Genomic DNA, 182422 nt, shown 5'->3' on the forward strand with positions numbered 1-182422 from the left:
GTCCTGCTGGAAGGACTCGACCACCGGGTACACGACCATCTCGCCGGAGGGGCGGCGGGCCACCTGGGCGCACAGCTCACGGCGGAAGTCGACGAGCTCCTCGGCGATGAGCTCGTGGCCCGCCCCGAGGACCTCCCGGGCCTGTGCGGCGTCTCGGACGACCCAGACACCCTTGCCGTCGTAGCCGCCCCGGGTGGTCTTGAGCACCGCGGGGTAGCCGAAGTCCTCCAGCTCCTCCAACGCGACCTCGGGGTCGCTGGAGAGCAGGTCGAAGAGCGGGCACGGCACGCCCAGCACGCTCAGACGGATCCTCATCTCGCCCTTGTCCTGGGCGTAGAGCAGCGCGTCCGGGCCCGGCCGGGGCACGTGGCCCTCGGACTGCAGGGTCCGCAGGTGCTCCGGTGGCACGTGCTCGTGGTCGAAGGTCACCACCGGGGCGTCACCCGCGACGGAACGCAGGTCAGCCAGGTCGGTGTGGTCACCCACCTGGTGGTCGACCACCACCTGGGCGGCCGAGACGTCGGGCCCCTCGGCGAGGAGGCGGATGCGGACGCCGAGGCCGATGGCTGCCTGCTGCATCATGCGAGCGAGCTGTCCGCCACCGATGACGGCGAGGTGGGGTGCGGGCACGGGGTCAGCCTAGGTGCACCCGGGCCGGCTACGGAACGTGGTGCGGCGGACCCTGGCGGCGCGGACGAAAGCCACGACGCCGGCTGACCGTGATCGGCGAGACGTTGCCGAAGCCGCGCAGAGGGCGGGCCGGGAGCGAGCGCATCTCGAACTCGCCGTCGCCCAGCCCCGCGGCTGTCGCCTCGTCCACGAGCACGCGGTTGCTGCGGGCCACGTGGGACAGCCGGGCCGCGAGGTTGACCGGCGGCCCGAAGACGTCGCCGAGCCGACTGACGACCGAGCCCGTGGCCAGGGCCACCCGCACGTCCGGCAGGCTCTCGCGCGCGCCGATGTTCTGCACCACCTCCAGAGCGGTGCTCACCCCGGCTGCGGGGTCACGGTTGACGAACAGCACGGCGTCGCCGAGCGCCTTGATGACGCGGCCGCCGTAGGCGGTCACGACGTCGGTGCAGCGGTTCTCGAACTCCTCCACGAGCGCCCCGAGGCTGGCCTGGTCGATCGTGTTGGACATCGCCGTGAAGCGCGAGAGGTCGGCGAAGCCGACGGTCATCGTGGTCGAGAGCAGCTCGGCATCCACCGCCCCCAGCGCCTCGAGCCGGGCCGCCGCCGCCGCGAGGTGGCGCCGCCAGGCGTAGAGCAGGAGCGCCTCGAAGTCCGGCCCGGCCTGCTGAGCGACCGTCACGGCTGCCTCCAGCCGGCTGCGGGCCCGGCCGTGCGCCACGTCGGCCTCGACCTGGTCGACGATGGTCGCCACCTGCCAGTCGGCGAGCTTGGCCATGGTCTGCCCGAGCGCGCGCGTGAGCCGGAAGACGGTGGACTCATCGAGCAGACCGCCCTCGAGCGTCGCTGCGATCAGCGCGATGGCCTCGACGTCCCGGTCCCCGTAGGCGGGGGCGTCGCCCGCGTTGGGGAAGCCCAGGGCGCGCCACAGCCGTTCGCCCTGCTCGACCGTGAGCCCACCTTTGTCGGTGACCTCCGAACCGGTGAGGCACTGCTCCTCGCCGAGGATCAGCCGGGCCAGCTCCTCGCGCAGGTCAGAGCGGTTCATCGCGACGACGGTGAGACTCGTAGACGAGGGTGCTGACGGTGCGGTGGAAGTGCTCGATCCGCGGGATGTCGCGCAGGAACAATCCCTCTTCCTCCGAGGCTGTGTGCACGATGAGGGTGCCGCAGCGCAGGATGCGGTCGTTGAGGTTCTTCTCGAAGGAGACGTCGTTGACCCGGCTGAGCGGGATGACCCGACCCTCGCGCGTGAGGATCCCCTTCTGCTCCACGATGCGCATCGACGTGAGGGTGTAGGTCCACAGCAGCCAGCGGACGAACGGCAGCACCGAGAACCACAGCACCAGCACGACGGAGACCGCGACCACCCCCCACCGCACCCAGCCGTCGCCCGCGTCGCCGGCCTGGGCGGCCGCGAAGCCTCCGACGAAGCTCACGACGAGGAGCACGAGGAGCGGGACGAGGAGCACCTTGACGTGAGTGCGCGTCGTCTCGACCACGTCCTCGCCCGTCATCAGGAGCTTGCTGGACAGTGCCATGGGTCGATCTTGTCACGCCGGGTGCCCGCCGAGCGGCACGAAGCGCTCAGGCGTCGTCGGGTCTGACGTGCGTGACGTCGCCCGCACTCAGCGCGAGACCGTCCACGACGATGCGTCCGTGCTCGTCGACGTCCGAGGCGACCCCCCGGTGGACGGACCCGTCGGGCAGCTCCACGCGCACGGAGGAGCCGACCGTGCGGCAGCGGCGACGGTAGGAGTCACGGATCCCGGCCGAAGGGTCGCCCCCGGTGCGGACCCAGGCGAGGTAGAGCGCCTCGAGGGTGCGCAGCAGGATCCGCAGCACCACGGTCCGGTCCGTCCGTGCCGCGCCCTCCAGCAGCAACGACGTCGCGGTCGGCACGGGCAGGTCGGCCGCGGTGGTGGTGAGGTTGATGCCGATGCCGACGACCGCGGCAGCACCGGCGGGCGTCTCGACCCGCTCCAGCAGGATGCCGGAGATCTTGCGGTCGCCCACCAGGACGTCGTTGGGCCACTTCAGCCCGACCCCGACCGGCCCGGCCTCCACGCCGCACTCCTGCACGGTCGAGTCCACGGCGAGGCCTGCCAGCAGGGACAGCCAGACCCAGCGCTGCACCGGGACGTGGGCCGGCGGCCGCAGCAGCACCGAGACGATGGCGGCGGAGCCCGGGGGGGTCGTGAAGGCACGATCCATCCGGCCACGTCCTGCCGTCTGGGCGTCGGCGATGACCACGAGCCCCTCGGCCGCCCCCGCCCGCGCAGCCGCGGACACGTCGTCGTTGGTGGAGGCGGTCACGGGTCGCACCTCGACCTGCTTCCAGAGGCCGCCCTCGCGCACCAGGGCGCCGGCCAGGACGGCCGCGTCGAGCGGGGGGCGATCGAGGTCGTCGAAACGGCCGGACGGGTCCATGGGACCAGCCTCACACACCCCCGAGGGCCCGCCCTCGTTACTCTGACCCCGACGCCGGCCGGTGATGCCGGCACCCGATGCGAACCACGAGGGCACAGTGAGCGAAGCAGAGACCGACGCAGAGATCGAAGCACACCCCGAGCTGCACACCACGGCAGGCCGGTTGGCGGACTTCCAGCGCCGCAACCGTGAGGCCACGGTCGAGGTGGCCGAGCGCGCGAGCGAGAAGCAGCACGCCAAGGGTCGCCAGAGCGCCCGTGAGCGCATCGACACGCTCTTCGACGAGGGAACCTTCGTGGAGCTCGACGCCCTTGCCCGGCACCGGTCCACCGCCTTCGGCCTGGAGCAGAACCGGCCGCTCGGCGACGGCGTCATCACCGGCTACGGCATGATCGACGGCCGCCAGGTGTGCGTCTTCGCGCAGGACTTCTCGATCTTCGGCGGCAGCCTCGGCGAGGTCTACGGCGAGAAGATCACCAAGGTCATGGACCTGGCGATGAAGTCCGGCTGCCCCATCATCGGCATCAACGAGGGCGCCGGTGCCCGTATCCAGGAGGGCGTGGTCTCGCTCGGCCTGTACGGCGAGATCTTCCGCCGCAACGTGCACGCCTCCGGTGTCATCCCGCAGATCAGCCTCATCATGGGCTCCTGCGCCGGCGGCCACGTCTACTCCCCCGCGGTCACCGACTTCACGGTGATGGTCGACCAGACGTCCAACATGTTCATCACCGGCCCGGACATCATCAAGACCGTCACCGGCGAGGACGTCAGCATGGAGGACCTCGGCGGCGCACGCACCCACAACACGCGCAGCGGCAACGCCCACTACATGGGTGCGGACGAGGACGACGCGCTGGAGTACGTCAAGGCGCTGCTGTCCTTCCTGCCGCAGAACAACATGGAGGAGGCCGATGTCCACGACGAGCCGTACGACCTCGAGCCCACCGACGTCGACCAGGCCCTCGACACCCTGATCCCGGACTCGGCCAACCAGCCGTACGACATCCGGACCGTCATCGAGGCGACGCTGGACGACCAGGACTTCCTGGAGGTCCAGCCGCTGTTCGCCCCGAACCTGGTCATCGGGTTCGGCCGGGTCGAGGGCCGCAGCGTCGGCGTCGTCGGCAACCAGCCGATGCAGCTGGCCGGCTGCCTGGACATCGACGCCTCCGAGAAGGCGGCCCGGTTCGTGCGCACCTGCGACGCGTTCAACATCCCGGTCCTGACGTTCGTCGACGTGCCCGGCTTCCTGCCCGGCACCGAGCAGGAGTGGAACGGCATCATCCGCCGCGGCGCGAAGCTGATCTACGCCTATGCCGAGGCCACGGTCCCGCTGGTCACCGTCATCACGCGCAAGGCCTACGGCGGGGCGTACGACGTCATGGGCTCCAAGCACCTCGGTGCCGACATCAACATCGCCTGGCCGTCGGCGCAGATCGCCGTCGTCGGGGCGTCGGGAGCGGTCAACATCCTGTACCGCCGCGACATCGCCGCCGCCGACGACCCCGAGGCCCGCCGGGCCGAGCTGATGACCGAGTACGAGGACACGCTGTGCAACCCGTACGTGGCGGCGGAGCGCGGCTACGTCGACGCGGTCATCGAGCCGCAGCAGACCCGCGCCGAGGTCGTCAAGGCCCTGCGGCTGCTGCGCACCAAGCGGGAGACCCTCCCGCCCAAGAAGCACGGGAACATTCCCCTGTGAGCGAAGCGAACGAGTCGAGCACAGCGAGCGAAGCGAACGAGTCGAGCACAGCGAGCGAAGCGAACGAGTCGAGCACAGCGAGCGAAGCGAACGAGTCGAGCGCGACGGGCTCGGACGACGCCACCGCAGAGCCGACGCCCGAACCGGCCCCGGCGCTGCTGCGGGTGGTCAAGGGCGAGCCGACGGCCGAGGAGCTGGCCGCGGTCGTGGCCGTCGTGGCGGCCCGCAACGCCGCCGCGGCTGCTGCAGCTGCCGGGTGCACCGCGCGCCCGCGCAGCGAGTGGGGCCACCCGGCCCGCGCCCACCGCACGCCGCACCGCGTCGGCCCGGACCAGTGGCGACGCAGCAGCTGGGCCTGACCGCCGCCCCGGACCACCGCGAGTGGCGCAGATTCGCGAATCTGAGACGGCGTGTCGCGCGGATCTGCGCCACTCAGGGTCGGGTTTGCGCCACTCGCCGTCGTCCCGAGGGAGCCTGGCGTGACCTTGCGACATGAGCCGCGCGTCTCGGTCGCGGAGTGGATCGTCGCCGACGGCAACGACGCAGACGCCCGGAACCGCGCCCTCCAGGGACCACCGGGCTTCGCCGCCTACGCCACGGTCTGGTTCGATGACGAGGACGCCGATCCGTATCGCTCCGACGCCGGCCTGGTCGCGACCGCCACCCGCTTGGCGGCCGACCACACCTTCACGCCGGACGATGCCTGGTTCGCCTTGTGGGAAGGCTGGGGCGAGCTCGAGCACGGGCGCATCTACTCGGCCATGCAGCCGGACCGGGCGTTCGGACGGTTCTTCGCCCCACCTCGCCCGCAGGTCGCCCTCCCGGCGTTCGACCGGTCGGTGCTCGACGCACCACGCGTGGACCTGCTGGGCCAGCGCTCCTACCTCCTCTTCACCGGCAGGGTCGGCGATGTCGGCGACTGGGGCGCTCGGCCCTTGGCGCCCGGATGGCCCCGTGAGCTGCCGCAGGCCGCGCTCACCTGGCCGGCGGACCACGCGTGGTGCATCACCTCCGACGTCGATGCGACCTGGTTCTGCATCGGTGGCTCGCAGGCCCTCGTCGACGCTGCCGTGGCCAACCCCGACCTGAGCGCCGAGCCGACCACGTATGGCGATCCGCCCCGGCTGGCGACCTGACCCATCGACTGGCGCAGACCCGCCCGCGAGTGGCGCAGCTCTGCGCGACACGCCGTCTCGTTCTCGCGAATCTGCGCCACTCGCGGTTGCATGGGGTCGTGACCCGCCTGATCCTCGCCTCACAGTCTCCGGCCCGCCTCGCCACGCTGCGTGCGGCGGGCGTCGACCCCGAGGTCGTCGTCTCCGGCGTCGATGAGTCCCAGGTGCGCACGCACGACGCGGCGAACCTGGCTGCTGCCCTCGCCCAGCTCAAGTGCCGGTCCGTCGCCGTCGACGTGGACGATCCGGACGCCCTGGTCGTCGGTTGCGACTCGGTCCTGGCGATCGACGGCGAGACCTTCGGCAAGCCCGCAGATGCGGCGACGGCCACCGCGCGCTGGCGTCGCATGCGTGGCCGGTCCGGGGTGCTGCACAGCGGACACTGCGTGCGCCGGGGCGACCGTGAGGTCGTGGACACCGCCTCCACGATCGTGCACTTCGCCGACGTCGACGATGCCGAGATCGCCGCCTACGTCGCCACCGGGGAACCGCTGCAGGTGGCCGGCGGCTTCACGATCGACGGGCTCGGCGGCGCCTTCGTGCGCGGCATCGAGGGTGACCACCACACCGTCGTCGGCATCAGCCTGCCGATGCTCCGTGAGCTGGTCGCCGATCTCGGCGTCCGCTGGACCGACCTCTGGTGCACGTCGGGGCGTCACGACGACCACCGCTGAGGTTCCAGGCTTCCGGCGGTAATCGCGACCCGCTGCGACCCGGCGCCCCGACTGGCCCCGGCGTCCCACGAGGGCCCCACCCGGGTCCCAGACCGTGGGCCGTGTTGGCCACAGGGGGCGAGAGGGTGGAGACTGGGGACACGATGGCCACCTCCCCGCGGCGACGCCGCTACCACCCGTCCAGCCCCTTCCAGGCCCCGCCGGAGGTGGTGCACCCCGTCTACGCCGTGGGTGACCGCGTCTCCCACGACACGTGGGGTCTGGGGCGCATCGTCTCCCTGGAGTCCGACATCGCCGTGTCCGTGGACTTTGCGGGCACGATGCGGCGCATCACGCTGCCGTCCAAGCAGCTCGAGGCTCTCTGACCCTGCACGGGCCTACTCCACGGGCAGGCCGAGCCCGCGAGCGATGAGGATCCGCTGGACCTCGCTCGTGCCCTCGCCGATCTCCAGGATCTTGGCGTCACGGTAGAAGCGCGCCACGGGATACTCCTCCATGAAGCCGTAGCCGCCGAACACCTGGGTGGCGACACGGGTACCGGTCACTGCCGACTCGGTGGCGTACAGCTTGGCCACCGACGCGGCTTGCTTCACCTCGCCGGAGGGGGCTCCCGCGTCCTTGAGTGCTGCCGCGCGATAGGTCAGCGCGCGGGCACCGTCCAGCATCACCTTGAGATCGGCGATCTGGAAGGCCACGCCCTGCTTGGCGCCGATGGGCACCCCGAAGGTCGTCCGCTCCCCCGCGTACTGCACGCACAGGTCCAGGCAGGCCTGCAGGCAGCCGGTAGCCAGGGCCGAGATCGCAATCCGGCCGTCGTCGAGGGTGGCGAGGAACTGGGCATAGCCTCGTCCTTGCTCGCCGAGCAGGTGGTCGGCGGGCACACGGACATCGCTCAGCGAGAGGGCGTGGGTGTCGGAGATGTGCCATCCGAGCTTGTCGTACGGCGGCTCCGCCACGAACCCCGGCGTTCCCGCCGGCACCATGATGGCCGAGATCTCCGGCCGCCCGTCGGGGCGCTCGCCGGTGCGGGCCGTGACCGTCACGAGCGAGGTGATCTCGCTCCCGGAGTTGGTGATGAACTGCTTGGCGCCATCGACGACCCACTCATCGCCGTCCAGGACGGCACGGGTCCGCGTGGCGCCGGCGTCGGACCCCGCGCCCGGCTCGGTGAGCCCGAAGCCGGCGAGGGCGCGCCCCGCCACGAGGTCGGGGATCCAGCGCTCCTGCTGCTCCGCCGTGCCGAAGGCGACGAGGGGGTTGATGCCCAGGCCCACACCGGCCTGCAACGTGATGCCGATGGACTGGTCGACCCGGCCGAGCTCCTCGATCGCGATGCACAGGCTGGTGAAGTCGCCGTCGGACCCGCCGTGCTCCTGCGGGGCGGTGATGCCGAACAGGCCCAGGTCGCCCATCTCGGCGACGACGTCGGTCGGGAAGTGGTGCTGCTTGTCCCAGGCGGCGACGTGGGGGGCGATGCGACTCTCGGCGAACTCCCGCACGACACGGCGGAAGTCCTCGTGCTCCTTCGACAACGTGGCATCCATGCCCTGAGGTTAACACCCGTTAACCGATGATCCCCTGTGTCGACCCGGCGACCCCGGCATCAATCCATTGTTCATCCTCCGTCCTCCTGTCCGCGCTAGTCTGCGGGGCACTCGAGAACACTGTTCCCCTTCACGACCCAAGGAGTCGCCATGCCGGACCGTGCCCGCGCCTCAGCCGTGTGGTTCACCGTGGCCGCGGCCTGCCTCCTGCTCTACCCGGCGCTGCGACCGTGGGGGGCCGAGACGGGGACGGTGGGGGCTGACACCTTCGCCGACCTGCGGTGGCCGATCTCCCACACCCTGGCGATGATCGGCTTCGTGGCCATCGCCCTGGCGCTGCGCGAGATCGATCGTCCCCTGGAGCTGCTCGCGTGGGTGGGCGCCGCCTGTCTGCTGCCGTACTACGGCGCCGAGGGATGGGCGCTGCACGCGCTCGGGGACCACGTGCGGTCCTCGGGCGACGTCGCCGCCCTCGCGGTCGCCGAGGACTTCCGATACGACGCCGTCCCTGTCTCGTTCTTCGGCGTCGGCCTGGTGCTGCTCGCAGTCACCGGCGTCCTGCTCGCGGTGCACCTGCGCCACGGCGGGCTCGTGGTGCGGGTCGGATCGCTCGTGGTCGCCGCCGGGCTCCTCACCTACGCACCGCAGTTCTTCGGCCCGCCTGCCCTCCGAGTCGGCCACGGCGTCGTGCTGGCCGTCGGGCTCGCCATCGTCGCCGCCGGGCTCGTCGCCAGACGTGACGCACCTCATCGGCCCTCCGCACACGTCAGCCCCTAGACTCGGCAGGCAGTCCGCCCCACCCGAGGAGAGAGCACCCCCGTGAGCAAGCCCCAAGAGAAGGCACTGCAGAAGGTCCTGGTCGCCAACCGTGGCGAGATCGCGGTGCGGATCATCCGCGCCTGCAAGGACTCAGGCATCGGCAGCGTCGCCGTCTACGCCGAGCCCGACCGCGACGCCGTGTTCGTCCGGCTCGCCGACGAGGCTCACTCCCTGGACGGCTCCACTCCCGGCGACTCCTACCTCTCGATCGAGAAGATCATCGCCGTCGCGCAGAAGTCCGGCGCCGACAGCGTGCACCCCGGCTACGGCTTCCTCGCCGAGAACGCCGACTTCGCCCAGGCCGTGCTCGACGCCGGCCTGGTCTGGATCGGCCCCCCACCGTCGGCCATCGAGGCCTTGGGCGACAAGGCCAAGGCCAAGCAGATCGCCGAGACCGCGAACGCGCCGCTCGCCCCCGGCACCAAGGACCCCGTCAAGGACGCCGACGAGGTCGTCGCGTTCGCGAAGGAGAACGGGCTGCCGGTGGCCATCAAGGCCGTCTTCGGCGGTGGCGGCCGTGGCCTGAAGGTCGCGAAGACGCTCGAGGAGATCCCGGACGCCTACGAGTCCGCGGTCCGTGAGGCGGTCAGCGCCTTCGGTCGCGGCGAGTGCCTCGTCGAGAAGTTCCTGGAGAAGCCGCGCCACGTCGAGACCCAGTGCCTGGCCGACCAGCACGGCAACGTGGTCGTGATCTCCACCCGCGACTGCTCGCTGCAGCGTCGACACCAGAAGCTCGTCGAGGAAGCCCCTGCGCCGTTCCTGAGCGACGACCAGCTCGAGCGTCTCTACACCTCCTCCAAGGCGATCCTGTCCGAGGCCGGCTACGTCGGTGCCGGCACGTGCGAGTTCCTCGTGGCTGCCGACGGCACCATCAGCTTCCTGGAGGTCAACACCCGCCTGCAGGTGGAGCACCCGGTCTCCGAGGAGGTCACCGGCATTGACCTCGTGCGTGAGATGTTCCGCATCGCCGCCGGTGAGGAGCTGGGCTACGACGATCCCGAGATCATCGGCCACTCCATCGAGTTCCGCATCAACGCCGAGGACGGCGGCCGAGGATTCCTCCCGGCCCCCGGCACCCTGACCCGCTGGGCCCCGCCGAGCGGGCCTGGCGTCCGCATCGACGGCGGGTACGAGGAGGGCGAGACCGTCCCCGGCGCCTTCGACTCGCTCGTGGCCAAGCTGATCGTCACCGGTCGCACCCGCGAGCAGGCCCTGGAGCGTTCACGCAGGGCCCTCGATGAGTTCGTCGTCGACGGCATGCCCACCGTCATCCCCTTTCACCGCACGGTCGTCGACGACCCCGCCTACAACGCCTCGGGCGGGTCCTTCGACGTCTTCACGACCTGGATCGAGACCGAGTTCGACAACCAGCTCGAGCCGTACGCCGGGACCAGCGAGACAGACGAGCCCACCGAGCGCGAGCGCGTCGTCGTCGAGGTCGACGGCAGGCGCCTGGAGGTCGTCCTTCCCGGCGGTCTCGGGGCGGCGGCTCCTGCCGGCGGAGCCAAGAAGCCCAAGCGCAAGAGTCGCGGCGGATCCGGCGCCGCGGTCTCCGGTGACTCCCTCACCTCCCCGATGCAGGGCACGATCGTGAAGATCGCCGTCGAGGAGGGGCAGGAGGTCGCCGAGGGCGACCAGGTCGTCGTCATCGAGGCGATGAAGATGGAGCAGCCCATCACCGCGCACAAGTCCGGCACCATCAGCGGGCTGAAGACCGAGGTCGGGGCCACCGTCGGCGCCGGCGAGGTCATCGCCGAGATCGCCGACGCCGAGCAGTAGCCCGGTCAGCCGGACGCGATCGCGTTGGCGACGCGATCGCGCAGACCACCGGGGTTCTTGACCCAGTTGACCCCGTTGCGGCCAGGGCACGCCGTGGCACTGACGTCACGGTGCATGGCGATGCGCTGGACGGTGTGCCCGCCGATCTTGTACGGGCTGCCCTTGGCCGGCAGATCCTTGCTGCCGAGCCGCCAGGCGACCAGCCGGACGACGGCGTTGCGCTGCGCCGTGGCGGTGTGCGCCGTCTCGTAGTTGCCCATCATCGCGATGCCGACGGCGGACTTGTTGACCTCGAAGTTGCCGGCGTGGGCCCCCCGCACCATCCGGGTCCACCCGCCCTTGCGGCCCTCGAAGATCTGCCCGTACTTGTCGACGAGGAGGTTGTAGCCGATGTCGCACCAGCCCTGGCCGCCCACGTGGTAGGACTGGATCGATCGCACGATCGAGGCTGACTGCGCCTTCGTGTAGGAGTTGCTGCCAGCCGTGTGGTGGATCATGACACCGCGGAGCTTGCCGTAGACCGGGCTGTCGCACGTCGTCCCGGACCCCGCGCCCCAGGCGGATCGGGTCACGACCGATGGCTGCGCAGGCACCGCGGAGGCTGTCGTGGCGGCCGGGTCCTCTGCCTGGACGTCCTGCTCCGGCCCGCCGTCGACGGTCACGACCCTGACGTCGTCGGGAAGGTCGCTGTCGGAGCCGATGACCCGGGCGGAGACACCGTCGGAGCTCCCGACCCACAGGGGGTCGGTCCCACCACGGACGTCGCCCTCACCGGCCTGGGCACCGTCGGTCTGGAGATCGATCCAGTCCGACCACGTTCCGTCCTGACGCACCTGCACCTGCACGTCGACGCCCTCGGCATCACCCGCGTCGGCCCACGTGACGCCGACGAGGTCGAAGGCGTCACGCTCCTGGCGCTCCGCCTCCACCCGCCCGTCGCCCGACGAGGCAAGGGTGCCCGCCGTCTCGAGCGGCGTCTCCTGCAGGGACGTCTCCCCGAGGGTTCGCGAGTCACCCGTCGCGGTGTCGGCGACGTCCGGCCGATCCTGCGAGGGCTCGGCCTCGGCCGGCTCTGTCTCTCCGGCCACGAGCAGTGCCGCCACCAGAGCGACACCCCCCACGGATCCAACGGTGCTGATCAGCGTGCGACGCATTGAAATTCCCCCCAAGGACGTGTCGGCTCACGATGTACGTGGCCATCCCATCATGCTCGAGGTCGTCCGGGGTCGCCACCGGGCGCCGGGGTCAGAAGCCGAACCAGTCCGACTTCAGCCCGAAGGACCACCGCGCGTCGGTGCCCGAGATCGTGACGGTCTTCTTGCTTCCCACCAGCTGCATGCTGACCACGCGGCCACCCTGGGAACCGTGCCCGTTGCGCTTGGTCACCTTCACGGTCCGCAGCGTGCCGATGGACGGGTACCGGGACTGGATCGTCGAGGTCTTCACCGCCTGGGACCAGGAGTGGTTGGCGTTGGCCGAGGTGTTGTCCCACGGGTCGCTGACCGGCTTGAGGTAGGGCTGGGAGCCCTTGTTCGTGTAGCCGCCGGAGGAGGACGAGAACTGCGTGAACGCCGGCGAGCCCTGGTAGAGCAGGACTCGGTTGGAGGTCGAGGAGACCGCCGAGTTCGTGCGGGACGCCTCAGCCGAGACCCCGCCGTAGACCTGGCACGACGTCGTGTCACAGATGTCGTACCACCCGCCGGAGCTGATCGCCCGCAGGCCGTAGGTCCGTGCCGCGATGGCCTGGGAACGCAGCGCCTCGTTCGGCCAGGAGGCCGGCACCTCCCGTGGGATGACACCGCGGGTGTAGTCGTTCAGGTGCAGGACGTTCACGGTGCGGCGCGACGTGGAGGTCGAGCTCGGCTGCGCAGCACGCAGCTTGTACCGATACGTGACCGTCTTGCCACCGGGCAGGGCCAGGCGCATCGTCGGTGCCGCGAAGTCGGCCGAGCCGCTCCACACCATCGACTGGTAGGTGCGCCAGGTCGACCCCGACTTGTAGCGCAGCACCGACTGGCGCCGGTTCGACGCGTACGGCTCGATGCGCCAGTGCGAGACCTTGCGGCCGGAGACGCTGGTGGGCAGCGCGACGGTGCGCGAGCCCTGCAACAGCTTGAGACCGGACTGTGCGAGGACGGCCGTCGAGCCGTCGTTGTCGGCCGTCAGGTGCACCCGGATGTACCGCGAGCGGTCCGCGAGCGTCGTTCCCGGGTAGTACTTCTTCAGGATCGCTGAGGCAAGGGCTCCTTTGGACGCGCCACCGTAGGCCCCCCACTGGCTCATGCCGATGCCGTGCCCGTAACCATGCCCTTTGAAGCTGACGCTCGAGGCCGAACCGACCGTGCGAGAGTTGACGGTGTTGGCCGACTTGGCCTTCGTCGTCCCCGAAGCCACCGTCGACCACGGACTCAACGCCTCGTTGGTCTTGGAGTGCCGCACGATCACCCGCACGTAGTACTTCTGCGAGGGCTGGATGCTCGAGATCGTTCCCTTGTTGGTGGTGAAGGCGCGGAAGCTCGGGTTCGACATCGACGGCGACCGAGAGATCTGCACGACGTACTTCTTCGCACCAGAGACCGCACCCCAGGACAACGCCATCGACGACGAGGTCGTGCTCGTCACCTTCATCGCCGCCGGAGCCTTCCACCGATACGTCGGAGCCGGAGCCGTCGTCGTCCCCGAAGCCACCGTGGACCACGGGCTCAACGCCTCGTTGGTCTTGGAGTGCCGAACGATCACCCGCACGTAGTGCTTGCCCGATGCCGCCAGCTTGTCCACGGTCCCCTTGTTCGAGGTGAACGCGAAGTGCTTGGGACTCGACATCGACGCACTGCGCGAGACCTGCACGACGTACTTCTTCGCACCAGAGACCGCACCCCAGGACAACCCCATCGACGACGAAGACGTGCTCGTCACCTTCATCGCCGCCGGAGCCTCCCACCGATACGTCGGAGCCGGAGCCGTCGTCGTCCCCGAAGCCACCGTGGACCACGGGCTCAACGCCTCGTTCGTCTTGGAGTGCCGCACGATCACCCGCACGTAGTGCTTGCCCGATGCCGCCAGCTTGTCCACGGTCCCCTTGTTCGAGGTGAACGCGAAGTGCTTGGGACTCGACATCGACGCACTGCGCGAGACCTGCACGACGTACTTCTTCGCACCAGAGACCGCACCCCAGGACAACCCCATCGACGACGAAGACGTGTCTGTCACCTTCATCGCCGCCGGAGCCTTCCACCGATACGTCACCGGTGCCTTCTTGGCCGTCCACGGACTCAGCGCCTCGTTCGTCTTGGAGTGCCGCACGATCACCCGCACGTAGTAGCGCGTGTCGGTCTTGAGCCCGGTGACGGTTCCGCTGGTCGAGGTGAAGGCATAGTGCTTCGGGTTCGACATCGACGAGCTCGTCGACAGCTGCACCACGTACTTCTTGGCCGTGGACACGGAGTTCCACTTCAGGTTCAACGACGTCGGCGAGGCCGCCGTCGCCGAGAACCCCGTCGGCGCATTCCACCGATACGAAGCGGCGCCGGACATCGCCGACGCCACACGGTCGCGCATCCCACCGGAGCCGGTGATCCACTGCACCCCATAGCGGCCGGGACAGGCGGTTGCCATGACGTCGCGGTGCATCGCGATGCGGTTGATGCTCTTGCCCGCCACGCTCACGCGCCCCTTGGCGGGAATCCCGCCGATGGACATCCGCCAGGCCGCCAGGCGGACGACGGCGCTCTGCATGGCGCTGGTCGTCCGGGTGGTGTCGTAGTTGCCCATCATCGAGATGCCGACGGTGTTGGTGTTCCAGGAACCTGCGTGCGCCCCTCTCACCATCCGCGTGATGCCTCCGGCGCGGCCCTCGAAGATCTTCCCGTACTTGTCGACCAGGAAGTTGTAGCCGATGTCACACCAGCCCATGCCCTTGTGATAGCTCTGGATGCCGCGCACCAGTCCGGCGGACTGCGAAGAGCTGTAGCTGTTGTTGCCTGCGGTGTGATGCATCATGATGGCCCTGAACGAGCCCGTGCTTTGGCTGCACGACGACCCGGAGGCTCCCCATCGTGATCGCATCGTGATGGACGGCTGCTTGGCGGCTACCGTCTGTGCCTGCGCCACGCCGTCCTGCGTGCCCCGCGGGTCGTAGGACGCCTGCGTGACGGTTTCATCCACAGCACCGCTCGACACGTCGGCCTGACCCGCCGTGCCGGGATCGTCGCCGCCGTCGATCGTCGTCAGCTTCACGTCCGACGGTGCCGCAGCACCGGATGCGACGGTGGCGCGCAGCGCGATGCCGTCGGACGGGCCCACCCAGACGGGGTCGGTGCCACCGCGGACACCGTCGCCGGCCGAGTCCGACTCCAGGCCGGCCTGCGGCAGGTCGTACCACTCGGACCACTGCCCGTCCTGGCGCACCTGCACCGCAAATTCCACTCCCCCGAAGGACTCCTGCTCGGCCCAGGTCACCCCGACCAGCTGGAAGGGCAGCCGATCCTGTCGCTGCGTCCCGTCCTCGGCGGTGTCGTCCTCGGGGTCCTCCTCGGGCGTCCCCTCGCTCGAGTCCTCGTCACCGGTGTCTTCAGGCGCCTCCTCGCTCGGGCCCTCGTCCTCGCCATCGCGCGGCGCGACCTCGGGGGCGGGCGCCGAAGGAGTCGGCGCCTCGCTCGGCTCGGCGGCAGGGTCGTCGTCGGCCGTACGGAGCGCCCGGGCCACGGTGGAGAGGGCGGTCCCGAAGAGCGCCGGACTCGCCGAGGATGCGTCAGAGCTCTCGGTGTCGGACTCCGCTGCGTCGTCCCGCGATCTGGAGGACGTCAGCTCGGAGACCTCGATGGCGCTCTCCTCGATGCGCGTCTGGCCCAACGTCGAGACTCCGGGACGCGAGGGGTCCGGTGTGACGCTCTCCGGCTCCTCCGGGGCCGGAGCCGCCTCCGGGGCGGGCGACTCAGGGGCCGGATCGCCCGGTCCGGGTTCGGTGGACGCCTCAGGCTCCGGCGCAACCTCGGGACTCTCCTCCGGCTCCTGCGGCTCGGCATCATCCGGCGTCGCCGACTCCGACGGCTCGGACCACGGCTCCTGGGCCGTGGTGGTGTCCGGTGGCCCTCCCCCTCCGAGGAAGGGTGCGGTCACGATGAGCAGCCAGGCCAGGCCGATGGCGACCATCGCGCCGAGCGCAGCCGAAAGACGTCGCCGCATAAAAAGACTCCCCGTTACGTGTGTGACTGTTGTGAAAATTGGGACCTCGCGAGTGCAGTCTCCGTCAGCCAGCCGGCCACCGCTAGTGATCTGGATGAATTACAAGCCTGGAATTTCAGGATGCGACGCACGTCACCCGGTTGCGGGGCCTACGGGACTCGTGAGGTGGACAGCCGAATCGTCAGGGCCGGTGCAGCCGACGTGCCGCCTCGGCGACCGAGCCGGAGAGCGACGGGTACACCGTGAAGGCGTCGGCGACCTGGTCCACCGTCAACGAGGTCGACACCGCGAGGGACAGCGCATGGACGAGCTCGCTCGCGCGCGGACCCACGACGACGCCGCCGACGACCCCGCCGCCACCGGCACGGGCGAACAGCTTCACGAAGCCGTGGTGCACGCCCTGCATCTTCGCGCGGGCGTTGGCCGCGAGCGGCAGCTTCGTGACGTCCACCTGGATGTCGGAGTCCTCGATCTGTCGCTGGGAGAGCCCGACGGTGGCGATCTCGGGTGACGTGAAGATGTTGCTGGAGACCTTCTCCAGGTCGAGCGGGTGCACGGCATCGCCCAGCAGGTGGGACATGGCGATACGCCCCTGCTGCGCGGCGACCGACGCGAGCATCAGCACCCCGGTGCAGTCACCGGCCGCGTACACGCCGGGCACGGAGGTGCGCGAGACCCGGTCCACCCGGACGAAGCCGGCGTCATCGGTCGCCACCCCGACGTCCTCCAGGCCGAGGGACTCTGTGTTGGGGATCGACCCCAGGGCCAGCAGGCAGTGCGAGCCCTCGACCACGCGACCGTCGGTGAGCGTGACGAGCACGCCCTCGCCCTGCCGCTCGACCGTGGCCATCCGGGACTGCCCCATGACGGTCATCCCGCGCTCGGTGAATACGTCCTCGATGAGGCTCGCGGCGTCCTCGTCCTCACCGGGAAGGACACGATCCCGGCTCGAGACCAGCGTCACCCGCGCGCCCAGGCCGGTGTAGGCGCTCGCGAACTCCGCGCCGGTGACACCGGACCCGACCACGATCATGTGCTCGGGGATCTCGCGCAGTGCATAGACCTGCTCCCAGGTCAGGATCCTCTCGCCGTCGGGGCGGGCGTCCGGACTCACCCTGGGGTGGGCGCCCGTGGCCACGAGGATGCCGTCGGCCTCGAGGTCGATCTCCCCGTCCGCGGTCTCGACCCGCACGCCGGAGGGCCCGGTGAGGCGCGCCGTGCCCAGCACGAGCCTCACACCGCTCGCCTCGAGGCGGGCGGCGACGTCGGCCGACTGGGCCGCGGCAAGGCGCAGGACCCGGTCATTGACGCTCGCGAGGTCGGCGCGCACGGTGGACGGCACCTCGACCCCCAGCTCGGCGGAGGACTCCACCTCGGTGAGCAGGTCCGACGTGGCGATGAGCGTCTTGCTCGGGACGCAGTCGGTGAGGACGGTCGACCCACCGGCCCCGTCACGCTCGACGAGCGTCACCTCGGCTCCCAGTCGGGCCGCGACGAGCGCAGCCTCATAGCCACCGGGTCCGCCGCCGACGATCACCACGTGAGTCATGCCCCGAGTCTGTCAGCCGCGGTCGTCCCACGGGACCCGGCACCCGGCGTCAGCGCCGGTACTGCGGGAGTCGCTCGGTGAGCTCTGCGAAGAGTGCGCCGTTCAGGCCGAAGACGGCCTTCACCTCATCCAGCACCCGCACCCGCTCGTGCTCGTCCAGCGGCAGGGCGTCAAGGGTGGCCCGGTATCGGTCCTTGTACGGCTTGGGCTTGGCGATGGCCTCGAAGCGGTAGAAGGCGACGCCGACGCCGGGCTCGAGGTCGTACTCGCGGCTCAGCACACGGCCGATCACCTGTCCTCCGGAGAGGTCGCCCAGGTACCGCGTGTAGTGATGCGCGACGAACAGACCGCCCCACGCCGCGGAGGCGAGGACCTGGTCGACGTAGGCCTGCGTGGCGGGACTGGGCTCGCCCGATGCCGCTCCCCACACCGCGAGGTCGGCGTCGATCGTGGCCAGGCGGTCGAGGTCCGGGTCGAGGACGCGTCCGGCGATCGGGTCGTCGACGAGCGATACGGCCACCGACTCCAGGGCGGCGTACACGCTCCGCAGGCAGGAGAGGTAGTGGGCGTAGCCGGCCGGGGAGACCCGCCCGGCCACCAGCTCTGACATGAAGGACGAGGACTCCGCCTCCCGATGCTCCTGCTGGGACCCGGCACGCAACAGGGCGGACAGGGGCGTCGTGCGCTCGTCGTGCGCGGCGAGGGTCATCCATCACTCCTGGGTCGAACGGTCGGCGGGCGGTGCCTCATCATGACACACCGTCAGATCGGAAGTGACAGGTTGTCATGACCTGTGCCACACTCAGGCAAGGCAGCCCTCAGTTAGGGTAGCCTCGCCTTGACGCTCGTGTCCACCACATCGAGCGCATCACCACTGTTCTCAGGAGCTCGTCGTGCCCCTCCGCCGCGTCGCCGTCGCCGGACTCTTCGCCCTCCTCGCCACCGCGGGTTGTGGCGCCCTGCCGTCGGTCCAGGGGTCCGAGGACTCCGAGGGCGCACCCCCGCTCGCGGGGGTGTCCCCCCTGGAGGACCCGCGCGAGTGGGAGGGGGCGAGCCACGCCGCCGTCGCCGCCACGCAGATCGAGCCGGTGGCACAGTCGCCGGCCCAGGACCTGCCCGCCACCGTCACCGATGCCCAAGACACGCAGGTCACCGTCGAGGACACCAGCCGCATCCTGGCCCTGGACATCTACGGCACGTTGTCTCAGACCGTCTTCGAGCTCGGTCTCGGCGACAGCGTCGTGGGACGCGACGTCTCGACGCAGTTCCCGGAGGCCGAGGACCTGCCGCTGGTGACCGGCAACGGGCACGAGCTCAACGCCGAGGCGATCCTCGCCCTCGACCCGACCGTGCTGATCACCGACACCTCTCTCGGTCCGTGGGACGTGGTGCTGCAGGTCCGCAAGGCCGGCATCCCCGTCGTCGTGGTCGACTCCCAACGCAGCATCGAGAACACCCGATCGCTCACGATGGAGGTCGCAGATGCCCTCGGTGTGCCGCAGCAGGGCACGGCGCTGGCCGACCGCATCGAGGCCGACGTCGAGCAGGTCGCCGACCAGATCGCCTCCATCGCACCCACGACCGAGCGCGACAGGCTCCGCATGGTCTTCCTCTACGTCCGGGGCCAGGCCGGCGTCTACTACATGTTCGGCCAGGGATCCGGTGCCGACGAGCTGATCACCGCGCTCGGGGGCCACGACGTGACCGAGGAGATCGGCTGGGAGGGCATGAAGCCGGTCAACGACGAGGGCATCATCGCCGCCCAGCCCGACGTCATCCTGATGATGACCAAGGGGCTGGACTCCGTCGGTGGTGTGGACGGCCTGCTGGAACGCCTCCCCGCCCTCGGCCAGACCCCCGCGGGCCAGAAGCAGCGCATCGTCGACATGACCGACAGCCAGGTCCTCAGCTACGGGCCCCGGACCGCGGAGGTCCTGAACTCCCTCGCCGTCTCCGTCTACGCCCCCGAGGCGGTCCAGTGACCTCCGTCCTGACGCGACGACCCGCGGCCGCCACCGCGCTGCCGACCGCCCGGCCGGCCCGCGCCACGGCGCTCTACGTCCTGCTCACCGTCCTGCTGGTGGTGATGATCATCGTCTCCGCCGGCACGGGTCAGCTGGACGTCGCACCCCAGGAGGTCGTGGGGTCGATCCTGCACCGCCTCGGGCTCGAGATCGGCCCCCTGCCCGCCCACCCACAGGGCGACAACACCCTGTGGCAGGTCCGCTTTCCCCGCGTGGCCCTCGCGATCCTGGTGGGCGCGAGCCTCGCCATGGCCGGCGCCCTGATGCAGGGAGTCTTCGGCAACCCGTTGGCCGAGCCGAGCGTCGTCGGCGTCTCCGCCGGAGCAGCGCTCGTCGCCGCCTGCGTCATCGTCTTCCAGATCAACGTCCTCGGCACCTGGACGGTGGCGGCGGGCGCCTTCCTCGGTGGGCTCGTCACGACGATCCTGGTGTACCTGCTCTCCCGCTCCGACGGACGCACCGAGGTCGTCACGCTCGTGCTCACGGGCATCGCCGTCAACGCCGTGTGCTCGGCCGGCATCGCGCTCATGCTCTTCCTCGGGGACACCCAGGCGCGCGAGGAGATCGTCTTCTGGCAGCTCGGGTCGCTCAACGGCACGCTGTGGGAGCACGTGGGCGTCGTGCTGCCGTTCGCCGTCGTCGGCATCGCCGTGGCCATCGGGCTGTCGCGACGTCTCGACCTGCTCGCGCTCGGTGACCGTGCCGCGCGCCACGTCGGCGTGGACGTCGAGCGCCTGCGGATGCTCGCGATCGTCATGGTCGCGGCACTCACCGCCGCGGGAGTGGCGTTCGCGGGCATCATCGCCTTCGTCGGGCTCGTCGTCCCGCACCTCGTGCGCATGGTCACCGGGCCGGCGCACCGCGTCCTGCTGCCGGCCTCGGCCCTCGGCGGCGCCCTCCTGCTGGTGACCGCCGACCTCGCCGCCCGGACCCTCGTGCCCTACGCGGACCTGCCCATCGGCATGCTGACCTCGCTCGGCGGCGGGCCGTTCTTCTTCTGGCTGCTGCGCCGCACGCGCCGCACCCAGGGCGGGTGGGCGTGATGATCACCGTCGAGGGCGTCTGCGTCGAGCTCGGTGGCGTCCGCATCCTCAGCGACGTCGACCTCACCGTCCCCCGTGGCACCCTGCTCGCCCTCGTGGGACCCAACGGTGCGGGCAAGTCCACCGTGCTGTCGGTCCTGGCCGGCGACATCGCTCCCTCCACCGGACGGGTCGACATCGACGGGCACTCCGTCGCGTCCCAGTCACCTCGCGCCCTCGCGCGCCGACGGTCGGTCATGCTCCAGGAGCAGCGACTCGCCTTCGGCTTCCGGACCGTCGACGTCGTGCGGATGGGTCGTGCCCCGTGGGCAGGGACCGAGGCTGAGGACCGCGACGACGACGTCGTGGCGGACGCCGTCGCCCGCGCCGAGCTCGGTGACCTCGTCGAGCGCACCTTCCCGACCCTTTCCGGTGGGGAGAAGGCGCGCACCGCCTTCGCCCGCGCCCTGGCCCAGCAGGCCCCTGTGCTGCTGCTCGACGAGCCGACCGCCGCCATGGACCTGCGGCACCAGGAGTCCCTGCTGCGCGAGGCCCGGAGGCTCACGCACGAGGGACACACGGTCGTCGTCGTGCTCCACGACCTCGGGCTCGCGGCGGCCCACGCCGACCGGATCTGCCTGCTCGACCAGGGACGGGTCGTGGCCGACGGCGCTCCGCGACACGTCCTCACCCCCGAACGACTCACCACCGTGTACCGCCACCGCGTCGACGTCGTCGAGGTCGCCGGCTCTCTCGTGGTCGTCCCGGACCGATCCGTCGACGCCCTCGCCCCCCACCGTCCCCCCGAGGAGGACTCCCCGTGCGCTCCCGTCTCCTGACCCTCGCCGCCCTGGCCGTCGCCGCCACGCTGCACGTCCCCACAGCCGCCCATGCGGCCCCAGGCGTCGGCGTCGCCAACCCGTCCGGCGACGCCGTGGCCGACCCCACCTACGCGACGCAGCTCTCGCTGTCGGGCAGTGGCTTCCAGTCCATCAAGGGCGGCCACGGTGGCGTGTACGTCTTCTTCGGCACCGTCTCCGGCACGTGGCGACCCAGCCAGGGCGGCACCGTCGGCCGGAACTACAAGTACGTCCCCGACAGCGAGTCGCGTGACAACCAGGGCTTCCAGAGGTTCGTCGCGTTCCCGGGGAGCGACACCGCCTCTGCAGCCAACGGGGGCACGATCTCCGCCGGCGGCTCGTGGAGCACGACGATCACCGTGCCGGGCGCGAGCTTCAAGACCGTCGACCGCTCCGGCAAGGCCGTCACGGTCGACTGCCAGAAGGTGCAGTGCGGGATCATCACGATCGGCGCCCACGGCGTCGTCAACGCCAGGAACGAGTCCTTCACGCCGGTCTCGTTCAAGGACCTGCAGGGGTCCGGGACCGCGTCGGGCGAGGCGTCCGCCACCCCGGAGACCGCCGGCGGTGAAGCCCCGGAGAACGAGGCCGGGAAGAAGGACGAGAAGGCGGCGAAGAAGGGGGCGGAGGCCGAGCTGGTCGCCGAGGTCGATCGCACCACCGCGGTCCGTGGCCGGGTTCTCTCCTTCACCGGATCCGGCTTCGAGCCCGGGGAGCAGGTCTCGGCCACCCTGGACGACGGCCTCGCAGCGGTCGGGCCACTCACCACCGGCCAGAGCGGCGAGATCGCCGCGGTGATGCAGCTGCCCGCCGACCTGGAGGTCGGCACCCATGAGCTCCGGCTCACGGCTGCCGCCTCCGGCAGCCAGGCCACGGTCACCTTCGCGGTGCGCGACGAGGCCGAGAGCGCCGCGGCCGACGCGGGACCCACCCTGCTCCCCTTCGCCTTCCTCGCCATGGGCGTCGTCGCCGTCCTCGGCTCGATCCTCTTCGCCTTCCTGCACCACCGCCGCACCCGAAAGGTCGTCACCGATGCTGCCTGAGTCCAGGCGGCTCGTCGTCGCCCTCCTGATGTCCCTCGCCATGATCTGCTGGGCCGTGCCGACCGGGGCGTCCCCCGCCACCGGCGAGCCCGACGTCACCACCGAGCCGGAGGTCGCGGGCCCCACACCGACGCCACGGCCCGCCCCCGAGGCCCCCGCACCGCGGTCGGTCGCGGACAGCGCCGACGAGCAGGAGCCGGAGCCCGGCGAGGAAGACGAGGAATCACCCGTCGAGGAGGACCCCATCGAGGGTGAGCCCGTCGAGGACGGGCTCCGCGAGGTCGCCGACGCCCAGCTGCGCTGGGGCCTGAGCAACGAGGTCAACAACCGTGCCTTCGCGCCCGGGACCTTCAACTTCATGTCCGCGGGGAAGATCCCCGACCCCGGCCGTGGTGGCGTCATCATGCCCCCGGGGCAGTGGAACCAGCAGTTCGGCGACGTGTCGATCGAGAAGTTCTCCGCATCCTCGAACACCTACCGTGAGGCGTCGTGGGCCGGCCTGAGGACCGACTCCTCCGGTGACACCATCCCCAGCCCGACCTCGGGCAGGTTCAGCAACCACCAGGTCGTCCTGGACGCCGGTGAGGGCGTCATCGACACCGAGAAGGGCACCGCCACGATCCGGTGGAAGGGCTCCTTCACCGTCGTCCTCTACTCCGGGATGAGCTTCTTCTACGTCTCCGACCCCGTCCTCACCGTCACCAACGGCACGGGCCGGCTCACGGCGACGCTCGGCGGCTACGGCTCGTCGATGGAGGACATGACGAAGTGGGAGAAGCTGCCCGACACCGTCGTCCGCCTCGCCGACCTGGGCCGGGTCGACGTGTCATCGGGGCGCGGCGTGACCGTCACGCCCGCCTACCGCGGGGTGCGCGTCGACGTGCCGTCGGACCAGGCCGGCCAGGTCCGCTCCGGTGAGCACTGGGGGTCCTTCCCACAGTCCTTCGTGAACTTCCAGTCCCGGGCCGGCACCGCCAGCTACTGGTACTCCAGCGGCGGGGCCGCCGACCCCTTCAAGGCGACCCTGCCGATGACGCTGAGCTGGTCCGCCGGTGACCCGGTCGTGCCCTCAGCACCGTCGACGCATGGCGCTGACGCTGCAGACACCGTGGAGAACGTGGCGCTCGAGCCGCCCCCACTCGCCACCGCACCCCCCGTCGGGCCCGCCGCCGCAGCCGGTACCACCGCACCTGCGGTCACCGTTCCCCCGCCCGGCGACCTGGCTCCGGTTGCCGACACCCCGACGACGGGCCCCGTGTCGACGGTGCTCGCCGCCTCGATCTCGTCCGGCGGCGACGGCTGGGCCTGGATCCTCGGCGCGATCCTGCTCGTGCTCGCCGGCGCGATCGCGTCGACCCCCCTGGTGAGCAGGCGCGCCGCCCGTACGCCGTGATCCCTCCGACCCCCCACAGAGAAGACGCGGCCCCGGCCGCACTCCCCCGAAAGGTCATCATGTCCATCACCACCAGAGCCCGTCGAGGGCTCGTCGCCGCGCTCGGTCTGGCGCTGGCCTCCGGCGCCCTGGCGTCGGCCGCCGCGCCGGCATCGTCCGACCCGGTCGGCGTCGACGACGCCCAGTTCCGCTGGGGCCTGTCCAACGAGGCCAACAACGGTGCTTTCGCCCCGGGCACGTTCAACTTCCTCTCCGCCGGCCTGCTCGGCAACCCGGGGACCGGAGGCCAGACCGTCACCGCCGCGAGCCAGGGACAGCAGTGGTCCAACGACACCGATGCCGGCTGGTCCGCGACCAGCGGCAACGTCTCGATCGAGAAGAAGCAGTCCGACGGGAGCTACGCCGCGGCCACGTGGGACGGGCTCAACAAGGACGCCGAGGGCCAGCCGACCAGCCCGCCGACCAGCACGCGCTACAGCGGCCACCAGGTGGTCATCGACGAGGGCTCCGGCACGATCGACGCCGCCGCGAACACGGCGGACATCTCCTGGGACGGTGACTTCAGCGTCGTCGCCTACTCCGGGATGAGCTACTTCCACCTCTCCGACCCCGAGCTCACGATCGAGGCGGACGGCACGGGCGAGCTCACGGCCACCGCCAGCGGCTACGGGTCCGACATGAACGACATGGACCAGTGGAACCCGCTGGAGGAGACCGAGGTCGTGCTCGCGACCTTCACCGACGTCGACGTCGAGGACACCGGGTTCACGCGCACCCCCAGCTACCTGGGCACCGCCTACGCCCACGGCTCCCACCAGGCGCAGACGCCGCGGACATCGGCGAACGAGGCGTTCTGGGGCTCCTTCCCACAGTCCTTCGTGGACTTCGCCCAGCAGGTCGGTGCCGGTCCGTACTGGTACTCCAGCGGTGGTGCCGTCGACGTGGCCAAGCCCGCCCTGCCCTTCGAGCTGGTCGTCCCCGAGGCACCCGCGCCAGCACCGGAGCCTGCGATCGACGTCGATGTCGACGAGATCGCCGCGACAGGTGACACCGAGATCACCGTGACGGGCACCGGCTTCGACCCGGCTGCCTCGCCCGCCCCGAACGGCCCGGCAGGACTGACCTCCGGCGGTGCCTACGTCGCCCTGGGTCGCTTCGCCGATGTCTGGCAGCCCTCCGACGGCGCACCAGGCACGGCCCGCACGACGATCGCCCAGAAGTGGGCGCTGCCCGAGTCCGACCATACGTTGGTCGGAGGCCCTGCAGCAGGCGCCATCGCCCTGGAGGAGGACGGGTCGTTCACGACGACTTTCACCACCAGCCGCGACCAGGTCGAGAACTTCACCGGGAACCCTGAGGGCAACCTCGGGATCTACACCTACACGCGCAGTCCCAACCCGTCCTTCGAGACGTACACGCCGATCACGGTCGAGGAGGCAGTCGAGCCCGACCCCGAGCCGATCACGACCACCACCACGGTCACCGGCCTGCCCACCACCGCCACCCTCGGTGACGACCTCACGGCCACCGTGACCGTCGCCTCCGAGGAAGGCACCCCCCAGGGTTCGGTCACCACCACCTCCGGTGACGACGAGCTCACGACCAGCACCCTGAGCGACGGCGCCGCCACCGTGGACCTCTCAGACCTGGGCGCCGGCACCCACGACCTCCGCTTCGCCTACGACGGCAACGACGATCACGCCGCATCCGAGACCACCACCACCCTGGTGATCAACGAGCCCGAGGAGGAGCCCGAGCCCGAACCTGCCGGAACCACCACCACGGTCACCGGCCTGCCCACCACCGCCACCCTCGGCGAGGACATCACGGCCACCGTGACCGTCGCCTCCGAGGACGGCACCCCGGCAGGCTCGGTCACCACCCACGACGGCGACACCGAGCTGTCCACCGACGACCTGAGCAACGGCACCACCACCGTGGACCTCTCAGCACTCGACACCGGAAGCCACGACCTCCGTTTCACCTACGACGGCAACGAGGACCACGCCGCCTCCGAGACCACCACCACCCTGGTGATCAACGAGCCCGAGGAGGAGCCCGAGCCCGAACCTGCCGGAACCACCACCACGGTCACCGGCCTGCCCACCACCGCCACCCTCGGTGACGACCTCACGGCCACCGTGACCGTCGCCTCCGAGGACGGCACCCCGGCAGGCTCGGTCACCACCCACGACGGCGACACCGAGCTGTCCACCGACGACCTGAGCAACGGCACCACCACCGTGGACCTCTCAGCACTCGACACCGGAAGCCACGACCTCCGTTTCACCTACGACGGCAACGACGATCACGCCGCCTCCGAGACCACCACCACCCTGGTGATCAACGAACCCGAGGAGGAGCCCGAGCCCGAACCCTCGGCTCCCGAGGCTTCGGACCTGACCGACGGCAACCGAGGCGACCTCACGGTGCCGAGCAGTGTCGAGCCCGGCGAGACGATCACGGTGACCGTGAGCGACTCCCTCGTCGGAGAGCGCGTGCATGCATGGTTGCTCTCCGACCCCGTGGACCTCGGGGCCGTCACGGTCGGCGAGGGCGGTGAGATCCAGCTCAGCATCCCCGCGGATGTCCGGGCCGGCGACCATCGGCTCGTCATCACCGACGAGGACGGCGCGGTGATCGCCTGGCGCGACCTGAGCGTCGCAGCAGTCGACGAGGCGGCACCGATCGAGGAGTCCACGGACGAGACCGACGCTGCCGAGGTCTCCGGTGACGGCACCACGGCCGGGCCCGGGACCGATCCGGTTCCGGCCGCTGACGCCGGGTCCCTGCCTGCTGCCGGCGCTCCGGCAGTGAGCTGGACGCTCGGAGTGGTGCTGCTGCTCGTCGGCGCCGCGGTGGTGGCGTTGGGCCGCAGGCGCCGCACGACCTGAGTGAGGCGCGGAGGGGCCGGGTGACGATCCACTCGGCCCCTTCGCACGTCTGGAACGACGTCAGCGCGCGACGACGGCGCGGACCACGAACGCCTCCACCGCCGCAGGCGCCACGTCGCGCCGCTGCAGGCACGCATGCACGAGCGACATCGTCGTGGTGACGTCCTCCGTGACCACGGCCCCCGCGGCAACACCGTCCTCGAGGATGGCGCGCAGGACGGCCTCGACGTCCTGGACGTGCTCGCGGATACGCACCAGCGAGTCGCGAGAGAGCATCGCGTACAGCTCTGGACCGAACCCGAAGTGCAGCTCCCCGGCGAGCGCCAGGTGGGTGCGGACGTAGACGCCCAGTGCCTTCAAGGGCTCGCCCTGGACCGGCGCGAGCTCGGCCTCCAGCCGATCGAGATAGCGCTGTGTCTCCGACGTCGCGTACGCCACCACGACGTCGTCCTTGTCCCGGAAGTGGTTGTACAACGCGGTCCTGCCCACACCTGATCGCATGGCCAGCTCGGCCATGGTCAGGTCGCCGTAGGATTCGTGCTCCAGGTAGTCCGTGAGTGCCTCGAAGACCTGGGCCCGCGTCTGCTCGCGATGCTCCGCCAAGGAGCCGCCGATGATCTTGGGCACTGGGTTAATGTACGGCAGGTGAGCACCGCCGATCTTGCCCGACAGGCCGCCGCCGCCCTGGCCGAGCGCACGGGCGTGGAGCACCACGACGTCGCCCTCGTGATGGGGTCCGGCTGGTTGCCGGCCGCCGATGCCCTCGGCCGTACCCGTGCGGAGCTGCCGGCCGCCGAGCTGCCCGGGTTCCTGGCTCCCGCCGTGGAGGGCCACGGTGGGACGATCCGCTCCGTCGAGCTCGGTGACCGCAACCTGCTGGTGTTCCTCGGCCGCACCCACCTGTACGAGGGCCACGGGGTCGCTGCGGTGGTGCACGGCGTGCGCACCGCTGCCGCCGCCGGCGTGGGCGCCATCGTCCTGACCAACGGCTGCGGCGGGCTGGACCCGGCGTGGTCCCCTGGGACGCCCGTGCTCATCAGCGACCACATCAACCTGACGGCGACCTCCCCCCTGGAGGGTCCGACGTTCGTCGACCTCACCGACCTGTACTCCCAGCGCCTGCGTGACCTCTGCCGCGAGGTGGAGCCGACGCTCGACGAGGGCGTCTACGTGCAGTTCCCGGGCCCGCACTACGAGACGCCCGCCGAGATCGCGATGGTCCGTGCGATCGGGGGCTCGCTCGTGGGCATGTCGACCACGCTCGAGGCCATCGCGGCCCGCGAGGCCGGGGTCGAGGTGCTGGGCCTGTCCCTCGTGACCAACGCGGCCGCCGGTCTGTCCGGCCAGCCGCTCGACCACGAGGAGGTGCTCGCGGCCGGTCGATCGTCCGCCGCGCGGATGGGCGCTCTCCTCGCCGACGTGCTGCCCCGCATCTGAGCCAGAGGAGTCACCGCATGGAGCTGGAGTCACGCGTCCGCGCCTGGATCGACCAGGATCCCGATCCCGTCACCCGCGACGAGCTCGAGAGCCTGCTCGCTGCCGAGGACCGTATCGCCCTGGAGGACCGGTTCGCCCAGCGGCTGCAGTTCGGCACCGCCGGACTGCGGGGCGCACTCGGCGGCGGCCCGAACCGGATGAACCGGGTCATCGTGGCGCAGGCAGCGGCCGGACTGGCCGCCTACCTGACGCAGCACGCCGTCGGCGATGCCGCGCCGACGGTCGTCGTCGGCTACGACGCGCGGCACAACTCCGACGTCTTCGCCCGTGACACCGCCGAGATCATGACGGCCATGGGGGTGCCTGCCTTCCTGCTTCCCGACCCCCAGCCGACGCCCGTGCTGGCCTTCGCCATCAGGCACCTGGGATGTGCGGCCGGCGTGATGGTCACGGCCTCGCACAACCCGCCGCAGGACAACGGCTACAAGGTCTACCTCGGTGACTCCAGCCAGATCGTGCCGCCGGCCGACACCGACATCTCCACGCTCATCGACGCCGTCGGTCGTGTCGACGAGCTCCCCCGCAGCGACGCCTACGAGGTCGTCGGTGCCGACGTCGCCGAGGCCTACTGTGCGGCCGTCGCCGACCTGGCGGGCGACGGACCCCGGGACGTCGTGGCGGTCTACACGCCCATGCACGGAGTCGGGCGGGATGCCGTGGTCGAGGTCGTCCGACGCACCGGCTTCGCTCCTCTGCACGTCGTGCCCGAGCAGGCCGATCCGGACCCGGACTTCCCCACCGTCGCCTTCCCCAATCCCGAGGAGCCGGGCGCGATGGACCTCGCCCTCGCACTGGCCGACGACGTCGGAGCGGACATCATCCTCGCCAACGACCCGGACGCCGACCGGTGCGCGGTGGGCGTGCGCGGACCCGACGGCTACCAGATGCTCACCGGCGACCAGACCGGCGCGCTCCTCGCCGACCTGCTGCTGCGGCGCGGCGTCGAGGGCACCTACGGAGCCTCGATCGTCAGCTCGGACCTGCTCGGGCTGCAGGCCGCCGCCCACGGCCGGACGTGGCAGCAGACGCTCACCGGCTTCAAGTGGTTGGGCAAGATCCCCGACCTCGTCTTCGGCTACGAGGAGGCGCTCGGCTACAGCGTCGCGCCCCACATCGCCCGTGACAAGGACGGCATCTCCGCCATCCTCGCGGTGCTGGAGGTGGCCGCCGAGCTCAAGGCCGAGGGCCGGACGCTGCTGGACCGGCTCGACGACATCTACCGCGAGCACGGCCTGCACGCCACCGACCAGCTGTCGGTCCGCGTCGACGACCTCTCGGTCATCGCCGCCGCGATGACGACGCTGCGCACCGCTCCGCCGTCGTCACTCGGCGGACTGGCCGTGGCCACCGTCGACGACCTGCAGGACGGGTACCGGGGCCTGCACCCCACCGACGGCATCCGTCTCGGTCTGGACGCCGCTGACGGCATCACCGGTGCGCGCATCATCTGCCGGCCGTCCGGGACGGAGCCCAAGCTCAAGTGCTACGTGGAGGTGGTCGTGCCGGTCGGCGAATCCAGCCAGGAGGCATGGTCCCGGGCGCGGACGACGATCGACGCCGTCAAGGCCGACCTCGCCGCGCTGCTCGGTCTCTGAGCCAAGCCGCGACGAGCACGCCGCGACGACCTAGTGTCCTGCGTCGGAAGTTCATGACCGCCTTGCGCCGCGTGAGCGGCGCTCCGCTGCGTTGGCGTCACTCGAAAGGCGTCCAGCCTGCCAGCGTTCCGCCGCCTTGCGGAGCATCCACTCACACGACGCCTTTCGGCAACGAACCTCCGACGCAGGACACTAGCGAGGCACGCGGTAGGTGGTGCTCGAGGCCCGCGTGTCCCGGTCACCGCTGTAGGTCAGCGTGTACTCGCGGCCGCGCTGCAGCCCGGCCACCAACACCCTCGCCGTGCCGTCGTCGACCAGCCCGAGCCCTACCGGCCAGAACCCGCGCTTGACGAGCACGAGGCCGCCGTCGACGGTCCGTCCCTCGGTCGTGACCTCGACGTCCAGTCGTCCGAGGATGCCCGGGCGGGCGCCCACCACCTCGACCGACGACGCTGCCGGGCCATCCGGCGGCTCGGTCGCCGTCGTGGTGTCGAAGCCGACGACCGCCGGGTCGTGGTCGCTGGCGCGGAACGGCGTGGCGTCGTAGAGCGGTGTGGCGTTGGCGTTGAAGCGGCTGTACTCACGCCCCACCGACTCCGCGGCGTTGATGCCCCAGACGTCTGCCCCGGTGACCCGGTCGAAGGCGGCCTCCGAGGCGAAGACGTGGTCCAGCGACCCGACGAGCCCGTCGAACTGGTAGGTGTACGGCGCATCGAAGGCCTTGGGAACGTTGACGAACCCCGCGTCCTCGATGACCTCGACCGGGTCCTCCCGGCTGTAGGAGTTGAAGTCGCCGGTCAGGAAGACCATGTCCGTCCTCGCCCGCTCGGACTGCTCGGCGGCGAGCTCGGTCAGGGCCGTCGCCTGCCGCACGCGCGAGGCGTTCGAGCCACCCTGCCCGTCGCCCTGGTCAGCGTCCTCTCCCTCGCCGGAGCCCTTGGACTTGAAGTGGTTCACGATGACGAGGAAGTCGTCGTCCTCGTCGCCCCCGACGGGGCGGAACTCCTGCGCCAGGGGGTCACGCGCGTTGTCGAAGGCGGGGTCGTCGTCGATGACGGACACACCCACCGGCTCGACGGAGTCGGCGTCGTGGATGAAGGCGGTGCGGATGACGTCCTCGCCCTCCGGAACCGCGGCGGGTGACTCCACGGCGGCCCAGCGCTCGCGCCCGGCGTCCTCGTTGAGGGCGGCCACGAGGGCGCGCAGCGCGGTGTCGCGATCGATGCCGAAGGCCGCGGAGTTCTCGATCTCCTGCAGGGAGACGACGTCCACCTCCAGCGCGTTGATCGCCTCGACGATCTTGTCCTCCTGCCGCTGGAGGTTGGTGTCGTCCGCCGCGCCACGAGGTCCCGTGCCGCTGCAGCGATTGACCGTGGTCCGCTCCCCGGCCCGGTCGGTGTAGTAGGTGCAGGTGCCCAGGCCGTTGGACTCGTAGGTCTCACCGGTCGTGGTGAAGTAGTTGAGCACGTTGAAGGCGGCGATCGTGACGTCACCGCCGACGTCGGCCGGAGCGGCCTCGCGCGTCGAGCCGAAGGTCGCGGGCTCGGCGTCGGCCTGCAGCGGCGCGGTGGGCTGCAGGCGCCACAGGTCGAACCGGAAGTCCAGGACGACCGGCTCGGTGACCTGCGCGGGCGCACCGACCCTGACCTCGTTGTCGGGCCGCAGCCACGAGACGGGGAGGCCCTGCCCGGCCCCGGACGTGAAGCTCGTGGACCGGCCGTCGTCGAGGGTCACCAGTCGCCGGGCGTTCTCGGCGACGACGGCGTCGTACTCCTCGCTGCCCGGTCGGGCGACGTCGGTGGGCTGGGCGAGCGGGGTCGCGCCGGCGGCCAGGCCGATCTCGCCGAACTGGTTGGTGGTGTAGTTGTTGGTCACCGTGAAGTCACCGTGCGGGGCCAGCAGCATCCCTTCCAGGCTCTCGCGCTCGTCCTCGGTGAGCGGGAAGTCGACCTGGCTGGGCTTGACGGCCTCCGCCGGCTCGTCGAGCGTCCGGTGCTCGCTGGCGACGACGCGCGTGAGGCCGAAGTGCTCCTCGACCGTGCCGACGACCTGCACGTGGTCACCGACCTCCACCTCCGAGCCCAGTGCCGCCGACGACACGAAGATGCCGTGCGAGGCCTCGTGGTCGTCCAGGTCGACGTCGCCGGTCCCGGCCGTCTGCAGGTACGCACCGTCGAAGCCGCCCGACGGATAGGCCGCGGTCACCACACCGCTCAGCTCGACGAGCTCGCCGACGTCCGGGCTGTCCGGGCCGGTCCCCTGGACCTGCTCGATCGAGCGCGGCTCGGGGTCGACCGGGTCCACCGGCCCGGACCCGTCGCAGGCTGCGCCGCAGGGCGTGGGAGTCGGGTCGGCGGCGGCGAGGTCGGCAGCGTTGTCGTCGGTGTCCGCCGCGTCGGTGCGCGCCAGCGAGGAGGTCACGGAGTACCCCGACGCGGTCGGCGCGGAGCCCTCGAACGTCGCCGAGACGCCGTAGCCGACGAGGTCCACGAGGTCCTCGTCCCCCAGGACGGCCGCTCGGTCCCCGGTCAGCGCTGTGCTCGAACGAACCAGGGCCAGGGTGCCTCCGTTGTCGTTGCCGGAGAAGGCGACGTTCGACTCCACGTCCGGCGTGGGCAGGTCGGCCCCGTTCGCGGCGTTGCTGTTGCCGGAGACCAGGAGCGTGCCACCGGGCTGGATCGTGTGCTCGCCGAGGGGGATCACGCCGGTGAACCGCGACGTCGAGGAGTAGGAGCGGTACTGCACGGACCACCCCGAGACGTCGACCTCCTCATCGGTGGGGTTGCGCAGCTCCACGAACTTGTTGCGGTGGGTCGCGCCGGCGCTGCCGCCGTTGAGGTAGACCTCGTCGATCACGACGCCGGAGCCGTCGGGCGCGCCCTGTGCGGTGCCGGGGACGGCAGCGATGGTGCCTGCCGCCAGCACTCCGGCCAGCAGGACCCCGATGCGCCGCATCAGAACAGTCCCTTCAGCACGGTGAGCGAGACCGACGTCTCGGACTCGCCGTACGCGTCGTCACCGCCGTAGCGCAGGGTGACGGCGGTCCTTCCCGGCTCGAGCGAGCGTGTGTCCGCCAGCAGGACACCGAGTCCGCCACGCAGCGTGGCGCGTCCGATCCGCTGGTCCCCCACGAAGGCCTCGACGGTGCCGCTCGGGCGGCCTTCCCCACCCTTGACGGCGACACCGATCACGGCGGGAAGTCCCTTGACCGCCACGGGCAGGGTCAGCGCCTTGACGGTGGCCTGCGCCGCCGCGGACTCGATGGTGATCGGCAGCTCGGCCACCGTCCCACTCGGGTCGGCCTCGACGCGCAGGACCGCCTCGCCACCGACCCCCTGCGGCAGGCTCACCGTCGGGCTCGCTGCGCCGTCGGCGACGGGGGCCTCACCCAGGGGTGTCTCGGCGTCGCCCTGCACGAGCGTGACCTCCACCGAGGTGTTCGCCGGACTGCCGAGGGACGTGAGGTCCAGCTCCGGCAGATCGAAGGAGACCTCGTCCCCTGCCGTGTAGGACTCCTGCAGGCCCTCCACCTCGAGGGCGTGGCGGCCGAAGTCCGGGCTGATCGGGGAGGCCTCGCCGAGGTGGTCCACCCAGGCCTCGTAGTCCAGGACCCCGGTGTCGACCGTCTCACCCTCGGTGAAGGCGCTGAAGTTGTCCCCACCGGAGGCCAGGAACGACGGGACCGCGACGCGGTACGTCTGGTCGGGATCGACCTCCTCACCGTCCACCCGCAGCGAGGTGATGCGGTCTCCCTCCTCACGCGTCGCGTCGAAGGTGTAGCGGACGTTGTCGGAGGTGCCCAGCTGCAGGTAGGGCCGCGAAGGGACGTTGCCCTCGGCGTCGCGCTGCCACTGCTGCTCGAAGACTTCTCGGAGGGAAGCACCGGTCAGTGTCACCGAGCTGAGGTTGTTGGCGAAGGGCAGCACGGCGTTGGCCTCGGCGGCCGTCACGACCCCGTCGCCCCCGGCGCCCTCCAGCAGCAGGTCGGCCCGCAGCCCACCCGGGTTGACCACGGAGAGGTCCGCACCGGCCGGCATCTGCGAGACCTGGGTGAAGGTCGCCTGGGCGACGAGGTTGCCGAGAGTGGACTCGGCGGACCGGTCGTCGCGGGAGCCGCCGGCGAAGGCCGTGGTGATGTCGCCGGTGATCTCACCGACCGGCTCCCGTCCGACCTCGTCGGCCAGTGCGAGCGCCTCGTCGACGATGCCCTGAACGGCCTCGACGCGCGGGAACTGCTCCACCAGCGCGGCGTCGTCGGTCTCGGTGCGGGGCACCAGCGACTGTGTGTGGGTCGTGACATCGCCGGACTCGGCGTCGACCGTGAGCTGGATCTGCCCGATGTTCTCCCCGAAGCTGCCGGTCTGCACGACGGGACGGGTCCCCCCGCCGGGGCGGGCGGCGTCGTAGGCGTACTGCTGGTGGGTGTGGCCCATGAAGAGGGCATCGACCTCCGCGGACGTGTCCTCGACCATGGAGCGGAAGACCTCGCTGTCGGCGAGGGCCTCGTCCAGCGACGCCTCACCGTCCGGTGCGCCCTCGTGGTAGGACGCGACGATGACGTCGGGCGCGTCAGGCAGGGCCTCCATCTCCGCCACCGCCTCGTTCACTGCCTCGACGGGATCGGTGAACTCCAGGCCCTCGACGCCGGTCGGGGTCACCAGCGCCGGCGTCTCCTGCGTCACGGCTCCCACGACCCCGACACTGACGCCGTCGACCTCGACGACCTCGTAGTCGTCCAGCGCCGGGGAGCCGTCCTCCCGGAGGACGTTCGCGCCGAGGATCGGGAAGTCACTGGCAGGGACCACGCGGTCGGCCAGGTCGGCGAACCCGCGATCGAACTCGTGGTTGCCGACGGCCGAGGCGTCCATCTCCAGTGCGTTGAGCACGTCGATCGTCGGCTGGTCCTGCTGGACGGAGGAGGCGAACAACGACCCACCGATGTTGTCTCCTCCGGAGAGGACGAGCGTCGACTCGTCCCCCGCCTCGCTGCGCAGCTGCTCGATCGTGCCGGCGAACCGCACCGTGTTCTCATCGATGCGGCCGTGGAAGTCGTTGATGCCCAGCAGGGTGAGGACGGTGTCCTCCTGGGCCGGCGCCGGGTCGTCCTGAGCCTGTGCGGGCGAGGCGGCGACGATCGCGCCGGCCAGGGACATGGCGGAGACGGCCGCGACGAGGCGGCCCTTCAGAGTGGTCACGGTGGCGTTGCTCCAGGGTCGTGGATGGCGTGAGGTCCCCCCGTACCTGTCGGCACCGGACCTGGAGACGAGCCAACCGGACCGCGCCGGGCCCGTCAACGCCCCGCGGGTGACGATCCAGTGAACGACGATCGGGCGCCCCTAGGCTGGGGGCGTGGACACCACTCGCCGGCCCTCCCGAGCCTGGTACGTCGTCTCGGCCGGGCTGCTCCTGGCCGCCGTCGTCGTGCTGCTCGTGGGCGTCCTGCGGCTCTTCTCGGCCCTCATCTCCTACGAGGTCGATCCGGTCGCTGCCACGGCCGACGTCACGATCGGCGACCGGCCACTGGCCGTGTGGAGCGCGAGCGAGGACCCGACCGTCTCCTGCTCGGCCGAGAGCTCGGCGGGCGAGGAGTCACTGCGCGGCACCACCGTCACCCAGACCTTCACCAAGGGCAGCACCACCTGGCGCAAGCTCGGCTCGGTACGCGGCGCTCCCGGCTCGGCGTTCACCCTGGAGTGCTCGAACGCCACGGGCACGCCGCCGATGGTGGGTGTCTCCGATGAGCCGCGGGTGCTGCAGCAGGCGCGGGCCGTCCTGCTGTGGACGCTCGGGGGCGGCGTCCTGGCCGTCGTCGGCATCGCCGTGGGGCTCACGGCGCTGCTCAGGCGGCGCGCCAGGCCGCACGGCGCTCAGTAGGAGCGCTCGTCCACCGCTCCCGTCCCCTGGGCCCCGGCCGAGCGCGCGGCGACGTCGTCGAGGATGGTCGCGCTGGCACTCGTACCGAAGCGCGTGACGCCGACCGCCCACATCTCCAGCAGGGTGTCCAGGCCACGAACCCCGCCGGAGGCCTTGACCTGGACGGCCTCTCCCACGCTCTCGCGCATCAGCTGCACGTGGGGCAGCGTCGCGCCGCCCCCGGCGAACCCGGTCGACGTCTTCACGAAGGCCGCTCCCGCCCGCTCGGCGGCACGGCAGCCGGCGACGATCTCCTCGTCGGTGAGGTACGCCGTCTCGAGGATGACCTTGACGACGTGGCCGTCGGCGGCCTCGACGACCCCACGGACGTCGGCCTCGACGTCCTCGACCCGCCCGCTGCGCAGGCGGCCGATGTTGAGGACCATGTCCAGCTCGACGGCTCCGTCGGCGAGCGCCTGACGCGCCTCGGCGACCTTGGCCGGCGTGGAGGTGGTGCCGTGCGGGAAGCCGATGACGGTGCCCGTGGCGACGCCGGTGCCCTGCAGCCTCTCCACCACGTAGGAGACGTCCCCGGGACGCACGCAGACGCTGAACAGGGCGTACCGCGTGGCGACGTCGAGCTCGGCGTCGACGTCGGCGAGGGTCAGGTCCGGCTTGAGGACGGCGTGGTCGATCATCGCGGCGACGTCGGAGACGGTCAGGTCGAGAGACATGTCGACCATCGTAGGCAGGGTGCTCCACGATCTGTGAGCACCTGCACCCGACCCTCCGCCGAGAGGCCGATGTGGGTGCAGGAGCTCACGAGTCGCGGGGTCAGAGGGCGGCGTAGCCGGGCTTGATGACGTCGTTGATCAGGGTCAGGCGCTCGTCGAAGGGCAGGAAGGCACTCTTCATGGCGTTGACGGTGAACCAGCGCAGGTCATCGGTGCCGTAGCCGAAGCCGTCGACGAGCAGCTGCATCTCTCGACTCATCGAGGTGCCGCTCATCAGGCGGTTGTCGCAGTTCACCGTCACCCGGAAGCCGAGCTCCTTGAGCAGTCCGATGGGGTGGTCGGCGACCGACCGCATCCCGGGCACGGCCGAGGTCTGCAGGTTCGACGACGGGCACATCTCCAGCGGGATCCGCTTGTCTCGGATGTACGCCGCGAGCCGGCCGAGCCGAGGACCCTCGGGGGCGGCGAGGTCGATGTCGTCGATGATGCGGACCCCGTGGCCCAGACGGTCCGTCCCGCAGCGCTGGATCGCCTGCCAGATGGACGGCAGCCCGAACGCCTCTCCGGCGTGGATCGTGAAGTGGGCGTTCTCGCGTCGCAGGTACTCGAACGCCTCCAGGTGCAGGATCGGGGGGAAGCCGTCCTCGGCACCGGCGATGTCGAACCCGCACACGCCCCGGTCCCGGTACTCCACCACGAGGTGTGCGATCTCCAGGCCGTGCTCAGCGTGGCGCATCGCCGTGAGGAGCTGACCGATGACGACCGGGCTGCCCTCCGCCGCGGCCTCGGCGCGACCCTCGTCGATACCTGACTGCACCGCCTCGACCGTCTCGGGCAGGCTGAGCCCGCCGGCCAGGTGCTGCTCGGGGGCCCAGCGGAGCTCGGCGTAGACGACCCCGTCGGCAGCGAGGTCCAGCACGGCCTCCTTGGCCACGCGGGCGAGGTCCTGGGGACGCTGCATCACCGCGACGGTGTGGACGAAGGTCTGCAGGTAGCGCTCGAGGGAGCCCGAGCCTGCGGCGTCGGCGAACCACAGACCCAGCTGGTCGGGCGGCGCCGGCAGTCTGTGCCCGATCTCGGCAGCGATCTCGGCCACCGTGGCGGGTCGGACGCCACCGTCGAGGTGCTCGTGCAGCGCCACCTTGGGTGCCGCCAGGACCTGGTCCGGGGTCGCGCTCACGCCTGGGCCATTCACGATTGGGCCTCCATCAACAGCGTCACGGTCTCCGCGACGCAGGCCGGCTTGTCATGGCCCTTGATCTCGATCGTGTGGCGCAAGGTGACCTGCTGGCCCTTCTCGATGTCCTGGACGTCGGTCATCTCCACCCGGTTGCGCACCTTGGAGTCCACCGTCACCGGCGCGATGAACCGCACCTTGTTGAGGCCGTAGTTCACCCGCGCGACGTCCCCGGCGAACGCGTACACCTGGGCGCCGAGGAACGGCAGCAGCGACAACGTCAGGTAGCCGTGGGCGATCGTCGCGCCGAAGGGGCCCGTCGCCGCGCGCTCGGGGTCGACGTGGATCCACTGACGATCACCCGTCGCGTCGGCGAAGAGGTCGATGCGCTCCTGGGAGATCTGGACCCACGCGCTGACGCCGAGCTCCCCTCCTGCAGCGGCCCGGATCTCCTCGCGGTCGTTCAGCACTCGCATGCGCCGACCCTAGCCAACTCTCCCGATCAGCACGTCAGGCACGGCCGTCACGGCGTCACCGACCTCGAACGCGCCCTCCAGCGCCGCGAGGGCACGGGGGAACCGCTCCGGCGTGTCGGTGTGCAGGGTGAGCAACGGGTCACCGGCACGGACCCGGTCACCGGGCTTGGCGTGCATCTGGACGCCGGCACCGGCCTGCACGGCCTCCCCCGGCCCGGACCGGCCGGCGCCGAGCCGCCATGCGGCCACCCCGACCGGCATCGCGTCGAGGCGGGCCAGCACGCCGGTGGCCGGTGCGGGGACGACGTGAGTCTCCCGGGCGAGCGGTAGGTCCGCATCGGGGTCCCCGTCCTGCGCCGAGACCATCCGACGCCACGTGTCCATCGCGCGGCCGTCGGCGAGGGCTGCGGCGGGGTCAACATCCTCCCGACCTGCGGCAGCGAGCATCTCCCGGGCCAGCGCGAGTGTCAGCTCGACGACGTCGGGCGGTCCGCCTCCGGCCAGCACCTCGACGGACTCCCGCACCTCCAGGGCGTTGCCAGCCGTCAGGCCAAGGGGCGTCGACATGTCCGTCAGCAGGGCGACGGTGGTGACCCCCGCGTCGTTGCCGAGGTCGACCATGACCTCAGCCAGCTCTCGAGCGTGCTCCTCGCTCTTCATGAAGGCGCCGGAGCCGACCTTGACGTCCAGCACCAGGGCGCCGGTGCCCTCGGCGATCTTCTTGCTCATGATCGAGCTGGCGATGAGCGGGATCGCCTCGACGGTGCCCGTGACGTCGCGCAGGGCGTAGAGCTTCTTGTCCGCCGGGGCGAGCCCGGATCCTGCCGCGCACACCACCGCCCCGACGTCCTGCAGCTGGGCGAGCATCTCGGCGTTGGTGAGGTCGGCTCGCCAGCCCCGGATCGACTCCAGCTTGTCCAGCGTTCCGCCGGTGTGGCCCAGCCCGCGACCTGACAGCTGCGGCACGGCCACGCCGCAGGCCGCGACGAGCGGCGCCAGCGGAAGGGTGATCTTGTCACCGACACCACCGGTGGAGTGCTTGTCCGCAGTCGGACGATCGATCCCGGCGAAGTCCATCCGCTCGCCGCTGGCGATCATCGCCGCCGTCCAGCGCGCGATCTCGCGGCGGTCCATGCCGTTGAGCAGGATCGCCATCGCCAGGGCGGACATCTGCTCCGGCGCCACGACGCCGCGGGTGTAGGCGTCGACGACCCAGTCGATCTGGTCGTCGTCCAGCCGGTGGTGGTCGCGCTTGGCGGCGATGACCGCCGGAGCGTCGAAGGGCTCGGTCCGGCTCATGTCAGGGACACCTCGATCGACTCGTACCCGCGCAGGACCCAGGTGGGTCGGCGCGGGGACCGCCCGGTCAGGGCGATCCGGGGGAAGCGCTCCAGCAGGCGACGCACCGTGATCTCGAGCTCCAGGCGCGCGAGCGGCGCGCCCAGGCAGAAGTGCAGCCCCATGCCGAAGCCGACGTGGGGGTTGGGGTCGCGGCCGACGTCGAAGGAGTCAGCCTGGTCGAAGACCGCCCCGTCGCGGTTGGCCGAGCCCATCAGGCAGGCCACCTTCTCCCCGGCGTGGACGGTGACTCCCGCGAGGTCGACGTCGGTCGTGGCGGTGCGCTCGAAGAGCTGCAGGGGCGCGTCGTAGCGGATGAGCTCCTCCAGAGCGGTGGCCACCGACACCTCCCCGGCCTGCACGCGCCCGAGCTGGTCAGGGTGCGAGAGCAGGGCGTGCATGCCGTTGCCGAAGACGTTCACCGAGGCCTCGTGGCCGGCGTTCAGCAGCAGGACGACGGTCGCCACGAGCTCGTCGTCGCTCAGCCGGGCGTCGCCCTCCCGCTCGGCGACGAGGTCGCTGACGAGGTCCTGGCCCGGGTGCGCACGGCGTTGCTCGAGGACGTCGCGGACGTAGTCGGCGAAGGCGGTGCTGGCGGCGACAGCATCGGCCTTGACGTCCTCACTGACCCCTTGCTCGTACATGTGCACGATGCCCTGCGACCACGCGCGGAGCTTCTCGTGGTCCTCTCGGGGGACGCCGAGCAGGTCGGCGATGACGTAGACCGGCATGGGCTCGGCGTAGGCGGCCAGGACGTCGACCGTGCCGTCCATCCGCGCGAGCAGGCCCGCGGCGAGCTCCTCGATGCGTGGTCGCATGCGTTCGACGTGACCACGACCGAACGCTCCCGCGAGCAGGCGCCGCATCCGGGTGTGCTCGGGAGGCTCGTTCTCCATGAGCTGGTTGCGGTGCAACGTGTTGAAGGGCTCCATCTGCTGGGCGGGCTCCCAGTCGGTCCAGAGCCGGCCGAACCGTCGGTCGCGCAGGACGGCAGCCACCGTGGCGTGGTCGGTGGCCAGCCACCGGTCCTCGTCACGCACCATCGGTCCGGCGGCCCTGAGCTCGGCCAGGTGGGGGTAGGGGCCGTCGACGAACTCCGGGCTGGTGAGGTCGACCCTCACCGCTCGCCCTCACCCGAGGGCCCGACGTCGTCGGCACCCTCGCCGGACGCGAGGTCATCGACACCGAAGGCATCGGGCAGGACCTGGTCCATCGTGCGGACCCCGGAGGACGTCATGAGCTGCATCGACGCCCCACCGTGCTCCCACAACAGCTGGCGGCACCGGCCGCACGGCATGAGCACCTCTCCCCGACCGTCGACGCACACCACGGCCACGAGCCGTCCGCCGCCGGTCGCGTGCAGCGCGGAGACCATGCCGCACTCCGCACACAGACCCAGCCCGTACGAGGCGTTCTCCACGTTGCAGCCCAGCACGACACGCCCGTCGTCGACGAGCCCGGCCGCACCCACCGGGTAGCGCGAGTACGGCGCGTAGGCACGCTCCATGACCTGGGTGGCGTAGCCGCGCAGGGAGTCCCAGTCGATCGGGTCGTCCGCGCCGCTGATGCCAAGGGGTGTGCTCATCCCGCGCTCCCTCGTCGATAGGGCTTTCCGTTGGCCGCCGGCATGCGTAGTCGTTGCGCGGCGACGGAGATGACGAACAGCGTCACGATGTACGGCGTCATGCCCGTGAACGAGGACGGTACCGAGTCCACGAGGAGGTACCAGAGCAGGATGAGCGCACCGATGCCCGCCACCACGGCGGCCGTGACGCGCGCACCGGCCCGCCAGCGGAGCACGGCGTAGACCGCCAGGGCGATCGAGACCAGCAGCAGGAGGGCGTGGACGACGTCGCCGCTGTCGGAGAGCAGCGAGACGCCGTCGGTGTAGCCGAACATGAGCGAGCCGGCCACCACCCCGCCCGGCCGCCAGTTGCCGAAGATCATCGCCGCGAGACCGATGTACCCGCGGCCGCCGCTCTGTCCCACGGTGAACGACGACGAGGCGACCATGCACAGGTAGGCACCGCCCAGCCCGGCGAGAGCCCCGGAGACCATGACGGCGACGTACTTGTAGCGGTAGACGTCGATGCCCAGGGTCTCGGCCGCCTGCGGGTTCTCCCCGCACGAGCGCAGCCGCAGCCCGAAGGACGTCCGCCACAGCACCCACGCGGTGAGCACGACGAGGGCCGCGACCAGGAGCGTGACGACCGACAGGCGGGTGGTGATCGCGGCCACGGCGCTCGCGAGGTCCGAGACGAAGAACCACCGTTGGTCCGCGATCGCCTGCGCCCCTGACGAGATGCCCGGCACGGTGATCGTCGGCAAGGTGTCATAGCCCGAAAGGTTGCGGGGGCCACCGCCCTCGAGGTCGTTGAAGGCCACGCGGGCGAGGAACCCGACGGCGCCGAGCGCGATCATGTTGAGAGCGACGCCGGAGATGATGTGGTCGACGCCGAAGGTCACGGTGGCCACGGCGTGCAGGAGCCCGCCGATCATCCCCATGAGTGCGGCGCCGACGAGCCCGGCCACCGGGCCGAAGTGGAAGGCGCAGAACGCGGCTCCCCAGGTCCCGAGCAGGATCTGCCCCTCGAGCCCGATGTTGACGATGCCGGCACGCTCGGCCCACAGGCCGCCGAGGGCCGCGAGCAGGATCGGGCAGGCCGCGATGACGCCCAGGCGCAGGGCGCCCGGGGAGCTCATCCGGTCCGCGCCGGTGACGATGCGCACGATGGAGACCACCGCGACGCCGAGGAGCACGGCGATCAGCGTCACCCAGCGGATGGTCCGCAGGCGCGATCGGTCGGCCACGGGGGGCCCTGACGTCGTCGTGGTCATGCGATCACGTCCTCAGAAGAACCACCGTAGGAAAGTGCTCGCATGACATGTCCCTTGCTCGCTCGCTGGCGCGCCCCCAAGCACTCCGCTGCGCTCCGTGCAGGAAGGTACCCCCAGCTCATGACTTGGCGTCCTCGACGGTGCCGAGCTGCTCGGCAACGGCGGTCTGCTCGGCCCGACGGCGCCGGCGGGCGACGACCTCGTAGGCGATCACGACGGCCAGCACCACGACACCCTGGGTGATGCCGATGATCTCGGTGGCGATGCCCACCCGCTGCAGTCCGTTGGACTGGGCGGCGAGGTAGGCGAACAACAGCGCGCCCACGAGGATGCCTGCCGACCGGTTGCGACCCAGCAGTGCGACCGCCAAGCCGGTGAAGCCGAGGTTGGTCTGGAAGTTCTCCGGGATGCCGAAGGTCAGGGTGGAGCCGAAGAACGAGGGCATCCACACCAGCCCGGCGATGGCACCGGAGATCGCCATGGTCGCGAGCACCATGCGGCGTGCGTCGATGCCGCCGGCCGTGGCGGCGCTGCTGGACTCGCCGGTGGCTCGCAGGTTGAACCCGAAGCGGGTCCGCTCCAGCAGGAACCAGTAGCCGACAGCCACGATGACCGCGAGGACCGCCAGTGCCCAGATGTCCTTGGCGTCGGGCAGCACCGAGAAGCCCAAGGGCTGGCTCGACGCCGGCAGCGGGCCGACCGTCCTCGCGTAGCCGGAGCTCTCGCCGTAGGTGCGGACGAGGTAGTTGGCCAGGGTCAGGGCGACGTAGTTGAGCATGATCGCCGAGATCACCTCGCTGACGCCGCGGTAGACCTTGAGCAGGCCCGCGATGAGCGCCCAGCCCGCCCCGGCGAGGACGGCGACGACGAGGGTGCCGAAGATGTTGGCGAACCCACCGAGGATGCCGGAGACGGCGAAGAACGCGCCGGCACAGGAGCCGATGATGTACTGGCCCTCGACGCCGATGTTGAACAAGCCCATGCGGAAGCAGATGGCGGCGGCGAAGCCGGCCAGCGCCAGCATCGACGTCTGGTTGACGATGTCGACGAGGACACGGCCCTGCGGGAGGCTGAACAGCGTGGTCAGGAAGTCGATCGCGGACCCGCCGGTGACGACGATGACCAGGCTCGTGGCGATCATGGCGGCGCCGACCGCGACGACCGGGGGCAGCAGCCCCACGAGGAAGGAACGGACCCTCATGCCGCGGTGCCTCCCGTCATGGCCTGGCCGAGCTCCTGGGCGGTGACGGTCTGCGGATCGATGTCGGCCGTCAGCCGTCCGCGCAGGATGACGACGAGCCGGTCGGACAGACCGATGAGCTCGTCGAGGTCGGCTGAGATGAGCAGGACGCCGAGACCTTGGTGCCGGGCGGCGCGGACGTGGTCCCAGATCGCGGCTTGGGCGCCGACGTCGACGCCGCGGGTCGGGTGGGAGGCCACGAGCAGGACGGGGTCGCCGCTCATCTCCCGCCCGACGATGAACTTCTGCTGGTTGCCGCCGGAGAGTGCGCGCGCTGAGGTGTCCACGCCCGGGGTCCGGACGTCGTACTGCTCGATGATGCGCTCGGAGTCGCGGCGGGCACCGGCGGCGTCGATGAGCGGCCCCTTGGCCGTCGGGGGTCCGTGCTGGTGGCCCAGGACGCGGTTCTCCCACAGGGGGAAGTCCAGGAGCAGCCCGTGCCGGTGACGGTCCTCCGGGACGAAGCCGACGCCCAGGTCGCGCACCTGACGGGTCGACGCGCGGGAGATGTCGGCCCCCTGCAGCGTGATGGTCCCGGACCTGGCCCGACGCATGCCCATGACCACCTCGACGAGCTCGACCTGGCCGTTGCCCTCGACACCCGCGACACCGACGACCTCACCGGCGTGGACGTCGAGGCTGACGTGGTCGAGCAGGGCCCGCCCGGACCCCGCGTCGAGGGTGACGCCGTCCATCGAGAGCACGACGGTCTCGGTCACGGTGCTCTCGGTGGTCTGGGGGGACGGCAGCTCCGAGCCCACCATCAGCTCGGCGAGCTCGTGCTTGGTGGTCGTCGACGGATCGGCGGTACCGACCGTCGTGCCGCGTCGCATGGCCGTGATGTCGTCGGCGATCTGCAGGACCTCGTCGAGCTTGTGCGAGATGAACAGGACCGAGCAGCCCTCGGCCACGAGCTCGCGCAGGTTGCCGAAGAGTCGCTCGACCTCCTGCGGCACCAGGACGGCCGTGGGCTCGTCGAGGATGATCAGCCGCGCCCCGCGATAGAGGACCTTGGTGATCTCCACGCGCTGCCGGTCCGCCACCCCGAGCTGCTCGACGAGCTCGTCGGGGCGCAGGTCGAAGCCGAACCGCTCGGAGATGTCCAGGACCTCGCGTCGGGCCCGCTCCCCGATGCCGTGCACCTTCTCCGCGCCGAGCACGATGTTCTCCAGGACGGTCAGGTTGTCGGCCAGCATGAAGTGCTGGAAGACCATGCCGATGCCCGCGTCGATGGCGTCGACGGGCGAGTCGAGCTCGACGGTCCGACCGTCGATCTCGATCGTGCCGCCGTCGGCCTGCTGGACCCCGTAGAGGATCTTCATCAGCGTGGACTTCCCGGCCCCGTTCTCCCCGATGAGCGCGTGCACCGCGCCCGGCCTGATGTGGATGTCGACGTCGTGGTTCGCCACGACGCCGGGGAATCGCTTCTCGATCCCCGTCAGCCGCACGTCGATGCTGCTGGTCACGTGCCCTCCGTTGCTCGGCGCGCCGATGGTGTCGACAGGCAGGACGCCCGGTCCCCTCGGACCGAGCGCCCTGGGTCGATCACGGTGCGGCAGGAACCTCGATCTCCCCGTCGATGATCTGCTGCTGGAAGTCGTCCAGCTCGCTGATCGTCTCATCGGAGAGGAAGTCACCGCTGGTGGAGTAGCCCACGCCCTCACTCGCAAGGTCGAAGGTGGTGAAGTTCGCGTCGGGCTCACCGTCGACGACGCTCTGGATGAAGTCGTACGTCGCGGTGTCGACTCGCTTGACCATCGAGGTGATGATCGTCTGGCGCTGCTCCTCGCTGGCGGTCTCGAACTGGTCGGAGTCGACGCCGATGGAGCTGGCGTCGGCCTCGACCGCGGCGTCGAAGACGCCGGCCCCCGAGCCACCCGCTGCATGGAAGACGACGTCGGCACCGTCCTGGAACTGCGCGTCGGCAGCACCCTTGGCGATGTCGGGCGAGCCGAAGCCGATGTCGGGGTCGGCCTCGTCGACGAAGGCGGTCAGGACCTCGATCTCGGGGTCCGCCGCCTCGGCACCGGCCTGGTAGCCGGCCAGGAACTTGTTGATGAGCTCGTTGTTGACGCCGCCGACGAAGCCGACGGTGCCCGTCTCGGACTCCAGCGCAGCGGCCGCGCCGGCGAGGAAGGAGCCCTCGTTCTCGGCGAAGGTCAGGTAGGCGACGTTGCAGTTGACGGCGTCGGGCGCGATCTCGCCCGAGTCGGGGTCGGCGTCGGGATCGAAGCCGTCGATGACCCCGAAGGCCACGTTCGGGTAGTCCGGGGCCACGGCGTTGACCGCGTTGGAGTAGGCGAAGCCGACGCCGACGATGGTGTTGTAGCCGTCGTCGGCGAAGGTGCGCAGGCGCTCCTCGCGGACCGAGTCGTCCTCCTCGCTGCCGGCCTCGGACTCGGTGAACTCCACCCCGAAGTCGTCGACCGCGCGCTCGATGCCCGCGTAGGCCGAGTCGTTGAAGGACTGGTCGCCGCGACCGCCCACGTCGTAGGCCAGGCCGACCTTCGGCTCACCCTCGACCTGGGTGGTCTCGCACTGGACCTCCTCGGCCGACTCACCCTCGTCGTCAGCCGCGGTGCCGCAGGCCGTCAGGACCAGTCCGGATGCTGCCAGACCGGCAGCGATGCTCGTCAGTCGACGCACATGTCCTCCTCGTTCAGGGGCCGGTCACTCCGGCACCCCCGCACCCTAGCCAAGCGCGGCCCCCGCGGGGAGGGTCCAGAGAGCATTGGGGTGAGCCGTAACCGATTTGTCACCTGCCCCCGGCAGACGGCCTGTGGACGACCCCCGGCACGAAGGCGCCCGGCGACCTAGCGTGCGGCCATGGAACGCCTCCGCCGTCTTCTCCTGGAGCACCGACGCGTGCTGGCAGCCGTGTGCACCGGGCTCGCCGTCCTCGCCGGTCTCGCCTCGGTGCGCACCGCGGCGCCGACCACCGAGCCGGTCGTGGTGGCTGCGCGCGACCTGCCCAGCGGCACCGACCTCGCCGATGCCGACCTGCGGGTCGCGGACGTTCCTGTCGAGCTCGTCCCGGAGCGGGCCGCCGGTCGGACCCGCGACGTCGTCGGCAGTCGGCTCGCCGGGCCGGTGCGTCGCGGCGAGACCCTGACCGACGCCCGGGTCCTGGGCGAGGGGACGCTCCTGGGCCACTCCCCCGGGACGGTCGTGGCGACGGTGCGCGTCGCCGACCCGGTGGAGGTGGAGTCCGTCCGGGTCGGTGAGCACGTCGACGTGGTGGCCGTCGTGCCCGAGGGGGCCCGGGGGCAGCCGCGCGGGACGATCGTCGCTCGTGACGTCGAGGTCGTGGCCGTGGACGCGGTCACCGACGACGATCCCGGGGCCAGCGCCGTGGTGCGGGTCGCGGCCGAGCGGGAGGTCGCCGTCGCGCTCGCGGAGGCGGCGGTGGACGCACGCCTGGGCGTGCTCACCACGCCCGGGACGTGAGCCGGCGGCGCACGACGAGCGGCTCGCGGCGACGGATGGATGACTCCGGGGCCCGGGCTGGCTACGCTCCCCATGTCGCAGTCTCATCCACCCGTCATCGAAGGGGACCGTCATGCTCCAGGGATTCAAGGACTTCCTGCTCAGGGGGAACATCGTCGACCTCGCGGTCGCCGTCGTCGTCGGAACGGCCTTCACGGCGCTCGTCTCCTCCTTCACCGCCTCGTTCATCAACCCGCTCATCGGTCTGGCCGGCGGTGGTGGGCCCGAGGGACTCAGCTTCACGGTGAGAGACCAGGTCTTCACGGTCGGTGCGTTCATCACGGCCGTCATCACGTTCGTCATCACCGCCGCGGTGGTCTACTTCTTCGTCGTCACCCCGATGAAGAAGCTCAACGAGCGACTGAACCGGGGCAAGGAGCCCGAGCCCGAGGGGGTCTCGGAGGACGTCCAGCTCCTGCGCGAGATCCGCGACTCGCTGCAGCGTCCGGTCTGAGCCGAAAGACGGACTCAGCCGCCGTGATGGGGCGGGACGTCTCGTCTGAGCTCGGCCTCACGCGCAAGGCTCGACGCCTCGACCTCGTCCCGGCCCTCGACGTCGTCGGAGGTGGACTCCGGCAGCAGGTCACCCAGCAGCAGGGCCGCTCGTCGGCGGCGCTCGGCCTCGGCAACGGCGGCCCCGACCTCCGCGGCAGAGCGCTCAGCGGACATCGTCGAACCAGTCGGGCGTGAGCTTGGGGTACAGCGGGTACCAGCCCGTCCGGTCGGAGAATCGCTGGGAGCTCACCCGCTGCGAGCGGGTCAGCATCTCCAGGCGTTGTCCACCGAGCCGCTGCACGAGGCGTGAGTGGAAGCGTCCTCCGCGTCGGTCTCCGGCGATCGCGTACTGCTCGGTGAGGTCCTGGCGACGCGCGGGCTCTGCACCGACGTTGTAGGTGCCCGGCGGGGCCGTGAGCGCCGCCACGATCGCCGCTCCGGCGTCGTCGACGTGGAGCAGGTGGATCCAGGACGAGGGGTCACCGAAGCCGGTGGGGCGCCCTGAACGTGCTCGGCGGACCATCCAGCGGCTGTGCGGCACGGGCCCGGAGAGCCGGCCCAGCCGCAGCACGACGTGGTCGCCACCCTCACGGCCGAAGGCCTCCGCGTTGGCCTCGGCCAGCACCGCGGGCTCGCTGGTCTGGGTGAGGTCGATCGTGGAGTGCTCGTCGACCCAGTCATCCCCCGCACCGGCGTAGAGGGCGCTGGTGCTCACCTGCACCAGACGCGGGACGCCCACCTGTGCCGCAGCGCCCGCAACTCGGGCGGAGCCGATGCCGTGGGCGAGGTCGTGGGCCCGCCAGGCGCCGGGCAGGGCGGCGACGTGGCCGACGGGCTGCTCCGGGCCGAGGTTCACGACGACGTCGCAGTCCTGCATCGTGGCCGCTAGGGCGATGCGGTCGCGCTCGGACCCGCGTCGGACCTCGACGTCAGGACACCGTGCGGCGTCGCGAGATCGCGACAGGCCGACCACGGCATGTCCGTCGTGGAGCAGAGCGGTCGTGGCCGATCGGCCGATGACACCGCAGGCTCCGATCAGGAAAACCTTCACGCATCACTCCGAGCTTCGTCGCAGCACGGGCGATGGTGGTGCCCGCGAGCCCGACCATCGTACCGCTCTCGCCTTCTGTCGCCCAGTGCCTTCCGTCGGCAGCGCTCAGCTCCCGTGCAGCTCACGCACGAGAGGCACCACGTCGGCGATGGAGTCCAGGACCTTGGTGGGTCGGAACGGGTAGCGGTCCACCTGGCCGGCCGCCGTCGAGCCGGTCAGCACCAGGATGGTGCGCAGCCCCGCCTCGAGCCCGGAGAGCACGTCGGTGTCCATGCGGTCGCCGATCATGACGGTGCTCTCGGAGTGGGCCTCGATCTCGTTCAGCGCGCTGCGCATCATCAGCGGGTTCGGCTTGCCGACGAAGTAGGGGTCGACTCCTGTGGCCTTGGTGATCAGCGCAGCGACCGAGCCCGTCGCCGGGAGCGAGCCGGTGGCCGAGGGGCCGGTCGGGTCGGGGTTGGTCGCGATGAACCGGGACCCGTTCTCGATCAGCTGGATCGCACGGGTGATCGCCTCGAAGGAGTAGGTGCGCGTCTCCCCCAGCACGACGTACTCCGGGTCGCGGGTCGTCATCACGTAGCCGATGTCGTGCAACGCCGTGGTGAGGCCGGCCTCGCCGATGACGTAGGCCGTGCCGTCGGGCCGTTGGTCGGCCAGGAACTGCGCCGTGGCGAGGGCGGACGTCCAGATGGCGCTCTCCGGGACGTCGATGCCGGTCGCCCCCAGTCGTGCCCGCAGGTCGCGGGGCGTGTAGATGGAGTTGTTCGTGAGCACCTGGAACGGCAGGCCCAGCTCGCGCAGGGCAGCGATGAACTCGGCTGCTCCGGGGACGGCTCTCTCCTCGTGCACGAGGACACCGTCCATGTCCGTCAGCCACGCATCGACTCGCTTGGTCCCGGTCACCGGCCCTCCCCTGCTGTCGTGTGCTGGTGTCCCTCGATCCTACGTCGTGTGCTCGTCCTCGGACGTCGGCGCGATCATGCTCGGGTGGACGAGCTCGGCCGTCGAGTGCACCGGCTCGGTGACGAGGTCACAGGCGGGGTCGAGCTGTCGCACCACGTGGTCGACGAGGATCTCATCGCCCGCGGTACGGCACCGCACGACGACACGTGGGCCGTCCGGCCCGTGGGTTCCGAGGGCGAGGACACCGACCATGGCAGCGGTGCGGAAGTCGTCCAGCACGGCCTGCTGGGAGCGCTCGTCGGTGAGCCGATAGATGGCGACACGTGACCGATCGACGCGCTTGCCGCGATCGTCGGTCGAGCTCATGAGGCCTCCAGCCGTTGGTGCTCAGGACGCTACCGCCCGCAGACGTCATCGCGCACCCCGATCGACAGATCGTCGGAGACCGGCACGGGAGGGGCACCTCGTCGCCCATGGTCGCGACGAGTGCTCGGCACGAGAATTATGTGACATCTTCTTGACGCACCACTCATAAGCGTCACATGATGGTGATGCACACCACTCCTGCCGATCGAGAGCGGACCCATGACGTCGACCACTCCCGCCCCCAGCACTCCTCGCGAGAAGCCGCGCTCCGGGCTGCTCGTGGTGGGAATCTGCTTCCTGACGATCGTCTTCGACGGCTACGACCTCGTGGTCTACGGCGCGACCGTCCCGTCGATCCTCGCCTACCAGGAGTGGGACGTCAGTCCCGAGCAGGCCGGATCCATCGGCAGCTACGCGCTCATCGGCATGCTCATCGGGACCCTCGTCGCGGGCGCCCTCACCGACCTGCTCGGCCGACGGAAGGTCTTGATCGCCTGCGTGGCGTGGTTCTCGGTCGGCATGGCCCTGACAGCGCTCTCGCCCAACGTCGAGACCTTCGCCGTGCTGCGCTTCCTGTCCGGACTCGGCCTGGGCGGGGTGGTCCCCACGGCCATCGCGCTCACCGTGGAGTACTCCCCCGCCCATCGACGCCAGTTCAACAACGCCCTCATGTACAGCGGCTACTCCGTCGGCGGGATCCTGGCCGCGGTCGCCGGCCTCGCTCTCCTGCCCGAGGCCAGCTTCACGGTGCTCTACGCGGTCGGCGCCCTGCCCCTCATCGTCATCCTTCCGGTCGCGCTCATCTGGTTGCCGGAGTCCGCCGCGTGGCTCGCCAGCAAGGGCCGCATGGAGGAAGCACGGGCACTCGCGGACCGGTTCGGCCTCACGCTGGACGAGACCCCGCGGGAAGAGGCGGACCGCCCCGGACTGAGGAACTCGCTCGGCGTCCTCTTCTCCCAGCAGTACCGCTCACAGACCGTCCTCTTCGCCGCGGCGAGCTTCTGCGGGCTCCTGCTGGTGTACGGGCTCAACACCTGGCTGCCCAACATCATGACCGAGGCGGGCTACGACCTCGGCAACTCACTGACGTTCCTCCTCGTCCTGAACGCGGGCGCCATCATCGGGGCGCTCGGGGCCTCCCGCGTGGCGGATCGCGTCGGATCGCGCCCGGTCACAACGGCAGCGTTCGCGGCCGCCGTCGTGTCGATCCTCGGACTGAGCGTGGACCTGGGCACCCCCCTGCTGATGGCTCTCGTCGCCGTCGCGGGCCTGGGCAGCGTCGGCACCCAGATCCTGATCAACGGCTTCGTCGCGACCCACTACCCCGACAACAGCCGGGCGACGGCGCTCGGCTGGTCGCTGGGCGTGGGCCGTCTCGGCGCCATCCTCGGCCCGACGCTCGGCGGCCTGGTGGTCGGCTCCGCCCTCGGGGTGGACTGGAACTTCTACCTCTTCGCGGCCGTGGCGGCGGTCGGCGCCGTGGCGATCAGCCTCGTGCCGCGATCGAGGAAGATCTGACGCGGCTCACCCGTACAGCGCGGTGAGGTCGCCGGACGGGTCGAGGCTCGCCAGCACCGCGTCCCCGATCGTCCTGAGCTGCTCCACCTGCTCGGGGGTGAGGGAGTCGATGACCAGACGACGCGCTGCGGCGACGTGGCCCGGCGCCGCAGCCACGACGGCGCTCCACCCGTCGTCGGTGAGGGACACGTTGGTCGCCCGACGATCCTGCGGGCACGGTGAGCGCTCCAGCAGGCCCTTGCCCTCCAGGCGCTTCACCACGTTCGAAAGACGCGGAAGGGTCGCGTTGGAGCGTTGGGCGAGCTCGGTCATCCGCAGCACGCGATCCGGCGCCTCCGAGACCATCGCCAGCGCGAAGTACTCGAAGTGCGTCAGGTCGGCATCGCGTCGCAGCTGCCCGTCCAGCGCGCCGGGAAGCAGCTCGACGATCGCGATCAGGCGCAACCAGGCCGTGCGCTCGTCCTCGGTCAACCACCTCGTGTCCATGGTCACACCCTACCGCTTTGGTTGTATTTACAACCATGTTCCTCTACGCTTTAGTTAAAGCAACAACTATTGAGGAGTTCACATGACCACCATCTCCATCGTCGGACCCGGCGCCATGGGCCAGGCCATCGCCTCGCTCGCCGAGCGTGGCGGACACACCGTCCAGCTCATCGGCAGGGCCGACTCCGACGCCGAGGTCACTGGCGACGTCGTCGTGCTGGCCGTCCCCTACCCGGCCCTTCGCGAGATCATCTCGACGCGGGCCGGGAGCCTCGCCGGCAAGATCGTCGTCGACATCACCAACCCGCTGGACTTCGAGACCTTCGACGCGCTGACGGTGCCGGCCGACAGCTCGGCTGCCGCCGAGGTCGCCACCGCGCTCCCCCAGTCCCACGTGCTGAAGGCCTTCAACACCACCTTCGCCGGCACTCTGTCCTCCGGTGCGATCGGTGACCTGACGACCACGGTCCTCATCGCCGGTGACGACACGGACGCGAAGTCGACCCTCGCCGACGTCGTCACGTCCGGCGGCCTCGACGCCCTCGACGCCGGCTCGCTCAAGCGTGCCCGCGAGCTCGAGGCCCTCGGCTTCCTGCAGCTGACGCTCGCCGCCGGCGAGAAGGTCTCGTGGACCGGCGGCTTCGGCACCGTCCGCTGACCATCACACCCGACCAGGAGACCTCATGACCGTCAACCCCGTCCGACTCAACCACGCCGTGCTCTACGTGTCCGACCTGTCCCGGAGTGTCGCCTTCTACGAGGCGGCCTTCGGGATGCAGGTGGCCGCACGGGAGCCGCGTGCCAACGCGGCCTTCCTCCGGCTGCCCCGATCGGGCAACCACCACGACCTCGGACTCTTCGGCGTCGGCGAGCAGCCCCGGCGCCCCCGCGGCGCTCTCGGGCTCTACCACCTCGCGTGGCAGGTCGACACGATCGATGAGCTCGAGCAGAGCCGGACGACGCTGGCGAACCTCGACGCCTACACGGGTGAGTCGAGCCACGGTGCCACCAAGAGCGTCTACGGCCACGATCCGGACGGCAACGAGTTCGAGGTCATGTGGATGCTCCCCCGCGCGGAGTGGGGCGCCTACGAGAACGCGGCTCCCGTCGACCGTCTCGACCTCGCCGGTGAGGTCGAGCGATGGGGTGGCGTGCGCACCGGCTCCGAGCTCGTCCCACTGGACCCCCGATGAGTGGCGCCGAGAGCTTCTCGGCCCCGGTGGTCGCGACGTTCGGCGACACCGGTCCGGATGCCCCGCTCGTGGTGCTGCTGCACGGACGGGGATCGAGCGAGGCCGACATCATCGGCCTCGCCTCCCACCTCCCTGCCGGCGTCTCCTACGCCGCCGTCAGGGCACCGATCGCCGAGAACGGTGGCTACGCCTGGTTCGCGAACCGCGGCATCGGACGACCTGTGGCCGAGTCGTTGGCCGCCACCATGTCGTGGTTCCGCGCCTGGCTCGACGAGTCCTCTCGCGCCAGCCGCCCGGTGATCCTCGTCGGCTTCAGCGGGGGCGCTGCCTTCGCCGGTGGCCTCGTTCTGAGCGACCCGGCGCGCTTCACCGCGGTCGCCACCCTGTTCGGCACCCTGCCGTTCGAGGCCGGGGTCCCGGTGGACGCTGGTCGGCTCACCCGCCTGCCGGTCTTCGTCGCCCACGGCGACCAGGACCACGTCATCCCCGCGGACCTGCTCGAGCGCACGTGGCGCTACCTGAACGAGGAGTCCGGCGCGCCCGTCGCGGCACGCCGCTCCCCGGGTGGCCATGCGCTCACAGCGTCCGTGGTGGCCGACCTCGCCGGCTGGATCACCGAGCAGCTCATCGCGGCGCCATCGTCGCCACGGGCTGGCGCCGCACCCACCACCTGAACCCACCACCCCCAAGGAAAGAAGGATCGCCATGATCACCCACGTCTGGAGCATGAGCTTCACCAAGGACACCACCTCCGAGCAGCGCTCGGCCTTCGTCGAGGCCATGGAGGCGCTGCCGACGAAGATCGACGGCGTCGAGTCGTTCCGGTCGGGAACCGACCTGGGCCTGAACCCCGGCAACGCGGACGTCGGCATCGTCGCTGACTTCGCCGACGCAGACGCCTGGCGCACCTACATCGAGGCGCCGGCCCATGTCGCGTTCGTCGAGGACCACGTCACTCCCCTGTCCGCCTCCTGGAACGCCTTCCAGATCGACGCCACGACCAGCGGCGCCTAGGACGACCTTGCTCCACTCGGCCGGAGAGCCCCGTCGCTCTCCGGCCGAGGTGCCTCGACAGGGGCACCCACCACAGCGGCGACGTGCTCCTCGGCGGCCTCGGCCATGTCCGCGTGGGCGGTGCGGAAGATCTCGTGCGCCTCGACCCCGGGCCAGTCGTCAGGCCGCAGCTCCTCGGGCAACCGGGGGTCCAGGAACGGGAAGTGCCGGAAGGTCGCGATCAATTCCGTCCGCGCCCGCAGCGCGTCGGCCCCCTCCAGCGACGCCGCCCTCGCGGTCAACGACCGGTTCTCCGTGATGAACTCGCTATAGCTCGCGGCCAGCTCGTCCAGGTCCCAGCAACGTCGGGCGAGGTCCCGGTCGGCCTCGATCCCGCCGCTGGAGCACTGCAGGATGTGGATCCGGTCCCTCGCGAAGTCCTGCGTGAGCGTCGTGGCCTCCTCCCGACGGTCGCCGGGCGCGAGCCACGTCGAGGTCGTCAACGGCCCGAACCCGTGCCACGACAGGGCCTTGCGCAGCCGCTCGCGGTCGTGCCGCTCGGACTCCGTCAGCTGGTAGATCACCATGGTCCAGCCGCCGTCCCAGCCGACGGTGGGAGGCGCGAAGATCCGTTGCCGACCGTCCTCCAGCACCTCGAGCATCTCCTGGCTCAACGTGTAGGCGGTCTCCCGTCCGATGCGGCGGGTGGTGAACCATCCCTCCCTGCGCAGGCGCGACATGGTCACCCTGGCCGTCGCCGACGTCACGCCGAACTCCGCCAGGAGCGTCGTCAAGGGCGTCAGGCGGACCTCGGGGCCGACGTATCGGAGGTAGTCACCGTAGAGGTCGAGGATCAACGACCGCGGTGTCTGAGCCATGGACTCATGATGCCCTGCCGGGCGCGCGAGGTGCACCGACGACACCATGAGTGCTCAGATCCAGCGCGGCGCGGGCAGCGGCGCGCCCGTCCAGTCGAGGTCGGTGGCGACGCCGCGGCCGGTCGCCCAGCGCGCCAGCTCCGGCAGGGAGCCGGACACCCTGAGCTCCGCATCGGGGTCGCCGAGCACCACCCCGGCCTCCAGCACGACGCCGAGTCCGGCGCCCTCGCCACGTGCGGTCCAGGCGCCGGTGATGTCACCGAGCAGGCGGGTCAGAACTGTCGGCGGGACGTCGACGAGGCGACCACCGGCGTCGAGGTCGATCGCGTGCAGCCAGACCTCCCGGATCCGCATCCAGATCGTCTCGGACGCCGGCACGGTGCGGCCCTGCGCGGTCACGACCTCGGACCGCCACCGCTCGTCGGGCAGATCCCGCCACCTGACGTCGAGGTCGATGGCGCTGTGCTCGCACAGGTGTCGCAGCGCCTCCGGGTTCAGGGTGGCGCCCTCCTCGATCTCCCGACCCCTGGCGTCGGGCGAGGAGTACATGGGCGTCTCGACTCCCGTCGCCGCCCACTGCGTGAGCCGGGCGATGCCGCGCGCGTTGTAGCCCACGTGGGCCACGACGTGCTTGCGGCTCCACCCGGGCAGCAGGGATTCATCGGCAAGGTCGCCGTCGGACAGGCCGTTCAGCACGCGGCGGAAGTAGGCCGTCCCGGCCCGGACGGTCGCGAGGTCCTGCACGACGTCCGGGTCGGTCGCGAGGTCGACCCGCGCGCCCACTCAGTCCACCGTCTCGGCGACGACGGGATTGCTCAGCTCACCGAGGCCGTCGATGGCTGTGACGAGGTGGTCGCCGTCGACCAGGTAGCGCGACGGCGTGCGGGCGTGGCCGACGCCGCCGGGGGTGCCGGTCAGGATGAGGTCGCCCGGACGCAGCGTCGTCATCGTGGAGACGTATCGGACGAGGTCCACCGGACCGTGCACCAGATCACCTGTCGGCGCCTCCTGCATGGTCTCGTCGTTGAGGACCGTGCGGATCGTCGGACCGGGCGACCACTCGTCCGGCGTGACCACGGCCGGCCCCACGGGCGTGGAGGCCTCCCACGCCTTGCCTTGCAGCCACTCCCGGGTCCGGAACTGCCACGTCCGCATGGAGACGTCGTTGGCGACGGTGTAGCCCGCGATGGCGGCCTCGGCCTCGCCGGCGCTCGCCCGGCGGCAGCTGGTGCCGATCACGATGACCAGCTCGGCCTCCCAGTCGATCGCGTCGTCCTCGGGAGGCAGCACGATCGTGTCCGCGGGCCCGATCAGGGAGTCTGCGAACTTGGCGAACAGCGTGGGGTGCTCCGGGAGGTCCCGGCCCATCTCGAGGATGTGCTGCCGGTAGTTGAGCCCGACGCAGATGACCTTGCTCGGCTCGGGGACCACGGGCGCCAGGTCGAGGTCGGCCAAGGAGTGCTGGGGGCCACTCGCCACAGCGGCGACCTCCTGCCAGTCCTCCCGCGACAGGAGCTGTCCCACGTCGGTCGCGTCGATCTCGGTCACGACGTCTCCGTCGAGTCGTCCTGCTCGGTGCCCTCCGGGCACCCTGAACGTCACCAGCTTCATGCGTCTTCTCCCTCGATGTACGTGCGGTGGAAAGCGAGCTTCTCGATGATCGGCTGGTCGCCGAACCGGAACAGGTCGAGGCCGTGCTCGGACGACATCGAGAACGGGACCCACGAGGGCACGACCACCATGTCCCCCTTCTCGACCGCGTGCGGCTCACCGTCGAGCACGAGCTCGCCCTGGCCCTCGAAGACCTGGTAGACCGACGACCCCACCTCGCGGCGGGTCCGTGTCTGGACTCCGCGAGCAAGGCGATGGAACTCGGCTCGGATCGTCGGCATGACGTCGCCACCCGTGGTGGGGTTGACGTAGCGGACGGCCGCGTGGCCGGGCTCGACCGTGGCGGGGAACCCCTGCGCCTCCAGGTCCAGCTGGTCGGCCAACGCTCGGTCGGTGTGCTCCCAGCGGTAGGCCCCGATGGGCGAGCTGACGGTGTCGCGCAGGCCGGAGAGCGGACGCAGCCCGGGGTGTCCCCACAGCCGTTCGGACCTCGACACGTCCGGCGTCGACTCGTCGGTGACGTTCTCGGTCCCGAACTCGAAGAAGCTGGTGTCGGCGTAGTGCACGAACGGGATGTCGAGACCGTCGATCCAGGCCATCGGCTGGTCCGTCTCGTTGTGGTGACCGTGGAAGTGCCAGCCGGGGGTCAGCAGGAAGTCACCGCGTCGCATCGCGACCGGGTCACCGTTGACCACCGTCCAGACGCCCTCGCCCTCGACGACGAAGCGGAAGGCGTTCTGGGAGTGGCGGTGCTCGGGTGCCACCTCGTGCGCGCCGAGGTACTGGATGGCGGCCCACAGGGTCGGGGTCGCGTAGGGCCGGCCAGCCAGACCCGGGTTGGCCAGGGCGATGGCCCGGCGCTCGCCGCCGCGTCCGACCGGGATGAGGTCCCCGGCACGCTCGGCCAGGGGGAGCAGGGTCTTCCACCGCCAGACGTGGGGCACCGCGCTGGGCGATGGCGTCTGCGGCATGAGATCACCGATCTGTGTCCACAGCGGGATCAGGTGCTGATCGTCGAAGTCGGAGTAGAGCTTCTCGATCTGCTCCTGCTCCTCCGCGGTCGGCGGTGGCGGGGTCGCGATGTCGGTCATGGCACGGAGTCCTTTCCTCAGACGCTCTGCTGGGCAGATGCGAGTCGTTCGGTGATGTCGTCGCGGAGTCGGCGCTTGTCGATCTTCCCGACCTTGGTCGTCGGCAGCTCCTCCACGAGCTCGAGACGCTCGGGGAGCATGAAGGCGGCCACCTCGGCTCGACGGAAGTGCTCGACGACGTCCTCGAGGGTCGGGACGTCGCTGCCCGGACGGGGCACGACGTAGATGCAGACCCGCTCCCCCAGACGCTCGTCCGGCATCGAGACGGCGGCGACCATCGCGACGGAGTCCATCTCGTAGACGAGGCTCTCCACCGCCTCCGCGCTGATCTTCTCCCCGGCCCGGTTGATCATGTCCTTGTCCCGGCCGTGCACGACGAGGTTGCCGTCGGCGTGCTGCACGACGACGTCTCCGCTGCCGTACCACCCGTCGAGGAAGGCCTGGGCGTTGTGCTCTGCGGCGCGGTAGTAGCCCCTCGGCGTGTAGGGCCCGCGGGTGTAGATCGCACCCGGCTGGCCGTGCGGCAGCTCGCGGCCCATCACGTCCAGGATCCGCACCTCGTCGCCGGGATGGACCGGTCGACCCTGGGTGGTGCAGATGACCTCCTCGGAGTCGTCGAGGCGGGTCGTGTTGATGAGGCCCTCGGCCATGCCGAACACCTGCTGCAGGTGGCAGCCCATCTCTGGGCCGATGTGGCGCGCGATCTCGTCGGGCAGGCGGGAACCACCGACCTGCAGGACCTCCAGGGACCGCAGCTGGTCGCCGCCGACGGCACGTTGGTGGTCCAGCCAGGCCTGGGCGACGGCCGGGACCGCCGCCGCGATGGTGACGCCCTCGGCCTCGATGGTCGCGAAGACACGCTCTGGTGCGGGGCTCGGCAGCATCACGGCGGTGCCGCCCAGCAACAGCGCTCCGAGGATGCCGGGGCAGGCGAGGGGGAAGTTGTGGCTGGCCGGCAGGGTGCCGAGGTAGACCGAGGCCTCCTCGAGCGCGGCCGTGGCGGCCGTGGCCCTGATGTTGCACACGTAGTCGTTGTGGGTCCGGACGATCAGCTTGGGCAGGCCGGTGGTGCCCCCGCTGATGAGGAAGCAGGCCGGGGCGTCGGGGTGCGGCAGGTCGAGAAGGGGGCCACCCTCGCCCGGGCCGTCCGACCCCGGTGCCAGGAGGTCCTCGAGAGCGGTCGCGCCCTGCTCGGCCTTGCCGAGAACGATGACGTGGTCGAGGTCGGGGAGGGCGCCGCAGAGGTCGTGCGCGAGCGCCTGGTGGTCGAAGTCCCGCAGGCGGTCCGGTGCCGCGATGGCCCTGGCCTCGGAGACGCCGGCGAGGTGGTTGAGCTCGTGCCGGCGGTGGGCTGGCAGCGCCATGACCGGGATGATCCCTGAGCGGAAGCAGGCGAGGGTCAGGGCGACGAACTCCCATCCGTTCGGCAGCTGCACCAGGAGCCGGTCGTCGGGCTCGAGGCCGAGGGCGAGCAGGCGGCGTGCCGCTGCCTCGGACCGGTCGAACAGCTCGGCGTAGGTGAGTCGCGTCGGCCCGTCGACCACGGCGACCTTGTCCGGCCGGGCCTGCGCGGTCTCGTGGAGCACCTCCCACAGGGTGCGGTCCTCCCAGTAGCCGAGACGCCGGTACTCAGAAGCGACGTCGTCCGGCCACGGGACGGTGCCCTCGCTGGTGTGGTGGCTCATCGGTTCCTCTTCTCCTGGTCCGCGTGCTGGTCCGGGCACGTGATGACGACGGCGTCGAGCGCGACGAGTCCGTCGGGCGTGGCCCTGAGGGGGTTGACCTCGATCTCGACCACGTGCGGGTTCGCCTCCAGCAGTGCGCCGAGCCGTCTGGCGACGTCGGCGACCTGTGCGGGAGCGACGCTGGTCGAGCCACGATGGCCCTCGATCAGGGCGCGACCGGCGAGCTCGCTCGTCATCTGGTCCATCTGTCGGTCCGTGGCGGGCAGGCCGAGGATCGCGACGTCCCCGTAGACCTCGGTGGCGGTGCCGCCGACCCCGACGACGACGACCGGGCCGAAGACGGGGTCTCGACGGGCGCCGACGACGAGCTCGGGTCCGGACTCGCTCATCTCCTCCACCAGCCACGGGCCGGCCCCGAGGCTCGCCATCGCGTCGAGGCCAGAGCCCAGCTCGTCGACGTCGCGCAGACCGACGCGCACACCTCCCACGTCGCTCTTGTGCAGGATGTCCGGGTCGCAGATCTTGAGCACGACGGGGCCAGACAGGACCTCGAGGCTGGCCAGCACCTCCGCCCGGTCGCGACAGAGTCGACGGCGAGGCGTCGTGAGACCCGCGGCGTCGAGCAGGTCCTTCGCGCGTGCCTCGTCCCACGGCCCGCCGTCGGCCGGGATCGACGTCATCGTCGTCTGCGGACCCTGCCCACGGTGCTGGGCGCGGGCGTCGCGGACCAGGGCCGCCGAGGCCTGCGCAAGTGCCGTCGCACCCACCGTGAAGGGCAGGCCGAGCTTGGCCGCGGTGGTGCGGCCGATCTCGACCTCCGTCTGCGGTCCGTCGATGCCGACGATGGCCGGGACGTCGCCGAGGTCGGCGGCATCCACGACGGCCGGGAGGTCGACGACCGGCTCGGTCAGGCCGTAGACCGCCACGAGGTGGACCTGTGGATCGGACGCGACCGTGGCGACGACGGCCCCGTGCTGGGGGCCCGGCCGTCCCGTGTCGACGGGGTTGGCCTGGAAGGTGATGGGCGGGAGCAGGTTCGCGAGCCCGTCCCGGGTCGCGGGCGCCAGCGCCGGGAGGTCCACGTCGTTGTCGTGCAGGGTGTCGGCGATGACGAGCCCCGGACCGGCCTGTCCCGTGACGAGTGCGACGCCGGCACGCTCGATCGGGTCGAGCCGCGCCAGGGAGAGCGCGGAGACCGCCACCACCAGCTCCTGCTCGTCGTCCACCACGACCGCTCCGACCTGGCGCAGGAGCGAGCGCGTCGTGCGCCACGACGTCGCCAACGCCCCCGTGTGGGACGCCGCGAAGTCGCCGATGTCGTGCTGGCCGACCACCAGCACCACCACGGGCTTCACCCGGGTGGCGCTCCGGACGGCCGCGAGCAGGCGCGGCCCGTCCCGCACGGTCTCCAGGTGCAGCGCGATGGCCGTGGTCGCCGTGTCAGCCGCCAGGTGCTCGACCACCTCGGCGGCGTCGACGTCGACCCCGGCCCCGATGCCCACGCCCACGCTCAGTCCGCTGCCCTGGCGCTGCAGAGCGAAGGCGAGCGCGTGGTTCAGCCCCCCGCTCGCGGCCACGAGGCCGATGCTGCCGTCCTCGACGTCGGCGACACCGGGGACGAAGCTCGCCGTCAGGCCGGACCGCGGGACGAGGAAGCCGGAGGTGTTGGGGCCGAGCAGCCGGACGCCGGACTCCCGGGCGGCCGTCACGAGATCGTCGTGGTGCCCCGCACCCTCGTCCCCGGCCTCGGCAAAGCCGCCGGCACAGACGAGCGCGGCCCCCACGCCCTCGGCCGCACAGGCCCGCACCGCCCCGGCGCACGCCGCGGCCGGGACGCAGAGGATCGCGAGGTCGATCGGGACCGGCGAGGCGGCGCGCGCGGACGCGACGTCCGGGTGGAACCCGTCACCACCACGGGGGTTGACCAGTGCCAGGTGCCCCGAGAAGGACTGCAGGCTCTGGGCCATGACGCCGCCTAGCTTGGTCGGCTCCGTGGAGGCACCGATGACGACGACCCCCCGGGGTGCCAGCAGCGGGTCGAGGGCAGAGCCGACTGCGCTCAGAGACGCGCTCATGCCGAGTCCTCCGCCTGGGCGGACCGGGCCACTGCGTCGACGCGACCGGAGACCACGAGCGTCTCCGCCACGGCATCGTCGACCTCGTCGGCCAGGATCACGACGCGCGACCGGCTCAGCCGGAGCTCCTCGCACAGCAGGGTCCGCGGCAGGTCCGCTCCACCGCGGACCACGACGACCTCTGCCGTGTCGGGGACGTCGCGCAGGCCGCCGTCCACGTCGTCCTCCCGCTGGGGTGCCTGCACGACGAGGGCAGGGCCGGTCGACGACCCCGAGGCCCGCAGGACCTCGCCCTCGTCATCGTGGAGCGTCACCTCATCGCCCTCCGCGGTCCAACGCAGGACACGGCCGGATGCGGAGCGAGGGAGGCCGGGCAGGGCCAGCGGCGTCTCGAGCACCTCGCTGCCGTGCTGGTCCCGCCAATGAGTCCGGACGGACTCGACGAGGTCGGGGTCGCGACGAGCGATCCGCTCGATGTCGATGGTGCGGGAGAAGAAGTGGAAGGCGAAGGTCGTGGGGTCGAGCTGGGCTCGATACTGGCCGAAGCGCTCCCACCAGGAGAGGCTCGGTCGGGCGGAGCTCTGGATCTTGGCGACGGACGCCTGCCGCGTGGCCTCGTAGGCCTCGAGCGCCCGGGGAAGCTCGTCCGGGGTGCGCACGATCTCCTCGGCGAGGACGACGGCGTCCTCCATCGCCATCTTGGTGCCCGATCCGACCGAGAAGTGCGCCGTGTGCACCGCGTCCCCCAGCAGGGCGACGTTGCCCTCGTGCCAGGTCGAGGTACGGCGGGTGACGAAGTTCCCCCAGCGCGAGTTGTTGGTCACGAGCTCGGCACCCTCGATGTCGTCGGCGAAGAGCTTCTCGAGGTACTGCTGGCTCTGCGTGTCCGAGGTGCCGGGGGGCTGCGTCACGTCGAAGGAGTCGAGCCCGGCCCTGCGCCAGGTCGCCTCGTCGGTCTCCACGATGAAGGTGCTGAGCTCGTCGCTGATGGGGTAGCCGTGCACGGCGAAGGCCCCGTGCTCGGACTCCCGGTGGACGAAGGTCAGCCCGTCGAACAGGTAGGTCGTGCCGAACCAGATGAACTTGGCGACGGCCGTCTCGGTCGAGTGGCCGAGCGCCTCGTCCCCGAGGTGACGTCGGACCGTGGAGTTGGTGCCGTCGGCGCCGATGACGAGGTCGAAGTCCTCCGCCAGCCGGTCGACGCCGGGCGCCTCCTCGCCGAAGCGCAGCGTGGCCCCGGCCTGCTCCGCGTTGGCCTGGAGCAGCTCGAGCAGCTTGCGCCGGTGGATGGCGGCCATGCCGTTGCCGGTGAAGTGGTGCCGCTCGTCGCGGTTCCAGACGCCGATGCTGTTCCAGTGCGTCCCGAACTCCTCCAGCCCCTTCCGCAGGACGGGGTCGGCCGCGTCGATGGCACGCAGCGTCGCGTCGGAGAACACGACGCCGAAGCCGAAGGCATCGGTTCGCTCGTTGCGCTCGTAGACGATGACCTCGGCGCCGGGCAGGCCGCGACCGATCAGGGCGGCCGCGAACAGACCCCCCGGGCCCCCGCCGACGACAGCAGTGCGCACGCTCATTGCTTCTCCCTCGTCCTCGGCGCTCTCAGAAGACCACGACGGGCTTGACGACCGCACCTGAGGCGGAGTCCTCGAAGGCGGTGTTGACGTCCTCCAGTGCGTAGGTCCTGACCAGCCTCTCCACCGGGAACCGTCCCTGCTGCCACAACGACACCAGCCGTGGGATGAAGTCCTGCGGGATCGAGCTGCCCTGCACGATCGTCTTGAAGGTCCAGCCCTTGACCAGGGATCCCCCGATCTCGAAGGCTGCCTCGGTGCCGGGCGCCGCCGCACCGACCAGGGCGAGCGTCCCTCGGATGGCCAGGGACTCGGCGGCCCGGACCAGGACCGCCGGCACGGCAGTGGTGTCCAGGATGTAGTCGAGCCCACGTCCGTCGGTGATCTCCGCCAAGGCCGCCGTCACGTCCTGGGTCGACCCGTCGACGACGTGCGTCGCGCCGAGGTTCGTGGCGAGCTCGAGTCGGGACGCGTGCAGGTCGACCGCGACGATGGTGGTGCAGCCGGCGACGGCCGCAGCCATCACCGCAGCGAGGCCCACGGCACCCGCTCCCGAGACGGCGATCGACGACCCTGCGGGCGGACGGAGCTCGTTCAGGACGGCTCCGGCGCCGGTCTGCATGCCGCAACCGAGGAAGGCGACCTGCTCGAGCGGGACCGTGGGGTCGACCTTGACGATGCTGCTCTCGCTCACGTTGGCCTGGGTGGCAAACGCGGACTGGCCGAAGAAGTGGGAGGAGATGACCTCGCCGTCCTTGGAGAACGCCGTGGTGCCGTCCTCGCGACGCCCGCCGAAGTCCTGGGCGAAGAGGTTCTCGCAGTAGGCCATCCGGCCGGCGCGGCACTCGCGGCAGTGCCGGCAGTACGCGGCCGACATGATCACGTGGTCCCCGGGCTGCACCGTCGTGACGAGACGACCGACGGCCTCGACGACTCCCGCACCCTCGTGGCCGAGCACGGCCGGCAGCGGCGTCGGGTAGACGCCGTCACGGACGATCGCGTCGGTGTGGCACACCCCCGTCGCGACGAGGCGCACGCGCACCTCGTCCTCACGCATCTCGTCGAGCTCAAGGTCCTCGATGGTCAGGGCTGCGCCCTGCTCCCTGGCGACGGCGGCCTTCACGGTCATGCTCATGGTGATCCTTCGTGGGCGAGTCGGGTCGACCAATGCGTGACATTGATCAAGTGGTCCGCCTCGAAGATGTCACACAGCACGTCCGGTGTAAACGGCTCTCGAAGAAAATGTGTCAAATGCTTGACGTGCGACACATTTCTGACACATGGTGGGGGTGTGACCTGCACCACCGCCATGTGCAGCCCCGCGACGACACGCGGGTCCACGACCTGACAAGGAGTCCTCGTGACCATCACCGACCACGCCATCGCCCCCCAAGTGGGTCACCTCATCGACGGACAGGCGGTCGAGCCGACGAACCTGCGGGACCACCCGGACCCGGGTCGCCTGAGCACGGTCGCCGCCCGTGTCGCCATCGGCACCGCCGACGACGTCGACCGCGCGGTCCGTGCCGCCCATGCCGCCTTCCCGGCATGGCGCGACCGCTCCCCTGCCGAGCGCGCCGCGCTCCTCATGGAGGCCTCCAACGTCGTCGCAGGCAGTGGCGAGGAGCTCGCCGGCCTGCTCGTGCGCGAGCACGGTGGCGTCCTGTGGGAGGCCCAGACCGACTTCATGCTCGGCACCGGCGTCCTGCAGCACACGGCGAGCCTCGTCGAGGAGTTCTTCACGACCGTCGAGCTCGACGACGACCAGAGCTACGTCCGCATCGAGAAGGCGCCCCGCGGCGTGGCCGCGGCCATCGTGCCCTGGAACATGCCCGTCGTCCTGACCATGATGAAGCTGGCACCGGCCCTCGCCACCGGCAACACGTTGGTCCTGAAGCCGTCCCCGTTCGCCTCGGCCGCCCTCACGATGCTGCTGCAGAAGGTCGCGGCGGTCCTGCCCCCGGGCGTCCTCAACGTCGTCATCGGTGACACCGAGGTCGGCTCGGCACTCACGAGCCACCCGCTCGTGCGCAAGATCGGCTTCACCGGAGGCACCGCCACGGCCACCCACGTCATGAAGTCGGCTGCGGACTCCGTCAAGAACGTCACGCTCGAGCTCGGCGGCAACGACCCGGCCGTCGTGCTGGACGATGCGGACCTGGAGCTGACCCTCGATCGCATGCTCGGTGGGATCTACACCCGCACGGGCCAGATCTGCTTCGCCGTCAAGCGCGTCTACGTGCCGCGGTCCCAGTACGACACGTTCGTCGACGCCCTGTGCGACCGCGTCGCGAACTACCGGGTGGGCCACGGCCTCGACGCGAACGCCACCTTCGGACCGCTCAACAACAAGGCGCAGTTCGACCGAGTGACCGACCTCATCGCCCAGACGAAGAGCTCCGGCGCCAAGGTCGTCGAGCTGGGCGAGAAGCTCGACCCGAGCGGCTGGGACGACGGCTACTACGTGCTGCCGCACGTCGTTCGCGACACCGATCACGACTCGACCATCACCAGCTGCGAGCAGTTCGGTCCCGTCATCCCCGTCGTCGCCTACGACGACGAGGCCCAGGCGCTGGCCTGGGCGAACGACTCCGACTACGGCCTGGGCAGCTCAGTGTGGACGAGCAACCCGGATCGAGGTCTGGAGTTCGCGCGCAAGGTGGAGGCGGGGAGCACCTTCATCAACACGCACTCCTTCGAGTCCCTCGACCTGCGGATGCCGTTCGGTGGCATCAAGCAGAGCGGCATCGGGCGCGAGTTCGGCGCTGCCGGCATGGCGGAGTACGTCGAGGAGCACTCGATCCGCCGCCTCAAGTAGGCCACCACGCGGACGAGCGAGGGCACCGGCCGACAGTGGCCCGGTGCCCTCGCTCCGTCGGCGGGACGGGAACAACACGCCGGCCTGCGGCCTTGGGACTGTCATCGGACCACCCACCGGCGGCCGGAGGACGGGAGCACCACCATGAGCACCACGATGCGAGCGATCGTCCTCGACGGTCCCGGACCCCCGGAGACACTGCAGCTGCGCGACGTCCCCGTGCCCACTCCCTCGACGGGCGAGGTGCTGATCCGGGTGCGCGCCTTCGGCCTGAACCGGTCCGAGCTGCACTTTCGCCGTGGGCTCGGCTCGTTCGGTGACTTCCCCCGGATCCCCGGCATCGAGGCAGTCGGTGAGGTCGTCGAGGCGCCTGGCGACGAGCTCGCTCCGGGCACCCAGGTGGCCGCGCTCATGGGCGGGATGGGACGCACGATCGACGGCGGCTACGCCGAGCACGTCGCGGTCCCGCTCTCGTGCGTCATCCCCTTCGCCAGCGACCTGCCCTGGAACGTCCTCGGTGCCGTGCCGGAGATGCTGCAGACCGCCCACGGCACCCTGACCGCCGGTCTCGGCGCGGTCGCCGGGGAGACCATCCTGGTCCGCGGCGGGACGTCGTCGATCGGGCTCGCGATCGCCGTCCTGGCCCGACGGGCCGGGTTGCAGGTGGTCTCCACGACGCGCAGCGCCTCTCGCGCCGAGAGCCTGCGAGAGCATGCGGACATCGTGGTCCTGGACACCGGGTCCATCCACGAGGCGGTCAGGGAGGTCGTGCCCGCAGGTGTGGACGTCGCCGTGGAGCTGGTCGGCACCGACACCCTGCACGACACGGTTCTCTCGGTCCGCCGCGGCGGCACGGTCTGCTTCACCGGGATGCTCTCGGACCGGTGGACCGTCCCAGACTTCTACCCGATCGACTTCCTGCCGAACACCGTCCGGCTCAGCGCCTACTCAGGCGAGGCGTCCGACCTGCCCCCCGAGGTGCTTCAGGCCTTTCTGGACGATGTGGCGGCCGGCACCGTCGACGTGCCCCTCTCCCGCACCTACCCTCTGGAGGAGATCGTCGAGGCGCACCGGGACATGGAGGCGGGGACCCTCGTCGGAAAGGGCGTTGTGCTCACCGACCCTCACCAGTCGTAGAAGCCGCGGCCGCTCTTGCGGCCGAGGTCGCCTGCCGCCACCTTGTCGCGCAGGACCTGGGGTGGGGTGAACCGGTCGCTGACCTCGCGGGCGAGGTGCTCGGCGATGGCCAGGCGGACGTCGAGGCCGACGAGGTCGGTGGTCCTGAGGGGGCCGACCGGGTGCTTGTAGCCCAGGGTCATGGCGGTGTCGATGTCCTCGGCCGAGGCCACTCCCTCCTCGACCATCCGCATGGCCTCCATCGCGATGGCGACGCCGAGCCGCGAGGAGGCGAAGCCGGGTGAGTCCGTCACGGTGATGGCGGTCTTGCCCAGCCGCTCGACCCAGGCCCGTGCCCGCTCGACGAGGTCGGACGTCGTCGCGGCGCCCACGACGATCTCCACCAGGTCGCTGGCCGGCACGGGATTGAAGAAGTGCAGGCCGATGAGGTTCTCCGGGCGGGCGAGTGCGGAGGCGAGGGAGTCGATGGACAGGCTGGAGGTGTTCGACCCGATGACGGCGCTGGGGGCGTTCTCTTCGATGGAGGTGAGCACGCCGGCCTTGAGGTCCACGATCTCCGGCACCGCCTCGACGACGAGCGTCGCGTCGCCCAGGTCGGCAGGGTTCGCGGTGACCCGCACCCGAGACAGCACCTTCTCGACGGGATGGTCGAGCTTGCCCAGCTCCGCCGCCTTGCGCACCGAGGCCTCCACACGCTCGTGCGCTGCCGAGACGGTCTCCGGCGTCGACTCCACGACCGTGACGTCGTGACCCGTCACCACGAACGCGTGGGCGATCCCGGCCCCCATGCGGCCTCCGCCGTACACGCCAACTCGCTCTACGGTCATCGCTTCTTCCTCTCCAGGAACTGGGTCATTCGCTCGTGCTTCTCGTCGGTCTCGAACAGGACGGCCTGGGCGAGGTCGTCGACGAAGGGATGGGACTCGCGCGGCGCATGGAACACGGCCTTGGTCAGCCTGATGGCCAGGGGGACCTGGGCGGCGATCCGGTCGGCCCACCGGTGACCGGCGTCCAGCAGCTCCGCAGGCTCGACGACCTCACTGAGCAGGCCGGCGGCGCGGGCGGCGTCGGCGTCGAGGATCCGGCCTGCCAGGAGCATCTCCTTGGCCACGGTCTCGGGCACCAGCTCGCGAAGGCGCCAGGTGCCCCCGGCCGAGGCCAGGATGCCCAGGCCGGGCTCGGGGTTGCCGATCTTCACGCGGGTGGTGCCGAGCCGGAAGTCGCAGGCGTAAGCCAGCTCGGCACCGCCTCCGAGGGCGTATCCGTCCATCAGCGCGATGGTGGGCATGGGGAGCTTCTGCAGGCGCGAGAAGACCGCGGAGTTGATGCCACGCAGTGCGTCGTCGCGACGGCGCTCGCGCATCTGGTTGATGTCGGCACCGGCGGCGAAGCTCTCCCCTGCTCCGGTGAGCAGGAGGATCCGCGGATCTTCCTCCAGCAGCGCGCACAGGCCGTTCAGCTCGCTGGAGGTCTGCCGGTCGATGGCGTTGCGCACCTCGGGCCGGTTCAGCGTGGCGACGACACGGTCGTCCCGCTCCTCGACGAGGATGGCGGTGCTCATGGACGCTCACCTGGGACGGGCGAGCGAGCACCGACCCGGTGGACGTCCATGATCTTCTCCTTCGATGTGGGCGTCATCAGACCCGGGCTGCGGGTGCGTGGGCGGCGGCCTGGCCGGCCGCGCCAGTGGTGATGAGTCCGTCCACCGCGGCCGGGTCGAGGCCGATCCCGACCAGGGCAGCGTGGGTGTGCTGGCCCAGGGCCGGCACGTCGCCCATGGGGGCCTCGACGTCGGCGAAGGTCGCCGGTGGCAGGAGGGCGTCGACACGAGCGAACTCCGTGCCGACGGACCTCCAGCGGTCGCGCTCTCGCAGCTGTGGATGGGTGAGCACGTGGTCCATCCCGCGCAGCTGGGCGGCCGGGATGCCGGCCGCCGCGAGCTTCCGGTCCAGCTCGACGGTCGACCACGTCCGGGTCCGCCCGGCCACCAGCGCGTCACACTCCTCACGGTGCGCCACGCGATCCACGTTGGTCGCGAACCGGGGGTCGGACGCGGCCTGGGGGACGTCCAGCACCTCGGTCAGGGTGCGCCAGCCGCTGTCGGACTGGACGCCGATGAGCATCTCCCCGTCCGCCGTGGGGTAGGTGTTGTAGGGCGCGATCGCCGAGTGGCCGACCCCCATCCGCGCGGGCTGGCTGCCGGTCGACATCTGGGTGTAGAGGGCGTGCCCGAGCCACTCGACGGTCGCCTCGAACATGCTGACGTCGATCGTGGCGCCCTCACCGGTGCGGAACCGGCGGAGCAGCGCCGCCACGACCGCCTGCGAGAGGTACATGCCGGCGGCGATGTCTGCCGTCGGTATGCCGGTCTTCACCGGCTCGTCGGTCGTCCCCGTGACGGAGATCAGGCCGGCCTCGGCCTGGATCAGCATGTCGTAGGCCTTGCGGTGCTCCATCGCGCCGCCGGCGCCGTACCCGGAGATCCCCGCGACGACGAGCTCCGGGTGCTCCGCCCGGAGTCGGTCCGGCCCCAGGCCCAACCGGTCCGCGGCGCCCGGGGCGAGGTTCTGCACGAAGACGTCAGCGCCAGCCACCAGACTGTGCAGCGCGTCCAGGGCAGCGGGGGCCTTCAGGTCGAGCGCCACCGACTCCTTGCCGCGGTTGAGCCACACGAAGTGTGCACCCGTGCCGTGCACGACGTGGTCGTAGCCGCGCGCCAGGTCGCCGTCGCCGACTCGCTCTATCTTGACCACGCGGGCACCGAGGTCCGCGAGGTTGCGGGTCGCGAGCGGTGCGGCGACGGCCTGCTCCACGGCCACCACGGTGAGTCCGTCGAGGGGCAGGTCGGTCATGAGCGCGCCTGGGCGGCGCGGACGAGTCCGCCGCCGATGATGAGCCTCTGGATCTCGCTGGTGCCCTCGTACAGCCTCATCAGGCGGACGTCGCGGTAGATGCGCTCGACCGGGACCTCGCGCATGTACCCCGTGCCGCCGTGCACCTGGACGGCGAGGTCGGCGACCTCGCCGGCCATCTCGGTGCAGAACAGCTTCGCTGCCGAGGGAGCGATGCGACGGTCCTCGCCCGACTCGTAGGCCCGTGCGGCCTCCCGGACCATCGCCCGACCGGCCATGACGCCGGTGGCCATGTCGGCGAGCATCGCCTGGACGAGCTGGAAGCTGCCGATCGGTGTCCCGTCCTGGGTGGAGGACGCGGCGTAGGCCACTGACTCGTCCTTGGCGCGCTCGGCTGCGCCCACCGCCAGGGCGGCCATGTGGATCCGTCCCCGGGCGAGCGAGGTCATCGCCGCCTTGTAGCCGACCGCGGCGTCGCTGCCCACGAGGGCCTCGGGGCCGATGCGCACGCCGTCGAAGGTCACGTCGGCCGTGCGGGAGCCCTCCTGCCCCATCTTGGCGTCCTTGACCCCTACCTGGAGGCCCTCGGCATCGCCCGGAACGAGGAACACCGCGATGCCGTTGCCCTTCTCCGGGGCCGGGTCGAGCCTGGCGAACACCACGAAGAGGTCGGCCTCGGTGGCGTTGGTGATGAACCGCTTGTTGCCGTCGAGGACCCAGCCGTCGCCGTCGGCGCGTGCGACGGTCTTGAGCCCGGCAGGGTCGGAGCCGGCGCCGGGCTCGGTCAGCGCGAAGGAGGCGACGACCTCGCCGGAGGCGATGCCGGGCAGCCACTGCTCGCGCTGCTCGTCGGTGCCGAAGCCGACGAGGACCTGCCCGGCGATGCCGTTGTTGGTGCCGAACATCGAGCGCAACGACAGCGAGGTGTAGCCGAAGTGCATGGCCAGCTCGACGTCCTGCACGAGGTCGAGACCGAGGCCGCCCCACTCCTGCGGCACGGCGTAGCCGAACAGTCCCATCTCGGCGACCTGCGCTCGCAGGTCGTCCGGAATGGCGTCGGCGTTCATGATCTCGTTCTCGCGCGGCACGACGCGGTCGCGGACGAAGGCGCCCACCTGCTTGAGGACGTCGGCGAAGACGTCGTCGGGCACGTCAGGGTTTCCGGAGTACATACCGGACACTGTGACCCACCACATTGGTATCGGTCCAATGCTCAATCGGTTACCCTGTGATACCCACAGAGGAACAATCGTCAGGAGTGCTCGTGGACGTCCACCAAGTCCGGTGCTTCCTCGCCGTCGCGGAGGAGCTGCACTTCGGCCGGGCGGCCGAGCGGCTGCACATCGCCCAGCCGCCACTGAGCCGCACGATCAAGCAGATGGAGCGCGAGCTCGGCTCGACCCTCTTCGACCGCAACACCCGCTCGGTCAGTCTCACCGCGAGCGGCCACGCCCTCCTCGACCCCGCCCGAGAGGTCCTGGAGGCCCTTCGTCGCGCCGAGGCCGTCGTCCAGTCGGCCGACGACGGCGAGATCGGGCTCGTGCGCATCGCCTTCGCCGGGCTGTCGACCCACCGCATCGTCGCGCAGGTGGCCCGCGTCGTCCGGTCGCAGCGCCCGGGCATCCGCCTGGAGCTCTCCAGCCAGAACTTCGCCCAGCCGGCCATGCGCAAGCTGGTCGACGGGGAGACCGACATCGCCCTCGGCCGCTGGGACGTGATCCCGCCGGAGATCTCCGCCGAGGTGGTCATGCGGGACACCCTCGTCGTGGCCGTCCCCGACACCCACGCCCTCGCCGGGTCCAGACGTCTGTCGATCGGCGACCTCTCCGCGGAGCCGTTCGTCTCCCTCCCGCCGCACGAGGGAGCCGTGCTGCCGGACCGGCTGCGCCGCCTGGCCCGCGAGCACGGCTTCGTCGCCGACGTCGTGCAGCTGGCACCCGACACGCAGACAGCCCTGGCACTGGTGAGCGCCGAGGTCGGGTGCCACCTGACGCTGGGCTCGGTGGCCGAGAACTCCGCCGACCCGCACGTCGCGTTCATCGAGCTCGACGAGGAGACGCTCGACGTCGACCTCCGCGTGGCCTGGCGACGGGACGACCAGGGCCCCGCCCTGGCCGCGGTGCTGCACGAGCTCGTGGAGCTCTTCCCCTCAGAGTGAGCCGTCGTCGGACTCCAGCCCCAGTCGGCGCAGCCGCCGGTAGAGGGTCGAGCGCCCGATCCCGAGCCGAGAAGCAGCCTCGGAGCGGTTGCCCGCCACCTCGGCCAAGGTCCGGGCGATGGTGTCGCGCTCGGCCTCCTCCAGCGGGCTCAGGTTGCGACGCGCCGCCACGTCCTGCAGGTGCTCCGGCAGGTCCCGACGCTCGATGACCGAGGTGTCGACCCGCGCGACGACGTCGGTGACCACGTCGACGAGCTCGCTGATGTTGCCCGGCCAGCGCCAGGCCATGAGCGCCTGCATCGCGGTGGGAGACAACGTGTGGCGACGTTCGTCATCCACGTTCTCGAGGATCTCGGCCACGAGTCCGGGGACGCTCGCGCGCGCCTCGGCCAGGGCCACCGTGCGCTCGGCCGTCCCCAGACGCTCGACCAGGTCCCCCAAGGCCTGGGGTCCGCGAGCCCGGTCGACCGTGAGGAGCAGGACGGAGGTCCGATCGCTCGCCGCGACCGCTGCGCGGTGGTCGCGAACGACGGACGCCAGGCGCGACACCTCGACGTCCGTGAGGTCCTCCAGTCGACGCACGAGCACGTCAGCCCCCTCGGCGAGCCGGTCGCGCAGGTGGTCCCAGGCCACCCCTGGCGTGGCCGACACCTCCTCGAGCACCCGTCCCGGGTGGCGCTGCTCGTGCAGGTGGCGGGCGGCCGTGGCACGCCCGGACCCGGGTGGCCCGTCGACGACGAGGACCGGGGCAGCCACGGTAGCCGCTGTGCGGGTAGGGCTCCGACGCGCAGACACCAGCCCGGGCGCAGCCCCCAGCTCGGCGAAGTGGGCGACGTAGTGCACGTGGGGACCCTCGACCACGCGCCGGGCGACGACCTCGACCGACTGGTCCGGCAGCTCCAGGCGAGCCGGCTCGCCCTCCACCCACCGGTGACGTCGCAGCTGCTCCCAGAGCATGACGTGGGAGCTCACGCTGACGAAGGGCAGCCCCGGCGTGTTGGCGAGCAGGGACTCCTTGTCCAGGATCACCGTCGGTCGCTTGGCGTTCGTGTAGCGCATGAACGACATCGCGAGGGCGAGGTCCTCCGGTCGCGACGCAGCCCGGAGCCGCTCCTCGATCTGCTGGCCGATCTCCCGGGTCACCGACATCGTCAGCGGGCTGGTGACGCGGGTCAGGCCGCCGAGGGAGATCGCGCCGATGACGGAGCCGGTCGGGGTGCACAGCGGCACAGCGGCGCAGGTGATGTCGGACAGGAGCTCGTTGTAGTGGTGCGCGCCGTGGATCATCACGGGACGCTTCTCGACCATCGCCGTGCCGAGACCGTTGGTGCCGACCGCCTCCTCCGAGAAGTCGAACCCCTCCGCGGCATTGGCCCCGTCCAGCCGCCTCTGCGTGCTGCGGTCGCTCACCCGGCGCGCCACGATGCCCCCGGCGCGGTCGCTGACGAACAAGGTGGTGCCGGTGTCGGTGAGCTGGTGCTGCCAGCGGTCGAGGACGGGGTCGGCCGCGCGGCTCAGGATGGACTCGGTGTCGATCTCGCGGAACAGCTGGGCCGGGGCGTCCGGAGAGGCGTTGCTGCTGATCGATCGCCGCCAGCTGCGGGCGATGACGTCGGGCACCAGCTCGGAGGAGGGGTCCTCACCTCTCAGCCCAGCACGCTTGAGCTCGTCGCGCGCGTCGCGCACCGGGTCACCCATGACTGCCTCCGTCGTCTCTCGAGGTCCCAGCATGCCCGCTTCCCCGCTGCCGCACCAATACCAATCGACCCCCCATTGATGACGCAGAGGTATCACTGCACGTGACCGGGCGTGAAACCGGTGTGTGCCACATCGAGACACCGACGAGCGTGACCGGGGTCTCACGATGGTGGAGAACGTGAACCACGCCACATCGGCGCGCACCCAACGAAGGAGACACGTCATGGCCGACACCGCCAACGACCAGGTCCGAGAGCTCGACGCCGTCGTCGTGGGTCTCGGCTTCGGGGGCATCTACTCCCTCCACAAGCTTCGCAACGATCTCGGTCTGGACGTCATCGCGATCGACAAGGCCAGCGGAGTCGGGGGGACCTGGTTCTGGAACAAGTACCCGGGCGCGCTGTCGGACTCGGAGAGCTTCGTCTACCAGTTCTCCTTCGACAAGGAGATGTACGCCCAGAACCCGTGGAAGACCAAGTTCGTCACCCAGCCCGAGATCCTGGACTACCTCAACGGCGTCGTCGACCGCTACGACCTGCGCTCGAGCATCCAGCTCGAGACCGGCATGACCAGGGCCGCCTTCGACGAGACCACCGGCCGGTGGACCGTGGAGACCGACGCGGGCGTGACGTTCTCCGCCCGATTCCTGATCACCGGCCTCGGACTGCTGTCGGCCATCAACATCCCGGAGATCACCGGCGCCGAGTCCTTCGCCGGCGACTTCGTGCACACGGGCGCCTGGCCCGAGGACCTCGACCTCTCCGGCAAGAGGGTCGGCGTGATCGGCAACGGCTCCACCGGCGGACAGATCATCCCCGCCATCGCGAAGGACGTCGCCCGCCTGACGTCGTTCCAGCGCACCCCGCAGTACAGCGTCCCCGCCGGCAACCGTGAGCTCACCCCCGAGGAGCTGCAGGCGCAGATCGACAACTTCGAGGCGAACTGGAAGCAGGTCAAGGAGTCCGGTCTTGCCATGGGCTTCGTCGAGAGCACCGCCGAGACCTTCGCCATCCCCGTGGAGGACCGCGAGGCGGTCTACGAGGCGGCGTGGAACACCGGTGGCGGCTTCCGCTACATGTTCGAGACCTTCGGCGACATCGCCACCGACCCCGAGGCCAACGAGTCGGCAGCGGCGTTCATCCGCAAGAAGATCGGCGAGATCGTCGAGGACCCGGAGACGGCCCGCAAGCTGACGCCGAACGACCTCTACGCCCGGCGGCCGCTGTGCAGCACCAACCTCTACGAGACGTTCAACCTCCCCCACGTGTCCATCGAGCGCATCGACGAGAACCCGATCTCCGAGATCGTCCCCGAGGGCATCCGCACCGCGGACGGTGTCCTGCACGAGCTCGACATCATCATCCTGGCCACCGGCTTCGACGCGGTCGACGGCAACTACCGGCGCACGGAGATCCGCGGCCGGAACGACGAGCTCCTCGCCGACCACTGGGAGGACGGCCCGACCAGCTACCTCGGCATGGCCACCAGTGGCTTCCCGAACATGTTCATGATCCTCGGCCCGAACGGCCCGTTCACGAACCTCCCACCATCGATCGAGGTCCAGGTCGAGTGGATCGGCGAAACCGTCGGGCACCTCGCACCTCAGCCGGGCGCCTGGCTCGACGTGAAGCCCGACGTGGAGCACGCCTTCACCGAGGAGTGCGCCGACATCGCCGACCAGACGCTCTTCCCCAAGGCCGCCTCGTGGATCTTCGGCGCGAACATCCCCGGCAAGCGCCGCACGGTCATGTTCTACCTGGGCGGCCTCAACGAGTACCGCAACAAGCTGGCGAACGAGACGGAGCAGGGCTTCCCCGGCTTCACCTCCCACTCCGACGTCCTCACCTCCGCCTGACCCACCGGCCGGGACGCCCGCCACGCGGGCGTCCCGGCCGACCCGTTCCCAAGGAAGCCCCAATGTCGCGATACGCCACCATCAACCCCGCCACCGGGGAGACCGTCGAGGAGTTCGACACCATCTCCGGCGACGAGGTCGAGCAGGCCCTCGCCAGCTCGGCCGAGGCCTACCGAGGGTGGCGGGACACCCCTCTCGAGGAGCGCTCCGCCGTCCTCATGCGGGTCGCCGACCTGTACCGGCAGCGCTCGGAGGATCTCGCCCGCCTGATGACCCTGGAGATGGGCAAGCCCGTCGGTCAGGCTCGGGGTGAGATCGAGCTGTCGGCCTCCATCTTCGAGTACTACGCCACCAAGGGCCCCGAGCTGCTCGAGGACGAGGAGCTCGACATCGCGGGCTCCGGCCGCGCCGTGGTCCGCACCGCCCCGATCGGGCCGCTCCTCGGGGTCATGCCCTGGAACTTCCCGCACTACCAGGTGGCCCGCTTCGTGGCGCCCAACCTGCTGCTCGGCAACACCATCCTGCTCAAGCACGCCGGCAGCTGCCCGCAGCAGGCGCTGCGCATCGCCGACATGATCTCCGAGTCCGGCGCTCCCGCCGGGGTCTATCAGAACGTGTTCGCCTCCAACGAGCAGGTCGCGGGCATGATCGCCGACCCCCGCCTCCACGGCGTGTCGCTGACCGGCTCCGAACGAGCCGGCAGCATCATCGGCGGACTGGCCGGTCAGCACATGAAGAAGGCCGTCCTCGAGCTCGGCGGATCGGACCCCTTCATCGTCCTCGCCGACGCCGACGTCGACGCGGCCGTCGCCGCGGGGGTGCCGGCGCGGTTCGGCAACGCCGGCCAGACGTGCACCTCCTCCAAGCGCTTCATCGTCGCCAGTGACGTGTACGACGAGTTCGTCGAGAAGTTCGTCGCCCAGGCGTCCGCCTGGGTGATGGGTGACCCGAACGACGAGTCGACCCGGCTGGGGCCGATGGCCTCGGTCGGCGCTCGCGACGACGTCGCCGCGCAGGTCGAGGACGCCGTCTCCAAGGGCGCCAAGGCACACGCCGGCGGACAGGTTCCGGACGGCGCCGGCGCCTACTACCCGGCGACCGTCCTCACCGACCTGGAACCGTCGATGCGCGCCTACCGCGAGGAGCTGTTCGGACCTGTAGCCATGGTGCACCGCGTCGACTCCGTGGATGCAGCCATCGACCTCGCCAACGACTCCCCGTTCGGCCTGGGCAGCGCCGTCTTCACCCAGGACGGCGACCACGCCGCCTACGTCGCCGACCGCCTCGAGGTCGGCATGGTCGGCCTCAACACCACTGTCAAGAGCGCCCCCGACCTGCCGTTCGGCGGTGTCAAGAGCTCTGGCATCGGTCGCGAGCTCGGCCGCTTCGGACTCGATGAGTTCAGCAACAAGAAGCTCGTCCGCCACGTCTGATCCCGCAGCACCGACTAGCAAGGAGAAGCACCATGAGAGCAGCCGTCTACCACGGGAACAACAAGCTCGAGGTCGAGGACGTCCCGGAGCCCACGACGACCCCCGGGCACGTCAAGGTGAAGGTCAGCCGCAACGGCATCTGCGGGACGGACCTGCACGAGTACTACGACGGGCCCATCTTCATCCCACCGTCCGAGCCGCACCCCCTGACCCATCAGGCGATGCCGCTGGTGATGGGTCACGAGTTCTCGGGCATCGTGACCGAGGTCGGCCGCGGCGTCGACACGATTCGCGAGGGTGACAAGGTCACCATCGAGCCGATCTACCGGTGCGGCTCGTGCCGGGCCTGCACCAACGGCCACTACAACCTGTGCTCGTCCATCGGGTTCCACGGCCTGATGTGCGACGGCGGCATGGCCGAGTACACCGTGGTCCCGGCCAACCAGGTCCACCAGCTCCCCGAGGCCGTCTCTGTCGAGCACGGCGCCCTCGTCGAGCCCATGTCGGTCGCCTACCACGCGGCGAAGCTGGCCGAGGTGAACGACCAGAGCAGCGCCCTGGTCTTCGGGGCGGGGCCCATCGGCATCGGCCTCTGGTTCGCCCTGGAGGGCCTCGGCCTCAGCGAGGTCGACGTGGTCGAGCCGTCCGCCACGCGACGCCGAGCCATCGAGGCCCTCGGTGCCCGCACACTCGACCCGACCGACGCCGACGTCGCCGAGCTCATCGCCGACCGCACCAACGGTTCCGGCGTCGACGCAGCCTTCGACGCCGCGGGAGTCCCGGCAGCAGTCAACTCCGCTCTCGCCTGCCTGGGCGAGCGACGCCCGTTGATCAGCGTGGCCATCTACGACCAGGCGATCTCGACCGACCTCATCCAGCTCGTGCTCCAGGAACGGCGCATCCAGGGGACGATCTGCTACACCGCCGAGGACTACATGTCCGTCATCGACCTGATGGCCCAGGGCCACTACGACTTCACCGGCTGGGTCGACACCATCGCGCTCAGCTCCGTCGTCGAGGACGGGTTCGAGAAGCTTCGCGCCGGCCAGGCGATGAAGCTCCTGGTCGACCCGACCATCTGACACGTCCGCAGCAACCACCCATCGGGAGGAACATCATGACCACAGCCCACGTGACCGGCGCCGCCCGAGGCATCGGCAGGTCCATCGCACTTCGACTCGCACGAGACGGCCACGACGTCGCCGTCTCGGACCTGGCCGGCATGGCCGAGGCTCTTGACGACACCCGCAAGGAGATCGAGGCGACGGGCGTCCGCTCGGTCGCGCTGCACGGCGACGTCTCCGACCCCGCGTCGGTCCGGGCGCTCGTGCAGGACACGGCCACCGAGCTCGGCTCGCTCGACGTCTTCGTCGCGAACGCCGGCATCGCACAGACCAAGGCGCTCCTCGACGTCACGCCCGAGGAGTACGACACGCTGCACGCGGTGAACGGTCGCGGCGTCTTCCTCTGCTACACCGAGGCCGCCCGCCAGATGATCAAGCAGGGCACCGGCGGAAAGATCATCGGTGCCTCGTCCATCGCCGGGCACAAGGGGTTCGGCCTGCTCGGCATCTACAGCTCGACGAAGTTCGGCGTCCGCGCCCTGACGCAGGCCGCCGCCCAGGAGTGGGCCGAGCACGGCATCACCGTCAACGCCTACTGCCCCGGCATCGTCGACACCCAGATGTGGGTCGAGGTCGACCACGACCTCGGCGAGATCAACGGCGTCGGCGAGGGCGAGTCGATGAAGGCGATGGCCGAGGGCATCACCCTCGGACGGGTCTCCACCGGCGAGGACGTCGCAGCCTACGTCTCCTTCCTGGCCGGTCAGGACTCCAACTACATGACCGGCCAGGCGGCCCTGATCGACGGCGGCATGCTCTTCGTCTGACGAACCCGACCCGGGCCGCCCCACAGAGGCGCCGGCGCATCGAGCGACCCACCACCCCATCGTCGCTCGGTGGGAGCTGAGTCGAAGGCCCTCGCCCTCAGAGGTAGACCGTGCCCTCCCCGGGGTGCTCGGGCGGCTAGGCTGACGTGGGGCCATGGCCGTCACAGTGGGGCAGAAGCGCAGGTTCACCGCAATCAGCGACGACGCCCGACGGTGCTGTCGCAGGTCAGGCCCTCCCCGCCCCCGTAGCTCAGGGGATAGAGCAACGGTTTCCTAAACCGCAGGTCGGAGGTTCGAATCCTCTCGGGGGCACCGAAGGAACCGGTGCCGGCGCAGCCACCCCGGCGTCGGCACTTCGAGGTGATGGACTGTCCTCAGCGATAGATCATGCAGGTGGTCGTGCCGTGCGCGACCAGGCGACCCTGGTCGTCGACGACCGAGCCCTCGGCGGTCGCGACCTGGCGGCCGACGTGGATCGTCGTCCCGGTCCCGACCAGACGCGCGCCGTCGATCGGCACGGTCCGGATGTAGTTGACCTTCAGCTCGAGCGTTCCGTAGCCGACACCCGCCTTCAGCGTCGAGTGCACGGAGCAGCCCATGACGGAGTCCAGCAGCGTCGCGCAGATGCCCCCGTGCAGGACGCCGAGCGGGTTGGCGAAGTCCGCCTTGGTGGGGACGGAGAAGGCCACGGTGCCGACGTCGAGCTGCTCGACCTCCAGGCCGAGCAGGTCGCCGATGAACCGGGGACGGTCCGACGTGGTGAAGGCAGCCCGGAGGAACTCCAGGCCGCTGAGGCTCCTCAGGTGCTCCAGCTGTTCCGGGGAGTGGGTGGTCACGGGTGGTCCTTCCGACGGCGGTGCGGTCAGAATAGACCAATCGGTCTATGGTGGGGCGATGAGCCGTCCCGGCCCCCGCGACCGACTCCTCCTCGCGACGATCGACCTCGTGCGCGAGCACGGGGTCCGCGGCACCGGTCTCGCCGAGGTCCTGACCCGCAGCGGGACCGCGCGGGCGTCGGTCTACCACCACTTCCCGCGAGGCAAGGACCAGCTCGTCGCGGAGTCGGTGCGGACCGCCGGGACCCACGTCCTGGACCTCATGGCCGGTGCGACGACCGCTCGGGGAAAGCTCGAGGCACTCCTGGACTGGTGGTCGCAGCAGGTCACCGAGGCGATCGCCTCCGGTGCAGCGGCGCCGGGCTGCCCCGTCGCCGCGGCATCGGTGGCCGCGGACCCCGAGGTGCGGGCTGCAGCCGCCGATGCGTTCGAGCGGTGGTGCGACGACATCGCCGCCTGCCTCGTCGACGGCCCGCCCCACGAGGCGCGCCGCCTCGCCGGTCTGGCAGTCAGCGTCGTCGAAGGGGCGATCCTGCGGTCCCGGGCCCGTGGGGACGCCGAGCCGCTGGACGAGGCCCGCCGCCTGCTCCCCTCACTCCTGGGCTGAGGTCGCCGGCAGCAACCGAGGGACCAGGCGCAGGGCCGCCACCAGGACGAGGAGCTCCACGAGGGTCTGGCTCACCACGACCAGCGGCACGAGTGCCAGCTCGGCCGGCAGGGCCAGTGCCAGCGGAAGGACGACGAGCGAGTTGCGCGTGACGCCGCTGAGGACCACCGCCCGCGACCCCTCCACGTCGAGACGACTCCCCCGGGCGACGAGGACTCCCGCCCCCACCATGACGACGGCGTAGGCCACGAAGACCGGCAGCACCCCGAGGACGGCGCCCAGTCGCTCCTGGACCGCTCCCACCTGCGACGCGATCACCACCAGCAGCGTCAGCATCATCAGCGGCACCATCAGCGCAGCCATGACCTCCATGACGCGGGCCCCCGCACGAGTGCGGTCCGCCAGACGCTGCGTCAGCGCTGCCGCCAGCAGTGGCAGCACGATGAGCACCACCAGTGCGTGCAGGAAGGGCCCGGGCTCCACCATCGAGGCCACCTCACGGCCGGCGAGGACCCACAGGTAGAGGGGCAGCAGGAGTAGCTGCAGCACCAGCAGCACCGGTGCGACCGCCAGCAGCCGGTCGGCAGCGCCCCCGGCGAGCCGGGTGAAGACGATGACGTAGTCGATGCACGGGGTGAGCAGGACCAGCAGCACACCGACGAGCAGGGCACCGTCGGAGACGACTGCCCTCGACAGGGCGAGCACGACCAGTGGCGCGACGAGGAAGTTCAGCACCAGCACGGCCCGCAGGAAGCGGCCGTCGGTCAACGTCGTGCGGATCCGCGAGAACGGCACCCCCAGGAACGTCGCGTACAGCAGCAGGGCGAGCACCGGCGTGATCGCCACGTCCAGCCCACTCGCCGCATCGACCCGCAGGCCGACCACGACGCCGATGGCCATCGCACCCAGGTAGAGACCGACCTGGCGGCGCTCCAGACCGGCGACGAGGGCCGCACCGGACGTCCGATGATGCCAGTGGCCCGCCACGCTAGGCGTCGAGTCCGAAGAAGTCGACGATCAGGTCGCTGGCGTCCACGGTGTCGGTGACGGCACCGATGCCCGGGATGTCACCCGCGCCGGGCCAGGTGTGTCCGCCCTCGAGGATGACGTAGGCCTCGACCGGGTGGTCGGCACAGCCGGGCCACTCGTACAGCTCGACGTCGTTCCCGACGGCCTGCTCGTCGGCCACCGACTCGCAGCCGGCGTGCTCGGCCCAACGGATGAGCGTCTCCGGCGCCGGGCGCACCGGCTCGATGGGCGTGGGTCCACCGTTGAACGGCACCACGGGATCGGCCGTCCCGTGGAAGTACAGGATGGAGGCGGGCGGGGCATCGTCGCAGGACTCGTCGTAGAACGCCGCGGCCACCCCCGCGTAGCCCCGCAGCGGAAGCTCCCCGGAGCACGCGAGGGCGAACGTCATGGCCGAGCCGTTGGACAGTCCCGAGGCGTACTGCCGGTCCGGGTCCACACAGTCCTGCCCAGCCACCGCGTCCATCAGCTCACGCACGTAGGCCAGGTCCGAGGTGGGGTCGTCGATCGAGGAGCGGTAGTCCCAGCTGGACCCGCTCTGGATCGCCTGGGGGGCGATCACGATGAAGCCGTGCTCGTCGGCCCGTTCGGCGAGCTCGGTGTACGCCAGGGCGGTGTCGGCCTGCCCACCCAGCCCGTGGAAGAAGTAGACGACCGGCAGCCTCTCCCCGCTGCCGACGTCCCTGGGCACGTGCGCCAGGTGCATCCGCTCGGTGCCCTCGACCGTGAGCGTCTGGCTGCTCGGCCCGTCGCAGAATCCCCTCGACTCGGGTGCCTCGGTGGGCTGCGGAGGCCGGTCCTCCTCACTCGTGCAGGCGCCGACCACGAGCAGCAGCACCACCGAGGCGAGGATGCGACGCAGCATTGCCCCAGTCTGCCGGACCCCGCCACGCTCGTCTGCTCGGATCGCCGGGAGCGGCCACCCGCCCTACCGTCGATGCATGGTCAGGCTCCGACGCGTCTCCGCGAGCATGCCGGGCTGGTCCCGGGTGCGGCACGGCCGTGGTTTCCGCTACCTCGACACCGACGGGACGGCGCTGGAGTCCGTCGACGCAGACCGGTGCAGAAAGCTCGTCATCCCGCCTGCGTGGCAGGGGGTGTGGATCTGCCCGGCCGAGAACGGTCACCTCCAGGCCGTGGGCACCGATGACGCGGGGCGACGGCAGTACCTCTACCACCCGGCCTGGAGAGAGCGGCGCGACGCGGAGAAGTTCGAGCACATGGAGGGATTCGCCGACGCGCTCATCCGCCGTCGACGCACCGTCCGCGGTCACATCGGCGACGAGCCGGACCTGCGCACCGTCGCGGCCACCACCCTCTGCCTGCTCGACCTGGGGATGTTCCGCGTGGGGTCGGGCCGGTACACCGAGGAGAACGGCAGCCACGGCCTGACCACGATCGAGGCCGAGCACGTCACGCGCGACGGGAACGGCCTCTCGTTCCGCTACGTCGCCAAGTCGGGGCAGGAGGTGGAGGTGACGGTGCACGACGACCGTGTCATCACGGTCCTGGACCGGCTGCGCCGTCGCCGTGGTGGTGGGTCGGAGCTCCTGGCCTACCGGGAGGGTCGACGCTGGCACGACCTCGGTGCGACCCACGTCAACGAGTACGTCAAGGAGATCCTCGGCCAGGAGTTCTCGGCCAAGGACTTCCGCACGTGGCGAGGCACCGTCATCGCGGCCGCCGAGCTGTCCGTGGCCGACGCCTCGAGCACCGCCGCACGCAAGCGCTCGGTCTCGGCGGCGATGCGCGTGGTGGCCGACCACCTCGGCAACACCCCGACCGTCGCGCGCTCGTCCTACGTCGACCCGCGGGTCGTCGACCTGTTCCAGGACGGCGTCACCGTCGCGGCCGGTCACCGGCTCGTCGCACCCGGCGAGCCGGTCAACCGGACCCTGGAGCGTCAGGTGATGGAGCTGCTCACGAAGGCGTGACGTCGGCGAGGGCGGACTCCACGTCCCGCCAGAACGTCGGGTAGGCGTAGACCGAGTTGCGCAGCGTCGAGAGTGGCACCTCGGCGCGCACGGCAACCGCGAGGCCCGACAACGTCTCCCCGCCGGCCGGGCCGACGCTGGTCGCCCCGACGAGGAGGTCACGGTCCAGGTCGACCACGAGCTTCACCAGGCCCTCGGCGCCCGGCCCGTGCATGAAGCCGCGGCTTCCCGAGGTGTGCTGCATCGTCCCGACCCCGACGCGCAGCCCGCGCTCACGGGCCTGCTTCTCGGTCAGCCCGACGCCACCCACCTCCGGGTCCGTGAAGGTGACGCGCGGGAAGCTGGTGTCGTACTCCCCCAGCTCCTCGCCGAGGATCGATCGGGCGGCGCGCTCGGACTGGTACATCGAGAGGTGCGTGAAGGCTCCCCGGCCGGCGATGTCGCCAATTGCCCAGAGCCCGGGGCCGGCGCGCATCTCGTCGTCGACCTCGACGGAGCGGGCGGACGGGTCCAGGCCCACGGTCTCCAGACCGACGTCGTCGATGCGCGGGCGTCGACCGGCCGCGACGAGCAGCCGCTCGGCCCCGACGGTCACGTCGCCACAGTCCACGGCGAAGCGGCCGTCGGTGTACGAGACCGAGGCGATCTTCACCTCGGTGAGGACCCGGACGCCCTCACGACCCAGCACGTCGGTGAGCACCTCGGCGGACTCCGGCTCCTCGGGGCCGAGGATCCGTGGGCCGACCTCCAGGACCGTGACGTCGCTGCCGAGCCGCCCGAAGGCCTGCGCGAGCTCCAGCCCGATCGGCCCTCCCCCGATGACGGCGAGCGAGGCCGGCAGGTCGCCGGACTCCAGGATCTCGTGGTTGGTCCAGAAGGGCGTGCCCGCCAGGCCCGGGACGTCCGGCACCCCCGGCCGTGTGCCGGTGTTGAGCACGACTCCGCGCCCAGCGACGAAGCGGCGCGCCTGCCCGTCGGGGAGCTCGACCTCCACCTCGCGCTCGGCCACCAGCCGGCCGTGCCCGCGGACCACCTGCACCCCGGCATCGACGAGCCGGTCGACGGCGATCGTGTCGTCCCAGTCGGTCGTGGCCTCCTCGCGGATCCGACGAGCGGCCGGGGCGAAGTCCGGCTCCCCGGACGTGACGTCGGCCAGCTCGCCCGCGCGCCGCGCCTCGGCGACCGCGTCGGCCGCCCGCACGATGATCTTGGACGGCACGCAGCCCCAGTACGGGCACTCCCCGCCCACGAGGCCGGACTCCACGGCCACGACCGAGAGGCCCGCACCGGACAGCCTCGAGGCGAGCGCCTCTCCGCCGGGCCCGGTGCCGATGATGATGACGTCGCATGAGGTGCTCATGGATCCATCGTGCCCGGTTCGCCGTGGCGATGCGCGTCAGTCGCGCGGTCCGTGGGTCTGCAGGAACAGCACCGGCCCGGCCAGGTCGCCCCGCTCGCCCAGGCCGCGCACCGCCGCGAGGGCCTTCGCCGTGTAGACGGGCTCGAGCTCCAGCCCCTCCCGTGTGGCCGCGGAAGCCCGCTCGACCTCCGCCTCGGACGTCGGGTCCCCGTACGTGCGCCCGAGCCACTCGTGCGTCGTGGCGAGGTCCTCAGGGTCGATCCGCTCGGGGACGGCCGCCCCTCGCGAGCGCAGCAACCCTGCCGTCTCGCTCGCGAGGCGGGCCACCGTGCCGGCGTCGAGGCGGAAGGAGTCGTTGACGACGACGCCGAGGACACGGGTCCGCAGCCCGGCCAGGCGAAGGCCGAGCGTGAGACCGGCCGCGGTGCCGCCGGACCCGACCGCGGTGACGATCGTGGCCGGCTCGGGGAGGTCGCCTGCGGCCACCTGCTCGGCGATCTCCAGCGCGGTCTCGACGTAGGCGAGGGAGCCGACCGGGGACGAACCACCCGCCGGCAGGTAGTACGGCAGCCGTCCCCTCGAGCTGTACCGCCCCAGCAGCACGGGGGCGGCCAGCCGCAACCGGTTCACGCTGGCGAAGCGATGGATGACGGCACCGGATGCGTCGAGTCGCCGGGTCTGGTCCCGGACGTGGTCGTCGACGGGTTGGTGCACCAGTCCCAAGACCGTGCGGAGCCCGTGGTCGCGGCCGTAGAGCGCTGCCGCCAGCCCCCAGTGCGTCCCGATCCCACCCACCGTGAAGAGCGTGGTCCGGCGCCGTCGATGCGCCTCGGCGATGATCCACTCCAGCTTGCGCACCTTGTTTCCGCCCCAGGCGCCGTCACCGAAGACGGACTCGTCCTTCAGCCAGGTCTCGACGGGCAGATCCATGTGCTCGAGCCGACGCACGGGCGTCGGGGTGCTGCCGAGCCTCACCGACGGCAGGTCGGCGTCGGGGAATCGCTGCGCCATGCGGCTGGAGCTCATCGGGCCCGGGCCGACACTCATCTAGGAGACCGTGGCCTCGGCCGACGCGGTGTCGTTCCAGCGCCAGCGGTACATGCTGTAGACGATCAGGGCCCACGCCACGATGGCCGAGGCGATCAGGCCCAGGGCCGTGACCCAGCCCTGGGCGGGCAGATCGGGCCCGAACGCGACGCCCAGCAGCTCGAACTCCGGGATGGTGGGACCGATCCACCAGATGACGCCGACCGCGAAGATCCACAGGCCGCCCAGGAAGCTCAGCGTGATCCGCGGGATGGTCTGGACCCCGGCCTCGGCGGCCTCCATGGCCCAGGCCTTGAGCGGGTCGAGGATCCGGCGGGCCCAGGAGTAGTGCCGTGAGAGCAGCGCGACGCCGGACACGACGATCAGCGTGCCCGGGCCGGGCAGCGGCATGAGGAGGATCCCGACGACGACCAGCACCCAGCCCAGGGACTCGCTCCCTGTTCGGGTGAACCACGCCTTCAGACGGGCCCAGAGACTCATGGCACACAGCATGCCAAATCCCACCCAGCCAGTCAGGTGTCGGCGCCGAACCACTTCCAGCCGATCTCGTGTGGCGCATCGGCGTGCCCGGCGAAAGGATGACCCCATGAACAAGGCAGCCGCCCTCCTGTCCCTGGCCGAGGAGACCCTCGGCATGCCTCTGCCCGTCCGGCTGCGGGTGTGGGACGGCAGCGAGGCCGGGCCATCCGGAGCGCCCGTGCTGGTCCTGCGGTCCAGGCGAGCCGTGCGCCACGTCCTGTACAAGCCCGGCGAGCTGGGCATCGCGCGGGCCTACGTCCAGGGCGACCTCGACGTCGAGGGTGACCTCGCCGAAGGGCTGCGCACGATGTGGTCCGCCGTACGCGAGGCCCGTGAGCGCGACGACCGCGCCGGTCGTCCGACCCTTCGCCCCCGCACCCTCGCCAAGGGGGTGTCGCTGGCCGTCCGGCTGGGCGCCATCGGCCGTCGCCCGGCCGCACCCGCGGCCGAGTCCCACCTGAGCGGTGAGCTGCACAGCCGCGAGCGCGACCGCGAGGCCATCAGCCACCACTACGACCTCTCCAACGACTTCTACGAGCTCATCCTCGATGAGACGATGGCCTACTCCAGCGGCTTCCACACCGCTCCCGCGCAGTCGCTGCACGAGGCGCAGGTGGCCAAGCTCGACCTCGTGTGCCGCAAGCTCGACCTGCAGCCCGGAATGCGGATGCTCGACATCGGTTCCGGGTGGGGGTCGCTCACCCTGCACGCCGCCGAGCACTACGGCGTGCACGTCACGGGTGTGACGCTCTCGCACGAGCAGCGCGACTACGTCATGAAGCGCGCCGCGGAGCGTGGGTTGTCCGACCGGGTCGACGTCAGCCTGCGGCACTTCCGCGACCTCGCCGAGCCCGGCGGGGGTGCCGGGCCCGGGGCCGGAGAAGGTGCAGCGGTGCGCGACGGTGGCGTCGACGCGGTCGCCTCGATCGAGATGGGCGAGCACGTCGGCGACGCCGAGTACGTCATCTTCACCGAGTCCATCCAGCGCTACCTGCGGCCCGGTGGCCGCGTGCTCATCCAGCAGATGTCCCGCAGCAACGACGCGCCAGGCGACTCCCCCGGCGGCGGCCCGTTCATCGAGACCTACATCGCCCCTGACATGCACATGAAGCCGCTCGCCAAGACCCTCGGGCTCATCAACCGTGCCGGCCTGGAGATCCGCGATGTGCAGGCCATGCGCGAGCACTACCCGCAGACGGTCGCCGGATGGGCCGAGAAGCTCGAGGAGAACTGGGCCACCGCTGTTGCCCTCGTGGGCGAGGAGATGGCGCGCGTCTGGCGCCTGTACCTCGCCGGAGGGTCGCTGGCCTTTGAGGAGAATCGGATGGGCGTCGACCAGATCCTGGCCGTCAAGCCGAGCAGTGCCGGCATCAGCGGCATGCCGGCCTCCCCCCTGGGGTGGCTCTCATGATCGAGAACGACGTCTCCCAGAGTCTCGTCACACTGGCCATCGGGTTCGCCACCATCGTCCTCTACCTGGCAGCGTGCCTCGCCATCTCGGTGCGTCAGCAGAAGCTCACGGTCGTCGACACGGCCTGGGGCCTGGGCTTCGTGCTCGTCGGCATCGTGTCCGTGCTCGTCTCCGACCGCGGCGAGGGCATGCCGGGGCCGGCCCTGCTGCTGATCGTGCTGGTGGGCATCTGGGGAGTCCGTCTCGCCTTCCACCTGCACACCCGCAACAGCGGCAAGGACGAGGATCCCCGCTACCAGCAGCTCGCCGATGCCGACGGCCGCTCCTTCATCCGGGTCGCGCTGACCCGGGTCTTCCTCCCCCAGGGCCTGGCGATGTTCCTGGTGGCCACGCCCCTCATGGTCGGCATGAACAACGCGGGCCTGATCGGCTGGCTCGCGTGGCTCGGCGCGGCGGTCTGGGCCGTCGGCTTCTTCTTCGAGGCCGTCGGCGACTGGCAGCTCAAGCAGTTCAAGAAGAATCCGGACAACAAGGGCGAGGTCATGGACCAGGGGCTCTGGCGCTTCACCCGCCACCCCAACTACTTCGGTGACGCCTGCGTGTGGACGGGCATCTGGCTCGTCGCGGCCGCCTCCCTGCCGGGTCTGCTGACCGTCATCAGCCCCATCGCGATGACGTTCTTCCTCACCAAGGTCACCGGCGCGTCGCTCAACGAGAAGGGGATGCGCGAGACCAAGCCCGGCTACGAGGACTACGTCCGGCGCACCAGCGGGTTCTTCCCGCTCCCCCCGAAGTCGCGCTCGTGACGGCGCGACGACACCTGGTCACCGGTGTCACGGGGTTCGTCGGAGCCCGGCTCGCCGAACGGCTCGTCGAGGAGGGGCGCAGCGTCCGCGTCCTCGTGCGCGACCCGGCCCGGCTGCCGGACGCCCCGTGGGTCTCGGGCGTGGAGGTGGTGACGGGTGACGTCGGCGGAGGCCCCGGTCTGGCGGACGCGCTGCAGGGCGTCGACGTCGCCTACTACCTCGTCCACGCCATGTCCGACGGCGACGACTACGCGGCCGTCGACCTGCGCCTCGCCACGGCCTTCGCCCGGGCCTGCGCCGACGCGGGCGTCGCGCGCATCGTCTACCTCGGTGGTCTCCTGCCCACCGAGGACGAGCCGACCGAGCACCTCGCCTCCCGGCGAGAGGTCGGCCAGGTCTTCCTGGACGGCCCCGTCCCCGCCGCCGTGCTGCAGGCCGGGATGGTGGTCGGGCGAGGATCGGCCTCGTTCGAGCTGATGGAGCTGGCCGTCCGCTGGCTCCCGGTGATCGTCGGGCCGTCGTGGCTGAACCGCTCGATGCAGCCGATCGCGCTGCCGGACCTGCTGCACTACCTCGTCGGGGTGGCCGACCTTCCGGCCGACGTCAATCGCACGTTCGACGTCGGCGGACCGGACGTCCTGCGCTACCGCGACCTGATCGCCGAGCACGCCAGAGCGGGGGGTCGAAGGGCTCCGACGACGGTCACGGTCCCGGTGCCGCTCCCGCACACGCTCAGCTTCGTCGTCGGCGAGATCGCTCCGGGCCCCAGCTCGTTGAACTCCGCGCTCGCGCACAGCCTCTCGGTGGACATGGTGTGCACCGAGCACGACATCGCCGAGCACGTCGGCGATCCGCCCGGCGGACTGACCGGCGTCGAGGATGCGTTGCGCCTCGCCCACGACTGACGACACGTCACGCGGGCGTCGCGCCGGACGCGACCACTCACTCCGAGACGAAGATGTGGTTCGCCGCGTCTGCGTCGATCTCGGCCGTCTCACCCTGGCGCGCCACGACCACGCCGTCGTGGCCGCTGGAGATCAGCACGTCGTTGCCGGGCAGGGCACCCACCCGGCGCAGGACGGACATGACCTCGGTGTCCTTCTGCAGCTCCTCCGCGATCCTGCGCACGATGCGGCGGCGCGGCTCGGCCGCACCGCGTGCAGCCGCAGTGAGGGACTCCAGGCCGGCCAAGAAGGCGATCGGGTCATCACCGGTGGCGGACTCCGGGTCACCGAGCTCGGCGAGACCGGGGATCGGGTTGCCGTAGGGCGACTCGGTGGGGTGCTCCAGCAGGGCGACCAGTCGTCGCTCCACCTGCTCGGACATGACGTGCTCCCAGCGGCACGCCTCCTCGTGGACGTACTCGATCTCCAGACCGATGATGTCCGTGAGCAGCCGCTCGGCCAGCCGGTGCTTGCGCATGACGCGCGTGGCGAGCTGGCGGCCCTTGTCGGACAGCTCGAGGTGTCGGTCGCCCTCGACCGTGAGCAGACCGTCCCGTTCCATCCTGGCCACCGTCTGGCTGACCGTCGGGCCGCTCTGGTGCAGGCGCTCGGCGATGCGCGCCCGCAGGGGCACGATGCCCTCCTCCTCCAGCTCGTAGACGGTCCTCAGGTACATCTCGGTGGTGTCGATGAGATCGCTCACGCCGCCATTGTTCCATGACGTGCGAGAGCGGCGCGTGCCGCTGAGGATGGAGGGCATGGCCACCTCCGTGATGTGCTTTCGCAACGACTTCCGCCTGCAGGACAATCCGGCCCTGAGAGCGGCGATCGAGGCGGGTCCGGACGGCGTCGTCGGGCTGTTCGTGCTCGACGACCACTACTGGGGCCCGGGCGGTCGGACGCGGCTGGCCTACCTGATGCGCGCGCTGGCCCACCTCGACGAGCGCATCGGGCTCACGATCGTGCACGGCCGACCGTGGGAGGTCGTGCCACAGGTGGCGCGAGCCGTGGGGGCGACGTCGGTGCACGTCGCAGCGGACTACACGCCCTACGAGGCCGACCGCGACGTCCGCATCGAGAAGGCCCTGGCCGAGGACGACGTCGAGCTCGTCCGCACCGGGTCCGCCTACGCGGTGGCGCCGGGCCGCGTGACCAAGCCTGACGGCGACCCCTACCGGGTCTTCACTCCCTTCTTCCGGGCGTGGAAGGAGCACGGGTGGCGCGCCCCGGCCCCCGGGGTGCGCGACGTCCCGTGGATCCGGGCCGACGTCGAGACCGCGGAGCTGCCGGACGTCGACCCGCCCGAGGGCCTGGAGCTCCCCCCGGTCGGTGAGGAGGCCGCGCGCCGGCAGTGGCGGTCGTGGCTGGACCACGTCGATGAGTACGACGCCGTGCGCGACCTGCCGGGGCAGGACCTCACGTCGAAGATGTCCGTGCACCTGAAGTGGGGCCACGTGCACCCGCGCACCCTCCTGGCCGACCTGGCCGAGCGTCGTTCCGAGGGGGCCGCCGCGTACGCGCGCGAGCTGGCGTTCCGGGAGTTCTACGCCGACGTCGTGCACCACCGGCCGGACACCCTCGAGGGCTACTACGACAAGCGCTTCGAGCAGATGGAGTACGACCACCCCGGCGGCGACCTCCAGGCGTGGCAGCAGGGACGCACCGGCTTCCCCGTCGTTGACGCCGGCATGCGGCAGCTCGCCGCCACGGGCTGGATGCACAACCGGGTCCGGATGATCGTCGCGAGCTTCCTGGTGAAGGACCTGCACCTGGAGTGGACCGTGGGCGCCAGCCACTTCATGGACCTGCTCGTGGACGGCGACCCGTGCTCCAACCAGCACGGCTGGCAGTGGGTGGCCGGGTGCGGCACCGACGCCGCGCCGTACTTCCGGATCTTCAACCCCACGACGCAGGGCAAGAAGTTCGACCCCGACGGCACCTACGTCCGCCGCTGGATCCCCGAGCTGCGTGACGTCGAGGGAAAGGCCGTGCACGAGCCCTGGACGCTCGATGATCCCCCCGAGGACTATCCCGCCCCGATCGTCGACCACGCCGAGGAGCGCCGCGAGTCTCTCCGCCGCTACGAGGCCCTCCGCTGACGAGAGACCTTTCCCTCGGTGAGGAGCACGGCGCACCGAAGGTAGCGTGAGGCCATGGTGACGATCGGCGCACAGTTCAACGGCCCAGCGACGTCGGGCAACGGCGGGTACGTGTGTGGTGTCCTGGCCGACGAGCACGGGGCCGACGTCGTCACCGCGACGCTGAGGCAACCACCACCCCTGGACTCACCCCTGACGTGGGAGCGCGACGAGGACGACCTCCGGCTCCTCACCCCGGGCGGAGCCGTGGTCGGCGAGGCGAACGTCGGCTCCTTCGCCGGGACCCCGCCACCCTGCCCGACTGCCGAGGAGACCACGGCGGGTCTGGCCTCCTACGCGGGCTTCGCCGCCCACCCCTTCGACCGCTGCTTCACGTGCGGCACGGCACGCAGCGACGGCGACGGCCTGCGCCTGTTCACCGGCCCCGTCGACGAGACCCGCACCGCCGGGCCGTGGCAGCCGCATGCCGCCTTCGACGCGGGCGACGGCGCCCTCGACGTCCCCGTGACGTGGGCCGCGCTGGACTGCCCCGGTGGTTGGGCCGCTGACTTCAGCCAGCAGCTGATGCTGCTCGGGCGCATGACCGCGCAGGTGCTGCGCCGGCCCACGATCGGGGAGCGACTGCGCTCCACCGGCCACCTCGCTCGGCGCGACGGTCGCAAGTTCCACACCGCCACGGCGCTCTACACCGAGACCGGGGAGCTGCTCGGCCGCGCCGAGCAGGTCTGGATCGAGGTCCCCGAGAGCTGAGCGTCCCCGGCCCGGCCGGGCGTCCCTTTCGCCGCTCGATCCTCACTCGACGCGACGACGTCCCCGCGCCCGAGGCGGGAGACATCATGACCGGGCTGTGTCATCCTCGAGACGGCGAGCGCCGACCGTGGGCCAGTGCCCGCAGGTTGTCGACCACGCTCCACTCGGGGGATCCATGCGCCGCACCGCCATCACGCTCGCCACGCTGACGTTGGTCGTCGCCACCGCCTGTGGTGGCGAGTCGGACACGACTCCAGAACCGCCTGGAGAGTCCTCGGCGCCAGAGGGGCTCGACCCGTGCACGTTGCTGCCGGTCGAGGATTTCCCGCCACAGGAGAACACCGAGGACCCGCCGGAGCCGTACACGGCATTGATGTCCCTGGAGGAGTCCTTCGTCGGCTGTGTCTCCGACACCTACGAGGACTTCTCCTTCGGCTACAAGAACGTCGACGACGACGCCCCGCTGTCGGACCTGCTCGTCGACACCAACGAGGGCGAGTACGAGGAGGTCGACGGCCTCGGCGACGAGGCGCTGATCCAGGTCTCGGACTTCGGAGCGAGCGTGTCCCAGCGGATCATGGCGCGCTTCGGCAGCGAGCAGCTCTTCCTCTCCTACGACGCCGTCAAGGAGGACGAGCTGTCCGACGACGAGCTGGTCGCCCTCATGGAGACGATGGGCTCCAGCCTGCCCGACGAGGTCTCGCACGTGGACGTCGAGATGGCCGAGGGCTGCCCGGATCCCGCGGGCGAGGAGGTCACGGCGATCGTCGATCCGGTCGTCACCGCTCGTGGTGCCGCCGACACCCCCACGAGCGTCCTGACGTGCCAGTACGTGAGCGAGGACGGGTCGACGGTGCGGCTGGACGCCTCCACGATGACCCTGGAGGACCTGCAGATCACGGGCTTCCTCCAAGAGCTCCGGGAGGAGCCCACGACCCTCGCCGGGCTCGAGGCCTTCGTGTACGCCGATGAGTTCGCCGTCCAGATGACCGTGCCGACCGACGACGACGTCATCGTGCGGGTCGACGTTCTTCCCGGGGAGGACGTCGAGGCGCCGGCAGTCGAGCCGGTCACCGCGCTCGTCGAGTCCTTCGTGGGCACGGTCACCGGGCCGTAGGCGCTCCAGGCGACGGCGTCGATCGGCCGACCTCGTCACCGTCCACGTAGAACCAGCGGCCGGCTCGACGTTCGAAACGGCTGAGCTCGTGCATCACCCCGCGCTGGGAGTCGGTCGCGTACCGGGCCCTGAACTCGACCGTCCCGCGGTCGTCGGACTCCCGCCCGGCATCGGTGGCGAGCACCTCCAGGCCCTGCCAGCGCAGCGCCTGCGACGTAGAGACGTCCTCGGGGCGCGTGCGCGGGTGCCACGTCCGGAAGACGTGGTCGTCGTCGCGGACTGCATAGGCGCTGTAGCGCGACCGCATCAGCTCCTCGGCCGTCGTGGCGAGCCGCTCCTGACGGTGCAGCGGGCGGCAGCACTCCTGGAACGGGAGGCTGTTCCCGCAGGGGCAGTCACTCATGGGGCCAGGCGCTCGCGTCGCCACTGGTCACCGGCGCGGCGAAACCGCAGGCGGTCGTGCAGGCGGTCGGCCCGCCCCTGCCAGAACTCCACGGACGTCGGCTCGATGCGGTAGCCGCCCCACGTCTCGGGCCGCTGGACCGGGCCGTCCCCGACCGAGGCCTCGACTCGCTCGAACCGTTGCTCCAGCTCGTCGCGGTCGGCGATCACCTGCGACTGTGGCGAGGCGACCGCGCCGAGGCGGCTCCCCGGCGGTCGGCTGGTGAAGTACGCGTCGGACTCCCGGGAGGGGATCCGCGCGACGGGACCCTCGACGCGCACCTGCCGCTGCAGCGGGTGCCACAGCATGACCGCGGCGGCGTGCGGGTTGGCCTCGATCTCCGCACCCTTGCGGGAGGTGTACCCGGTGTAGAAGACCACACCCGCGTCGTCGAGCTGCTTGAGCAGGACGATCCGCACCGACGGCAGTCCGTCGGGGGTGGCCGTGGCCAGCGCCATCGCGTTCGGCTCGTGCACGTCGGCCACGATGGCGTCGTCCAGCCAGCGGCGAAAGAGCGCCATCGGGTCGGTCCCGGCGTCAGCCTCGTCCAGCCCGCTGCGGGCGTACTCCGTCCGCATCGCCGCCAGGTCCGGTGTGCCCATGTCGCCAGCCTACGAGGCGGCGCAGGAGGCGCAGCGCCGACAGGGCACAATGCGGGACATGGCTGATGACGTGAAGGTTCACCACGGACTCGAAGGGGTCGTCGCGTTCGAGAGCGAGATCGCCGAGCCCGACAAGGAAGGGTCCGCCCTGCGCTACCGCGGGGTGGACATCGACGACCTCGTCGGGCGTGTCCCGTTCGGGAAGATCTGGGGCCTGCTGGTCGACGGTCACTACGAGCCCGGCCTGCCGCCGGCCGAGCCGTTCCCCATCCCCGTCCACTCCGGCGACATCCGTGCCGACGTGCAGAGCGCGATCGCCCTCACGGCCCCCGCGTGGGGCCTGCGGCAGCTCTACGACATCCCCACCGCCGAGGAGGTCCGCGAGGACCTGTCCCGGACCGCCGTCATGATCCTGTCCTACGTGGCGCAGGCGGCTCGCGGCGTGGGCCAGCCGATGGTCCCCCAGGCCGTCATCGACGAGAAGGACTCGATCGTCGAGCGGATGCTGACCCGCTGGCGTGGCGAGGTGAACCCCGACCACGCCAAGGCCATCGACGCCTACCTGGTCTCGGCCGCCGAGCACGGCATGAACGCCTCCACCTTCACGGCGCGCGTCATCGCCTCCACCGGAGCCGACGTGGCCGCGGCGCTCTCGGGAGCCGTCGGCGCCATGTCCGGTCCCCTGCACGGTGGCGCGCCCTCGCGGGTGCTGCACATGATCGAGCAGGTCGAGAAGTCCGGCGACGCCGAGGGCTACGTCAAGCAGCTCCTGGACTCCGGCGAGCGGCTCATGGGCTTCGGTCACCGCGTCTACCGGGCCGAGGACCCCCGCGCACGGACGTTGCGCCGCACTGCCAAGGAGCTCGCCGCCCCTCGCGCCGAGGTGGCCGAGGCGCTGGAGCAGGCCGCGCTCAAGGAGCTCCGCGAGCGTCGCCCCGACCGGGTCCTGGAGACCAACGTCGAGTTCTGGGCCGCCATCGTCCTGGACTTCGCCGAGGTCCCCCCGAACATGTTCACGGCGATGTTCACCTCCGCCCGCACCGCGGGCTGGAGCGCGCACATCCTGGAGCAGTACAAGACCGGACGCCTGATCCGGCCCTCGTCGATCTACGTCGGCCCCGCGTCGCGGGACGCCGACGAGGTGGACGGCTGGGACGACGCCTGGGGCGACGCCTGAGCCCAGCCGCTGCGCACGAGCGCCGGAAGTCGACGGCCGCGGACGCCTCGTGGGTCCCGGGCCGTATGACGTGCCCCGCTGCGCTTGCGGACCTCGCCTCGCTTGCCATGCTGGAGAGGACGGCCCCACCCCGGCCGTCCCCCCACCACGAGGAGATCCCTTCATGACCACCGTTCCCTTCATCGAGCTCAACGACGGCGTCTCCATCCCGCAGCTCGGCTTCGGCGTGTTCCAGGTCGAGCCCGACGAGACACAGGCGACCGTCGAGAAGGCGCTCGAGGTCGGCTACCGGCACATCGACACCGCGCGCATCTACGGCAACGAGAAGGGCGTCGGGGCAGCGCTCGCGGCCTCCGACGTGGCCCGCGACGACCTCTTCGTCACGACCAAGCTCTGGAACAGCCACCAGGGCTACGACTCGACGCTGCGCGCCTTCGACGCCAGCATGGAGAAGCTCGGGCTGGACGTGCTCGACCTGTACCTGATCCACTGGCCGACGCCTGCGAACGACACCTTCGTCGACACCTGGAAGGCGTTCGAGCAGATCAAGGCCGACGGGCGCGTGCGCTCCATCGGCGTCTCGAACTTCCGAATGCAGGACCTGCAGCGCCTCTTCGACGAGGGCCTGACCGTCCCGTCGGTCAACCAGATCGAGCTGCACCCGGCACTCACCCAGGACACGCTGCGCGCCTTCCACGCCGAGCACGGCATCGCCACGGAGGCCTGGAGCCCCCTCGCCCAGGGCGCGGTGCTGCAGGAGAAGGCGGTCACCGACGTCGCCGCCGCGCACGGTGCGGAGCCGGGCCAGGTCGTCCTCGCGTGGCACCTCGCCCTGGGCAACATCGTCTTCCCCAAGTCGGTCACGCCCGAGCGCATCGAGTCCAACTTCGCGTCCACGGGCCTCACGCTCAGCGAGGACGAGCTGCAGGCCATCAGCGCCATCAACCGCGACGAGCGGGTCGGCCCGGACCCGTCCGAGGTCAGCTGACGACGCACGCCCTCGACGTGAGCGTGCCCCTGTCCCGGTCGGGACAGGGGCACGCTCGTGCTGTGGTCCTCAGAGCACCGTCCTGGTGATGGACCGCACCCCCACCCACAGGCCCACGCCAGCCGTGACGACGGCGGCCACGGCCCCGAGCAGGACGTCGGTCTCCGCGAAGCGACCGGCGAAGAGTGCACGCTCGGCATCGACGATGTAGGTGAGCGGATTGAACTTCGAGGCCACCTGCATCCACCCCGGGCCCGTCTCCAGCGGCAGCATCATGCCCGAGAGGATCAGCAGCGGGAACAACAACGACTGCTGCACCGCCCAGAAGATCCACTCGGTCTTGCGGGCCGCGATGGCCAGGGCGTAGGACAGCGCACCGACCCCGACGCCGAAGACGCCGAGGATCAGCAACCCGACCGCGATGTGCAGCGGGTACAGCTCGAAGCCGAACGGCCACGCCACGAGGGTGATGATGGCCGCCTGCACCACCAGCGGCGTCAGCTCCTTGAGCGCTCGTCCGATCATGAGGGCAGGCCGCGCGAGGGGAGTCGCCAGGATCCGCTCGAACGCGCCGGTCATGATCTCGAACTGCAGGTTCGCACCGGTCATCGAGGTGCCGAACATCGTGATCATGACCACGACCCCGGGCAGGAAGAACTGCAGCGTCGCGCCCATCCCGACGTCGCCGCCGGCCAGGCCCGCCAGCAGCGGCCCGAAGAGCCCGAGGAAGACCAGGGGCTGGATCAAGGAGAAGATCAGCGAGAACGGGTCCCGCACGATCGTCAGGGTCTCGCGGGTCCAGACCGCTGCGATGTCGCCCGCGAGCGAGCGGCGCACCAGCGGGACCTCGCGGTGCACGACGGTGTCGGTGCTCATGCTTCTGCTCCCGTCTCGACGGCCTCGCGCAGGCTGCGCCCGGTGAGGTTGAGGAAGACGTCGTCCAGCGTGGGCTGGTGCGCGGACGCCTCCAGCACCTCGACGTCGCTCTCGCCGAGGGCACTCAGCACCCGCGGCAGCGCCCGCGTGGCCACCTCCACCCGGAGACCGAGCCGCACCCCGTCGGGCACGCCCTGCTCGGTGAGCTCGGCGCCGAAACCCGCGACGATCGGCCGGACCGACGCCGCGTCCGCGGAGGAGACGACCAGCGATATCCGGTCACCGGCCTGCTTCGTCTTCAGGGCCTGCGCCGTGTCGTCGGCGATGATGCGACCGTGGTCGATGACCACCACGCGCTCCGCCATGGAGTCGGCCTCCTCGAGGTAGTGCGTCGTGAGCACGATCGTCGTGCCGAGCTCGCGCCGCAGGCGGGTGATGTGATCCCAAAGGTTGGCCCGGTTCTGCGGGTCCATGCCGGTGGAGGGTTCGTCGAGGAACAGCAGCGCGGGCTCGTGGATGAGTCCCAGGGCGATGTCCAGGCGCCGTTTCTGGCCACCCGAGAGCGTCTGCACCTTGCGCAGCTCCATGCCCTCGAGGTCGAGCGTGCCCATCAGCTCCTTGCCGCGGCGTGCCGCCTCGGCCTTGCCCAGGCCGTAGAACCGGCCCTGCATGATGAGCTCGTCCCAGACCCGGTAGCTGTGCCCGGCCCCGTCCTTCTGTCCGATGTAGCCGATGCGCCGGCGCACGCCGGCGGGGTCGGCCGTGACGTCGACGCCCGCCACCCGCGCCGTCCCCGAGCTTGGTGGCAGCAGGCTGGTGAGCATGCGCAGCGTCGTCGACTTCCCGGCGCCGTTGGGGCCGAGGAACGCCACCAGCTCTCCCTCGGAGACGTCGAGGTCGATGCCCTTCACCGCCTCGACCGTCTCCTTGCCGGAGGTGAAGCTCCGCGCGAGATCTCGTGTGTGGATCATCCGATCCATCCTTTCCGTACGATGTACCGAGTGAGTACACCATACGGTGTACGGTGTGACAAGACCGAGCGGAAGAGGCCCATGAGCGACGATCTCCCCCCGCCGTTGACCGATCCTTCCGAGTGGGGCACGCCGGAGGGACGGCGCATGATCGAGCTGCTGTGGAACCCGCCGGAGCCGGCGTCCCGCGGGCCGCGCCAGCGGCTCAGCCTCGGCGAGATCGTGCGGACCGCGATGGAGATCGCGGGACGAGAGGGCTACGACGGGTTGTCCATGCGCAAGGTGGCGGCCGAGCTCGGCGTCGGCGCGATGAGCCTGTACACCTATGTCCCCGGTCGCGACGAGCTGTTCGAGCTGATGATCGACCGCGCCTGGTCCGGCCGGGCGTTCCCCGACACCGGCCTGCCCTGGCGCGAGCAGGTGGTCGCACACGCGAGCGAAGCCTGGACGATGTACCAGTCGAACCCGTGGCTGGTGTGGTCCAACCTGTGGCGGATGCCGATGGGGCCGCACGTCCTGGATGCGCAGGAGGACCTGTACCGCGCCGTGACGTTGTCCGGCCTTGCCCCCGGACACGTCGCCAGGGTGACCGGCCTGGTCGAGTCCCACGTCTTCGGCGCGGCCCGCTCGGCCATCGTCGACACGCGGCTCAGCGCCACCACGGGCCAGAGCGCCGACGACTACTGGGACTCTCGCGCGAGCTTCTGGGGGACGTACTACCACCAGGACCGCTTCCCCACCATGACGCGGCTCTGGGAGTCGGGCGCCTTCGACTCCTCCATCGACACCGAGGACGAGATGCGCCACGGACTGGCACTCCTGCTCGACGGCGCCGAGCGCCACCTCGAGCGATCCTGACGCACCGCAGGCATCGGACGGGTCCGGCGGACTGACGCCGTCGCGAACGCGACCACCACGTCGATCGGGTCAGCTGAGCCCGGGCCGTCGACCTCGATGAACCGCGCCCAAAATTTCTGGGCTCACCCCCTATCGTCGCGGCCCCTCGCGTCGTACCGTGGCGGACATCCAGTGCGTATTAAGAAACAGGTTGCATCATGCGCAACATGCAGCAGTACTTGCAGAGCCCCCGACCGAGCCGTCGGCGCGGAGCACGACGCCAGACGCCGGAAGGCCGAGTGGCCGCCGCTGCGCTCGCCGCACTGCTCGACCAGCCGCGGTTCGAGGTGCTGCCCACGGCCGGGGTGGCCGACCTGGTCGCGCAGCACCTGCCCACGGGGCGCACCGTGACCGTGACGGCCTCCCCGACGCGTGGCCTCGAGGCGACCGTGAGGCTCTCCGAGCAGCTCGCCGGCCTGGGATTCGAGGTGGTGCCACACGTCGCGGCGCGGATGGTCACCGACGCGGCCGAGCTCGCGGAGATCGTGGCCCGCCTTCGCGCCGTCGGGGTCGAGGGGATCTTCGTGCCCAGCGGCGACGCAGCACAGGCCGGCAGCTACCCCGACGCGGTGAGCCTGCTGCGCGCCCTCGACGACCTCGGCCGGCCGTTCACCTCGGTCGGCATCACCGCCTACCCCGAGTCGCACCCCACGATCTCCGACGACCTGACCGTCCAGTCGATGTGGGACAAGCACCGGCATGCGACCGAGATGGTCAGCAACATGACCTTCGACCCGCACCTCGTCGAGGACTGGTTGGCGCAGGTGCGCCGTCGCGGCGTGACCCTGCCTCTGTGGCTGGGTCTTCCCGGCCCCGTGGGGACCGCCCAGCTGCTCGGCGTCGCGACCCGGATCGGCGTCGGCGACTCGGCGAGGTTCCTGATCAAGCACCACCGCTCGGTCGCCCGGCTGCTCCGGCCCGACGGCTTCTCGACCGACACCTTCCTCGACCGGCTCGCTCCCGCCCTGGCCCGCGACGAGTCGCGGATCGCCGGCCTGCACCTCTTCACCTTCAACCAGGTCGCGGAGACCGAGTCCTGGCGCAAGCGCCTGCAGGACCGGCTGGCAGAAGGAGGTGTGGACGACCTCTGAGCCCCCTGCCGGCCTCAGGTCGGCGACGACCCACCTTCGCGGCGGCCACCGGCCGGCCACACCCAAGCATTCGCTCGACCCGAGGAGCAAGCCCATGAGCCACAACAACACGTCGGTCGACCAGTCGGATCGACTGGTCCCCATCAATCTTCGTCAGTCCGGCAGGACGCCGGTGGAGATGCTCATCGACACCCGCGTCCGCAAGTCGCCGTACTGGCACCTCTCGGTCGAGGCCGGCTGCTGGAAGGCCTCGGTCTACAACCGCATGTACCACCCCCGCGGCTACGTCCGGCCCGAGGACGGTGGCGCCATGGTGGAGTACGACTCGCTCGTCAACCACGTCACGATGTGGAACGTGGCGGTGGAGCGCCAGATCCAGGTCAAGGGGCCCGAGGCCGCTGCGTTCGTCGACTTCGTGATCACCCGGGACGCCACCAAGATCCCGCCGATGCGTGCCCGCTACGTGATCTTGTGCAACGAGGCCGGCGGGATCCTGAACGACCCCGTGCTGCTGCGGGTCGCCGAGGACGAGTACTGGTTCAGCCTCTCCGACTCCGACCTGATGTTCTGGCTGCAGGGCATCAACATCGGCCGGCGCTTCGACGTCGACATCAACGAGATCGACGTCGCCCCGGTGCAGATCCAGGGCCCCAAGTCCATCGACCTGATGACGGACCTGTTCGGCCCGGAGATCGCCGAGCTTCCCTCCTACGGGCTCTACGCCGGCACCGTCGACGGGTGCGACGTGATCGTCTCGCAGACCGGCTTCTCCGGTGAGAAGGGCTATGAGATCTACCTGCGTGACGCCTCGCTGCACGCGGAGACGCTGTGGTCGGCCGTTCTCGAGGCCGGAAAGCCCCACCAGCTCGCCGTCATCGCCCCCGCGCACCACCGAAGGATCGCAGCCGGCATCCTCTCCTGGGGCCAGGACATGGACCAGGAGACGCTGCCCTTCCAGGTCAACCTCGGCTACCAGGTCCCCCGCACCAAGGAGGCCGACTACGTCGGCAAGGCGGCACTCGAGCAGGCTCGCGCGGCGCTGGAGTCCGGCAACCCGCCCTACACCCACACGCTGGTGGGCATGCGCCTGGGCGGCAAGCCGATCGACGACTACGCACCGGACTTCTGGCTCGTCTCCGAGACCGCGGAGGGCGATCCGATCGGCTACGTCACCTCCCCGTGGTACTCCCCCGAGCTCGAGGGCAACATCGCCATGGGCCACGTGCCGATCGCCGACAGCACCGTCGGGTCCGAGCTGTGGGTCAGGCTTCCCGATGAGTACGCCGACGTGCCGGGCCTCCCTGTGCGGGCCGAGGTCGTCGACATGCCGTTCCGCCCCTCGGTCAACCCCAACCAGCGCGAGCTGCTCCGGGCCCGCGGTCTCGACGCCGCCTCATGACCCTGCCGACGACTGGGCCGACGAGGACCGACGAAGGGGCGTCACGATGACCGACGGCACCACCCTCTCCGACATGGAGCTGGCCGACCAGGTGACGCCATGGCCGATCGCCCGTGTCGCCGGGGAGGCCCTGGGTCTCCCCGAGGAGGCCCTGATCCCCTACGGCCACCACATCGCCAAGGTGGACCGCCGCTGGCTGGCCACGCTCGACGACGCCCCCCGCGGCCGCCTGGTGCTCGTCACCGGCATCTCCCCCACACCGGCCGGCGAGGGGAAGACCACGACCGTGGTGGGCCTCACCGACGGTCTGCGCCATCTCGGGATCCGCGCCGCCGCCGCGCTGCGCGAGCCCAGCATGGGCCCGGTGTTCGGGATGAAGGGTGGTGCCGCGGGCGGTGGTCGGTCGCAGGTGATCCCGATGGTCGACATCAACCTGCACTTCACCGGTGACTTCGCGGCCATCGCCGCCGCCAACAACCTGCTGGCGGCGCTCGTCGACAACCACGTGCACCACGGGAACGCGCTCGGCATCGATCCACGCAGGGTCACCTGGAAGCGCGTGGTCGACATGAACGACCGTGCGCTGCGCGACATCGTCATCGGACTCGGCGGACCGTCCAACGGCGTTCCTCGGGAGGAGGGCTGGGACATCGTCGTGGCGAGCGAGCTGATGGCGATCTTCTGCCTGGCGACCTCGTTGGCCGACCTCAAGGAGCGGATCGGCCGGATCGTCGTGGCACACACCCACGACAAGACCCCGGTGACGGCCGCCGACCTGCAGGCACAGGAGGCCATGACGATCCTGCTCGCCAACGCCCTGCAACCCAACCTGGTGCAGACGCTCGAGCACTCCCCCGTGTTCGTCCACGGCGGACCCTTCGCCAACATCGCGCACGGGTGCAGCTCGGTCCTGGCGACCCGCACCGCTCTGGCGACGGCCGACGTGGTCGTCACCGAGGCCGGCTTCGGCGCAGACCTCGGGGCCGAGAAGTTCATCGACCTCAAGTGCCGCCTGGCCGGCCTGGAGCCGGGCGCGGCCGTCGTCGTGGCGACCGTCAGGGCACTGAAGTACCACGGCGGCGTCCCTGTGGCCGAGGTCCACACCGAGGACCTCGAGGCGGTGCGGGCCGGAGCAGTGAACCTGCAGCGCCACCTGCGGAACCTGCGCGACGTCTTCGGCGTGCCGGCGGTGGTCGCGATCAATCGCTTCCCCCACGACACCGATGCCGAGATCGCCCTGGTCCGCGAGATCGTCCACGCCGAGGACGCCGAGGCGGTCGAGGCCACCCATGCGGTCGATGGTGGTGCCGGTGCCGCCGAGCTCGCACAGGCGGTGCAGAACCTGCTCGACAAGGACGAGGCCGACATCAGGTTCTGCTATCCACAGGATGCGGACATCGTCACGAAGGCCGAGGCCGTCGCCCTGCGGGTCTACCGCGCCGATCGGGTGACCTGGACCGCCGCCGCTCGGCGCCAGCTCGACCAGGTGATCGCGGACGGGTACGGCCACCTCCCGGTGTGCTTCGCCAAGACCCCGTACTCCTTCTCGACCGATCCGTCGGCACTCGGGGCGCCGGAGCACCATGTCGTGGACGTGCGGGAGGTCCGACTCAGGGCCGGCGCCGGCTTCGTGGTGCTGCTCACCGGTGACGTGATGACGATGCCCGGGCTCCCGAGGACGCCGGCGAGCACCACGATGTCGATCGATGACGACGGACGGATCAGCGGCCTGTCCTGAGCCCGCGCACCAGGGGTGCATCCTGACCCGGCAACACCGGGCGACCTCGCCCGACCTACCGAGATGTTGCGCAATGCGCATTCCGAACTGCAATGCGCAACAGTTTGCTACGGTGTTCCGGTGACCAACACAGTGGAGCAGGACCGCGACACCGCCCTCGTGCAGTCCGTGGACCGCGCGATCACGATACTGGAGATCCTCGCCCGGGACGGCGAGGCCGGCGTGACCGACGTGGCGGGCGAGCTGGGCGTGCACAAGAGCACCGCCTTCCGGCTGCTCGGGACCCTTGAGCACCGGGGCGTGGTGGAGCAGAGCGACGAGCGAGGCAAGTACCGGCTGGGCGTCGGACTGATCCGGATGGCCGGCACGACCGCGGCGCGCATCGACATCGTCCAGGCGGCCCGCCCCATCGCCAAGCAGCTGGCGGCGGACACCGGCGAGACGGTGAACATCGCGATCCTGGTGGACTCCTCGGCGCTGTACCTCGACCAGATCGCCGGCGCGGCGGCCCTGCAGCCGCACAACTGGGTCGGCCGGCGGATCCCGCTGCACGCCACGAGCAACGGCAAGGTGCTCGCCGCCGCGCTCGAGCCGGACGAGGTCGACGGGCTGCTGCCCCGCCTCACGGCCTACACCGAGCGCACCATCACCCACCGCAGCACGCTGCACCGCGAGCTGGCCGACGTCCGGGAGCGGGGCTTCGCCGTCGCCGTGGACGAGCTCGAGGAGGGCATGACGGCGCTGGCGGCACCCGTCCTGGACGCACACGGCGAGGTCGTGGCCTCGCTCAGCGTCACCGGCTCGAGCTTTCGCCTCGACGCCGAGGCTCTCGACACGGCCGCCGGCCGAGTCGTCCGGGCCGCGGACGAGGTGTCCGCGGCGCTCGGCTGGATCGAGATGACGGCCTGAGCCGTCCTCGAGAGCCGGCAGCGCCCCCTGACCGCACGCTGATCCAGAGCACGCACGACGGGCCATTGACAGCGACACGGTCCGCACCGGAGAGTGGTGCGTGTCTCGAATAGCGCGATCCGATGCGTATCGCGCAACACATGTCAGCATGCTCGGAGGTCACCATGGCAGTGCCGGAGTCAGCCCAGGTCGTCGTGATCGGAGCAGGGATCGTCGGGAACAGCCTGGTGCACCACCTCGCCCGGCTCGGCTGGCATGACATCGTCCTCATCGACAAGGGGCCGCTGCCCAACCCCGGAGGCTCCACCGGACACGCCTCCAACTTCATCTTCCCGGTCGATCACTCCCGGGAGATCACCGACCTGACGCTGGACTCGGTCCGCCAGTACACCGAGCTCGGGGTCTTCACCCGATCCGGCGGCTTCGAGGTGGCACGCACCGAGGAGCGCATGGAGGAGCTGCGCCGGCGGATGTCGAGCGCCCGCGCCTGGGGCATCGAGTCCGAGCTGGTGACGCCCGAGCAGGTGAAGGAGCGGGTCCCCTTCATCGAGACGGACGAGCTGGTCGGTGGATTCTGGACACCGTCGGTCGGCGTGGTCGACTCACTGCGCGCGGGCACCCTGATGAGAGAGGCGGCGGTGGAGTCCGGGGCGCTCACCGTCGCGCCGAACGTCGAGGTCCTGGAGGTGCTCGTCGAGGGCGGCGCCATCCGCGGCCTGCGGACCGATCGTGGTGACATCGCCTGCGACACCGTCGTCGTCGCGTGCGGCGTCTGGAGCCCTCGTATCGCGGCCATGGCCGGCGCGACGATCCCCCTCACCCCCGCCGTCCACCAGATGATCAGCGTGGGGCCGATCCCGCAGCTCGCCGAGACCGACGGGGAGATCTCCTTCCCGATCGTCCGGGACATGGACACGCTCTGCTACGAGCGCCAGCACGGGGCCGACATGGAGGTGGGCTCCTACGCGCATCGCGCGATCCTGCACGAGCCCGAGGAGATCCCCTCGATCGACCAGGCCAAGCTCAGCCCGACCGAGATGCCTTTCACCGCCGACGACTTCGACCCCCAGCTCGAGTCGGCGCTGGAGCTGATGCCGGACGCCCTCGGGGCGGAGGGAGCCGAGATCCGCTACGCCATCAACGGCCTGCTGTCGTTGACACCGGACGGTGCACCCGTCCTCGGTGAGACTCCCGAGGTCCGCGGGCTGTGGTCGGCGGCCGCCGTGTGGATCAAGGAGGGGCCGGGTGTCGGCCGCGCGGTCGCGGAGCAGATGACCCACGGCTGGTCCGAGATCGACATCCACCACAGCGACATCGCCCGGTTCCACCCGCACCAGCGGACCCGCGCCCACGTGCGCGCGCGCACGTCGGAGGCCTTCATCAAGACCTACGGGATCGTGCACCCCGGAGAGCAGTGGGAGTCCGATCGCCACAAGCGACTGGCCCCGATGCACCGTCAGCAGCAGGAGCAGGGTGCGCAGTTCTTCGAGGCCGCGGGGTGGGAGCGTCCACAGTGGTACGGCTGCAACGAGTCGCTGCTCGCCGAGTACGGCGACGCCGTGATGCCCCGTGAGAACGAGTGGGACGCTCGATGGTGGAGCCCGATCATCAACGCCGAGCACCTGGCGATGCGCGAGCGGGCCGGCATCATCGACCTCTCGGCGTTCACGATCTTCGACGTCGTCGGCCCCGAGGCGCTCGCGGCCGTGCAGCGGACGGTCGTCGTCCAGGCCGACGTCGCTCCTGGCCGGGTGATCTACACGCCGGTGCTCGACGCCAGTGGTCGGTTCCGCTCGGACCTGACGGTGATGCGACTGGCCGACGACCGGTTCCGGGTGGTGACCGGTGGGGCGCACGGCATGGCCGACCTGAAGTGGTTCGTCGACCAGGCCCGGGGGCTCGCCGCCGGCGTCGTCGACCAGACGACCGCCCTCACCACGATCGGGCTCTGGGGCCCGCGGGCCCGCGACGTGCTGGGCGAGCTGACCGACGACGACATCAGCGCCACCGGCTTCGGCTTCGGCCGGTTTCGCAGGATCGAGGTCGGCAGCCTGGACGTGCTGGCCTCGCGCATCTCCTACGTCGGGGAGCTGGGCTGGGAGCTCTACGTCCCGATGGAGCAGGGTGCCGCGCTGTGGCGGGTGCTCCACGAGGCCGGCGGTCGGCACGGCGCCGTCCCGGTCGGCATCGGGGTCTACGCGACGACGGGCCGCCTGGAGAAGGGCTACCGGGCCTTCGGCTTCGAGCTCGACGGGGAACGGACCGTCGTCGAGGCCGGGATGCAACGCCCGCGGGTCAAGGAGGCGGACTTCACGGGCCGTGATGCCTACGTGGCACAGCGCGAGACGCCCCCGGCCCGGCTCATGTGCACGCTGGCCGTGGACGACCACACGTCGGCGTCGGGGGTGCGCCGCTACATGCTCGGGGGCGAGCCGGTCCTCGCCCGGGACGGCAGCGTCCTGACCGATGCGGACGGGCACCATCCCTACGTGACCACCGCCGGGTCCGCTCCCAGTCTCGGCCGGCACCTGCTGATGGCGTACCTGCCGATCGAGCAGGCGGTTGTCGGAGCGGAGCTGGCCGTCTCCTACATGGAGGAGCTCTACCCCGTGACGGTGCTCAGCACCGACACGACCGCGCCGTTCGACCCCGACAACGACCGGGTGCGCTCATGACGCGGGTGCTGGTCGCGATCAAGCGCGTCGTCGACGCCTCTGGCGAGCTGCTGCTCACCGATGACGCCCAGGGCCTGGACGGGCGGTACGCCGGCCACGCGATAAGCAACCACGACGCGTGCGCGGTGGAGCTCGGCATCCGCGTGGCCGAGGACTCAGGCGGCACGGTCACGATCGTCACGGTGGGAGCGTCGGAGTCCGTCGAGCAGGTCCGCGGCGCGCTCGCCCTGGGTGCCCATGCCGGGATCCTCGTCGAGGCCGACCCGGCGACGCTGGGCCCAGCAGACGTCGCGGCCGAGCTCGCCGCCGTCGTGGCCGCCGCCGAGGCCGACGGAGCCCCGTACCACCTCGTGCTGGCCGGGAACGACGCCGCCGACACCGGCGACTTCCAGGTCCCGGTGCGCCTCGCCTACGCGACCCGCCGGCCCATCGTCACGGGCGCAGGTGCCCTCACGGTCGAGGAGGGGGTCGTCGTCGCCACTGTCAACGGCCCCGGTGGCGAGGAGACGTACGAGGTCCCCGTGCCGGCAGTGGTGTCGATCCTGGAGGGCGGGGCCGCACCTCGCTACCCGAGCCTGAAGGGCCGGATGACGGCCCGCAAGATCGAGGTGGACGTGCGGAAGCCGGTCACGACGTTCCACGGCAGCGACCGCGTCCAGTGGCACCTGCCGGCTCCCCCGCCGAGCTCGACCGAGCTGCTCGGCGAGGGCCCGGAGGCGGCCGTGGCCGTCGTCGAGACGCTGCGACGCCTGGAGGTCCTGCGATGATCCTGGTGCTCTGCGAGATCGATCCCCTGACGGGAGACGTGGACGAGGTCTCCTTGGAGACGCTCGCCCTGGCGCGGGCACTCCCCCACTCCGGGGACGGCATCACCGCCGTCGTGATCGGTGACGTCGCCGACCACGACGCCACGGCCGGGACGCTCGGGCGCCACGGGGTGAGCGAGGTCCGCAACCCGGCAGGGGACGCATTCTCCGCCTTCGGCGGCGCCAGCTGGGCAGCCGGCCTCCAGACCGTCCAGGAGGAGACCGGCGCCACGACCGTGCTGGCCGGTGGCACCGCACGCGGAAACGAGGTGCTGGCTCACGTCGCCGCGCGACTCGGTGTCCCCATGGCGGCCAACGTGGTCTCTGTCGCCGAGGGGTCACCCTTCACCGTGCGTCGACAGGTGGCCGGCGGAGCCGCCCTGGAGGAGATGCAGCTGACGGCCCGACCGGCAGTGCTCACCGTCGCCGGGCACGCCTGGCAGGCCGAGCCGGCTGCGGACGCCGACCGTGGCCCGGCACCCTGGGTGACGTCGACGCCCGAGCTGGCTCCTGCCGACCTGGTCGCCCGCGTGGTGAGGACCAGCGAGCCGGAGCCCGACGACTCCCGAGCACTGACCTCGGCCCGCGTCGTCGTCGGGGCGGGCCGCGGCGCCGGCGGACCGGACGGCTTCGGGCCGGTGACCGAGCTGGCCGAGCAGCTGGGCGGAGCGGTCGGCGTGACCCGTGTCGTCACCAGCCTGGGATGGCGGCCGCACCACGAGCAGGTCGGCCAGACCGGCAGTCGGATCGCCCCCGAGGTCTATCTCGCCTGTGGCATCAGCGGGGCGATCCAGCACTGGGCCGGCTGCGCCTCGTCGAGAACCATCATCGCGATCAACACCGACCCGGAGGCACCGATGATGACGCGCGCGACCTACGCGGTGGTGGGCGACATGCACGAGGTGGTCCCGGCGATCACCGAAGAGCTCCGCAAGCCCCGGTGAGCGCGGACGGGTACCGGGAGCCCGCCCCAGGGCGCGCGCGTGTCGGGGCCGGTCATCCCCCCCGAGATGACCGGCCCCGACATGGCGCGCGTCGGATGATCCCCCCGAGATGATCCGACCCCGCCGAGGCGGTGTCTCGCGCTGAACCTGACATTACCCCAAGAACTAGTCCTTTGGTACTAGTCGACGCTAGTTCTTTCGGAAGTTCACATGGCCGTCACGTGCCAGGAAGGTCCTCGCGACCGTCGTAGGCCGCGAGGATGAGGTCCGCCGCCGTGGCCGCGGGCATCTCCCCGGCCAGGACCGCTTCCCGGACCTCGGCACGGACCCGGGCGACCCGCTCGTCGGTGCGCAGGCGCTGGTCGAGCTCGTCGCGCACGAGGGCCCAGGTGAACTCCAGCTGCTGCGTGGCGCGCTTCTCCTGCAGACCCCGCGACCCGAGGAACTCGCGGTGGCGGATGACGCGGTTCCAGACCCGGTCGATGCCCACGGACTCCAGCGCCGAGGCCGTCACGACCGGCGGCACCCACCCCTGCGTCCCGGCGTGCACGAGCCTCAGCGCCCCGGCCAGCTCCTTGGCGGTGGCCTCGGCCTCCTGGGCACGTTCGCCGTCGGCCTTGTTGACGCACAGGACGTCGGCGATCTCCAGGATGCCCTTCTTGATGCCCTGCAGCTGGTCCCCAGTACGGGCGATGGTGAGGAACAGGAAGGTGTCGACCATCCCCGCCACCGTGATCTCGGACTGGCCGACCCCCACGGTCTCGACGAGGACCACGTCGTGCCCGGCGGCCTCCAGGACCGTCATGGCCTGGGAGGTCGCCCGCGCCACGCCCCCGAGCGTTCCCGCGCTCGGCGAGGGGCGGATGTAGGCCTGCGGGCTCACCGCCAGGGTCGACATGCGGGTCTTGTCACCCAGCACCGAGCCGCCCGTGCGGACGCTCGAGGGGTCCACCGCCAGGACGCCCACTCGCTTTCCCTGCTCGACCAGGTGGGCACCGAGCGCCTCGATGAACGTGGACTTCCCGACGCCGGGCACGCCGGAGATGCCGACCCGGACCGACCCTCCGGCGTGCGGCGTGAGCTCGGCCAGCAGCTCGCGTGCCTGGGCCCGGTGGTCGCTGCGGCTGGACTCCACCAACGTGATGGCGCGCGAGAACGCAGCCCGACGTCCAGCGAGGACGTCGGCCGCCAGCGAGGGGACGTCGATGGCCGGCATGCCTACGACTGCTGGCGCGTGCGCAGGGAGTCCAGCAGACTCAGCGCCGAGTCGGCGATGACGGTGCCCGGCAGGAACACCTCGGCGGCGCCCATCTCCTTGAGCGTCGAGACGTCGTCGGGCGGGATGACGCCGCCCATGACGACCATGATGTCCTCGCCGCCCTGCTCCGCCAGCGCCGTCTTCAGCTCCGGCAGGAGGCTGAGGTGACCGGCCGCGAGGCTCGAGACGCCGATGATGTGGACGTCGGCGTCGATGGCCTGCTGGGCGACCTCGCCGGGCGTGGAGAAGAGCGGGCCCACGTCGACGTCGAAGCCCATGTCGGCGAAGGCCGTCACGATGACCTTCTGGCCGCGGTCGTGCCCGTCCTGGCCCATCTTGGCCACCAGGATCCGTGGACGGCGGCCCTCGGACCTCTCGAACTCGGCCGTCGCCTCGACGACCTTGTCGATGTTGCCGCCTTGTCCTGCTTCCGTGCGGTACACACCGGAGATCGTACGGATCACCGCTTGGTGGCGTCCGTAGACCTTCTCCAGCGCCGTCGAGATCTCCCCCACCGTGGCCTTGGCGCGGGCAGCGTCGACGGCCAGGGCGAGCAGGTTGCCCTCCAGCGTGCCGTCGCGCCCGGCGCCCTTCTCGGCGCTGCGGGTGAGCGCGTCGAGAGCCGTCTGCACCGCGTCGTCGTCGCGCTCCGCACGCAGCTTCTCCAGCTTGGCCACCTGCTGCTCGTACACCGAGGCGTTGTCGACCTTGAGCACGTCGAGCGGCTCCTCGTCGGCCAGCCGGTAGGTGTTGATGCCGATGACGGCCTGCTGGCCGGAGTCGATGCGGGCCTGGGTGCGGGCGGCGGCCTCCTCGATGCGCATCTTGGGGATGCCCGCCTCGATCGCCTTGGCCATGCCGCCAGCCTTCTCGACCTCCTGGATGTGCGCCCAGGCCCGATCGGCGAGGTCGCGGGTCAGCTTCTCCACGTAGTAGGAGCCGCCCCAGGGGTCGATGATGTCCCTGGTGCCGGACTCCTGCTGCAGCACCAGCTGGGTGTTGCGGGCGATCCGGGCGCTGAAGTCCGTCGGCAGCGCGATCGCCTCGTCCAGGGCGTTGGTGTGCAGGCTCTGGGTGTGGCCCTGGGTGGCAGCCATGGCCTCGATGCAGGTGCGCTGCACGTTGTTGAAGACGTCCTGGGCCGTGAGCGACCAGCCTGACGTCTGGCTGTGGGTGCGCAGCGACGTGGACTTGGGGTTCTTCGGGTCGAAGTCGCTCACCAGGCGCGCCCAGAGGGCACGCGCGGCCCGCATCTTGGCGACCTCCATGAAGAAGTTCATCCCGATCGCCCAGAAGAAGCTGAGGCGAGGGGCGAAGGCATCGATGTCGAGACCCACGTCGAGACCAGCGCGCAGGTACTCGACCCCGTCGGCGAGGGTGTAGGCCAGCTCGAGGTCGTTCGTCGCCCCGGCCTCCTGGATGTGGTACCCGGAGATGGAGATGGAGTTGAACCGCGGCATCTTCTCGGCCGTGTAGGCGAAGATGTCGGAGATGATCCGCATCGACGGTGCCGGCGGATAGATGTAGGTGTTGCGGACCATGAACTCCTTGAGGATGTCGTTCTGGATGGTCCCCGAGAGCTGCTCCGGCTTCACCCCCTGCTCCTCGGCCGCGACGATGTAGAGCGCGAGGACCGGCAGGACCGCCCCGTTCATCGTCATCGAGACGCTCATCTCGTCCAGCGGGATGCCGTCGAAGAGCTGGCGGGCGTCGTAGATGGAGTCGATCGCGACCCCGGCCATGCCGACGTCGCCCTTCACCCGCGGGTGGTCGGAGTCATAGCCCCGGTGCGTCGCGAGGTCGAAGGCCACCGAGAGGCCCTTCTGGCCGGCACGCAGGTTGCGTCGGTAGAAGGCGTTGGACTCCTCGGCGGTGGAGAAGCCCGCGTACTGGCGGATGGTCCACGGCTGGGTGGAGTACATCGCGGGGTAGGGGCCGCGCAGGAACGGTGTGAGGCCCGGGTAGGTGTCCAGTGCGTCGAGCCCGTCGAGGTCGTCGGCGGTGTAGAGGTTCTTGACCGCGATGCCCTCGGGCGCGTCCCACGGCTCCGCACCCCGGGTGGCGCTCTCGAACGCCGCAGGGTCGGGATTCGGCGGCTCGTCGGGGTCCAGCGGCAGACCGGCGAAGCTGCTCGGGATGCTGCTCATGTCGCGAGCTCCTCTCGGGTGCGGCGCAGGAAGGCCAGGGCGTCCAGGCCCGCGGCGGCCCAGTCATCGATGGCACCGCCGTCGACCGGTGCATCCACCGTCTCGGGCTTGCCGGCCACGACGACGCGGCGCGCTCCGGCCTCACGGAGTGCGGCGACGAGCTCGGCCCCCCACTGCGCGTACAGGGCGTCCGGACCGCTCAGGCAGACCACGGTGGGAGCGCCCGCCTCCCGGTAGGCCGCCACGACGTCGTCGACGCCCTCCGACGTCCCGGCCAGCACGGTGTCGATGCCGCCGGCGGCGAGCAGGTTGGCCATGAAGGTGGCTCGGGCGGTGTGCTGCGCGACCGTCCCCATCGTGGCCAGGAACACCGGCGTCGTGGCGGGCTTGTCGCGCATCTGCTCGAACTCGGCGGCGTAGCGCCGGACGGGCAGCTCGCGGCCGTAGGGGCGGCGCTCGGGCACGTCCTCGTACAGGTCGGGGAACTCCGAGACGCCCGTGAGCGGGCGCTGGCGGCAAGCGATGGCCAGGGCACGCTCGGAGGCCGTGGCCTCGACGCGCCCGCGCAGCGCCGCGAGGCCGGCGTCCAGGCCCCCGGCGTCGTCGAGCTCGCCGAACAGGCCCCACGCGGCCCGTGCCGTGTCGTCGGTCAGCCGCTCCACGGCGTGCGCGCCACCGGCCGGATCGAGCACCCGTGCCACGTGGGACTCGCTGACGAGCAGGCCGGAGGTGTTGCGGGCGATGCGCCGACTGAACGCCTCGGGCAGCCCGAGCGGCTCGTCGAACGGGAGCACCGTGACGCTCGTGGCCCCGCCCACGCCGGCGGCGAAGGCTGCGATCGTGGTGCGGAGCATGTTGGCGTAGGGATCGTAGGAGGCCATCATCGGCCGGGAGGTCACGACGTGCTGGCGCATCGCCCGCTGTGACTCCGAGACGCCGCTGAGCTCCAGCATCCGGGCCCAGAGCCGTCGGGCCGCGCGCAGCTTGGCGATCGTCGGGAACTGCTCGTCCGTGGCCGCGAGCCGCACGTCGAGCTGGTCGGCCGCTTCGTCCACGCCGAGACCGGCCTCGGTGAGCCGGCGCAGGTAGGTGGCTCCGGCCAGCAGCACGTAGGCCAGCTCCTGGCCGTCGGAGCCCCCGGCGTCATGGATGGCGGTGCCGTCGACGACGATTCCGCGCACGCCTCGGGGCTGGGCCAGACGTGCCACCTCGACGGCCCGGGCGAGGTCAGGGTCGCCGACGGAGCGGACGGCGGCGCCGATCGGGTCGGCGCCGTAGCTGGTGCCCGGGGCCGGCTCCACGCCCCGGTCCTGCAGCACCGCGTCGAGCGCCTCGGCCGCGCCGAGCGGGTCGTCCGGGGAGTCCAGCACCACGGGGGCGAGATCGAGCAGCACGGGCTCGAGCACCTGCGCGAGCCCGTCCGCGGGCACGGCGCCTTCCCCCACGCTGATCCACAGCGAGTTGACGCCGTTCTCGATGTCGGTCACGACGTGCTCGGCGGTCCGGACGACGTCCGGGTCGGTGAACCACGCGCGGACGTCCCACCCCTCGAGCTCGCGGGTCGCGAAGGCACCGCGGGTGAAGGGGGCCTGGCCCGGCAGGCCTGCGTGGGCGACATCGGTGGTGAGGTCCGGCGTGCCGAGCGGGCTGACACCGATCCCGTCCAGAGTCGTGGTGGTCAGCAGGCCCCACACGTCGGAGTCGGGATCATCGTCGCCGAGCTTCTTGGTCTTGCGCAGGACGGCGGCGGCGGCCTTCTCCCACTCGGCGAGCTCGTGATCGAAGCCTTCGGCGAGGGGGACGGCGACCGTCGCCTCCGGGCCCACGCCGGAGCCGGAGTCGGATGCCATAGGGGGCATCGTAGGCCCGCTCACGCATGAGCGGCCACCAATAGGGGCCACGGGGTGAGCCACGTCTCACGGCGCCCGACGGGGGCCTGCAGCAGGACATGGGCGTCAAACCGAAGGCTTCCGACGTCCCGTCACTGGTCGATGCCCGCCGTGGAGCCTGTGAAGAGCCCATGCTCCGGACGACGCCGAGACCGAGGACATCGCGCAGCAGGCCAGGCTGCGCTCGTCACGCCCCGGCACCGACGTCCACGAGGCGGCACCGGTCGGGGCGCGGTCGAGCCCCGGGCCCCGGGCCCGGAGGCTCCGCCGCGACGTCGGCGGTGGCAGCGCGTCTAGGAGCCGGTCTCGGTGGACCGGTCAGAGCGGTGACCGAGTGCGTCCATCGCCGCGTCGATGATGTGCGGGCGCCATTCCCGCGTGCGGTCACGGGCCGCAGCCGTCAGGGCCGCGTGGTGCGCACCGGTCGCGGCGACCAGCAGGCGGACCCGTCGCGCGTCGGCGGCGCTGCCGGAGTCGATCCCCAACAGACCAGCCAGAGCCTCGCCCGCCTGGCGTAGCTCCGCCGCGGTGTCGTCCGAGTCTTCGTCGCTGAAGACTGCGTGCAGGAACGCCCAGGTGCCTGGCCGCTCGTAGGTCGCGTCCACCAGCGCCGCAATGATGACGCGGTCCCGTTCGGTCCCTTCCACGATCGAGGAGACGTCTGCGACGAGCGCCAGCGTGCTTTCCGCCGCCGTGCGCACGGCGGCCAGGTAGATGGCCTCCTTGCTGGTGAACCGGTGCAGGAGCCCGGCCTTTGAGTAGCCGACAGCGTCAGCGACCTGCTGCAGCGACGTGTGCCGGTAGCCGTGACGGGCGAACAGGGCAGACGCGCGGTCGACGATCTCCGCGTCGGATTCTTCTCGCGTCTGACGGGGCATGGCAGAACCGTAACAACTCCGGTCTGACCGATATGGTAGATTCTGGACCGAATCGGTCAGACCCCCATCACCCCCTCGGTTCCGCCGACCCACCGAAGCGAGTCACGTGCACGCTCTTCAGAAGTCCCTCCAGATCATCCGCGCCGACCTCGGCACCTACCTGGTCGTGAACGTCTTCACCTACGGACTGCTCATCGCCGGCATGGTGGCGGGCCTCGTCCTCTCCGACCCGGATCCCACGACAGCACTGGACGGACCTGCCGGAGGCGTGGCGTTCTCGGTGCTCGACAACGTGGTGCTGCTCGCGCTCTTGATCCTGGTGGTCAACGGGATCGGCGTGTCAGTGCTGGCGATTGTCCTTCCCTCGATGGTCGTCCCTTTCCTCGGCCTGCCCCTCTTCGGCTACATGATGTTCAACATCGGCATGCAGCTCGCGCCCGTCGACGAGACGATGGCCTGGATCCTGCTGCCACACAGCCCGACCCTCCTGATCGAGCTCCAGGCCTACGTGCTCGTGATCCTCGGTGCCGTCCGGCTCGGCCGGTTCTGGCTGCGCCCGGCTGCGGCCGGGGCGACCACCCGTCGCCAGGCGTATGGGGTCGGGCTGCGTCAGCTCGGCCGACTGGGCGTTCCCGCGCTGCTGCTGTTCATCATCGGCGCGGTCTACGAAGCTTTCGAGATCATCTACCTGATCCCGCTGGTGCTGCCCAACTGATTCGTGGCGCCGGTCGGTGGGCGGGGCCGTCGGAGACCAGACTCGGTCTGGAAGGGCCCTCAGACGGCACTGAGCCCACCGCCGTCTCAGCCGGCCTCGTCGGGGGTGAGCAACCTGACCAGGTGATCCATCGCCTGCGCCTGGGCCGGGTTCAGTCGGCTGTCCTGGGACAGGTCCGGCCAGCGATCGTCAGCTCGAGCGAGCGCTCGGCCGGTGGGCGTTCGCTCCAGTCGCGACGCCATCGGTTCGAGCACGACTGCCATCCGGGTCGCGACCTGTTGGATCTCTGAGGACGGGGCGTCTGCGGGAAGACGATCGAAGTGTTCCGAGGCAGCGATGAGCTCGGCGTCACCCATCAAGGGACGCAGGGCGTCGGCGAGGTCGCTGAGAGCCTGCCGATTCAGGTTCTCGGCACCGACGACTCGTGCGATCAGCAGCAGCGCGTCCTGGTCCATCTCGCCGAGAACGCCCGCGGAACGGTCCGACGGGCCGAGAGAGACCAGCTCGGCGAGACCCTCCGGGATGTCGGCGCGCTCCCCCGTCCGGCGCAGACGCGCGATCTGGCGACGTTGCTCCTGGAGGCGTTCGATCGCGGCGAGGAGCTGGCGGTCGATCTCATCGAGGACGTCGTGGTCCGGGGTGGTCTCGAGCATCTCCTCGACCTGGTGCAACGGGATGCCGAGGTCGGTGAGGCGGCGAATGCGCAGCAACCTGGCGATGGTGGCCAGGTCGTAGGCGCGGTAGCCGTTGGCCCGGCGAACCGGTTCGGGCAGGATGCCGATCTGGTGGTAGTGCCGAAGGGTCCGCACGGTGACCCCTGCGAGCTCGGCCACGTCCTGGCTGCGCATCGTGCTCCTCAGACTGTGACGTTGACGCGGCGAAGCGGTCGGAGCGCCATCGCCATCAGGACAGCAGCGAACCACACGCCGGCAGCCACGGCGCCCGCTGCGGCCAGCGAGACGTACTCGACGAGGACTCCTGCACCGAGGATGCTGACGGCCGGCGCCAAGGTCAGCAAGGCGTTCTGCGCGCTCATCACCCGTCCGCGCAGGTCGTCCGGGATGGTCTCGATCATCACGACGCCGAAGAGCGCACCGAGGACTCCCGCGAACAGGCCGAGGATCGCCGCACCGACGAAGATCCACAGAACACTCGGCAGGGCACCGATGACACCGATGCCGACCAGCGACCCGGTCAGGGAGACGACCAGCCACGTTCGGCGACGGAGGCGAGCAGAGGCCATCGCGTAGGTCGCGGAGCCGACGAGCATCCCGGCAGCGAGGAAGGTGAGGACCAGGCCCAGGCGACCTTCCTGGCCGACCTGCGTGAAGTGCACCGGGAGGATGAGGCCCTGCAGGGCGATGAGGACCGTCGCCAGGGCGAGGTTGACGAGGGTGACCGAGAGGATCAGCGAGCTGCCTCTCGCCAGCCACACCATGCCGGCCACCATCTCCGCGGCGCTGCTGCGCGGCGAGTGGTCCGAGTCAGCCGGTGTGCGCCGGCCGACGTCCTTCGGCAGCAGGAACGTCGTCAGGGCGGCGACCAGCGCGAGCCCCGACGTGACCCACAAGGCACCCGACCCGTCGAGGAGCACGACCAAGGAGGCCGCCGCGGCCGGTCCGACCATCATGGTGACGGAGGCGACGCTCTCGCGGAGCCCGACGATCCGCTCGAAGGCCAGGCCACTGCGCCGCTGGACACCGGGCACGAGGGTCTCGCGGGCGGTGAGCCCGGGGACGTCTCCGAAGGAGGACAGGATGCCGAACAGCACGAACCACCCGAGGGACAGGTCCGACACCAGGTCCACGATGGGCAGGGCCGCGATGCCGACCGCGGAGATGAGGTCGGTGACGATCGACATCGTCCGGCGGTTGAAGCGGTCGATCAGCCCACCCATCAGGAGCCCGGCCAGCACCGCCGGCCCGGCCGTCGCGGCGGCGACGATCCCGGCGTCGAGGGCGCTGCCCGTGGTCGCCAGCACCACCAGTGGCAGCACGACTGCCGCTACTGAGTTGCCGAGGGAGGAGAAGGCGTAGGACGTGAGGTAGACGATGACGGATCGATCCATGACCCCATCCCAAACTATGACGTCGCGTCGTAGTCAAGTGGTCGGCACGGCGATCGGCTCCGCGGTGCACCAGTCATCGCTCCCGAGCTTTGCAAGACTGGGCCCAGCGACGCCGATGCTCCAGGGCGCAGCGTGACGAGACAGCGAGGCAGGCATGGCGACCTTCGCACTGATCCACGGAGGCGGTTCGACCGCCTGGGACTGGCACCCCGTGGCTCCGCTGCTCGAGCGGGCCGGCCACCAGGTGGTGGCGGTCGACCTACCGATCGAGGATGCCCGCAACGGGCTGGAGGACTACGTCCGCGTCGTGGCGGCTGCTGTCGGTGACCGCAAGGACGTCATCGTGGTCGGGCACTCCCTCGGCGGGTTCACCGCGCCGCTCGTCTGCGACGCGATCCGCACCGATGGTCTGGTCTACCTCGCCGCGATGATCCCGCTGCCCGGCGAGTCGTTCGAGGACTGGTGGTCGGCGACGGGCCACGACCGGGAGACCATCGACGAGGACGACGCCGTGTCGTTCTTCGAGGGCGTGCCCGAGCCGCTGGTGCGGGAGGCCCGCGCGCGCGAGCGTGATCAGCAGGGCGAGTGGATGTCCATGGCCTGGCCCGCCGATCGTCACCCTGCGGTCGCCACCAGAGCGATCCTCGCGGAGGATGACCGGTTCTTCCCAGCACCGTTCATGCGACGGCAGGTCCGGGACCGGCTCGGCATCGAGCCGATCGAGATCGAGGGCGGGCACTACGTGCAGCTGACGGCTCCGGGCGCCGTCGCATCGGCACTGCTCGACTTCGCTGACGAGATCGCTGCAGTCCGCAACGCCTGATCGACGTCACCCCGGGCGAAGGACGACGAGTCTCGGCGTGGCTGCGAGAATGGGGGCGTGAAGATACCCGCCGACCTCTTGCCCGTCGATGGTCGTTTCGGGTCCGGGCCGTCGAAGGTCCGACCGGAGGCGCTGGCCGCTCTCGCCGCCACCGGCACCTCGCTCATGGGCACCTCGCACCGCGCTGCGCCGGTCAAGTCGGTCGTCGGCTCGATCCGGGAGGGACTGTCGACACTCTTCGCCCTCCCCGACGGGTACGAGGTCGTGCTCGGGGTGGGCGGGACGCACGCCTTTTTCGACGCGGCCGTCTTCGGTCTCGTCGAGCGACGCAGCCAGCACCTGGTGCACGGGGAGTTCACCCGCAAGTTCGCCACCGCGGTCCAGCAGGCCCCCTTCCTCGACGCCCCCGAGCTCTTGGAGAGCGCCCCGTCGACGCATCCCCTGCCCCACGCGACCCCCGGCGTCGACGTCTACGCCTGGGCCCACAACGAGACCTCGACCGGCGTCATGGCGCCGGTCGAGCGGGTCGTCGACGCCGACCCCGGCGCCCTGGTGCTGGTGGACGCCACCTCGGCCGCCGGCGGCCTGTCGGTCGACGTCTCGCACACCGACGTCTACTACTTCGCACCCCAGAAGAGCTTTGCCTCCGACGGCGGCCTGTGGGTCGCGATCATGTCCCCCGCCGCGATCGAGCGCGCCGAGCGGATCAAGGCCTCCGGTCGGTACCTCCCCGGCTTCCTCGACCTTCCGGTGGCGATCGACAACGCCCGCAAGGACCAGACCTACAACACGCCCGCCGTCGCCACGCTGTTCCTGCTGGATGAGCAGGTGCGCTGGCTGAACGAGCGTGGGGGCCTGGGCTGGGCGGCGACGAGGACGGCGGAGTCGTCGTCGCGCCTGTACGCCTGGGCCGAGGCGTCGACGTTCGCGTCACCGTTCGTGACGGCGCCGCCGGAGCGGTCCTTCGTCGTGGGCACGGTCGACCTCGAGGAGTCCGTCCCGCAGGCCGCTGTGACGAGCATCCTGCGCGAGAACGGGGTCGTCGACGTCGACTCCTACCGGGGCCTGGGTCGCAACCAGCTGCGCGTCGGCATGTTCCCGGCCGTGGAGCCCGACGACGTCAGCGCCCTCACGGCCTGCGTCGACTGGATCGTCGAGCGGCTCTGACGCCTATCCTGCGTGCGACAGGTCAACTATCGAGGACGGCGCCGGCCATGTGGTCCTCACGGTGCTGAATGTAGGTCCGAGCGCTCTGGTGGAGGCTCTCGATCTCGACCTCACTGAGCTCACGCCGCACCTTGCCTGGGATGCCTGCCACGAGCGACCGTGGCGGCACCTGCATTCCCTCCGGCACCAGCGCACCAGCCGCGACGAGGGTCTCGTCCCCGATGACGGCCCCATTCATGATGATCGCCCCCATCCCCACGAGGACGAAGTCACCGATCGTCGCCCCATGGACCACGGCGGCATGGCCGATCGTGACACCTTCGCCGAGAAGGACCGGTTGACCTCGCTCCACGTGGAAGACGCAGTTGTCCTGCACGTTGGAGTCCTTGCCGATCGTGATCGGCTCATTGTCCCCACGCAGCACCGCGCCGTACCAGATGCTCGCTCCGGACTCGAGCGTTACGGCACCGACAATCGACGCGTTCGGCGCGACCCAGGCGTCGTCGGCGACCTTCGGAATCCTGCTCCCCAGTGAGATCTTCATGCGCCCAAACCTAGCCGCACCGGGCAGAGACATCGACAGGGATGAGGCCGGAACCACGCTCGGCGAGACTCCGAGCTCCGTCTCTCGCAGCGTCTGAGTCGTGCAGGAGCGCCCCGATGCCACGGGCACTGGAAGAGCCGCGGCCACCGGCGAGCGGGTGCGGTCCGCCCGAGAAGTCGCCTCGAAACCTCTCGTCGGCCCAGCCGCCGCAACGCGGCCCGTGTGACTCCTCTCTCATTCAACCCTTGTGACGCAAACCACAAGTGTGGTAGGACCATAGAGTCCTCTCACCGAAACTCGGAGACGCCATGCAGCGGAAAAGCCCGGCTCCACCCGTCGACACCACAGAGACCGCCGAACGTCGCAAGCTCCGAAAAGTCGGCTCGGCGAGCCTCATCGGCACCACAATCGAGTACTACGACTTCTTCGTCTACGGAACCGCCGCCGCCTTGGTGTTCCCTGTGGTCTTCTTTCCCAGCTCCAGTCCAGCGGTAGGGACGATCGCCTCCTTCGCGACGTTCGGAGTGGCGTTCTTCGCCCGCCCCGTCGGCTCGGTCGCCTTCGGACACTTCGGAGACAAGTTCGGACGCAAACGCACCTTGGTATGGACGTTGCTGATCATGGGGTTGTCGACCGTAGCCATCGGGCTCTTCCCGGGCTACGAGACAGGCGTGTTCGGCATCTTCGAGAACGGTATCGGGATCTGGGCACCGATCCTGCTCGTGGTGATGCGCTTCTTGCAGGGTCTGGCCATGGGCGGGGAATGGGCCGGCGCGACACTACTGACGGCCGAGTACGCTCGCGAAGGCCAGCGCGGACGAATGGCCGTATATCCGCAGCTCGGCCCGGCAGTAGCCTTCTTCCTGGCCAGCGGGACCTTCTTCATCGCCTCGGTGACGGTGGGCGCCACGAGTGAGGCTTTCCTCAGCCACGGGTGGCGCCTGCCGTTCCTCGCGTCGTTCCTGCTCGTGATGGTCGGCCTGTGGATCAGGTTGAGCATCGACGAGACGCCGGTCTTCAAGAACCGTCAGGCCAAGCACGAGCCCGCGCAGGTGACGTTGCCCTTCGCGGACGCGATCCGGACGCAGTGGCGACAGATCCTCATCTCAGGCATGGCCATGTCAACGCTGTTCGCGATGTTCTACATCGGCAGCACGTTCCTCACCAGCTACGGGACCACCGAGCTCGAGTTCAGCCGGACCACCATCCTTGGGTTCGGCATGATCGCCGCAGTGGTCCTGGGGATCACCACGGCTGCCGCAGCCATCCTCTCGGATCGAATCGGACGAAGGAAGGTTATCGGGGCCGCCTACGTCGTCGCATTCTTCTGGTCCCTCCTACTGTTCCCGTTGCTCGACACCGGTTCCCCCATCGCGCTGCTGATCGGATTGACGATCACACTCTCGCTCTACGGCGTCGCAAACGGGCCCGCCGGGGCGCTGCTGCCGGAGATGTTCCCTTCCCGCTACCGCTACACCGGTGCCGGCTTGAGCTACAACCTCGGAGGCATCATCGGCGGCGCCATTCCACCGATCCTGGCGGCTCAGATCGTAGCGGTCTCCTCGAGCATCTGGGTCGGTGTGCTGCTGGCCGGGCTCTCGGCTGCCAGCTTGCTCTGTGTGGTGGCTCTGCCCGAGACGAAGGACAACGATCTGAACGAGAGTCCCGCTCCCTCTGCGCATCGCGTTTGAGAGCCGTCCCAGGTCCCGACAACCCGATCGATCCGGTCGAGCTGTCGTGAGTCGCCGTGCACAAGGCACTGTCTCGGTTGGTGCGGAGCCGGCCAGCGCTGACGCCCGGTCTTCACCGAGCCGTTACCGCCCCCACCCCGTCCCCTGGGATGCTCATGACCCCGCCACCTGAAGACAGCGTCACGAACGGAGAGCCGCGCCGCCACGCGATGCTGTCGGGAGCCAAGGCAATGCTGCCGATCCTCATCGGGATCGCCCCGTTCGCAGCCGTCGCCGGCCTCGCCGGCACCCAGAACGGCCTCAGCATCGCGGAGACAGCGGCCCTTTCGCTGTTCGCCTACGCGGGCGCAGCTCAGGTCGCCGCGCTCGACCTCATCGGCGACGGCGTCGGGGCAGGCATCGTGATCGCGACAGCCCTCACCATCAATCTGCGCTTCATCGTGTATTCGGCGGCCTTGGCACCCACGTTCGCGGACGAACGCCTTCCACGACGGCTGATCGGCTCATACCTCCTGGTCGACCATGCCGTCCCTCTGACGCTGACCGAGACACACCGCAGGCCGCCACACGATCGCGTCACGTTCTACCTGGGAGCCTGCGTAGTGTTCTGGTGCACGTGGCAGACCGGCTCCCTGATCGGCTCCCTCCTGGGGTCCCTGCCCCGGATCGGTGTCGCGCAGTTCGCCGTCCCGGTCTCCTTCCTTGCCCTGCTCGCACCCCAGCTCCGCGCCTGGCCTCGGGCTTGCGCGGCCGCCGTGGGCGGTGCGGTCGCGGTGACCTGCGCCGGCTTACCCGCCAATCTGGGAATGTTGCTGGGAACGGCCACAGGGATTGCCGCCGGCGTAGCGACCGGCTGGCGCTCGGCCGACAGGGAGTACAAGCCGTGAGTACACCGACGACCTGGTTGGTCATCGTGACGATCGCGGTGGGCGGATTCGCCCTGCGGGGTGCTTTCATCCTTCTGCCGATCGTTCCCCACACAATGCCTCCACGAGTGAACCTCGTACTCGACATGGTTCCGGCGGCCGCCTTCGCTGCCCTGGTAGCTCCGGCCATCCTGCTCGACGACGGGGTCATGGCGCCCCTGTCACCTGCGACGCTGGCGGGAGCAATCACGATCATCGTCTCGCTGCGCTGGGGGAGCATGGCGCTCAGCATCGCTTGCGGACTGAGCGCCTATGCATGTCTCGACCTCGTCCTCTGACACGCACAGCATCGAGGACCGACCCGCGGCACGTGCACTTCAGCGGGGCTCCGATCCTGCTGCTGGCCTCAGCCCCACCCGATTTCGTCGAAGCCGGCGGCACGATAGAAGTCGCGGATGTGGGCCGTGACGAGTTTGGTCGCACTCGACCCCTCGCCGGCATCGATAGCTTCGACGATGGCGGCGTGTTCGTCGGTCAAGGTCTTCATCGTCCTCGCGGGATCCTCGAGGCTCTCGAAGGCGTCGACCATCGCCTGTCGAAGGGCCTCTCGCAGCGCGGCCATGAGCGCCGCCGCCAGCGCATTGCCCGAGGACCGCACGATCGCGACATGGAAGGCGGCGTCAAGATCGTTGTACGACGCGGTGGTGTGGACACCTCTCATCTCTTCGACCACGGCCCGCAAAGACTCGACATCCTCGGTCGTGGCGCTCTCGGCCGCCTTGCCGGCCGCCATGCCCTCGATGAGCAGTCGGACCTCCACGAGGTTCGCCACTGTGAAAGATGCCAGTCTCAGGTGAATGCGCAAGACCATCGCCATACCGGTGATGCTGTCGTTGACGATCATCGATCCCGACGTCGGTCCGGAGCCGGTGCCGGCCTCGACGACGCCGATCGCCTCCAGGATTCTCAGCGCCTCCCGCACGGCACCACGACTCACGCCGAGGGCCTCGGCGAACTGACGCTCGGGCGGAAGGCGATCCCCTGCCTTCAAGGTTCCCGCGAGCAGGCGTTCCTCGATCTCGGCCACGACCTGTTCGTGCGTGCGCATCCGAGGAAGGGGTCTCCACTGCAGCTGAGCGTCCTCCGACACGCTGGCACCTCCCCCTCTGACGACGACCTCGCGAGGTCCGATCGTATCGGCTTCGGGTCGAGGGCTTCGTACACAGGGCGCGATTCGGCGGACGGGCTGCGAGAAGCGACTGCAGCTGCTGCATCCGGCACCCCTCAGACCGAGCCGCGGGTGCGCCGACGACGGACAGGGCTCGTCCTCACTCCTGAACGCCCCAGGCACATCGGCCGGCGTCAGAACACCGGCGTCTCCTGGTAGCTGCCGAAGACATCTCGCAGCGCACCGGTGATCTCCCCCATCGACAGGTGCGCCCGAACAGCCTCGATGGTGGCCGGCATCAGGTTCGCCTCGTCGTCGCGAGCCACGGCGAGCAGGCTCTCCAGCGCCGCCTCGGCACGCTGCGGATCGCGGTCGGCGCGCACCTGCTTGAGCCGGCGGATCTGGCGTGCCTCGGACTCCGGGTCCAGCTTGTGGACCTCGATCTTCTGGTCCTCCTGCTCGTCGACGTACTTGTTGACGCCGATCACCGGTCGATCACCACTTGCCTTGCGTTGGGCGAAGTCGTAGGCGCTGTCCGAGATCTCCCTCTGGAAGAAGCCTTGTTCGATCGCCGGCACCACACCGCCCATGGCCTCGACCTTGTCCATGTACTCCTGGATACCCTGCTCGATCTCGTCAGTGAGGGCCTCCACGTAGTAGGACCCGCCGATCGGATCGATCACGTCGGGGACGTTGGTCTCGTCAGCGATGATCTGCTGGGTGCGCAGAGCCAGCTTCATCGCCGTCTCCGACGGGATCGTGTAAGCCTCGTCGAGACCGTTGGTGTGGATCGACTGCGCGCCACCGAGCACGGCGGACAGAGCCTGCAACGTTGTACGGACGATGTTCACCATCGGCTGCGGCTTGGTGAGCGTTGCGGCTGCGGTCTGGGCGTGAAAGCGCAGTCGCATGGAGTTCGCTTCCTGTGCACCGAAGTGTTCCTTCATCATCTTCGCGTAGTACCGGCGAACGGCCCGAAACTTGGCGACCTCCTCGAAGAGGTCAGCCTGAGAGACGAAGAAGAACGACAACCGCGAGGCGAACGTGTCGACGTCGACGCCCGCGTTCACCACGTCCTCGACGTAGGCCTTCGTGATCGCCATCGTGAAGGCGACCTCCTGCAAGGCGTTGCCGCCAGCCTCGCTGATGTGGTATCCGCTGATGTTGACCGGGTTGTATCGAGCCATGTGCTCGGCCCCGAAGGCGATGCAGTCGCGGACGATGCGCATGCTCGGACGTACCGGGAAGATCCATTCCTTCTGCGCGACGTACTCCTTGAGGATGTCGTTCTGGATCGTGCCGGACAGCTTGTCGAGATCGTAGCCCCGGTCCTCTGCAACGGCGACGTACATCGCGAGCAGGATCCAGGCCGACGGGTTGATCGTCATCGACACCGAGATCTTCTCCAGGTCGATGCTGTCGAACAGTGCTGCCATGTCCGGCAGCGTGTCCACCGCCACGCCTTCTCGACCGACCTCGCCGAGACTCATTTCGTCGTCGCTGTCCAGGCCCATGAGCGTGGGCATGTCGAAGTCCACCGACAGCCCGGTCTGACCCTGGGCGATCAAGTACTGGAAGCGCTTGTTGGTCTCCTCCGCCTGGCCGAAGCCGGCGATCTGCCGCATCGTCCACTTCCGCCCTCGGTACATCGTGGGGTAAGGACCGCGGGTGTAGGGGTAGCGGCCGGGAAGCCCGACCTCCTCCCAGCTCTCGGGGAGATCCTGCGGCCCATAGACCCGCTTGACCGGGCGGCCAGCCCCGGTGACGTAGTTCTCCCTGGACTCCGGAGCCCGGCGGAGGAAGTCCGCCAGCTCGTGATCTTCCCAGTCCTCGGTCTCTGCCGCGGCACGTGCCCGCAGAGCGTCGGCAGCGAGGCGCAGCTCGTCGGGAGTCGTCTTGGCGTCGTCGGTCATGATGTCCTTCTTCCGTTGATGTCTGCGGGGTCTACGGCCATGGCTGTCAGCAACCGGGCAGCGGCTTCACGTGGTTCGTCCTCACGGGCAATGAGCGCCTCGACGGCATCGTCGAAACCGCCGTGGCCCGACCGGAGCTTGTCGGCCACGAGAGCCTCTGCCGCCCAGCGGATCCGGGTGGCCGCGTTACGCCGCTCCACCTCACCGAGGCCGTCCCCTCGGGCCATCCAGGCCTGGTGCTCAGCCGCTGTATCGAGGAGCTCGGGCACTCCCTCGCCCGTGGCTGCAGCAGCCTTCAAGATCGGCACGTTCCACTGATGTGGGGCGCGTGGGGTCAGCCGAAGCGACTCGCGCAGCTGTCTGACCGTGAGATCGGCACCAGGACGGTCTGCCTTGTTGACCACATGGACGTCGGCGATCTCGATCAGTCCGGCCTTGATCGCCTGGATCTCATCTCCGAGGCCGGGAACGCTGATCACCAGCACGGTGTGGGCCACGCTGATGATGTCGACTTCCGCCTGACCGACTCCAACAGTCTCGAGAATCACGACGTCGAAGCCGGCCGCGTCGAGCAGGACGATGCCATCGAGCACGGCACGCGAGAGACCACCCGTGGCGCCCCTCGAAGCCATCGAGCGGATGTAGACGTCGTCTCGTCCGGCAAGCTCGGTCATGCGGATGCGGTCCCCCAGGATCGCTCCTCCGGAGTAGGCACTGGAAGGGTCGACCGCCAGGATGGCAACCCGCTTTCCTCGCGCTACGTACTCCTGGGCCATGACGGAGACCAAGGTGCTCTTGCCGCTGCCCGCCGGCCCGGTGATCCCGACGACGTGGGCCCGACCGCTGTCCTTCCAGATCTCGGCCAGCAGCTCCGTTGCCGCATCCGATCTGCTCTCGACGAGGGTCAGGCCTCGCGCGAGTGATACCTGTGAGCCGGCGCGAATGCGTTCGGCCAGCTCCACCAAGGGCGCGTTCGACCCTGTCGGACTCACGCCGACGTCCCCCTCTCGAGCGACTCGAACAACTGCCGATCGTCGATCACCCGCCGCGCCTTGAAGTCGGTGCGGTCGAAGGTATTCGGTTCGACCGGAACGATCTTGGCGCCGATCCCCAGAACCGTGCGCAATCCTTCGCCGACCTGCTCGACCCACACGTCCCGTGCCACCGTCGCGCCTTCGGCGTCGAACTCGACCTGTACGAGCAGCTCGTCCATCGAGCCCTGTCGACTGATCACCACACGGTGCTCACCGCCGTAGCCCTGGGCTCGCATGACGACGTCATCGATGGCACTCGGATGCACATTCTCACCGCGGATCTGGAACATGTCGTCGATGCGGCCGTAGATGCCCTTGGGCAGGAAGGGGTAGGTGCGACCACGAGAGGCATCGGGCGCCTCCCATCGCGTGAGGTCGTTGGACAACAACCGGATCATCGGTTGCGACGTTCGCTCCAACGTCGTGTAGACCGGGGTGCCCTCGCTGCCGTAGGAGACGCGCTTCATCGTGGCCGGATCGCACACCTCGGTGTAGACCAGGTCCTGCCACGCGAACATCCCGGGGCCGTTCTCCGCTGCACCGAGAGACATCCATGGCGCGACCTCGCCCATGCTGCCTGAATCGAAGACCTCGGCGTCGAACGCATCGATGATGCGCTCCCGGATGGCGGGCACGCTGGCTCCGGGCTCGCCTGAGAAGAACATCTTGCGCAGCGCCAAGCTGCGCGGATCGATGTCGTTCTCTCGTGCGACCTCAGCGAGCCTCAGGGCGTAGGAAGGCGTTCCGTAGAACACCGTGACGTGCATCTGACGCATCCACTGCAGCGTCCGCAAGCTCTGGCCCTGCACCCCTGCTCCAAAGGGAAACACCGCTGCGCCGAGTCTCTCGGCCCCGATGTAGGCGCCCCACGAACCCCAGTACTGAGTGAGCGGTGACCCAATCAGGACGACATCGTCGGGCCGGACACCCATGGCCCACATGACTCGGGCATGGGCGTTGGCGATCGCGACCCAGTCCTGCTGGGATATTCCGAACGCCGTGGGGCGCCCTGTGGTTCCGGACGTCCCCTTGATGTGAGTGACCTCGATCGGGTCGACGCACAGGTAGCTGCCATACGGCTCGTTGGCAGCCTGGTCCGCCCGGAGCTCCTCCTTGCGGACAACAGGAACGCTCTCGAACGCCTCCAGTGACGTGATGTCGCCAACCTCCAGGCCGGCATCGGACCATGCACGACGGTAGAACGGCGACCTGTCCCACGCATAGGCCATCAGCTGCTGGATCCGCTGCAAGATCGCCTCGTCGCGCTGCTCGGGGTCCATGGTCTCGCGGACCGGGAACCAGTGTTGCTGCTCGGGCGAGGGTCGGTACCCGGCGTCATAGCGCGGGGGCCATGCCCACGACTCAAGCTCGAGCATCAGGAGCTCGCCTCCACGGGGGCAGCCGCCTTGATGGTCTCGACGATCTTGTCCGGCGGAGTGTCCTGACCGAGAACGGCTGCGACGCCCAAAGTCTGCAGCTCGATCTCGTCCTCGTCGGGCATCACCCCGCCGGCCACGATCGTGAAGCGGGGCCGCTCCTCCATCCCGTCGAGAATCTCGAAGATCTTGGTGAAGATCGGCATGTGCGCACCAGACAACAAGCTGACACCGAGGACGTCGACGTCTTCCTGCGCAGCGGCCTCGATCACCTGAGCGGGGCTGCGATGCAGACCGGTGTAGATGACCTCCATGCCCGCATCTCTGAGGGTGCGCGCGACGACCTTCACGCCACGGTCATGTCCGTCGAGCCCGATCTTGGCAAGCATGACGCGCAGGGGCAGCGCCGGTGGTTCGTTCATGTGTGTACCCATTCCTGGAGTGACCAAACTGTGGTTCTACCATAGGCTGACTCGTGTGACCTACGCAACGGCGAAGCAGTTCTACGTGGTCGTCATCGACAGCAGTCGCTGAGTGAGGAGAGGACTGACAGTGAACGTGCCCGGCGATCCAGTGCCCACACCCGTGACCGGGCCGTCCTTGAACATCGAGCGCGGCCTGGCCACGATCACGATGCGCAGGCCGGCGATGATCAACGTGTTCGGACCTGAGGAGATCTCCTCGGTGACCACGAGCCTTCGACATGCCGTGGCCGATCCCTCCGTCTCGACGATCCTGATCCGCGGGGAGGGAGATCGCGGTTTCTGCGCAGGCGGCGACATCAAACACGTCCGCTCCTTGATCGTCGCAGGCGAGCTGCACCAGCTCGCCGACTTCTGGTCCGCGGAGTACCGGCTCAACCATCTCCTGAGCACGTGCCCCAAGCCGCTGGTCACCATCGCCCACGGTCTGACGCTCGGGGGAGGCGTGGGCTTGGCGGCGCACGCCGCGCACCGCGTCGTCACAGACTCGACACAGATGGGCATGCCCGAAGCTCTGATCGGACTCTCGCCCGACGCAGGTGGGCTGTGGCTGTACTCCAGGGCCCCGAAGCGTGCCGGGGCGTTTGCCGCCCTCTCTGCTGCGCACCTCAGTGCCGGTGACGCGCTCTACATGGGACTCGCCGACCACTACGTGCGCGATGATCAGATCGACGAGCTCGTGGAGCGACTGCACCGCTTCCCAGCCACCGAGGCGCTCGCTGCTCTCCAGACTCGGTCGTCCTCGTGGGTCGCCGACCACGCGGACGCCATCGACACGGTGTGTGGGGCGGGTTCCCTTGCCGAGATGATCGAGTCGGCAGAGGTGATGACGGCCGGATCCAGCGAGAGCCCGGAGATCCACGCCGTCGCGCAGGCGCTACTCGACGGCATGTCCAGTGGATCCCCGACGGCCCTGCACGTCACCCATGAGGGCCTCCGGCGGGCGGAGGTCATGAGTCTGGAGCAGTGCTTGGAGCAAGATCTGCGGGTCGGCCTGCACTGCGCCCGGCACCCCGACCTCATAGAGGGGATCCGCGCCCGCGTCGTGGACAAGGACCGTGCTCCTGCTTGGCATCCATCGACCGTGGCCGACGTCTCCGCGGCCGACGTCGACGGCTACTTCGAGCCGATCACGCCTACCCTGCAGCTGGACTCCTGGTAGGCCACAGGACACCCCTCGCATGCGGCCCCTCCCTGAAGGCCGGCCCGCTCAGGTGAGCAGGCGCGAGATCGGGTCGATGGCGAAGTAGACGACGAACAGCACCGCCACGACCCACATGAGCGGGTGCACCGCACGGATCCGGCCCTTGACGACCTTGAGCAGCACGAAGGCCACGAAGCCCGCGCCGATGCCGGCCGCGATGGAGTACGTGAAGGGCATGATCACGATCGTCAGGAAGGCGGGGATGGCGATCTCGGCGTCGTTCCAGTCGATGCCCGTGACCTGCGACATCATCAGGAAGCCGACGAGCACCAGGGCCGGCACGGCGGCCTCGTTGGGGATGTGGGTGACGACCGGCGTCAGGAAGGTGGCGGCGAGGAACAGCACACCCGTGACGATGCTCGCCAGACCCGTGCGGGCACCGTCGCCGACGCCCGAGGCGGACTCGATGTAGGACGTGTTGCTCGAGACGCCCGCTGCCCCACCGACGGCCGCACCGATGGAGTCGACGATGAGGATGCGCTGCGCGCCCTCGGGCGTGCCGTCCTCGTCATTGAGGCCGGCCTCGGCGCCGATCGCCGTCATCGTGCCCATCGTGTCGAAGAAGTCGGCCAGCAGGATGCTGAACACCAGCAGTGACACGGCGACGACGCCGATCCGCTCGACGGACCCGAACAGGTTGAACTCACCCAGCAGCGAGAGGTCCGGCACCTCCACGATCGCGTCCGGCCACGAGGGCACGTTGAGGTTCCAGCCGCGGGAGGTCGGGTCTCCCCCGCTCGGAGCGGTGTCGGTGATCGCCTGCACGACGCCCGCGAGCACCGTGGTGGCGGCGATGCCGATGAGGATCGCCCCCGGCACACCGCGCGTGTAGAGCGCGATCATCAGCAGCAGACCGAGGCAGAACACCAGCACCGGCCAGCCCGCAAGAGTGCCCTCGATGCCCAGGCCGATCGGTGGAGCGGGGTTGCCGGTCGTCCGCACGAAGCCCGCGTCGACGAGACCGATCAGCGTGATGAACAGGCCGATGCCCACGGCGATCGCGGTCTTGAGCTCGCGCGGCACCGCGTCGAAGACCGCCTTGCGGAACCCGGTCAGCACCAGGACCAGGATGATGATGCCCTCCAGCACGACCAGGCCCATCGCGTCGGCCCAGGTCATCTGCGTCGCCACGGAGTACGCGACGAAGGCGTTCAGGCCGAGCCCGGTGGCCATGGCGAGCGGGAAGTTGGCCAGGGTGCCCATCAGGATGCACAGGACGCCGGCGACGAGGGCCGTGCAGGCCGCGATCGTGGCGAAGCCGGACCCCGGCTCGCTGCCGCCCCCGAGGTACTGACCCTCGGCGTCGGGGACGCCGGACAGGATGATCGGGTTCAGCACGATGATGTAGGCCATCGTCAGGAAGGTGACGACGCCACCGCGCACCTCCCGTCCGACGTTCGAGCCCCGGTCGGAGATGCGGAAGTAGGTGTCGATGGCACTGGACATGGCACGGAGCATGCCAGAGCCCCGGCGGGCGCCGGCGGGGACCCGGCCCCCGTCACGAGGTCTTAACGCCGACGACGCCGGCGACGCGGGCGCCGCACCATCCACCAGGAGACGAGCGCGAGCCCGCCGACGGCCAGCATCCCCAGCACGGGAGTCAGCCAGTGCCGTCCGATCGGGGAGCCCAGGGTGCCTGCGGTCGAGGCCTCCTCGGCGCTCGACCCGTCCGCCGGTGAGAGGTCGAGCGGCACCCGCCACAGCTGGGAGGACTCGCCCTCGCTCCCGACGACCAAGGAGTCACCCGAGGGAGCCACGGCAAGCGACTCGCCCTGCGGCTGCTCGGGCAGGACCACCGTCCCTCGCACCTCGCCGGAGTCCGGGTCCAGGACGTGCGCCTCGCCGTAGTTGCGGACCACGACGTGGCGGCCGTCCGGCGTCCAGGCAGCGTCGGTCGCGAGCGACAACGTCGAGAGGTCGGTCTGCTCGGCCGTGCTCACGCCGTCGGGGTCGAGCGTCGCCGGCAGGGCCAGCACCTCCCCGGCCAGCACCTGCTTGGCCACCAGGAGCATCCGCCCGGACTGCGGGTCGATCGCGAGGGACTCGATGTCACGGGGACCGTCCGGGTAGGCGATGCGGTGCCGCACGGCCTCGGTCGACCCGTCACCCCGGCCCGGCTCGGCCAGGGACCACAGGGCTGTGTCGTCGCGAGCACCGGCGTTGTTCCCCGTGTCCGCCACCCACAGGGCCCCGTCGTGCAGCGCGAGCGCCTCGGTGTCCTGCCAGTCGGCCCCCACCACGGTGGTGACGCCCACGACGTCACCCGTGGACAGCTCGATCGCGAAGACGGTGTCGGCGTTGCCCGAGTCGTTGATCGTGTAGGCGAGGTCGGGGTCCTCCTCGCTGATGGCCAACCCGCTGGACTCGGTGATCCGCGGGTCGTCGATGGCGCCGAGCCGCTCACCCGTCGGTGGCGCGTCGGCGGCCTCGGCGCCACGCATGAAGGACACGACGAGGACGATGAGGATCAGCACGACGAGCAGACCGGGGATCAGCAGGCGGCGACGGCGGGGATTCATCGGCTCCATCCTCCCAGCCGAGCGCCGGTGCCGCCGCTCCACGTGCCCGGGGGCCTTTCCCGACCGGTAGGCTGGCCGACGTGAGCGAGGACGACTGGGCCGTCCACGACAGTGACGGTCCCGAGACGATCGAGCGCAAGCTCGGTCACCGTGAGCGCGCCCGGCTCGAGCGAGCGGCCCGCCGCCACGAGCTGGGCCATCCCGACGTCGACGAGTTCGAGATCGGCAACACCACCCACCGGGTGGCGGCCGTGGAGCCGATGGACGTCGACGGCGTGCGCACCATGACGGTCGGCACGATCATCTGGGGCGTCATCGCCGTCGCCCTCGTCCCGTTCCTGGGCACGCTGGAGTCCGACGGACGGACGTGGTGGATGTGGGCGGCGCTCGCCGGCTTCGGCCTGGGACTCATCGGCATCGAGTACTGCCGGCGTCGGCGCAACGCGCTGAATCACCAACCCGGGCGCCGTCGGATCGAGTGATCAGGCGACCGGGGCGGACTCGTCCGCCCGGCGCTCCTCCTCGCTCCTGACGGTGGTGCGCAGCGGCACCTCCTTGATCAGCAGCGACGCCACGATGCTGATGAGCGCCACGCCGGCCGCGACCGCGAAGATCGTCCCCGTCGCGTCGCCGTAGGCGGCCCGGACCACCTCGGCCACCGGCGCCGGCAGGGCGTCCACGTCCAGCAGGGACCCGCCCCCGGACGATGCGCCGGACGTCTGCAGACGACTGGTGACGTCGTCACGCACCTGTGCGGCGAGGATGGCACCGAGCACCGAGACGCCGATGGTGCCACCGAGCGAGCGGAAGAACATCACGCTGGAGCTGGCCGCCCCGACCTGGGAGACGCCCACCGTGTTCTGGACGGCGAGCACGTAGTTCTGCAGGAGCATGCCCATGCCGAGCCCCATCAGGACCATGAAGATCATGGTGTGCCACTCCGGGGTGGAGTGATCCACCGTCGCGAGGAGTCCGAGTCCGAGGACCAGCAGGACCGAGCCGGTGACCAGGAAGGGCTTCAGGCGCCCTGTGCGGGTGATGAGCTGGCCCGAGCCGACCGTGCCGACCAGCGAGCCGAGCATCAGCGGCATCCCGAGCAACCCGGCCGTGGTGGGGCTGTGACCACCCGCGACCTGGAAGTACTGCCCGAGGAAGACCGATCCGCCGAACATCGCGATGCCGACGGCCATGCTGCCGGTGATGGCCAGCGCCGTGGTGCGAGCGGTGATGACCGAGATCGGGACCATCGGCTCGGGGTGGCGCACCTCCACGCGCACGGCCGTCACGCCGAGCACGAGAGTCGCGCCCAGGAACACGGCGGTCTGCCAGGACAGCCACGGGTAGGCGTCGCCGGCGAAGGTCACCCACAGCAGCGGCAGGGAGGCGGCGGTGCTGATGAGCAGGGCGCCCCACACGTCGAGCTGGACGCGTCGGCGCACCGTCGCGAGGTGCAGGGTGCGCTGCAGGATGACGAGCGCCAGGACGGCGAGCGGGACGCAGACGAAGAAGCACCAGCGCCAGCCCAGGGAGTCGACGATGACGCCGCCGATGAGGGGTCCGCTGACCGTGGCGACGGCCATCGTGCCACCGAGGTAGCCGCTGTACCGGCCGCGCTGGCGCGGGGGAATGATCGAGCCGATGATGGCGATCGCCGTCGAGGTGAGCCCGCCCATCGCCAGGCCCTGCACGACACGCATCGCGATGAGCTGCGGCACGTCCTGCGCGAGCCCCGCGAGCACCGAACCGATGACGAACAGCACCAGCGCCACCTGGATGAGCAGCTTCTTGCTCATCAGGTCCGCGAGCTTGCCCCACACCGGCGTGGAGACGGTCATCGCGAGCAACGAGGCGGTGACCACCCACGTGTACTGGGTCTGCGAGCCCTGCAGGTCGGCGATGATCGTGGGCAGGGCGTTTGCGACGATCGTCGTGCTGATGAGGGCGGTGAACATGCCGGCGAGCAGGCCGACGAGGATCCGCAGGATCTCGCGGTGGCTCAGCTCACGGTCGGGAGACGCATCGTCGGAGCGCGCGCCACCCTCCGTCGCCGTCTCCTCGACGAACGTCTGGACCCGATCAGCACTGTTGTTTCGTTGCACCTTGCAACCATACGGGCATGGGAGCGCAGCCCCAACCCCCGAGCGGTGTGACCTCGCCGACGCTCAGAGGTCCGCGACGTCGTCGATCATGACGGTGTCGTGCACCGGGGGCGGCAGCTTCTGCGGGCTCGCCGAGCGGCTCAGACGGGCGCCCGTGTGCGCACCACAACCATGGGAGAACGCCACGACGCGGCCGTCGTCGTTGGCCATGCCGTTCGCGCAGACGCCGAAGCGATCGGCCAACGGTCCGGCCAGGCTCACCAGGAAGCCACACGAGTGGCACGTGCCGGGCGCCTGCTTGGCGATGGGGGCGTCCGGGCCCTGGTCGCCCTCCTGCCACCGCTGGGCAGCCAGGTCGCGGCCCTCGAGCGAGAGCACCCACTCGCGCCCCAGACCGACCTCGCGGGCGTAGACACGATCGAGCGTCTCCAGGTGGTCGCCCGCCGACCACCCCGGGACGAGGCGAGCATCGTCCTCCTCGGGCGGGAGGACGTCCCCGGGGCTCAGGTCGCCGGGCTGGATGCGCTCTCGGTACGGAGTCCAGTCCGGGGCCACGAGAGCGCCCTCGCCGGGCAGCAGCACGACGTCGTTGACGGTGACGTGCTCGTCCTCAGGCCCGCGGGAGAGGCTCACCGCCCAGGTCCACCCCCGGTACCCGGGCTGGGTGCAGACGAACAGGTGCGTGAGGAGGCGCTCGCCGTCGTCCACGGCGCGGAGCTGTTCCCCGACGGTGCCGGCATCGGCGACGTCGTCGAGCGCGGCCCGGGCAACGTCGGCGGCCTCGGCGAGCACGGCATCGATGGTCATGCCCCGATTCTCGCCCATGTCGCGGCCTGGCGCCTGCCCGGGGTGGGGCAGGATGGGCCCATGCCCGACCACGACACCGCCGGCGACGGGTCCGGCGGCTGGGAACGACTCGAGCCCCCCTCGCGCTCCTCGGCGGGCGACCCCCCGCCGGAGCCCCCAGAGGAGAGCACAGAGGACGGCACCGAGCCGGCGGGACGCCGCGGCTCGGCCGCCTCCCGGACCGCCGGGGCCGCGCGCCGGCTCTCCACGGGCACCGGTCGGCTCGTCGCCCGGGGCGGCACGGGCGCGTTCACCGGCGCCCGCCGCTTCACCCACTCCGGCGGGGCCGGGGAGAGCGGGCTGTCACGGCTGCTCGAGCTGCACGCGTTCAACACCGCCGGAGACGCGGCGATCGCGGTCTCGCTCGCGGGGACCCTGTTCTTCACCGTCCCGACGGAGCAGGCGGCCGGACAGGTGGCGCTCTTCCTCGTCCTGACGATGCTGCCGTTCGCCGTCGTGGCGCCCCTCCTCGGACCGTTCCTCGACCGCTTCCGGCGCGGACGGCGCTGGGCCATCGGCAGCACGCTGGCCATCCGGGCCTTCTGCTGCTGGGTGCTGGCGAGCGCGGTGGTCGATGAGTCCCCGGCCTTCTACCTCGCTGCCCTGGGCTGCCTCGTGGCGTCCAAGGCCTACGGCGTCACCCGGGCCGCCACGGTCCCGCGACTGCTCCCGACCGAGTTCACCCTCGTCAAGGCGAACTCACGCATCTCCCTCACCGGGACCGGGGCCGCAGCCATCTCGGCCCCCATCGCCGTCGGTGCCGCGACGATCGGTGCTCCGTGGTCACTGCGGTACGCCTTCCTGCTCTTCGTCATCGGGACCATCCTGGCCGTCCTGCTGCCGCCGCGGGTCGACTCCAGTGCCGGAGAGGAGAGCGTCGACCTCGCCGAGCTCGGCGGCCGTCGGCGCGGCATGGCGATCACCCGGCACGTGGTGGACGCCCTGCGCAGCAACGCGGGGCTGCGCCTCATCACCGGGTTCCTCACCATCTTCATGGCCTTCACCCTGCGCGACCCTCCGGCCTCCCTGGGCTGGGGTGGCAACGCGACGGTCCTCATGGCGCTGGTCATCGGGGCCGCCGGGGCGGGCAACACCCTCGGCATCGTCATCGGCAACCTCACCAGGTCACGCAGCCCGCACCGGGTGGTGCTCGCGGTGCTCGTGCTGGACGTCGCCGTGCTCGTCGTGACGGCACTGTTCTTCGTCTGGCCGGTGGCTGCGCTGCTCGGGCTCTCGGCGGGTCTGTGCCAGTCCCTGGGCAAGCTGAGCCTCGACGCCCTCATCCAGCGCGACGTGCGCGAGGAGGTCCGCACGAGCATGTTCGCGCGCTCGGAGACGCTGCTGCAGCTGTCGTGGGTGATCGGCGGCCTGATCGGCATCGGACTGTTCACCGCGAGCATCGACGTCGCGGTGGCGATGATCGCCGTGGCGGTGCTCCTGCTGGCCTGGCTGGCCTACGTCGTCCGCGACGCCTACGTCACGCGGGACCAGCAGGCCTGACCGCCGCCGGCAGACACTGCCTAGGCATCGAGCTCGGTGGCGAGGCCGCGCAGCAGCTGGGCCACCGGCCGGGCCGCCTTGCGGTCGGGGTGCCGGCCGTGCCGATACCCCTCACCGAGGCCGTCCAGGACCCGGATGAGGTCCTCGACGATCGTCACCATCTCCTCAGGGTCCTTGCGCTTGGCCTGCGCCTGGGGACGCGACACCGTCCCGCTGCGCTCGAGCACCCGCACCTGCAGCGCCTGGTCCCCGCGACGTCCCTGGGCCACGCCGAACTCGACCCTCGTGCCGGACTTCAGGGCCTCGACGTCGTCGGGCAGCGCGTCCGAGCGCACGTGGACGTCGCCTCCCTCGTCGGAGGTGATGAAGCCGAAGCCCTTCTCGGCGTCGTACCACTTGACCTTGCCCGTGGGCATGAGCGTGTCCTTCTGTCGCGGGGGTTCTTGGCCCCACCCTAGTGCGACGTCGGGCCAGGGACCTTCTCGGAGGTCGGCGGGCCCTCCCCCGCAGCCCGGGCCGACGGCGCGGGCTGGGCCGGTGGCGCGTCGGCGGGCGTGGGCTCCTTGGGCACCGCCGGCTGCTCGATGGTGTTCCACTCCGAGTCGAACGTCGCCTCGATGTGCTGGAATCCCTTGTGCCGCTGGGCCTTGGCGTACATCGTGTAGGCCTTCTCGTCGGCCCGCGTGAGCTGGACGTTGTCGGTGAAGGGGGTCAGCAGCGCCCTGGGATACAGCCGGCGGCGCAGCACCACGTTCACCTCCAGGCCCATCACGGCGATGATCGCGGCGACGAACAGGAAGGCGACGAGGCCGAGGACGAGCGCGAACGTCTGGTTCATCTGGCTGGCCCGGCCGATGACCCCCGTGACGTATGCGTTGCCACCGAGCTGCAGCAGCTGCCACCCGAGCGCCGAGACGACCGCCCCGGGAAGGACCGCGCGGGTGCCTGCTCGGCCGGCGCTGACCAGGCGGAACAGGCCGACGAAGATCCCGATCGTCAGCACGAGCACCACCGCGCGGACGCCCCACTGCACGAGAGGCTGGTCGGAGCTGCCCAGGATGTCGATGTTGGCCAGGACCGACGTGGCGCCCGCGAGGACCAGGATTCCCAGCCCGGCGATGGCGAGGAAGACGAGACTGCGCAACCGCATCAGGAACGGGTTGGCCCGGCTGTTGCGCGGGACCGCCCAGGCGATGTTGGCCGCGTTCTGGCTGGCCTGGCCCAGCCCCATCGAGCCGTACAGCGCCGCGATGGAGCCGGCGATGATCGCGCCCGTGCTGCCGCTGAGCCCCTCCGGCTGGCCGAGCTGGTCCCCCACGATCGGGAACTGCCCCAGGGCCGACTCCAGGAGCCGGTCCCGCAGCGTCGGGTCGCCGTCGAGGAAGAAGCCGAGGACCGAGGTCGAGATCAGCAGGATCGGGAAGATCGCGATGAAGCCGTAGTAGGCGATGATCGCCGCGAGGTAGGGGCCCTGGTCGTCGAAGTACTTGTAGATGACGGCGAGCGGGAAGCCGATGATGCGGTGGCGCCGCTGGAAGCGGTCCAGCACGTTGACGACCTTCACGGCTGCCTGCCCGTGGCCTCGGTCCGCCCGGCCTCGTCCGGGGCCCGGCGGCCATCGCGATGCGGGTCGTCGCTCGTCTGCACGATGGCAAGCCTGCCACAGCGCCGGAGGGCTGACTGGGCACGCGAGGCGCGCCGCGGGGTCAGTCGAGGTCGGGCAGCTCGCGCTTCATGACCTTGCCGGTGGGGTTGCGGGGCAGCTCGTCGAGGAACATCACCGCGCGCGGCACCGCGAACCGGGCGACGTGCTCCTTGGCGTGCGCCACGACATCGGCCTCGTCCAGCGACTCCCCGTCCTTGACCACGACGTAGGCGCCGAGCGCCTGGCCCCAGTCCGGGTCCTCGACCCCGGTGACGACGACGTCGGCGATGGCGGGGTGCTCGATGAGGGCGTCCTCCAGCTCACGGGGGAAGACGTTCTCGCCGCCGGAGATGATCATGTCGTCGTCACGACCGGCCACGAACAGCCGGCCCTCCTCGTCGAAGTAGCCGAGGTCGCCGGTGTGCATGAGGCCGTCGGCGAAGGACTTGGAGTTGCCGTCGGTGTAGCCACCGAACGGCATGTCGTTGCCGACGTGGATGACGCCGGTCTCTCCCTGGGGCAGCTCCTTGCCGGACTCCTGGTCGAGGATCTTCACCGTCGTGCGCCACGGCGGCCGGCCGGCGGTGCCGGGAGCAACGCGCAGGTCCTCGGGCGAGGCGATCGTGACCCAGCCGGTCTCCGTCGCGCCGTAGAAGTTGTAGACGGAGTCGGTGAACAGGTCCATGTAGTGGTTGGCGAGGTCGCCCGCCAGCGCCGAGCCGCTGCTCGCCGTGATCTCCAACGAGGAGACGTCCCGCTTCTCGATCGCCGAGGACGACGCGTCCACGAGCCGCTGGATCATCAACGGCACGACGACGAGGGCCCGTGCACGGTACGTCTCGATGTCCTCGAGCACCTTCTCCGGCACGAACTTGCGGCGCAGGACGTACGTCGGTGTCGTCGACAGGCCGAACCCGAAGTTGATCAGGCCCCAGGAGTGGAACAGCGGTGCCGCGAGGACCACCGTGGAGTTGCCGCGGTACGGGATGGAGCCGAAGTAGGCGAGCAGCGGCTTGAGGTCCTTGGGCTCCTCCCGTCGAGCGCCCTTGGGCAGGCCGGTCGTGCCCGAGGTGAAGATGATGATCTGTCCCGGCTTGGCCGACTTGGCGTGCGGGGTGTCCGGGTGGTCCTGGAGCAGGCCGGCCACCGTCGGCAGGTCCTCGGGCGCGTCGTCCCCGGCGTCCGCTCCCGTCCAGGCGAGCACGATCGACTCGCGGTCGATGTCCTTGGCGACCTCGAGGAACTCCGCGTCGATGATCGCCAGGCTGGCGTCCTCGCGCTTGGCGAGCTCCGTGAGCTGGCTCGCGCTGGCCATCGTGTTGAGCAGGAGCACGCGCCCGCCGGCCTGCATGATCGCCACGAGCGTCATCACCAGGAAGCGGTGGTTGCGGCACAGCACGGCCACCGAGACGTCGGGGCCCACGCCGCGGTCCTTCAGGGCCTGCGTCAACCGGTCGATGTCGGCCTTGAGCTGCGCCCAGGTGATCTCACCGGCGTCGTCGATGATGGCGAGCTGCTCGGGGCTCCGGGCGGCGGAGGCGGCCACGCCGGACGGGAGGCCCGGTCCCCAGGTCCGCAGGGCCTTGATCGCCCGGTAACCGCGGTGCGGCGCCACCGGCTTGAGGATCCCGATCCTGCGCAGGACCTTCAGCTTGAACCCGATGTCACCCATGTCGCTCCTCGCTCCGTGGTCCCGATCCCGACCGGACCCTGTTCGCCGAGCGCCGGACGTCGCGATCGTAACAGGGGTTTACAGACTCGTCCGCGCCGGCGACACCCCCTTCGCGGGGCTCAGGGCGCCCCGGCGGCGGCCAGCGTGCTCATCTCGTCCTCGGTGAACACCCGCGAGCGGATGATGAAGCGATGGCCCGTCGGACCTTCGATCGAGAAGCCCGCGCCACGCCCCGGCACGACGTCGATCGTGATGTGCGTGTGGGACCAGTACGCGAACTGCTCACGCGAGATGTGCACCGGGACGATGCCCTCGGCGTCCTCCTCGCTCGACCCGATGTCCAGGTCGCCCAGGTGGACGTCGGCGGCCCCGGTCAGGAACATGCCCTGCGTGTAGCACATCGGGGCGGACCCGTCGCAGCACCCGCCGGACTGGTGGAACATCAGCGGCTGGCCATGGGACGCCCGAAGGCTGCGGAGGAGGTCCGCAGCCTTCGGGGTCATGTCCACCCGCCGGACCGGGTCGTCAGCCGGTTCCGTCGAGTCGTGCGTCATGGTGATCCTTCCGGCTCAGAAGAATCCCTGGGCGTTCTCGGAGTACGAGACGAGCAGGTTCTTCGTCTGCTGGTAGTGGTCGAGCATCATCGAGTGGTTCTCGCGGCCGATGCCGGAGGACTTGTAGCCACCGAACGCGGCGTGCGCCGGGTACGCGTGGTAGCAGTTCGTCCACACGCGACCGGCCTGGATGTCCCGCCCGGCGCGGTACGCGGTGTTGGTGTCGCGCGACCAGACACCGGCACCGAGGCCGTACAGCGTGTCGTTGGCGATGCTCATCGCGTCCTCGTAGTCGTCGAAGCCGGTGACCGAGACGACCGGTCCGAAGATCTCCTCCTGGAAGATCCGCATCTTGTTGTGGCCCTGGAAGATCGTCGGCGCCACGTAGTAGCCGCCGGAGAGGTCGCCGCCGAGGTCGACGCGCTCACCACCGGTGATGATGCGTGCGCCCTCCTGCACACCGATCTCGAAGTAGGACAGGATCTTCTCCAGCTGGTCGTTGCTGGCCTGGGCGCCGAGCATCGTGTCGGTGTCCAGTGGGTTGCCCTGCTTGACGGCCTTGGTGCGCTCGGTCGCCGCAGGCAGGAACTGCTCGAGGATCGAGTTCTGGATCAGGCCGCGGCTCGGGCAGGTGCAGACCTCACCCTGGTTGAGGGCGAACATCGTGAAGCCCTCGAGCGCCTTGTCGTAGAACGCGTCGTCCTTGGCCGCGACGTCCTCGAAGAAGATGTTCGGGCTCTTGCCGCCCAGCTCCAGCGTGACGGGGATGAGGTTCTGGCTGGCCATCTGCATGATGAGGCGACCGGTCGTCGTCTCACCGGTGAAGGCGATCTTGCGGATGCGGCTGCTGGAGGCGAGCGGTGCGCCGGCCTCCGCACCGAAGCCGTTGACGACGTTGAGCACGCCCGCCGGGAGGATGTCGGCGATCAGCTCCATCAGCAGCATGATCGATGCCGGGGTCTGCTCGGCCGGCTTCAGCACCACCGCGTTGCCCGCCGCCAGCGCGGGGGCGAGCTTCCAGGTGGCCATCAGCAGCGGGAAGTTCCACGGGATGATCTGCCCGACGACGCCGAGCGGCTCGTGGAAGTGGTAGGCCACGGTGTCGTCGTCGATCTGGGAGAGGCTGCCCTCCTGCGCCCGGATGGCACCGGCGAAGTAGCGGAAGTGATCGACCGCGAGCGGAAGGTCGGCGGCCATCGTCTCGCGGACCGGCTTGCCGTTGTCCCACGTCTCACCGACGGCGAGCATCTCCAGGTTCTGCTCGATGCGGTCGGCGATCTTGTTCAGGACGACGGCTCGCTCGTTCACGGCCGTCTTGCCCCAGGCGGGGGCGGCGGCGTGCGCGGCGTCGAGGGCGAGCTCGATGTCCTCGGCGGTGGAGCGGGCGATCTCGCAGAACACCTTCCCGTTGACCGGTGACGGGTTCTCGAAGTACTGGCCCTTGACCGGCGCGACGTACTCGCCGCCGATCCAGTTGTCGTAGCGGGACTTGTAGGTGACGACGCTGCCGTCGGTTCCGGGTGGGGCGAAGACGCTCATGGGGACTCCTCGAGGCATAGGGGGAACACGTGCACGTGACGGTAGTCACAGGGACGTTGCAACGACGTTGTCGTGGCTGAACAAGCACTGACGACGATCCCCACCAGTGACCATGCGACCTGGACGCAGGCTGCGCACGAGGCATCCGACGCGTTGGCGGCGCGGACCCTACCTACCGAGCTGACGCCCGGGGAGCTCGCGGCCGCCTCGGACATGCTCGCGCGCTCGGCGCGCGTATGAGCGACGGCGCGACGATCGACCAGCTCGCCGGCCAGCCGGCCGCGCAGCGTACGCCGGTTCCGGCGGGCCGAACGAGATCCACGCAAGAACGAGCAGCACGGGGTCACGACGGCCGCGACGTCGGCCGATAGGCAAGGGGAACCCTGAGCGAGCAGATCGAGGACGCGACCGATGACGCGCTGGGATGCAATACCCCCGCCACGTTGATGGCCGCTGCCCTGGTGGCCCGTCGGCTCGCGGATGAGCTGCGGGGCCCAGGTCGAGCAGCGGCGCCTGGTCCAGGAGGCCGAAGCGGCGCGCCTGCAGGAGTGATTCGTCGCGCAGCAGAGCGCTGCTCGCGCCCAGGTGCAGGGCACCGACGAGCGGTGGATGCAGAACGCTTCCCCCGAGGGCGCCGCCCAGGCATGGGCGACGGATCGGGCCTAGTCACAAGTCAACCCGTCCTTCCATGAGGACGAGGAGCGTCTTCGTTGGGGCATTTCGGAGCGGTGGGGGTTGACGTTCGGGTCGACGGCGACGAGACCAGTCTGCAACGTGGGGCCGATGTCGAGCAGCAAGGCCCGCAGCGAAGACGCCCACCGCAGTGGCGACCAGGTCAGCGCTGGGGCCGTCCTGTCCGACACGGGTGCGGAGGTTGACGCACTGGGGCCGACACACTACCGCAGCCAAACCGAGGCGCACGACGCTGCCGACCTGGATGCATCGGCCGACCGGCGGGTTATGACAACGAGCGACGCGCAGCCCTCGCCGAACGCGCACGAGCCGGCGGCGCTGACGTCGACGCCGCCGAGAGCCGAGTACGAGCCGCCACCGCCAAGCCGATTAGGGACGCCACACCGGCCGGACGCAGAAGAGGGTCCGACGGCGCGGTGCAACGAGCCAGCGGACTCGCAGCGACCAGTTGAGCGCTGCCCCCTCAGCCCAGCTCGAGGGTGTATCCGAAGATGTTGAGCGCAACGCTGATAGGGACGTAGATGAGCGTGGAGTAACAGGAGGGAGAGACATCGGGATTGTGGGTGCCGCACGACGTGTAACTAGTGTCACCAGCGAGAATGACGCCTCGAGCCTCCTTTCCTCCGTTGGAGTAGGTGTCATAGACAGCTCCACCGCTGTCACCGCTGGCCACCATGCGATTTCCGCCGCTTCGCACGGCGACGTAGAACGCGCCCGAGAGACCGGGAACCATGACTGAGTCGTTGGTGATGGTGCCGCAGTTCGTGCCGGACGTGGCCCCGGACCCGCACACGCTGTCTCCGATGTAGTTGCGGGCCCAGTTCTTCACCCCGCGGTACTGCCCTGAGTTCCACGCTCCGACGTAGACCTTGCCTGCAGTGGCCGGCGACGCGGTGGGATCTATGCCTAGCGCATCAATCGTTGGCCGTTCGTGTACGTTGCTGCCCGGCGCGATGCGACGGTCACCGTTGTCAACAGGACTGTTCTTCTTGTTGCAGTGGTAGGCAGATAGCAGTCGACCGGCACCCCCGATCGTCGCCGCGAACCCTGTGCTGCAGGCGTTTGTCTGGGATGAACCAACATTGTAGGTCCGAATCCCACCCTTCCAGGGTGAAAAGTCGTTGACCCGTGATGAGAGGAACTCGACTCCGACCTCCACCTCGTTGAATCGCAGCGCGGACTCATCGAGTCGCGCCACGTCGGCCATCCTCTGCCGCAGCGCCTGACTTAACCCGTCCGCGCTCTTCTTTACGTTGACCTCGATCCCGCCGCCTCCGGGCTGCGCCGCCGTCGTCGTGATGCCCCACTTCGTTGCGTCCGGATGACTGCCGAGCCTGTGCGCGGCGTCGCGAGCCTCTACCTTGGAGTATCGCGCCCCCTCCCGAAGGTCGATCTTTACTCCGTAGGGAGACTTGGCAAAGCGATCGCGGAGGTCAGCGGGAGCCTCACCCTTCCAGTACACGGTGATCTGGTTGTTCTTCTGATCAGTGATGAGACCAGCTAGACCTCGGCCTTCGCCGTACGCGCCGATCTGATCAGCCACGAGGGAGAACGCTTCGCTTGCGTCGGACAGGTCGCGGTCGAACTCCAAGTACTGCTTCGCGGCCGGGCTCTCGGCCGAGACCTCGGGTGGCGGCTTGAGCACTCCAAGCGGCCCGGCCGAACTAGACCCGCCGGGGCCTCCCGGCTCGTTCGGCGCCGCGTACGTCGCGCTGACCATCAGCGCTAGGACAGCCGCAGTCACCCCGATGCTCTTCAGTCCAGACCTCATCTCCATGAAGAAGCTCCTGTCTCATGTGCCACGAACCTAGTTCTGAAAGACGGTGCCTGTCACGGGCAAAACGGATGATTCAGACGTTCATCCGAGGCCGTCGTATCTAATCTGCAGGCTCGAAGAACCCGACAGCCGACTCGTCGGCGGGGATAATGCGTGCTCTCTTCGCGTCGTGGGCCCTACTTGGAGAGCAGCCCTTGAACCGTCCGCGAGGGTCGGTGAGAACGTTCATGTGGTAATCCGCTTGGTCGTGGAGCCAGGCCGAGATGCCAGGGGCCGCCTCCCGGCGCAGCTTCAAAGGAGCGGTGCAGCGCCTCGATGCCGAGGATCGCGGCGGGGTGGCGCCCACAACTCGGGGCACCAGATACGGGAGGAGCCGCTGACGTCGACCCAGCAGATCTCGGTCAGGAACTCGACCACGACGCGTCCAGAGTCGCGTACCGCGGCGGCGGTGGATCATCATCGTCTGATGGAGGCACCGTGGGTTCCTCGAGGTCGCCCTGCGTGTCAGGGTGAGTTGAGGTCCGCGCCGATCACGTCGACCGGCTCGGTCACGGGATCCTCGCCGTCATCCCACTGCCGCTGGTGTGCTCACGCTGTGGTCTGAGGGTTGTGGGTGGCGATGGAGGCCTGCGCGACGCTGAGGTCGCGCCCCTCGTGGGTCAGCCGGCGAGCTCGCGATCGAGACGCTCGACCTGCCCCACGACCTGGGCGTACCGCGGCGACGAGGCCGGCAGGACGGCTAGGACGTGCTGCCAGATCGCCAGGTCGTCCCGGCCGTGGGGGGTGTCGGCGAAGGACAGCGTCGCGTCGGGGTCGTGGCCCGAGAGCAGGGCCGAGCGCACCCGCTCGTGGACGTCGTCACGCAGGTCCGCGACGCCCGGGGCCTGCGACGACGGAAGGACGGGACCCCGGTAGTCCGCGACGGCCTGGCGCAGGTGTCCCGCGGCCAGATGCTCCAGGACATCGGTGACGTCGGTGCGGACCGCGTTCTCCAGCCGGTACGGACGGGACGCCAGCCGCAGGGGCCCGAGCACCGAGCGCAGCCGGGACAGCTCCGCACGGATGGTGACCGGCGCCTGCTCGTCGTCGCTGAGCCCCAGGCCGAGCTCTGCAGCGGTGAGTCCGTCCGGCGCCTGCGCGATGAGCACCAGCAGCTCGCTGTGGCGCAGGCTCAGCCGCGAGGAGGTGGGACCGGACCGCAGGAGGGCGCCGTGGGTCCCCAGGACGTCCAGCCGAGGGGCGGACCAGCCGGCGCTGGTCACGCGGGAGGACGTCTGGCCGCCCAGGCGGGCGATCCTCAGCTCGGCCTCCACCGCCGCCACGGTGGCCCGCACGAGCGAGAGGCTCTGCGTCGTGGCGACCTCGGGGCCGCCGGTGAGGTCGAGGACACCGAGGATCGCGCCGTTGTCGGGATCGTGGATGGGGGCCGCCGAGCAGCTCCACGGAGTGACCGGCCGCGCGAGGTGCTCCGGCCCCAGGATCTGCACCGGCCGATCCAGCGCCAGCGCCGTGCCGGGCGCGTTGGTGCCGGCGCTGTTCTCGCTCCAGTCGGCGCCCTCCACGAAGTGCATGCCCTCCGCGCGGGAGCGCAACGAGCTCGCCCCCTCCACCCACAGCAGCTGACCGGCCGCGTCGCTCACGGCGACCAGGAGTCCGGCGTCGCCGGCGCTCTCCACCAGCAGCTTGCGGATGACCGGCATGCCCGCGGCGAGCGGATGCGTCTCACGGACCTCGGCGAGGGCGTCGTCGTCCAGGGCGATGCCCGGCAGGTCGATCTCCGGGTTGAGGCCGCCGTCGATGCTGCGACGCCAGGAGTCCAGCACGAGCGAGCGCAGCGCGGGGTCGGCACGACCCGAGCTGACGAAGTCGTCGTGAGCCCGGTGCAGGTATCGCGTCAGCCGGTCCGGGTCCGCGCCCGGAGGGACCGCGAAGTCGTCGCTTCGCCCCATGGTCGGAGTGTACGTGACCCGCGTCACGCGCACCGGCCATGCGTGCGGCGGTCACGCGTCCGGTCAGGTGACGATGGCGCTGACGGGCAGGCCGGAGTCAACCGGCAGGTCCAACGACGACGGAGGCGTCCCGCGCCTGACGACCTCGGCGCCCAGCGCGGCGACCATGGCCCCGTTGTCGGTGCACAGGTCCGGCCGAGGGATCCGGACCTCGACGCCGGCGGCATCGGCACGCTCGCGCACCATCTCGCGCAGGCGGCCGTTCGCGGCCACGCCGCCGCCCACGACGAGGGTGTCGACGTCGTGGTCGCGGCAGGCCTGGATGGTCTTGCGGGTGAGGACGTCGACGACGGCGTCCTGGAAGGATGCCGCCACGTCCGCGACCGCGACGTCCCGCCCTGCGGCCTGCTCACGCTGCACGTGCCTGGCGACGGCGCTCTTCAACCCGGAGAAGGAGAAGTCGTAGCGGTACCGCTCGGCGTCCTTGGCCGCCGTCAGCCCCCGCGGGAAGGCGATCGCCGTGCCGTCACCCTCGCGGGCGACCCGATCCACGTGCGGCCCGCCCGGATAGGGCAGCCCGAGGAGCCGGGCCACCTTGTCGAACGCCTCACCGGCCGCGTCGTCGATCGTGGTGCCGAGCATCGTGACGTCGGACGCGAGGTCGTCGACGAGCAGGATCTCGGTGTGACCGCCGCTCACCAGCAGGGCAGCGACACGGCGGTCCAGCCGCCCGTGCTCGAGCTGGTCGACCGCGACGTGCGAGACGAGGTGGTTGAGCCCGTAGAGCGGCTTGTCGTGGGCGAGGGCGAGCGCCTTGGCGGCGGCGACCCCCACCAGGAGCGCGCCGGTCAGACCCGGCCCGCAGGTGACCGCGATCGCGTCGACGTCCTGGACCCGGACACCGGACTCGGCGTAGGCCTGCTCCAGCGTCGGGACCATGGCTTCCAGGTGGGCCCGGCTCGCGACCTCCGGGACGACCCCGCCGAAGCGGACGTGCGCGTCGACGCTGGAGGCCACCGCGTGGGCCAGCAGCTCGGTGCCACGGACGATCCCGACACCGGTCTCGTCGCACGACGTCTCGATGCCGAGGACGAGGGGTTCGCTCACCGCGCCATCGTCTCATCCGGGTCGAGCCGCGCAGAACTGCGAGTGGCGCAAACCCGGTCCCGAGTGGCGCACATTCGCGCGACACACCGTCCCAGAATCGCGAAGCTGCGCCACTCGGGGAGGTCGGGAAATCAGTCGGTAGAGCGGGCGGCGCGTCGAGCTGCCTTGGCGGCCTTCTCCTCGGCGTCCAGGCGGGCCGCCTCATCGGGCGTCGGCGCGAGACCGCCGTACCGTGCCGGCGCCCACCACTGGCCCTCGGGCGGGATCGGGTACTCGGTGATCGCCTTGTCCAGCAGCGCCGACATCGCCTCGCGAAGCCGCGCCGTCTCGGCGACCGGGTCCTCACCGGTCACGTCGAGAGGCTCGCCGACGTGCAGCCCGATGGTCTTGCCGCGGCCGAGGATGTCGGGCTCGTGGTCCTTGGTCTTGAGCAGCTGGGTCCCCCACGTGACCATCGGGACCAAGGGAACGCCCGCCTCGGCCGCCATCCGCACGGCCCCGGTCTTGAGCTCCTTGATCTCCATGGACCGGCTGATCGTGGCCTCGGGGAAGATCCCGACCACCTCTCCGGACCGCGCGTACTCCACTGCCCTGCGGTAGGACTCCTCGCCGTTGTCGCGGTCGACCTCGATGTGGTGGAAGGAGCGCATGAGCGGCCCGCCGATCGAGTGGTCGAACGCTTCCTTCTTGGCCATGAAGCGCACCAGCCGCTTGCTGGGCTGGGTGGCGAGGCCGTCGAAGACGAAGTCGGTGTAGCCGATGTGGTTGCACGCGAGGATCGCTCCCCCACGCCGCGGGACGTGCTCGGTCCCGGACATCTGGAACCTCATCCCGAGAACACGGAACAACGTCTTGGCCGTGACGATGACGACGGGGTAGGTGATGTCACGCATGCGGTCAGGGTAGTGGACACCTGTGCACCCAGCCGAGCGTCGGCCCACCCCCCGGCCGAGGGGTCAGGACTGGTCGGGCGTGCTGTCCCCGGCGAGGTCCTCGGGCTCGTCGTCACGGACGCGTACTGCGGCCTCCTCCGCGCTGGCCGCGGCCCCGTCGATGCCGACGTCGTCGCCGACCAGGGACTTCTCGGTGTCCTCCGCGAGGCCCTCGTCCGGCGCGACCAGACGACCGGAGCGCTCGTCGCCCACCTCGTTGCCGACGGGCGCCTGCGCGTCCTCGTCGCCGTAGGGATCGGGCTCCGGGACCTCCTGGGCCAGGCGCTGGTCGAGGTTCTCGCCCTGGGCCACCTCGCTCGCGGTGGAGCCGAAGCCCTCACCGGGGCCCCAGTTCTCCGGAGGCGAGTAGCCCTCGTCGAGGACGTCCTCGACACCCCGGTCGACGAGCGTGTCGTCGGGCTGGAGCTGGTCGAGGTCCTCGGACTGGTCGTGCGTCGTGGCATCCGGCTCGATGGGTGACTCGCTCATGTGACCACCCTGTCACGCCGGGTCCGGTACGCAACCACACCGACGGCGACGACGAGGACGACGGTCACCACGGCCAGCACGACCGCCTCGTCCCGATCGTTGCCGGCCCGCGTCGCCGCCAGGAAGACTCCCGCCCCGATAGTGCTCCAGATGGTGGCCCAGATGGCAGCGCCCGGCAGCAGCCCGAGCAGGTAGCGCGGAAACGTCATGCGACTCAGGCCGGCAGCGGCGTTGACCACGGTCTGGGCCCCGACGGTCATGAAGCTGGCCGTGACCACCGGCGGCCCCCAGCGCTCCACCCGATCCATCGCCCGTCGCACCCGTGGGCCCGGCTCACCCCGCCGCAGCAGACCCGCGGCGACAGCTCGCCCGATCCCGTAGGTCGCACCGGCACGCAGCAGCACGATGGCGAACAGCGTCGCCCACGCCCAGGCCCACGGCCAGGAGGTGATCTGCGCCATCAGGTCGCTCACAGGGCACGCTCCATGACGAGGGCATCGACACCGCCGGGGTAGTAGCGACGGCGCGTCGCGATGCGCACGAACCCGGTGTCCTCGTAGAGCCGGAGGGCGGGGTGGTTGTCCTCGGCCACCTCGAGCAGGATGCGTCGCGCTCCCGCCTCGCGTGCCCGGACGGCCACGTCCTCCAGCAGCGACCGTGCCACCTCGGCGTTGCGTGCCTGTGGGCGAACCCCCAGCCGGGTCAGGTCGGCGGCGTCACCGGACACGGCCACGCTCGCCCAGCCCTTCAGCGGTGTGCCGTCGGCCACCAGGACGATGCGCCCGTGGGCCGCCAGCTCGGACTCGACCGCGGCGGCCGACCAGGCGTGCGTCCCGAACGCCGCGGCGTCGACCTCGGCCAGCGCGGCCGCGTCGACCGGCGCCGCCGTCCTGGTCGTCATCACTCGGAGAGGTGGGCCGGCGCCACGGCTCCCGGGACCACGAGCGGCGCCGCGGGCTTCGCGTCGGGACGACGCAGGTACAGGGGCTCCAGCGGCAGCCGGGCAGCGCGCCCGGTGGCCACCAGGTCGGCGAGGAGCGCCGCGGAGGGGTCGAGCGGGGCGTCCTCGGGGGTGACCCTCCCGAGGACGTCGGCGTAGAGGTGCGCGCCGCGCCCGACGACGGGCAGGTCCGGGTGCAGGGTCGCCACCGTCGCCGGCTTGTCGACGTGCGGGCCGTCGATCCGGCGGCCGTCGGCGTAGTGCGCCCAGTAGACCTCCTTGCGCCGAGCGTCCGTGGCGACCACGTGCTCGTCGGACCGGTCCGGGGCGACGGCGTCGAGCGAGCACACACCGTGCGTCGTGAGCCGGAGCGTCGAGGCCAGGCTCAGCGCCGTCACGACGCCCACCCGCAGGCCGGTGAAGGGACCCGGGCCCACCCCGACCGCGATGTCAGTCAGCTCGCCGACCGCGCGGCCCGCCGAGGCGAGGGCGTCTCGGATGGCGGGAGCCAGGAGCTCGCCGTGGGCCATCGCTCCCTCGCCGCGCGCCTCCCCCACGATCCTCGTGCCGTCGTGCACGGCGACGGTGACCACGGGGCCGGCGGTGTCGAGGGCGAGCAGCAGCACGACATGAGCCTAGTCCTCGCTCGCGAGTCACTCCCACGGTGCCGTGAGTCACTTCCGCCCAGCGAGCCCGACCGGAGTGACTCCCGAGAGCACGGGAGTGACTCGCGAGGGCGAGGGAGTGACTCGCGGGGCCACCGGAGTGACTCGCGAGGGTCAGGAGAGCAGGGTGGAGCGCAGGGGGACGTCCACCCAGCGCGGGCCGTGCGGCTTGATCGTCACGACCCGGGGCTCGGCGTCGTCGTCGCCGCCCTCCCCGTGCGTGCCGTCGGCCTTGGTGCCGAGCGGGTCGATGGGGCGGGCGCCGCGCACCTCGATGGAGAGGGACAACCAGCTCTCGCTCAGTTGCTCGGCCAGGCCGGTGCCCCACTCGACCACCGTCACCGCCTCGTCGGCGGTGGCGTCGAGGTCGAGGTCGTCGATCTCCTCGGGCCCGCCGAGCCGGTAGGCGTCGACGTGGACCAGCGGGGGCCCCTGCTCCAGCGATGGGTGGGTGCGCGCCAGCACGAAGGTCGGCGAGGTGATGGGACCGCGCACGCTCATCGCATCACCCAGGCCCTGGGTGAACGTCGTCTTCCCGGCTCCGAGGTCACCGGCGAGGACCAGCAGGTCCCCGGGCCGCACGAGCTGCGCGACGCGGGCAGCGAGGTCCTGCATGGTGTCCGGGGTCGGCACCTCCCGAGCCAGCCACAGCGTCTTGCCGAACTCGATGAGCGGACCGTCCTGGCTCACCGGGTGGTACTTGCGACGGCTCCAGAACTGGATCGTCTCGGGCAGCTCCTCGCGCACGTGCAGCCAGATGCCGTCCTTGCCTCGCTCCTCGGCGGTGTCCTCCGCGACGCCGACCATGGCCGACGCGACGCCGCGCGACTGGATCTCCGGGTCCACCGCGACCCGCCGCAGGCCCAGCTTGTCCGGTCGGGACTCATCGAAGAGCAGAGCGCCCATCGGCAGCCCGCGCCGCTCCACGAGCAGGCCACCTGCATCCGCCAGCACCTCGGCCACCGACTCAGCCGTCTCGTCCATCGCCGTCGACGGCGGGTCCAACGTGGGCCGGCTGCCGAAGGAACGCCGGATGATGTCGACGATGGCGCCCGCATGCTCGGGCCCGGCGTCGATGACGTCGAGCGCCCTCATCGCATTCCCCCCACGCCGGGTTCGAACACCGCACACGACACAGCGTGCTCGGGTCCGGCGTCGATGACGTCGAGCGCCCTCATCGGACCTTCTCCACGAGCTCGGCGAGGACCTCGGTCACGCGCTCGTGCTCCTCGAGCATCACCATGTGGCCGGCACCCTCGACGACGACCAGCCCGGCGCCCGGGACGGCCTCCGCCAGCCGCCGGCTGTGCTTGAGGGGGGTGAGCATGTCCTTGGTCCCGCAGACGACGACGGTGTGCGCCTCCCCCAGGCCGGTGAGCCCCGTGGTGACGTCGAGCGCGGTGAAAGCCGGGTAGAAGTCGAGCAGCACGTGCGTCGGGGTCGCGAGGATCATCTCGTCGACCATGTCGACGTGACGCTCGTGCGCGTCCGGACCCACGGCCCAGCGCTCGATCACCGAGTAGCTGTTGAAGGAGCGCCCCCAGTCCAGCACGGCGCCACTCATCCGCAGGACCGGCGCGAGCCGCTTGAGACCGGGGCTCCCGCGCAGCAGCCGCCCAGAGCTGGTGCTGAGCAGCGCGACGCCGACGACCCGGCCCCCGAACAGCTCGGGGTGGTCCGCGGCGAGCTGTTGGATCGTGATGCCACCCATGGAGTGCCCCACGAGCACCACCGGCCCGGTCGGGACGATCTCGTCCAGCACGTGCAGGAGGTCGTCGGCCAGCTGCTCGAAGGTCGCGGCTCCCGGCTTGGACCGTCCGGACCCACCGTGGGACCGCAGGTCCATGAAGACCATCCGGTGCTCGTCCCGCAGGGCGAGCCGCTGGTAGTGCCAGGTGTCCATCGAGCAGAGCCAGCCGTGCACGAAGACGAGGGTGGGGGTGTCGGCAGTGGCATCAGGGGGGCCGGCATCGACCTCGACGTCCAGGGCGACCCCGTCGGAGGCGGTCACGGTGTGCTGCGTGCCTCGCACGGACCCGAACTCCACGTGCTCCCCGCGACGGGAGCGACGCCGGCCACGCTGGCGGGTGTTGAGGACGCGGGCCGCGACCCCGGCCGCGACGAACGCCCCGGCGGTGGAGGCGAGGACGGCGGCGCGCTGTGTGGGCCGGACCATCATGCTCCTCGGTGACTGCGCTGGATGCGGCCGCCGAGACGGGTGACGACCTCGTACCCGATCGTACCGGCGGCGCTCGCCCAGTCGTCGGCGGTGGGTTCACCGTCGTCCCCCGGACCGAACAGGGTGACGACGCCACCACGGTCGGCCGGGGCGTCACCGAGGTCGACGACCAGCTGGTCCATGCAGATGCGACCGACCACGGGCACACGGCTCCCACGGGCGGCCGCCTGCGCCCCGCCGGAGGCCGCGCGCAGGACCCCGTCGCCGTACCCGAGGGGCACCAGGCCGAGGGTGGTCTCCCGGTCCGTGGTCCAGGTGTGGCCGTAGGAGACCGACGTCCCCGCGGGGACGCGCTTGACCGCCGCGAGCCGGGCCCGCAGTGTCAGGACGGGCCGCAACGGGACGTCGTGCTGCAGCTGCGGGTTCGGCGCCAACCCGTAGGAGGCGATGCCGGCGCGGACCAGGTCGAGGTGGGCGCTGGGTCGCGTCAGCACCGCTGCGGAGTTGGCCATGTGCCGCAGGCCCGGCTCGAGGCCGGCGGCGAGCACGTCGTCCAGGGCCGCGCGGAAGGCGGTCTCCTGGGCGTCGTTGGCGGGGTGGTCGGGCTCGTCGGCGCACGCGAAGTGGGACCACACGCCCGTGACCTCCAGCCGACCCGACGCCTGCCCGAGGGCGGCAGCGGTGACCAAGGCGTCCCACTGGGAGCCGAAGGCGCCATTGCGGGAGAGCCCGGTGTCGACCTTGAGCTGGACGCGCGGCCGGGTCGGCGCACTCGCGACGATCTCCTCGAGCTGCTCGACGGACGACGCCGTGACCTCGACCCCGGCCCGCACGAGCGGGGCCCAGTCACGCCTCGGCGTCGACAACCAGCACAGGACGTCGCCCGTGTCGCCGCCGGAGCGCAGCGCCAGGGCCTCCTCGGGCGTGGCGACCCCGAGCCACGTCGCGCCTGCCTCCCGCGCGGCCCGGCCGACCTCGAGCATCCCGTGGCCGTAGCCGTCGGCCTTGACCACGGCCATCAGCTGGGCGCCGGGGGCGCACGCGGCGAGAGCCGCGAGATTCTGGCGGTAGGCGTCGAGGTCGACGACGGCCTCGGCCTGCGGGGGCATCGTCGTGCTCACTCCCCCACACCCGGTCCCCGCAGGAATCCCGCGAGGGTGCGCGGCAGCTCCCGGGCGACGTCGGAGGCGACGATCGGGCCACCCGGGTTGGCCGTCTCGGCGGCACGGCCGTGCAGGAAGGCCGCGAGGGAGCCTGCGTCGAGGGGGTCGAGACCGCACGCCAGCAACGAGCCGGCCAGGCCGGCGAGCACGTCGCCGGCTCCGGCGGTCGCCAGCCACGGGGTGCCCGAGAGGTTGACGCGCACGGGCCGCTCCCCCGGCGCGACGACGAGGGTCCGGCTGCCCTTGAGCAGGACCGTCGCCCGCCACCGCTCGGCGGCGACGCGCGCGTGCCGCAGGGGGGCAGCCTCCACGGCCTCCCGCTCGACCTGCAGCATCGCGGCGAGCTCGCCGGCGTGCGGGGTCAGCAGGGCCGGACCGGGGAGCGTCGCCGGCAGGTGGGCCAGTCCTCCGGCGTCGACCACTACCGGGACCCCGTCATCGAGAGCCATGGCGAGGTGGTCCGCGACGTCGTCGCCCGCGCCGGGGCCGACGACCCACGCCTGCACACGCCCTCGTCCGGCGACCACCTCGGGCGCGCGGTCGACGACGCGTGCCGAGAGCGCCGCGGAGCCGAGGAAGCGCAGCATCCCGGCGGCCCCGGCCTGCGCTCCCGCGACGCACAGGTGGGCAGCCCCGGCGTACTGCTCGGAGCCGGCAGCGATGCCGATGACGCCGCGTGAGTACTTCTGGTCGGCACGGCCCGGGCCGATCGCGGTGTTCCAGCCGGGGCCGTCGGCGTCCTCGATCGCCTCGACCGCCGGCGTCGACAGGTACGGCCCCAGCCCGATGTCGACGACTCGCGGCGGGCCGTCGCCCCCGGAACCTGCGGCCGGGTCCACGAGCGAGCCGACCTTGTGCGTGCCGAACGTGACGGTGGTCGTGGCTCGCACGTGCGGACCGTCGAACCCAGCACCGTCGACGTCGATCCCCGAGGGCACGTCGACGGCGACGACGTGGGGGCGATGCTCATCGATCCACGCCGCCCACTCGACGGCCCGGTCGGGCAGGCCGGGCCTGGCCCCGATGCCGAGCACGGCGTCCAGGACGTGGCGATGTCCTGCGGGGGCGTCCACGAGACGTGCACCGGCCGCCCGTGCTGCAGCGAGTCCGGCATCGTGCACCGTGCCGGGGTCGAGCAGGCAGAGGTCCACCCGGACGCCTCGGTCGAGCAGGTGCACGGCTGCGAACAGCGCATCCCCTCCGTTGTTGCCGGGCCCCACGAGGACCAGCAGCACCTCTCCGACCGGCACGTCTCCCAGCGCCTCGGCCAGGCCACCCGACGCTCGGCGCATCAGCTCACCCTCGGGGAGCTCGGTGGCCAGAGCCTTCTCCGCCGCGCAGACGTCGGCCACGGTGTGGGCCCGCAGCATCAGCCGGTACCCTCGGCCACGACGAAGGCCGTGGCCACGCTCGTGTCGTGGGAGATCGACAGGTGCAGCACCAGGCCGAGCTCCTCGACCCTGTGCCGGGCCGTTCCGTGCAGGGCGAACGACGGCGCCCCGTGCTCGTCGGTGACGACCTCGATGTCCTGCCACGACAGGCCGGCCGGCGAGCGCAACGCCTTGACGAACGCCTCCTTGGCGGCGAAGCGGCCCGCCAACGACTCGGTGGACCGGCCGGCCTCCTGCTGGGTGAACAGGCGGGAGGCGAGCTCGGGGGTGCGCTGCAGCGAGGCGGCGAAGCGCTGGAGGTCGACGACGTCGACCCCGATCCCGACGATGCCGGTCGTCACGGGACCCCTCACTCCACCGTGACGGACTTGGCGAGGTTGCGGGGCTGGTCGACGTCGTGGCCGAGCAGCCCGGCGAGCTCGCACGCGAAGATCTGCAGCGGCACCGTGGCGACCAGGGGCTGCAGGAGCGTCGGCACCTCGGGGAGCCTGATGACGTGGTCGGCGTAGGGCACGACGTCGTCGTCGCCGTCCTCGACCAGGACGATCGTCCGCGCACCGCGGGCCCGGATCTCCTGGATGTTGCTGACGATCTTCTCCTGCAGCTGGTCGCGCGCACGGGGCGGGACCACCACGAAGACCGGTACGCCCTCCTCGATCAGTGCGATGGGGCCGTGCTTGAGCTCACCGGCGGCGAACCCCTCGGCGTGGATGTAGGCGAGCTCCTTGAGCTTGAGCGCGCCCTCCAGCGCCACGGGAAAGCCGACGTGCCGGCCCAGGAACAGGATCGAGCGGGAGTCGACGAGCTCGGCGGCCAGCGTGCGGACCTGGTCGGCGTCGTCGAGCAGTCGCTGGATGCCGGCGGGGATCCTCTCCAGCTCCGCGATGATCGCGCCGATCTCGTCGCCGTACTTGGTTCCCTTGACCTGGGCCAGGTACAGGCCCAACAGGTAGCAGGCGACGACCTGGGCGAGGAAGCCCTTGGTCGAGGCGACCGCGATCTCCGGCCCGGCATGGGTGTAGATCACCGCGTCGGACTCGCGCGGGATGGTGGAGCCGTTGGTGTTGCAGATGCTCAGCACCCGCGCGCGCTGCTGCCGGGCGTAGCGGATGGCCTGCAGGGTGTCCATGGTCTCGCCGGACTGGCTGATGGTCACCACGAGCGTCGAGCGGTCCAGGATCGGGTCGCGGTAGCGGAACTCCGAGGCGAGCTCCACCTCGCAGGGCACGCGGGTCCAGTGCTCGATCGCGTACTTCGCGACCATCGCGGCGTAGAAGGAGGTGCCACACGCGATGACGATGATCTTGTCCACGTTGCGCAGCTCGTCGTCGGACAGCCGCATCTCGTCCAGCTGCAGGAGCCCTGCGGCGGAGTGCCGTCCGAGCAGGGTGTCGGCGACGGCCTGCGGCTGCTCGGCGATCTCCTTGAGCATGAACCAGTCGAAGCCTCCCTTCTCGGCCGCGGAGACGTCCCAGTCGACGTGGTACTCGGTGGTCTCGGCAGGACGGCCGTCGAAGTCGGTGACCACGACGTCGTCGCTCGTGATGGCCACGACCTGGTCCTGGCCGAGCTCGATCGCGTCGCGGGTGTACTCGATGAAGGCGGCGACGTCGGAGCCGAGGAAGTTCTCGCCGTCGCCCCGACCGACCACGAGAGGCGAGTTGCGGCGGGCGCCCACCACGACGTCGGGCTGCTCGGCGTCGGTGATGACGAGGGTGAACGCGCCCTCCAGACGCCGGCACACGGCCCGCACCGCGTCGGGCAGGGCAGTACCCTCAGCTTCGTCGCTTGACGCGACGGGTGTCCGGTCGAGCTCGTCACGCAGCAGGTGGGCGACGACCTCCGTGTCGGTCTCCGAGAGCATCTCGTGCCCGCTGCTCTCGAGCTCGTCACGCAGGGTGGCGAAGTTCTCGATGATGCCGTTGTGCACGACGGCCACCCGGGACCCGGCGTCCAGGTGCGGGTGGGCGTTGCGGTCGTTCGGGGCGCCGTGGGTGGCCCAGCGGGTGTGGCCGATGCCGCTGCCGACGGTGGGCAGCGAATGCTCGGCGAGGATGCCGTCGAGGTTGACCAGCTTCCCGGCCTTCTTGGCCGAGGCGATCCGCCCCTCGTGGGGGAGCGCCACGCCCGCGGAGTCGTAGCCGCGGTACTCCAGTCGACGCAACCCACCCATCACCACGTCGAGGGCGGACCGGTGGCCGACGTATCCGACGATTCCGCACATGCCTGCCAGCCTACAAGCGTCACCGGCGGGCAGGACGCACCGCTGCGCACCGGGTACCGCGTGCTCGGCACCGGCCCGGCTACCGGCAGGATGAGGCCATGGCCCGCGACCACACGCCGTACGTCGAGCTCGAGCGATCGGCGTGGGCCGATCTCGCCGACGACGTCCCCCAGCCGCTCTCGGAGGACGACATCACCCGCCTGCGCGGTCTGGGCGAGGAGCTGGACATCGAGGAGGTCCGGCAGGTCTACCTGCCGCTCACCGAGCTGATCAGCCTGCGGGTCCGGGCTGCCACGGAGCTGTGGCGGGCCACCGAGCAGTTCCTGCGGGAGCCCCAGCCGCAGCGTACGCCGTTCGTCATCGGCATCGCCGGATCGGTGGCGGTGGGCAAGTCCACCACCGCACGTCTGCTGCGCGAGCTGCTCTCGCACTCCGCCGACCACCCGCGGGTGCAGCTGGTCACGACCGACGGCTTCCTGTGGCCCAACGCCGAGCTGGAGCGGCGCGGCCTCCTGGACCGCAAGGGCTTCCCGGAGTCCTACGACCGCAAGTCGCTGCTGCGCTTCGTGGTCGACGTGAAGTCGGGGGTCGAGTCCGTCCATGCGCCGGTCTACTCACACCTGACCTACGACCGCACCGAGGACTCCGTCGTGGTCGACCGGCCGGACATCGTCATCGTCGAGGGGCTCAACGTGCTCGCACCCGCGAAGGACCGCGGTGACGGCAGCCCCGGGCTCGCGGTGAGCGACTACTTCGACTTCTCCGTCTACGTCGACGCGTCGAGCAAGGACATCCGGCGCTGGTACGTCGAGCGCTTCCTCACGCTGCGCCGCACGGCCTTCGCCGACCCGGCCTCCTACTTCCACCGCTACAGCGCCCTCACCGACGTCGAGGCCGTCGAGCGTGCCCAGCAGCTGTGGGACTCCATCAACTGGCCCAACCTGCGCGAGAACATCCAGACCACGCGCGGCCGCGCGGACCTCGTCCTGCGCAAGGACCCCGATCACTCCGTGAAGTGGATCCGCTTCCGCAAGATGTGAGCCGGCCGGCGCAGCCGTGGCAGCCAGACCGCCTCGGCCCTCACCACCAGCCGAAGGCCGCCCAGACGATGAGCGGGCCCACCAGCACCGAGATGAGCCCATAGGTCATGAGCTGGCGGAAGAGGGCCGGGCGGGCGTCCTCCTCGGCCGCGCCCAGGATCAGTCCTCCGGTGATCCCGAGCGGATTGATGTCCACGACGACCGAGGACAGCGCCACCGCGAGCACCGCGCCCACCGGGGACACCCCCGCCTCCACGACGGCCGGCACCAGGGGCATCGCCGTCACGAAGACCGCGATCGAGCTCGCCGCGAAGGACGTGATCCCGGCGATGTAGCAGAGCAGGAGCAGCGTGAGCATCGCTGAGCTCTCGATCGTCAGGAGCTCGCTGATCCGGGTGAAGGCACCCAGCTCCTGCATGAGCCCGATGTAGGTGAGCAGACCACCGATGAGCAGCACGATTCCCCACGGCAGCCTGGCGACGGCGGCCCCCGGGTCCATGCGGAGCAGCACCATCTGCAGGCAGGCCACGGTGATCCCGAGGTATCCGATGTTGAGATCGAGCCCGACGGCCAGCCCGAGGACCGCGGCCATCCCTGTGAGCGTCACGACGCGGGTGTAGCCGTCCAGCTCCGGGGTGCCATCCCCGTGCTCGCCGGGGCTCGCCTCGCCACCACTGCCGACGGACGTCGCGCCTCCCCCGACGGGTGCCGTCGAGAGCTCTGAGGGCAGCAGGCCCATGACGCGCGCCGTCACGAGGGCGGCGGCACACACGAGGACACCGGCGAGCAGGGAGCCGGCGAAGAGCGTGAGCGGCCCCGAGTCGGGCAGGCCCACCGCCAGCGACTCCGCCTGCTGGCGCGCGGTCACGCCGTAGACGGCGAGCGGGGAGAGCAGCCCGCTGAGGATGCCCATGATGCCGAGCACGGCCATCATCAGCGCAGGAAGGCCGTACCGGGCCGAGAGACCCAGCGCGATCGGGGCGACGATCGCCGTGGCAGCTGCCGGCAGGGTCCCCACCGCAGCGAGCAGGGCGCCCGCGACGAAGGGCACCAGTGCCACCAGCACCACCTTCCCGCGGACCAGCCTCAGCAGGAGGTCGAGCATCCAGCCGAGGGTGCCGTTCATCTGCGCGACGGCGAACAGCGCAGTGACGCCCACGACGAGCACGAAGAAGTCCGCGGGGAAGAACCCCGTGACCTCCTCGGTCGGGACCCCGTCGACGAGGGCGATGCAGAAGGCGGCGGCAAAGGCCCCCAGCCCGAGGTTGAAGCCACGCAGCGTGGTGGCGACGAAGAGCAGCAGCAGGACGATGATGGACAGGTCGGCGATGGTCATGGCAGGCCCTCTCAGATGACGCCGTGCTGGCGCAGGTCGGCGAGCTGGTCGTCGGACAGGTCGAGCTCGTCACGCAGGATGGAGTCGGTGTGCTCGCCGAGGCGTGGCGCAACGCCGCCGACGACCGTGTCGAACCCCGAGAACCGGCCTGCCGGGGCCTGGACGAGGCGGCGCCCGCCAACGGCGTTCTCGACCTCCACGACCGAGCCCCGGGCACGGATGTGTGGGTCCTCGCAGATCTGGCGCGCGTCGTTCACGGGCCCGGCGGCCACGCCGGCGGCCGTCAGCTGCCGCATGAGGGGGTCGAGGTCGCGAGCGGCGACGAACTGCGCGACGCGCTCCTCGATCTCCTGCCGGTGCTCGATGCGTGCGGCCATCGTGTCGAAGCGGGACAGGTCGGGTGCGTCGATGGCCACCACGAGTCGCTGCCACATCTGCTCCGTCGACGCCGGCAGTGCGAGCCAGCGACCGTCGCGGGTGCGGTAGAGGTTGTTCGGGCTGATGTGTGGGTTGCGGTTGCCCTGGCGGCCCATGCTCTCGCCCGTCGCGGAGTGGTCCGCGATGAAGTCCTCCATCATCCGCAGCAGGGGCTCGTAGAGCGGCACGTCGACGAGCTGGGGCTCGCCGGTGAGGTCGCGCTGGCGCAGGGCGAGCATCGCCGAGAACGCGGCGTACATGCCGGTGACGCCGTCCGCGACCGGGTACCCGGCGAAGACCGGTGGGCCGTCGGGCTCCCCCGTCCGGTGCGTGAGCCCGGCGAACGCCTCGGCGACCCGAGCGAAGCCGGGCCGGTCGGCGTAGGGGCCCGTGCGGCCGTAGGCACTGACGTGGACCATCACGAGATCGGCCCGGTGCGCGACCAGGTCGTCGAAGTCGATGCGAAAGCGGCGCAGCGTGGCCGGACGGAAGTTCGTCACGACGATGTCGCTCGTGGCGGCGAGCCGTCCGAGCAGCTCGGCCCCTCCGTCGGCGTGGAAGTCGATCGTCACACTCCGCTTGTTGCGACCGAGCAATGCCCACTCCGCCGACGACTCACCGTCGAGCGGGGGGTAGTGCCGGGCCGGGTCGCCCGTCCCCGGCGCCTCAACCTTGATGACGTCGGCCCCGAACTCGCCCAGCAGGGTGGCAGTGAGCGGACCGGCGAGGATGGTCGAGACGTCGAGCACGCGGATGCCGTGCAGCGGGCCGACTGACATGAGCGAATGCCTTTCACGATGAGCATGAAGCGCATCTCGTGATGCGCCTCACGGCAGCCTCGCAGCCTCTTTCGCAGGCAGGAAGACCGTGGAACCTTGACCCGGTGAAAGGCAAAGCCTCTAACCTGGCGGCATGAGAGTCGAGCGGGCGCGCTACTTCCTCGCCGCCGTCGAGACCGGGTCGCTGCGCGCCGCTGCCGCCCGGTGCACCGTCAGTCAGCCGGCGCTCGGCGAGCAGGTCGCGATGCTGGAGGAGGAGCTGGACGTCGTCCTGCTCACCCGCAGCCGTACCGGCGTGCGACCCACGCCCGCGGGGGTGGCGATGCTCGAGCCTCTGACCCGGTTGGTCGAGGCCGAGGACGACGCGCGGCGCGCGGCCGTCGCGGCAGGAGGGGTCACCCAGGGGCGGGTCGAGATCGGGGCGGTCTCGGCGGTGGTGGAGACGGTCGTCGCCCCGGTTGTCGCGCGGATGCACGCGGAGCACCCTGGTCTGCACTTCGGGATCACCGAGGGGTCGACCACGGAGGTCGAGCAGCGAGTCGCCTCCGGCGACCTCGACCTGGGCATCGTCACGGTGCCCACGACCGCGGCGGCCCCCAGTCTCAGGCGCCGCGTCCTCGTCAGCCTGCCGGTCGGGGTCGTCGCCCGTCCGGACCATCCGCTGGCCGATCGTACGGAGCTGACCTGGGGCGACATCGCCCCGTGGCCCGTGGTGACCATGCGCCGAGGCACCGTCCTCTGGGACCGGCTCCACGACCACGTCGACGGCCCCTCGATCGTCGTGCAGGCGATGTCGGCCCGATCGATGCGGGTCCTGGTGAGTCGTGGAGCCGGCATCGGCATCCTCGCCTCCACGCACTCCCCCACGGACGAGCTCGGGCTGCGCTGGATCCCCTTGGCCGGCGCAGCCCCGGTGGAGCTGTGCCTCGTCCAACGCAGCGACAGCCAGCCGTCGGCGGCCGCGCTCGTCGTCCGTCGCCTGCTGACGACCCAGACGGCGACGCTCGTGGGCGGCGCCTGAGGGTCGCGTCCAGGCGGGTGCCGCCCACAGGTCGGTTTCGTCTCTCTTGAGGGTGTCGGTAGTCGGTTCTATGATGGGAACATCTACTCGATAAAGGACGTCTGGAGGCAGAGTCCCGTGACTGCACCCCTGCCGGAACCGGCCACCGTCACTGATGGTGTGGTGGCCAAGCTCGCGCGGGTGCACGAGATCCTGGGCTCGATCAGCACGGCCGACTACGCCCGACTGGCCGGTCGGGAGCAGCGTGAGGCGGCCGGTTCGCTGGCGAGACTGAAGGCGCGGGTCACCGCGCATGAGCTGGCTGCCGTGGCCGCGGTGGAGTCCTCCGGAGCGGCCCGCCGCGAGGGCGCGAGCAGCACCGGCTCCCTGTTGGCTGGTGACTTCGGTCGAGACCGTCGTGGTGCCGATGCCGTGGTGCGACAGGCCAAGCAGATCACCACGACGCCCCAGACCCACCAGGCGATGGCCAACGGCAGGCTCTCGACCCGGCAGGTGAAGGCGATCAGCCGAGCCCTGGACCAGCTCCCCAAAACCATCACTGCCGCCCAGCGTGAGGCGTGCGAGACGCAGCTCGTCGAGGACGCACCCCGGATGGACCTCAAGCAGTTCGAGCGCCACGCCGACCGGGTCGTGGGCCACTTCCTCACCACCACCGAGGACGATGATGCCCTGGACGCGGCCGAGAACGACCTCGTCGAGCAGCGCGAGAAGAAGGCATGGGCCGCGGCGGAGTTCTGGATGGGACCCGCCACCGACGGTCTGGTCAAGGGTGGATTCGCCATCCCCGAGGCCCAAGCAGCACAGCTCCGCGTGGCAATGGACGCCCTGTGTGCACCACAGGTGGAGATCACCAGCCCCACCAACCTCTCCCGCCGCACTGGCGAGGTCCTGCTCGACGAGCGACCCTCCTACCGGACTCGACAGGGCTGGGCCTTCACCTACCTCTGCGAGCTCCTGCCGACCGAGAAGCTCCCCGAGACCAACAACCTCGGACCCATCCTCACCATCAACCTCGACCACCAGACGCTCATCGAGAAGGTCAAAGTGGCGACGCTCTCCACCGGAGAACGGCTTTCGGCCGGTCAGGCCCAACGGATGGCGTGTGAGCACCGGCTCCTGCCTGCCGTCTTCGGTGGCGAGTCACTCCCCTTGGACCTCGGACGAGACCGCAGGCTGTTCAGCCTCGCCCAACGACGCGGGCTCGAATTCCGCGACCAGGGCTGCGTCTTCCCCGGCTGTGACCGACCACCCGGCTGGTGCGTCGCCCACCACGCCCGCAGGACCTGGGCCGACGGCGGTGGTACCGATCTCACCGACGGGGTCCTGCTCTGTCCCCACCACCACCGCATCCTCCACGCCGACGGCTGGGACATCACGTTCAACGAGCGTGGCCACCCCGCCCTCATCCCACCCGCAGCGCTCGACCCACGACGACGACCCCGCCTGCACGACCGCTTCCACCACCAGACCTGACCACCACAGGAGAGCTCTGCCCCGACCCGGGGAGCCACATGATCGGTGCCTGCAGCGACGTCAGGGAGTGCTGAGGACCACGTGGGCCAGGGCGTGGTCCACGTCGTGACTGAGACTGACGTGCACGTCCACCCCGTCCAGGTGCTTGCCGACGTCACCATGCAGACGGAGGCGTGGGCGGTCCCATGCGTCGCGCACCACCTCGACCAGGCCCAGGACCTCGTCCCCCATGACGGGCGGCGACCCGAACATCGAGCCCGACCACGCCTTGACCAGTGCCTCCTTGGCGGCCCAGCGGACCGCCAAGGACTCAGGCCGTCCCTCAGCGTCCCGTCGCTCGCCCGCCGTGAACACCTGCGCGAACCGGGTGCCCGGTCTCTGCAGCTGCTCGGCGAAGGACGGCACGTGCACGAGGTCCGTGCCCACGCCGATCACCGGCACGCGTAGACACCGTCCTCGCCCAGACGGGCACCACGGTCCAGCAGCACCGACGCCTCCAGCGGACGCACACCCTGACCGGAGCCGAGGCGACGGTCCGCCGGACGCTCGTACGCCGGGGCGCCGCCGGTCATGGTGCGCGCCAGCCGCATCCGACCCTCGACGACCCGCCGACGCGACGCGGCCAGGTACTCCTCGCGGTCGGCCTCCTCCAGCGAGGCGACGAACGCTGCCGGGTGTGCGAGGGCGATGATGCCCGCGACGTGACCGAAGCCCAGGCTCGTCACCAGCCCGGCCTTGAGACCGGGGGTCGCGAGCGGCTCGCGCAGCCACACCAGGTGCTCGTTCTCGGCCAGCACGTCATCGACGCAGTCCAGGCTGCGGTTCGGCGGCAGGACTCCCCCACCGAGCACCTGGCACAGGCCGTTGAGCTGGAACGCCGCGGCACCGCCCTTCGAGTGGCCGGTGAGCGACTTCTGCGAGACCACGAACAGCGGGTTGCCCTCGCTGCGGCCCAGGGCCGCCGCCAGCCGCTCGTGCAGCTCGGACTCGTTGGGATCGTTGGCGTCCGTCGACGTGTCGTGCTTGCTGACGACACCGATGTCGTCGGCCGACAGACCGATCGAGGCCAGGGAGCGCGACAGCATCGACTGCTCGCCACCGATGCCGGCCGCGAGCGCACCGATGCCGGGCGCCGGGATGGACGTGTGGACGCCGTCGGCGTACGAGGCCGCGAAGGCCACGACACCCAGCACCGGCAGGCCCATGCGGGCCGCGACGTCGCCACGGGCCAGCAGCAGCGTGCCGCCACCCTGGGACTCCACGAACCCACCACGACGACGATCGTTGGCGCGGCTGACGCGCCGCTCGTCGATGCCCTGGGCCGTCATGACGCCGGTGTCGGCGGTGGCGGACATGTCGGCGAAGCCGATGATGCCCTCCGTGCTGAGGTCGTCGAAGCCACCGGCCACGACGAACTCCGCCTTGCCGACCTTGATCTTGTCCACGCCCTCCTCCACGGAGACCGCGGTGGTCGCGCAGGCCGCCACCGGGTGGATCATCGCGCCGTAGCTGCCGACGTAGGACTGCACGACGTGCGCCGCGATGACGTTCGGCAGCGCCTCCTGCAGGATGTCGTTGGGGTTGCTCTCCCCCAGCAGCGTGTTGATGTACAGCGAGTGCATCGAGCTCATGCCACCCATGCCGGTGCCCTGCGTGTTGGCCACGAACGCCGGGTGGACCCAGCGCATCAGCTCCGCGGGGGTGAACCCGCTGGACAGGAACGCGTCCACGGTGCTCACCAGGTTCCAGATGGCGACACGGTCGACGGACTCCAGCATCTCGGCCGGGACGCCCCAGACCGCCGGGTCGAAGCCCGTGGGGATCTGCCCGCCGACGGTGCGGCTGAGCGACATGCGACGCGGCACGCGGATCTCGGTGCCGGCGCGTCGGGTGACGCTCCAGTCCCCGTCAGCGCTCTGGGCGATCGAGGTGCGCCCGGGATCGGCGTCCTTCATCGCACTGGCCTCGGTCTCGCTGCCCACGGCGAAGGTCAGGTCCTCATCGAGGTAGACCGACGTCAGAAGCGGCGCGGTGTTGTCCACCATGGAGCCGTCGTCGACGTAGCGACGGATGCCGCAGCGCTCGACGACGACGTCGTGGTACCTCGCGTGGATGTCGGCCTCGTCGACGGGCTCGTCGGACTCGGCGTCGTACCAACCGTGGTTGGTCTCGTCCCACGTGACCAGCCCGGTGGACCATGCCAGCTCCAGGACGCCGGCTGCCGACAGCTCGTCGTGCACCTCCATCTCGAAGCGGGTCCGGGCCGAGCCGTAGGGGCCGAGCTCACCGGTCCCGACCACGACCACGAGGTCCTCGGGTCGTGCGGTGACGTCGCCCCACGCGGGGGTGACGCCCTCGGGGAGCTGCGCGGGCGACGGGGCGAGGGCGGCGATGCCCTCGCGTCCTTCGTCCGCCTCGCGGGTCGGCGGCTCGACGTCGGCCGCGAGGGCCTTGAGATCGAGGTCCGCCCCGGCCAGGCCGCCCGTGAGGTCGGCGGTCAGCGGCTTCTCGGCGGCCGACTCCCGAGCAGCGGGAGTGCTGAGCTCCAGGAGCTTCTCCGCCATGGCACCGGTGGTCCAGGTCTGGATCCCCGCAGCCTCGACGGCGTCGACGAGCGGGTCGTTGGCACCCATCAGTCCGGTCCCCTTGACCCAGCCGATGATGGCGTGGGCGATGGTGACGCGGTCGGCCCACGTCCGTTCTGCCGACCACTTCGCGACGATGGCGTCCAGCGCGGCCTTGGCCTCGCCGTAGGCGCCGTCCCCGCCGAACATGCCACGGTTGGGCGAGCCCGGGAGCACGACGTGCAGGCGGGCAGCGAGGTCGTGGTCCCGGCCGGTCGCGGCGAGCGTGCCGATGAGCCGCTCCACCGACCACAGCAGGATGCGGGTGTCGACCTCGGCACGACTTCCGGCGTCGGTCAGGTCACCCATGACGCGACCGGCCGCGAACGGCACGAGCATCGTCGGCGTGAGGGCGGCCTTGCTGACGTGCTTGGTGCTGCCCACCGTGCGCGACTGCTCCGACGTGATCCACGCGGCGAGCGCGTCGACGTCGGTGTAGGAGGCCATGTTGGCCGGGGCCACCCACAGGACCGCACCGGCCCGGGCGTGCGAGCGGTACAGGTCACGGTAGAAGTGCAGGCGCTTGGCATCCAGGCGCGACGTCGTCGTGACGACGGTGGCACCACCGCGCAGCAGCCCGGCCACGACGGACGCGGCGATCGAGCCCTGGCTCGCGCCGGTCACGACGGCGACCTCGTCGGCCCACTCACCGGCGGACTCGTCGAGAGCCTCCTCGGCGATGCGGTCGAGTCGGGCGGACAGCTCCACGTCCTGGGTGCGGGCGGCCCACCACCGGGCCTGCTTGGCCACGGCCTCTCCGGTGCCGGCGAAGGTCACGTCGCGGGCGACGTCGTCTCCGCCGAGGGCGATGCGGGCGAGGTCCTCGCGCGCCGTGGCCCAGCGGTCGTCCAGCAGCAGGGCGCGACGCTCGTCGAACGCCGGCGCGGTGAGGTCGACCCAGTCGGGGCCGAGCTCGGCCTCGACGCGCTCCAGCACTCGCTGGTCCGACGCATCGACGCCAGCGCTCTCGGGCGCGGCCTCGGCGAGGCCGAGCCGTCCGAGCAGGTGACGCGCCGTGCTGGCGAGCACACCGTCGGTGCCGGTGATCTCACCGGTGATCTCCGCGAGGGCGGCTGCATCGACCGTCGCGTCCGAACCACCGGAGGCGGGAAGGTCCACGCTCACGCCGTGGCGGGAGGCCACGGACTGCACTGCCGTGTCCACGGCGGCATCGACCTCGGTGCCCGAGGTCGGCGTCGCGATGGTGGCGAGGTCTCCCCCGCGCACGCTCGCCCCGTCACGGGTGGAGAGGGCGAGCTCGGCGAGGACGTGGCTGGCCCAGCCCGGGCCGAGCTGCCACACGTCGCTCACCCGCTCGGTGACGGCGGACTGCTTGCGGCCGGTCGGTCCGAGCACCTTCTTGAGATGATCGGCGAAGGCGGTCGTGAGCACCGGCCCGAACGGCTTGTAGCCACGGGCGAGGCCGGTGACCTGCGCGGCGAGGGTCGGGACGTCGGCGTCCGCGGCACCGTCGATGGCGCCGAGGTTCAGCTCGCCACCGAGGTCGACGAGAAGCTGGTTACGTCGTGACGACGCACCGTCGCACAGCGACTCGATGGAGTCCGCCGCGCCGATCTGGTCCAGGCGGAGCTTGGTCCACCAGGCGACGAGGGTCTTCGTGCCGTCGGCGGCATCGAAGGAGAGGTCGTCAGGACGCGGCCCCGTGCTCGTCGCCGCAGGAGCGGCTGCAGCAGCGGGGGCCTCGGCCCGAGCCGGCTCGGGCGCGTCGCCCGTGTCGTCCTGCGCCGTCTCGTCCTCGGCGGGGGCCGGGTCCTCGTCGGTCGCGAAGACCGGACCGGCGTCGCGCTCGATGTTCAGCACCTCGACCGGGGCACCGAGGGTCCGCTGGACGGCGGGGAGCTTCAGCGTCGAGGACGCGAGGTTCGCGACCGTCGGAGCCTGGCCCACGCCGACCTCGACGAAGCGCTCGATGCCGAGCCCACCCTCGGACTCCGCGGTGAACATCAGGTCCTGGGTCTCGATCCAGCGCACCGGGCTGGCGAACTGCCAGGCCAGCAGCTCGACCAGCAGGGTGCGGCACAGGGCGCTGGGCCGGGCCGCCCAGGCCTCGAAGTCGGCCAGGACCGCGTCGAGCGGTGACTCACCGACCAGCTCGCTGATCTCGGCGACGAACTCGCGTCGCAGCGAGAACGGGCGCGGCACGAGGTTCGGGACGTAGCGGCCCTCGAGGATCGACGGGTCGATCTCGGCCGGCAGCAGCTCCTCGAGGCGGTCGCGGAAGTCCGGGACGCCGCCGTGCAGCACCCGGGAGTGGAACGGCACGTCGATGCCGGGGACCAGGATGAACGCGGCCTTGCCACCGTGCTCGGCCCGTCGGCGCGTCACGTCGGCCTCGAGAGCCTCCAGACCACGCACGGAGCCGGCGATGGCGTACTGCGACCCGCGCAGGTTGTAGTTGACGATCTGCAGGAACTCCCCGGACCGCTCGCCGAGACCCTCGACGTAGTCACGCACCTCGTCGTCGGCGAGGCCGATCTGCGAGGGACGGATGGCGGCGAGACGGTAGTCGCTGCGGCCGTCCGCGTCGCGCGGGACGAGCGCGTGCATGACCGAGCCACGCTGGAAGACGACCTCGACGACGGCCTCCAGCGGGATGACGCCGGAGACGGCGGCGAGGGCGTTGTACTCCCCGACGGAGTGGCCGGCGAGGACGGAGCCCTCGACGAACGCTCCGGACTCTCGGAGCTCGGCCATCTGGGCGGCGCCCAGCACCGCCATGGCGACCTGGGTGAACTGGGTCAGGAAGAGCACGCCGTCGGGGTGCTTGTGGCTGACGCCGTCGGCCACGAGGAGCGTCGGGTTGTCCCGGACGACCGTGAGGATGGAGAACCCGAGGGCCTCGCGGGTGTGGGCGTCAGCGCGGTCCCAGACCTCTCGGGCGGCCTTGGAGCGCTGGTAGCCGGCCATGCCCATGCCGGCGTGCTGGATGCCCTGGCCCGGGAAGGCGTAGGCGGTCCGCGGTGCGGCAAGACGGGCGGTGGCGGACATGACGAGCTCTCCGTCAGCCCGGCAGGTGACGTCGACAACCTCGTCGCCGGACTCCAGGCCGACCCGGTCGGCGCGGATCTCGACCGTGGCGCCGGGCCGCAGCGGGCTCAGCCAGCGGGCGGTCCAGCCCACGATGCGGCGGCCGGTCTCACCGGCCACGACGTGCTGGGCGGCGCCGGAGAGCCACATCCCGTGGACGATCGGGCCCTCGAGCCCGGCCAGCCGGGCGGCGGCGGTGCTGGTGTGGATCGGGTTGTGGTCGCCGGAGACGGCGGCGAACGCGTCCATGTCGGTGGGGGCCTGCAGGGTCGCCGCGGCGCGGGAGCGCCGCGGAGTGTCCCGCGGGTCGTCGAGCGTGCCCCCGGCGCGAGCCGGGTCCGCCACGGGGGCGGAGCCGGGCCGACCACGGACGCAGAAACGCTCGGTCAGCGAGGCGACGGCTGCCCCCTCGCCGGCGCGACCGCCGTCGGTGATCGTCACGTCGACGCTCACCACACGGCCGAGCTCGGTGGCCTCGATGCCGGCCAGCGTGGCGGTGACGTGCAGGGACGTCTCGGCGTCGGGCAGGCGGGTCGCGTGGGTGACGTGGTCGAGGTGGACCAGGTCGAGCATGCCCTCGACGACCGCCTCGTCCGCACGACCGTCCGAGGAGGTGGTCCGTGCGGCGCCGATGACGGCGAAGACGGCGGGCCAGGCCGGGCCCACGAGGGAGTCCGGCACGGGCCGCTCGCCGGTGCCTGCGGTCACACCGGCGTGGTCGGCGGCCAGGTCGGGGCTCCAACGCACCTGCGTCGTGGCGGTGGCACCGACACTCGTCCCGTCGACCGACGGCAGCTCGCCGCCCGCGGCGGTCGTGACGAGTTCGAGCATGGCGGCCGCGGCACCGTCGGCCGCGACGACGGGGACGCCACCCGTGGCGACGTGGTCACCGACCTCGAGGTCCAGCGTGAGCGTGTGGCCGCCGCGCGAGAGCGGCACGGACAGGCGTGCGGCGCCCGTGGCAGATGCCAGGAGCGTCGCGCCGGTCTCGGCGTGCTCGGCGCGGGACGGGTCGACGATGACCCAGCCCTCACCGAGTCGGTGGACCGGGTTGCGGACGGTGCGTCCGGCCCACACGGCGTCGGAGGAGGCGAGCACCAGCGAGACGGCGTCGGAGACACCATCCGTGCGGCGTCGGCCGGGCACGGCCAGCGCAGAGCGACCACCGGCGAGGGTCGCGTCGACGGCGGCGTCCTCGAAGCGCTGCAGCAGCTCGGCGACCGGCTCGTCGGCACGCGTGATGCCGGCGACGGAGACCGTGCCGGGGATGACGCACACGGCCTCGGCGCCGTAGCGCGGGTCGTGGGCCTGCCACAGCGAGTCCGAGCGCCACCAGCGGCGCACGTCGGCGTCGATGACCGGCACGAAGTTGACCGGCTTGCCGGGGCGGCGGCACACCTGGACGAAGAACGGCACGTCGGCCGGGTGCAGCACGACGTCGGCGGCGTGCGGGTGCTCAGCCAGGAGCGTCGCCAGCGCGGCCGTCGCGTCCTCGACGTCGTCGGGGGTCGCGAAGCTCGTCGGCACGGTCCCGTGGTCCGCGTCGACCAGCCGCGCCTCGGCACGCTGCACCATCTCGTGGAACCGGTCGCGCAGCGTCACGTCGAGCCAGTCCTCGCCCACGGAGCCGTCCTCGTCGTGTCCGGTGATGGAGGAATGGCCGTACGTGAGCTCCACGTAGCGCGAGAGCCACTGGGCGTACGTCATCTCGGCGACGTCGCCGAAGTACGGCTTGGCGGTGCGGTCGAGCGCCTCGACGATCTCCGCACGTCGCTCCGCCACGGCATCGGCGTCACCGGCGACCTCGTCGAGCAGGCGGCCGGCGCGGGAGGCGGTGTTGTCGATCTCGTGGATGTCGGCACCGAGCTGGCTGCGCCCGGAGGCCATGCCACCCTCGGCGCGGCCGGCACCGACCCAGTCGGGCGTGCCCGGGGTGTCGACGAGCAGCTGCTTGACCTGCGGGGACGTCGTCGCCTCCAGGGTCGCCATCGCAGCCGTGCCGACGAGCACGCCGTCCAGCGGCATGACCGGGTGACCGTGGGCGCGGGCCCACTCACCGGTCAGGTAGGCGGCGGCCACGTCGGGCGTGCCGACGCCACCGCCGACACAGACCACCACGTTGTCGCGGGCACGCAGGTCGGCGTAGCTGCGGATGAGCAGCTCGTCGAGGTCCTCCCACGAGTGGTGGCCACCGGCCTTGCCGCCCTCGATTTGGACGATGACGGGGTGCGGGGCGACCTCGTCGGCGATCTTGAGCACCTGCTTGATCTGCTTGACGGTGCCCGGCTTGAAGACGGTGTGCTCGATGCCGGCCTCGCGGAGCTCGGCCACGAGCGCGACGGCCTCCTCGAGCTCGGGGACGCCCGCCGTGACGATGACGGAGTCGATGGCCGCACCGGCGGCGCGCGCCTTCTGCACCAGACGCTGCCCACCGAGCTGCAGCTTCCACAGGTAGGGGTCGAGGAAGAGGGAGTTGAAGGACCAGGTGCGACCGGGCTCCAGCAGGGACTCCAGCTCGGCCACGCGGTCGGTGAAGATCGGCTCGCTGACCTGCCCACCACCGGCGAGCTCGGCCCAGAAGCCGGCATTCGCGGCGGCCGCGACGATCCGGGCGTCGACGGTCGTCGGCGTCATGCCCGCCAGCAGGACGGGGGAACGACCGGTCAGGCGCGTGAAGCGGGTCTCGGCCCGGACTGAGCCGTCGGGCAGGGAGACGACGGTGGGCGCGAACGAGGCCCAGGGGGCCGAGCGGCGCGGCGCTGCCCCGGGCGCCGTGAGCTCGCGGTGACCGCCTCTCGTGGCGACGGCGACGACGCCGGCGCCGCGGACACGGGCCTCGGCGGCGCTGAGCTTGGCGGCAAGGGCGCCGGGGCCGATGTCGAGCAGCCAGTCGGCACCCGCGTCCATGACCCGCTCGAGGGAGGAGACCCAGTCGACGGGCTCGACGATCGAGCGCATCGTGAGATCACGGCCACGCTCGGCGTCCAGGCCCGCCCGGGCGGCCCAGTCGGCCACCAGGTCGGCGGCCTCGGAGAGGTCGGGGTGGTGGAACGCCAGGCCGGAGGCCACCGGCTCGATGACCGGCGCGAAGGCCGATCCCCCGGTGGTCTTGCGGCCGCGCTCGGCCTTCTCGGCCTCGGCATGCTCCTCGAGCAGGCCCACGGCGCGCCGCAGGCCCGCCTCGGGGCCGGAGAGCACGACAGCCCGACGGCCGTTGTGCAGGTGGGTGACCACGCGGGCAGAGTCCGGCAGGTCGGCGAGGGCTGCGGCGACGCGCTCGGGGCGCTCACCGGAGACGCTGACCATGGTCTCGCCGAGCAGGCCCCGGCGACGTCCGACGACCTGCGCCGCGGCACCGATCAGGCGCGCGTAGGCGTACAGCTCGACCTCGTCGACCCCACTCCCGTCGACCCCGTCCAGGGCGGCCGCGCCGAGCGCTCCCTGGGAATGGCCGGCCACGGCGACCGGACGGTTCACGGACGTGTCCAGCCCCTGCTGGCGCAAGGCGCGGAGCCCGGCGAGCTGGGTCAGCAGGATGCCGGGCACGGAGCGGACGGGCGCAGCGAGCGCGGCCGCCGAGGGCAGCTGCGGTGCGTCGTCGTCCTCGGCCGACTCCCCCACGGCCAGCACGTCGACCCACGCGAGCGGCGTGACGTCGGCGCCGGTGCGCAGCAGCTCGGCCGCCACGGGCGCGAGCAGCTGATCGGCACGTCGGACGAGCTGCTCCAGGTCGGACTCGAGCGCGAAGTCGCGCACGAGGTCCGCCAACGACTCCAGCCACGGCTCTCCCTGGCCGCCGAGCAGGACGGCGTACGGCACCCCCTCGCGGAGGTGGTCGACCAGAGCCTGACGATCGGCCCGGGGGGCCGTCGTGGACTCGGGGGTGGGGCGGGTCGTGGGGGTCGTGTCGAACGTGGTCACGCGATGCATCCCTAGGGTTCGGCGACTGGGGGTCACCACCCATCATCGCGAAACATGAGGAATACCTCAAGTTTTATATGAGGGAGTCCTCATCTTCTTCGTCACACCGACCCCGCGGTGGCCGCGTGCGCCGGGTGCGCCGCAGCGAGGCGCAGCGCCCGCTCGGCCGCGGGTCTCGCGGCCTCGATGTCGTCGGGGACCAGCGAGATGCGCGTGCGTCGCTCCAGCAGGTCCGTGACGTCGACAGCACCTTCGTGCGTCACGCCGAAGACGAGCTCGGCGAGGGTCACCGGCAGATGTGCGGCGACGGGGGCCAGCAGCTCCGTGTCCGTCGCCCCGGTGACCCGGCGGGCGTTCTCGAGCACCAGCCGCGCCTCGGTGCCGAACCGGCGGACCAGCCGGGCAGGCTCCTCGAGCCGCGCCAGCTCTGCCCTCGACGCCGCACCCACCAGCGGCAGGTCACGGGTGCGGCACCGCCCAGGCGCCAGTCCGGTCGCGTCCACGGCATCCTCGGCCATCCGTCGGTACGTGGTCAGCTTGCCGCCGACGATGGTGACCACGCCCTCGGCCGAGACGAGCACGGCGTGCCGGCGCGAGAGGTCCGCGGTGGAGCCGCCACTGTCCAGGAGCGGGCGGAGCCCGGCGAACGCACCGACGACGTCGTCGCGGCGCAGGGGCCGGTCGAACGCGGCGGCGACGACGTCGAGGAGGAACCCGATCTCGGGCTCCGACGGCTCGGGGACGTCCGGGATCTCGCCCTCGACCTCCTCGTCCGTCAGCCCGACGTAGATCGTCCCGTCGGGCTGCGGGAGCACCAGCACGAACCGGTTGCTGGCCCCGGGGATCGGTGCGGTGACGGCCGTCGTCAGACCCGGCAGGGACTGCGCCCTCAGCACGAGATGGGTGCCCCGGCTGGGCTTGAGCCGAACGTCGACCAGGTCACCGGCCCACACGCCGGTGGCGTTGACGACGCTCCTGGCCCGGATGCTCGAGGTCGCTCCGGTCAGCTCGTCCCGCAGCTGCGCGGAGCTGCCGGTGACCGCGGTCGCCCGGACCCGTGTGCGCACGACGGCACCATGGGCCGCCGCCGTCCGGGCGATCGCGATCACCAGGCGGGCGTCGTCCTCGAGCTGGCCGTCCCAGGACAGCAGGCCACCCCGCAGGCCCGCCCGGCGCAGCCCCGGCGCCAGCGCCAGCACCTCGGTGCTGGAGATCCGACGCGGACCGGGCAGCGTCTCCGGACTGGTGTGGGCGCCGCGACGCAAGGCGTCCCCGGCGGCGAAGCCCAGCCTCGCCGCGGCAGCCTGCGGGCGCGAGACGCTGGACATCAGCGGCAGGAGCATGGGCATGGCGTGGGTGAGGTGAGGGGCGGTGCGCTCCATCAGGATGCCGCGCTCGACGGCGCTCTCGTGCGCGACACCGACCTGCCCCTTGGCCAGGTAGCGCAGACCGCCGTGCACCAGCTTGCTGGACCAGCGCGACGTCCCGAAGGCGACGTCGAAGGCGTCGATCGCCACGACGCTCAGTCCACGGGAGGCGGCGTCGAGAGCGACCCCTGCCCCGGTGACACCGAGGCCGACCACGAGCACGTCGACCTCGGCAGGCAGGCCGTCGGCGCCATGACCGAGCACGGGAGCAGCAGCACTCTCGGGGACTGGGCTCATCGGGCCAGCCCCCGCGCCACCAGGTCGACGAAGGACCGGGCGAGGTCGGTCTCGTCGATGCCGTCCGGATCGCTCATGGTGTGCGCGGAGAGGGCCAGGCCGTGTGCCGCCAGGACCAGCGTGCGGGCCAGCAGCTCGGGATCCCCCGCGCGGACGGTCCCGGCCGCCTGCCCCGCGGCGATGAGCGGGGTGAGGAAGTCGAGGATCGCCTGCTGGGACCGGCCCCGACGATCCAGCAGGTACGGAAGCAGCAGGTCCGCGTCGAGGTCCAGGATCCGTCGAAAGAGCGGGTTCGCGCGTAGGGCCTCGATCGCGGCGAGGAGGCCGGCTGCGATCCGCTCGGGCGTCGGCTCGTCGTCGATGGGCGCGGGCACCGCCGTGACGATGCCCGCCCACTCCCGGGTCATCAGGTCGGCCAGCAAGGTCTGCATGTCGGGCCACGTGCGATAGATCGTCATGCGCGAGACGCCCGCACGCCGGGCGACGTCGGTGAGCGTGGTCCGCTTCCACCCGACGTCCAGGATGGCTTCCCTGGCGGCGTCGAGATACTGGTTGTGACGAGGTGACGTCATGTGTCACACTGTAACATATGACGCACGAGCCCCCGAGCCACGAGATGCATGCCTCCCGATGGGGTGACCCGGCCTCGGCCGGCCCCCTGCCCGACGCCACCCGCGACCTGGTCGAGCTCGCGTTCGGCATCCGGGAGTCGCCCGCGGCCGTCGACGTCACCGTGCCGGTACCGAGCCTGTCGCCTGGGCAGCTGGAGGAGCTGCGCGTCCTCCTCGGCCCGGACCACGTGCTCACCGGGGACGAGGAGCGCCGGCTGCGCACCCGGGGCAAGTCCACTCCTGACCTGCTCCGCGCACGCGCCGGAGACGTGGCCGACGCCCCCGACGCGGTGGTCCGGCCCGGCAGCCATGCGGAGGTCGAGGCCCTCCTCGCGCTCGCGGTCCGCCACCACCTCGCCGTGGTCCCGTTCGGCGGGGGGACCTCGGTCACCGGCGGGCTGGCCCCACGGCGCGAGGGCTTCGCAGGGGTGCTCTCGATCGACCTGGTGCGGATGAAGGCGCTGCGCGAGGTCGACACCGTCTCGATGACTGCGGTCCTGGAACCAGGACTGCGCGGACCGGAGGCCGAGGCACTGCTCGCCGAGGAGGGACTCCTGCTGGGCCACTACCCGCAGTCCTTCGAGTACGCCAGCATCGGCGGCTTCGCCGCGACGCGCTCGAGTGGGCAGTCGTCGGCCGGGTACGGCCGGTTCGACGCGATGGTGGTCGGTCTGACCCTCGCGACCCCACAGGGAACCCTGGAGCTGGGCAGCTCCCCCGCCAACGCCGCCGGGCCCGACCTGCGCCAGCTGGTGCTCGGCTCCGAGGGGGCGTTCGGCATCATCACCGCGGTCCGGGTGCGGGTGCGGCGGCTCCCCGCGCAGAAGGTCTACGAGGCCTGGCAGTTCGGTTCCTTCTCCGAGGGCGCCGACGCGATGCGCCACCTCGCCCAGAACGCCCTGATGCCCACCGTGCTCCGGCTCTCCGACGAGACCGAGACCGCCCTGAACCTGGCCTCGCAGTCCGACGTCGGCGGCGGGACGACGGGTGGGTGCCTGATGATCGTCGGCCACGAGGGCCCAGACGTCGCCGGTCGACGCGCCCTCGTCTCGGCGGCTCTGGAGGGGCTGGGTGGCACGCCCCTCGGCGAGGAGCGCGGCGACGCCTGGGTCGCCGGTCGCTTCCACGCGCCCTACCTGCGCGACTCCCTGCTCGACGTCGGCGTCCTCGCCGAGACCCTGGAGACAGCGACCTTCTGGGCCGACCGAGAACGGCTCTACACGGCGGTGAAGGATGCGCTCACGGCCGAGCTCGGGGACAGGACGATCGTCCTGTGCCACATCTCCCACGTCTACGAGACCGGCTGCTCGCTCTACTTCACCGTCGCCACCCCCCAGGCCGAGGACCCGCTGGAGCAGTGGAGAGCCGCCAAGGCGCGCGCCAGCCAGGCGATGATCGACGCGGGCGCCACCATCACCCACCACCACGCGGTCGGCACCGATCACCGGGAGTGGTTCGCGCAGGAGATCGGCCCGGTCGGCGTCTCGATCCTGCGGGCGGTCAAGGCCGAGCTCGACCCCACCGGCGTGCTGAACCCGGGGGTGATGATCCCGTGACACGCTCTTTCTCCTTCCTGGTCAACCCGACCTCCGGAGGTGGTGCGGCGCCGGGTGCCGTCGTCCCCGTCGCGCGGATCCTGCGCGACCGTGGCGCGAGCGTCGAGGTGACCTACTCACCGGGCCCCCGGGCGACGCTCGACCTCGTCACCGCCGCGGTGGACCGTGGCGACGTCGTGGTCTCGGTCGGCGGTGACGGGATGCTCTCCTCCATCGCCGGAGAGGTCGCCGGTCGAGGCGGCACCCTGGGCGTCGTCCCGGCCGGACGCGGCAACGACTTCGCCCGGATGCTGCGGCTCCCGGACGACCCGGCCGCCGTGGCCGAGATCCTGCTGGAGGCCGAGCCGACTCCGACCGACCTCATCACCGCGACGCTGCCCGACGGCTCCGTGCGCGTCGTGGCCGGATCCGTCTACGCCGGCGTCGATGCCCGCACGGCCGACCTGGTCAACCGGATGCGGTGGGTGCCGAAGAAGGTGCAGTACCCCGTCGCGACCGTGCGCGCCCTGGCCACGTTCAGGGCTGCGCGCTACACCCTCGACATCGACGGCGTGCGCCGTCACTTCACCGGCGCCACGGTGGTCGTGGCGAACTCGGGCTACTACGGCAAGGGGATGCTGATCGCCCCGCCGGCCAGCGTCGACGACGGAGAGCTGGACGTCGTCGTCATCGAGGCCGCTGGCCGGCTCGACATGATCCGGTCGTTCCCCAAGGTCTACGACGGGGCCCACGTCGCGCTTGACCAGGTGCATCTGTTCCGCGGACGTGTCATCGCGCTCACGGCCGATCCCGAGGTCTCGATGGGGGGCGACGGGGAGCCCTTGGGCGCGCTCGGCCCGGACCCGGTCCGCATCGAGGTCGTCCCCGCCGCGGTCCGGGTCCTGCGCTGACCGCCGGGGTCAGACTCCGCCGGTGAGCAACAGCCCGCCGTCGGCCACGATCGTCTGACCGGTGAGCCAAGCGGCGTCCTCGGAGAGCAGGAACGCCACGATGCCGCCGATGTCCTCGGGCACACCGAGCCGCTTCAGCGGGTACGGCGCCGACACCTCGTCCTCGCGGCCCTCGTAGAGCGCCTTGGCGAACTTCGTCTTCACGACCGCCGGCGCGACGGCGTTGACCCGGATGTCCGGGCCCAGCTCGACGGCCAGCTCCTCGGTCACGTGGATGAGCGCGGACTTCGACGCGCCGTACATGCCGATGTTCGGGGCCGGCTTGAGCCCACCGACGGAGGCGACGTTGACGATCGCGCCGCCGTGCTCCTCCTGCCACGCCCGGTAGACCTTCTGCGCCCACGCGACGGCCGACAGCACGTTGACGGAGAAGATCTTCGCCGCGGCGTCGAGGTCGACGTCGATCATCCGTCCGTAGACGGGGTTGATGCCGGTGTTGTTGACCAGGAAGTCGATCCGGCCGAAGGCCTCCAGCGCCGTCGCGACGGTCTCGTCCTGGTGGGCCGGGTCGTCGCCGGAGCCAGCGACCCAGAGGGCTCTGCCGTCGCCCAACGAGTCGGCGGCCTCGGCGAGGGCCTCAGGCTTGCGAGCAGTGATGATGACCTGTGCGCCGTCGGCCACCAGGCGCTCGGCGATCCCGAGGCCGATGCCACGGCTCGCGCCGGTGACGATCGCGACCCTGCCCTGGAAGCGGCCACCCGCCGCGGGCCCGTCGAACCTCTGCTCGTTCCCGGCCATCAGGAGAGCCTCTCGATGACCATGGCCATGCCCATGCCACCACCGACGCACATCGACTCCACACCGAGCCGCTTGTCGTGGTGCTGCAGGGAGTTGATCAGCGTGCTCGTGATGCGGGCGCCGGTCATGCCGAAGGGGTGACCGATCGCGATGGCGCCGCCGTTGACGTTGAGCTTGTCCATCGGGATGCCCAGCACCTTGGCCGAGCCCCAGGACTGCACGGCGAACGCCTCATTGATCTCGTACAGGTCGATGTCGTCGATCGAGAGGCCGGCGTTGGCCAGCGCGGCCGGGATCGCCTCGACCGGTCCCAGGCCCATGATCTCCGGCGAGAGGCCCGTGACGGCGGTCGAGACGATGCGGGCGAGCGGCGTGAGTCCGAGCTCGGCGGCCTTGGTGTCGCTCATGATGACGAGGGCGGCGGCGCCGTCGTTGAGCGGGCACGCGTTGCCGGCGGTCACGGTGCCGTCGGGACGGAAGACGGGCTTGAGCTGGCTGACCGCCTCCAGCGTGACGCCTGCGCGCGGGCCGTCGTCAGTCGAGGCGATGCTCCCGTCAGGCAGGGTGACGGGCGTGATGTCCTTGGCCCAGAAGCCGTCGGCGATGGCCTGCTCGGTGAGGTTCTGGCTCCGGACGCCGAACTCGTCCTGCTCCCGGCGGCTCATGCCCAGGTGCTGGGCGACGTTCTCCGCCGTCTGGCCCATCGCGATGTAGAGATCGGGCAGGTCACCGCTCTCGCGCGGGTCGGCCCAGGTGTCGGCCGCTCCCTCGGCGCGGGCAGCCGTGCGCGCGATCGCCTCGGCGAAGCGCGGGTTCTCCGAGCCCGGGACGTCGGCGAAGCCGTTCTGGAAGCGGCTCACCGTCTCCACCCCGGCAGAGATGAACGCGTCGCCCTCGCCGGCCTTGATCGCGTGGAAGGCCATGCGGGTCGTCTGCAGGGAGGAGGAGCAGTAGCGGTTCACCGTGACGCCGGGCAGGTGGTCCATGCCCGAGAGCACCGCCACCGCGCGGGCAAGGTTGTGGCCCGACTCCCCTGCCGGCTGGCCGACGCCGAGGTGCAGGTCGGTGATGTGGCGTCGATCGAGGGCCGGGATCTTGCCGAGGGCGGCCTCGACCATCTGCGCGGCGAGGTCGTCCGGACGCATGTCCTTCAGTGACCCCTTGTTGGCCCGGCCGATGGGTGACCGGGCCGTCGAGACGATGACTGCTTCGGGCATGGTGCTGCCTTCCTGGTGTGTCGTGCGGTGTGCTCACGAGCCGAGACCGGGGCCGTCGGGCTCCTTCACATCTCGCCGGAGCCGACCCCTTCGACGGGACGAGCCCGACGACAGCGGACCCGCCCGACCGGGACTAAGCGCTTGCTTAGCGTGCCCCGCATGGGTCATGCTGTCAACCGGACGAGAGGGGGCAGATGACCGTCACCGCGCGCGAGCGACTCATCGAGGCCGCCGTGGAGGCCTTCGCCGAGAAGGGCTTCACGGCCACGACGACGCGCGACATCGCCTCCCGGGCCGGGATGAGTCCCGCCGCGGTCTACGTGCACCACGACACCAAGGAGAGCCTGCTCTTCACGGTCAGCATGCAGGGGCATCGCGCGGCCCTGGAGGTCATCGAACGCGCCGCCGACGGCCAGCCCGACCCGCAGGAGCGCGTGCGGTCGATGGTGCACGACTTCAGCCGTTGGCACGCCGAGAACAGCCGCGTCGGACGCATCGTGCAGTACGAGTTCGACGCGCTCACCCCCCAGCACCGCTCGGAGGTCGCCGCCGTGCGCCGGGAGATCGAGCAACGCATGCAGCAGGCCCTGCTCGCGGGCGTCGACGCCGGGGTGCTCGACGTGGCCGACGTGTCCGGCACGGCGCGGGCCCTGCTCTCCCTGAGCATCGATCTGCTGCGCTGGTTCTCCCCGCACGGCGCTCAGGGACCGGACGACATCGCCGACCTGCACGCCGACCTGGCCCTGCGGATGACACGCAAGCACCGCTGACCCCCGGGGAACGCGACACGGCGCCGCCCCGAAGGGACGGCGCCGTGTGCGGGAACGAGCTGCTCAGGCAGCGAGCACGGCCTCGGCGTTGATCGTGATGGTGATCTTGTCGCCGATCATGGCCTTGTTGGCGCCGGAGACGGGGATGTTGAAGTCGATGCCGAACTCCTTGCGGCTGATCTCACCGGTGGCCTCGACGCCCACACGGGTGCCGCCCCACGGGTCGCCGCCCTCGCCCAGGAAGTCCACGGCCAGCTCGAGCTGCTTGGTGACGTCCTTGATGGTGAGGTCGCCCGTGACGACGAACTCATCAGCACCCTTCTGCGTGACGCCGGTGGCGCGGAACGTCATCGTCGGGTGCGTCTCGACGTCGAAGAAGTCGCTGGAGCGCAGGTGGGCGTCACGGTCGGCGGTCCCGGTGTTGATCGAGCTGAGGTCGACCGTGACGGTCGCGCTGGAGGCGCTGATGTCCTCGGCCGTGGTCAGGGAGCCCTCGAAGGTCTCGAACTTGCCGCGCACCTTGCTCATCAGGTGGCGGACGGAGAAGCCGATCTCGGTGTGGGTGGGGTCCAGGTTCCAGGTGCCGGCGGTGATGGCGGTGGTGGTGCTCATGTCTCTCCTGTGAAAGAAGTCGGGTGGTCTGCGGGGTCGTGGTACGCCCTGCAGGGAACGGTACCTTTGGTTGAACACTCAATCAAACGAGTGCATTCCCTCCACGCCACCGGGCTCCGGCTCGACGCTCCCGACGACCACTAGGATCCCACCATGCCCGAGACCCCTTGGCTGGACGCCGAGCAGCAACGCATCTGGCGCGCCATGCTCGGCGGCACGACGGTCCTCAACGACCGCCTCGATCGCGACCTGCGGACCCAGCACGGCATCTCCATGCCCGAGTACGAGATCCTCGTCCGCCTCTCCGAGGCGCCCGAGCGCTCCATCCGGATGGCCGAGCTCGCCGCCTCCGTCGCCCACTCCCGCAGCCGGATCACGCACACGATCGCCCGGCTGGAGCGGCACGGCCTGGTCAGCCGGACCAAGGCCGTCGACGACCGACGTGGCGTCGTGGCCGAGCTCACCGATGCCGGCTTCGCCCTGCTGCAGGAAGCGGCTCACACCCACGTCCGCGGGGTGCAGGAGTACCTCGTGCAGGTCGTGGAGCCCGACGACTTCCGAGCCCTCGGCCGGGTGATGGAGGCCGTGCGCGCGAACCTGCACGGCCGTCCCTTCTGACCCGAGGCCGCACCCGTGCAGCTGCACGGTTTTCTTGCGTTTGCACGGGTTGCAACCCATGCAAACGCAAGAAAGTCGTGCAGCAGTCCTGATTCCCATGGCGGGTCCGCAGCGTGGATGCAACACCTGATGATGTGAAGGTGTTGATGATGATGGCCGGTGAACGGTTCTCGCCGCGGATGCGGTTGGATCTGCAGCAGCGGATGTGGGATGTGTGGCTCTCGGGCCAGGAA

Annotated in this window: 160 protein-coding genes and 1 tRNA gene (1 of these 161 only partly in view); 65 read left to right on the plus strand and 96 right to left on the minus strand. The window is 70.7% G+C overall.

From position 1 onward, the window contains the following. The 4 genes in view from ACHAAC_RS12245 to ACHAAC_RS12260 are tightly spaced (at most 46 nt apart) and all read right to left on the minus strand, a layout consistent with a single transcriptional unit that may run on beyond the window. Positions 1-630 carry the 5' portion of a 5-(carboxyamino)imidazole ribonucleotide synthase gene (locus tag ACHAAC_RS12245; protein ID WP_435716520.1) on the minus strand. Its footprint begins 501 nt before the window's first position, so the window shows 630 of its 1131 coding nt (coding positions 1-630); the start codon lies at positions 628-630; its stop codon lies beyond the left edge, outside the window. 28 nt (positions 631-658) lie between these two features. Then, entirely contained in the window at positions 659-1678 is a 1020-nt protein-coding gene (locus ACHAAC_RS12250; protein WP_435716521.1) for an adenylate/guanylate cyclase domain-containing protein, read from the minus strand. Beyond that, positions 1665-2171 carry a PH domain-containing protein gene (locus ACHAAC_RS12255; protein ID WP_435716522.1) on the minus strand — a complete coding sequence of 169 codons (507 nt, stop codon included), beginning with the start codon at positions 2169-2171 and terminating at the stop codon, positions 1665-1667. The genes ACHAAC_RS12250 and ACHAAC_RS12255 overlap by 14 nt, the downstream gene beginning before the upstream one ends. Positions 2172-2217: 46 nt before the next feature. Continuing rightward, the gene (locus ACHAAC_RS12260; RefSeq protein WP_435716523.1) at positions 2218-3060 is read right to left on the minus strand and encodes a biotin--[acetyl-CoA-carboxylase] ligase; all 843 of its coding nucleotides are present in this window, start codon (positions 3058-3060) and stop codon (positions 2218-2220) included. A 97-nt stretch (positions 3061-3157) separates the two neighbouring features. Between ACHAAC_RS12260 and ACHAAC_RS12265 the strand changes: the two genes are divergently transcribed. From ACHAAC_RS12265 to ACHAAC_RS12285, 5 genes are all read left to right on the plus strand, one after another. Next, a complete protein-coding gene (locus ACHAAC_RS12265) occupies positions 3158-4762 on the plus strand; it encodes an acyl-CoA carboxylase subunit beta (RefSeq protein WP_435716524.1) in 1605 nt (534 codons plus the stop codon). Continuing rightward, on the plus strand, positions 4759-5121 hold the full coding sequence (locus ACHAAC_RS12270; RefSeq protein ID WP_435716525.1) for an acyl-CoA carboxylase subunit epsilon: 363 nt from the start codon (positions 4759-4761) through the stop codon (positions 5119-5121). Before ACHAAC_RS12265 ends, ACHAAC_RS12270 begins: the two co-directional genes overlap by 4 nt. 120 nt (positions 5122-5241) lie before the next feature. After that, on the plus strand, positions 5242-5898 hold the full coding sequence (locus ACHAAC_RS12275) for a hypothetical protein (protein ID WP_435716526.1): 657 nt from the start codon (positions 5242-5244) through the stop codon (positions 5896-5898). 98 nt (positions 5899-5996) lie between these two features. Further along, positions 5997-6611 (plus strand): Maf family protein, encoded by a 615-nt coding sequence (locus ACHAAC_RS12280; RefSeq protein WP_435716527.1) that lies wholly within the window; start codon positions 5997-5999, stop codon positions 6609-6611. 143 nt (positions 6612-6754) lie between these two features. Next, positions 6755-6976 (plus strand): hypothetical protein, encoded by a 222-nt coding sequence (locus ACHAAC_RS12285; RefSeq protein WP_435716528.1) that lies wholly within the window; start codon positions 6755-6757, stop codon positions 6974-6976. A gap of 12 nt (positions 6977-6988) precedes the next feature. On the opposite strand, the gene ACHAAC_RS12290 is transcribed toward ACHAAC_RS12285, so the two are convergent. After that, positions 6989-8155 carry an acyl-CoA dehydrogenase family protein gene (locus ACHAAC_RS12290; RefSeq protein WP_435716529.1) on the minus strand — a complete coding sequence of 389 codons (1167 nt, stop codon included), beginning with the start codon at positions 8153-8155 and terminating at the stop codon, positions 6989-6991. A gap of 150 nt (positions 8156-8305) precedes the next feature. Between ACHAAC_RS12290 and ACHAAC_RS12295 the strand changes: the two genes are divergently transcribed. Together ACHAAC_RS12295 and ACHAAC_RS12300 are read left to right on the plus strand one after the other, a co-directional pair. Then, complete coding sequence (locus ACHAAC_RS12295; RefSeq protein WP_435716530.1) at positions 8306-8932, plus strand: hypothetical protein; 627 nt, start codon at positions 8306-8308, stop codon at positions 8930-8932. 42 nt (positions 8933-8974) lie between these two features. Then, the gene (locus tag ACHAAC_RS12300) at positions 8975-10753 is read left to right on the plus strand and encodes an acetyl/propionyl/methylcrotonyl-CoA carboxylase subunit alpha (RefSeq protein ID WP_435716531.1); all 1779 of its coding nucleotides are present in this window, start codon (positions 8975-8977) and stop codon (positions 10751-10753) included. Between the two features lie 5 nt (positions 10754-10758). Here ACHAAC_RS12300 and ACHAAC_RS12305 read toward each other — a convergent pair whose 3' ends face one another. The 4 genes from ACHAAC_RS12305 to ACHAAC_RS12320 form a co-directional block, all read right to left on the minus strand. Further along, positions 10759-11874 (minus strand): N-acetylmuramoyl-L-alanine amidase, encoded by a 1116-nt coding sequence (locus tag ACHAAC_RS12305; RefSeq protein ID WP_435716532.1) that lies wholly within the window; start codon positions 11872-11874, stop codon positions 10759-10761. 124 nt (positions 11875-11998) lie between these two features. Further along, positions 11999-15937 carry a SpoIID/LytB domain-containing protein gene (locus ACHAAC_RS12310; protein ID WP_435716533.1) on the minus strand — a complete coding sequence of 1313 codons (3939 nt, stop codon included), beginning with the start codon at positions 15935-15937 and terminating at the stop codon, positions 11999-12001. Between the two features lie 181 nt (positions 15938-16118). Further along, a complete protein-coding gene (locus ACHAAC_RS12315; protein ID WP_435716534.1) occupies positions 16119-17486 on the minus strand; it encodes an NAD(P)H-quinone dehydrogenase in 1368 nt (455 codons plus the stop codon). Between the two features lie 49 nt (positions 17487-17535). Continuing rightward, positions 17536-18195, minus strand: coding sequence for a heme oxygenase (biliverdin-producing) (locus ACHAAC_RS12320; protein ID WP_435716535.1), 660 nt, complete (start codon positions 18193-18195; stop codon positions 17536-17538). 184 nt (positions 18196-18379) lie between these two features. On the opposite strand from ACHAAC_RS12320, the gene ACHAAC_RS12325 reads away from it, so the two are divergent. The 6 genes from ACHAAC_RS12325 to ACHAAC_RS12350 all read left to right on the plus strand — a co-directional run bounded on the left by ACHAAC_RS12325 (position 18380) and on the right by ACHAAC_RS12350 (position 26722). After that, a complete protein-coding gene (locus ACHAAC_RS12325) occupies positions 18380-19468 on the plus strand; it encodes a heme/hemin ABC transporter substrate-binding protein (RefSeq protein ID WP_435716536.1) in 1089 nt (362 codons plus the stop codon). A gap of 104 nt (positions 19469-19572) precedes the next feature. Then, positions 19573-20553, plus strand: a complete 981-nt coding sequence (locus ACHAAC_RS12330; RefSeq protein ID WP_435716716.1) for a FecCD family ABC transporter permease — start codon at positions 19573-19575, stop codon at positions 20551-20553. Next, entirely contained in the window at positions 20553-21371 is an 819-nt protein-coding gene (locus ACHAAC_RS12335) for a heme ABC transporter ATP-binding protein (RefSeq protein ID WP_435716717.1), read from the plus strand. Before ACHAAC_RS12330 ends, ACHAAC_RS12335 begins: the two co-directional genes overlap by 1 nt. Then, complete coding sequence (locus ACHAAC_RS12340) at positions 21353-22435, plus strand: hypothetical protein (RefSeq protein ID WP_435716537.1); 1083 nt, start codon at positions 21353-21355, stop codon at positions 22433-22435. The genes ACHAAC_RS12335 and ACHAAC_RS12340 overlap by 19 nt, the downstream gene beginning before the upstream one ends. Beyond that, positions 22425-23828 carry a hypothetical protein gene (locus ACHAAC_RS12345; protein ID WP_435716538.1) on the plus strand — a complete coding sequence of 468 codons (1404 nt, stop codon included), beginning with the start codon at positions 22425-22427 and terminating at the stop codon, positions 23826-23828. Before ACHAAC_RS12340 ends, ACHAAC_RS12345 begins: the two co-directional genes overlap by 11 nt. 59 nt (positions 23829-23887) lie before the next feature. Next, positions 23888-26722 (plus strand): Ig-like domain repeat protein, encoded by a 2835-nt coding sequence (locus ACHAAC_RS12350; protein WP_435716539.1) that lies wholly within the window; start codon positions 23888-23890, stop codon positions 26720-26722. 60 nt (positions 26723-26782) lie between these two features. Here ACHAAC_RS12350 and ACHAAC_RS12355 read toward each other — a convergent pair whose 3' ends face one another. Beyond that, positions 26783-27349 (minus strand): TetR/AcrR family transcriptional regulator, encoded by a 567-nt coding sequence (locus ACHAAC_RS12355; RefSeq protein WP_435716540.1) that lies wholly within the window; start codon positions 27347-27349, stop codon positions 26783-26785. An 18-nt stretch (positions 27350-27367) separates the two neighbouring features. On the opposite strand from ACHAAC_RS12355, the gene ACHAAC_RS12360 reads away from it, so the two are divergent. Together ACHAAC_RS12360 and ACHAAC_RS12365 are read left to right on the plus strand one after the other, a co-directional pair. Continuing rightward, positions 27368-28159: a purine-nucleoside phosphorylase gene (locus tag ACHAAC_RS12360; protein ID WP_435716541.1), complete on the plus strand. Its 792-nt coding sequence runs from the start codon at positions 27368-27370 to the stop codon at positions 28157-28159. Positions 28160-28176: 17 nt separating this feature from the next. After that, positions 28177-29814: a phospho-sugar mutase gene (locus tag ACHAAC_RS12365; RefSeq protein ID WP_435716542.1), complete on the plus strand. Its 1638-nt coding sequence runs from the start codon at positions 28177-28179 to the stop codon at positions 29812-29814. 192 nt (positions 29815-30006) lie between these two features. Here ACHAAC_RS12365 and ACHAAC_RS12370 read toward each other — a convergent pair whose 3' ends face one another. After that, a complete protein-coding gene (locus tag ACHAAC_RS12370; protein WP_435716543.1) occupies positions 30007-32769 on the minus strand; it encodes an ExeM/NucH family extracellular endonuclease in 2763 nt (920 codons plus the stop codon). Continuing rightward, entirely contained in the window at positions 32769-35009 is a 2241-nt protein-coding gene (locus ACHAAC_RS12375) for a 5'-nucleotidase C-terminal domain-containing protein (RefSeq protein ID WP_435716544.1), read from the minus strand. The genes ACHAAC_RS12370 and ACHAAC_RS12375 overlap by 1 nt, the downstream gene beginning before the upstream one ends. Positions 35010-35163: 154 nt before the next feature. Here ACHAAC_RS12375 and ACHAAC_RS12380 point away from each other — a divergent pair, with 154 nt between their 5' ends. Continuing rightward, positions 35164-35688 (plus strand): hypothetical protein, encoded by a 525-nt coding sequence (locus ACHAAC_RS12380; RefSeq protein WP_435716545.1) that lies wholly within the window; start codon positions 35164-35166, stop codon positions 35686-35688. On the opposite strand, the gene deoC is transcribed toward ACHAAC_RS12380, so the two are convergent. The 10 genes from deoC to ACHAAC_RS12430 all read right to left on the minus strand — a co-directional run bounded on the left by deoC (position 35682) and on the right by ACHAAC_RS12430 (position 46116). Then, positions 35682-36401, minus strand: coding sequence for a deoxyribose-phosphate aldolase (deoC, locus tag ACHAAC_RS12385; RefSeq protein ID WP_435716546.1), 720 nt, complete (start codon positions 36399-36401; stop codon positions 35682-35684). The two genes, ACHAAC_RS12380 and deoC, sit on opposite strands and share 7 nt — an antisense overlap. A gap of 100 nt (positions 36402-36501) precedes the next feature. Then, positions 36502-37581: an adenosine deaminase gene (locus tag ACHAAC_RS12390; protein ID WP_435716547.1), complete on the minus strand. Its 1080-nt coding sequence runs from the start codon at positions 37579-37581 to the stop codon at positions 36502-36504. An 11-nt stretch (positions 37582-37592) separates the two neighbouring features. After that, positions 37593-38054: a MaoC family dehydratase gene (locus ACHAAC_RS12395; protein WP_435716548.1), complete on the minus strand. Its 462-nt coding sequence runs from the start codon at positions 38052-38054 to the stop codon at positions 37593-37595. A 9-nt stretch (positions 38055-38063) separates the two neighbouring features. Next, positions 38064-39353: a thymidine phosphorylase gene (locus ACHAAC_RS12400; RefSeq protein ID WP_435716549.1), complete on the minus strand. Its 1290-nt coding sequence runs from the start codon at positions 39351-39353 to the stop codon at positions 38064-38066. After that, entirely contained in the window at positions 39350-40513 is a 1164-nt protein-coding gene (locus tag ACHAAC_RS12405) for a cytochrome P450 (RefSeq protein WP_435716550.1), read from the minus strand. The genes ACHAAC_RS12400 and ACHAAC_RS12405 overlap by 4 nt, the downstream gene beginning before the upstream one ends. After that, a complete protein-coding gene (locus ACHAAC_RS12410; protein ID WP_435716551.1) occupies positions 40510-40977 on the minus strand; it encodes a cytidine deaminase in 468 nt (155 codons plus the stop codon). The genes ACHAAC_RS12405 and ACHAAC_RS12410 overlap by 4 nt, the downstream gene beginning before the upstream one ends. Then, positions 40974-42230, minus strand: a complete 1257-nt coding sequence (locus tag ACHAAC_RS12415; RefSeq protein ID WP_435716552.1) for an ABC transporter permease — start codon at positions 42228-42230, stop codon at positions 40974-40976. The genes ACHAAC_RS12410 and ACHAAC_RS12415 overlap by 4 nt, the downstream gene beginning before the upstream one ends. A gap of 118 nt (positions 42231-42348) precedes the next feature. After that, entirely contained in the window at positions 42349-43431 is a 1083-nt protein-coding gene (locus tag ACHAAC_RS12420; protein WP_435716553.1) for an ABC transporter permease, read from the minus strand. Further along, the gene (locus ACHAAC_RS12425) at positions 43428-44936 is read right to left on the minus strand and encodes an ABC transporter ATP-binding protein (protein WP_435716554.1); all 1509 of its coding nucleotides are present in this window, start codon (positions 44934-44936) and stop codon (positions 43428-43430) included. Before ACHAAC_RS12425 ends, ACHAAC_RS12420 begins: the two co-directional genes overlap by 4 nt. Before the next feature lie 79 nt (positions 44937-45015). Continuing rightward, the gene (locus ACHAAC_RS12430) at positions 45016-46116 is read right to left on the minus strand and encodes a BMP family lipoprotein (RefSeq protein WP_435716555.1); all 1101 of its coding nucleotides are present in this window, start codon (positions 46114-46116) and stop codon (positions 45016-45018) included. A gap of 180 nt (positions 46117-46296) precedes the next feature. On the opposite strand from ACHAAC_RS12430, the gene ACHAAC_RS12435 reads away from it, so the two are divergent. Further along, on the plus strand, positions 46297-46917 hold the full coding sequence (locus tag ACHAAC_RS12435; RefSeq protein ID WP_435716556.1) for an SAF domain-containing protein: 621 nt from the start codon (positions 46297-46299) through the stop codon (positions 46915-46917). 112 nt (positions 46918-47029) lie between these two features. Continuing rightward, positions 47030-47410, plus strand: coding sequence for a large conductance mechanosensitive channel protein MscL (gene mscL, locus ACHAAC_RS12440; RefSeq protein ID WP_435716557.1), 381 nt, complete (start codon positions 47030-47032; stop codon positions 47408-47410). Between the two features lie 14 nt (positions 47411-47424). Here mscL and ACHAAC_RS12445 read toward each other — a convergent pair whose 3' ends face one another. From ACHAAC_RS12445 to ACHAAC_RS12460, 4 genes are all read right to left on the minus strand, one after another. Further along, positions 47425-47625 carry a hypothetical protein gene (locus ACHAAC_RS12445; protein WP_435716558.1) on the minus strand — a complete coding sequence of 67 codons (201 nt, stop codon included), beginning with the start codon at positions 47623-47625 and terminating at the stop codon, positions 47425-47427. After that, the gene (locus ACHAAC_RS12450) at positions 47615-48502 is read right to left on the minus strand and encodes an NAD-dependent epimerase/dehydratase family protein (RefSeq protein ID WP_435716559.1); all 888 of its coding nucleotides are present in this window, start codon (positions 48500-48502) and stop codon (positions 47615-47617) included. The genes ACHAAC_RS12445 and ACHAAC_RS12450 overlap by 11 nt, the downstream gene beginning before the upstream one ends. 105 nt (positions 48503-48607) lie before the next feature. Further along, the gene (locus tag ACHAAC_RS12455; RefSeq protein ID WP_435716560.1) at positions 48608-49405 is read right to left on the minus strand and encodes an HAD-IIA family hydrolase; all 798 of its coding nucleotides are present in this window, start codon (positions 49403-49405) and stop codon (positions 48608-48610) included. Between the two features lie 39 nt (positions 49406-49444). Beyond that, positions 49445-49771 (minus strand): hypothetical protein, encoded by a 327-nt coding sequence (locus ACHAAC_RS12460; RefSeq protein ID WP_435716561.1) that lies wholly within the window; start codon positions 49769-49771, stop codon positions 49445-49447. Between the two features lie 219 nt (positions 49772-49990). On the opposite strand from ACHAAC_RS12460, the gene ACHAAC_RS12465 reads away from it, so the two are divergent. After that, the gene (locus tag ACHAAC_RS12465; protein ID WP_435716562.1) at positions 49991-51289 is read left to right on the plus strand and encodes an MFS transporter; all 1299 of its coding nucleotides are present in this window, start codon (positions 49991-49993) and stop codon (positions 51287-51289) included. A gap of 6 nt (positions 51290-51295) precedes the next feature. On the opposite strand, the gene ACHAAC_RS12470 is transcribed toward ACHAAC_RS12465, so the two are convergent. Then, positions 51296-51775 carry a MarR family winged helix-turn-helix transcriptional regulator gene (locus tag ACHAAC_RS12470; RefSeq protein WP_435716563.1) on the minus strand — a complete coding sequence of 160 codons (480 nt, stop codon included), beginning with the start codon at positions 51773-51775 and terminating at the stop codon, positions 51296-51298. Positions 51776-51857: 82 nt separating this feature from the next. Here ACHAAC_RS12470 and ACHAAC_RS12475 point away from each other — a divergent pair, with 82 nt between their 5' ends. From ACHAAC_RS12475 to ACHAAC_RS12490, 4 genes are read left to right on the plus strand one after another with little or no spacing between them, the layout of a single operon-like run. Then, a complete protein-coding gene (locus tag ACHAAC_RS12475; RefSeq protein ID WP_435716564.1) occupies positions 51858-52433 on the plus strand; it encodes an NADPH-dependent F420 reductase in 576 nt (191 codons plus the stop codon). Between the two features lie 25 nt (positions 52434-52458). Beyond that, positions 52459-52968 (plus strand): VOC family protein, encoded by a 510-nt coding sequence (locus ACHAAC_RS12480; RefSeq protein ID WP_435716565.1) that lies wholly within the window; start codon positions 52459-52461, stop codon positions 52966-52968. Beyond that, entirely contained in the window at positions 52965-53642 is a 678-nt protein-coding gene (locus tag ACHAAC_RS12485) for an alpha/beta hydrolase (RefSeq protein WP_435716566.1), read from the plus strand. Before ACHAAC_RS12480 ends, ACHAAC_RS12485 begins: the two co-directional genes overlap by 4 nt. A gap of 31 nt (positions 53643-53673) precedes the next feature. Then, a complete protein-coding gene (locus tag ACHAAC_RS12490) occupies positions 53674-53982 on the plus strand; it encodes a Dabb family protein (protein WP_435716567.1) in 309 nt (102 codons plus the stop codon). Here ACHAAC_RS12490 and ACHAAC_RS12495 read toward each other — a convergent pair. The 8 genes from ACHAAC_RS12495 to ACHAAC_RS12530 are packed head-to-tail and all read right to left on the minus strand — an operon-like array spanning position 53979 to position 64007. Further along, positions 53979-54839, minus strand: a complete 861-nt coding sequence (locus tag ACHAAC_RS12495) for a PaaX family transcriptional regulator (protein ID WP_435716568.1) — start codon at positions 54837-54839, stop codon at positions 53979-53981. The genes ACHAAC_RS12490 and ACHAAC_RS12495 overlap by 4 nt on opposite strands. A 54-nt stretch (positions 54840-54893) precedes the next feature. Beyond that, a complete protein-coding gene (locus ACHAAC_RS12500; RefSeq protein WP_435716569.1) occupies positions 54894-55622 on the minus strand; it encodes a maleylpyruvate isomerase family mycothiol-dependent enzyme in 729 nt (242 codons plus the stop codon). Then, entirely contained in the window at positions 55623-56450 is an 828-nt protein-coding gene (locus tag ACHAAC_RS12505) for a fumarylacetoacetate hydrolase family protein (protein WP_435716570.1), read from the minus strand. Beyond that, positions 56447-57541 (minus strand): cupin domain-containing protein, encoded by a 1095-nt coding sequence (locus ACHAAC_RS12510; RefSeq protein ID WP_435716571.1) that lies wholly within the window; start codon positions 57539-57541, stop codon positions 56447-56449. The genes ACHAAC_RS12505 and ACHAAC_RS12510 overlap by 4 nt, the downstream gene beginning before the upstream one ends. A 17-nt stretch (positions 57542-57558) precedes the next feature. Further along, positions 57559-59226 (minus strand): (2,3-dihydroxybenzoyl)adenylate synthase, encoded by a 1668-nt coding sequence (locus ACHAAC_RS12515; RefSeq protein ID WP_435716572.1) that lies wholly within the window; start codon positions 59224-59226, stop codon positions 57559-57561. Further along, a complete protein-coding gene (locus ACHAAC_RS12520) occupies positions 59223-61301 on the minus strand; it encodes an acetate--CoA ligase family protein (protein ID WP_435716573.1) in 2079 nt (692 codons plus the stop codon). The genes ACHAAC_RS12515 and ACHAAC_RS12520 overlap by 4 nt, the downstream gene beginning before the upstream one ends. Beyond that, on the minus strand, positions 61298-62875 hold the full coding sequence (locus ACHAAC_RS12525; protein ID WP_435716574.1) for an FAD-dependent monooxygenase: 1578 nt from the start codon (positions 62873-62875) through the stop codon (positions 61298-61300). Before ACHAAC_RS12525 ends, ACHAAC_RS12520 begins: the two co-directional genes overlap by 4 nt. Positions 62876-62900: 25 nt before the next feature. Beyond that, a complete protein-coding gene (locus ACHAAC_RS12530; protein ID WP_435716575.1) occupies positions 62901-64007 on the minus strand; it encodes an NAD(P)-dependent alcohol dehydrogenase in 1107 nt (368 codons plus the stop codon). A gap of 225 nt (positions 64008-64232) precedes the next feature. Between ACHAAC_RS12530 and ACHAAC_RS12535 the strand changes: the two genes are divergently transcribed. Both ACHAAC_RS12535 and ACHAAC_RS12540 read left to right on the plus strand, forming a co-directional pair. Then, a complete protein-coding gene (locus ACHAAC_RS12535; protein WP_435716577.1) occupies positions 64233-65690 on the plus strand; it encodes an aldehyde dehydrogenase family protein in 1458 nt (485 codons plus the stop codon). 144 nt (positions 65691-65834) lie between these two features. Continuing rightward, positions 65835-66827: a zinc-binding dehydrogenase gene (locus ACHAAC_RS12540; protein WP_435716578.1), complete on the plus strand. Its 993-nt coding sequence runs from the start codon at positions 65835-65837 to the stop codon at positions 66825-66827. On the opposite strand, the gene ACHAAC_RS12545 is transcribed toward ACHAAC_RS12540, so the two are convergent. From ACHAAC_RS12545 to ACHAAC_RS12560, 4 genes are all read right to left on the minus strand, one after another. Further along, on the minus strand, positions 66815-67654 hold the full coding sequence (locus ACHAAC_RS12545; RefSeq protein ID WP_435716580.1) for a 3-hydroxyacyl-CoA dehydrogenase family protein: 840 nt from the start codon (positions 67652-67654) through the stop codon (positions 66815-66817). The two genes, ACHAAC_RS12540 and ACHAAC_RS12545, sit on opposite strands and share 13 nt — an antisense overlap. Continuing rightward, complete coding sequence (locus ACHAAC_RS12550; RefSeq protein ID WP_435716582.1) at positions 67651-68388, minus strand: enoyl-CoA hydratase/isomerase family protein; 738 nt, start codon at positions 68386-68388, stop codon at positions 67651-67653. Before ACHAAC_RS12550 ends, ACHAAC_RS12545 begins: the two co-directional genes overlap by 4 nt. Before the next feature lie 76 nt (positions 68389-68464). Next, the gene (locus ACHAAC_RS12555; protein ID WP_435716584.1) at positions 68465-69679 is read right to left on the minus strand and encodes a CaiB/BaiF CoA transferase family protein; all 1215 of its coding nucleotides are present in this window, start codon (positions 69677-69679) and stop codon (positions 68465-68467) included. Continuing rightward, positions 69676-70851, minus strand: coding sequence for an acyl-CoA dehydrogenase family protein (locus tag ACHAAC_RS12560; RefSeq protein WP_435716586.1), 1176 nt, complete (start codon positions 70849-70851; stop codon positions 69676-69678). Before ACHAAC_RS12560 ends, ACHAAC_RS12555 begins: the two co-directional genes overlap by 4 nt. Before the next feature lie 92 nt (positions 70852-70943). Here ACHAAC_RS12560 and ACHAAC_RS12565 point away from each other — a divergent pair, with 92 nt between their 5' ends. Beyond that, entirely contained in the window at positions 70944-71837 is an 894-nt protein-coding gene (locus tag ACHAAC_RS12565; protein ID WP_435716587.1) for a LysR substrate-binding domain-containing protein, read from the plus strand. On the opposite strand, the gene ACHAAC_RS12570 is transcribed toward ACHAAC_RS12565, so the two are convergent. After that, positions 71829-73568: a sigma-54-dependent Fis family transcriptional regulator gene (locus tag ACHAAC_RS12570; protein WP_435716588.1), complete on the minus strand. Its 1740-nt coding sequence runs from the start codon at positions 73566-73568 to the stop codon at positions 71829-71831. The genes ACHAAC_RS12565 and ACHAAC_RS12570 overlap by 9 nt on opposite strands. Before the next feature lie 190 nt (positions 73569-73758). On the opposite strand from ACHAAC_RS12570, the gene ACHAAC_RS12575 reads away from it, so the two are divergent. The 5 genes from ACHAAC_RS12575 to ACHAAC_RS12595 all read left to right on the plus strand — a co-directional run bounded on the left by ACHAAC_RS12575 (position 73759) and on the right by ACHAAC_RS12595 (position 79026). Then, positions 73759-75390, plus strand: a complete 1632-nt coding sequence (locus tag ACHAAC_RS12575; RefSeq protein ID WP_435716589.1) for a flavin-containing monooxygenase — start codon at positions 73759-73761, stop codon at positions 75388-75390. A gap of 62 nt (positions 75391-75452) precedes the next feature. Then, positions 75453-76823, plus strand: a complete 1371-nt coding sequence (locus ACHAAC_RS12580) for an NAD-dependent succinate-semialdehyde dehydrogenase (RefSeq protein WP_435716590.1) — start codon at positions 75453-75455, stop codon at positions 76821-76823. A 32-nt stretch (positions 76824-76855) separates the two neighbouring features. Further along, on the plus strand, positions 76856-77905 hold the full coding sequence (locus ACHAAC_RS12585; RefSeq protein ID WP_435716592.1) for a 2,3-butanediol dehydrogenase: 1050 nt from the start codon (positions 76856-76858) through the stop codon (positions 77903-77905). 35 nt (positions 77906-77940) lie between these two features. Then, on the plus strand, positions 77941-78714 hold the full coding sequence (locus ACHAAC_RS12590) for an SDR family oxidoreductase (RefSeq protein ID WP_435716593.1): 774 nt from the start codon (positions 77941-77943) through the stop codon (positions 78712-78714). A 239-nt stretch (positions 78715-78953) separates the two neighbouring features. Continuing rightward, positions 78954-79026 (plus strand) — tRNA-Arg (locus tag ACHAAC_RS12595). Between the two features lie 62 nt (positions 79027-79088). Here ACHAAC_RS12595 and ACHAAC_RS12600 read toward each other — a convergent pair. Beyond that, entirely contained in the window at positions 79089-79550 is a 462-nt protein-coding gene (locus ACHAAC_RS12600) for a hotdog fold thioesterase (RefSeq protein WP_435716595.1), read from the minus strand. 58 nt (positions 79551-79608) lie between these two features. On the opposite strand from ACHAAC_RS12600, the gene ACHAAC_RS12605 reads away from it, so the two are divergent. Beyond that, a complete protein-coding gene (locus tag ACHAAC_RS12605) occupies positions 79609-80157 on the plus strand; it encodes a TetR/AcrR family transcriptional regulator (RefSeq protein ID WP_435716597.1) in 549 nt (182 codons plus the stop codon). On the opposite strand, the gene ACHAAC_RS12610 is transcribed toward ACHAAC_RS12605, so the two are convergent. Then, positions 80143-81144, minus strand: coding sequence for an arsenic resistance protein (locus tag ACHAAC_RS12610; RefSeq protein WP_435716598.1), 1002 nt, complete (start codon positions 81142-81144; stop codon positions 80143-80145). The two genes, ACHAAC_RS12605 and ACHAAC_RS12610, sit on opposite strands and share 15 nt — an antisense overlap. A gap of 1 nt (position 81145) precedes the next feature. After that, a complete protein-coding gene (locus ACHAAC_RS12615; RefSeq protein ID WP_435716600.1) occupies positions 81146-82051 on the minus strand; it encodes an alpha/beta hydrolase family esterase in 906 nt (301 codons plus the stop codon). A gap of 76 nt (positions 82052-82127) precedes the next feature. On the opposite strand from ACHAAC_RS12615, the gene ACHAAC_RS12620 reads away from it, so the two are divergent. Further along, complete coding sequence (locus tag ACHAAC_RS12620; protein WP_435716601.1) at positions 82128-83120, plus strand: DNA topoisomerase IB; 993 nt, start codon at positions 82128-82130, stop codon at positions 83118-83120. Here the strand turns inward: ACHAAC_RS12620 and ACHAAC_RS12625 are convergent. Genes ACHAAC_RS12625 through ACHAAC_RS12635 form a run of 3 tightly spaced genes read right to left on the minus strand, consistent with a single transcriptional unit; the run spans position 83107 to position 86007 of the window. Further along, positions 83107-84480, minus strand: a complete 1374-nt coding sequence (locus ACHAAC_RS12625; RefSeq protein WP_435716603.1) for a dihydrolipoyl dehydrogenase family protein — start codon at positions 84478-84480, stop codon at positions 83107-83109. The two genes, ACHAAC_RS12620 and ACHAAC_RS12625, sit on opposite strands and share 14 nt — an antisense overlap. Before the next feature lie 36 nt (positions 84481-84516). Then, positions 84517-85527 carry a 1-aminocyclopropane-1-carboxylate deaminase/D-cysteine desulfhydrase gene (locus ACHAAC_RS12630; protein ID WP_435716604.1) on the minus strand — a complete coding sequence of 337 codons (1011 nt, stop codon included), beginning with the start codon at positions 85525-85527 and terminating at the stop codon, positions 84517-84519. Continuing rightward, a complete protein-coding gene (locus tag ACHAAC_RS12635; protein ID WP_435716606.1) occupies positions 85528-86007 on the minus strand; it encodes a PGPGW domain-containing protein in 480 nt (159 codons plus the stop codon). Positions 86008-86113: 106 nt separating this feature from the next. Here ACHAAC_RS12635 and ACHAAC_RS12640 point away from each other — a divergent pair, with 106 nt between their 5' ends. From ACHAAC_RS12640 to ACHAAC_RS12650, 3 genes are read left to right on the plus strand one after another with little or no spacing between them, the layout of a single operon-like run. Then, positions 86114-87457: a class I SAM-dependent methyltransferase gene (locus tag ACHAAC_RS12640; protein ID WP_435716607.1), complete on the plus strand. Its 1344-nt coding sequence runs from the start codon at positions 86114-86116 to the stop codon at positions 87455-87457. Continuing rightward, positions 87454-88263, plus strand: coding sequence for a DUF1295 domain-containing protein (locus ACHAAC_RS12645; protein ID WP_435716608.1), 810 nt, complete (start codon positions 87454-87456; stop codon positions 88261-88263). Before ACHAAC_RS12640 ends, ACHAAC_RS12645 begins: the two co-directional genes overlap by 4 nt. Next, positions 88260-89168, plus strand: coding sequence for an NAD(P)H-binding protein (locus tag ACHAAC_RS12650; protein ID WP_435716609.1), 909 nt, complete (start codon positions 88260-88262; stop codon positions 89166-89168). The genes ACHAAC_RS12645 and ACHAAC_RS12650 overlap by 4 nt, the downstream gene beginning before the upstream one ends. 37 nt (positions 89169-89205) lie before the next feature. Here the strand turns inward: ACHAAC_RS12650 and ACHAAC_RS12655 are convergent, their stop codons facing one another. Beyond that, the gene (locus ACHAAC_RS12655; protein ID WP_435716611.1) at positions 89206-89910 is read right to left on the minus strand and encodes a metal-dependent transcriptional regulator; all 705 of its coding nucleotides are present in this window, start codon (positions 89908-89910) and stop codon (positions 89206-89208) included. A 55-nt stretch (positions 89911-89965) separates the two neighbouring features. On the opposite strand from ACHAAC_RS12655, the gene ACHAAC_RS12660 reads away from it, so the two are divergent. From ACHAAC_RS12660 to ACHAAC_RS12670, 3 genes are all read left to right on the plus strand, one after another. Then, complete coding sequence (locus ACHAAC_RS12660; protein WP_435716612.1) at positions 89966-91306, plus strand: cryptochrome/photolyase family protein; 1341 nt, start codon at positions 89966-89968, stop codon at positions 91304-91306. Positions 91307-91360: 54 nt separating this feature from the next. Further along, positions 91361-92056 carry a hypothetical protein gene (locus tag ACHAAC_RS12665; RefSeq protein WP_435716614.1) on the plus strand — a complete coding sequence of 232 codons (696 nt, stop codon included), beginning with the start codon at positions 91361-91363 and terminating at the stop codon, positions 92054-92056. Between the two features lie 175 nt (positions 92057-92231). After that, positions 92232-93173 carry a hypothetical protein gene (locus ACHAAC_RS12670; protein WP_435716616.1) on the plus strand — a complete coding sequence of 314 codons (942 nt, stop codon included), beginning with the start codon at positions 92232-92234 and terminating at the stop codon, positions 93171-93173. Here the strand turns inward: ACHAAC_RS12670 and ACHAAC_RS12675 are convergent. Both ACHAAC_RS12675 and pdxH read right to left on the minus strand, forming a co-directional pair. Continuing rightward, complete coding sequence (locus ACHAAC_RS12675; protein ID WP_435716618.1) at positions 93160-93576, minus strand: YchJ family protein; 417 nt, start codon at positions 93574-93576, stop codon at positions 93160-93162. The two genes, ACHAAC_RS12670 and ACHAAC_RS12675, sit on opposite strands and share 14 nt — an antisense overlap. Beyond that, positions 93573-94217 carry a pyridoxamine 5'-phosphate oxidase gene (gene pdxH, locus ACHAAC_RS12680; RefSeq protein ID WP_435716619.1) on the minus strand — a complete coding sequence of 215 codons (645 nt, stop codon included), beginning with the start codon at positions 94215-94217 and terminating at the stop codon, positions 93573-93575. Before pdxH ends, ACHAAC_RS12675 begins: the two co-directional genes overlap by 4 nt. A 58-nt stretch (positions 94218-94275) precedes the next feature. Here pdxH and ACHAAC_RS12685 point away from each other — a divergent pair, with 58 nt between their 5' ends. Continuing rightward, positions 94276-95394 carry a citrate synthase 2 gene (locus ACHAAC_RS12685; RefSeq protein ID WP_435716621.1) on the plus strand — a complete coding sequence of 373 codons (1119 nt, stop codon included), beginning with the start codon at positions 94276-94278 and terminating at the stop codon, positions 95392-95394. Positions 95395-95557: 163 nt separating this feature from the next. Next, entirely contained in the window at positions 95558-96382 is an 825-nt protein-coding gene (locus tag ACHAAC_RS12690; RefSeq protein WP_435716623.1) for an aldo/keto reductase, read from the plus strand. A gap of 69 nt (positions 96383-96451) precedes the next feature. On the opposite strand, the gene ACHAAC_RS12695 is transcribed toward ACHAAC_RS12690, so the two are convergent. Together ACHAAC_RS12695 and ACHAAC_RS12700 are read right to left on the minus strand one after the other, a co-directional pair. After that, on the minus strand, positions 96452-97258 hold the full coding sequence (locus tag ACHAAC_RS12695) for an ABC transporter permease (protein ID WP_435716625.1): 807 nt from the start codon (positions 97256-97258) through the stop codon (positions 96452-96454). After that, positions 97255-98229 (minus strand): ATP-binding cassette domain-containing protein, encoded by a 975-nt coding sequence (locus ACHAAC_RS12700; protein WP_435716626.1) that lies wholly within the window; start codon positions 98227-98229, stop codon positions 97255-97257. Before ACHAAC_RS12700 ends, ACHAAC_RS12695 begins: the two co-directional genes overlap by 4 nt. Before the next feature lie 81 nt (positions 98230-98310). Between ACHAAC_RS12700 and ACHAAC_RS12705 the strand changes: the two genes are divergently transcribed. The 8 genes from ACHAAC_RS12705 to ACHAAC_RS12740 all read left to right on the plus strand — a co-directional run bounded on the left by ACHAAC_RS12705 (position 98311) and on the right by ACHAAC_RS12740 (position 108688). Beyond that, positions 98311-99087 (plus strand): TetR/AcrR family transcriptional regulator, encoded by a 777-nt coding sequence (locus ACHAAC_RS12705; RefSeq protein WP_435716627.1) that lies wholly within the window; start codon positions 98311-98313, stop codon positions 99085-99087. 197 nt (positions 99088-99284) lie between these two features. Beyond that, positions 99285-100217 carry a methylenetetrahydrofolate reductase gene (locus tag ACHAAC_RS12710; RefSeq protein ID WP_435716629.1) on the plus strand — a complete coding sequence of 311 codons (933 nt, stop codon included), beginning with the start codon at positions 99285-99287 and terminating at the stop codon, positions 100215-100217. Positions 100218-100311: 94 nt separating this feature from the next. Beyond that, entirely contained in the window at positions 100312-101616 is a 1305-nt protein-coding gene (locus ACHAAC_RS12715; RefSeq protein WP_435716631.1) for a glycine cleavage T C-terminal barrel domain-containing protein, read from the plus strand. Between the two features lie 46 nt (positions 101617-101662). After that, positions 101663-103354 carry a formate--tetrahydrofolate ligase gene (locus ACHAAC_RS12720; RefSeq protein ID WP_435716633.1) on the plus strand — a complete coding sequence of 564 codons (1692 nt, stop codon included), beginning with the start codon at positions 101663-101665 and terminating at the stop codon, positions 103352-103354. A 120-nt stretch (positions 103355-103474) separates the two neighbouring features. Continuing rightward, positions 103475-104263, plus strand: coding sequence for an IclR family transcriptional regulator (locus ACHAAC_RS12725; protein WP_435716634.1), 789 nt, complete (start codon positions 103475-103477; stop codon positions 104261-104263). Positions 104264-104427: 164 nt separating this feature from the next. After that, positions 104428-106938: a GcvT family protein gene (locus ACHAAC_RS12730; protein ID WP_435716635.1), complete on the plus strand. Its 2511-nt coding sequence runs from the start codon at positions 104428-104430 to the stop codon at positions 106936-106938. Continuing rightward, positions 106935-107705 carry an electron transfer flavoprotein subunit beta/FixA family protein gene (locus tag ACHAAC_RS12735; RefSeq protein WP_435716636.1) on the plus strand — a complete coding sequence of 257 codons (771 nt, stop codon included), beginning with the start codon at positions 106935-106937 and terminating at the stop codon, positions 107703-107705. Before ACHAAC_RS12730 ends, ACHAAC_RS12735 begins: the two co-directional genes overlap by 4 nt. Next, positions 107702-108688, plus strand: coding sequence for an electron transfer flavoprotein subunit alpha/FixB family protein (locus ACHAAC_RS12740; protein WP_435716638.1), 987 nt, complete (start codon positions 107702-107704; stop codon positions 108686-108688). Before ACHAAC_RS12735 ends, ACHAAC_RS12740 begins: the two co-directional genes overlap by 4 nt. Before the next feature lie 217 nt (positions 108689-108905). Here the strand turns inward: ACHAAC_RS12740 and meaB (ACHAAC_RS12745) are convergent, their stop codons facing one another. From meaB (ACHAAC_RS12745) to ACHAAC_RS12760, 4 genes are all read right to left on the minus strand, one after another. Next, the gene (gene meaB, locus ACHAAC_RS12745; RefSeq protein ID WP_435716639.1) at positions 108906-109904 is read right to left on the minus strand and encodes a methylmalonyl Co-A mutase-associated GTPase MeaB; all 999 of its coding nucleotides are present in this window, start codon (positions 109902-109904) and stop codon (positions 108906-108908) included. 2 nt (positions 109905-109906) lie between these two features. After that, positions 109907-112093, minus strand: a complete 2187-nt coding sequence (gene scpA, locus ACHAAC_RS12750; protein WP_435716641.1) for a methylmalonyl-CoA mutase — start codon at positions 112091-112093, stop codon at positions 109907-109909. After that, complete coding sequence (locus ACHAAC_RS12755; RefSeq protein ID WP_435716643.1) at positions 112090-113943, minus strand: methylmalonyl-CoA mutase family protein; 1854 nt, start codon at positions 113941-113943, stop codon at positions 112090-112092. Before ACHAAC_RS12755 ends, scpA begins: the two co-directional genes overlap by 4 nt. Before the next feature lie 332 nt (positions 113944-114275). After that, a complete protein-coding gene (locus ACHAAC_RS12760; RefSeq protein WP_435716645.1) occupies positions 114276-114860 on the minus strand; it encodes a TetR/AcrR family transcriptional regulator in 585 nt (194 codons plus the stop codon). 106 nt (positions 114861-114966) lie between these two features. Between ACHAAC_RS12760 and ACHAAC_RS12765 the strand changes: the two genes are divergently transcribed. Then, entirely contained in the window at positions 114967-115575 is a 609-nt protein-coding gene (locus ACHAAC_RS12765; RefSeq protein ID WP_435716646.1) for a stage II sporulation protein M, read from the plus strand. 86 nt (positions 115576-115661) lie between these two features. Here the strand turns inward: ACHAAC_RS12765 and ACHAAC_RS12770 are convergent, their stop codons facing one another. Both ACHAAC_RS12770 and ACHAAC_RS12775 read right to left on the minus strand, forming a co-directional pair. Continuing rightward, the gene (locus tag ACHAAC_RS12770; RefSeq protein WP_435716647.1) at positions 115662-116423 is read right to left on the minus strand and encodes a MerR family transcriptional regulator; all 762 of its coding nucleotides are present in this window, start codon (positions 116421-116423) and stop codon (positions 115662-115664) included. Positions 116424-116431: 8 nt separating this feature from the next. After that, on the minus strand, positions 116432-117643 hold the full coding sequence (locus tag ACHAAC_RS12775; RefSeq protein ID WP_435716649.1) for an MFS transporter: 1212 nt from the start codon (positions 117641-117643) through the stop codon (positions 116432-116434). Between the two features lie 154 nt (positions 117644-117797). Between ACHAAC_RS12775 and ACHAAC_RS12780 the strand changes: the two genes are divergently transcribed. Then, positions 117798-118466: an alpha/beta fold hydrolase gene (locus tag ACHAAC_RS12780; RefSeq protein ID WP_435716651.1), complete on the plus strand. Its 669-nt coding sequence runs from the start codon at positions 117798-117800 to the stop codon at positions 118464-118466. A 57-nt stretch (positions 118467-118523) separates the two neighbouring features. After that, positions 118524-119633, plus strand: a complete 1110-nt coding sequence (gene serC, locus ACHAAC_RS12785; protein WP_435716652.1) for a phosphoserine transaminase — start codon at positions 118524-118526, stop codon at positions 119631-119633. Between the two features lie 22 nt (positions 119634-119655). On the opposite strand, the gene ACHAAC_RS12790 is transcribed toward serC, so the two are convergent. After that, positions 119656-120177: a gamma carbonic anhydrase family protein gene (locus ACHAAC_RS12790; protein WP_435716653.1), complete on the minus strand. Its 522-nt coding sequence runs from the start codon at positions 120175-120177 to the stop codon at positions 119656-119658. A 308-nt stretch (positions 120178-120485) separates the two neighbouring features. On the opposite strand from ACHAAC_RS12790, the gene ACHAAC_RS12795 reads away from it, so the two are divergent. The 3 genes from ACHAAC_RS12795 (at position 120486) to ACHAAC_RS12805 (ending at position 123072) form a co-directional block, all read left to right on the plus strand. Beyond that, positions 120486-121868, plus strand: coding sequence for an MFS transporter (locus tag ACHAAC_RS12795; protein WP_435716655.1), 1383 nt, complete (start codon positions 120486-120488; stop codon positions 121866-121868). A gap of 155 nt (positions 121869-122023) precedes the next feature. After that, a complete protein-coding gene (locus tag ACHAAC_RS12800; protein WP_435716657.1) occupies positions 122024-122755 on the plus strand; it encodes an AzlC family ABC transporter permease in 732 nt (243 codons plus the stop codon). Next, a complete protein-coding gene (locus ACHAAC_RS12805; protein WP_435716659.1) occupies positions 122752-123072 on the plus strand; it encodes an AzlD domain-containing protein in 321 nt (106 codons plus the stop codon). Before ACHAAC_RS12800 ends, ACHAAC_RS12805 begins: the two co-directional genes overlap by 4 nt. 68 nt (positions 123073-123140) lie before the next feature. Here the strand turns inward: ACHAAC_RS12805 and ACHAAC_RS12810 are convergent, their stop codons facing one another. The 5 genes from ACHAAC_RS12810 to ACHAAC_RS12830 all read right to left on the minus strand — a co-directional run bounded on the left by ACHAAC_RS12810 (position 123141) and on the right by ACHAAC_RS12830 (position 128647). Then, the gene (locus tag ACHAAC_RS12810) at positions 123141-123821 is read right to left on the minus strand and encodes a FadR/GntR family transcriptional regulator (RefSeq protein ID WP_435716660.1); all 681 of its coding nucleotides are present in this window, start codon (positions 123819-123821) and stop codon (positions 123141-123143) included. A gap of 275 nt (positions 123822-124096) precedes the next feature. Continuing rightward, positions 124097-125815: a methylmalonyl-CoA mutase family protein gene (locus tag ACHAAC_RS12815; protein WP_435716662.1), complete on the minus strand. Its 1719-nt coding sequence runs from the start codon at positions 125813-125815 to the stop codon at positions 124097-124099. Then, positions 125812-126777 (minus strand): methylmalonyl Co-A mutase-associated GTPase MeaB, encoded by a 966-nt coding sequence (gene meaB / locus ACHAAC_RS12820; protein WP_435716664.1) that lies wholly within the window; start codon positions 126775-126777, stop codon positions 125812-125814. The genes ACHAAC_RS12815 and meaB (ACHAAC_RS12820) overlap by 4 nt, the downstream gene beginning before the upstream one ends. 26 nt (positions 126778-126803) lie before the next feature. Beyond that, positions 126804-128225, minus strand: coding sequence for a phenylacetate--CoA ligase family protein (locus ACHAAC_RS12825; protein ID WP_435716665.1), 1422 nt, complete (start codon positions 128223-128225; stop codon positions 126804-126806). Beyond that, positions 128225-128647: a cobalamin-dependent protein gene (locus ACHAAC_RS12830; RefSeq protein ID WP_435716667.1), complete on the minus strand. Its 423-nt coding sequence runs from the start codon at positions 128645-128647 to the stop codon at positions 128225-128227. Before ACHAAC_RS12830 ends, ACHAAC_RS12825 begins: the two co-directional genes overlap by 1 nt. Positions 128648-128783: 136 nt before the next feature. Between ACHAAC_RS12830 and ACHAAC_RS12835 the strand changes: the two genes are divergently transcribed. Further along, on the plus strand, positions 128784-129869 hold the full coding sequence (locus ACHAAC_RS12835) for an enoyl-CoA hydratase/isomerase family protein (RefSeq protein WP_435716669.1): 1086 nt from the start codon (positions 128784-128786) through the stop codon (positions 129867-129869). A 48-nt stretch (positions 129870-129917) separates the two neighbouring features. Here the strand turns inward: ACHAAC_RS12835 and ACHAAC_RS12840 are convergent, their stop codons facing one another. After that, a complete protein-coding gene (locus tag ACHAAC_RS12840) occupies positions 129918-131357 on the minus strand; it encodes an NCS2 family permease (protein ID WP_435716671.1) in 1440 nt (479 codons plus the stop codon). Between the two features lie 62 nt (positions 131358-131419). Next, a complete protein-coding gene (locus ACHAAC_RS12845; RefSeq protein WP_435716672.1) occupies positions 131420-132430 on the minus strand; it encodes a hypothetical protein in 1011 nt (336 codons plus the stop codon). Positions 132431-132510: 80 nt separating this feature from the next. On the opposite strand from ACHAAC_RS12845, the gene ACHAAC_RS12850 reads away from it, so the two are divergent. After that, positions 132511-132912, plus strand: coding sequence for a hypothetical protein (locus ACHAAC_RS12850; RefSeq protein WP_435716673.1), 402 nt, complete (start codon positions 132511-132513; stop codon positions 132910-132912). Here the strand turns inward: ACHAAC_RS12850 and ACHAAC_RS12855 are convergent, their stop codons facing one another. Continuing rightward, positions 132913-134529, minus strand: a complete 1617-nt coding sequence (locus tag ACHAAC_RS12855) for an MDR family MFS transporter (protein ID WP_435716674.1) — start codon at positions 134527-134529, stop codon at positions 132913-132915. Between the two features lie 63 nt (positions 134530-134592). Next, positions 134593-135336, minus strand: coding sequence for a DUF3027 domain-containing protein (locus ACHAAC_RS12860; RefSeq protein ID WP_435716675.1), 744 nt, complete (start codon positions 135334-135336; stop codon positions 134593-134595). A gap of 60 nt (positions 135337-135396) precedes the next feature. On the opposite strand from ACHAAC_RS12860, the gene ACHAAC_RS12865 reads away from it, so the two are divergent. Next, positions 135397-136875: an MFS transporter gene (locus ACHAAC_RS12865; RefSeq protein WP_435716676.1), complete on the plus strand. Its 1479-nt coding sequence runs from the start codon at positions 135397-135399 to the stop codon at positions 136873-136875. A gap of 20 nt (positions 136876-136895) precedes the next feature. Here the strand turns inward: ACHAAC_RS12865 and ACHAAC_RS12870 are convergent, their stop codons facing one another. From ACHAAC_RS12870 to glmS, 20 genes are all read right to left on the minus strand, one after another. Beyond that, complete coding sequence (locus ACHAAC_RS12870; RefSeq protein ID WP_435716677.1) at positions 136896-137291, minus strand: cold-shock protein; 396 nt, start codon at positions 137289-137291, stop codon at positions 136896-136898. A 38-nt stretch (positions 137292-137329) separates the two neighbouring features. Continuing rightward, positions 137330-138439: a YihY/virulence factor BrkB family protein gene (locus ACHAAC_RS12875; protein WP_435716678.1), complete on the minus strand. Its 1110-nt coding sequence runs from the start codon at positions 138437-138439 to the stop codon at positions 137330-137332. A gap of 142 nt (positions 138440-138581) precedes the next feature. Further along, the gene (locus ACHAAC_RS12880) at positions 138582-140192 is read right to left on the minus strand and encodes an AMP-binding protein (RefSeq protein ID WP_435716679.1); all 1611 of its coding nucleotides are present in this window, start codon (positions 140190-140192) and stop codon (positions 138582-138584) included. A 119-nt stretch (positions 140193-140311) separates the two neighbouring features. Next, on the minus strand, positions 140312-140746 hold the full coding sequence (locus ACHAAC_RS12885) for a DUF779 domain-containing protein (protein ID WP_435716680.1): 435 nt from the start codon (positions 140744-140746) through the stop codon (positions 140312-140314). Positions 140747-140761: 15 nt separating this feature from the next. After that, positions 140762-142285, minus strand: a complete 1524-nt coding sequence (adh, locus tag ACHAAC_RS12890; protein WP_435716681.1) for an aldehyde dehydrogenase — start codon at positions 142283-142285, stop codon at positions 140762-140764. Positions 142286-143441: 1156 nt separating this feature from the next. Beyond that, positions 143442-144755 (minus strand): hypothetical protein, encoded by a 1314-nt coding sequence (locus tag ACHAAC_RS12895; RefSeq protein ID WP_435716682.1) that lies wholly within the window; start codon positions 144753-144755, stop codon positions 143442-143444. Between the two features lie 100 nt (positions 144756-144855). Further along, complete coding sequence (locus ACHAAC_RS12900) at positions 144856-145215, minus strand: DUF4913 domain-containing protein (protein WP_435716683.1); 360 nt, start codon at positions 145213-145215, stop codon at positions 144856-144858. A 199-nt stretch (positions 145216-145414) separates the two neighbouring features. Continuing rightward, positions 145415-146704: a GAF domain-containing protein gene (locus ACHAAC_RS12905; protein WP_435716684.1), complete on the minus strand. Its 1290-nt coding sequence runs from the start codon at positions 146702-146704 to the stop codon at positions 145415-145417. 63 nt (positions 146705-146767) lie between these two features. Beyond that, positions 146768-147811 (minus strand): tRNA (adenosine(37)-N6)-threonylcarbamoyltransferase complex transferase subunit TsaD, encoded by a 1044-nt coding sequence (gene tsaD, locus ACHAAC_RS12910; protein WP_435716685.1) that lies wholly within the window; start codon positions 147809-147811, stop codon positions 146768-146770. A 131-nt stretch (positions 147812-147942) separates the two neighbouring features. Further along, positions 147943-148704 (minus strand): lysophospholipid acyltransferase family protein, encoded by a 762-nt coding sequence (locus ACHAAC_RS12915; RefSeq protein WP_435716686.1) that lies wholly within the window; start codon positions 148702-148704, stop codon positions 147943-147945. Between the two features lie 63 nt (positions 148705-148767). Next, a complete protein-coding gene (locus tag ACHAAC_RS12920) occupies positions 148768-149232 on the minus strand; it encodes a DUF5709 domain-containing protein (RefSeq protein ID WP_435716687.1) in 465 nt (154 codons plus the stop codon). Beyond that, positions 149229-149705 (minus strand): DedA family protein, encoded by a 477-nt coding sequence (locus ACHAAC_RS12925; protein ID WP_435716688.1) that lies wholly within the window; start codon positions 149703-149705, stop codon positions 149229-149231. The genes ACHAAC_RS12920 and ACHAAC_RS12925 overlap by 4 nt, the downstream gene beginning before the upstream one ends. Continuing rightward, positions 149702-150133: a ribosomal protein S18-alanine N-acetyltransferase gene (rimI, locus tag ACHAAC_RS12930; RefSeq protein ID WP_435716689.1), complete on the minus strand. Its 432-nt coding sequence runs from the start codon at positions 150131-150133 to the stop codon at positions 149702-149704. The genes ACHAAC_RS12925 and rimI overlap by 4 nt, the downstream gene beginning before the upstream one ends. Then, positions 150133-150798 (minus strand): tRNA (adenosine(37)-N6)-threonylcarbamoyltransferase complex dimerization subunit type 1 TsaB, encoded by a 666-nt coding sequence (gene tsaB, locus ACHAAC_RS12935; RefSeq protein ID WP_435716690.1) that lies wholly within the window; start codon positions 150796-150798, stop codon positions 150133-150135. Before tsaB ends, rimI begins: the two co-directional genes overlap by 1 nt. 153 nt (positions 150799-150951) lie before the next feature. Continuing rightward, entirely contained in the window at positions 150952-151932 is a 981-nt protein-coding gene (tsaE, locus tag ACHAAC_RS12940) for a tRNA (adenosine(37)-N6)-threonylcarbamoyltransferase complex ATPase subunit type 1 TsaE (protein ID WP_435716691.1), read from the minus strand. A gap of 79 nt (positions 151933-152011) precedes the next feature. Beyond that, on the minus strand, positions 152012-153013 hold the full coding sequence (locus ACHAAC_RS12945) for an alpha/beta fold hydrolase (protein ID WP_435716692.1): 1002 nt from the start codon (positions 153011-153013) through the stop codon (positions 152012-152014). Then, the gene (gene alr / locus ACHAAC_RS12950; RefSeq protein ID WP_435716693.1) at positions 153013-154137 is read right to left on the minus strand and encodes an alanine racemase; all 1125 of its coding nucleotides are present in this window, start codon (positions 154135-154137) and stop codon (positions 153013-153015) included. Before alr ends, ACHAAC_RS12945 begins: the two co-directional genes overlap by 1 nt. Further along, a complete protein-coding gene (locus ACHAAC_RS12955; RefSeq protein ID WP_435716694.1) occupies positions 154134-155549 on the minus strand; it encodes a bifunctional ADP-dependent NAD(P)H-hydrate dehydratase/NAD(P)H-hydrate epimerase in 1416 nt (471 codons plus the stop codon). Before ACHAAC_RS12955 ends, alr begins: the two co-directional genes overlap by 4 nt. Then, entirely contained in the window at positions 155549-155911 is a 363-nt protein-coding gene (locus tag ACHAAC_RS12960) for a holo-ACP synthase (RefSeq protein WP_435716695.1), read from the minus strand. Before ACHAAC_RS12960 ends, ACHAAC_RS12955 begins: the two co-directional genes overlap by 1 nt. Before the next feature lie 8 nt (positions 155912-155919). Continuing rightward, entirely contained in the window at positions 155920-157794 is a 1875-nt protein-coding gene (gene glmS, locus ACHAAC_RS12965; RefSeq protein WP_435716696.1) for a glutamine--fructose-6-phosphate transaminase (isomerizing), read from the minus strand. A gap of 98 nt (positions 157795-157892) precedes the next feature. Here glmS and coaA point away from each other — a divergent pair, with 98 nt between their 5' ends. After that, entirely contained in the window at positions 157893-158834 is a 942-nt protein-coding gene (coaA, locus tag ACHAAC_RS12970; RefSeq protein ID WP_435716697.1) for a type I pantothenate kinase, read from the plus strand. Between the two features lie 40 nt (positions 158835-158874). Here coaA and ACHAAC_RS12975 read toward each other — a convergent pair whose 3' ends face one another. Then, positions 158875-160170 (minus strand): SLC13 family permease, encoded by a 1296-nt coding sequence (locus ACHAAC_RS12975; protein WP_435716698.1) that lies wholly within the window; start codon positions 160168-160170, stop codon positions 158875-158877. An 11-nt stretch (positions 160171-160181) separates the two neighbouring features. Further along, entirely contained in the window at positions 160182-161366 is a 1185-nt protein-coding gene (locus ACHAAC_RS12980) for a CaiB/BaiF CoA transferase family protein (RefSeq protein WP_435716699.1), read from the minus strand. A gap of 133 nt (positions 161367-161499) precedes the next feature. Here ACHAAC_RS12980 and ACHAAC_RS12985 point away from each other — a divergent pair, with 133 nt between their 5' ends. Together ACHAAC_RS12985 and ACHAAC_RS12990 are read left to right on the plus strand one after the other, a co-directional pair. After that, entirely contained in the window at positions 161500-162387 is an 888-nt protein-coding gene (locus ACHAAC_RS12985) for a LysR family transcriptional regulator (RefSeq protein WP_435716700.1), read from the plus strand. Positions 162388-162504: 117 nt separating this feature from the next. Further along, positions 162505-163860: a DUF222 domain-containing protein gene (locus tag ACHAAC_RS12990; protein WP_435716701.1), complete on the plus strand. Its 1356-nt coding sequence runs from the start codon at positions 162505-162507 to the stop codon at positions 163858-163860. Positions 163861-163920: 60 nt separating this feature from the next. On the opposite strand, the gene acpS is transcribed toward ACHAAC_RS12990, so the two are convergent. The 4 genes from acpS to ACHAAC_RS13010 form a co-directional block, all read right to left on the minus strand. After that, complete coding sequence (acpS, locus tag ACHAAC_RS12995; RefSeq protein WP_435716702.1) at positions 163921-164301, minus strand: holo-ACP synthase AcpS; 381 nt, start codon at positions 164299-164301, stop codon at positions 163921-163923. Then, positions 164292-173453: a fatty acid synthase subunit beta domain-containing protein gene (locus tag ACHAAC_RS13000; protein WP_435716703.1), complete on the minus strand. Its 9162-nt coding sequence runs from the start codon at positions 173451-173453 to the stop codon at positions 164292-164294. Before ACHAAC_RS13000 ends, acpS begins: the two co-directional genes overlap by 10 nt. Positions 173454-173554: 101 nt before the next feature. After that, on the minus strand, positions 173555-175117 hold the full coding sequence (locus ACHAAC_RS13005) for a glycerol-3-phosphate dehydrogenase/oxidase (protein ID WP_435716704.1): 1563 nt from the start codon (positions 175115-175117) through the stop codon (positions 173555-173557). After that, positions 175114-175689 carry a TetR/AcrR family transcriptional regulator gene (locus tag ACHAAC_RS13010; RefSeq protein WP_435716705.1) on the minus strand — a complete coding sequence of 192 codons (576 nt, stop codon included), beginning with the start codon at positions 175687-175689 and terminating at the stop codon, positions 175114-175116. Before ACHAAC_RS13010 ends, ACHAAC_RS13005 begins: the two co-directional genes overlap by 4 nt. Positions 175690-175706: 17 nt before the next feature. On the opposite strand from ACHAAC_RS13010, the gene ACHAAC_RS13015 reads away from it, so the two are divergent. Both ACHAAC_RS13015 and ACHAAC_RS13020 read left to right on the plus strand, forming a co-directional pair. Continuing rightward, positions 175707-177284, plus strand: a complete 1578-nt coding sequence (locus ACHAAC_RS13015; RefSeq protein WP_435716706.1) for an FAD-binding oxidoreductase — start codon at positions 175707-175709, stop codon at positions 177282-177284. After that, entirely contained in the window at positions 177281-178174 is an 894-nt protein-coding gene (locus tag ACHAAC_RS13020) for a diacylglycerol/lipid kinase family protein (RefSeq protein ID WP_435716707.1), read from the plus strand. The genes ACHAAC_RS13015 and ACHAAC_RS13020 overlap by 4 nt, the downstream gene beginning before the upstream one ends. A 9-nt stretch (positions 178175-178183) precedes the next feature. Here the strand turns inward: ACHAAC_RS13020 and ACHAAC_RS13025 are convergent, their stop codons facing one another. After that, on the minus strand, positions 178184-178972 hold the full coding sequence (locus ACHAAC_RS13025; RefSeq protein WP_435716708.1) for an SDR family oxidoreductase: 789 nt from the start codon (positions 178970-178972) through the stop codon (positions 178184-178186). Further along, entirely contained in the window at positions 178972-180189 is a 1218-nt protein-coding gene (locus ACHAAC_RS13030) for an acetyl-CoA C-acetyltransferase (protein ID WP_435716709.1), read from the minus strand. Before ACHAAC_RS13030 ends, ACHAAC_RS13025 begins: the two co-directional genes overlap by 1 nt. 194 nt (positions 180190-180383) lie before the next feature. On the opposite strand from ACHAAC_RS13030, the gene ACHAAC_RS13035 reads away from it, so the two are divergent. Next, complete coding sequence (locus ACHAAC_RS13035) at positions 180384-180959, plus strand: TetR/AcrR family transcriptional regulator (protein WP_435716710.1); 576 nt, start codon at positions 180384-180386, stop codon at positions 180957-180959. Positions 180960-181022: 63 nt separating this feature from the next. On the opposite strand, the gene ACHAAC_RS13040 is transcribed toward ACHAAC_RS13035, so the two are convergent. Next, positions 181023-181571 carry a YceI family protein gene (locus tag ACHAAC_RS13040; RefSeq protein ID WP_435716711.1) on the minus strand — a complete coding sequence of 183 codons (549 nt, stop codon included), beginning with the start codon at positions 181569-181571 and terminating at the stop codon, positions 181023-181025. 153 nt (positions 181572-181724) lie between these two features. Between ACHAAC_RS13040 and ACHAAC_RS13045 the strand changes: the two genes are divergently transcribed. Beyond that, positions 181725-182189 carry a MarR family winged helix-turn-helix transcriptional regulator gene (locus tag ACHAAC_RS13045; RefSeq protein ID WP_435716712.1) on the plus strand — a complete coding sequence of 155 codons (465 nt, stop codon included), beginning with the start codon at positions 181725-181727 and terminating at the stop codon, positions 182187-182189. Positions 182190-182422 lie beyond the last annotated feature (233 nt).

This window comes from Aeromicrobium sp. CF4.19, from assembly GCF_051262555.1.
In the GTDB taxonomy this organism is placed as follows: Bacteria; Actinomycetota; Actinomycetes; order Propionibacteriales; family Nocardioidaceae; genus Aeromicrobium.

Bases quoted from the DNA above. Each gene is read 5' to 3' on its own strand.
- ACHAAC_RS12645 (WP_435716608.1), top strand. From the start codon at position 87,454: ATGATCGAGAACGACGTCTCCCAGAGTCTCGTCACACTGGCCATCGGG.
- ACHAAC_RS12525 (WP_435716574.1), bottom strand. From the start codon at position 62,875: ATGAGCGTGCGCACTGCTGTCGTCGGCGGGGGCCCGGGGGGTCTGTTC.
- ACHAAC_RS12795 (WP_435716655.1), top strand. From the start codon at position 120,486: ATGCAGCGGAAAAGCCCGGCTCCACCCGTCGACACCACAGAGACCGCC.
- ACHAAC_RS12710 (WP_435716629.1), top strand. From the start codon at position 99,285: ATGCGCAACATGCAGCAGTACTTGCAGAGCCCCCGACCGAGCCGTCGG.
- ACHAAC_RS12720 (WP_435716633.1), top strand. From the start codon at position 101,663: ATGACCGACGGCACCACCCTCTCCGACATGGAGCTGGCCGACCAGGTG.
- ACHAAC_RS12550 (WP_435716582.1), bottom strand. From the start codon at position 68,388: ATGAGCACCGCCATCCTCGTCGAGGAGCGGGACGACCGTGTCGTCGCC.
- ACHAAC_RS12915 (WP_435716686.1), bottom strand. From the start codon at position 148,704: ATGCGTGACATCACCTACCCCGTCGTCATCGTCACGGCCAAGACGTTG.
- ACHAAC_RS13025 (WP_435716708.1), bottom strand. From the start codon at position 178,972: ATGGCCGGGAACGAGCAGAGGTTCGACGGGCCCGCGGCGGGTGGCCGC.
- ACHAAC_RS12475 (WP_435716564.1), top strand. From the start codon at position 51,858: ATGACCACCATCTCCATCGTCGGACCCGGCGCCATGGGCCAGGCCATC.
- ACHAAC_RS12920 (WP_435716687.1), bottom strand. From the start codon at position 149,232: ATGAGCGAGTCACCCATCGAGCCGGATGCCACGACGCACGACCAGTCC.
- ACHAAC_RS12815 (WP_435716662.1), bottom strand. From the start codon at position 125,815: ATGACCGACGACGCCAAGACGACTCCCGACGAGCTGCGCCTCGCTGCC.
- ACHAAC_RS12460 (WP_435716561.1), bottom strand. From the start codon at position 49,771: ATGAGCTCGACCGACGATCGCGGCAAGCGCGTCGATCGGTCACGTGTC.
- ACHAAC_RS12445 (WP_435716558.1), bottom strand. From the start codon at position 47,625: ATGTCCGCTGAGCGCTCTGCCGCGGAGGTCGGGGCCGCCGTTGCCGAG.
- ACHAAC_RS12350 (WP_435716539.1), top strand. From the start codon at position 23,888: ATGTCCATCACCACCAGAGCCCGTCGAGGGCTCGTCGCCGCGCTCGGT.
- ACHAAC_RS12980 (WP_435716699.1), bottom strand. From the start codon at position 161,366: ATGTCAGTCGGCCCGCTGCACGGCATCCGCGTGCTCGACGTCTCGACC.
- ACHAAC_RS12435 (WP_435716556.1), top strand. From the start codon at position 46,297: ATGGAACGCCTCCGCCGTCTTCTCCTGGAGCACCGACGCGTGCTGGCA.
- ACHAAC_RS12295 (WP_435716530.1), top strand. From the start codon at position 8,306: ATGCCGGACCGTGCCCGCGCCTCAGCCGTGTGGTTCACCGTGGCCGCG.
- glmS (WP_435716696.1), bottom strand. From the start codon at position 157,794: ATGTGCGGAATCGTCGGATACGTCGGCCACCGGTCCGCCCTCGACGTG.
- ACHAAC_RS12540 (WP_435716578.1), top strand. From the start codon at position 65,835: ATGAGCACCACGATGCGAGCGATCGTCCTCGACGGTCCCGGACCCCCG.
- ACHAAC_RS13015 (WP_435716706.1), top strand. From the start codon at position 175,707: ATGACGCACGAGCCCCCGAGCCACGAGATGCATGCCTCCCGATGGGGT.
- ACHAAC_RS12860 (WP_435716675.1), bottom strand. From the start codon at position 135,336: ATGACCATCGATGCCGTGCTCGCCGAGGCCGCCGACGTTGCCCGGGCC.
- ACHAAC_RS12620 (WP_435716601.1), top strand. From the start codon at position 82,128: ATGGTCAGGCTCCGACGCGTCTCCGCGAGCATGCCGGGCTGGTCCCGG.
- ACHAAC_RS12670 (WP_435716616.1), top strand. From the start codon at position 92,232: ATGCGCCGCACCGCCATCACGCTCGCCACGCTGACGTTGGTCGTCGCC.
- ACHAAC_RS12505 (WP_435716570.1), bottom strand. From the start codon at position 56,450: ATGAAGCTGGTGACGTTCAGGGTGCCCGGAGGGCACCGAGCAGGACGA.
- ACHAAC_RS12755 (WP_435716643.1), bottom strand. From the start codon at position 113,943: ATGGCATCCGACTCCGGCTCCGGCGTGGGCCCGGAGGCGACGGTCGCC.
- ACHAAC_RS12260 (WP_435716523.1), bottom strand. From the start codon at position 3,060: ATGGACCCGTCCGGCCGTTTCGACGACCTCGATCGCCCCCCGCTCGAC.
- ACHAAC_RS12975 (WP_435716698.1), bottom strand. From the start codon at position 160,170: ATGACCATCGCCGACCTGTCCATCATCGTCCTGCTGCTGCTCTTCGTC.
- ACHAAC_RS12580 (WP_435716590.1), top strand. From the start codon at position 75,453: ATGTCGCGATACGCCACCATCAACCCCGCCACCGGGGAGACCGTCGAG.
- ACHAAC_RS12760 (WP_435716645.1), bottom strand. From the start codon at position 114,860: ATGCCCCGTCAGACGCGAGAAGAATCCGACGCGGAGATCGTCGACCGC.
- ACHAAC_RS12480 (WP_435716565.1), top strand. From the start codon at position 52,459: ATGACCGTCAACCCCGTCCGACTCAACCACGCCGTGCTCTACGTGTCC.
- ACHAAC_RS12520 (WP_435716573.1), bottom strand. From the start codon at position 61,301: ATGAGCGCGTCTCTGAGCGCAGTCGGCTCTGCCCTCGACCCGCTGCTG.
- ACHAAC_RS12320 (WP_435716535.1), bottom strand. From the start codon at position 18,195: ATGACCCTCGCCGCGCACGACGAGCGCACGACGCCCCTGTCCGCCCTG.
- ACHAAC_RS12775 (WP_435716649.1), bottom strand. From the start codon at position 117,643: ATGGATCGATCCGTCATCGTCTACCTCACGTCCTACGCCTTCTCCTCC.
- ACHAAC_RS12845 (WP_435716672.1), bottom strand. From the start codon at position 132,430: ATGAATCCCCGCCGTCGCCGCCTGCTGATCCCCGGTCTGCTCGTCGTG.
- deoC (WP_435716546.1), bottom strand. From the start codon at position 36,401: ATGTCTCTCGACCTGACCGTCTCCGACGTCGCCGCGATGATCGACCAC.
- ACHAAC_RS12675 (WP_435716618.1), bottom strand. From the start codon at position 93,576: ATGAGTGACTGCCCCTGCGGGAACAGCCTCCCGTTCCAGGAGTGCTGC.
- tsaE (WP_435716691.1), bottom strand. From the start codon at position 151,932: ATGAGGGCGCTCGACGTCATCGACGCCGGGCCCGAGCATGCGGGCGCC.
- ACHAAC_RS12640 (WP_435716607.1), top strand. From the start codon at position 86,114: ATGAACAAGGCAGCCGCCCTCCTGTCCCTGGCCGAGGAGACCCTCGGC.
- ACHAAC_RS12625 (WP_435716603.1), bottom strand. From the start codon at position 84,480: ATGAGCACCTCATGCGACGTCATCATCATCGGCACCGGGCCCGGCGGA.
- ACHAAC_RS12400 (WP_435716549.1), bottom strand. From the start codon at position 39,353: ATGAGCCGGACCGAGCCCTTCGACGCTCCGGCGGTCATCGCCGCCAAG.
- ACHAAC_RS12345 (WP_435716538.1), top strand. From the start codon at position 22,425: ATGCTGCCTGAGTCCAGGCGGCTCGTCGTCGCCCTCCTGATGTCCCTC.
- ACHAAC_RS12370 (WP_435716543.1), bottom strand. From the start codon at position 32,769: ATGCGGCGCATCGGGGTCCTGCTGGCCGGAGTGCTGGCGGCAGGCACC.
- ACHAAC_RS12985 (WP_435716700.1), top strand. From the start codon at position 161,500: ATGAGAGTCGAGCGGGCGCGCTACTTCCTCGCCGCCGTCGAGACCGGG.
- ACHAAC_RS12955 (WP_435716694.1), bottom strand. From the start codon at position 155,549: ATGCTGCGGGCCCACACCGTGGCCGACGTCTGCGCGGCGGAGAAGGCT.
- ACHAAC_RS12905 (WP_435716684.1), bottom strand. From the start codon at position 146,704: ATGGGGCGAAGCGACGACTTCGCGGTCCCTCCGGGCGCGGACCCGGAC.
- ACHAAC_RS12800 (WP_435716657.1), top strand. From the start codon at position 122,024: ATGACCCCGCCACCTGAAGACAGCGTCACGAACGGAGAGCCGCGCCGC.
- ACHAAC_RS12900 (WP_435716683.1), bottom strand. From the start codon at position 145,215: ATGATGATCCACCGCCGCCGCGGTACGCGACTCTGGACGCGTCGTGGT.
- ACHAAC_RS12695 (WP_435716625.1), bottom strand. From the start codon at position 97,258: ATGAGCACCGACACCGTCGTGCACCGCGAGGTCCCGCTGGTGCGCCGC.
- ACHAAC_RS12690 (WP_435716623.1), top strand. From the start codon at position 95,558: ATGACCACCGTTCCCTTCATCGAGCTCAACGACGGCGTCTCCATCCCG.
- scpA (WP_435716641.1), bottom strand. From the start codon at position 112,093: ATGAGCAGCATCCCGAGCAGCTTCGCCGGTCTGCCGCTGGACCCCGAC.
- ACHAAC_RS12365 (WP_435716542.1), top strand. From the start codon at position 28,177: ATGGAGCTGGAGTCACGCGTCCGCGCCTGGATCGACCAGGATCCCGAT.
- ACHAAC_RS12735 (WP_435716636.1), top strand. From the start codon at position 106,935: ATGACGCGGGTGCTGGTCGCGATCAAGCGCGTCGTCGACGCCTCTGGC.
- rimI (WP_435716689.1), bottom strand. From the start codon at position 150,133: ATGACGACCAGGACGGCGGCGCCGGTCGACGCGGCCGCGCTGGCCGAG.
- ACHAAC_RS12615 (WP_435716600.1), bottom strand. From the start codon at position 82,051: ATGCTGCGTCGCATCCTCGCCTCGGTGGTGCTGCTGCTCGTGGTCGGC.
- ACHAAC_RS12470 (WP_435716563.1), bottom strand. From the start codon at position 51,775: ATGGACACGAGGTGGTTGACCGAGGACGAGCGCACGGCCTGGTTGCGC.
- ACHAAC_RS12790 (WP_435716653.1), bottom strand. From the start codon at position 120,177: ATGAAGATCTCACTGGGGAGCAGGATTCCGAAGGTCGCCGACGACGCC.
- ACHAAC_RS13040 (WP_435716711.1), bottom strand. From the start codon at position 181,571: ATGAGCACCACCACCGCCATCACCGCCGGCACCTGGAACCTGGACCCC.
- adh (WP_435716681.1), bottom strand. From the start codon at position 142,285: ATGAGCGTCTTCGCCCCACCCGGAACCGACGGCAGCGTCGTCACCTAC.
- ACHAAC_RS12330 (WP_435716716.1), top strand. From the start codon at position 19,573: ATGATCATCGTCTCCGCCGGCACGGGTCAGCTGGACGTCGCACCCCAG.
- ACHAAC_RS12585 (WP_435716592.1), top strand. From the start codon at position 76,856: ATGAGAGCAGCCGTCTACCACGGGAACAACAAGCTCGAGGTCGAGGAC.
- meaB (WP_435716639.1), bottom strand. From the start codon at position 109,904: ATGCCGGCCATCGACGTCCCCTCGCTGGCGGCCGACGTCCTCGCTGGA.
- ACHAAC_RS12395 (WP_435716548.1), bottom strand. From the start codon at position 38,054: ATGCGAGTGCTGAACGACCGCGAGGAGATCCGGGCCGCTGCAGGAGGG.
- ACHAAC_RS12290 (WP_435716529.1), bottom strand. From the start codon at position 8,155: ATGGATGCCACGTTGTCGAAGGAGCACGAGGACTTCCGCCGTGTCGTG.
- ACHAAC_RS12515 (WP_435716572.1), bottom strand. From the start codon at position 59,226: ATGAGCCACCACACCAGCGAGGGCACCGTCCCGTGGCCGGACGACGTC.
- ACHAAC_RS13010 (WP_435716705.1), bottom strand. From the start codon at position 175,689: ATGACGTCACCTCGTCACAACCAGTATCTCGACGCCGCCAGGGAAGCC.
- ACHAAC_RS12840 (WP_435716671.1), bottom strand. From the start codon at position 131,357: ATGTCCAGTGCCATCGACACCTACTTCCGCATCTCCGACCGGGGCTCG.
- mscL (WP_435716557.1), top strand. From the start codon at position 47,030: ATGCTCCAGGGATTCAAGGACTTCCTGCTCAGGGGGAACATCGTCGAC.
- ACHAAC_RS12630 (WP_435716604.1), bottom strand. From the start codon at position 85,527: ATGAGTGTCGGCCCGGGCCCGATGAGCTCCAGCCGCATGGCGCAGCGA.
- ACHAAC_RS12335 (WP_435716717.1), top strand. From the start codon at position 20,553: ATGATCACCGTCGAGGGCGTCTGCGTCGAGCTCGGTGGCGTCCGCATC.
- ACHAAC_RS12685 (WP_435716621.1), top strand. From the start codon at position 94,276: ATGGCTGATGACGTGAAGGTTCACCACGGACTCGAAGGGGTCGTCGCG.
- ACHAAC_RS12255 (WP_435716522.1), bottom strand. From the start codon at position 2,171: ATGGCACTGTCCAGCAAGCTCCTGATGACGGGCGAGGACGTGGTCGAG.
- ACHAAC_RS12555 (WP_435716584.1), bottom strand. From the start codon at position 69,679: ATGACCGACCTGCCCCTCGACGGACTCACCGTGGTGGCCGTGGAGCAG.
- ACHAAC_RS12715 (WP_435716631.1), top strand. From the start codon at position 100,312: ATGAGCCACAACAACACGTCGGTCGACCAGTCGGATCGACTGGTCCCC.
- ACHAAC_RS12590 (WP_435716593.1), top strand. From the start codon at position 77,941: ATGACCACAGCCCACGTGACCGGCGCCGCCCGAGGCATCGGCAGGTCC.
- ACHAAC_RS12570 (WP_435716588.1), bottom strand. From the start codon at position 73,568: ATGCTGGGACCTCGAGAGACGACGGAGGCAGTCATGGGTGACCCGGTG.
- ACHAAC_RS12285 (WP_435716528.1), top strand. From the start codon at position 6,755: ATGGCCACCTCCCCGCGGCGACGCCGCTACCACCCGTCCAGCCCCTTC.
- ACHAAC_RS12605 (WP_435716597.1), top strand. From the start codon at position 79,609: ATGAGCCGTCCCGGCCCCCGCGACCGACTCCTCCTCGCGACGATCGAC.
- ACHAAC_RS12740 (WP_435716638.1), top strand. From the start codon at position 107,702: ATGATCCTGGTGCTCTGCGAGATCGATCCCCTGACGGGAGACGTGGAC.
- ACHAAC_RS12895 (WP_435716682.1), bottom strand. From the start codon at position 144,755: ATGGAGATGAGGTCTGGACTGAAGAGCATCGGGGTGACTGCGGCTGTC.
- ACHAAC_RS12465 (WP_435716562.1), top strand. From the start codon at position 49,991: ATGACGTCGACCACTCCCGCCCCCAGCACTCCTCGCGAGAAGCCGCGC.
- ACHAAC_RS12635 (WP_435716606.1), bottom strand. From the start codon at position 86,007: ATGAGTCTCTGGGCCCGTCTGAAGGCGTGGTTCACCCGAACAGGGAGC.
- ACHAAC_RS12250 (WP_435716521.1), bottom strand. From the start codon at position 1,678: ATGAACCGCTCTGACCTGCGCGAGGAGCTGGCCCGGCTGATCCTCGGC.
- ACHAAC_RS13045 (WP_435716712.1), top strand. From the start codon at position 181,725: ATGCCCGAGACCCCTTGGCTGGACGCCGAGCAGCAACGCATCTGGCGC.
- ACHAAC_RS12420 (WP_435716553.1), bottom strand. From the start codon at position 43,431: ATGAGGGTCCGTTCCTTCCTCGTGGGGCTGCTGCCCCCGGTCGTCGCG.
- ACHAAC_RS12575 (WP_435716589.1), top strand. From the start codon at position 73,759: ATGGCCGACACCGCCAACGACCAGGTCCGAGAGCTCGACGCCGTCGTC.
- ACHAAC_RS12865 (WP_435716676.1), top strand. From the start codon at position 135,397: ATGCCCGACCACGACACCGCCGGCGACGGGTCCGGCGGCTGGGAACGA.
- ACHAAC_RS12770 (WP_435716647.1), bottom strand. From the start codon at position 116,423: ATGCGCAGCCAGGACGTGGCCGAGCTCGCAGGGGTCACCGTGCGGACC.
- ACHAAC_RS13030 (WP_435716709.1), bottom strand. From the start codon at position 180,189: ATGCCCGAAGCAGTCATCGTCTCGACGGCCCGGTCACCCATCGGCCGG.
- ACHAAC_RS12315 (WP_435716534.1), bottom strand. From the start codon at position 17,486: ATGACTCACGTGGTGATCGTCGGCGGCGGACCCGGTGGCTATGAGGCT.
- ACHAAC_RS12660 (WP_435716612.1), top strand. From the start codon at position 89,966: ATGGCCACCTCCGTGATGTGCTTTCGCAACGACTTCCGCCTGCAGGAC.
- ACHAAC_RS12730 (WP_435716635.1), top strand. From the start codon at position 104,428: ATGGCAGTGCCGGAGTCAGCCCAGGTCGTCGTGATCGGAGCAGGGATC.
- ACHAAC_RS12705 (WP_435716627.1), top strand. From the start codon at position 98,311: ATGAGCGACGATCTCCCCCCGCCGTTGACCGATCCTTCCGAGTGGGGC.
- ACHAAC_RS12945 (WP_435716692.1), bottom strand. From the start codon at position 153,013: ATGGTCCGGCCCACACAGCGCGCCGCCGTCCTCGCCTCCACCGCCGGG.
- ACHAAC_RS12545 (WP_435716580.1), bottom strand. From the start codon at position 67,654: ATGACCGTAGAGCGAGTTGGCGTGTACGGCGGAGGCCGCATGGGGGCC.
- ACHAAC_RS12510 (WP_435716571.1), bottom strand. From the start codon at position 57,541: ATGACCGACATCGCGACCCCGCCACCGCCGACCGCGGAGGAGCAGGAG.
- ACHAAC_RS12415 (WP_435716552.1), bottom strand. From the start codon at position 42,230: ATGACCACGACGACGTCAGGGCCCCCCGTGGCCGACCGATCGCGCCTG.
- ACHAAC_RS12530 (WP_435716575.1), bottom strand. From the start codon at position 64,007: ATGAGCATGACCGTGAAGGCCGCCGTCGCCAGGGAGCAGGGCGCAGCC.
- ACHAAC_RS12410 (WP_435716551.1), bottom strand. From the start codon at position 40,977: ATGAGCACACCCCTTGGCATCAGCGGCGCGGACGACCCGATCGACTGG.
- coaA (WP_435716697.1), top strand. From the start codon at position 157,893: ATGGCCCGCGACCACACGCCGTACGTCGAGCTCGAGCGATCGGCGTGG.
- ACHAAC_RS12825 (WP_435716665.1), bottom strand. From the start codon at position 128,225: ATGCTCGAGCTTGAGTCGTGGGCATGGCCCCCGCGCTATGACGCCGGG.
- ACHAAC_RS12780 (WP_435716651.1), top strand. From the start codon at position 117,798: ATGGCGACCTTCGCACTGATCCACGGAGGCGGTTCGACCGCCTGGGAC.
- ACHAAC_RS12880 (WP_435716679.1), bottom strand. From the start codon at position 140,192: ATGGGTGACATCGGGTTCAAGCTGAAGGTCCTGCGCAGGATCGGGATC.
- pdxH (WP_435716619.1), bottom strand. From the start codon at position 94,217: ATGGGCACACCGGACCTGGCGGCGATGCGGACGGAGTACGCCCGCAGC.
- ACHAAC_RS12560 (WP_435716586.1), bottom strand. From the start codon at position 70,851: ATGTACTCCGGAAACCCTGACGTGCCCGACGACGTCTTCGCCGACGTC.
- ACHAAC_RS12700 (WP_435716626.1), bottom strand. From the start codon at position 98,229: ATGATCCACACACGAGATCTCGCGCGGAGCTTCACCTCCGGCAAGGAG.
- ACHAAC_RS12310 (WP_435716533.1), bottom strand. From the start codon at position 15,937: ATGCGGCGACGTCTTTCGGCTGCGCTCGGCGCGATGGTCGCCATCGGC.
- ACHAAC_RS12490 (WP_435716567.1), top strand. From the start codon at position 53,674: ATGATCACCCACGTCTGGAGCATGAGCTTCACCAAGGACACCACCTCC.
- ACHAAC_RS13005 (WP_435716704.1), bottom strand. From the start codon at position 175,117: ATGAGCCCAGTCCCCGAGAGTGCTGCTGCTCCCGTGCTCGGTCATGGC.
- ACHAAC_RS12665 (WP_435716614.1), top strand. From the start codon at position 91,361: ATGGTGACGATCGGCGCACAGTTCAACGGCCCAGCGACGTCGGGCAAC.
- ACHAAC_RS12485 (WP_435716566.1), top strand. From the start codon at position 52,965: ATGAGTGGCGCCGAGAGCTTCTCGGCCCCGGTGGTCGCGACGTTCGGC.
- ACHAAC_RS12495 (WP_435716568.1), bottom strand. From the start codon at position 54,839: ATGGCTCAGACACCGCGGTCGTTGATCCTCGACCTCTACGGTGACTAC.
- ACHAAC_RS13035 (WP_435716710.1), top strand. From the start codon at position 180,384: ATGACCGTCACCGCGCGCGAGCGACTCATCGAGGCCGCCGTGGAGGCC.
- ACHAAC_RS12885 (WP_435716680.1), bottom strand. From the start codon at position 140,746: ATGACGCACGACTCGACGGAACCGGCTGACGACCCGGTCCGGCGGGTG.
- ACHAAC_RS12830 (WP_435716667.1), bottom strand. From the start codon at position 128,647: ATGAACGAACCACCGGCGCTGCCCCTGCGCGTCATGCTTGCCAAGATC.
- ACHAAC_RS12870 (WP_435716677.1), bottom strand. From the start codon at position 137,291: ATGCCCACGGGCAAGGTCAAGTGGTACGACGCCGAGAAGGGCTTCGGC.